This window comes from Mycobacterium parmense (genome assembly GCF_010730575.1).
GTDB classification, from domain to species: Bacteria; Actinomycetota; Actinomycetes; order Mycobacteriales; family Mycobacteriaceae; genus Mycobacterium; species Mycobacterium parmense.
Genome location: NZ_AP022614.1, coordinates 3,880,431 through 4,108,264 on the forward strand (window position 1 = coordinate 3,880,431; position 227,834 = coordinate 4,108,264).

Consider the following 227,834-nt stretch of genomic DNA (forward strand, 5'->3'; position numbering starts at 1 on the left):
GGCGCTCTGGGTTGCGGAGCTCATGGCGTCGGCATCGGCCGGGCTTCCCGGTCTCTTGGTAGCAATCACTGGCGCGCTCACAATGCCTTTACGGTACGCACTGCCGCGACGAGTTGACCTTACTTAAGGTCTCAAACGCCCACCAAGATAGTCACCGATCAGGAACGGACGAGGCGCGCGATCGCGGCGGTCGCCTCGGCGATCTTCTCGTCCGCCTCGTCACCCCCCGAGGCGACGGCGCGGGTCACGCAGTGGTTGAGGTGCTCGTCGAGCAGGTTGAGGGCGACCGAGCGCAGCGCGCTGTTGACGGCGCTGATCTGGGTGAGGACGTCGATGCAGTATTTGTCCTCTTCGATCATTCGCGCGATGCCGCGCACCTGGCCCTCGATGCGGCGGAGCCGCTTGGCGTAGTTGTCTTTCTGCTGCGAGTAACCGTGTGCAGTCGTCATGTTCCTCTCACCTCAGTCCACGCGCACCGGCCGAGGCGGCCCGAACCCCGTGTAGACAGGCCAGCTTATACCCGGCGGGGGTACTACCCGCGCATTTGCCGCGTCGGCGACTCCCGCATACTTGCACGATGGCCACCACAACCGATCCGACTCCGCCCACGGACATCAAACCGCGTAGTCGCGATGTCACCGACGGTCTGGAGAAGGCCGCCGCCCGCGGGATGTTGCGCGCCGTCGGCATGGATGACGAGGACTTCGCCAAGCCGCAGATCGGGGTGGCGTCGTCGTGGAACGAGATCACACCCTGCAACCTGTCGCTGGACCGGCTGGCCAAGTCGGTCAAGGAAGGGGTGTTCGCGGCGGGTGGCTACCCGCTCGAGTTCGGCACGATCTCCGTCTCCGACGGCATCTCGATGGGGCACGAGGGGATGCACTTCTCGCTGCCGTCACGGGAGCTGATCGCCGACAGCGTCGAGACGGTGATGCAGGCCGAGCGACTCGACGGCTCGGTGCTGCTGGCCGGCTGCGACAAGTCGCTCCCGGGCATGCTGATGGCCGCCGCCCGACTGGACCTGGCGTCGGTGTTCCTCTACGCGGGTTCGATCCTGCCGGGCGTGGCCAAGCTGTCCGACGGCAGCGAGCGCGAGGTCACCATCATCGACGCGTTCGAGGCCGTCGGCGCCTGCGCCCGCGGCCTGCTGCCCCGCGAGGACGTCGACGCCATCGAACGGGCGATCTGCCCGGGCGAGGGTGCGTGCGGCGGCATGTACACCGCCAACACCATGGCCAGCGCCGCCGAGGCGCTCGGGATGTCGCTGCCGGGCAGCGCCGCCCCGCCCGCGACCGACCGCCGCCGCGACGGATACGCGCGGCGCAGCGGTCAGGCCGTCGTCGAGTTGCTGCGGCGTGGCATCACCGCCCGCGACATCCTCACCCGGGAGGCGTTCGAGAACGCGATCGCCGTGGTCATGGCCTTCGGCGGCTCGACCAACGCGGTGCTGCACCTGCTGGCCATCGCCCACGAGGCCGAGGTGCCGCTGTCCCTCGACGACTTCAGCCGCATCGGGTCGAAGGTGCCGCACCTGGCCGACGTCAAGCCGTTCGGCCGTCACGTGATGTCCGATGTCGACCACATCGGCGGCGTGCCCGTGGTGATGAAGGCCCTGTTGGACGCGGGACTGCTGCGGGGGGACTGCCTGACGGTCACCGGCCGCACCGTCGCCGAGAACCTGGCTGCCATCACGCCGCCGGACCCGGACGGCAAGGTGCTGCGCGCCCTGAGCGATCCGATCCACCCGACCGGCGGGATCACCATCCTGCGCGGCTCGCTGGCGCCCGACGGCGCGGTGGTCAAGACGGCCGGCCTGGATTCGGACGTGTTCGAGGGCACGGCAAGGGTTTTCGACGGTGAGCGAGCCGCGCTGGACGCCCTGGAGGACGGCACCATCGCCAAGGGCGACGTCGTGGTGATCCGCTACGAGGGCCCCAAGGGCGGGCCCGGGATGCGCGAGATGCTGGCCATCACCGGCGCGATCAAAGGAGCCGGCCTCGGCAAGGACGTGCTGTTGCTGACCGACGGCCGGTTCTCGGGCGGCACGACGGGTTTCTGCGTGGGTCACATCGCCCCCGAGGCGGTCGACGGCGGGCCGATCGCCCTGCTGCGCGATGGCGACAGGATCCGGCTCGACGCGGGGGGCCGCACCCTCGACGTGCTGACCGACGCGGACGAATTCGCTTCCCGGCGAGCCGAAGTCACCGCTCCCCCGCCGCGCTACACCTCCGGCGTGTTGGCGAAGTACGTCAAGCTGGTCGGCTCCGCGGCCGCCGGCGCCGTCTGCGGCTAGCGCCGGTCGCCGGCGCGCCGGGCGTGAGGCAGCGTGCACGTCCCCTTCGTCGAGGCTCAGGTGACGTCGCTCACCGCACCAGCGCCAACGCGAAGCCGTCCCATCGCTTGGCGCCGACGGTCTGCAGCACCGCGGTGTCCAGCCGCGGGTGCCGCCCCATCGCCTCCAGCGTTTCGCGCACCGCCCGGGCCGCGTCGTCGGGCCGGGCGTCCAGGATCTGACCTTGCCGGATCACGTTGTCCACCACGATGATTGCTCCGGAGCGGGCCAGGCGGACGGCCCACTCGAGATAGGCGGGATAGTTTTCCTTGTCGGCGTCGATGAAGATCAGGTCGAAGGGGTCGTCGCCCAGCGTCGGCAGCGTGTCCAGCGCGGCGCCGACCATCACCTCGACCCGGTCGCCGACGCCCGCGCGCTCCAAGTTGGCCCGCGCGACCTCGGCGTGTTTGGGTTCGAATTCCAGCGTCACCACCCGGCCCGCGGGTCCCGCACCCCGCGCCAGCCAGATGGTGCTGAAGCCGCCCAGCGTACCGAGCTCCAGGATGCGGCGGGCGCCGAGCGCGGCGGCCAGCAGGCACAGGAATTTGCCTTGCTGCGCCGACACGGCTATCGGCGGTAACCCGGCGGCGTCGCTGGCTTCGAGCGCCGCGGCCAGGGCGGGATCGTCGCCAACCACGGTGCGGTTCAAGAACTCGTCGACATCTTGGGGCGTGGGGTCCTGGGTCATGGTGTCCACGCTAGCGGAGCGGCGCGCCGGGCCGGGTCGGCGCGAATTCCGGTCGGCACTGTTTACTCAATACCCTACCGGGGTATAGAGTGAGCCAGGTCGGACAACGCCCACACACAACGAGGTGATTCGAATGACGAACTACGAGGCAGGCGCCACGCTCACCTGTGGCCACGAGGGCTGCGGCTGTCGCGTCCGCATCGAGGTCCCCTGCCACTGCTCGGGCGCGGGCGAGCCCTATCGGTGCACCTGCGGAGACGAGCTGACTCCCGTCAGCTGAGCCGCGCCGCCGGTCGCGCGTCCGGGCGCGAAGCCCTCACCGCCCGAACGTGCGACCGGTGAGCTCGACGGTCGCCGTCAGCCGCGGGGAACCCGCCGAAACGCCTACCGCCACCGCGTGGCCTCCCGGGCTGATGCGCCAGCTTCCGGCGTCGCCGTCGTAGCGTGCGAGCAGCCGCGGATCCGCGGTCAGGGTCACCCGGCACGCCGCGCCCGGCTCCAGCTCGACCCGCTCGAACCCCAGCAGGCGTGACCGCCGTTCCCCGGGCGCCGCGGTCAGATACAGCTGGGGAACGTCGGCGCCGGCGCGGTCGCCGGTGTTGACGACGGTGAAACTGGCGGTCACCGTGTCACCGCCGGTCACCACCAGGTCGCTGTAGCCGAAGCCGGTGTAGGACAAGCCATGACCGAACGCGAAGAGCGGCTCCCGGCCGGTCTTGGCGAACCAGCGGTAGCCGACCTCGGCCCCTTCGACGTAGTGGATGGTTACCGGCGTACCGAAGGGGGTGCCGAGTCCGGGCAGCTCGGGTCGGGGCGTCTGGCTCAGGTCCTCCGGGAAGGTGATCGGTAGCCTCCCCGACGGATTGACGTGGCCCGCAATAATTTCGGCGATGGCCTGACCGCCCGCCTGACCCGGATACCATGCCTGCAGTACCGCGTTCACGGAGTCCCGCCACGGCATCGCCACCGGGTTGCCCGTCTCCAGCACCACGACGGTGTTCGGGTTGGCGGCGGCGACGGCGGCGATGAGCTCGTCCTGACCCCACGGCAGTGACAGGTCGACGGTGTCGAAGCCCTCGCCCTCCACGCGGATCGCGAACACGATCGCGATGTCGGCGTCGCGCGCCGCCAGCACCGCCTCGGCCGGGCTGATCCCGGGATCGAACTCGATCCGGCTGTGCGGGAAGTGCTCTCGTAACGCCGCCAGGGGGCTCGACGGCAGCAGGTGCAGGTTGCGCAGGCCGGCCATCAAACCCGGCCCGCCGATGGGGATCACCCCCGCGTAGCCGCCGGGCGGGACGACGGCGCTCGAGCCGCAGCCGATCGGCACCCCGAGCTGGGCGTAACCGCCGATGACGGCGATCCGCCCGGTGTCGGGCGCCACGGGAAGGGCGCCGCGGTTGCTCAGCAGGACGATACCCTCCCGCGCGATCTGTAGTGCTGTCTCGTTGTGCGCGGCCATGTCCGGCTCGGGCGCCGGATCGAGCCGGTCGACTCCGACGGCGAACATCGAACGCAGGATCCGCCGGACCATGTCGGATAGGCGTTGCCCGGACATCCTGCCGTCGGCGTGGGCGGATCGCAGGGGTTCGCCGAACGACTCCGCTTGCCACAGAAGCGCGTCCAGTTGCGCGCCGCACTCCTGGTCGAGACCCGCGACCGCGCACTCCCAGCCCGGCGTTCCGCCCCAATCGGACATCACCCAGCCGGGGAACGCCCACGCACCTTTGAGCACGTCGGTGAGCAGGGCGCGGTTCGCGGCGGCATAGGACCCGTTGACCTTGTTGTAGGCCGCCATCACCGCGCCGGGGTGGGACCGTTCGATGGCGATCTCGAAGGCCAGCAGGTCCGACTCGCGGTGTGCGGCGGGGTCGATCACCGCGTCGAGCCAGTGCCGATTGGTCTCGTTGCAGTTCAGCGAGTAGTGCTTGACCGTGGAGATCACCCCCTGCTCCTGGATTCCGCTGACCGACTCGGCGGCGATGGTCGCGGTCAGAAGCGGGTCCTCCGAGACGTATTCGAAGTTGCGGCCGTTGCGGGGATCGCGCGCGAGGTTCATCGCACCCGCCAGTTGCACGTTGAACCCGCGACTGCGCGCCTCGCGACCGATCAGCTCGCCCGCCGCCCGGGCCAGCGACGGGTGGAAGCCGGCGGCGAGCGCGAGCCCGGCGGGCAGGGCGGTGGCCGTATCACCCTGGCGGAAACCGGGATTGGTGACGCCGAGCCCGGCGTCGCTCATGAGTAGCGCCGGCACTCCGAGCCGGGGAATCCCGGGAACGTACCCGGCGCTCATCGGCACGCCCGGCGGGATGCGCTCGTCGCGGACCGGCCACATCTCGCCGGCGCCCATCACCGCGACCAGCAGGGCGAAGCGCTCGTCGTCGGTCATCCGGGCTTCGGTCTCGCGCGCCCGCTCGTCGGCTGAGCCGCTCACCGCACGCCCTCTTTCGCGTACACGACGCGCAGCACGTGCCCGAGCTCAGGGCCCATCACCAGCTCGGTCAGCGCGCAGATGGTCGCGACGAACTGCGGGCCGTGGGCCGGCTCGGTGTGGCTCAGGTGGTGCGCCACCTCGTGCAGGACCACCAGCTCGCGCAGCGCCCAGTCGGCGGTGTCGCGGTCGGGGACCGCGATAACCCCTGCGCCGTCGCGGTATTCGTAGTGCGCGGCCGTCGCGGCACGGCGCGCCCGCACCGTCAGCGGCGACGCCGCGGGCCAGCGCTGCCGGACCGCGGGCAACGCGAGCACCTCGTCGACGTAGCGTTGCGCGGACGCGACGGAGCCGAATCGCCCTTCGGGCGGAAGGGTCAGCTGGGTGCCGAAGAAGTCGATGACGGGCGACCCGTGCTGGGCGGCGCGGTCGAACATCGTCCGGACGAACTCCTCGGCCGCGTACACCCGAGCCCGCTGCGAGTCTCGCTTGGGGTGGTCCCCCTCGCTCACCGGCCCAACGCGCTGCGCGCGCCCGGCAGCTCCGGACTGCTGCCGAGGCGCGCCCGCCGCCCGGCCCGATCACCGGCGCGCCGCGCCGACGACGAATAGCCGGCCGATGCCCGGCTGACCTGGTAGGTGCCGCGCGCCTTCGAGGTGCCACGGTAGAAGTCGCGCAGCTCGAGATCCTTGTCCCGCAACGCGATCGCGGTGCCGGGTGGCCGACCGCGGTCCTTGGTGGCCTCGCTGCGCGCCTGGTCGCGCGCCTCGGCCAGGCGCTGACCGACGCGGGCCCCGAAGGCGAGCTGGAAATTGAGCCGCGCGGTGATCGTCGGGGTGGGTCGGTGCGCGCCCGACGCGAGGTAGGCGTCCGACGCGCGGACCATCTGCACCACCAGGCTGGCGTACAGGGCGTGGCTTGTGTCGATGTCCTCGGGGAACCCGTACGCGTAGAGGAAGGTCGAATTGGAGGCCACGTCGCAGCGCACGTCGTTGGCCGCGGCGATCAGCACGAACAGCTGCACGTACGTCCGCAACCCCCTGGTGCCCGCCGTGCCGATCGTGATGGTCCGCTGGGCCGGGGCCTGCGCCGCCGTGCGGTTGGACGCGTGGGACCGCGCCACCGCCAGGTCGATGGAGGACGCCGTCGCCAACCGTTGCGCTGCGGTCATGAAGGCCTCGGCCTCGTGCGCGTTGTCGGTGCCCTCGGCCTGACGCAGCAGCGCGGCGATCCGTGCCAGCATCTTGTCGTCGGTCATAGGCGCCAAACTACGCGACGGCTCCGACGGTTCGCGCAACGCAATTCACAACCGCTTGGCGATCCAGGAGATCACGTCGTCGATCACCTGCTCGCGCTCCGGCTCGTTGAAGACCTCGTGATAGAGGCCCGGATAGACCTTCAGTTCGACGTCGGTGGACCCGACGCAGTCGACCAGTCGGCGGCTGCCCGAGAGGGGGATCAGCCGGTCGTCGGAGCCGTGCACCACCAGCAGCGGCGCGGTCAGCGCGGGCGCCCGCTGCGGCATCGTCTCGCCGACCTGCAGCAGCGCGCGGCCGATGCCGGCCGGGACCTTGCCGTGGTACACCAGCGGGTCATTCTTGTACGCGGCCACCACCGCGGGATCCCGGGAAATGGCGTCGACGTCGAGCTCCTGCGCCGGCAGACCGGGCACGACGGCGCCGAGCAACTTGGCGGCGAACGCCAGCAGCGGCGACACCTGCTCCTGGGCCGCGACCGCCGGGCCGGACAGCACCATCAGGTCGTAGTTGTCCGGCCGCTCGACGCCGTAGGCGAACACGATCCCGCCGCCCATGCTGTGCCCGAGCACGACGCATTTGAGCCCGGGATGCTCGCGGGTGGCGATGCGGACGAGGGTGTCGAAGTCCGCGGTGAACTCGGAGATGTCGCGGACCAGGACGCGCTTGCCGCCGGAGCGGCCGTGGCCGCGGTGATCCAGCGCGTAGGTGGCCAGCCCGGCCTCACCGAAGCGCTGCGCGAGGTGGTCGTAGCGGCGGGCATACTCACCGAGACCGTGCGAGAGCACCACCACCGCGCGTGGCGGAGCGTCCGGCGTCCAGACGTCGTAAACGATGCGCACGCCGCCGAATCCGTCGAAGTTCCGTTCGGTGCGGGTGGTAGTCATTAGGGGCAGCGTAACGGCTCCCGGCGCGGTCTACCGGTTTAAGGTGTCCGACATCGTGCGTAGGCTCATCCGCGTGGAACTGCTCACCGACCATACGGGTTGCGCAGGCGCTCCCGTCGCCGGCGACGATTTCTCGGCGCACGCCGAGCCGCACCGCCGCGAATTGCTGGCGCACTGCTACCGCATGACCGGGTCGTTGCACGACGCAGAGGATCTGGTGCAGGAGACGCTGCTGCGGGCCTGGAAGGCCTACGAGCGGTTCGAGGGCAAGTCGTCGATGCGGACGTGGCTGCACCGCATCGCCACCAACACGTGCCTGACCGCGCTGGAGGGCCGGCAGCGGCGGCCGTTGCCGGTGGGCCTGGGCGCGTCGAGCTCCGACCCCACCGCCGAGCTGGTGGCGCGCCCCGAGGTGCCCTGGCTGGAGCCGCTCCCGGACATGGCGGATGATCCCGCCGACCCATCGGTCGTCGTCGGGTCGCGCGAGTCGGTCCGGCTGGCGTTTATCGCCGCCCTGCAACATCTTTCGCCCCGGCAACGCGCGGTGCTGCTGCTGCGCGACGTCCTGCAGTGGAGGGCGGCGGAAGTGGCCGCGGCGGTCGGCACCTCCACCGTCGCGGTCAACAGCCTGCTGCAACGCGCCCGGTCCCAGCTCGACGCCGCCGGTCCCAGCGCCGACGACCGGCTGGCGGCTCCGGAGTCGACCGAGGCCCGGGACCTGCTGGCCCGCTACATCGCAGCGTTCGAGGCCTACGACATCGACCGCCTGGTGGAGTTGTTCACCGGCGACGCGATCTGGGAGATGCCACCGTACGCCGGCTGGTATCAGGGCGCGCGGGCCATCGTCACGCTCATCCACCAGCAGTGCCCGGCCGAGTCGCCCGGGGACATGCGCCTGCTGCCGCTCGTCGCCAACGGCCAGCCCGCCGCGGCCATGTACATGCGTGCCGGCGACATGCATGTACCGTTTCAGCTACACGTGCTCGACGTACGCGACGACAAGGTGTCGCATGTGGTGGCATTCCTCGACGACTCACTGTTCGCCAGGTTCGGACTGCCCGCGTCGCTGTGACGCCTGATCGCCCGGCAAGGGGGAGCACATGACGGAGCCCGCACGCGTCACACCCGTGCCCGGGCGGCCACTGTTGCTGTTGGGCGCCTTCGATGTCGGCGACCTCGGCTATGTCGCCAAGGAGTTCTTCGTCTCCGGGACGGCGTCGTCCTTCGCGGGCGACTCGGCGCCGTCCGGCGGCGGCCGACGCGTGACACCCTCCGGCACAGCCGATTACGTGACCCGCGTGGTGGCGCTGACGCCGTCCGACCCGGCCCGTTTCAACGGCACGGCGCTGGTCGAGTGGCTCAACGTGAGCGGCGGCATCGACGCTCCGGCCGTGTGGATGATGGCGCACCGCGAGATCCTGCGCGCGGGCTACGCCTACGTCGCGGTCTCCGCCCAGCGGGTGGGCGTTGCCGGCGGAACCGGCATGCTCGGCCTGGACATGTCTTTGAAGAGCCAGGACCCCGGCCGATACGCTGCGCTGCACCATCCGGGCGACGCCTTCGCCTACGACATCTTCTCCCAGGCGGGAGCGCTCGTCAAAGACGCTGGGCGCGAAAGGATTCTACGCGGCCTGCGTGCGCAGCACGTCGTCGCCCTGGGCGAGTCCCAGTCTGCGATGTTCCTCGCCACCTACATCAACGACGTGGACCCGCTGGCTCAGGTCTACGACGCGTTCCTGGTGCATTCGCGGTTCGGGTCGGCGGCACGGCTCGACGGCGCCTCCGTCTTCGCCGAAGCGCAGAGCCCGGAGCCGGTGCCCTTCCGCCGCGACCTGCGCGTCCCGGTGTTGACGGTCATCACCGAGACCGACCTGTTCGGCGGGGGCGCCCGGGAGGGCTACTATTTCGCGCGGCAGCCGGTCCACGAGCGCCTGCGGGTGTGGGAGATCGCCGGCGCCGCCCACGCCGACAACTACACGATCCAGGTGGCGCCCATCGACAGCGGGTCCGCGCCGCTCGATGACATCGTGTCGGCGTACGCGCCCACCACCATGCTGATGGGCCACCAGCTCGACCACTACATCAACTTCGCCCCGCAACATCACTATGTGGTGCAGGCGGCGCTCGCGGCGCTGAACGCCTGGGTCACCACGGGCGAGGCCGCACCTGACGGCCCGCCGATGGAGGTGCGCGAAAGCCCTTCCCCGCGGCCAGTTCTGGACGCCAACGGCCTGGCCTTGGGTGGTGTGCGAACACCGTGGGTCGACGTGCCGACCGCCCGCACCTCCGGGCTCGACGGCTCGGAAGGCGCGCCTGAGAGCCTGATGTCGGCGATCTTCGGCTCCGGCGAACCCTTCGACGCGGCGACGTTGGTCCGCCTCTACCCGGGCGGGGCCGAGGACTACCTGCACCGCTTCACCGCGGCGCTCGACGCGGCGATCGAGGCGCGGTTCATCCTGCCGGCCGACCGCGCCGAGATCCTGGCGCTGGCCGCCGCGACCTTCGCTGCCGGCCGCCCCTAGAACAGCCTGCTGTCCGGCGACGGGCCCGGCACCGAGCGGACCAGTCCGGCGCCGGTGACCAGCGGCAGGTCCAACGCGGACAGCAGGCCGGGCGGCGCCGCACACACCGCGGGGATGGCGTTGACCATGCGCGAGGCGCCCGCGATGCGCGCCCCCAGGTCGTGGTCGTGGTCCTCGGCCATCTCGAATTCGCACCGCATCTGGGGTGAGCCCTCGATCTCGACCCGGTACAGGCCGCGGCCCGACGCCTGCCCGTACCCGAGGTCCTTCGGGGGGATGCAGACGTGCGGCTGCGGCCAGTCCGGGGCGATGTCGTCACGCATGCGCGTCACGTGGTCGATGACGAAAGTCGGCTTGTCACCGACGTAACCGGTCAGCGTGGAGCGCATCGCGGCGATGGTCCCGGCCTCGATGTGGCCGGTGGGTGTGTCGAAAGACTCGGTGGCGGCGATGCGTTCGTTGCTCTCCTCGATGTCGTCGATCTTGACGCCCAGCCCGGCGGCGAGCTGATGTAGAACGGGCCCCCAACCGAAGGTGAACACTCCGGGCGTCGCGGCGAACGCCGTGAACTCCGGCGGCTTCCCGAAGCCCAGGATCTCGTAGACCGCCGAGGAGTCGGGATAAGTCGCGTAGTTGAACATCTCCGTCACCCGCACCGACTCGACGACCCGGGACACACCGGTAAGCACCAGTGGCAGAACGTCATTGGCGAACCCGGAGTCTATACCTGTGGTGAAGAACGAGGCCCCGCCCTCCAGCGCGGCTCGGCGCAGCGGCTCGGTGAACGCCGCGTCGACCGCGTCGGGAAAGACCAGCGGCACAACCGAACACGACACCACGTTCTTGCCGGCGCGCAGGATCGAGACCATGTCCTCGACGGCCTCGAGCGGCCGCAGGTTGGCTCCGGCGGCGTACACCACCGCGTCGGCGTCGCCGGCGAGCATCGCCGCCGGGTCCTGCGTGGCCGTGACCCCGACCGGGCCGATCCCGCACAGCGCCCCCGCGTCGCGGCCCGCCTTGGCGTCGCTGTGCACCACGACGTCCGTCAGTCGCAGCTCCGGATGGTCGATCACCCCGCGCAGGGCGATCACGCCCATCGAACCCGGCCCCCACACTCCGACATTGAGCACAGCTTCTCCTATTATTAGGACGCATGTCTTTACATTTAGGACGGATGGTAGGGAGGTGACGGTGGATACGTCAACGCGGGACGCGACGGGGCCGTACGCGGCCAAGTCGCCGCCGACCGGCCGCGTCGTGGATGTCCTTGCCACGCTGGCAGATTCACCGCACGGCCGGACGTCCGCCGAGCTGGCCAAGTCGTGCGGGATCAGCACCTCGACCTGTGCGCTGGTGCTGGCCGAACTTGCGGGGCGCGGCTGGGTGGCGCGCCGCGAGGACCGTCGCTACGTGCTGGGCAGTGGCCTGTTCGGACTGGTCCACGGCCTGCGCGCCCAGTTTCCCCTGCTGGATCGCGGCCGCGAGGCGTTGCGTTTCCTGCACGACACCCTGGGCGCGGGTTGCTCGATGTCGAGGATCGACGCCAGGCACCTGACCACCGTCGACGCCGTCGGACACGGCGCCGACGGGGCACGGGCGGTCGGCCAGCGGTTCCCCATCGACCCGCCCTTCGGCCTCGTGGCGATGGCCTGGCGTGACGACGACTTCGTCCAGTCCTGGCTGCGCCGCGTGCTGCCCCAGCTGACCCGCGCAGAGATCGCCGGACATCAGCGCGTGCTCGCCGATATCCGCGCCCGCGGCTACGGCGCGTGGCGGTTCGACGACACCCACCGGTCGCTACACACCCGCCTCGCCGATGTGCTTGCGTCGCTGGAACCGACCGCGCAGGTGACCCGACAACTCACCACCCTGATGACGATGGTCACGCTGCGGTCGGTCACCGATGTCCTCGAAACGGAGTTGGATTCAACGGAATTCGTGGTTCTACCGATCTTCGGAGCGCAGGGCCAGCCGGATTACCAGATCGAGATCCACCTGGGGCGCTCGGCGGGGCTGAGCCTGGCCGGCCTCGAGAAGGCGCTCACGCAAGCGCAGAACCTGCTCGGCGCCGGCGTGGCGTGACGGCCGCAATCCGCCGCGAAGCGCGACGCCGCACGACATAGAGTGGGCACGACAGACAGGAGCCCCCATGTCTCAACCGCAGCCCCGGCACGCTGCTCCAGATCCCAAACGCAACGTCAGGGCGATCCGGACCGTACGGTTCTGGGCCGCACCACTTGTCATCACCTTGGCGCTCGTGTCCGCACTGTGCGCGCTCTACCTGGGCGGCATCTTGAACCCGACGACCAACCTGCGGCATTTCCCCATCGCGGTGGTGAACGAAGACGCCGGGCCGGCCGGCAAGCAGATCGTCGACGCTCTGGTCAACGGCCTGGACAAAAACAAGTTCGACATCCGCGTGCTGCGGCGCGACGACGCCAGGCATCAACTGAACACGGCGCAGGTGTACGGCTCGCTGTTCATCCCGCCCAACCTGTCGTCGGAGTTGCGCGACTTCGCGGCGGGCGCGCTGGCGCCCACCCACGCCGACCGGCCGGTGATCACCATCTTCACCAACCCGCGGGCCGGCACGCTCGGCTCGAGTATCGCCGCACAGACGCTGAACGTGGCGATGGGCACCGCCAGCGGCGAAGCCGGCGAACGGATCATGGCACAGGTCGAGGCGCAGACCGGCGGTGCGCCGCTGCCCGGCGCCGCGGAGGTGGGTCTCGCCAACCCCATCGACGTCGAGACCACCGTGTTCAATCCGCTTCCGGAAGGCACCGGTAACGGGCTGTCGGCGTTCTACTACGCCCTGCTGCTGCTGCTGGCGGGATTCACGGGCAGCATCGTGGTCAGCACGCTGGTCGACGCGCTGCTCGGTTACGTCCCGGCCGAGCTGGGGCCGGTGTACCGCTTCGCCGAGCAGGTGAGGATTTCCCGGCTGCAAACGCTGATTCTCAAATGGTTCATGATGGTGCTGCTGGCGCTACTCACCTCGGCCGTCTATCTCGCGATCGCCCACGGGCTCGGCATGCCCATCGACCTCGGCTGGCAACTGTGGGCGTTCGGCGTGTTCGCGATCGCCGCGGTGGGCATCACGTCCAGTTCCCTGCTGTCGATACTGGGTTCGATGGGCCTGCTGGTCAGCATGTTGATCTTCGTGATCCTCGGCTTGCCGTCGGCGGGTGCGACGGTTCCGCTGCAGGCCGTCCCCCCGTTCTTCCGCTGGTTGGCCGAATTCGAGCCGATGCACCAGGTGTTCGTCGGCACCCGCTCGCTGCTCTATCTGCGGGGCCATGCGGACACCGGTTTGAACCAGTCGCTGCTGATGACTACGCTCGGCCTCGTCATCGGCCTGCTCCTGGGTGGCATCATCACTCATCTTTACGACCGCAAGGGTTTTCACCGAATCCAGGGAGCCGCGGAGCTGGCGATCGCCATGGAGCATCAGGCGCAATACGCGCGCCAGACCAAGCGTGAGCGGCCCGGCGAGGCGGAGACCGAAAGCCCAAGCGAGCAAACGTAATTGCAGCGGGGCCTGCGCGTCACCGGCCTGTGACCTCGGTGGCCGATCCTGTGGATGTCGCATCCACCTCCGGGCCGAAAGGGCTATCGTGTTTCCCCGACGAGCCAGCTTGCGCCGGCTGGCGGCCTTCGGCGCTGCCGTAGTCGCGACCACCGCGCTGGCCAACGCCGCGGGCGGCGCCGTCGCGCGCGCCGCCGACGGCCGCGACCTGCTCGCCGGCGCCATCGCCGGCACCAAGGGCTCGTATCTGGTCTACAACTTCGGGCCGGGCCACCCCGCGCCGATGCTCAATGCGAGCGGCAGCTGGTACGAGATGACCAATGGCGGCCACCTGATGATCATCAAGAACGCGGCGGGACGACTGTCGCCCCATCTGTTGGTCGACACCCACCAGGGCGAGCAGGCCAAGTGCGAACACAACCCGGGCGCCCGCACCAGCGAGGGGCTTTGGCAGGCCTCTGAGCTCTACGCGCCGCTTCAGGCGTGGCAGCGGATGGGGCAACCCACCATCGCGATCAATGCCAACTTCTTCGACGTGCGCGGCCAGAAGGGCGGGTCGTGGCGCCAGACCGGCTGCAGCTCGCCACTGGGCGCGTTCGTCGACAACACCCACGGCCAGGGCCGGGCCAACCAGGCCGTCACCGGGACCGTCGCGTATCCCGGCAAGCAGGGACTGTCGGGCGGCGGCGAGAGCTGGAGCGCGCTGACGACGATGATCATGCCCACGGGCGGTGCCCCCTACGTGGTGTGGCCCCGCGCCAAGAACGATTACGACGCCGCGACTCCCGTGGTCGCGGACCTGCTCAACAAGAACGAGAGGTTCGTCGCGGTGTCGGGGATCGGGCTGCTGGCACCCGGCAACATGGGCCAGCTCCAGGACGGCGGCCCCAGCGCCGCCCGCACGGCGCTGGCCTACTCGAAGCAGAAGGACGAGATGTACGTCTTCGAGGGCGGCAGCTACACGCCGGACAACATGCAAGACCTGTTTCGCGGACTGGGCAGCGAGAGCGCGGTCCTGCTCGACGGTGGAACTTCGTCGGCCATCGTGCTGCGCCGTGACACCGGGGGCATGTGGGCCGGCGCGGGATCTCCGCGGGGGTCGTGCGACACCCGTCAGGTGCTCTGCGATTCGCACGAGCGCGCGCTGCCCAGCTGGCTGGCGTTCAACTAGCGACGGGCGGCGGGCCGAAGCGGAAGATCAGCAGGCTGGTGGCGATCACCGCCGCGGTGACGGCCATGACCGGGGCCACCACGAACCGTGACATGGTCGCACCCAGGAAGGCGCCTGCGCACATCGTCGCGACAACGGTGAGGCGCAGCTTTTCGCGGGCGCCCGTGCCCCCGGCGAGGCGGCTGTCCAGCCCGAAGCTGACGATCGTCGACGTCAGCACGGTCGTGGAGAGTTCCTGGATGCCGAACTGCCGCGCGCTCGAATGTTGCAACCCGAAGGTCACCGCGAGCACACCGATCATGACGAGCTTGGTGTCGTCGTGATAGTGCAGCGCGCCCGCACCTGCCAGGATCGCCAACGTCGCCAACAACACGATCTCGGTCGCCAGCACGGTGGTGATCCACGTTCGTGTCCGCGCACCGAAATGTCGTGCCAACCGGCCGCTGAGGATGGTGGTGCACACGAAGGTGGGCAGGGCAACCACCACCGCGGTCAGGTCGATGCTCGACCGGGGCGCGAGCCAGAAGCCGAGGAAGATCACGTTTCCCGTCATGTTCGCGACGAACACGTGGCCGAGGACCAGGATGCTGATCGAGTCCGCCAGTCCGGTGGCGAAGGTCAACAGCAGCAGCGCGACGTTGGTCCATCGCTCCGACACCGGCGAGGTAACGGCCATCGCGCTACAGGTGTGGGGTCAGGTCCAGCGAGGTGATGGTCGTCATCCTGCTCACCAACCACCGCCCATTCGTGCGCTTCATGAACAGCCGGTAGGACAGATATTTCAGTGACGGGACGTTCTTGGTCAGCGGACTGGTGGACGAGGTGTTGGTGTAGACGATGACGACGGCGTTGGGGTCGTCGAGCGATTCGACCGCCGCGCCGGTGACCTCGGTGCTGTTGGTGATCTTGGCCTGCTTGTTCGGGGCCACGATGGCGTCGACGAATTTGCGGTACTGGGCCTCGAAGTCACCGCTGAGGTAGCGCGCCGCCCGGTCGGCGAGGGTGTCCATGTTCTCGGGCGTGTAGGTCCACAGCGTGGTGATGGCGTCGGCCGCGGTCCGGGCGATCTTCATTTTCGTTGCGGCCGTGGCACGGTCGTTGAGGTAGGGCTGCACCGCCGCGCCGGCGAAGGCCGCGGACCCCACGAAGAGCGCGGCGGCCACCGCGACGGCGACGCCGAGCCACCTGCCGGCCGGCCGCCTGTTCCTCCTGGCGGGTTGGTCTTCGGCGACCGGGCCGGCCTCCGCCTCGTCGGCGGCGCCGTCCTCCGGGGCGGCCTCCACGGAATTCGTTGCGGCGTCCGCGCTTTCGTCGGAAGCCACCGTGTCCGTGCCGGAAGGCGCTTCCGCGTCCGCGGTCAGATCACCTGCTGCAGGCTGCTGATCTTCCACTGCTTCCCTTCCCGCGTGGCCGTCGCCACCCAACGACTCGTGTTTTCGAAGACCTGTTTTCCGTCCGGCGATTTAGTGCTGACCGCCGTCGCCACGATGATCGTGGCGCTGCCGTCGTCGTTCCAGCGCTCCACCCCCGCGTCCAGCACGGAGCCGGTGGCGGGTTCGGCGCGGGCGACCTGGAGCAGTATCTCGTTGGCCTTGTCGTGATACTCCTTGGCGAAGTCGCCCGTGGCCTGGCCCAGCACCCCGGTCACGTAGTCGTTGGCGTGGAACGGATCCAGAGAGGTGAACTGCGTCATGAAGCCGGTCACGTAGGCGAGCACCTGGCGGTCTTTCGACTCTTCGCGCTGGCGACCCTCGTGCGAGACCAGCACCAGGGCGCACATCGTGATCGCCGCCACCATCAGCACCGCGGACGCCGCGGCGGCCAGCGGCGCTGCCCACGGCCGTCGGGCCGGCAACGGTTCCGCGACGAGCAGCGGCCCTTCGCCGGGAGAAAACCTGCGGCGCGGGCTCACCTTCCGTTCCCCGGTGGTCGCGGCTTGGTCAGCACGGCCAGGTCGTCGACGCGCCAACGGTCGTCGTCGCCTTTGACGAACGTCACCCGGACGGTGGCGCTGATGTAGCGCTCGTCGGGCGCCGCGCCCCGCCGGCCCTGCAGGAACATCAGCATGGTCGCCCGATCCGGCGTCGCCGCCTTCACCGACTGGTCGGTCACCCAGTATTCGTTGATGACCGGGGTGCCCTTCTGCACGATCTCCTGTTGCGCCGCCAACTGTTTGCGATAGTTCTCGGTGGCCAGCGACCGGGCGCGCGCGAAGTCGTCGGCGAGGGATTTCGGGTCGTAGGACAGCATCTGGGTCACGATTCTGGGGCCCTGGGTGGCGATCTGCGCTCGCGTTTCCCGGGCCGCCCGGTCGTTGCTGTAGACCGCCCCGTAGCTCACGGCGGCACCGCCGAGGCACAGCACCACCGCGGCGAGTATCGCGATCGCCGCCCACCGCCGGATGCCGGCCGGCGTCCGGTCCGGTGAGGCGCGCCGCACCTCGGTGCGCAGCAGCAGGTCGGAAAAGGTGCGGCGCCGCGAATCCCAGAGTGGCCAAAGCCATCCCACCACCGACGCGGTGTCGAGTAGGTGGGTCAGGTCGCGCAGCAGCAGGACCCATGGCCCGACGGCCCGGCCGTCTCGCCGCACGACGACGATCCCAAAGAGAGCGCGGCCCAGGCTCCAGCCGGTGATCGCGGGCAGCAGCAGCCGGTTGACGAGCATGAGCAGGACGACGACCCCGATGACGGCGATGCAGCACCACCACCACACGCCGCGGGGCGGCACCGCGAGCGCGACGAGCGCCATGGTCGTCGCCGCGGCGGTGCCGGGCAGCACGTCGACCGCACCGGCACCGACGCGAGACTTCCACGGCGCCAAAGCATCCTGCGTTGATTCAGGGCCGGCGGTGGTCGCGGTGTTCTCGACCACCAGCGTCACTTCGTTACCTGATCGAGTTTGGAGATTTTGTATTGACCTTCTGCGAGGGCCATCTTCACCCGCAACCGGTAACCGGTTTCGTTCTGGGTCGCGTCGTTGGCCACCTTGACACGCAGCGCGACGAGCACGTCGACCGAGCCGTCGCGGTTGTGGCGCTCGACGGCGGCCCGCGCATCGGAGACCGTGACGTGAACGTTGGCGGCCTGGTAGGCCTGCACGAGCATCCCGGTGTAGAGCAGGGCCTGCGAGCGGTAGGCATCGGTTCCGCAGTCGATGATCTTCTGTTCGCTGGCCGCCATCGCCTGGGTGTCCGGCGCCTGGGTCACCGACACGCAGTCCAGCGCCGCCTTGAGCGCCTTGGCATCGTCGCGCGCGATCGCCTGGTCCACGCGATGGAAATGCAGCGCGAGGTAGCCGCCCGTGCCGACCGCGCCGGCGCACAGCACCAGCACCGCGGCGATGCCGACCAGCCAGCCGCGCCTCAGCCGCGACGGACCGCGCTCGACGACCTGGTTGTGGTCGCCGGCTGCTTGCGGGCCGTGCTGGGACTCCTCGGACTCTGGGGAATCTTCGACCGTCGCCTCGGACGGCTCTTCCGTCGTGGGTTCGTGCGACACCGGCTCGGCTCCGCCGACGGATTCTTCCGAATCCTCGCTCGTCGCCTGGGTGTTCAACGTGTCATCCGCGTCGATGGGGTTCAGCCGGCCGGCGCCAGCATCTCCTTCCATCCGTCGTCTCCTGTTTTGGTCGAGTTCTCGACGGAGTACTTGACTCCGTCTGGCCCTACCAGCTCACCGCTCTGGGGACTGTAGATCGCCGAGGGAGGCCCGCTCGGAGTGTAAACACACGGGTTGGGCTGCTGGCCGTTGCACTGCACGGTACCGGAGCCGGGTCGCGACAAAGGGTCGCTGACCGGCGGCGGTGTCCCCGACACCCGGTCGGAGGGGGCCGGGTTCATGCCGTTGTCGACCGACGGTGCGGGGATCACCAGGCCCGGTTTGACCGGCTGGTCACAGCGTGCCGCCGGCGCCGGGCAGGTCAGGATCTGATTGGGGTCGCCGTACCAGGGGTTGGTGCCCGCTGGAACGTACGGTTTGGGATCGCGGCACTCTCGCGGCGTCGCGGCCCGCTTGCCCGGGATGTCCGTACACGGGATGTTGCGGGAACCGCGGACGCTGTTGGCCGGCGTATCCATCGGGATCTTGCAGTAGGTGCCGGACGGCAGCGGTTGCAGGCTGGTGTCGGCGGGAGACCGCCACTCGGCCGCCGGGATGAAGCCCGTCAGGCAGGGCGGCGGCTGGTTGATGGACAACGCCAGGTCGAGCGCGGCCATGTTCGGGAACGGCGCGGCGACCGTCTGCGCGATCGAGGCGCCCTGCGGCAGGAACACCAACACCTGCTCGACGCCGGTGTGGTAGCGCTTCAGCAGGTCGAAGACCACCTCCAGGTTGGCCAGCGTCTGCGGCAGCGAGTCCCGGACATCGTTGAACACGTCGTTGACCTGATCGGCCGTCGGCGCCGCCTGGTGCAGAACGCTTCTCACGCTCTGGTCCTCGCGGGCCGCCTGCGCGCCCAGCTTGTTCAGGTTGCGCGCCCAGCGCTCGATGGCGCTGCCGGAATCGACCTGGCTCTGCAGCACACCGCCGGAGTTCTGCAGGATGTCGTTGACGTCGGCGATGTTGGTCTTGAAGTCGCCGACGATCGCCTGCGTCGAGTCGACCAGCCGCTGCAGGGCCGGGCCCAGCCCACCGACGGATTGTGCTGTCTCGTCGAGCAATTGGGCGATCTTGTCCTTGGGCAGTACGGCGAGTCCCCGGTTCGCGGTGTCCAGCGCCGGGCCGATCTCGGCCGGCACCGTCCCCTTGGTGATGGTCTGCCCCGGCGAGAAGTCCTTGTTCGGATGGCCGGTGGACACCAGGTCCAGATACTGCTCACCGACGGCCGACACCGAATGCACGTTGGCCGACGCATCGATCGGGATCTTGTAGCGGCTGTCGATGCTCATCGTGGCCTCGGCGCCTTTTTCGGTCGGCTCGACATCGGTGACCTTGCCGATCGTGATGCCGCGGTAGGTCACGTTGGCCGTCGGGTACAGCCCACCCGAGGCGGGCAGCTCGGCCTTCAGGGTGTACCGGCCGATGCCCACCAGGCTCGGGATCTGCAGGTAGTAGATGCCGAGCACCGACAGCGCGATCACCGTGATGATCCCGAATGCGATGAGCTGGCGCCGGATGAAGGGAGTCAGCAATTCCTGTCCCCCCTCTCGACCAGCGGTCCGCCCGGCGCGTCGTTCGGATTCGGCGTGTAGCGCACGTCGGGGATCATCGACTCGGGGTCACGCCCGTACGACTGCTCGAGCGCCCGCAGGGCCCCGGACAGCCCGGTACCTGTGAGGAACGCGTTGTCGATGGCGCTGTAGGTCAGGTCCAGCGTCAGCGAGATGTTGATGTAGTCACCGCGGAAGATCTTCGGCACCGTGTCGATGTCGAACGGCTGGGTCAGGATCAGCTTCAGCGCGCCGATCAGGTACGGCGAGCCCCGGCCCAACTCCTTGAGCGGGCACTGCAGCGACTGCAGGTCGGTGTGCAGCGGCCCGCGCGCCTCCGACAGGTACTGGTCGGCGGCCTGGCTGAGCCGTCCCACCGAGTCGACGGCGTTGATCAGGTGCTGCTGATAGTCCTTGTTCGCGAAATACTTGACCAGCGGCGGTATTTCGGTGAGCACCCGGTCGAGTACGTCCGCCCGGCTGGCCACGTAAGTCAGCAACCGGTTGGTGGAGTCGATTGCATGGGTGATGTCGTCGCGTTGCTGGTTGAGCTGATCGGTGAAGGTGTCCAGCTTGCCGAGGAACGCCCGGATCTGCTCACCCCGCCCGTTGAAGACGTTGTAGACCTCGTTCTGCAGCACCTCCAGGTTGGGGATGCCGCCGCCGCGCAGGATCAGGGCCAGGCTCGCCAGCGTCTGCTCGGTCGTCGGGAAGGCGGACGAGTTCTTCAGCGGGATGGTGTCGCCGTTCTTGAGCAGCTGCGGCGACGGGTTCGGCGGCGCCGCCAGCTCCACGTGCTGCGAGCCCAGCAGTGACGTCTGGCCGATCTTGGCCGTGGCGTTCTTGGGCAGCTTGACGTTCTTGTCGATACCCAGGGTCAGGGTGGCGACCCAGTTCTTCAGCTGGATGGCCTTGATCGAACCGACGAAGACGTCGGCCACCATGACCTTGCTGTTGCCGTTGATCGCCAGGGTGTCGGGCACCTGAACGTAGATGGTCATGGCTCCCGAGCCGCTGCCCGGGCCGCCGGGAATGGGCACGTTGGAGATTCCGCGCCAGCCGCAGGAGCTCAGGACCAGTGCGACCGAGAGAAGCACCAGCGCGTGCCAGCCCCGGCGGCGAATCACGCGCCTCGGTGCCCTTTGGTTCGCCGCGTTCCTCGCGCGTACCGCGCTCGTCACGCGCCTCACTGCCCACCTCCGAAGTCAGCCGGTGAAGCCGGGCCCCCGGCATTCGGCGCGGGCGCCCCGACCGGCGCCGGCGTCGGCGCGACCGGCCCCGGAGCCACCTCCGGCCCGGGCGGCGGCGGCTGAATCGGCACCGGGGCCTGCAAGCCGATGAGCGGGCTCGGGTTCTCGTCGTAGGCGTTCGGCGGTCCCGGCGGGGTTTGCAGGTCGGACTGCACGGGCGCGATGTTGGGGCCGCCCATGAGTTCGCCCAGGGAGTCGGGCGTCATGAGGCCCGCGGTGATCGGCCCCACCTGCTGGCCCTGCATGCCCGGCGCCACGATCCAGCCGTGCTGGGTGTTGCGGTGCGACGTCGGCGTATCCGGGCTCCAGATGCCCGGCACGGTCGTGTCCTTGTATCCGTTCGGCGGATGCAGGCGCGGCTCGGAGTAGGCGACCTCCTTGGGCAGCGTCTCTGCGGTGCTGAACAGGTTCAGGCCGAACGGCGGGTAGTTGAACTTGATCGCGTCGAGGATGGGCCCCAGGTACTGGGCGCACAGCTCCGCGGACTCCTGATAGCCGAGCCGGCTGCCGGCCTGGATCGAGCTGCAGATGAACTGCATCGGGTTCGCGAAGTTCGTGACCGCCGGAATGGCCACCACCGAACCGTGCGACGGGTGATAGATCTGGTTGATGTTGGACGCCGCCGTCGGCAGGACGTGCAGGGCGGTCTCCAGCCCGTTCAGCGGATCCGGCTGCAGCAGGGTGTTGGTCACCGTGGCGAGGTTGCCCACGTCCTGGCTGAGCACCTGGCGGTTCTTGTCCAGGAACGGGCGCACGGTGGACAGCAGACTGTCGAACTGCTGGATCGCGTTGGCCAGGTCGTTGTCGTTGTGCGCGAGCCGGGTGGTGAAGTCGGCCAGGTTCTGGTTCAGCGAGACGAACTGCTGGTCGTCCTGGTGCAGCGCGTTGACGAACAGCGCCAGGCTGCGTACCACTGAGAAGAAGTCCCCGCGGCCCTCGTTGAGCGCGGTCAGCGCCCGCGACAGATTGCTCAGCGTCGTGTTGAACTGCTTGCCCTTGCCGGCCAGTCCGTCGGCGAACGACTCGATGACCTCACCGAACGGGCCCTTGGGCTGTTCCGGCGTCGGCCCGAGCTTGGAGATGATGTTGGTGATGCTGTTGCGCAGCTGGTCCCACTCCACCGGAACCTGCGTGCGCTCCTCGGGAATCACCGCGTTGTCGGCCAGCACGGGACCGCCCTTGTAGGGCGGCTCCAGCTGAACGGCCCGCGAGGCCACCAGGGTGGGGTTGAGGATCACCGCCGAGGCGTTGGCGGGCACCTTGTACTTGTTCTCGTAGTGGAAGGTGACCTTCATCTTGTCGCCGGCCGGCTCGATCTTGTCGATCGAACCCACCCGCAGGCCCATGATCTGGACCTTGTCCCCCGGGTACAGGGCGTCGGCCTCCGGGAAGTAGGCGACCACGGTGTTGTTGGTCAGCTTCTGGTACAGCTGCCAGCCGGCGTAGCCGAGGACGAGCGCCAGCACCACCCCGAGCGACCCGATGATCACCGTCGCGCGGGACATCTGGGGCAGCCGGATGTTGCGGACGTCAAAGATGGTGCTCAATTCTGGCTACCTCCCCCCGCTGCACCGCTACCCCCGGACCCGCCCGGGTTGATGAAGGGTGCCGGCAGTTGCTCGCCCGGCCCGGGTGGGGCCGCGGGACCCGGCGGCAGCCCCGGTGCGAACGTCGAAGGCGGCGGGGTTGGGCCGGCCGGCGCCAGGTTCTCGGTGCGCGCCCCCGGCGGTGCTTGCGTCGGCAACGGCACCGGGGTGCCCGGCACGTCGGGGGGCGGATCGCCCGGCCGTCCCGCGATCGGGATGCCCGGGGTGGGCGGCAGACCGTTCGGGTTCGGCGGCGACGTCTCCACGTCTACCGGGGCCGGGAAGCCCGGGCCGCCGAACGGACCCGAGGTGGCCCCCGCGCACGGCAACGGGTTCCACGGCCGCGGCAGGCCCTCGTCACCGATGGTGACGTTGCCGCCCGGGTTGGCCGGCGTGTACGAGCACGGCGACCCCGGTGGCACGGCCGGCCCCGGATGATCCGGGGTCCCCTCGAGCACCGGGGGGGCCGGCGGCGGCGCGCCGTTGGGGAAGCGGGTGCCGTTGGGGTCGGGGAACCGGTATTCCGGCAGCCCGGCGCTGCGCCAGAAGTTCTCCGGGTCGATGCCGCGTTTCTTGAAGGCGGCGTCAACCCACGGCTGCACGATCTGGTACGGCGCAAGGTTGTGCAGCACCACCTTGAAGAACGGTCCCGACGCGATCGCCTCGTTCAGCGACGGCAGGAACTTGCCCACCTCGGTGAGCCCCGCGGCGAGGTCGTCCTTGCGTTGCAGCAGGATGTCGCTGACCGTGTGCAACTGCTCGAGCACGTGGTTGAGGTTCGGGTTGTCGTTGATCAATCCCTTGACCTGTTCGGAGAAGGCAGCGACGTTGGACAGCAGCGCGTTGATCGCCTGGCCCCGCTCGTTGAATGCGGCCAGCAGCGTCTTGGTGTTGACCAGCAGCCGGTCGACCTGCTCGCTGCGGTCGCCCAGCACGCTGGCGACCTGGTTGGCCTGGGCAAGCAGGTGCTTGATCTGGTCGTCGCGCTTGCCGATGGTGTCGGAGAACTTGGCCACACCGTCCAGGGCCGCGCTCAGGTGCGGGTAGGTCTGGTCGATGGTCTGCGACAGCACGTGCAGCGACTCTTTGACCGTGTCGATGTCCCAGCCCTGCGCGGCCTTCGTGACGTCGAAGAAGGCGTCGTAAATCTGGTACGGGGTGGTGCTCTGGCCCAGCGGCAACGTGGCCCCCGGCCGCAACGGCTGGTTGCCGCGCGCCTCGACGTCAAGGATCTTCTTGCCGAGGATGGTGTCGGTCTTGATCGCCAGCCGGCTCTCGGTGCCGATCGAGTTGGTGCCGATCGAGAACTTCAGCAGGATGTGATCGCCGTCGATCTTGAGGCCTTCCACCTTGCCGACGTCCATTCCGGCTATGCGGACCTTGTCGCCGTTGCTGATGCCGCCGGTATCGGTGAACTGCCCGTAGTACACGGGCTGCGCGAAGATCATCGGCACGCTCGTGAAGCTCTGGCCCACGCCGAGGACGAGCACCATCACGATGATGCCCATGATTCCGATCCGGACCCGGTTCGGGGGTTCCAATGTCCTCATTGCGGCGTGCACCTACCCGTCGGCTGCTGGAACAGTCGCACTGTGCGGACCGGCCCGCCGGGCTGCAGCCCGTTGAGCTTGAGCGTCAGGTCGCAGAAGTAGAAGTTGACGAAGTCGCCGTAGGACCCGATGGCGCGCCCGATCATGTTCAACGCGGTCGGCACCTTCTTGAGGTAGTCCTGCAGTTGGTCCTGCTGGTCGATCAGCGGCTGCTGGACGGCGTCCAGGTAGTTGAGCGTCTTGTGCAGCAGCGCGCGGTCCTCGCCCAGCAGGTCGGCCACCGTGCCGGCGGCGTTGCTGATGTGTGCCGTCCCGGCCGCCAGCTGGTCGCCGTGGTTCTTCAAGCCGGTGATCAGCACCTCGAGGTTGTTGACGGTCTGGTCGAACTGCTGGCGGTGGCGCACCGTGGTGTCGAGCACGATGTTGAGGTTCTTGACCACCTCGCCGATCGCCTGGTCGCGCTCACCGAGCTGCGTGGTCAGTTGCGCGGTCTGATCGAGGATGTCGTTGATCGTGCCGCCCTGCCCCTGGAAGACGGTGATCAGGGCCGTCGCGATGGTGTTGACCTTCTGCGGGTCCAGCGCCCGGAACAGCGGCTTGAAACCGCCGATCAGCGCATCGAGGTCCAGCGCCGGAGAGGTCCGCGACAGCGGGATGAATCCGCCCGGCGGCAACACCCGGTCGGCGCCCTCGCCCTCGCCGCGTTTGAGCTCCAGGTAGCGGTTGCCGATCAGGTCGAGGTAGCGGATCTGCGCAGTCGTCGACTGATACAGCGGCACGGCGCGGTCGATCGCGAAGTCCACCCGGGCCCGCCTGCCACCGTCGACCAGGTGCACCGAGCTGACCTTGCCGATCTCCACCCCGGAGGCGCGGACGAACTGGCCCGCCCGCAGCCCGCTGATGTTGGTGAACTCCGCCGAGTAGCCGTTGGTGCGGTCGAAGCGCATTTGACCGAACACCACGATGATCATGACGGTGAAGATCAGCAGCACCAGGGAGAAGATGCTGAGTTTGACGACGGTACCGGTGATTTTCATGGGTTGATCGTGTTGTCCCCTACTTGGCGGCCCCAGACGTACTCGATCGCGTACGGCGAGCCGGTGTCGAGGTGGTTGTACGGCGCGAGGCTGTTGCCGGTGTCCATCACCAACTCCGGCGCCGGCCACAGGTCATGGGTGATCTTCTGCCAGCAGCCCGGGGCGCCGCCGGGCCCGCCGCGGGCGTTCACCCGGGGCAGGTTCTCCGGATAGATGTAGGGGTTGGGCGCCCCGCCCACCAGGCCCGCGACGCCACCGAGGCCCATCGTCAGCAACGCGACCGTCGCCAGCGACAGCGGGTTGGCCACCAGCCCCAGACCCGACAGCGCCTGGGTGTGGCTGTTGAGCGAGTAGCCGTTGCCGCCGAGGAACGCGGCGGCTTTGGGCTCGATGTCGTGGTAGTTGCGCAGCGTGCAGTAGATGGCCGGGCTGTAGGTGTCCAACAGCTGGGCCGAGGGCACCAGGTCGGTGGCCCCGCGCGCCAGATACGGCCCGCCCCGGTTGAAGATGTCGGCACCGGTATTACCGAACCCGGCCGCCGCCAACAACGCCTGATCCAAATCCTTCTGATTGGCATTGATCGAACGCGCCGTGACCACCGCATTATTCAAAAAATCGAACAGATCCGGCGAGGCCTTCGCATACGTGTCCCCCAACGCCGCCAACGCCGCAATATCCCGACGCGCCTGCGGCATCTGCGGATTGACATCATCGAGGACCGCGTTGGCGTTGACCACCGACTGCCCCAACTTCTCACCCAACCCCGCCAACGACTGCGCCGCCGCGCTCAACGTCAAATTCAGCTTGACCGGATCCACCTTCTGCGCAATCGAGGTCACCGTCTCAAACAACGTATTGATCTCGGTGGTCACCGACCGCGCATCAATCACCGTCTGCGGCGAAATCCGCTGCGGCGACGGGCTCTTCGGCGTCGTCAACGACACATACTTCCCACCGAACACCGTCGTGGCCTTGATATCGGCGGTCACATTCGCCGGAATCAACGACAAATACCGCGGATAGACATCCAACGTGAACTTCGCCCCCGGCCTACCATCACGCACGACCTCCGAAATCGAGGCCACCCGGCCGATCTCCACCCCGTTATAAGTCACCTTCGACCCCGGATCCATCACCAACCCGGCCCGCGACGCCACCATCGTCAACTTCGTCTTCGGCGTGAAATCACCCCGAAACTGCCCATACACCAGGACCAGCACCACCGCACCGACGATCAGCAGCGCGATCCCGGCCAGCTTGTAGGGCGGGTTGCGCGGGGCGTTGACCTTGCCGGGGCCTCTCACGGGTGCCGTCATCGCGCTATACCGTCAGCGCGAAGTTGGGGTTGACGCCGTAGAGCGCCAACGCGGCGGCCAGAACGACAACCTGCACCGACACCAGCGAGAAGCGCATCGACCGGCCGACCGCCTCTCCCACGCCGACGGGCCCACCGCCGGCGTCGTAGCCGTAGAAGCAGTGGGTGATCATCACGACCGCGGTGATGATGATGGCTTCGAGGAAGGACCAGAACACGTCGTCGGGACGCAGGAACGTCCGGAAGTAGTGCTCATAGGTGCCGTGGGATTGCCCGTAGATGACCGTCGTGGTGATCTGCGGCGACAAGAACGACATGATCATGGCCAGCGCGTAGAGCGGGATGATCACGACCAGCCCGGCCATGATGCGGGTGGCCGCCAGGAACGAGACCGACTTGATACCCATCACTTCCAGGGCGTCGATCTCTTCGCTGATGCGCATCGCGCCCAGCTCCGCCGTGGCGCCGGCGCCGACCGTGGCGGCCATCGCGATGCCGGTGACGACGGGCGCGGCGATGCGCACGTTGATCAGCGCGGCAAAGAAGCCGGTGAAGGCCTCGACCCCGATATTGCCCAGGGAGGCGAAACCCTGGATGGCGACCAGTGAGCTGCCGGATAGGGTCACGAAGCCGACGATTGCGACGGTGCCGCCCACCACGGCCATGGCGCCGGTGCCCATGCCGATCTGCGCGATCAGGCGCAGCGTCTCCTTGCGGTAGTTGCGCAGCGCATGCGGGATGTGGCCGACGGCGACCGTCCCGAACCAGGCCATCTGCCCGATGTCGTCGACCGCGCGGATGGCGGCGCCGCCGTAGCGGTTGAGGTTTTCGATGGAACGCGGGAAGCGCGCGCGCAGGACGGCGGATGTCGACATGTCAGTGTCCCGTTCCGAATCGCACGCCGATCGTCGTCAGCACGACGTTGACCGCGTAGAGCGCGACCACGCACAGCACCACCGTTTCGTTGACGGCGGTGCCCAGCCCCTTGGAGCCGCCGCGCACGGTCAGACCGCGGAAGCACCCGACCAGTCCGGCGATCAGTCCGAAAGTCGCCGCTTTGATCGTCGCGATGATCACCTCGGGCAGACCGGTGATGGTGGTCAGGGTGGCCAGGTAGGCCCCGCCCGACACGTTCTGCAGGTAAACGCCGAACAGGTAGCCGCCCACCAGCCCGACGGTGATCACCAGGCCGTTGAGCAGCGTGGCGACCAGGGTCGCGGCGATCACGCGGGGCACCACCAGCCGGTGGATGGGGTCGATGCCGAGCACCTCCATCGCGTCGATCTCCTCGCGGATGGTGCGGGCACCCAGATCCGCGCAGATCGCCGTGGACCCGGCGCCGGCGACCACCAGCACCGTGGTCAGCGGGCCCAGCTGGGTCACCGCACCGATCGCGGCCCCGGCACCCGACAGGTCGGCCGCGCCGAACTGAGCCAGCAAAACGTTGAGGGTGAAGATCAACAGGACGGTCAGCGGGATCGACACCATGATCGTCGGCAGGAACGCCACCCGCATGATGAACCAGCACTGCTGGATGAACTCGCGCCACTGGAACGGCCACCGGAACAACGCCCGCCCGGTCAGCACGCACATGCGGAAAAAACCGCCGATGAGGGTCAGCGGCGTCTGCAGTTGGTCGCGCACGTAGCTGACCAGGTAGGGGCCGCGTCGACTCGTCGACGTTGAAGTCACCGCTGCCCCCTCAAACCTGCGCCGCGTGGTCGTGAACGCCACCGCGGATCGTGTTGCATGCCCCCGCTTTGCCCCGATCCCCGGTGTGTGATCATCGGCTCCCTACTCGCTGGTAGTAACGGAGACCACAGGAATGTACCCGATGGCCAACCACGTGTGAACCGCATCCGCACAATTAACCCTTCGTCAACAACGGGCGAACGTTACAGTATCGGTCAACTTTCTCCCCCCGCCGTGTGATTGCCTGTGGCAGAACAACTTTCGCTTGAAACCGCGGCCCCGTAGCGGGCGCGTAGTTCAGTCTTGAGCACCTTTCCGGCCGGGTTCCGGGGTAGTGCGTCGACGATTTCGAGCGCCTTGGGATGCTTGTAGCGCGCGAGCCGCTCGGTCAGGAAATCCGCCAGGTCTTCGAGGCGCAGCTCGTCGGCAGCCACGGCGGCGACCGCGATGGGCACCTCTCCCCACTTGTCGTGGGCCCGCCCGATGACGGCGACCTCGACGATGCCGGGATGGCTGGCCAGGACGTTCTCGACCTCGGCGCAGTAGATGTTCTCGCCGCCGGAGATGATCATGTCCTTCTTGCGGTCCACCACCCAGACGTAGCCTTCCTCGTCCATCCGGACGAGGTCTCCCGAGTGAAACCAGCCGCCGGCGAACGCCTCCGCCGTAGCCTGCGGGTTGTTCCAGTAGCCGCTCATCAATGTTGGTGCGCGATATACGATTTCGCCGACTTCGCCAATCGGCACATCGTTCATGTTCTCGTCGACCACCCGGGCGGCGACCGTCGGGATGACTTTGCCGACTGACCCGCGTTTACGGATCGCGTCCTCCCCCAGCAACATGCACGTGACCGGTGACATCTCGGTCTGGCCGAAGGCCGCCAGTATCTGCGTGCCGGGGAACGTCGCCGACATCTCACGCAACAACGCGTCCGGCGCCGGCGCCGCCCCCCAAGACATCACGCGCAGCCGGAGGTCGCGGGGGCGCGCGCGTTGCTCGGCGCACACGGCCTGCCACTGGGCGGGCACCAGGAAGAGGCCGGTGACTTTCTCTTCGGCCAGCACGTCGAGCAGCTGGCCGGGGTCGAACGCGCCCAGCGGATAGATCACCGTCGGGGTGCCCAGCAGCATCCCGCTCAGGAGGTTGCCGATCCCGGCGATGTGAAAGAACGGGACGCCGATGAAACCGACGTCGCTGTTGATGTCGGCGCCGTTGGTGTAAAGCCCGCTCATCGTCTGGCCGGTCAGGTTGGTGTGGGTCAGCACGGCGCCTTTCGGCCGGCCGGTGGTGCCCGAGGTGTACATGATCAGTGCGGGCGCGTCGTTCGGGATGTCGGGCATCTCCACCTCACCGGCAGATCCTTCGCGCTCGGCGATGATGTCCTCGTAGCCCGGCATGCTGTCTTCGGTCGATCCGCCCGCCACGACGATCAGGTCCAGCAGTGGCTGGATCTCCCTGACCCTCGCCGCGACGGGGGCGAGCACCTCTTCGGTGATCACCGCCCGGGCCTCACAGTCCTCGACCAGGAATGCGATCTCGGCCGCGGTGAGCCGGAAGTTCAACGGGACGGCGATGGCCCCGAGCATGTTGACCGCCAACACCGACTCGACGAACTCCGTGCGGTTGAGCATCAGAATCATCACCCGGTCGCCGAAGCCGACCCCTCGGCGGCTCAGCGCGCCGGCCAGCGCCGCCACCCGGCGCCGAAGTTCACCCCACGTGACGGTCCTGCCCAGAAATCGCAGCGCCGTCGCCCCGGGTTGCATGAGCGCATGGCGTTCCAGTTGGTTCACCCAGTTCTGGCGACGAGCCCGGTACGGCTGCTCCGTGGCGGGTTCGGACCCCTGGGTGCGATGGCTGGCCAATTGCGCGGTCAACTGAACACTTCCCTTCACTCGCGCACCGCTTGCGACAGGTTGATATTTGATAAAACATAGTGTTGTCTGGGTCACATTATGACCTAGGGCGGCCGCCTGACAACCCCCGTGACAACTTCGATAGCACCCCAGCCACGCCTCCGAAAGTCCTGGCAGCACACGTGAACGCACCGATATCTACGCCGCCGAGGAGCCGACGACGCCTGCGCCGGGCCCAGCTGTCGGACGAGGTGGCGGGTCACCTGCGGGCGGCGATCATGTCCGGCACGTTGCGGCCGGGCACCTTCATCCGCCTCGACGAGACGGCCGCCGAGCTCGGGGTCAGCGTCACTCCGGTACGTGAGGCCCTGCTGAAGCTGCGCGGCGAGGGCATGGTGCAGCTCGAGCCGCACCGCGGTCACGTGGTGCTACCCCTGACCCGCCAGGACATCGAGGACATCTTCTGGCTGCAGGCAACGATCGCGCGGGAATTGGCGGCCGCGGCCACCGAGCACATCACCGACGCCGACATCGACGAGCTCGAGCACATCACCGACACGCTCGCCGCGGCCGTCGGGTCCAGCGATACCGATACCATCGCCGGCCTGGAGTTCGCCTTCCACCGCGTCTTCAATCAGGCCGGCGGGCGGATCAAATTGGCGTGGTTCCTGCTCAACGCGGCGCGCTACATGCCGGTGCAGGTGTACGCCGGCGACCCGGAATGGGGTGCGGCCGCCGTCAACAACCACCGGCAGCTGATCGCCGCGCTGCGCCGACGCGACGCCGCCGCCGTGGTCGAGCACACCGTGTGGCAGTTCACCGACGCGGCCGAACGGCTGACGGAGTTACGCGACCGCCTGGGGATCTAGCGGCGATCGCGAGCGCGGCGCAGCCGGGCGAAGCGGGTCGCCGCGCTCAGGCCCAGCGGCGATCGCGAGCGCGGCGCAGCCGGGCGAAGCGGGTCGCCCGGCCCCCGTCGACCTCAGGCCGAGAGCTGCTCGGCGCGTTGCTTGAGGTTCTCGGCGAGGTGGTCGAGGACCTGGTTGAGCATCTGCTTGACCATCGGCGCGGGTATCGGCATCGAGGTCTCGACGTCCATGTCCACCGTCAGCAGGCTCGACGTACCGGCCTCCACCACGCTGAACAGCTGCTCCTGCTTGGAGAACAGGTCACCCTGCTGCAGGACGGTCTGGATCTGGTTCTCCCCGGGGTAGTACACCGCCTGGATGAAGGTGCTCTGCATCCCTTGCACGTCGGTGTCGAGCCGCAGTTGGCTGGGGCGCCCATCGTCGTAGCGGGCGAGCACCCAGGTGCCCTTGATCCCCTCGTTCCACTGCGGGTAGGCCTCGAAGTCGGCGACGATGGCCATGATCGACGCGGGGTCGGCGCTGACTTCGACGGTCTTGCTCAAAACTGGCATTGGCGAAGCATAGCGGGGCCGGCGGTGCGCGCTGCCAGCGCGGCCGGGCCGAAAGGGTCGGCGTCGCGCCACATCTCAGGCTGATGGCGCAACTGACGCCGTCGACAACAGGGCGCGGATGGCGTCGGGAATCGGGACGGGCTTGCGGCTGACCCGATCGACGTAGACGTGCACCCAATGACCCAGCGCGGTGATCGGCGCCGCTTCCGTCGGGCGGAACACCCCCAGCCGGTAGGTGACGCTGCTGCGGCCCAGCCGCGTCACCGCGAGCCCCACCACGAGCCCCTCCGGGAAATGCAGTTCGGAGAAGTAGCGGCAGCCCGACTCGGCGACGATGCCCAGGGCCGGAGTGGTGAGGGGTTCGAGGCCGGTGCCGGTGTTGATCCACGCGTTGATCGCGGTGTCGAACAGTTGGTAGTACACCGCATTGTTGAGGTGACCGAACATGTCGTTGTCGGCCCACCGCGTTCCCACCGGCCACAGCACCGGGAAATCGTCACTGGTGAGCCCGTCCGGGGCGGGCGGAACCGAAGTCATGCGTCCTGACTACCAGTACCGCATCGCTTGCCGAAACAGTTCCGCCAGAACCGGTTTGGTCATCTCCCTCGGAGCGTTTTGCAGGAGACGCTGCTGGGGAAGGGCGCCCTCGGTCAGGGCGGCCACATCGTCGTCGGTGTAGCCCACCCCGCCGAGCCCGTTCGGCATCCCCACCGCCCGCATGATGCGGATGAGCTCGCCCGCGAGCACCTCGCCGGCATCCGGCGCACCGGCCCCCCGCGTGTCAGCCCCGAGCAGTCGCGCGCCCTCCAGGTGCCGCTCGGGGCTCGCCTGCGCGGTGAACCGGAACGACGACGGCGCGTTGAGGATGACGGCCATGCCATGCGGCACCAGCGGCTCGTCGGCGGGGTAGCCCGAGGGCCGGAAGTCACGCACCAGCCCCGCCACCGCATAGGCCATGCCGTGCGGTGCGTGGACGCCGGCGTTGCCGAACGCGATGCCGGCAAGCGTTGCCGCCCACATCATCTGCTCGCGGGCCTCGCGGTCGGAGGCGTCGTGGACCGCACGTTGCAGGAACTGCCCCAACAGGCGTAGGGCCTCCCGGCAGCCCAGGTCGCTCCACGGATTGGCGCCCTGGCTCATCGGTCGAAGACTGGGCCGCTCCGGAGCGCGCCGCCGCAGGTAAGGCCGCGCGGTGTAGGACTCCAGCGCGTGTGACAGCACATCCAGCCCCGCGGCGGCGACGACCTCGGCGGGCAGGGTCGCGGTGCAGTCGGGGTCGACGATCGCCTCGGTGGGACGCAGCGCGTGCGACGCGATGCCCGTCTTCGCAGAGAGCGCCACGAGGTCGAAGATGGCGATGCCGGTGACCTCGCTGCCGGTGCCCGCCGTGGTGGGACACGCGATATGCGGCCGCAGCGGGCCGGGTACGGGTTTGGCCTCCCCGACGGGTGCGTTGACGTAGGTCAGGAAGTCGGCGGGATGACTCGCATAAAGGTTGGCGGCCTTGCACGTGTCGATGACGGAGCCGCCACCCAACGACACGTAGCCATCGGGATTGCACTCCTGCGCGAAGCGCGCGGCCTCCGTGAAGGAGGCGTCGGTGGGCTCCACATGTACGTCGGTGTAGGTGATCACGTCGAGACCGGCCGCGACCAGGCAGTCGTGCGTCTTCGCGAAGATGGGCAGTTCGGCGATGCCGGCGTCGGTGAACAGCGCCACCCGCCGCAACCCCAGGGCGCCGGCCCGGTCGCCCACCTCGCCCAGGCAACCGCGGCCAAAGGTGACCCGCGACGAGTCGACGGTGAAGGCTTCGTCGCAGTCCCCGCGGGGGACATCGCAGCACGCCATCCGTCCTCCTGAACCGGCCAACGCAACCTGAGGTTCCTGCCATCCTGTCAGACGGCGACGGGCGGCTACCTCGGGTGCAACGGCGCGACCGGTTCCACCCGGGTGTCGGGCAGCCGGTGGTTTTCGATGTAGTCCCAGCGGATCTGGTAGCCAAGCCCGGGCTGTTGGGGCACGGTGACGAAGCCGTCCGGGCCCAGCGGGTCGCAGGCCGCATCGAGATACGGCGGCGGGGTGTCGTAGCGGACCCCCGGGCCCAGCAGCCCCCGCTCGTAGTACTCGCAGACGTCCGCACTGGTGGCGCCGAGGACCTGCAGATTGCCGAACCCGCTCATGTGGATCTCGCACCGCATGCCGACCGCCTCGCACATCCCCGCCAGCTTCATCGCACCGGTGATGCCCCCGCGCAGGACGTCGATGCGGCTGATGTCGGAGGCGTTGCGCAGGATCCAGTCCGCCCGGGTGTAGATGCCACCCTCGGCGATTTCCGGCGAGCAGATCGGGATGTCGAGTTCGGCCGCCAGTTTCACGTAGGACGCAACGCGGGATTCCGGCATCGGGTGCTCGTACCAGTAGAAGTCGAGCCGCTCCAGCTCGCGGCCCACCCGCAGGGCTTCCGCGTAGGTCTCATATGTGCCCCACGGGTCGAACATGAGGACCATCTGGTCGCCGACCGCCTCCCGAACCTTCCGGCACACCTCGATGTCCGAGTCGACGTACGACGGCCTGGGCAGCGCGGGCCGGCGTGTGAGGGGATTCCAGTAGCCGTACGGATGGATCTTGTAGGCACGGTATCCCTGACGCCGGCATTCGGCGGCGTGGGCGGCATATTCGTCGGGCGATCCCAGGTTGTTGAAGCTGCTGGCGTAGGCCGCGACGCGGTCGCGCGCGCCGCCCAGCAGTTTGTACACCGGCAGCCCGGCAACCCGGCCCGCCAGATCCCACAGCGCGAGATCGATTACACTGCACACATTTTCGGGAAGTTTGGCCGCCCACAGCTGCCGCCAGATCTCGTTGCGGTCCAGGGGGTCCTGGCCGGCGAGGAGGCCGCTGAGGAATTGCCCGATCAGCGCCTGGTCGGCGGGCAGCAGGCCGTCCTGGTCGCCGTGAAAGTGGCCACCGAAGTAGTGGCCCTGTGCGCCCTCGTCGGTGAGCACCGTGGTGACCGTCTGCACCACACGGTAATCGGTGGTCAGCTGGCCGAAAGAGATCCGGTCGACGAATGTCTCGAACGGCACCACTTGTAGGCCGGTGATCTTCATGAGCGCCGATTGTGCCGCCGGGCCGCGCGCCCGCAGTAGAGCCGAAGGTCCCGCACCCCGGTGTCAGAGGTTGTCCGGGATGTCCGCCAGCGCTTGGCCGTGCAACGCGAACAACCGCTGCGAGGTCTCCCAGTCGGGCAGCAGCGAGTCGAAGCCGTGGCAGGTGCGCGCGAACAGGTGCAGCTCGGCGGAGACCCCGGCGCGAAGCAGGGTCAGCGCGTAGTCCACCGCCTCGTCACGGAAGGGGTCCACTTCCGCGCACGTGATCAAAGCCTGTGGCAGACCGGCGAATTGGGCATGCCGCGCGGGGACGGCGACGGCTGACTCGGCCGTGGGCCCCAGGTAATAGCGCCACATCAGTTCGGCGGCCTCGCTGTCGAATGCCGGGCTGGTGCAGAACTGCGCCTTGGAGGCCGTCTCCCGGTCGTCCAGCACCGGCTGATGCAGGAGCTGGAACACGATCGGCGGCAGCGTCCCCGCGGCGGAGGCGTGGGCCAGGCAGGCGGCCAGGGTGGCCCCGGCGCTGCTGCCCGCGACGGCCAGCCGCGACGCGTCGACGTTCAGTTCCGCCGCATCGCCGGCCACCCACCTCAGCACGGCACCGGCGTCGTCGAGCGCCGCGGGGTAGGGATGCTCGGGGGCCAGCCGGTAGTCGACCGACACCACAGTGCACCGGCCGCGACGCGCCAGTTCGACGCAGTGGCGGTGATCGGTGTCGAGGTTGCCCAGCGCGAATCCACCGGCGTGACAGTAGATGACCGCCGGGGCGAGCGCCCGCGCGCCGCGGTAGATCCGCACACCGACGCCGCCGTACTCTCCGGGTGCGTGGCCGTCGACGATCTCGACGCCCTGGGCATCGGTCTGTGCGGCGGCGGCGCGGCGCCGCTCGTTGAACGGTTCGCGCATGGCCCCAATGGCGGAAAGCGAGAAGTCGGTTCGCGTGGTGGCGACCGCACGCAGGACCGGGTCGAGCCGTGCGGCGCCGTCGAGTGGGATCATCGGCCACGCCCCCCGGGGGCCGCGTCGAAAGTGAAGTCGGCCGGTTTGAACCTGCGCGTCATCTGCCAGAAGCTACGCGCGCTGCGCGGCCACTGGGTGACCACGCGCCCGTTGGCGGCGCGGAAGTAGTTGCTGCACCGGGTGGTCCACACGGTCCCCTCCATCCAGCGATCGACGTTGCCGACGAAGTCGGCCAGTGCCGCGGGGCGCACCGCGATGTACGTCTTGCGCTTGCGCCGCAGGTATTTCAGCGCCCGCACGATGTAGCGGGCCTGCGCCTCGAGCATAAAGATGACGCTGTTGGAGCCGACGTTGGTGTTCGGCCCGTAGAGCATGAAGAAGTTGGGGAAACCCGGCACGGCCATCCCGAAGTAGGCCTGCGCACCGTCGCGCCAGACCTCACGCAGCGTGGTTCCATTCTCGCCGCGGACGTCCAGTTCGCCCAGATAGTCGGCCGCGGCGTAGCCGGTGGCACAGACCACGACGTCGACCTCACGCTCGCTGCCGTCCTCGGTGATCAGGGAACGGGCGCGCAGGTAGCGCGCCGGGCTGTCGAGCACTTCGACGTTGGGCCGGGCGAGGGCGGGCAGGAAGTCCGAGGAGAACACCAGGCGCTTGCAGCCCATCGGATGGTCGGGGGTCAGCTTGCGGCGCAGCTCCTCATCGCCGATGGACGCTTCAAGCATGGTTCTGGCGATGCCGGTGAACTGTTGCGTCTTGTCGCTGCCGTTCTCGATCACCGAGATGTTCGACTCGCTGCGCAACCACAACCGGGTGCGGTAGAGCCGCGCGGCGAGCGGCACGTGGGCGAAGATCCACCGCTCCCGCCGCGTGTATTGGCGGTCCGGCTTGGGCAGTATCCAGGTTGCGGACCGCTGCACCGAGTACACCTTGCTCGCGACCCGCGCTAGCTCGGGCACCAGTTGCGATGCCGTCGATCCGGTGCCCAGCACGGCGACCCGCGCGCCCTGCAGCGGCACCGAATGATCCCAGCGCGACGAATGCATGATCCTGCCGGTGAACGGCTCCTGTTCGACGAGGTCGGGGAACAGCGCACGGGTGAACAGGCCGACGGCGGACACCACGACGTCGAATTCGTGCCGGTCGCCGCCGGCCGTGGTCAGACACCAGCGCCGGGTGTCGTCGTTCCAGTGCGCGCAGCGGATCTCGGTCCGCAGCTGCAAATGCGTTCGCAGACCGTATTTGTCGGCGCAGCGCTGAAAGTAGGCCAGGATCTCGGGCTGTCCGGACCACAGCCGCGACCAGTTCGGATTGAGGTCGAAGGAGTAGGAATAGAGGTGCGATTTGACGTCGCACGCCAGCCCGGGATAGGTGTTGATCCGCCAGGTGCCGCCGACGTCGTCCTCGCGGTCGAAGATCGTGAAATCATGAAACCCGGCGCGCTTGAGCAGGATTCCCAGGGCCAGGCCGCCGGGTCCGGCGCCGATGACGCCGATCGTCAGCTGCGGGTTCACCGGATCTGCAGGCATTGTCCGCCGTCGACGACGAGTTCGGCACCGGTGATGAACGACGCGTGCTCGGAGGCCAGGAACGCGACGGCGTCGGCCACCTCCGCCGGCTGGCCGATGCGCCCGAACAGCGAGGCCGCCGCCAGCCGCGCCTGGGTGGCGTCGTCGAGCATCGGCGTCGCGATCGGCCCGGGGAACACGGCGTTGACCCGAATGCCCGACGGCGCGAGCTCGGCCGCGGCGGTCTGGGTCAGGCCGCGCAGCGCCCACTTCGCCGAGCCGTACGCGCTGTGCTGTGGGAACGGCCGGACCGCGCCCGTGCTGCAGATGTTGACGATGACCGCGTGCTCGGCTCGACGCAGCAGGCCCAACGTTGCGCGCATGCCGAGGAAGGCGCCCAGACAGTTGACGCGCCAGGAGTTTTCGAACCCTTCGGCCGTCTCGTCGGCCAGGGAGGCCCGGTGCAGCAGCCCGGCGTTGTTGACCAGCACCCTGAGCGACCCGAAGCGATGCGCCACGCTTTCGACGACCGCGTCCCACTGCGCCGCGGAGGTGACATCCAGCTCGGCGGCGATCACCCCGGCGTCGTCGAGTTCTCGCACCCTGGCGGCGAGCTCGTCGGCCCGCCGGTCGCAGGCGGTAACCGAATAGCCTTCGGCGCGAAGTCGTCTCGTGATGGCCCAGCCCTGACCGCCGGCGGCACCGGTGACCAGCGCGACTCGCTGGTTCATGTCGGCGGCTCGGTCACCGGGGGTCATTCGTTCGCCTCGCGCAAATGCTCGGCCGCTCCGCGCCGCAGGGCCTGTGATTCGGCAGCCAGGGTGATCATCCGAAAGCCCAACTGCGCCAATACTCTTCCCGCCTTGCCGGCTCCGGCATGGATACCGGTGATCAGGCCGGCGTCGGTGGCCACCCGGTGGATACGCCCGATCGCCTCCAGGGCCTGTGGATCCCGGGTGGCCCCGGCGACGGCGACACCCATCGAGATGGCCAGGTCGGCAGGGCCGACGTAGATCCCGGTCAGGCCGTCGACGGCGCAGATCCGTTCCAGCTCGGCCAGTGCCGCCGCCGTCTCGATCATGGCGAACACGCTCACCCGCGACTCGTGGTCGGCCGGGTCGTGGCCCAGGCTGGCGCGCAGCGGGCCGAAGCTGCGGATCCCCCGCGGCGGATAGCGGGTCGCCGCCACGGCCGCCGCGGCCTGCTCGGCCGACTCGATCATGGCGATGACGACGGCGTCGGCACCCGCGTCCAGCACTCGCCCGATGGGCGCCGCGTCGGCATTCGGCAGGCGCACCGCGGTGCCGAGGGGGAGGTGTTCGATGCGCCGCAGCATACCGGCGACGTCGGCGTCGTCGAGGTAGCCGTGCTGGGCATCGAAGCCCACGTAATGGTAACCGGCACGGGCGAATTCCTCGGGCCCGAGCAGCGTGGCGCCGGTGATCCAGCCACCCCATATCGGGTCGGCCGCGCCCAGGGCGCGCTGCAGATTGCTCTGTGTCACAGTCGACATCTCACTCGGTGATCGCGATCTTGATGCGACCGGGGTCCGGCCGGCAGGCCAGGTCGAACGCGCGCTGAACGTCGTCGAGACCGAACGTGTGCGTGAGGTACGCCGGAAGAAGGCCGGGGTGTTCGGCGGCGAACTTGCCTGCGAGGTCCAGCATCCGGCGACGCTCGAGGGTGACACCGGATTTCAGCGTCAGGTTCTTGCGCAGCACGCTGCGCATGTCGATGGGGTAGATGTCGTCGTCGGCGACGCCGAAGTAGAAGATGGTGCCGCCGGGCGCGGCGGCCTCGACGGCGTGTCCGAGCGTGGCCACCTGGTGGCCGACGGCCTCGATGACGACGTCGGCGTGGTCGGTGAGAGCCAGCCGGCTCACCCATCGGTCGCTGGGTGCGCGCACCGCCTCGTCGACGCCGAAAGTGGCTGCCGCGCCGCGTCGGTCGACGGGATCGACGCCGGTGACCCGCCTGGCGCCGGCCGTCTTGGCGACATAGGAGAACAGCAGCCCGATCGAGCCCTGACCGATGATGGCGACATCGCGACCGGCCAGGTCCGGCAGTTGCTCGCAGGCGTAGAGCACGCATGCCAGCGGTTGCAGGCCGACCGCCTCCGCGGGGCTCAGCGACGGATCGTAGGGAGCCAACCCGTCACCGTCGCTGACAACCCGTTGCATCAGGCCGTCGAACCCGGACGCCCAGCCCACCACGCGGTCACCGGGCCGGTGTTCGGGGTGCCGGCTGGCGAGCACCTCGCCGACCACCTCATGGATCGGGAACCCGTCTTTGCCCGCGGCGCTGGGTCCGTCGTCGCCCGGGAGACGCCCCCGCGCGCCGCGGAAGGCCGGCAGGTCGCTGCCGCAGACACCGGCGGCCAGGAAGCGCAACAGCACCTCGCCGTCGGCGAGGTCCTCAGGGGTCCTGTCCGGAATGGATGTCCGCTCGAACACATAGGGGGCGACGATGCGGTAGGACCACACCTCAGACCTCCACCGGGATCGTGTTCCAGCCCCACTGGAAGCTGGAAGGCAGTCGGGTGGCGGCGTCGCCCCGGACGGCGAAGTCGGGAACCCGGCGCAGCCATTCCTGCAGCATCACATCGATTTCCAGCCTCGCCAGGTGGTATCCGATGCAGAAGTGCTGGCCGCGCCCGAACGCCAGTGACCGCTTGATGGGCCGGTTCCACACGAACTCGTCCGGCTGGGGGTATTCGCGTTCGTCGCGGTTGGCCGAAGCCAGCAGCGTCATGACACGCTGGCCCGGCTCGATGGTGCGGCCGTGAATGGTGAAGGGCCTGCGTGCGGTTCGGGCGAACCACTGCGCGGGTGCGCAGAACCGGATCATCTCCTCACGCACCAACGGCACGGTGGTCGCGGGGTCGGCTCGCACCGCCGCCATCTGCTCGGGGCGCCTGCTGAGCTCCCAAAGTCCGTGGGCGACGATCTTGGGCACCGTTTCCGTGCCGCCGATGAAGATGCACAGCATCTGGGTCGCGGCCTCGAGGTCGGTGAGCGCGCTGCCGTCCGGCAACCGGTAGCCGAGCAGCCCGTCGACGACGGGCAGTGCCGCCCCGGACTTCTCGGCCCGCCGGCGCTCGACCACCGACACCAGGAACTGGAGGTAATTCGGTCTGGCTTCGGCGGTGTCGACACCGACGCCGGGCTCGGCGAGGCTGCCCGCGTTCACTGCTGCGAGCACCTGTGGCGCCAGATCGGTTGGCAATCCCAAGAGTTGGCATACCATCGATGCGGCGACGATACCCCCGTACTCCTGGGTCAGGTCGAAGGACCCGCGCGGCAACAACAGGTCGAGGCGCTCGTTGGCCAGGGCCCGGATCCGGTCCTCCAGCCCCGCGACCGCACGCGGCCGCAACGGCTGCGAATGCGCGCGCCGGATCTCGGCGTACAGATCGGTATCGAAGACGGCGTGAAACGGCAACGGGTGCAGCGGCGGATCGGCGACGGGTCCGGTGTTGTGTACGGCCAGTGCCGCGGCCGGGGGCAGGGTTCCCTCGGAGGCGACGAACGTTCCGTCATTGACCTCCAGGACGCGCCAGATGTCCTCGAATCGGGAGAGGGCGAACGTATCCCACTGAGGCATGTAGTAGACCGGGTGCTCGTCGCGCAGAATGCGGTAGTAGGGCAGCGGGTCTGCCATCACGGCCGCGTCGAACGGGTCGTAGCTGAAATCTACGCGCCCGGCGCTCACTGCAGCGGCGACGGCGGTAGTGCCTGCAGGATCGAGTCTTCCCAGCCGTCGCGCAACGCCGGGGCCACGCTCATCCAGGTCACGATCTCGGCGGGCGGGGCTTCCTTCCACGAGGGGTAGTGCTCGGCGAAGCACTCCCAGCCGCCGTCCAGCGCCCAGTAGTGGATGACCTCGTTGTAACGGAAGGTCGTGGTGAACGAGCCCAGCCAGCGTTTGCCGGTGCGTTCCGACCATGGCACGTAGAGCCGCTCCAACTCGCGGATATAGTCGTCCTGACGCCCGGGTTTTGTCTGCATGATCTCTTGGATGACCAGTGGCGCAGCGAAATTCGCCTCCAGCAGCTGGTCCAGCGTCTTGTTGCTCGGTCCCGGGTACATGATGCGGCCCTCCCCGGAGGCGCCGATGTCGGACAGGAACGCCGACCACTTGCCCGCCGCGGCCTCGTGGCTGCCACCGCGCGATTGGGCGGCCCCGATCCGGGCGTAGTCCTTGAACCCGTCGATCTCCCAGATGATCGTCACCTGCGGCCAATGCCCGTTGTACGGGGTGCACTCCCAGATCGCGAACAGCCTCGCACCCAGCTCGTCCATCATCGGCCGGTAGGTGTCGCCGAAGGTCTCGGTGAAGCATTCGGTCCGGCCGGCACCCAGGGAGATCGTCTCGTGCAGGTAGAGAAGTGTGTGGCCGTAGTACTTCTTCATCGGTCGAGCCGGACCACCTCGGGCCCCAGAGTAAAGGCCGCGTCACACAGCAGCGCTTCCGTCGACGCGATTGTCGCACAATCGATCCCGGCCGCCGAGAGCGCCTGGGCCTTGAACGTGCGTGCCGCCGCGCTGAGCTCGTATTGCGCTCGCGTCATCGCGCGGTTCACCCCGATGGGCCAGCCCTCGCCCCACAGGGCGACCTCGGTGAGCCGGTCGTCCAGGGACTCGAGGACCTTGTCACGGGTGCGCGCGTCCGCCGCGAAAGCCTCGGCGCTGACGGCAAGGCTCCGGCATCTCGCCGCCGCCGGGTCGAACGACTCCAGGCCCGATATCTCGGCCCCGATGATGCGCAACGACCGGCTGTCGCAGCGCTGCGGAAGCAGCACGGTCACCTGCCAGCCGGCCATCACGCGGTCGAACAGCCAGCCCCCCGCGGATTGCACGACGTCGGCGGCGCTGGTCGCGATGACGTCGAGTCGGTAACGCAGGCAGTCCCCCGCCGCGCGGGGGGTTCGTGTCGCGCCGGCGCGGTCCATGATGCTGATCGTTGGAGTGACCATCCGTCCGTTCCTCACCGCCACACGCCGGAGGTGGGCCGGCGGGGCTGCAGCGCTTGTCGTGGGCTGTGACCGCATCACGCTGTGCGCCGCACCCGGGCGGGCCGGGTTCGGCGGCGACGCGGCTCACGCACAGCGTGACACTTCCGCACAAATTTGTAAAGGTCCCGACGGGCGGGTCAGGGCCCGTGTCGCGCCTCGAGTTCGGCGAGAACCTCGTCGGTGTGCTGTCCGAGTAGCGGTGCCGCGGAACGAGGCGCCCACGGCGTGCCGTGGAAATCCGCGGGTGTGGCCGCCATCGGGATGACGGAGTCGCCGTCGGGCACGTCGACGATGCCGCCCGCGGCGTGGAACTGCTCGTCGGCCACGACATCTTCCAGCGTGTTGATCGGTGACCAGAAGAAATCCGGCTCGCTTGCGAACACTTTCGCCCACTCGTCGAGGGGGCGCGTCGCGAAGATCTCGTCCAGCCCGCCGATCAGGGCGGCGGCGTTTTGCGCCCGCGCGCGGGCGTCGGCGAAACGCGGGTCGGTCAACCACTCGGGGCGACCGATCGCCCGACACAGCGCGGGCCAATGGCGATCGGCTTCGAGTCCCACGATCCAGAACCGGCGCCCGTCGCCGGCGGTGTAGTTGTTCATGCAGGGGTTGCCCATGGATTCGCGCTGCCCGACCGCGATCGGTTGGCCGGTCAGCAGGTAGGTGTTGAGATCGAAGCTCACGGTGTAGGCGCCCTGGCGGTACAGCGAGGTGCTCACCTGTTGACCGGTTCCGGTGCGGGCGCGGGCAACCAGAGCGGCACAGATGGCCGCCGTCAGGGTCATCCCGGCGGAATGGTCGCCCATGCCGCCACGCTGGAACGGCGGCGTGTCCCCGGGCCGGGTGAGCAGGTGGGCGACGCCGGCCCGCGACCAGAACGCGGCGACGTCATAGGCGGCGCGGTCGGCGTCGGGGCCCGTCTCGCCGTAACCGGTGATCAGCCCGTAGATCAGGCGGGGGTAGCGCTCCGCCACCGACTCGTAGTCGAGGCCCAGGCGTCGTAGCGCGCCGGGGCGCACGTTGGTCACGAAAACGTCTGCGCCGGAGAGTAATTGGAACGCGGCCCGAAGGCCCGACGGCGTTGTCAGGTCCAGGACGACGCTGCGCTTGGAGCGGTTGTCCATTTCGAACGGCGGGTTGACCCCGAGATCGCAGCCCAGCATCCGGCCGAACATGCGCCCCGGGTCTCCCGTTGGTGGCTCGATCTTGACGACATCGGCGCCCCAGTCGGCCAGGATGCCCCCGGCGGCCGGTCCGGCCACCCAGACGCCGAGCTCGACGACTTTGACGCCTTCCATCGGTCCCGCCATGGCTACTTCCTACTCCGCGGCGCCTCTGCACCGGCGATCGGGCCATTACATGAACGGCATCCTCAGAACTCCCGTCGTCACGGGCCCGGATTGCGGCGGCGCCACCGGTGTCCCCGGCGCGGGGTTGGGGCCCAACGGCGCCATCGGCATCCCCGGCGCGGGATTGGCGCCCAACGGCGCCATCGGCATCCCCGGCGCGGGATTGGCGCCCAACGGCGCCATCGGCATCCCCGGAGCGGGGTTGGCGCCCGGGAGCCCGAGCGGCCCGGGCGAGCCGGGATTGCCGGCCAGGCCCTGCAAAGGTCCCTGCAGGACGCCGGGCATCTGGCCGTTGGCCAGCGACTGCATGAAACCCGGGCAACCCATCTGTATCGCCATGGTCGCGACCATCCCGGCGATGCCGGGGGAAACGCCCCCGCTTCCGGTCAGCTGCGACGCGATCGAGGCGACCGTCGCGCCCGGCTGCACCAGCATCGGGCAGATGGACTGCCCCATTCCGGCCAGGGCGTTGCTCATTGGGCCGTTGTTGCCGATGCCGAGGTTGGTCAACGGCGAGCCGGGTGGCGGGTCGGCGTGCGCCGTCGGCATCGACGCGGCCCCCGCGGCGATGACACCCGCCGCGACCACAAGCGGGCGGAGCATCGGTTTGATGCGGTCCGCGGGCGTGCGGACCCCCAAGGCGCGTGGGGTCGTCTGCTCGCCCCGTGCGCCGTCACTAGTCGGTGCAGTCATTCGTTGCTCCTCGGTGGTAACGGGAATGCATGTGCACTCATTTCACTTTGGCAACGATGGACTACTTTGGTCACAGCAACAACACGGTTGGGTCAAGGTTTGTGATTCGGCCGTTTCCTTACCGTTGTCTCAAAGACTTCGTGGGACGCTTCGCAGTTTGCTCGGGCACCGACGGGGCGGGCCGTATCGTGGGCATCGCCGGTGAACCGGGCGGAAGGAACACCATGACGTTGGCAGCCGGACGCGGTCCGATCAGCGGCGACCCGGCCGGGCGCTTCGTACCCGCGCTGCCGGCCGGCGTCGTCTACATCGAGCCGCACCCAAGGCGCGTCCAAGCCTTCCGCGGCGGGCGTGCGGTGATCGACACCGAGCGCGCGCTGCTGGTGCACCGGCACGGGCAGCCACTGGGCTACGCCTTCCCGGTGGACGAGGTCGGCGAACTCCCATCCGAACCCGAGCCGGGGGCGCCGGGCTTCGTCCGCGTGCCTTGGGACGCCGTCGACACCTGGCTGGAAGAGGGCCGAGTGCTGGTCCACTACCCGCCGAATCCCTACCACCGCATCGACTGCCGCCCGACGCGGCGGCACCTGCGCGTCTCGGTGGCGGGCATGACCCTGGTGGACACGCCGGACACCGTCATCCTCTTCGAGACGGCCCTCGAGCCGAGGTTGTACGTCGATCCGGCCCATGTGCGCACCGAGCTGCTGCGCCGCTCGGACACGTCCAGCTACTGCAACTACAAGGGCTACGCCACCTACTGGACCGCCGTCGTGGGCGACACCGTCATCGACGACGTTGCCTGGAGCTACCCGGACCCGCCCCCGGAAAGCCTGCCCGTCAAGGGTTTTCTGAGTTTCGACAGCGCCCGTGCGGATGTGCGCGCCGAGCTGCCCCTCAGCCGCCGTAGTGAGGCCGGCCGAGCTTGAGCTCGTGCTGGGCGATCATGTTGCGGAAAACCTCCATGGTGCCGCCATAGATCCCGGCGGGCACGCCATGCCGGAAGATGAACTCGACGGCACCGCCGTCGGCATACTCGGCCGAACCCGTTGTGCCGGTGGGCAGTGCCGATGCGGCCCCCAGCAGATCCATCAATTCCGGTGAGCTGTCGCGCATCGTCTGGATGAGCGCGACACGGCCGTACATGCCGGGAGTCGACAGTGCCGCCTCGATCCGGGCGATGCTGCGCCCGAGCCGGAATTTGATCGACTCGTCGTCGATGCGCCGCCGCCCATGCGCATCGGGCGTGCCGAGGACCGCCGCGACCCCGTCGGCCGCCTCCGCCATCACGTGGCCGTGCTCGGACATCATCGAAATGTTCTGCAGGCCATGGTCTTGGGCGTCGGTGATGCCGTGCTCCGCATCAAGGGCATACCGCATCACCGTCCAGCCGCCGTTGACCTCTCCGATGCGGTACAGGTCGTCGACGCGCACGTCGCTGTAGTAGACGATGTTGGTGCGGTCGCCGTCCACCGTGCGGATGCCCTGGATCTCGATGCCCGCCGAGTCCAGCGGCACCAGGAACATGGTCAGATTCCGGTGTTTACGTCCCTGCGGGTCGGTGTTGGTGAGCAGGAAGACGTACTTGGCGTTATGGGCGTTGGAGGTGAACATCTTGGAGCCGTTGATGATCCAGCTCGATCCACCCGCCTCCCGCACGGCGCGAGTCTTGCAGGTGGCGACGTCCGAGCCGCCCTCGGGCTCGGTGTAGCCCAGACACAACCGGATCTGGCCGGACAGCACGCCCGGGAGCACCTCGTCGACGAGCTCGGGCGCCCCGAACTGCTGCACCAGCCGCGCGACGACCGCGGTGGTGCCCCAGTGGTACCACGGCGTGTGGGCACGGCCGATCTCGAGATGGAAGATCCGCCGGCGCACCGGATCGAAACCGCCTTCGGACTCCAGTTTCCAGTCCGACGTCAGATAGCCCGCTTCACCCAGGGCTAAATGCACTGGCTCGCTGAAGTTTTCGCCGGTCTCACGATCACGCTGGCGGATCTCGTCGGTCACGTGCTCGGCGATGAACGCCCGGGTGCGGTCGAAGAATTCCTGCTCTTCGGGCGAGAGTGCGACGCGGGAGAAGTCCATCAGGCGGCGTCGATCACGAGGGCACGGAAACGGTCGAGGGTCTCCAGCGCGTGCGCCACGCTGTCGCCGGGCAGGTGCACACTGACCCACGTCACACCCAGCTTCGCCAGCTTCTGAAGCCCCTCGAGGTAGGCGTCGGCGTTGAATGCGTCGTCGGCGGGGCTGCCGCCCTCGAAGTTGGTGAAGGTGATGTCGATCGCCGACCAGTCCCTGCCCGCCGCATCGCACCGGCGCCGCAGGTCGTCGATGCCACCGGTGAGCCTTTCCACGGAGTCGATGACCGCGGTGCCGGCGGTCTGAGCGAGTTGCGGCGGGGCGGGAAACGGGCACCAGCCGTCGCCGTACTGCGCCACCCGCTGGCGCGAGGCCGTCGTGTTGCCGCCGATCCAGATCGGCGGATGCGGCTCGCTGACGGGACGGGGGTGGGCGGTGATCCCCTTCGCGCTGAAATGCTTTCCCTCGAAGGAGATGTCGTCACCGGTCCAGATGGCCCTGATCACCTGCAGCGCCTCCTCGAACAGCTCGGCGCGCTCGTCGTAGCTGACCCCCAACGCGGCGAATTCCCGCTTGAGGTAGCCCACTCCGACGGCCAGCGTGAAACGGCCGCCGGACAGCAGGTCCAATGTGGCGCCGGACTTGGCCACCACGAACGGGTTTCGGTAGGGCAGCACCACGATGTTGGGGATCAGCCGCAAAGTCGACGTCGTGGCTGCCGCGAAACCCAGTGCGACAAAAGGGTCCAAAGCGTCGTGCCCGCCGGCCTCCAGCCAGCGCTGCGACGGCGCCGGGTGGTCGGTGAAGCCGAAACCGTGGATCCCCGCCGCCTCGGCGGCCGCGGCCACTGTGCCGATGCCGTCCCCACTGACCAGCTCGGGGTTGTAGGGATGGCTGTGCATCGGGTGGGTGATGGTGAAACGCATGGTGTTCGAGGCCTTTAGAACCGCGCGCGCGAGTCGATCGCCGTGTCGCTGGTGCGCAGCGGACGGATCAGCGCCTCCTGCGCAAAGGAGCACAGCAGCTCACCGGCCTCGGAGTGCACGGTGCCGCGCACATACGACATGCCCGCGCCGACCTGGGTGCTCTCGTGGGTGTAGAGCAGCCAGCCGTCCCAACGCACCGGTTCGTGGAACGCGACGGAGATGCTCATGGGCGCGGTGGACACGGTCAGGTGCGCCTGGGCCGTGCCGATGCCGGCGTGCGCGCGCATCGTGGTGGAGATCCCGAGGTGGCCGGTGAAGTATGCCAGGAGCGCCTTGGCCAGGTCGTCGCGCGTCGGGATCGGGTCGTAGTGCAGCCACGCGTGCAATTCGGGCGGCCCGACCTCGTCGGGGCTGTTGACGTCGACGACGTCCACCAGCCGCAGCTCGCGCCCCACCATCGGCATCGGCGATTGGTGTGCGTCGGCCGGGCCGGCGACGTCGGGGCGCGGCAGGTGGTGGCGGATGACGTCGCCCGTCGGAACGTCGGCCAGCACGGTGATGCTCAGGCAGCGCCGGCCGTTCTGGTGCACGGCCACCACCGCGGTGGCGGTGGACCGGCCCTCGGCCACGACGTCGAGCACGAGTTCGATCGGCGGACCGACGGTCACGGCGCGGGAGAAGACGGCGTGTGCGGAGCGCACCGACTTGTCGGGGAATCGTTTGGCCACCGCGACTATCGCCTGGGCGAGCACCTGGGTGCCCTCGACCACCTGCCGTTCGTCGCCGGCGGCGATGCCGGTGTCGCCGCTGAACCGATCCTGCCCGCCGGACTGCACGTCGAACAGGTCCAGCAGGCCCTGCACCGTCCACTCGGTCTGCTCGGACTCCTCAGAAACCTTGCTCAAATCCGCCTCGCCTCTCCCGGTAGCAGCTCACGGCTCAGCGTGACACTTTGCATAGGATTTGTAAAGGTCGGCTAACAACACCACGGACCGGCGTCCGCACGGCGAACGCGTCGTGGGACGGGATGCTCAGGGAGGCAACATAAATGGGCATCGTGAACAGCACGTCGGAGACCACCTTCACCCAGTCCGCGGAGGCCGTCTACGACGGCGGCATGGAGGGACCGGTCGCAAAATTGACACCGGCACCCGCAGTGCGTGACACTTTCCCGGTGTTTTGTAAAGGCATGATCGGATGATCCCGAAGCCGCTCGCCAACGGGTTCTGCTTCGGTGAGGGCCCCCGCTGGTTCGAGGGCTTGCTGTGGTTTTCCGACATGCTGGGCGAGGCCGTGCACACCGCGGACATGCGCGGGACGCTGACCACCGTCCCACTGCCCGGGCGCCGCCCGTCCGGCCTGGGCTTCCGCCCCGACGGCTCGTTGCTGATCGTCTCGACCGAGGACCGGCAGGTGTTGCGCTACGACGGCGAAACCGTCACTCCCCTGGCCGATCTCGCCGACCTGGCACCGGCCAACCTCGGCGACATGGTCGTCGACGCGGCGGGCCGCGCCTACATCGGGTGCCAGGCATTCTCCGGCGGCGTCATCATCCGCCTCGACCAGGACGACAGCGCCACGGTGGTCGCCACGGACCTCGACTTCCCCAACGGGATGGTGATCACGCCGGACGGCGAATTGATCGTCGCCGAATCGGTCGGCCGACGGCTCACTGCGTTCGCCATCGGCGACGGCGGCGAGCTGACGGGCCGCCGCGTGTTCGCCGACGGCCTCGACGGCCCGCCCGACGGCATCGCGCTCGACGCCGAGGGCGGGGTGTGGACCTCGATGACGCTGGCCCACCAGTTCGAGCGGATCATCGACGGCGGCGCCGTGACGGACCGCATCGACATGGGCGGGCGGGTCGCCGTCGCCTGCGCGCTGGGAGGACCCCAGCGGCGCACGCTGTTCCTACTGTCGAGCACCGACGCGTATCCTCAGCGCCTGATCGGCACCCGGCAGTCCCGGCTGGATGCCGTCACGGTCACCGCCCCCGGCGCCGGCCTGCCCTGAAATCCGACCCAGTGAGGAGTGGACGAGTGAGCGACTCCTACTACGAGCTCGTCGATGACGCCGATCCGCTGGGGGAGAAGTTCAGGGCGACCGACCTGGCGCGCGGCACCTGGTCGGCGGCAATACAGCACGGCGGACCGGTGTCCGCGCTGCTGGTCCGGGCGCTGGAGCGGTGTGCCCGGCGCGACGACACGCGCCTGTCGCGAGTCGTCATCGACCTGCTCGGCGGTGTGCCGTCCGACGGCGATCTGTGGGTCACCTCGCGCCTGCAGCGCGCGGGCAAGCAGATCGAACTCGTCGGCGCCGAGATGCTGGCCCTCGGCCCCGACGGCGAACCGCGCCCCGTCGCGCGCGCCAGCGGGTGGCGGCTGCACCAGCAGGACACCCGGGCGCTGGCCCACGCCGCCGCCGAGCTGCCCCGCCCGCGCGACGAGGCCGTCAACCGCAACCTCAAGGCGCGGGAGTGGGACCGCAACTACGTGCACAGCCTGGACTGGCTGTGGCTGACCGAACCACTGAGCCCGGGGCCGGGCGAGTCGTGGATCAACCCGACGGTGGACCTGGTCGGCGGCGAGTCCATGACGCAGCTGGAGCGGCTGTTCGCGGTGGCCGACTGCGCGAACGGAATCGGCAGCAAGCTCGACATCACCAAGTGGACCTTTCTCAACACCGACCTGGCCGTGCACGTGTTCCGCGTCCCCGACGGTGACTGGATCGGAATCCGGGCCGAGACGAGCTACGGACCCGACGGTGTCGGTACCACCGTCGGGACGTTGTTCGACGAGCGCGGCGCGGTCGGTGCGATTCAGCAGTGCGTGCTGGTGCGCTCGCGCGGCGGGAAATAGCGGGAAGCGAAAAGGCCGTGACACTTCGCCGATACTTCGTAAAGTTTGACATATGAGCGGGCCGGTGCAGGCGGCGGACAGTGACACCTCGACGCGTCAGCGGATCCTCGCGGCCACCGCGGAAGTGCTCGGGCGGAACGGAAAGACGAAGCTGAGCCTCTCCGACGTCGCCACCCAGGCGGGGGTCTCGCGCCCGACGCTGTACCGCTGGTTCGCCTCGAAAGAGGAGTTGCTGTCGGCCTTTTCGAGCTACGAGCGGCAAATCTTCGAGAGCGGTCTGGTGAAGGCCACTGCAGGGCTCAAGGGCGTGGACAAGCTCGACGCCGTGCTGCGGTTCATCGTCGAATACCAGCACTCCTACTCCGGTGTGCGCATGGTGGACGTCGAGCCCGAACACACCATCGCCCAGTTCTCCTGGGTCATCCCCCAGATGCGCGAGGGGCTGCAACGCCACCTGCCCGGGCCCAATGCCGCGGTGAAGGCGGCCACCGTGATCCGGATCGCGATCTCGCACTACATCGTCCGAAGCGACGACGCCGACCAGTTCCTCGCGCAGCTGCGCCACGCGGTGGGCATCAAGGGCAGCTAGCCCCACCCCCGGCAGGCCCGTTGCCCCGCGAGCGCGCGTGTCTGCACGGCGACACGCCGTGTTGGGCGTACATCTGCGGCCCCTCGCGGGCGGTCTCCGACGAACAACAGCCCGCTACTCGAACAGCACCGCGGCGTTGAGATAACCGGTCGGGTCCAGCGCCGCCTTGACCGTCCGCATCGCGGCGATGTCGGCGGGCTCTCGCGACATCGCCAGATAAGGCCGTTTGCGGCTGCCGACACCGTGCTCGGAGCTGACGTTGCCGCCGCACCCGGCGATCAAGTTCATCATCGGTTCGTACAGCGCCTGCTCCCGGTCGGGCGGGCAGCGCAGGACGTTGAGGTGCAGGTTGCCCTCGCCGACATGGCCGAACAACACCGGCAGCGCGCCGGGAGCGCGCTCGTCGATCAAACCGACCGCCTCCCTTGCGAATTCGCCGATCGCCGACAACGGCAACGAGACGTCGAACTTCAGCGGCGGACCGTACACGCCGAGCACGTCGGCGAGCGACTCGCGTACCTGCCACAACCGTTGCTGGGCGGCAACATCCACGCCGACGGCGGGTTCGCCGCACAGCCGCACCGCCTCCAGCAGGTCGGCAAGCCGCTCCGTCTGGTCGTGGTCGGCGGCCAACTCCACCAGCAACAGCCACTCCGCCGGCACGGGGGCACCCACCCCCGCGTGCTCGCGGGTCAGCGCCGCGCCCCGACCGTCGATCAGCTCCAGCGCGGCGATCCCGTCGACCTCCCGAAACGTCCGCCCCGCATCCACCAGGGCCTCGATGTCGTCGAAGCCGCAGATCGCGGTCACCCGGTGCGACGGGACGGGGTGCAGCCGCAGGTCGAGCGCTGTGATCACGCCGAGCGTGCCCTCTGCCCCGACGAACAGCGCCGGCAGGTCGTAGCCGGTGTTGTCCTGGTTCACCCGGCTGTGGCGGCGCAGCAGCGAACCGTCGGGCAACGCGACCTGCATCCCGACCACCTGTTCGCCCATGTTGCCGTAGCGGACCGTGCGCAAGCCGCCGGCGTTGGTCGACGCCATGCCCCCGATGGTCGCGGTGTCACGGGCGGCCAGGTCCACGCCGAACACCAGGCCGGCCGCGATCGCGGCCTGTTGCACCGCGGCCAGCGTGACCCCCGCCTCGGCCCCGATGCGGCGCTCGACGGTGTCGACGTCGGTGATGGCGCGCAAGCGCTCGGTGGACAGCAGCACGTCGTCGTGCTCGGGGACGGCGCCGGCGACCAACGAGGTGCGACCGCCCTGCACGGTCACGTGCGCGCCCGCGTCGCGGCACACGCGCAGCACCCCGGCGACCTGCTCGGCCGAGCCGGGCCTGACCAGGGCGCCGGCCCGGCCCCGGTAGCGGCCGGTGTAGTCGACGCTGCGCGCCGCGAGCACGTCGGGATCGGTGACGACATGGTTCGAGCCGACAATGGCTTTCAGGTCCTCGAGGCTGCCGGGCATGCTCGCGGTTATAGCACCGCTTGCGGCGGGTCCCGGCGCCGGTGCGCGAAAGCAGCCTCGGGAAAAACCCTAGAACTCCTTGTGGTTGACGTCGGTCACCAGCCCGCCGTCCATGACGAACTCGCTGCCGGTCGCATAGGAGGATTCGTCGCTGGCCAGGAACACCACGAACGTCGCGACCTCCCGCACCTCGCCCGGCCGGCCCATCGGGATGGTGACCAGGTCCTCGGGCAGGTGCGCGGTCATCGGGGTGCGGATGAAGCCCGGGTGGATCGAATTGACCCGAATGTTCAACGGCGCCAACTCCAATGCGGCCGACTTGGCCAGCCCGCGCACCCCCCACTTCGACGCGACATACGGGTGCACCGCCGGGGCGCCACGCAGGCCCTCGATGGACGACACGTTGATGATCGAGCCCCCGCCGGCCGCGGTCATCGGCTCGACGGCCACCCGCATGCCCAGGAAGGTGCCCGTCAGGTTGACGTCGATCACCCGCTGCCACTTGCCCAGGTCGAAATTCTTGAGTTGCCCGAGCGCGACGGTGCCGGCGTTGTTCACCAGCACGTTGAGCTTTCCGAACTCGCCGACGGCCGTGGCGACCGCGGCGTCCCACTGGTCGGGCTGGGTGACGTCGAGGTGCACATAACGCGCGGAGTCACCGATCTCGTCGGCCAGCGCCTTGCCCTGGTCGTCGAGGATGTCGCCGATCACCACCTTGGCGCCCTCCTCGACCAGCAGCCGCGCGTCTTCGGCGCCCATGCCGCCGGCGCCGCCACTGATCAGCGCTACCTTGCCGTCTACCCGTCCCACGCGGGTCTCCTTTCGTTAGGTGCTCACCAAAGCGTTTGGTGCATAGAGGCCTTTGCCGGTGACGAGCGGCAGGTCCAGCGTCGTTCTGATGCCGGGCGGTGCCGCGATGACATCAGGGATCGAATTCACGATGCGACCGGCCGCGCCGGCGATCGCGGCATGGTTGTGGTCGCCCTTGCGACTGGTCGGCACGATGTCCACGGCGTAGGACGGCTCGCCGGTGATCTCGACGCGGTAGGAACCGCCACCGGCGGCGGGCTGCGGCAGGTCGGGCCGCAGGTCCGGTCGCAGGCGGGTGACGTGCTCGATGACGATCGCCGGGTGGCCTTTGACCATCCCGCGGATCTCGAACTGGAGCACCGCGAGCGTGCCCTTGGCCACCCGCCCCACCGCGATGTCGAAGTCCTCCGGAGCCGGCTCGCGCTGGTAGGACTCGGTGATCTCATCGACCTCGATGCCCAGGCCCGCCGCCAGCTGCCGGATGGCCGTTCCCCACGCAATGCTGAGGACGCCCGGCGCCAGCAGCATCGGCACCTCGTCCAGGGGCTTGGCGAACCCCATGTAGTCCATCACCTCGGTGCCGTTGTAGGACGCGTAGTCGTGAATCTCCATGCAGCGCACCTGCTCGACGCGCTGACAGGTCCCGGCCAGCGCGAACGGGATCAGGTCGTTCGCGAACCCAGGGTCCACACCGGTGATGAAGATGCTCGAACCACCTTGCCGGGCAGCATCTTCCACGCGGTTGATGTATTTTTCGGGCATCACGCCCCACGGGTACTGCAGCAACCCGGGCGAGGAACCCACCACGTTGATGCCCGCGGCCAGGATGCGCATGACGTCGGCCATCGCGTCGGGCAGGCGGGTGTCGCCCATCGCGCAGTAGACGATGCAGTCGGGCCGGGCGGCGATCAGGGCGTCCAGGTCGCCGACGGCCGCGACACCGGTGGCGGTGGGCGCGTCCAGGCCGACACCGCACAGCTCTCCGGCGTCCTTGCCCACCTTCTCAGGCGACGACACGCACACCCCGGTCAACTCGAACTGCGGGTTGGTGATGAGCTCGGCGAGGGCGAGCCCTCCGACGTTCCCGGTACCGACGTGCGCGACGCGGATCGCCATTTCAGTCTCCGTCCCGTTGCAGCCTGGAAAAACTTTTCTAGACACTAGTCCACTAATTTTGTGGCGGGTACCACCCGGGATCGATCCGGCAGGCACAATGAGGCGCTGATGACACAACGCGAAGACGTCCAGTTCACCTCGGGCCGCGACCGGATCAGCGCGTGGCTCTACCGACCCGCCGGTGGCACCGGGCCCGTGCCGCTGCTGGTGATGGCGCACGGCCTCGGCGCGGTGCGCACGATGCGACTCGACGCCTACGCCGAGCGATTCAGCGCGGCCGGCTACGCCTGCCTGGTGTTCGACTACCGCAACTTCGGCGACAGCGGGGGCAGCCCCCGCCAACTGATCGACATCGGCATGCAGCTCGCGGACTGGTCGGCGGCGGTCGACTACGCCCGCACCCTCGACGGCATCGATCACCGGCGAATTGGATTGTGGGGCACGTCATTCGGCGGAGGACACGTGATCGCCACCGCGGCCCGGCTGCCGGGCATCGCGGCCGCCGTGGCGCAGTGCCCCTTCACCGACGGACTGGCCTCGGCGCGCACGATCACCAACCCGTGGGCCACCGCGCGCATCTTCGCGCGCGCGGTGCGCGACGTCGTCGCGAGCCGGCTGGGCAGGCCGCCCGTCATGGTCGCCACGGCGGGCCGGCCCGGCGACACGGCGTTGATGAACACCCCCGACGCCTATTCGGGTTACCTGAGGCTGGTGCCGGCGGGCGCGCAGCTGACCAACGAGGTGGCGGCCCGAATCGCCTTGCACGTCATGACCTACCGGCCGGGTCGCTCAACCTCACAGATCGCCTGCCCGATCCTGTTCTGCGTGTGCGAGACCGACTCGGTGGCACCCGCGGCACCCACGCTGCGATACGCGGCCAGGGCTCCCCGCGGCGTGGTGAAGACCTATCCCGACGGCCATTTCGGGATTTACGTCGACGACGCCTTCGACCGAGCCGTCCGCGACCAAATCGCATTCCTGGACGAACACCTGAAACCTCGGGCGCTTAATTCGGAAAAATAGGCAAACGGCCTTATTGGGAACGGCGCGGCTCTACCCTGCGTGGAGGTCCCGGTCTTTGCGAGAAAGGACGGGAAGATGTCGTATCTGGTGACGGCCCCGGCGATTCTGGCGTCCACGGCCGACGATGTCGCATCCATCGGTTCGACGATCAGCGCGGCCGGCGCGAATGCCGCCGGCCCGACAACCGGTTTGATGGCCGCGGCGGGCGACGAGGTGTCGGTGGCCATCACCGACGTCTTCACCGCGTACGGCCGCCAATACCAGGCGTTCGTCTCGCGGGCCTCGGCGTTCCACAGCGCGTTCACCCAAGCCCTGACCACCGCGGCGAACAGCTACGCCCATGCCGAGTACGCCGGCGCGGGTCTGTTGTCGAGCGAGCTGGGCGTGCCGATGGGCGCCCTGCCGGGCCAGGGCACCAGCGCGGGCTCCGTCGCGCTGACGTCGGCGGCGAGGTCGATCCCCGGAGACCCTCTGTACGCGTTGATCATGGGGTACACCAGCCTCGCGGAACCCGACTCGGTGTACCTCAACGCCATCACCAACGCGTTCCTGCAGCCGCGGTTCGCGCCCAACTTCATCCAGGGCGTGTTCACCCCCGAGCAGTTCTGGCCGGTCACCCCGCAACTCGGCAATCTGACCTTCGGCCAGTCCCTCGCCCAGGGCATCCCCCTGTTACACAACGCGATCACCACCACGTTGACCAACCCGCTCAACAGTGCCGTGGTGTTCGGCTACTCGCAGAGCGCCACCATCGCCACCTACGAGATCAACGCCCTCATGGCGGCCGGTTCTCCCTACACGGGTCAGCTGTCCTTCGTGCTCGTCGGCAATCCGAACAATCCCGTCGGCGGCATCCTCGAACGTTTCCCCGGTTTCTACATCCCGTTCCTGGATGTGGCGTTCAACGGCGCGACCCCGCCGAATTCGCCGTATCCGACCAGCATCTTCACCGCGCAGTACGACGGCATCGCCGACCTGCCGCAATATCCGCTCAACCTGGTCTCAGATCTCAATGCCTTCATGGGCTACTTCTTCGTACACGACCAGTACCCGATGATGAGCGCCGGCCAGGTCGCCAACGCCGTGCCGCTCCCGACGTCGCCGGGCTACACCGGCAACACCGCGTACTACATGCTGATGACCCAGAACCTGCCGCTGCTGGAACCGATCCGCGACATCCCCTACGCGGGGCCGCCGATCGCCGACATCTTCCAGCCCGACCTGCGGGTGCTGGTCGACATGGGCTACGCCGGTTACGGACCCGGCTACGACTACGCGAACATCCCCACCCCGGCCGGGCTCTTCTCGGTGCCGAACCCGTTCACGATCATCCCGGATCTCGCCCTGGGCGCCGTGCAGGGACCCTACGGCGCGGCCGTCGAGATCGGGGTCGAGTCGGGGTTGGCCTCGCCGTCGCTGTTCCCCGACACCTACCCGTGGGTTCCGTCGACCGACCCGCAGCTGACCTTCCCGATCATCCAGTCGAGCACCACACTGTTGTCGCTGCTGAGCGGCGGTGCCGGGAGCGTGCTGGACCTCATTCCGGCGCCGAACTTCGGGTGAGGTGAAATTCCCCAACCGCCGGACGAACCCGGACGAGCGTTCTAGTCTCGATTGACACCGGGTGCCGGCGGTTTCGGGGAGGAGACCGGGGAAACATGTCGTATCTGGTCACCAGTCCCGAGGCGCTGACGGCAACGGCCGCCGACGTGCAACGAATCGGGTCGGCCCTGCGCGCCGCCGCCGGCGAGGCCTCCGGTCCTACCACCGGGGTGGCCGCGGCGGCCGAGGACGAGGTGTCGCTGGCGATCGCGCGGCTGTTCGGCGCGTTCGGCCAGCAGTATCAGGCGGTCCTGACCGACGCCGCGGCCTTCCACAGTCAGTTCACCCAGACGCTGTCCGCCGCGAGCACCACCTACGCACAGGCCGAGACCGCGGCCGCCGGACTGGTGTCGGGCGAGGTCGCACCCCTGCGGGCGCTGCTGTCGCCGACCACCGGGGGCGCGCTCGAGAGCGTCAGCAGGTTCCCCCCGTTGTCGACCACGCTGATCTCACCGGTGACGGCCCTGATCATGGGCGGCGCCCACAATCCGGGCCCGATCCCGTCGTACATCGCGGCCGTCGACAGCGCCTACATCCAGCCGGTCGTCGCGGGCGCCGCCGCCCTGGGCGTGTACACACCCGAGCAGTTCTGGCCGGCCACCCCCGAGCTCGGCAACACGCTGACGTTCGGCCAGTCCGTCGCCCAGGGCGTGAGCCTGCTCAACAGCGCGATCAACACCCAACTCACGGCGGGCCACAGCGCCCTGGTGTTCGGCTACTCCGAGAGCGCCACCGTCGCCACCAACGAGATCCGGGCGCTCATGGCGCTGCCCCTCGCCCAGCAGCCCACCGCCGGCCAGCTCGCGTTCACGCTCGTCGGCGACCCGAACAACCCCGTCGGGGGCCTGCTCGAGCGCTTCCCCGGCTTCTACGTTCCGGGCCTCGACGTGGCCTTCAACGGCGCGACACCCCAGTCGCCTTGGGCCACAAGCATTTACACGATCCAGTACGACGGCTTCGCCGACTTCCCGCAGTACCCGCTCAACTTCCTGTCGGATCTCAACTCGCTGATGGGCATCTCGCTGCACAGCGACTACCCGTGGCTGACGGCCAACCAGGTGGCCAACGCGGTGCTGCTCCCGACCTCGGGCGGCAACACGAACTACTACATGTTCATGACCCAGAATCTGCCGCTGCTGGACCCGATCCGGCAGATCCCCTACGTCGGCAATCCGCTCGCCGACCTCGTCCAGCCCGACCTGCGGGTGATCGTCGACATGGGCTACGCCGACTACGGAGCGGGTGCCAACTACGCCAACGTCCCCACCCCGGCAGGCCTGTTCGCGATACCCAACCCGTTCACCGTGATCCCCGACCTCGGGACGGGAGCCGTGCAGGGCGTGCAGGCCGCGCTCGTGGACGTCGGGGCGCTCCCGCAGTCCGCGCTGCCGAACGCCTACCCCTATGTGCCGTCGCTGGACCCGGGACTCAACGTGTCCTTCGGTCAGTCGAGCGCGACGCTGTTGTCGGTCCTGAGCGGCGACGTCGGCAGCGTCCTCGAGCTCATTCCGCCGCCAAACCTGAGCTGACCTCGCGTCCCCGGGCGTTCGGGGTCCCCAGCGGCGACGTCTGGCGGACCGCGTCGTCGCGAATCAGCCCCCGCAGCAGCGCCGTGCTGAACTCGGCGGCGATCTCCTTGGCGCTGCGGCGCCCGCTCGGCCGCAGCCACCGGTACGCGCCGAGCGTCATGCCGATGTAGCCGAGCGCCAGGACGTGGGAGTCGCACTCGTAGAACTCGCCGCTGGCGATGCCCCGGTCGATCAGGCCGTGCACATGCTCGTAGACCTGGGTCTCCTTCTCGCGGACCGCTGCGACCTGTTCCTCGGAGAACCACTCGGTGATGTAGGGCTGCTCCTGGAAGTACACCGCCGCGCCCTCGGGGTTGGCGGCGATCTGGTCGAGCAGCCGGACGGTGTATTGGTACAGCGCCTCGCGGGCCGACATCGTGGGGTCGTCGTGGACGGCGGCCAGGGTGCGCTCGGCGGCCTGCTGATAGATGTCGTAGAGGATCAGCGACTTGCTGGCGTAGTAGTGGTAGACCGTCGCCTTGTTCAGGCCGATCACGTCGGCCACGTCGTCCATCCGGGTGCCGTGATAACCGCGTGCGGCGAACAGCTTGGTGGCCACGGCCAGCAACTCTTCGCGGCGCGTCAGCCCGTTGGGGGCGCTGCTGTCGGATGGCATCTGCACTCACTATCGTCACAGCCGGCCGGGCCGGCCGGACCCGTGGGCAAGGTTAATGATCAATCAACTGGTTGGACAGTCTAGGCAAACGCCGGGTACCGCCCCGACACCGATGGGACTAGACTCGCTGACGAGCTTCGGTCGCGACTAAAGGGACTAAAGGGGTGGACCAATGGATCCGAGTCCGGACTACGACGGCAGCGACGAAATCGAGTTCTTCTTCCGCTACGTTCCCTGGGGTCTGCGCGGCGTGGTGGACGGCAACGGCTACCCGCCACCCGCCTACCCGCCCGTCTGATCGGGCCCCCGGGCCAGCAGGGCTCTACAGCGCCTTGAGTTCTTCGGCGACCGCGGTCACCGACTTCTTCGCGTCCCCGAACAGCATGGTCGTGCCGTCGGCGTAGAACAGCGGATTGTCGATGCCGGCGAACCCGGAGTTCATCGACCGCTTGAGCACGATCACCGACTTCGCCTTGTCCACGTTGAGGATCGGCATCCCGTAGATCGGGCTGGAAGACTCGTTGCGGGCCGCCGGGTTGGTGACGTCGTTGGCGCCGATGACGATCGCGACGTCGGTGCGCCCGAACTCGTCGTTGATGTCGTCCATGTCCTTCATCGCGTCGTAGTCCACCTCGGCCTCGGCCAGCAGCACGTTCATGTGCCCGGGCATCCGGCCGGCCACCGGGTGGATGGCGTACTTGACCGGCACACCCTTGGCCTCCAGCAGGCTGGCCATGTCCTTGACGGCGTGCTGGGCCTGCGCGACGGCCAGGCCGTAGCCGGGCACGACGATCACCTGGTTGGCGTAGGCCATCTGGATCGCGGCGTCGGCCGCCGACGTGGCCTTGGCGGTGCGGTCGCCCGCCGCGCCCCCGCCGCCCGGCGCGACGCCGCCACCGCCGAAGCCGCCGGCGACGATCGCCGGGATGGACCGGTTCATCGCCTTGGCCATCAGGTTGGTCAGGATCGAACCCGACGCGCCGACGATCATGCCCGCGACGATCATCGCGGTGTTGTTCAGCGCCAGGCCGGCGGCGGCGGCCGACAGGCCGGTCATGGCGTTCAGCAGCGAGATCACCACCGGCATGTCCGCGCCGCCGATCGGCAGGACCACCATCAGGCCCAGCACCGCGGCCGCGACGAGCAGCCCGATCATCCACCACAGCGACGCGCCACCGGTGCCGGGATGCGCGTGCACGCCGATCACCACCGCCGCGCCGACCGCGGCGGCCAGCAACAGCAGGTTGACCGGTTGCTGGGCCTTGCCCAGGCCGATGGGCGCCCCGGAGATGATCTCCTGAAGTTTGCCGAACGCGATGATCGATCCCCAGAACGAGATCGAGCCGATGATCGCGGCGAACAACGACGCCACCACAATGTGCACGGTCGGTGACTCCCCGTGCTTGAAGGCCGAAAAACCGGTCGTGTCGATGAATTCCGACAGCGCGATCAGGGCTACCGTGCCGCCGCCGACGCCGTTGAAGAACGCCACCAGCTGCGGCATGGCGGTCATCTTGGTCAGCCGCGCCGGGGGGACGCCGAGCGCCACCCCCACCACCAGGCCGGCGATGATCAGCACCCAGGACTCGGTGTGGCGGATCTTGACCAGCGTCGCGGCCACCGCGAGGGCCATGCCGACGGCCGCGATCAGGTTGCCCCGCACCGCGGTCTTGGGCCCGGTGAGGCCCATCAGCCCGTAGATGAACAGCGCGAAGGAGATGATGTAGAGGACGGTGACGAGGTAGTTCATTTGGCGGCCAGATCTTCCGTCTTGACGGGTACGACTTTCTTCTTGCCCTTGAACATGCCCAGCATGCGGTCGGTCACGATGAAGCCGCCGATGACGTTGAGCGTGCCGAACACCACGGCGACGAACAGGATGATCTGCACCGCCAGCGACGGGTGCTCGACCTCCCCGAACACCACCAGCGCGCCCAGCACGACGATGCCGTGAATGGCGTTGGTGCCCGACATCAGCGGCGTGTGCAGCGTGTTGGGCACCTTGGAAATGACGGCGAACCCGACGAAACCGGACAAGACCAGGATCGCCAAGTTGGCCAATAGCTCGTCGTACATCTAGGAGTCCTCCCTAACCGGCCCGCGTCACACAGGATGCCGCGATGACCTCGTCCTCGAAGTCCGGGGCCAGCTTGCCGTCTTTGAGCAGCAGGTCCAGCAGCGCGGTGATGTTCTTGCTGTAGAGCTCGCTGGCGTGCTCGGGCATGGTCGCCGGCAGGTTCAGCGGTGAGGCGATGGTGACGCCGTGCTTGACCACGGTCTGCCCGGGCTCGGTGAGCTCGCAGTTGCCGCCGGTCTCCCCGGCCATGTCCACCACCACGCTGCCGGGCTTCATCGACTCCACCGCGGACGCGGTCACCAGGCGCGGCGCGGGCCGCCCGGGGACCAGCGCCGTGGTGATCACCACGTCGAAACCGGCGATCGCCGCCTCCAGGGCCTTCTGCTGCTGCGCGCGCTCCTCGTCGGTGAGCTCGCGGGCGTAGCCGCCCTCGCCGGCCGCGTCGATGCCCAGGTCCAGCCACTGGGAGCCGACCGAGCGGACCTGGTCGGCCACCTCGGGACGGACGTCGTAGCCGGTGGTCTTCGCGCCCAGCCGCTTGGCGGTCGCGAGGGCCTGCAGCCCGGCCACACCGACCCCCAGCACGAGCACGCTGGCCGGCTTCACGGTGCCGGCCGCCGTCGTCAGCATCGGGAAGAACCTGGTCGACTCCGAGGCCGCCAGCAGGACCGCCTTGTAACCGGCCACGTTGGCCTGTGACGACAATGCGTCCATGACCTGGGCGCGCGAGATGCGCGGGATCGCCTCCAGCGCGAAAGCCTGCACGCCGGCCTCGGTGAGCGCGCCGATCGAGTTGTCGGCGTTGCGGGGCGCCAGGAACCCGATCAGGGTCTGCCCGCGGCGCAGGCGGGTCACCTCGGCGGCCGTCGGCGGTGCCACCTTGACGACGATGTCGGCGGCCCAGGCGTCCCCGACGCTGGCCCCGGCCCCGGTGTAGAGGTCGTCGGGCAGCAGCGCGCGGTCGCCCGCGCCGGACTCGATGACTACCGCCACACCGCTGTTGACCAGCGACGCGACCGCCTTGGGCACCAGGGCGACCCGCCGCTCGTCGGCCCCCGACTCGGCGACCACCCCTACCGTCGTCTGCGCATTTGTCATGGCGCGTTTATCTACTTTCCGTACTTATCTGCTGCTGAATGTTTCTCCGCATATGCCGCTGACTCGGCCGCACGCCCCGCTACCTTAACGCCTGGCGGATTTCACCACGGACGCGCGATCACCGAGGTGGGAGACCGCCGGCGAGCGATCGGCTTCCCAGCTCGATGCTTCGCCATCCGGGCTCGCCGCAGTAGCGGTCACGGTGTTGTGGGGCCACAAAAAACCGTTGTGTGGTGCGTCGATAGACGAACCGGATCACCAGAGCGGGATCTCCAGGCCGCGTTCTGACTCCGGCCGGGGCCCGAAGTAGCGCCGTTCGGATTCGTCGATCGGCACGTCGTTGATGCTTGCCTCGCGCCGCGCGTTCAGACCGTCGGGCGTGAATTCCCAGAGCTCGTTGCCGTAACTGCGATGCCACTGGCCGTTGGTGTCGCGGCACTCATATTGGAACCGCACCGCGATTCGGTTGTCGTGAAAGTCCCAGAGGCTCTTTCGCAGCACGTAGTCGAGTTCGCGCCGCCATTTGCGGGTCAGGAACTCGACGATGGCCTCGCGGCCGACGATGTGCTCGCCGCGATTGCGCCAGTGCGAGTCCGGTGTGTACGACAAGCTGACCCGGTGGGGGTCGCGGGTGTTCCACGCGTCCTCGGCCGCCTGAACCTTCGCCAGGGCAGTCTCCGATGTGAACGGCGGGAAGGGCGGGCGGGGGTCGGTCATGGCGTATATCCTGCTTCGCCGCATGCGGCGCCCGCCAGCCCTGGTTTTCCCGCTGCCGTCGTCTTGGTTGTGACCCGTGTCCTATCGTGGCGAACATGGACTTCGCGATGTCGGCCAAAGCCAGCGACTATCACAAGCGGCTCTCCGACTTCATGACCGAGTATGTGTTTCCGGCCGAGGCCGACTACGACAAATATCGCGACGAAGCCGGCCCGCACGACCACACGGTCCCGCCCGTCATCGAGGAACTCAAGGTCAAGGCCCGGGCCCAGGGCCTGTGGAACCTGTTCTTGCCGGCGGAGTCGGGCCTGACCAACCTGGAATACGCTCCGCTGGCCGAGATCACCGGCTGGAGCCTGGAAATCGCGCCCGAGGCGCTCAACTGCGCGGCGCCCGACACCGGCAACATGGAGACGCTGCACCTGTTCGCCACCGAGGAGCAGCGCAAGCAGTGGCTCGAGCCGTTGCTGGCCGGCGAGATCCGCAGCGGCTTCTCGATGACCGAGCCCGCGGTTGCCAGCAGCGACGCGCGCAACATCGAGACGTCCATCGTCCGCGACGGCGGCGACTACGTGATCAACGGCCGCAAGTGGTGGACGTCCGGCGCTGCGGACCCGCGCTGCAAGATCCTCATCGTGATGGGCCGCACCAACCCCGAGGCGGCCAGCCACCAGCAGCAGTCGATGGTCCTGGTCCCGATGGACACCCCGGGCGTGACGGTGGTCCGCTCGACCACGGTCTTCGGCTTCCAGGACCAGCCGGGGCACTGCGAGATCGTCTACGACAACGTCCGGGTGCCCGCCACCAACCTGCTGGGTGAGGAAGGCGGCGGCTTCGCGATCGCGCAGGCCCGCCTGGGGCCGGGCCGCATCCACCACTGCATGCGCGCGCTGGGCGGCTCCGAACGGGCGCTGGCCCTGATGGTGGACCGGGCGTCCAAGCGGGTGGCGTTCGGCCGCCCGCTGGCCGAGCAGGGCGTGGTCCGCGAGGCGATCGCCAAGTCCCGCAACGAGATCGACCAGGCCCGGCTGCTCTGCGAGAAGGCCGCGTGGACCATCGACCAGCACGGGAACAAGGCCGCCCACACGCTCGTTTCGCAGATCAAGGCGGTCGCCCCGCAGGTGGCGTGCAACGTGATCGACCGCGCCATCCAGGTGCACGGGGCCGCCGGCGTCAGCGAGGACACGGTGCTGGCCCGGATGTACGCCTGGCACCGGGCCATGCGGCTGTTCGACGGACCCGACGAGGTGCACATGCGCACGATCGCGCGGGCCGAGCTCGGCCGGGAGAAGTCTCCGCTCGCCGCGGCGGTCACCGCGCATGACTGAGGCTCTCCGAGAACTGTCGGGCGCCTGGAACTTTCGCGACGTCGCCGACGGCGCACCCGCGTTGCGGCCGGGTCGGTTGTTCCGGTCCAGCGAGCTGAGCCGCTTGGACGACGACGGCCGCGACGTCCTGCGCGAGCTGGGCATCACCGACGTCGCCGATCTGCGCGCCGCCAGGGAGGTCGCCCGGCGCGGGCCCGGACGGGTTCCCGACGGCGTCGACATCCACCTGTTGCCCGTCCCCGACCTCGCCGACGACGAACAGGGTGACGACGCGGCGCCCCACGAGCACGCGTTCCGGCGCATGCTGACCGACAACGACTCCGACGAGTCCATCGACGAGGTCGCCGCACGCTTCATGGTGGACGAATACCGGCAGTTTCCCGTCAGGAACGGGGCCCAACGCGCGCTGCGCCGGGTCATCACGCTGCTCGCCGCCGGGCGTCCGGTGCTGACGCACTGCTTCGCCGGCAAGGACCGCACCGGCTTCGTGGTGGCGACGGTGCTCGAGATCATCGGGATCGATCGCGACACCATCGTCGCCGATTTCTTGCGCAGCAACGACGCCGTGCCCGAGCTGCGCGAGCGGATCTCGGAGATGATCGAGCAGCGCTCGGACACCGAGCTGACCCCGGAGGTGGCGACCTTCACCGAGGCCCGGCTCTCCGACGGGGTCCTCGGCGTCCGCGCGGAGTACCTCGCCGCCGCGCGCCAGACGATCGACGAGCGGTTCGGCTCGCTGGACGGCTACCTGCGCGACGCGGGCATCTCCGAGAACGACGTGCAGCGACTGCGCGCGGCGCTGCTCGCCTGAGGCGACGCCCCGGGGGGCGTATCCGGTTGTCGGCGCAGGCCTTTCGCGGCCGAAGATGCGGCGGCGGCCGGTATCGAGCGGCGAGCGAACGGGCGCCGCTGACGACACACAAGACCGGCGGTCTCTAATACCGCAAATGCCAGACAGCCAGGCAAGTTAGATCTACTCTGCTTGAATGTCGACTCCGCGATGACGGGGGGTCATTGGTTCATGGTCGTCGACAGCGTTACTCAATAGCCCCGGCGTCGAAGGAAATGGCCGATGACAACCTTGATCACTCAACCCCAACTGTTGACTGCGGCCGCGGACGACGTGTCGCAGATCAATTCGGTGATCAATCAGGCCAGGACCGCCGCAGCCGGATCGACGACCAACCTGGTCGCCGCCGCCGAGGACGAGGTGTCAACGGTGACCGCCGCGTTCTTCGGCGGATTCGGCCAGGAGTACCAGGCGCTGTTGCAGCAGGCGACCCTGTTCCAGGAGCAGTTCACCGCGGCCCTGGCCGCGGCCGGAAACGCCTACACGGCAGCCGAAGTCGAGGCGCAGAGCGCGCTCGGGATCGCGCCGCTGGCCAACCCGGTGTTCGGCACGTACACCCCGCCGACACCCAACTCGATCGCCGTCACCGCCAACTTGATCATGACGGGGAGCGGCACGGCCACGCCGTCATCGACCTACATATCCAATGTGGTGGGCCGTTACCTGACTCAATTCATGACCACTATGAACACTCCGGTGTCCACGGCCGAGGGCCTGTACCCGTTCACCGGCGTCAAGGACCTGACGCTCGACATCTCGCTGGCCCGCGACGTCACCGAGCTCAACAACGCCATCACCCAGCAGTTCACGAACTTCGGCGGCCCGATCTCCGTTCTGGGTTACTCGCAGAGCTCGATCGTCGCCTCCATGGAGATGCCGATACTCGCAGCGCACGGCTACACCCCGAGCCAGATCTTCTTCACCTTGCTGGGTGACCCCAGCGCCCCCAACGGCGGCCTGTTCGCCCGCTTCCCGGGTCTGAGCCTGCCCAGCCTGGGCGTCACCTTCGGCACCTCCACCCCGGCCGACCTGTTCAACACGACCATCTACACCCTCGAGTACGACGGGTTCGCCGACTTCCCGCAGTACCCGATCGACATCTTCTCCGACATCAACGCGCTCGCGGGCATCGTCTTCGTGCACGGCACCTACCCGACCCTCTCGGCGGCGCAGCTTGCCTCGGGTTTCCTCCTGCCGGGTTCGGCAGGCCTGGGCACCGTCGGCAGCATGACCAACTACGTGATGATCCCGACGGCGAACCTGCCGATCCTGGACCCGCTGCGCCTGATCCCGGTCGTGGGCAACCCCCTGGCCGACCTGGTGCAGCCGGACCTCACCGCGCTGGTCAACTGGGGCTACGGCAACCCGGCCTACGGGTTCTCGACGGGCCCGGCCAACATCCAGACCCCGTTCGGCTTCCTGCCGCCGCTGGCCGACACCCTGGCCCTGGGACCCGCGCTGGTCAGCGGAACCCAGGCGGGCGTCAGCGCCTTCGCGAACGACATCTCGGCCATGGTGCCGACCGCGCTGCCCAGCTTCTCGCTGCCCAACCTCACGCTGTCGAGCCTCACCGGCGCGCTCAGTGGTGGCGCGGCGGGAACCGGCGCGCTCGCGCTCACCAGCCCTGCGTCGATCCAATCCACCCTCACCGGCCTCATCTCGGGCATCCAGTCGGCGAACACCAACATCGTCGGCACCCTGACCACCGACGTCACCACCGCTTACGCGACGCTGCTTCCCACGGCCGACATCGCGACGGCCGTGGTGGTCTCGCTGCCGTCGTACGACGTCAACCTGTTCCTCAGTGGAATCAGCCAGGCCATCAACGGTGATCCGGTCGGCGGACTCATCAACGCGTTCGGTGACCCGATCGCGGCCAACGTCGGCCTGACCACCCTCGCGGGCGGCTTCGAACTGATCAACATCGAGAATGCGCTGGACACGATCGTGACCGGCAACCCTAACCCGGGGCCCTTCTGATCGGGCTGACGTCCGGCGGCCGGACTGAAGTCAGGCGCCGCAACATATTCGGCCGGCGGAGTGGCTTCGTCGCGGACTAGGCGACAAGCACGGCTTTGACTTAAGCTAACTTTCGCCGGCTTCACGGCGATGGGTCCTCCAGGTTGCCGGCTCTGCTGTCTGACCGCGAAGGAACGGACCCATGACGGGCTTGCTCACCCAGCCACACATGCTCGCAGCGGCCGCGGCGGACGCGTCGCAGATCAGTTCGGCGATCACCTCGGCCAGGGCCGCCGCCGCAGGCCCGACCACCAGTGTGGCCGTCGCGGCCCAGGACGAGGTCTCGGCGGTCACCGCGGCGTTCTTCGGCGAGTACGGCACGGCGTACCAGGCGCTGCTGCGGCGGGCGACCACCTTCCAAGAACAGTTCGCCACTGCGCTGTCCGCCGCCGGAAACGCCTACGCGGGCGCGGAGGCCTCGGCGTCAAAGGCGTTGGGCGCCTTGCAAACCGACACACTGGCGCTATTGGGCGGCAACGTCGCCCCGGCCGTGTCCACAGTGCGAACCGGCGTAGCGGTCGCGGCCCCGGCGGTGGCGCCCGGTGACCCCGTCTACACCCTGGTCCTGGGCGCCAGCGGTCTGCCCATTCCGCCGCCGGAGTACATCCAGGGCATCCCACCCCTGTACATCAACCCTTTCTTCGGGGCGGGCACCAACATCGGCATCAGCACGCCGGAGGGCCTGTATCCCCTCACCGGGATCAAGGACCTGACCTTCGACATCTCGGCGGCGCGCGGCCTCACGATCCTGGACAACGCGATCCAGCAGTACGCCACCCTGGGCGGCACTGCCAACACCATCAACATCTTCGGCTATTCACAGAGCGCGGCCATCGTGTCGATGGAGATGCACGCCCTCAACCCCACCAACACGCCCGGGGGCAGCCTGCTGCCTTCCGGGGTGAACCTGAACATCACGCTCGTCGGTGATGTGAGCAATCCAAACGGCGGCCTGCTCGCCCGCTTTCCGACCCTGAGCCTGCAGAGCCTGGGCTTCACGTTCGGCACCGCGACTCCGGACAACTCCTTCCCGACCCACATCTACACGATCGAATACGACGGCTTCGCCGACTTCCCGCAATACCCGTTGAACTTCGTATCCGATCTGAACGCGTTCCTGGGCATCATCGAATTGCACGGCACCTATCCGTTTTTCAGTAGCGACCAGATCCTCAATGCGATTCAGTTGACGAACACGGTCGGCACCCCCCTGACCCAGTACTACATCCTGCCCACCCAGAATCTGCCGCTGCTGGATCCCGTCCGAGCCATCCCGGTGATCGGCAACCCGATCGCGGACCTGCTGCAACCCGATCTACGGGTCGTCGTCGACTTGGGCTACGGCAGCACCACCCAGGGATGGTCGCCGGGCCCACCGAATGTGCCCACTCCCTTCGGAGTGATCCCCCCGGTCACGCCCGGCGCCGTCCTCGGCGCCCTGGCCACCGGAACCCAGCAAGGCATCGGCGCCTTCGCGAGCGATGTCGCCTCCCTGTCAGGGTCCCCACCGGTCCTGCCGTTGCCGAGCCTGGCGTCGATCACGGGATCGATGGGAAGCGGTGCGCCGAGCCTGCTCCCGACGCTGTCGCCGGCGCTGCCCTCACCGCAGAACTTGATCGCGAGCTTCCAGGCGGCCAACAGCTATCTCACCAACGGCGCCGTGACCTCCGCGTCGGCGGCCTACGCGACGCTCCTCCCGACGGCCGACGTCGCCACCGCGATCGTGGTCACGGTCCCGTCCTATGACCTGAACCTGTTCCTGGACGGCGTGAAGGACGTCATCAACGGAGACCTGGTGGGCGGACTGGAGTACGCGCTGGGCGCGCCGCCCGCCGCGGACACTGCGCTGTTCACCCTGTTCGGCGGGTTCGAAGTCCGGGTCATTCAGCACGCGGCGCAGACGATTGTCGGCGCGTGGACCGCGCCGGCGACACAGGACTGATCCCTACGGCTCGAGGACGACCTTGCCGAGCACGCCGCCGTCGGCCAGGCTCTGCAATGCGGCAGGGGCCTCTGACAGCGGATAGCGTTGCGGCGGAGGTGGTTTGAGGCCCAGGAAGACCAATTGGCCCAGCCCCCAGGAGAACAGGGCCGCCGAGCCGGGCACCTTGTTGAGGTATTCGCCCCACGCGACGCCCATCACGCTGACGTTGCGCAGCAGCAGCCGGTTCACCTTCACCGTGGGGATGCTGCCCGCGGCGAAGCCGATCACCAGCAGCTTGCCGTCGATCGCCAGCACCCGCACGGCGTCGTCGAACGCCGGCCCGCCGATGGGATCGACGACGATGTCCACGCCCCGACCGCCGGTGTACTCCCGCGCCAGCTCGGCCCAGTTGCCGGACAACGGCAACACCAGGTCGGCGCCCAGCGAGGCGACGTAGTCGGCCGCCGCCTCGCGGTGCACCACGCCCAGCACCTTCTTCGCGCCCATCGCCTTGGCGACCTGGATCGCGGCGGTGCCCACCCCGCCGGCGGCGCCGAGCACCAGGACCGTGTCACCCGGGCGCATCGCCGCGCGGCGGGCGAGCGCGAAATACATGGTGTTGTAGTTCACCAGCAGCGACACGGCTTCGGCGTCGTCGAGCCCGGCCGGGCTGCGGATCACGTTGGCCGCCGGCACGGCCACCCTCTCGGCGTAGGCGCCCAGGATGCCGAATGCGGAAACCCGTTCGCCCACTTTGAAACCCGAGCCTGCTGGCGCCGAACGAACCACGCCCGCGGCTTCCATGCCGGGGACGAACGGCGGCGGCAGCTTCAGCTGATACTCGCCCTTGCTCAGCAACAGGTCCGGAAAGCAGACCCCGGCGGCCCGGACGTCGATGACGACGTTCCCGTCGCTGACGACGTCGTCGATGTCGGTGTACACCATGCCGGACGGGCCCGACAGCCGTTGTACCACACAGGCTTTCATGGCGATTACAGCTTGAACGCAGCCCTTTGCGCGTTCGAGAGATCGTCGATCTCGCCCCAGTGGTCGGCGATGTCCTGCACCGACGGCGGCTTCTCGAAATTGGCGCCCTCGTTCTGGAACAGCGCGACCCGCTGCACCTTGCCGCCGCCCACGACGTAAACGGCGGCGCTGTCCGGGTTTTCCTCGGTGCACAGGTAGGCAACCACCGGCGCGACGTACTCGGGTGTGAGCTTCTCGAGAACTTCGGGCGGCAGGATGTCCTCGGTCATCCGGGTGGCCGCGATCGGCGCGACGGCGTTGGCGTGGATGTTGTACTTGGCGCCTTCCTGGGCCAGCGTGTTGATCAGGCCGACCAGGCCCAGCTTGGCCGCACCGTAGTTGGCCTGGCCGAAGTTGCCGAACAGTCCGCTGGTGGAGGTGGCGACCACGACCCTGCCGTAGCTCTGCTCGCGGAAGTGCGGCCACGCGGCCCGGACCACGTTGTAGCCGCCGTAAAGGTGCACCTTGAGCACGGCGTCCCAGTTCTCGAACGACATCTTGTGAAAGGTGCCGTCGCGCAGGATGCCGGCGTTGCTCACCACACCGTGGACGGCGCCGAACTCGTCGAGCGCAGTTTTGATGATGTTCTCGGCGCCCTCGGCCTCGGCCACGCTGTCGTAGTTGGCGACCGCCCGGCCACCGGCCTCCTTGATCTCGGCGACCACCTGATCCGCCATGGCCGAGCCGGCACCGGTGCCGTCGCGGGCTCCACCGAGGTCGTTGACGACGACGCTGGCGCCTTCCCGGGCGAGGGTCAGGGCGTATTCACGGCCCAGTCCCCCGCCGGCTCCGGTGACGACGATGACGCGATCCTGCACTCCGGGCATCGGGCTCTCTCTCCTGTCAAGGTCCGGGCTGTTCGGGACTAGATGCTATAGGGGACGGCCGGGACGGCCGCCAGCAGCTACGCGGTCTCAGAACAGCTTGCGCGCCATCTTGAACGCCCGTTCGGTGTAGGGCGGGTAGATGAAGCTCGACAGGTCGGGCCGGGTCGGCTTGGTCAGCACCGACTTGCGGTGGCTGAACTCCTCGAAGCCGTAGCGCCCGTGGTAGGCGCCCATGCCCGAGGCGCCGACCCCGCCGAACGGCAGCTTGGCCGTCGATACCTGAAAGGCGATGTGGTTGACCAGCATGCCGCCGGCCGGCACCTCCTGGATCACCCGCTCACGGGTCGCGCGATTCTTGGTGAACAGGTAGGCCGACAGCGGCTTGGGTCGCGAGTTGACGAAACGTATTGCGTCGTCCAGGGATTGGACGGTGACCACCGGCAGCACCGGGCCGAAGATCTCGTTTCGCATCAGCGGTCCGTCCGGATCCGGGTCGACGACCACGGTTGGTTGGATCCGCATGCTCGACGCGTCACAGCCGCCGCCCACGGTGACCTTGCCGTCGCCGCCCGAGAGGTAACCACTGATCCGGTCGAACTGCCGCTGGTTGACCACGCGCATGCCCGCCTGCGGGTCCTTGGAACGAAACTTGGTGATGGCCGCGCCGATCTTGTCGACGAGCTCGTCGCGGATCTTGGCGTCGGCGAGTACATAGTCGGGCGCGACGCAGGTCTGACCGCCGTTGAGCAGCTTCATCCAGGCGATCCGCTTGGCGGCGACGTCGACGTCGGCGTCGGCCGCGACGATCACCGGGCTCTTGCCGCCGAGTTCGAGCGTGCACGGCGTCAGGTGCGGCGCCGCCCCCTCGTAGACCTTGCGGCCGATCTCGGTGCCACCGGTGAACATCACCCGGTCCAGTGCCTGCGCGATCAGCTCCTGGCTCACCGCGCCGTCGCCCTCGATCACCACGATCGCGTCGTTGTCGAGATAGCGGGGCACCAGCTGGGCCATCAGGCGCGAGGACGCGGCGGCGATCTCCGACGGCTTGAGGATGACGGTGTTTCCGGCGGCGATCGCGCCGACCGCGGGACCCAGGGTCAGGTAGAACGGGTAGTTCCAGGCTCCGATGATCAGGACCGTGCCGTAGGGCTCGTACTGGACCCAGCCGCGGCCCGGCAGCTGCGGCATCTCCAGCAGTTGGTACCGGCGTCGGGTCCACCTGCGCACCCGCTTGGCCGCGTACTTGGCCTCGCCGACGGTCGTGGCGACGTCGGCGATGTACGCCTCGAACGGGTTGCGGTCCAGGTCCTCGACCAGCGCCGCGGCGATCGCGTCTTCGTTCTCCTCCATCAACTTCTGCAGCTGCAGCAACTGATGTTTGCGCCAGGCGACGTCGCGGGTGCGCCCCGTGGCAAAGGTTTTGCGGAGCCGGGCCACCGTCGAAGGAATGTCGACCGGCCGGAGCTCCGGTACGGGGGTCGCGGGTGCGGATGTCTTCGGTGCAACCGATTCGGTGGTCATCGTTGTCCCTTCCCGAGCAGAGTTGCCCACGGCGTTGCGGGCGACCGCTCATCGGTGATAACCGCGATCCTAACCATCCGGTTGGGAGAGCAGTAGAAAAGATCGGGCGGATCCACCTGTTACCGGGGTGTCCGGGAGATCGTCGTGCACGCGTGCCGGTGGCGATGCGGGGGGTCGACGGTTATTTGACGCAGGGAATGCTCGCGGCCGTCATCTGACTGAGGTCGGTCGGCGCCGGAGCCTGAGCACCGGTGCCGGTCGCGGCCACCGCGGTCACCCGGCCCGGCCCCGACCGCTCGGATGAGGATCCGTAATGTGCGAGATAGCCCTCTGCGGAAGCCCGCGTTCCAACCGTCAGCCGCACGGTTCCCGGCGCCACCGTGTCCGTTGCGGTCACGGGCACGTGCAGTTGGTCGGCCAGGAGCTGCGCACCATCGGAAGCGCCGCGGCCATATTCGATGAGGCTGTCTTCTTCCGGGTGCGCGGCCGTGGTGGCGGTGCCCCGGGTGAAACCACGCCCGGCGAAGGCGGCCTCGATCGCCGCGGCCAATCCGTCGTGTGGGGTGGCGTTGACGACGTCGAGGACCACGGGTTCGGACAGCTCGGGCGGTGGTTGAGGCACCGAGGTCACCGCATCCGGCGCGGCCGGCGTGTCCGATGAGAAGCGCTCGGCGACGATCCGGCGGATGGCTGGGAGATCGACGAGATTGACGTCGGACCCGTTAGCGTCGTGGCCGAACTCGGAGATCGGAAGGGTGTAGAAGGACACCGGTCTGTCATTGAGTTCGGAGGCCTGCGCCGAGAGATCGACGAGATTCAGACCGGCGTCGACCGCGATGTTGTCGCGGACGACCTGAAGCAGGCTGCGCAGCCTACCGAAGCTGGACAGAGCACCGCCGTCACGAACCGCCTTCAACAACGAGACCAGAAACGCCTGCTGCCGGCGAGTCCGGTCGAAATCGGTGAAAGATCCGTCGTTCTCGTCGCGCCGTTGCCGCACGAAGGCCATCGCCTGCGCGGCATCGATCCGCTGGACCCCTTCATGGAAATCCGCGCCCGAATAGCTGTCCACCGTGTCCCCGTTGAGGCACACCGTGATCGGCTCCACGACCTTCGCGATTTGAAAGAACGCGCCCAAGGTGACCTCGACGAAATGATCGACCGAAATCCCCAGCAGCTCATTCACGGTGCCGATTTCGGCTTTGCGGCCGGCCTCGCGGGCGGCTTGCTCGCGAGCGGCGAGGTCGGTTGCGCCCGCTGCGTCCGAATTGCCGTTCGCCTGCGACTCCAGCGACTGCTGATAGGCGAGTCCGTATGCCTGCTTGACTTTGCCCTTGCACACCGACCCCGGACAGCCCGCCAACTCGACGTAATCGTCGCGGGGAATCGACACCGCGGTGATCGCGCCATGACCGCCCGAAATGTGAACGACGATCAGGACGTTCGCGTTGTACCCCCCCGAGCTTTCGTCGCCGGCATGGAGCGCCTCATAGACGTCAGAAGGTAATGGATGGCCATTCTGATCCAACCGACTGTCCAAGCCCATCAAAAGAATGTTCTGGTCGGCGCCCGATGACGTCGCCACACCCGGCAAAGCATGCGAGATGATGATCTTGCCCATCGCGGTGTGCAGGCCCGTCCACCCGACTCCCGTCACAGCCATGATGAGAGCCGAAGCCAGACTTGCGATCAGCCGCCCTTTTAACAGCACCCAGCGGCGCGATTCTCCGAATTCGCCGCTGCTCATAACGACTGACCATTGTTCCGGACCGACCAGCGAATTCCCGGTAGCCACAACCGCGAGCCGCGGATGAATGCGGCGCCCGGCGACTCACGAGAGGCGCGAACGACCCCCGGTCAGGACTTGGCGGCAGTCACGAAGCTGTTGGCGAACGGCCGGTCCTCCGATTGCGGCGCACGGCCCAGTCGCAGCGCCTCTGCCCGGGCGCTCACGGTCTCGGTGCGCCAGCCGTGTCCGCCGAACCAGTCGGCGCAGTCCGGGCGGCCGTCGTCGTCGAACCACAGGTCGAACGGGTTGAACGAGGTGTCCTGGCCGCGCGCTTCGCGTTTGGCCTTCAACTCGAGCCACCGCTGCTGGGCCTCCTGGCGCTTCTGGGCGTCGACCCCGAATATCTCGACGGCCACGCGGCTGCCCGGCGCGCTCAGCGTGTCGATCGAGGCGAACATGGCCTCCTGGGCGGCCGCCGGCAGGAACGGCAGCAATCCCTCGGCGAGCCAGGCGGCGGGAGAGGCCTCGTCGAATCCGGCGTCGCGCAGGGCCCTGGGCCAGTCGTGGCGCAGGTCGACGGGCACCGGCCGGCGGTCGGCGATCGGCTTCGCGCCGTGGCCGGCGAGCGTGTGGGCCTTGTACTCGAGCACCTTGGGCAGGTCGATCTCGTAGACGACGGTGCCGTCGGGCCAGGGCAGTCGGTAGGCGCGCGAGTCGAGCCCGGCGGCCAGGATCACCACCTGCCGGATGCCGGCTTGGGTGGCCCCGTCGAAGTACGCGTCGAAGAAGTGCGTGCGTACCGCCTGGTAGTCGACCATGTTCTGGGCGTCGACCGCCAGGGCCGGATCGTCTTCTTCGTCGGGGCCCGCCCACCACGCGGCCACCTGCTCGCGCACGCCCGCGAGCTCGGGCGTGGAGACCAGCGGTTCGGCGAACGGATCCCGAATCAGCGGCTCCGCGGCCGCGGTCTCGCGGGCGCGCGCCAGGGCGACCATCACCGCGGTCGCACCGACGCTGGTCGCGATGTCCCAGGAGTCGTCCAGGCTGCGCGCCATCTACAGACGCTCACCGATGACGAAGTCGGAGAACGCGTCCTTGTCGTCGGCCAGCGGCACGTTGTCGATCCAGCGGCCCAGCCGGCGCATCTCGTCGGTCGACGCCTGGGCGCGGGCGCGCCAGCCATGCTCGTTGAGCCACTCGGTGACGTCGGCCCGGTGCTCGTCGCGGTACATCAGCTCGCCGACGTCGACGGTCTCCTCGAGGCCGAGCTCGTCGGCCACTTTCTTGAACCGCTCGCGCATCTGCTGCCGCCGCTCCTCGGCGTGGGAGGGCGCGGTCTCCGCCGACACCCGGCTGCCGGGCGCGCTCAGCTCGCTGATCTGGGTGAACAGCCGGTCCTGAGCCTCCGCGGGCAGGTACATCAGCAGACCCTCGGCCAGCCAGGCGGTCGGCTTGGCCGGGTCGAAGCCGGCGGCTTTGAGCGCGGCAGGCCAGTCCTGGCGCAGGTCGATGGCCACCTCGCGCCGGTCGGCGGACGGCGTCGCGCCGTTGCCCGCCAGGGTCGCGGACTTGTAGTCCAGCACCTGAGGCTGGTCGATCTCGTACACCGTGGTTCCGGCCGGCCAGTCCAGCCGGTAGGCCCGCGAGTCCAGGCCCGACGCCAGGATGACGACCTGCCGGATCCCGGCCGCGACGGCATCGGCGAAGTACGCGTCGAAGAAGTGCGTCCGCACCGCCTGGTAGCCGCGCATGTGCTCGAGCTGGGCGGCCGATTCGGCGTCCAGGGCCTCGACCTTGGCCGTGACGTCCGGGTCGAGCATGGACTCCCAGAGCACATTGGCGCCGGCGTTGCTGACCAGCAGCTTGGCGTAGGGATCGCGGATGAGGGCGTCCGGACGTTCGGTTTCGACGGCGCGGGCCGCGGCCACCATCACCGCGGTGCTGCCGACACTGGTCTTGATGTCCCAGGTGTCGTCGTGGGTGCGCAGTGAACTCATCGGGTTGCTCCTTGGTCCTGACTTCGGCTAGGCACTTGGTTGGTCGAGGCGCGCACGCAGCAGGGTGCTGCGCACGGCGTCTTCGGAGAGGTCTTCGGGCACCGGACGGCCCAGGCGGGCCATCTCGTCGCGATTGTTGGTCGCACGCACCCGCCAGCCGTGTTCGGTCAGCCACTGCGCCGCGTCGGAACGGTCGGGCTCGTGGAAGGTGAGCGCCTGAACATTCACGTCGAGGCCGAGGCGCGCCCGCATGCGGGCCCACCGCTGGTTGTTGCTGCTCGAGTTCATCCCGAAGACCTCGATGGCGACCTGGCTGCCCGGGGCACTCAGGGCGGTGAACATCTCGAACAGCCGGTCCTGCGCGTCGCTGGGCAGGTACGGCAGCAGGCCCTCGGCAAGCCACGCGGTCGGCTGGGTCCGGTCGAATCCGGCGGCAATCAGGGCGGCCGGCCAGTCGTCGCGCAGGTCCGCCGGGACCGTGCGCCGGTGCGCGGCGGGAACCGCGCCGTGCGACTGCAACGTCGCGGTCTTGTATTCCAGGACTTTGGGCTGGTCAATCTCGTACACCACGCTGTCGGGCGCCCAGCTCAGCCGGTAGGCCCGCGCGTCGAGACCGGCGGCGAGGATCACGGCCTGGCGGAGACCGTCGCGGATGGCATCGGCGAAGTACTCGTCGAAGAAGTGGGTGCGCACCGCCTGGTAGTCGATGCCCAGCCGGTGCGCGCGCTGCCCGTGCTCGTCGCCGTCCAGCCAGCCCACCTCGGGATCGGCCAGCCGTGCCCAGGCCGGACCGGCGGACGACACCAGGACGCTTGCGAATTCGTCGCGGATCAGCGGGCTGGTCCCGGCCGTCTCGGCCGCCCTCGCGGCGGCGACGCCCAGGGCGGTGGCTCCGACCAGCTCGGTGATCGCCCAGGAATCACCCGAGGTCCGCAACGACGATGGCGAGGGAGGGTCACTGAGATCAGTCATGACACGACCATGTTACGCGCGTAAGTTAGGCAAACTATACGCTTTGTGGGCCACGTCACTGCGCGCAGTCGCGACCGGGCGGATCAGGCCTCAGGATGCCAGAGCGCGCCTTCCAGGAGCTGCCGCAGCACGTCGGTGATGGCGAGCATCTCCGCGTAGGTCCGGACGTAGCCGGCATAAAAGCCCACGCCGCAAAGGACGATCAGCAACGTCTCGACCAGCGCGGCGACGTCGATATCGGGCGCAAGCTCGCGACGCTCGACCGCGTCATTGACCAGGCCGGCGAGGAATTCGCGACTGAGTATTATCGAGTCGTTTTGCATTCCGCTCAATTCCGGGTGGCGCTGCGACTCCAATACACCGCTGATCAGAAACGCCGATCCCGCCGGGTTTTCCGAATTCGCGCGGACGGCGGCGGAGATGAACGCTGTCAGACGCGCCACCAGGGTGGTTTCGTGCGACGCCTGGCGAATGCCTTCGCCGATCACCAGGTCGTTGGTCCGATCCAGAACCTCCCGATACAGGACGCGCTTACTGGAAAAGTAGTGATTGATGGCCGGTCTGGTCAGGTCGGCCCGGGCGGCGATCGCCTGGAATGTCGCGCCGTCGTAGCCGCGTTCGCTGAACACCAGCCGCGCCGCCTGCACAATGCGCTGTCGGGTGTCATCCGCCTTGGCGGCAGGTGGGCGGCCGGGCCTGCGATTCGCCGTGGGCGACATTACTAAAGTGTGCCACCGCCACGGTGCGGCATTAGTGCATTCGGAGGAATGCTGCCGAACTTTCCCGCTTGATAGTCCTCGAGCGCCTCAATCAATTCGGCGCGGGAGTTCATCACGAAAGGACCGTAGTGGAATACCGGCTCGCGAATGGGTTGACCGCCGAGGATCAATACCTCGAAGGCGCCGGCCGAATCCCGGGTGGCCGGGCCGTTGAGCGTTATCCGGTCGCCCGCACCCAGCACCGCCAGTTGGGCCTGGCGAATCGGGTGAGCGGCGGGGCCGACGGTGCCGCTCCCGGAGAGCACGTAGACCAGCGCGTTGAAGTCGCGTCGCCACGGGATCCCGAGACGGGCCCCGGCCTCGACCGTCGCGTGCGCCAGCGTGATCGGCGTGTGCGTCACCCCCGGTCCACGATGACCGTCGATCTCACCCGCGATGATTCGGAGCAGCGCGCCACCGTCGTCGGAGGCCAGCAACCTGACGTCGCCGCCTTCGATCGCCTGATAGCGGGGTGGGGCGAACTTGTCTTTCTTGGGCAGGTTCACCCACAGCTGGATGCCGTGGAACGTCCCGCCGCTGTCCACCAGCTCGGCCGGGGGGGTCTCGATGTGCAGGATGCCCGAACCGGCCGTCATCCACTGCGTGGCGCCGTCGTTGATGAGGCCGCCGCCGCCGTGGGAGTCCTGGTGCGCGAACTTCCCGTCGATCATGTAGGTGACCGTTTCGAAGCCGCGGTGTGGGTGCCAGTCGGTGCCCCGGGGCTCGCCGGGCTGGTACTCGACCTCACCCATCTGGTCCATGTGCACAAAGGGGTCGAGGGCGGCGGTAGGCACGCCCGCGAAGGCCCGGACGACCGGGAATCCCTCGCCCTCATAACCGCGCGGCCCCGTCGTGATCGACACGACCGGACGCTCGGTGTCGGCAGGGCCCGCGGGACTGACCCGCGGCAGTAACAGTGTGTTTGCGGTCACGGCCGGCATGTGGATCTCCTTGCTCAACAGTCATCCATATAACCGGACTGCGGTCCGGATATTCCCTCGTGGTTGAGGGGTTAGCCGACGGCCGTTCCCGGATATGTGTAACCACAAGAACTGTTTGGTCATGCAACATTTGCCGGGGTGAAGATTCGCGCCGGCATCCCCGATGCTGAGATATTCGAAGACGCCGCCGCACAGGTGGCGGCGGAAGGTGACGCGGATGCAACAGGAGAAGGCCCCAGGAGCCACGCGGTCGCGGCGGGCGGTGTCCGTCGCGGTGGCGCAGACGGCCGGCTGGCTGCGTGCCAACCGGCTCGGCTTGTTCGGCGTGGCGATCGTGGTCGGTGTCGGCGCGGGGCTCGGGGCCGCGGCGTTCCGGTATTTGATCTTCGGTTTCACCTGGCTGGCGACCGGCAAAGACGAGTTCGGCCAGCAGGGATGGGTGGGCAGCGACCACCTGCCGTGGCTGGGCATCGGCTTCTTCGTGGTGATCCCGGTCGTCGGCGGATTGCTCTACGGGCCGCTGATCTCCCGGTTCGCCCGCGAGGCTCGGGGGCACGGCGTGCCGGAAGTCATGATCGCCGTCGCCGAGAACGGGGGCCGCATCCGCCCGCAGGTCACGGTGGTCAAAGCGCTGGCCTCGGCGCTGTGCATCGGGACCGGCGGCTCGGTGGGCCGGGAGGGGCCGATCGTGCAGATCGGGGCGGCCCTGGCCTCCAGCCTCGGCCAGTGGGTGCGGATGCCGGAAAACCGGCTGCGCGTCCTGGTGGCCTGCGGCGCCGCCGGCGGCATCTCGGCCACGTTCAACGCCCCCATCACCGGGGTGTTCTTCGCCGTCGAACTGATCCTGCGGGAGTTGTCCGTCGAGGCCGTCTTCACGATCATGCTGTCCGCGATGGTTGCCGACGTGATCTCCCGGGTCTTCTTCGGTTCGGCGCCGTTCCTCACCCAACTCCCGGCCGGCATCGAGCTCGACCACATCGCCAACTACCTGCTGGTGGCCCTCCTCGCCGCGGTGGCGGGCCTGATCGGGATCCTGTTCAAGAACGTCCTGTACTCGACGGAGGATTTCTGCGACCGGATCTGGGGCGACCGTCCCGAATGGGCGCGACCGGCCGTCGGGGGCCTCGTGCTCGGCCTGCTGCTGCTCGCGGTGCCTCAGCTGTACGGGGTGGGCTACCCGGTCATGTACGCCACCTTCGCGGGCCACTACGCCATGTGGTTCCTGCTGATCCTGGCCGTGGGCAAGATGCTGGCCTGCAGCCTGACCATCGGCATCGGTGGTTCGGGCGGCGTGTTCGCGCCGTCGCTGTTCATCGGGGCCACCTCCGGCATGGCCTTCGGCGTGTTGGCTCATCACCTGATCGGCCCGGCGGTCGGTGAGCCAGCGCTGTACGCCGTCGTCGGCATGGGTGCCGTGTTCGCCTCCGCCGCGCGGGCGCCGCTGACGGCGCTGGCCAGCACGGTCGAGATGACGGGCGACTTCACCCTCACCCTGCCCGTCATGCTCGCCGTCGCCGTCGGCACGACCGTGTCGCGCGGGATCTCCTACGGCACCATCTACACCACCAAGTTGCTGCGCCGCGGGATCGACATCGACCGTCCCACGCCCACCCACGCGTTCGCCGAACTGACCGCCGCCGACGCCATGCACCAGTTCCCGGCCCCGCTCGACCTGAACCATCCGGTGGCCGACGCAGACCGCGACTGGACGCCCCTGCTGGGCCCCGTCACCCGCGTCCGCGAGCCCCAGGCGCTGTTCGCCAATGACAGCCTCGCCCAGGCGCTGCGCCAACTGGTCCTCTACGGCCGCGACGGATTGCCGGTTATCGACACCGAGGCCCGGCGGGTTCAGGGTTGGCTGACCAACCAGAACGTCTTGCGCACGGTCGGCGCACGCTTCACCGATGCCGTCCCCGACATCGCCGCGGGCCGCGAAGCCGCCGAGTGGGCCAACCCACAAAGCGCGGACGCGCAACACGATCCGCGCAGCCAACTGACCGGGTATTGCATCGTCGAACACACGCTCGCCACCGACTCCGCCGCCGTCGGCCGCGCCGTCAGCGAACTCGACTGGCCGGCCGGGCACATTCCCGTGTCGATCGTCCACAACCGGCAACTCGTCGACGCCGACGCCTCGGTGCGGCTGGCCGCGGGTGACCGGATCAACATCTTGGTCCCCAAAAACGGTTCAGGAGAACAAAATCCGGCGCCCCGGTCTTAGTGACCGAGGCGCCGGAGTTGCTCTGTGCTCAGAACCGGATCACGGATTGGCGCGCGCGCTGCTCGCCGCGTCCTTCTCCGTGGTCGAGCCCTGGTGCGTCAGTTGGCCGCCCGAGCTCTCCAGGTGCGCACGCACGAACCACTGGAACTTCTCCAGCTGGCCGGCCTGCCCGATCAACAGGTCCTGGGTGACCTGGTCGAGTTCGTCCGTCTCATCGATGGCCTTGCGGATGTCCTCGATCACACCGGTGTAGACGAGGTCCAGCGCAGCCAGATGGGATTGCACGCAATCCCGGCCGACGGAGTAGTCATCCCAGGTCCGGTCCCTGATGATCGCGCCCGGGGTGCCTTCCGGTGAGGCGCCCAGCGCCGCGATCCGCTCGGCCACGTCGTCGGCGAACCCGCGCACGGCGTCGACCTGCGGGTCGATCATCTCGTGCACACCAATGAAGTTGGGCCCCACCACGTTCCAGTGCACATGCTTGAGCGTGAGGTGCAGGTCGTTGTAGGTGCTCAGTTGCCGTTGCAGCAGTTCAGCAAGCCGCGCCCCCTGCTTGTCGGTCAATCCGGGAATAGTGAACTGCGTCATCGATCACTCCTGATTTCATAACTATCTTGACCAGGGGCGCATACCCCGGCTCGCCGGCCCGTAATCGTTGGCCCGCGCCCGGGTAGTCGAGCTCACAGCGAATCAATCCGCTGCACCGGCAGCCGTGCGCCGCGACGCGGTTCGTATGCCAAACCGCTCGCCTCGAGCAGGCGGACCACGCGGTGGCGGTGCGGTCGCATCGGTTCGAGGAGCTCGAGCATGCCGGCGTCGTCGACCGGGTGCCCCAGCAACGTCCACCCCACCATCTTCGGGACGTGGTAGTCACCGACGGACAGCGCGTCGGCGTCGCCGAACGCCCGCTGCGCCGTCTCGGCGGCGGTCCACTCGCCCACCCCCGTCAGCGACGTCAACGCCGCACGGGCCTGCGCGGCGGTCCGCGTTACCAGCCGCTGAAGCGAATCCGCCCGCCGCGCACAACCCACGATCGTCTGCGCCCGCCTGGGGTCGACGTTGGCGCGGTGGAACTCCCACGACGGGATGTGGCGCCACTGTTCGGCCGACGGCGGCACCCGCATCCGGGCGGGCGCCGGGCCCGGCGCGGGTGTCCCGTACTTGGACACCAGCACGCGCCAGGAGCGGAATGCGTCTGCGCCGGGCACCCGCTGCTCGATGATCGCGGGAATCAGCGCCTCCAGCACCAGACCGGTGCGGCCCAGGCGCAGATGTCCGACGCGCCGGTGCGCGTCGGCCACCACCGGGTGCAGTGCGACGAAATCCGAGGCGTCGTCGTAGCGCCCGAGCATCGCCGGCAACATCTCGAGGAACTCCGCGGCACCGTCGCCCCAGGCCACCCCGTGGGCGGCGGTCGCGGATTCGCGGGTGATGCGGGCCGTGACGGGCCCGCTGGGCAGCAGGCTGGTGCGCCAGATCGCTCCGTCACCGAGCAGCTGGAAGCACGGGTCGCCGGGGCCGCGGCGCAGCGGCGCGAGGGTGTGCCGGAAGCTGACCGCCCCCGGGAACGTGACTGTGCGTGTGTACTCCACCGGTTCGCCCCGACTCACCCTGATTGACCGCCAACTGCGTACCAGGTCAATATTGGCGTGTGACGACGCCGTTCGATGCCCCGCACGGCGAACTGGCCTGGATGTTCCTGCAGTGCGCCGCCGAGGGCGGCGACCTGGACGAGGGTTTCTCGCTGCTCAGCGACGACTTCACCTACTGGACGCTGGCCACCCGGACCACCTCCGACAAACACACGCTGCGGCGTTCGATCGAACGGCGCAAGGAGTTGCTCGAGGTGACAGTGGACCTGATCGGCTGCGTCAACGAGGGCAGCACGGTGGTCGTCGAGGCGCAGGCCGCCGGCACCACCACCGACGGCGCCGCCTACGACAGCCCGTTCGTGTGCATCTTCGAGACGCGCGACGGGCTCATCGCCTCGATGCGCCTCTACAGCGACACCCGCGCCCTCGAGCGAGCGCTTCCGGGGGCGGAACTCCTACTGGGCTGATACGAGGATCTCGGCCCGGTCCGGGTAGAAGGCGACATGGCCGCCGATGGCCGCCACGGCCGGATAGGGTTTCTCGTAAGTCCAGATCACGTCGTCCACGGTGTCACCGGCCGAGGTGGTGACGCTGTAGTAGCTGGCCTCGCCCTTGAACGGACAGTACGTGGTGGTGTCGGTGGCCGTCAGCCGCTCCTGCACCACGTCGCTCATCGGAATGTATTGCACGACAGGCAGAGTCGCCTCCCGTAATTGCAACGCCGCGGTCGTGTCGGCGACGAGCTCGCCGTTGACGCGGACCTGGACCCGCCCTTCGGTCGGCTCGATCGTGATCGGGTGCCCGGCGCTGGGTTCCTTGATTTCCGGGTGGCTCATGACAGATTCCTCCTGTGCTGCGGATTACGGTTGCAACACCGTGCGGCCGCCGAGACTTCCCGTCATCGCGAACCGGTCAGGGCGCCCCGGACGTCCCCGGCTACTCCGGCGACGCGGTGGTGCTCTTCTTCGTGCCCGTGCGCATGGCCGCCCAGAATCGGGCCGCCTCGCGGATAGACTCCTCGACCGGGCGCGGCTCCCAGCCCAACTCCCGCTTGGCCTTGCTGCTGTCGACGTCGGCCTCGGCGCGCATCATGCGCACCGACGCGAGGCTGAGCTCGGCGTCCTTTCCGGTCAGCTTGGCCCTCAAGGTGCCGAGGGCGGCCATGGCGTAGAGCGTCGGGACCGAGATGGATCGCCGCGGCGGTGGCACGCCGGCCTCGTCGGCGGCGATCCGCACGACGTCGTTCAGCGCGATCATCCGCTCGGAGATCAGATAGCGCTCCCCGACGCGGCCCCGCTCGGCGGCCAGGATCATGGCCCGCGCGGCGTCGTCGACTCCGACGACCTCGAGCGCAATACCGTTCATCAGGAAGGGCAGCTTGCCGAAGACCGCGCCGGCGATGAAGGCACCGTGCGGCGTGCCTCCCCAGTCGCCGCTGCCGTACGTCGTCGAGACGCACATCGCGACGGCGGGCAGCCCCGCCTCGGCGACATACCGCATCACCAAATCTTCGGCCTGGACCCGGGATTGGACGTAGGGCGTGAGTCCGTGCGGGTCGATGATGTCCTCTTCGGTCGCCACGTGGCCGTGCCGGCGGCCCACCGTCGCGTAGGTGCTGGTGAAGACGAACCGGCGCAGGCCGGGCTGCTGCACGGCGACGTCGAGGACGTTGCGCAGCCCTTCGACGTTGGTGCGGAACAGCGGCGCGGGATCGCGCAGCCAGGCACGGGTGTCGACGACGCAGTAGTAGACGTCGTCGACCCCGTCCATCGCCGCGGTGAGGGTGGCGGTGTCGAACACATCCCCGTGAAACCGTGTCAGCGCGAGATCGTCGATGGCTCGGGTGTTCGCGCCTTCGCGCACCATCGCGCGTACCTCTTCGCCGTCGGCGACGAGCTGGCGGGTGACATGCGAACCCAGAAATCCGTTGGCGCCGACGACCAGCTTGGGTTTCGTGCTCATGACCCTCCGTTCTGCCGCATCCAATCGGCGGCGTCGTCGTCGAGGGTGCCCAGCGCCTGCGCCTTGCGGCACCACTTCTTGGCGGCCCGCAAGAAGCGCAGCGGGTTGTAGATGTCCTCCTGTCGTGACCACAGGCCGTCGCCGGCGTAGGTGATGATGGAGATGTTCGTCGCGGTGACGACGCTGCCGTCCCCGGGATCCTTCATGGGGTTGTCCAGCTCGCAGATGACCCGCCCGGTCGACTCGTCGATCACCGACCACAGCGACGGGAAAGCCACCATGTGGCTGCCCGGGAACGTCGTCATGGTCCGCTTGATCCACTCGCGAACCTCGTCGCGGCCGTGCATGGTGCCCGCCGCGTGCTCGACGTATTCGACGTCCGGCGTGTAGTGCTCGATCCAGGCGTCCCAGTCCCGCGACCGCGCCGCCTGGTCGACGGTCGCCTCGAATTTGTCGAAAGCGGCAGCCAATTCGCTACGGGAGAACTTTGGCGTGCTCATGATTTTGCGGCACCGTTGCAGCCCATCGGCGGAGTGTAGCCTGGGGATTGATTGCGCCCGCGTCGTGGCCGACAAGGAAGGCATGCAATGACAACCACCGAAAAAGCGATTCTGGCCGGCGGCTGCTTCTGGGGCATGCAGGACCTCGTCCGCAAGCAGCCCGGCGTCATCGCGACGCGGGTCGGGTACACGGGCGGCGACGTGAAGAACGCGACCTACCGCAACCACGGCACCCATGCCGAGGCCATCGAGATCGTCTACGACCCTTCGGTCACCGATTACCGCACGATGCTGGAGTTCTTCTTCCAGATTCACGACCCCACAACCAGGAACCGGCAGGGCAACGACCGCGGGACCAGTTACCGCTCGGCCATCTTCTACCTCGACGACGAGCAGAAGCGGGTCGCGCTCGACACCATCGCCGACGTCGAGGCGTCCGGCCTGTGGCCGGGCAAGGTCGTGACCGAGGTCAGCCCGGCCGGTGATTTCTGGGAGGCCGAGCCCGAGCATCAGGACTACCTGCAGCGCTATCCCAACGGCTATACGTGCCACTACATCCGGCCCGATTGGAAGCTTCCCCGGCGGGCGACCGCCGGCCAGTAGGTCCTGCGCTCGCGCCGTTTTCTGCAGCGCCGCTGTGGACCATCACCCTTTTTGCAGGCACGAGGATTTCGGCAGCGACATCGACAAGAGCTTCGGGCTCATGCCGCCTCAACCCACCGTGTGGGATGCGTGCGAGGATCGCGATGACGGCATCCCGCCCCGAGCGGGGGTCGACGACCGTGTTCGACCGCGACGTGGTCGCGGTGACGGCCATCGCTGACGCCATGCGTTCAGCGCCGGTGGACCACCACGCGGCCGCCGTCTTTGGGCGTGAAGGCCACACCCCGCCCGTGCCACCGCTCACCGGGAGCCGACGTCGTCTCGATGGTGAACTGACGCAGCACCGTTCGTAGCACCACGTCCATCTCCATATTGGCGAAGGCGGCGCCCACGCAGCGCCGGGTGCCGCCCCCGAATGGGATCCACGCGAAAAAGGACGGCTTGGTGCCTACGTAGCGCTGCGGGTCGAAACGCTCCGGATCGGGGAAAACGTCGGGACGCCGGTGTATCTGGGCGATTCCGACCAGGATCGAGTGCCCGCGGGGAATTACCCAGTCGCCGAGGGCGAACAGCTGCGGGTAGACGTGGCGCCCGGCGAAGTCGATGACCGTCCTGGCCCGCTGGACCTCCAGGATCGTTGCCTGGCGCAGCTCTTGGCCGCCGCTGTCGGCCTCCTCGACTAGGGCGGTCAACACCTCCGGATGCCGGGTGAGCCGCTCGAATGCCCACGCCAACGTAGACGCCGTGGTTTCGTGGCCGGCGGCCAGCAGCGTCAACAGCTCGTCGCCGATGTCCTTGCGCGACATCGCCGATCCGTCGTCGTAGGTACTGCGCAGCATCAGCGCCAGCACATCGGTCCGGTCGGCGAAGTCGGGATCCGCCCGCTCGGCGTCGATGAGCTTGCCGATGACCACGTCGTAGCGGCGGCGCCACTCTTCGAGCCGGCCCCACGGCGTGTAACGGCCGTAGCTGCGTTTGGGTTTCGGCATCGTCGCCATCCGCGAGCCCAGGGTGACCCACGGCGGGATGAGCCGGCGCAGCTCGTCGAGTTCGGCGCCCTCGGCCCCGAAGACGGCGCGCAATATGGCGTTGAGCGTGATGCGCATCATCGACGGCAGCGTCGCGATCGGCCGGCCCTGCGGCCAACCGGCGATCTCGCGTAGGGTCTCCTCTTCGATGATCGCCTCGTAGTTCTTCATGCTCTTGCCGTGGAACGGCGGCGCCAGCAGCCGCCGTCGCTGGCGGTGCGCCTCCCCGTCGAGGGCGAAGACCGAGCCCGTACCGAACAAACGGCTCAGGTTGGGCTGAATGTTGCCCAAGATGTCGGGGCTGGTGGTGAAAACCTGCTTGGCCAGCTGCGGGTCACTGACCACCACGGCGGGGCCATAGATCGGCAGGTCCAAGCTGAAGACCTCGCCGTGACGGCGCGCCAGATATTCCATCATGCGCCGACGCGACAACGCAAACCCTATGCCCTGCACCAGCTTCGGGATTCGAGCTGCCGGAGGCAACCGGACGGCGGTGGGCTCCGGGGGTGCGGTGACTACTTCGCTCATGGCGGCGCTGCTCCCAACATCTCGCCCCGCAACCGGGGTGGTACTACAACGTACCGCGACCTTCACCCCCGTACGGTACTCTGGGGTACCAAACCTGACAAGGTGCCGCACTCACCGAAAGGGGCGCCGGCTTTGACATCAGCGGTGACCGCCGGCGAGGCGGCTGTCCACCACGACCCGTTTCGCCTCCGCCTGCTCGACGGGCTCGCCTTGTCCATCACCGAGCGCGGCTACCGCGCCAGCACGGTCGCCGACGTCGTCCGCAACGCCCACACCTCCAAGCGCACGTTCTACGACCAGTTCGCCAGCAAGGAGGAATGCTTTCTGGAGCTCCTGCAAACGGACGTCGAAAGGCTCGGCGACGAGATCGCCGCAGCGGTCGACACGGCCGCCGACTGGCAGGCGCAGATTCGTCAGGCGGTCGAGGCCTACGTCGGACACATCGAGGCCCGCCCGGCCATCACCCTGAGCTGGATCCGGGAGCTTCCCTCGCTCGGCGCCGTCGCCCGCCCGGTCCAGCGCCGCGGTCTGCAACTGCTGTCCGGCCTGCTGATCGACCTGAGCTCCAGCCCGGGATTCCGCCGGGCGGGCCTTCCCCGGCTGACGCCGCCCCTGGCCGTGGTGCTGCTCGGGGGCCTACGGGAGCTCACTGCGCTCGCGGTCGAGGACGGCACGCCCGTCCGTGCAATCTTCGAGCCGGCGGTCGACGCGTCCGAGGCCCTGTTGGGCCCGCGGTTGCCCCATTAGGCTCGGCGCGAACCCTCACCGAAATGGAGGCTCCGCCAATGCGCCTGTCGACTCGAAACCAGCTCAAAGGGACCATCACCGAAGTCGATCTCGGCAGCGTGATGGCGATCGTGAAGGTCAAGCTCGATGGCGGTCAGCAGATCGTCACCTCCTCTGTCACCAAGGACGCGGCCACCGACCTCGGCCTGAAGGTGGGCCAGCCCGCGACGGTGTTCATCAAGTCGACAGAGGTCACAATCGGCGTCGAGTAGCCTGACCGGCTATGCCTTCGACTCTGCCGACGATGCGCGCTGAGCGCTTCTACGCCGACACCAAAAAGGTTGTCATAGAAGACGTTGCGATCCCCGAACCCGGGCCGGGTGAAGTTCTGGTCAAGGTGGCGTTCTGCGGGATCTGCCACTCGGACCTGAGCCTGATCAGCGGCACGTTCCCGGCCCAGCGGCCGGTGGTGACCCAGGGCCACGAGGCGTCGGGCACCGTCGCGAAGCTCGGCGCGGGGGTAACCGGCTGGGCCGAGGGCGACCGGGTGGTGGTCGCCGCCGGGCGCCCGTGCCTGAGCTGCCCGAACTGCCGCCGCGGCGACGTGCTGAACTGCCTGCGGATCCAGCTGATGGCCTTCGCCTACGACGGCGCGTGGGCCGAATACACCGTGGCGCAGGCGGCGGGTCTGACCCACATCCCCGACAACGTGCCGCTCGATCAGGCGGCGATCCTTGCCGATGCCGTCTCGACGCCCTACGGCGCCGTCGTGCGAACCGGAAGGGTGGCGGTCGGGGAATCGGTCGGCGTGTGGGGTGTGGGTGGCCTCGGCACGCACATCGTCCAGCTCGCCCGTCTGGTCGGCGCGGTCCCGATCGTCGCCGTCGACATCAATCCGGCGGTGTTGGACAGGGCCCTCGACGTCGGCGCGGACCACGCCTTCAGCTCTCGCGACGAGCGGTTGCACGACAAGATCGCCGAGGTCACCGGTGGGCGGAAGCTGGACGTGGCCTTCGACGCCGTCGGGCTGAAGGCGACGTTCGAGCAGGCGCTCGACTGCCTGAGCACCGGTGGGCGGCTGGTCGGAGTCGGGATGAGCGCCGAGGCACCCACCATCGGACCGACGTCGGCGTTCGGGTTGACGCGCCGCCAGGTGCTGGGGCATCTCGGCTACCAGAACGTCGACATCGAGACGCTGGCGAAGCTGGTTTCGGCTGGGCGCCTTGACTTGTCGAGGTCGATCAGCGACGTCGTCTCGCTCGAGGACCTGCCGTTGGGCATCCAGAAGCTGGAGCACCAGGACGGCAACCCGATCCGCATCCTCGTCAGGCCCTGATCGCAGGCACACCGAAAAGCGTCGCAGCGCTTCATGTTCCGGCGCGCAGGAAGGCCCGCAGCCGGTCCAGCACCAGGTCGGGCCGTTGCTCGACGATCCAGTGGCCGACGTCGTCGACCAACTCCAGCTCGAAGTCGGCTATGCGGTCGGCGTACCCGTTCAGCAGATCCGGCGTCAGGACCGGGTCCTTGGTGCCGCTGAGCCACCGGACCGGGACATTGACGCGCGCGCCGTCCTTCAGGTCGTATTCGCCCCGCATCCAGCTCCACAACTCTTTGGTCTGGAAGGTCCGGTACCACCGCGACCCGGCGACCGCGTGCCCCGGCTCGCGCATGCATTCGATGTACATCTTGACCTGGTCCTCGGGGGTCAGATAACCGCCGCCGACCCACGACGCCAGCATCCGGAAGAACCGGGCTTTGGGATCGGCGATCACCCGCGGACCGATCACCGGCAGCATGATCGGGATCTGGTACCAGAAGCGCCAGAGGTTGCGGGCCAGCGAAAGGTCGCGCGCGACGAAAGGTCCGACGGTGTTCATCCCGAAGAAACCGGTCACCTTCTCCGGATGCCGCAGCATCATGATGAACGCCACCGGCCCGCCCCAGTCGTGGGCCGCGAGCTTGACCGTCGCCACGCCCAGCCGGTCCAGGACCGCGGCCAGGTCGTCGGCCATGTCATCCTTGCGATAGTCCGAGCGCGGAGCCGAGCTCCAGCCGGCGCCGCGCAGGTCGGGACACAGCACGCGATAGCCGTCGGCGGCCAGCGGAGTGATCAATTCGTGCCATTCCCACCAGTTTTGGGGGAAGCCGTGCACCAGCATCACGGCAGGTCCGCTCGCCGGGCCGGCGTCCGCCACGTGGATGGTGACGCCGTCGCCGAGATCGATATACCTGTGTTCGACGCCGTCCAGCGCCGGCATGGTGACCATGTCTTGAGAACGTACCGCGTCCCCGGGTCCGGCAGAAGGCGCCGACGGCTACGCCAGGAATCGCTCGGTATACGGGGCGAAACGCTTTCGCAGATCGCCCTCGGCGAGGCCGAACATCTCGCAAGACGTCTCGACGTTGCCCAGCCGACCGCGCCGGTGGCCGGTCAGGTAGCCGGTGACCGCAGCGCGCACCTCGTCGGTGAACGGCTCGCCCGCCAGGGCGTACACCCGCTCGGCCACCCCCGTTTCGTCGGCCATGAAGTCGTCGAAGCGGATGTCGATCGAGCGGTCGGGTCCGATGGTGTCCCGATCGCGCACGAGAGCCGACAGCATGTGCTCGAGGCGGTCGATCCAGGAGGCGGCGATCTGCCGCACGGGCACCCGCGACCGGTGCATGCGGGCTGAGTAGGTGATCATTGCGATCATCGACAGCGCCACGGGCACCGGGTCGCGGTGGGTGAAGACCACGATGCTGCCCGGGAAGACGCGGTCGAGCACCAGAACCTGCTCGAGGTGTTGCGGCGACTTGAGCAGCCAGCGACGGCCGCCGCGCAGGAACTGCATCGCCTTGAGTTGCCTGGCGAGGTATTCGTAGTGCGGCGCCTGGTCGTGGCGCTGGTAGTACTCGCGCCACCGCGGCACGTCGGCCAGCGTCTCGAACAGCATCGTCGAGACGTCGTTGGCGAGCAGTTGGATCTCTTCGTGCACGTGGTCGGTGGTCATCTCGTGCATGAGCGAGAAGTGCGGCATCACCGTGTTCATCACGGCGACCGCGACGTCCATGCGGGTCCGCCGCGGATCCGGCGCGACCCCGACCTCGGCCGGCAACGGGAACGGCTCGACGCTCTCCCAGTACGGCATGGTGCGGAAGGTGGGCGGCGCCGCCAGCAGGTTGTGCAGGTGCGTGGTGCCGGTGCGGGGCAGGCCGGCGATCACCACGGGCGGCTGCAGCGCGATGTCGTCGATCTCGGGGTGGCGACGCATCAAGTCGGTGAACAGCAGCCGGTTCTTGAGCAACTGCAGCAACTGCCCGTAGAAGTTGAGGACCCCGGCGCCGTGCAGGTCGATCTCACGCAGCGCGGCGAGGTAGACGCCGAGCCGTTCGCGGTAGTCGTCCGGACCGAAATCGTGCAGGCCGGTGTCGGCGCAGGCTTTGGCATGCAACGCATCCATGTCCAGCGGACAGTCCGGCGCGAGTGTGGCCATCATGTCGAGGATCTGACGCGCTTCAGGGCTGAACCGGGGCCGGTCGAGATCGTCAAGTCGGATGGCTGCCGCGGCGGTGCTCACAGCGACTTATGTTACTTTCGGTTTCGTAATGGTAGTAGAGTTCGGCCGCCCCCGAGATCCGCGCATCGACACTGCGGTGCTGCGCGCCACGGTCGAACTCCTCGCCGAAACCGGCTACTCGGGTCTGGCGGTCTCCGCCATAGCCGAGCGCGCCGGTACCAGCAAACCCGCGATCTATCGGCGCTGGCCGAGCAAGGCGCACCTGGTGCACGAGGCGGTTTTTCCGGTCGGCCCCGTCACCGCGATCCCCCACACCGGTTCACTCACCGAGGACCTGCGCGAGATGGTGCGCCGCACGATGGCCGTGCTGACCACACCGGCGGCCAGAGCGGCCCTGCCGGGACTCGTCGGCGAGATGGCCGCCGACCCGAGTCTGCATTCGGCGCTGCTGGAGCGCTTCGCCGGAGTCATCACCGGGGGCCTCGAGGACTGGTTGCGCAACGCGGCGGCCGGGGGGCGCCTCCGCGGCGACGTGAGCGGCGCCGAACTGGCCGAGGCGATCGCGGGCGTCACGTTGCTGGCTCTACTCACGCGCGGCTCAGAACTCGATGACGAGTGGATCGATCGCACCACCACGTTGCTCCTGAAAGGAATCAGCGCATGACTCACGAGTCGCCGTCCGCCTGGCGGGAGCTGCTGGAAACCCTTGGCGGGCTTGATGCGTCGTTCCTCGAGGGTGAGCGTGCGGTGACCGACGACCGCCACGTGGCCGACGGCTACCGCATGCTCGCCGCCACGCTGGGCGTCGCACTCGACGCCTACCTGTTTCCCGAGCCGGGCCGCCCGCAATTCGTCGCGGTCAACACTCCGTTCCGCCGGGACCGCCGGTGGGGCGGCGACAACACCGACGCCTACTACTTCCTGTGCCCGATCGACCCGGACCGGCGCTACCGCATCAGCGGGAACCGCGGCGACAGCGTGTACTTCTCGGTCACCGCCTACAACGAACCGTCGCCGGGCGCGTGGTCGGACCGGGTGGTCGCGATCGTCAGGGACACCGATCTCGCCGTCGACGCCGACGGTGGGTTCTCTTTCGAATTCGGGCCCACCCCCGGCGCGGCAGTTCTCATGACCCGCGACTACCAGGCCAACCCGCTCACCGGCCGCCCCGCGACCTGGAACATCGAGGCGCTCGAGGCGCCCGAGCCGATCCGGCACGGCGACGCCGAGACCGCCGCGCGACTGCGCGCCGTCGCGGCCTGGCTGCGCACCATGTTCGCGATCGTGCCGCTGACGGTGGGCACGCGCGTGCACGACGCGCATGCCCTGGGGCACGAAACCGCGCACGCAGCAAATGAATTCGCCGATCCGTATCGGGTGCCCGACGCCAACTTCGGCTGGTCGGCGCGCGACGCCTGCTATGCCTACGGCAGTTTCGTGCTCGACGACGGCGAAGCGCTCGTCATCACCCACCGGCCGCCGGCGTGCAGGTTCTGGAACCTGGTCGTGTGGAACCAATTCATGGCAACCTACGGCCTCTCGGAGGGCCCCGACGCCCGCTGCTCCATCAACGGCCATGCCGCCGTGCCCAACGGGGACGGGTCGGTGACCGTCGTGTTGTGCCACGAGAAGACCGCCCACCCGAATTCCTTGACGACGCTGGGCTACCCGCGGGGCAACCTGGCCTTCCGCTGGTTCCTCGCCGACGAGGTGCCGGCTCGGCCCGAGGTGAAACTGATGCAGGTATCGGACGCACCTACCGCCGCCGGCTAGATCTCCCGCACCAACTCGACCGCCCGGCCCAGGGTGTGCAGCTTGTCGTCCAGTGTGTCGCCGGCGGGATAGAGCCGCACCGTGTCGACCCCGGCGTCGCGCCACACCGCGAGTCGCGTGCGGACCATCTGTTCGGTTCCGATGAGCGTCGTGGCCAGCACCATCTCGTCGGTGACCAGCCCCGCCGCGCCATCGCGGTCGCCGCGCTGCCAGCGGTCCCGCACCTCGCCGGCGACGTCGGCCCAGCCCTGTCGGCTGTAGGCCCGGTTGTAGAAGTTCGTGCTGGACGATCCCATGCCGCCGAGGCTGAAGGCGAGCTCCTTCCTGCGGGCCGAGACCATGGCGTGCAGCTCGTCCTCGCCGGAGGCGAAGGCCACTTCGGCGCCCTGACAGATGTCGATGGCCGAACGGGCGCGCCCGGCAGCGGCCAACCCCTCGTCGAGGTGCCGGAAGTAGGCCTCGCCTGCGCTTTCCGGCACGAAGCTGGTGCCCAGCCAGCCGTCGGCGACCTGGCCGGTCAACCGCAGCATCGCCGGTGACAGCGTGGCCAGATAGATCGGGATCTCGTGCTCGGCTCGGGTCGACAAGCGCATGGCAACACCCTCACCACCGGGGCGTGGGATCTGAAACTCCGTGCCGGAGTGCGAGATCTTTCCTCCCGCGAACACCTGCCGGACGATGTCGACGGTTTCGGCGATCCGGGCCCGCGGCCGGCGAAACGATGCGCCGTGCAGGCCTTCGATCACCTGCGGACCGGAGGCGCCCAGGCCCAGCAGGAAACGCCCCCCGGAGAGGTTGGACAACGTGATCGCGGTCTGGGCGACCAGGACCGGCGATCGCGTGCCGACCTGCAGGACTCCCGAACCGAGCAGCATCCGGTCGGTCCGCGCCGCCAGGTAACCCAGCGCCGACGGCGCGTCCGCGCCCCAGGCCTCGGCAACCCAGCACACGTCGAGGCCCAGCTTTTCGGCCTCGACGACCAACGTCACGGTGTCAGCGGTGTCGCCGGAGAATTCGACCGTGGTCGCGGTCCGCATCAGCGCACCCCGTGCTCGGCCAGCCTCTTGATCGCCGACAGCGTCTTGTTGATGGCCGACTCGAACTCACGCAGGCGTACGAAGACGATCTTCTGCTCCTTGTCGGGCATCGAATCGATGGCCATGGACAGCCCCGATCGACCCGGCCCCATCTGCATCCAATAGCTCAGCGCCGTGCCACCGTCGCGGGGCGTCAGCCGGAACCGCCAGGTGGCCGCCGGATAACCGGGTTCGCCTACGGCCCAGGCGAATTCGCGATCCTGGTCGCAGGACACGATCTGCGAGGTGGTGCTCCACCGCCCGAACGCCTGGTGCTCGTTGTGGCCGACGAAGCGGGCGCCGGTCCGGGGCCGGTCCGATCCCTCGGCCCACTCCACCGACTGCAGCTCGTCGCTCAGGGTCGGCATCAGCTTGATGTCGGAGACCAGGCTCCACACGCGGGCCGGGTCGGCGTCGATCCACGTCGAGGCTTCCACCGTCGGTTTGTCCGCGTAGCGCGCCCCGGTCCATTCCACGCCCGCCATTGTCCCCGCCCGAGCGCAGAAACGCAGTCTCGATTCTGTAGCGAATCGAGACTGCGTTTTGCGGGCTTGGCCCTCAGCGCGCGGTCACGCCGCGGCGGGCACGGCGTCGGCGGCCCGGTCGACCGCGGACTTCGGCGAGAGCGCGTCTGGAAGGGTGAGCTTGACGATCTTGCGGACGACGGTGCCGAACTGCCGCAGCAGCGGGCCGCGGTTGTAGGGGATGCCGTAGCGTTCGCAGATCGCCTGCACCTCTGGCGCGATCTGGGAGTAGCGCCGGGCCGGGATGTCGGGGAACAGATGGTGCTCGATCTGGTGGGACAGGTTGCCGGAAAGCAGGTGGAAGATCTTGCCGCCGGTGAGGTTCGCCGAACCGAGGACTTGGCGGAAGTACCACATGCCGCGCGACTCGTCCTGGGTCTCCTCCACGGTGAATTCCTGTGTGCCGTCCGGGAAGTGGCCACAGAAGATGATCATGTAGGACCACACGTTGCGCATCAGGTTGGCGGTGAGGTTGCCGGTGAACACGAACGGGGCGAACGGCCCGGCCAAAAGGGGGAACGCGACGTAGTCCTTGAGCGTTTGCCGACGTGTCTTCTTCCAGATTTCTCTGAGCACCTCGCGCTTGTCCGCGAGCCGGATCTCGCCGCTGCGCAGGCGCTCGGTTTCCAGCTCGTGCAGCGCGACGCCATACTGGAACAAGACCATGAGCAGGAAGGCGTAGACCGGGTTGCCCAGGAAGTAGGGCTCCCAGGGCTGGTCTTCGCTCATCCTCAGGATGCCGTAGCCGATGTCTCGATCCATCCCCACGATGTTGGTGTGTGTGTGGTGCATGTAGTTGTGGGAATGGCGCCATTGGTCGGCCGGGCACGCGGTGTCCCACTCGAAATCGCGCCCGCAGATCGCGGGGTCGCGCATCCAGTCGTACTGGCCGTGCATGATGTTGTGGCCGATCTCCATGTTGTCCAATATCTTCGACAGGCCAAGCATCGTGGTGCCCAGCAGCCAGGCCGGCGGCAGGAACAGCAGTGCTCGTCCGCCGACCTCGAGCGCGCGCTGGGCTTTGATCACGCGCCGGATGTAGTCGGCGTCTTCCTTGCCGAGGTCGGCGATCACGCGTTCCCTGATGGCGTCGAGTTCGCGACCGAACGCGTCGGCCTGTTCGGGTGTCAGGGTGATCTTGTTCTGTGTCATGGCTTTTCCTCCTCGAGTCAAACCATCAAAGGGACAGGTCGACGTCGCCGACCGGGACGGACACACAGATCTGCACGTCCTCGCCAGGGGCGGTCGAAACGGCGCCGGTGACCAGGTTGCGGACGGTGCCCGCGGTCTTGCGGCGCGTACACGTGTGGCAGATGCCCATTCGGCATCCGCTCTGCGGTGACAGGCCCGCGGACTCGGCCTGCTCCAGCAGCGGCCGCCCGTCGTCGACGACGTCGACGCCACTGTCCGCGAAGGTGATGCGGCCACCCGAAGCCTTCGCCGGCGCCGCCAAAGCGGGCGGGACGAAGCTTTCGGTGTAGACGTTGGCGCAGTGCTTGCGGACATCGTCGACCAGACCCGTTGGGCCGCAGACGAATACCGCATCGGGATCGGGCATCGCCGCGGCGAGGTGCTCGGCCCCGAACCGCCCGATCAGTTCGCCTTCTCCGGATCGCGTGTAGCCGTGTAGCACACGCACGCCGTTCATTGCGGCCAGTTCCTCGCGGTAGCACGCCTCGTCGGCGCTGCGTGCGTAGTGGACGAAAGCGATTTCGCCACCTTCGGTGTCGAGGTGTCCCTCGGCGAGAAGCGTGCGGAGCATCGCCATCACGGGCGTGATGCCACTTCCGCCGGAGACGAAGAGAATCCGTTGCGGCCGTGATCCTCGCGCCGGCAGGACGAAGTCGCCACCGGCGCCGGTCACACCGACCACCATGCCGCGCCGGGCATGGTGGTAGAGGTGGTTCGAGACCAGACCGCCGTCGTGGCGTCCGATCGTCAACTCCAGCCGGGCCGCCCCTTGGGCATTGGCCGGCGAGTAACAGCGGGTGTGCCGGCGGCCGTCGATCTCGACGGCGATGTTGACGTACTGACCGGCCTTGAGCGAGTAGGTGGAGGTGAAGCGTTCGTTGGGTGCGAGCGTGAGGGTGACGCTGCGCGGGGTGGTGCGGCGCACGCCGACGACCTTGGCGCGGGCCTCACCCAGCGTCCAGGTCGGCGCGACCAGCTCGGTGTACCGGTCGACGCCGTGCGGGCCTGCAAGCAGGTTCAGCAGGCCGGAACTCAGCACCCGTGTCCGCAAGCTGCGCGGCCCGGGCCGGCTCGAGGGGTGTGCTGTTTGAGTAAACATATGTACACTCTGGGGCGTGGAACCGCAGGTAGTCAAGGGTATAGAGCCAGTATGTGGTAGGGTTCACATAGTGAACAGCCGTACTCCTAGCTCACGGTCACGCAGTTCGGGCCGCGAGCGTTCACGCGAAAGCCCGTCGCGCGAGGAGCGCAAGGAGGCCACGCGCCGTGCCATCATCGCCGCGGCACTCAAGCTGCTCCAGGACCGCAGCTTCAGCAGCCTGAGCTTGCGCGAGGTGACCAGGGAGGTCGGCATCGTGCCGGCGGCGTTCTACCGCCATTTCGAGTCGATGGAGGCCCTGGGGCTGGTGTTGATCGACGAGTCGTTCCGCTCGCTGCGCGACACCCTGCGGGGGGCTCGGGCGGGCAAGCTCGACCCCAACCGGGTGATCGAGTCGTCCGTCGAAATCCTGGTCGCCAGCGTCGCGGACAGGCGCGAGCACTGGCGCCTCATCGGCCGCGAGCGTAATAGCGGGCTGAGCGTGCTGCGCTACGCCATCCGCACCGAGATTCGGCTGATCACGTCCGAACTGGCCACCGACCTGGCCCGCTTCCCCGGACTCCACGAATGGAGCACCGAGGACCTCAACGTGCTGGCCACGTTGTTCGTCAACGCGATGATCGCCATCGCGGAGGCGATCGAGGATGCGCAGAGCGCGCAGGCGCTCGAAGACATCCGGCGTATCGCGGTCAAGCAGCTTCGCATGATCGCCATCGGAATCGCCGGCTGGCGTAGCGCCCCTTGACCACCGACGCGCGGCCGCCCGGTCGCAGTGAACAGCCGACCACTGTTCGTCCGACTCACTCCGTGATCTGATCGAAGTCGGGTGCGCCGTTCTCGTCCACGACGTCATACAGCGACTCTCCGTCTTCGGGCGCGCCGTCGATCTGGCCCCGGTGGGCCCGTCCGGGTGGATCGTCGGCGACCACCGCGACGGGAGAGTCGACGGTCACGTCGGGCTCTTCTTCGGCCAGGCGCTGGTCCAGTGATTCCCCTTCGCGTTCCTCGCGCGCCGTCATCCCGAACCGGTCGGCCTCGCTCCACCCCTCGGGCGGGTCGACCACCACGTCGCCGTCGTCGTTGAGCAGTTCGTCGGAATCCGTGCTCTCGCTCGCGTTCAGGGTGTCGCCGGGCCCGCCTTCTTCGGGAAAGTCGTCCGCATCGAGGCTATCGCTCATGAGACACGGTTGCCCGCCGCGTCAGTCGGCTAAACGCCGCTTGCCAGAGCACAATTGACGCGGGGTCACCGCGGCGGCCGCCACATCGCCCACATCGTGGGGCCGCCGCCGGGCAGCACGATCTCGCGGGTCACGGCGAAGCCGAAGCGCTGGTAGTACGGGACGTTCTCGGCCTTGCTGGACTCGAGGTAGGCGGGGCAGTGTTGCGCATCGCAGCGGTCCAGGCGCGACCGCATGAGCGCCTGGCCATAGCCGCGGCCGCGGACCGTCGGATCGCTCCCGATGGCGGCCAGATACCAGTGTGGTTCCTCGGGATGGGAGCGCTTCATCAGTTCTTGCACCGCGCGCGCCCTTGCGGACCCCCTGCCGAACACCCGCAGGAAGCCGGGCATCATCGCCAGGTCTTCCCAGCTTGTCTGTCGCCACCGGTCCGGCGGGTCCCACATCGCCGCCGCACCGACCGCCGGCCCGTCGCACGCCACCTCCACACCGCCACCTGCCAGATGGTGGTAGCGGACCATCGTCGCAAACATGCGGGCCAGGCGGGGCGGTCGCGCTTTCTCGTCGGGCAGCATCCAGGCCATCACCGGATCGTCGTAGAACGCCCTGCTCAAGGTCCTGGAAAGCTCGCGGATGTCGGACTTTCGCGCCGGGCGCGCCAACGGATTCACCAGGCCAGGCTAGCCCGGGGGTCGGGACGGATAATCCCGTAAGGCCACGACGAAAATCGGGAAACGAACGAGCAGCGGTTCGTGGTCCGGTGCCCGGCGGATCCGGGCCGGCGACAGGAAGGTGTGATCGGCGGCATGGGGGGTATGCCGCAGCGGTGACCGGCATCTCGCGACGGACCTTCGCGCGGGTGGCCGCCGGTGTGGGGTTGCTCGGCGGCGCCGGCGCGGCGACCAGTTGTGCCGGCCCCCACACCGAAGATCACCTCGGTCCGCAAGCCCCGCCGCCGCCGACGGGCAGGGACGTGGGATTTGTGCTGTCGCACGAGCAATTTCGCACCGACCAGCTGGTCGCGCAGGCGCAGGCGGCCGAACAGGCCGGCTTTCGGTACGTGTGGGCCAGCGACCACATCCAGCCGTGGCAGGACGACCAGGGTCACTCGATGTTCCCGTGGCTGACGCTGGCGCTGGTCGCAAACAGCACCCGGCGCATCTCTTTCGGGACCGGCGTGACGTGCCCGACGTATCGCTACCACCCGACCGTGGTGGCGCAGGCGTTCGCCTCGCTTGCGATCCTGAGCCCCGGCCGGGTGTTCCTGGGTGTGGGCACCGGGGAGCGGCTCAACGAGCAGTCCGCCACCGACGCGTTCGGGAACTACACCGAGCGCCACGACCGGCTGATCGAGGCCATCGAGCTCATCCGCCGGCTGTGGCGCGGAGAACGAACCTCGTTCTCCGGTCGGTACTTTCGAACGAACTCCCTGAAGCTCTACGACACGCCGCCCACGCCGCCGCCCATCTTCGTGGCGGCGAGCGGACCGAAGAGCGCCGCGCTGGCCGGTCAATTCGGCGACGGCTGGATCACCCAGTCGCGGGATGTGACCAACCCGAGACTGGTTGCCGCGTTCGCTTCCGGCGCCGCGGCCGCCGGGCGGGACGCGGGCACCCTCGGCAAACGGGCCGAGATGTTCGCGGTTGTCGGCGACGACGCCGTAGCGGCTCGCGCCGCCACCCTGTGGCGGTTCACAGCCGGGGCCGTGGATCAGCCGAATCCCGTCGAGATCCAGCGCGCGGCCGAGGCGAATCCGATCGACAAGGTGCTGGCGGACTGGACCGTGGGCACCGATGCAGGCCCGCACATCCGAACGGTTCAGCGGGTCCTCGACGCCGGCGCTGTGCCCTTTCTGCATTTTCCGCAGGACGATCCCGTCACCGCCATAAACTTCTACCGCGCCAACGTGTTGCCCGGACTGCGCTGAATCCCGGCGGCGGGGTTCGCAAATAGTTTCGGTCGACGGCGGGTACCCATGCCAGATGTGCAGAAGCGTCGACGACAGCAAATCCGCGACGACCGGTCTGCACCCCTCGATAGACGACCGGTCTGCACCCCTCGATAGATGACGCCCGCCGATGATGCGGCACCGGGCCGATCATGGAGAATCCGTTTTGATGGAAGTTTCGGACGCAAGCTCCCGCCACCGTCTGGCTGTGCGCATGGCTGAGCTGGCTCGCCAGATCGCCGCGCCGCGCACGCTCGACCAGGTCCTGGCCGACGTCACCAGCGCCGCGGTGGAGCTGATACCGCGGGCCGATGTCGCGGGTGTGCTGCTGATCAGGAGAGGGGGCGAGTTCGAATCGTTGGCCGACACCGACGGCCTGGCGGCCCGGCTCGACAGGCTGCAGCACGAATTCGGCGAAGGGCCGTGCGCGCAGGCCGCCCTGGGCGAGACGATCGTGCGCACCGACGATCTGCGCGACGAGCCACGCTGGCCCCGCTATGCTCCGGCGGCAGTCGAACTCGGCGTACTGGGCGGCCTGTCGTTCAAGCTGTATACGGCAGACCGCACAGCCGGGGCGCTGAACCTCTTCAGCTTCAAGGCCGGCGCGTGGGACACCGAGGCCGAGACCATCGGCACGGTTTTCGCGGCGCATGCCGCCGCGGCCATCCTGGCGGCACGGCGCGGCGAGCAATTGCAGTCGGCGGTGTCGACCCGGGACCGAATCGGACAGGCGAAGGGCATCATCATGGAGCGCTACGGCGTGGACGACGTGCGCGCCTTCGAGTTGCTGCGGATGCTGTCCCAGGAGAGCCAGGCCAAACTCGTCGACATCGCCCAGCGCGTGATCGACTCCCGCGGCACCGAGACGTAGATCCCGCCACCGCTCTAGGATGGTGTCGCTTCCTCAACGAGTCCGGTGCGGCGCGGCGCCGGGGAACGGGTGACCACGATGTGGGACTTCGAGACGGACCCCGAATACCAGGCGAAGCTCGACTGGGTCGAGAAGTTCATGGCCGAGGAACTGGAGCCGCTCGACCTGGTCGCCCTCGACCCGTACGACAAGCAGAACGCCGAGATGATGTCGGTCCTGCGGCCGCTGCAACAGCAGGTGAAGGACCAGGGGCTGTGGGCGGCGCATCTGCGCCCGGACCTGGGTGGCCAGGGCTTCGGGCAGGTCAAGCTGGCGTTGCTCAACGAGATCCTCGGCCGGTCGCGCTGGGCGCCGTCGGTTTTCGGGTGCCAGGCGCCGGACTCCGGCAACGCCGAAATCCTCGCGCTGTTCGGCACCGACGCTCAGAAGTCCCGGTACCTGCAGCCGCTGCTGGACGGCGAGATCACGTCCTGCTATTCGATGACCGAACCGCAGGGCGGGTCGGACCCCGGGCAGTTCGTCACCGCCGCGAGCCGCGACGGGGACCACTGGGTGATCAATGGCGAGAAGTGGTTCTCCACCAACGCCAAGCACGCGTCGTTCTTCATCGTCATGGCCGTCACCAATTCCGAAGCCCGCACCTACGACAAGATGTCGCTGTTCATCGTCCCGGCCGAGACCCCGGGCATCGAGATCGTGCGCAATGTCGGTGTGGGTGCCGAGTCCTCGAAACGCGCCACCCACGGTTACGTCCGTTATAACGACGTCCGCGTCCCGGCCGACCACGTGCTCGGTGGCGAGGGCCAGGCGTTCATGATCGCCCAGACCCGGCTCGGCGGCGGCCGCATTCACCACGCGATGCGGACGATTGCGTTGGCACGCAGTGCTTTCGACATGATGTGCGAGCGGGCGGTGTCACGCAAGACCAGGCATGGGCGGCTCGCCGATTTTCAGATGACCCAGGAGAAGATCGCCGACAGCTGGATCCAGATCGAACAGTTCCGGCTGCTGGTGCTGCGGACCGCCTGGCTGATCGACAAGCATCACGACTACCAGAAGGTGCGCCGCGACATCGCGGCGGTGAAGGTTGCCATGCCCCAGGTGCTGCACGACGTCGCGCAGCGTGCGATGCACCTGCACGGCGCGCTCGGTGTCTCCGACGAGATGCCGTTCGTCAAGATGATGGTGGCCGCCGAATCGCTCGGGATCGCCGACGGCGCGACCGAACTGCACAAGATGACGGTGGCCCGCCGAACACTGCGCGAATATCAGCCTGTGGCAACGCCCTTCCCGTCCGCGCACATACCGACCCGGCGGGCCGAGGCGCAGGCCAGGCTGGCCGAGCGCCTCGAGCACGCCGTCGCCGAGTTCTGACGCGAGCGGGTCCCGCGACGCGTGCCGTTGTGCCGATACGCCGAGACCGGCTGCGCTGCCTTGTGTTTTTCGCCTGCTTACGACACGAAACGGACTATGCTCTCGGCAACGCAAGCCGGCTTCGGCGCCCCTTCGATCTCGACGGTGGTCGCCATGGTTGCCTGCACGGCGCCGTTGCCCAGGTCTTCCACCCCGGCCAGCGTGAGTTCTGCGCGAACCCGCGAGCCGACAGGAACCGGGGCGGGGAAGCGAACCTTGTTGAGCCCGTAATTGATTGCGAGCTTGATGCCCTTGACGGTGTAGATCTCGTGCTGCAGCCGCGGCAGCAGCGCCAGGGTCATGAAGCCGTGGGCGATGGTCGTGCCGAAGGGGCCGGTGGCGGCCTTCTCCGGATCGACGTGGATCCATTGGTGGTCGCCGGTGGCGTCGGCGAACAGATTCACGTCTTCCTGAGTCACGGTCACCCAGTCGCTGCGCCCGAGGCTCTCACCCTTGGCGGCTGCGAGGTCGGCTACTGATTCGAAGGTGCGCATTGGTCTTCTCCCTCGGGTGGTAAGGATGCCCGCAAGCACCCTATCGGAAGCGCGATGCGATGCCGGGACGCGAGGGAGGGGGGCCGACGGCAACCGTTTCACGACCGCCACCGGCGGGAACCCGACGTTGCACCCCGCGCACCAACTGCGCACGGAAGGATGTCAAAGTGCCAGAGAACAAGGGCCACAGGGCCGAGTCGGACGTCGAACGCGACACTCACCAGACGCGCTCCCGTGCCGGCAAAGACGGAGAAGACGGCTCCTATGTGGGCGCCGCGGGTTCCGACGACACGTTCGACGCCGGCGAATCGGGCGCCGAAGCGCGCAGCCAACAGAAGTAGACCGGGCAGAATGGTCCGGTGCGGCTGCTTCTGATCGCGGACACCCACGTCCCCAACCGCGCGCGTGACCTGCCCGCGCCCGTGTGGGAGGAGATCGAGGCGGCCGATGCCGTCGTCCACGCCGGCGACTGGGTGGCCCCCGAGCTGCTCGACGAGCTGCAGTCCAGGTCGGCGCGCCTGATCGGATGCTGGGGCAACAACGACGGCCCCGCGCTGCGGGCGCGGTTGCCGGCGAGGGCGGACGCCACCCTGGCCGGCGTACGCTTCACGGTCGTGCACGAGACCGGTGGCGCCGCCGGACGCGAGGCAAGGGCGTCCCGGCTATACCCCGACAGTGACGTCTTGGTGTTCGGGCACAGCCACATACCGTGGGACACGACGGCGCCAACCGGTCTGCGACTGCTCAACCCCGGCTCGCCGACGGATCGCCGCCGCCAGCCGTTCTGCACCTACATGACCGCGACGGCCGACGGGGGCGCGCTGCGCGACGTCGTCCTGCATCGCCTCGAACGCTAAGCAACACAAAGCGTGACCACAGCTTCTACCCATAAATAGCTCGGTTACAGAGGTAATGTCGACGGGGTGAAGACACGTACCGATCTGACCGCCGAGCTGTTCAGGGTGGTCGGGCGGTTCCGTCGGCAGCTCCGAAGGTCGGCCGGCCGTGGGTTCGAGGCATCGGGGCTCACGGAGTCCCAAACGGAGCTGTTATGGCTGGTGGGACGGCAGCCGGGGATCTCGGTCAGCGCCGCCGCCGCCGAACTCGGGTTGGTGCCCAACACCGCGTCGACCCTGGTGTCCAAGTTGGTCTCCGGCGGACTGCTCATTCGCACTGCCGCAGAGACGGACCGCAGGGTTGGCCAGCTTCGGCTCGCCGAGCCGACGCAGCAGATCGTCGACGCGTCTCGGGCCGCGCGGCGGGCTCTGCTCACTGACGTAATCGGTGAACTCGACGACGAGCAAATCGAGTCACTGGCAAAGGGATTGGAGGTCATCGACATGATGACCCGGAAATTGCAGGAGCGGCCATCATGAACGCCTCGCTGCCGATGGCGGTCGACGCCAGAAACCTCACCTACCGCTACGGCCATTTCACCGCGGTCGACGACGTGACACTGCAGGTGCGCCCCGGCGAGACCATGGGCCTGCTGGGCCCCAACGGGGCCGGCAAAACCACCATGGTCCGGATGCTGACCACGCTGACCCCGTTGCAGGACGGCCGGCTACGCGTCTTCGGAATGGACGCGCGCCAGCAGACCGTCGACATCCGGAGCAACATCGGCTATGTGCCGCAGCAACTTTCAATTGAGCCCGCCCTGACGGGCCGGCAGAATGTGGAGTGGTTCGCCCGGCTCTACGGGGTGCCGCGGGCCGACCGCGCCGGACGGGTCGAGGAGGCCCTGGACGCCCTGGAACTGCTCGACGTGGCCGATCGAACGGCGTCGACCTATTCCGGGGGGATGGTGCGCCGTCTCGAGGTGGCTCAGGCGCTGGTCAACCGCCCGTCGCTGCTGGTGCTGGACGAGCCGACCGTCGGGCTCGATCCCATTGCGCGCGATGGGGTCTGGATTCAGGTGCAGAAGATGCAGGCCCAATTCGGCATGACGGTCCTGCTGACCACCCACTACATGGAGGAGGCCGACGCGCTGTGCGATCGGGTGGCGTTGATGCACCGCGGCGGGTTACGGGCCGTGGGCACACCCGAGAAGTTGAAGGCGACCGTGTCACCGCGCGCCACCCTCGAGGACGTGTTCCGCCATTACGCCGCGTCGGGCCTCGACGACGGCACGCCGCCCCAGGAGTCGGCGGGGTCCTTCCGCGAAATCCGTTCCACGAGAAAGGTTGCCCGCCGTGTCAGTTGAGAGCGCCGCTGCGCACACACTCGTCCGGGCGCCCCGGGGATGGGACCGGGTCGGCGCGACGCTGAGTCGCGTCGGCGCCTTCGCCATCGTCGAGATGCAGAAGCTGCAGCACGACCGCACCGAGCTGGTCACCCGCATGGTGCAGCCGGCGCTGTGGTTGCTGATCTTCGGCACCACCTTCAGCCGGTTGCACATGATCAACACCGGGCGGGTGTCCTACCTGGCCTTCCTGGCGCCGGGAATCATCGCGCAGTCGGCCCTGTTCATCTCGATCTTCTACGGAATACAGATCATCTGGGACCGCGACGCCGGCGTCCTCGCCAAACTGATGGTGACACCGGCCCCGGCGTCGGCGCTGATCACCGGCAAGGCGTTCGCGGCGGGGGTCCGGTCGGTGGCGCAGGTCGTCGGCGTGCTGGCGCTGGCGTACCTGATGCAGGTCGGCCTGACGGTCAATCCGCTGCGGATCCTGGGTGCCATGGCCGTCGTCATGCTCGGCGCCGCCTTCTTCGCCTGCCTGTCAATGACTTTGGCCGGCTTGGTGCGCAGTCGCGACCGACTCATGGGCATCGGGCAGGCGATCACGATGCCGTTGTTCTTTGCGTCCAACGCCTTGTACCCCGTCGACGTTATGCCGACCTGGCTGCACGTGCTCAGCAGGGTGAATCCCCTCAGCTACGAAGTCGACGCGTTGCGCGCGCTGCTGATCGGAACACCGTTCAACCCCGCCGACATCGTGGTGCTGGTCATTGCCGCGATCGCCGGAATCGCCACGGCCTCAACGTTGTTGCGGCGGCTCGTCGCCTAGCCGGCGGAAAGTTGCGCTAGCGCGTCGACGCGCGAATGGGAAGGCACGGCGGCGTTTCGCAAGCCGATCGTGACCCCACCGCGACCATTGCCCACCGATTCCTCGCCGAGTTTGAATCGTTAGCCAACCGCGATCTCGATGTGCGGCCGTGACGACGCAGATCTGTCCGCCCCGTGTGTTTCACTCGCCCAGAACAGATTCCGCCGCACCGCGCGGCAGAAGAAAGTTGGGATGGGTAGAGAGCTATGGCGTTTCTGAAAGAAGTGCGGAAGTTGCGTGGCGCGACGGCAACCATGCCGCGCCGGCTGGCCATCGCGGCTCTGGGGGCTGCCCTGCTGTCCGGTCTCGTCGGCGGCGCCGGTGGCTCGGCCACCGCGACGGCGTTCTCCAAGCCCGGCCTGCCGGTGGAGTACCTGCAGGTGCCCTCGCCGTCCATGGGACGCAACATCAAAGTCCAGTTCGAGGGCGGCGGGCCGCACGCCGTCTACCTGCTCGACGGGCTGCGGGCACAGGACGACTACAACGGTTGGGACATCAACACCCCGGCCTTCGAGGAGTTCTACGGGTCCGGGTTGTCGGTCGTCATGCCCGTCGGCGGCCAGTCCAGCTTCTACAGCAACTGGTACCAGCCCTCGCAGGGCAACGGGCAGACCTACACCTACAAGTGGGAGACGTTCCTGACCCAGGAGATGCCGTTGTGGCTGCAGGCCAACAAGCAGGTGTCCCCCACCGGCAATGCCGCCGTGGGCCTGTCGATGTCGGGCGGCTCCGCGCTGATCCTCGCCGCCTACTACCCCCAGCAATTCCCTTACGCCGCATCGCTGTCCGGCTTCCTCAACCCGTCCGAGGGCTGGTGGCCGACGCTGATCGGTCTGGCGATGAACGACGCGGGCGGCTACAACGCCAACAGCATGTGGGGTCCGTCGACCGACCCGGCGTGGAAGCGCAACGACCCGATGCTGCAGATCCCCCGCCTGGTCGCCAACAACACCCGCGTCTGGGTGTATTGCGGCAACGGCAACCCCAGCGACCTGGGCGGCGACAACATGCCGGCCAAGTTCCTGGAAGGCCTCACCCTGCGCACCAACGAGCAATTCCAGAACAGCTACACGGCCGCGGGCGGTCGCAACGGGGTGTTCAACTTCCCCGCCAACGGGACACACTCGTGGCCCTACTGGAATCAGCAGTTGGTCGCCATGAAGCCCGACATCCAGCAGGTGCTCCTGGCGAGCAACAACTCCGCCTAGGTCACCCGGCCCACCAGCCGGCATCGGCAGCAGCGCACCGGTCAGCGCTGCTGCCGATGCTTTTTGCGGCCGGTTAGTCGAACAAGGCGCGGCGGTCGGCGTGAAAGTACGTGTAGGCGGTGGTCAGCGCGCACATGGCCGTCGCCAGCACCAGCATCCACGTGCCGTTGACGACCACACTGATGACCCCACCGATCGCAGCGCCCAGCACGAAGCTGGCCAGCAGCAGGAAGTAACCGAGCCAGTCCGAGGCGTTGCCCCCGGCGATGTGCCGCTCGATGCCCTGGCCCATCTTGACCATCGTGCCGGTCACGTAGCTCAGCGGCACCGATACTTCCCCGTCCTTGACGAACGACGTGTTCAGCGCACCGGTGCCGAAGGCCATCAACATGATCGGCGCGAAATCGAGGAAGTTCTCCTGCCACCCTTCGTCAAGGACGTCGACGACGGTGGCGGCCATCAAGCTGAAGGTGGTCAACATCGTCGGACCGTGCGGATGGTCCACCCAGAAATAGCGCCGGCACACGGACGCCACCACCACGCCGACCACGAACGCCACCATCAGCAGCCCGGCACTGACGGCGGCCCATGTCTGGTGCGTGAAGTACCCCAGCACGCCGCGCTGGGCGTTGCCGGTCATGAATACGACAAAGTATCCCGCAGAGTGCGTAAACGAGATTGCCCCCAGCACGCCGGCGAGCACCGCCAGCACCCACGACAAGCGCGCCTCACTGTTGAAGATGTCACCCATCACGGCCACATGCTTCTAGAAGCGCACCGCCCGTGCAGCGGAGCCCGGTCAGGCCGCGATGAGCCGCGCGATGGAGCGCAGCGGGATCGGCAGCCATCCGGGGCGGTGCCGCGCCTCGTAGCCGGCCTCGTAGACGGCCTTGTCGAGTTCGTAGGCGGCCAGCAGCTGCGCCGAATCGCGAGGGTCGACCCCAGACGCCGACGCGTACCCCTCACAGAACGCGGTTCGGTTGCGCTCCACCCATTCCCGGGCCCGCGCGGCGAGCTGCTTGTCCGCCCCCTGGTCGATGATGGGGCCGTAAGCGGCGTACTCGAAGGAACGCAGGACCCCGGCCACGTCGCGCAGCGGCGAGTCCGGGGCGCGTCGCTCATCGAGCGGCTGACCGGGCTCGCCTTCGAAGTCGATCAGCAGCCAGCTTTCGGGCGTGCGCAGCACCTGCCCGAGGTGCAGGTCGCCATGCACCCGCTGCACGGTGATCGCCTCGCCTGCGAGCTTGCCGAACCGCTCTTCGATGGTGTCCGCGTACTCCCGCAGTTCGGGGACCTTGGCCACGTTCGACGCCAGGCGCGCGAGCACGGTGTCGACGGGGAATCCGACCTCCCTCGTGCCCAGGGTTTCGGCCAGGGTGGCGTGCACCGACGCCACGGCCTCACCCAGCCGGCAGGCCTCTCCGGCGAAGTCGCCCCCGACCTCGTGGGCGTACAGGTCACCCTCGGCGAAAAGGTCGCGGACGCTGGCCGTCGCCATCGCCCAGCCCTCGGCGGCGTTGGACGCGAATTCGGTCACCATGCCCAGCGGCCACGCGTCGGCACCGTTCGCGCCGGCCATCTCGTAGGTGCCGAGCAGCCGGGCCACGTGCGGGTTTTCGGCGCGCGCAAGCACCCGGTTGAGCTCGATGTCGGGATTGATCCCGCTGCTCACCCGGCGGAACACCTTGAAGATTGCCTCCCGGTCGAAGATCACGCTGGTGTTGCTCTGTTCGGCGTCCGAGACGTGCGGCATCGCCTCCAGCGGCAACTGAGCACCGGGCTCCTTGGCGAAGGTGACATCGGCACCCGAAGCGCCGCGCGCCGACGACGCATCGATCAAGGAGAGCAGGAAACGCGGCGCGCCGGCGTCGTACAGCGCGTCGAACCCCGTGCGGTCGCCGGCGGCCCCGATGGTGGCCACGGTGCTGTACTCGGAGACCGGCGCCGAATCCCAGCCGACGATCACCTGGTAGCGCTCCGACGAGCCGTCGGTGTAGTCCACGTCGACCAGCACCAGATCCAGATCGTCGCGAAGGGGGACCACTACGCTCGCCTCGGCGGTGGACAGTTCCCGGTTGCGACCCGCGTACCAGCGTTGCTGTGGCAGCCAGTCGGACCAGGGCAGTTTGGCAGCCTCACTCATTTGCGCCGCTCCTCTTCATCGTCCCGTTTCACGTCGTCACCGGCGCAGCTCATGCGTTCTCCTCCGACCCGCACAGCTGGAACCAGTAGAACCCGTGCCCGGGCAGGGTCAGCAGGTAGGGCAGGTGGCCGATGCGGGGGAATTCCACGTGCCCGGTCAGCTCGACGGGTGTGTACCCGCTCCAGTGCTGCAGATTCAGCTCGATGGGCTGAGGGAATCGCGACAGGTTGTTGATACACAGCACAGTGTCGCCATCATCCGCGGCCTCGCGCACGAACGCCAGCACCGAAGGGTTGGACCCGCCCAATTCCTCGAAGGTCCCGATTGCGAAGGCGCGATGCCTGCGGCGCACCGCCAGCATCATGCGGGTGAAGTTCAGCAACGACGAGGAGGTGTCGCGCTGGGCCTCCACGTTGACCGCCTGATAGCCGTACACGGAGTCCTGGCTGGGCGGCAGGTAGAGCCTGCCCGGGTTGGCCTTCGAGAAGCCCGCGTTGCGGTCGGGCGTCCACTGCATCGGCGTGCGCACGCCGTCGCGGTCACCGAGCCAGATCACGTCGCCCATGCCGATCTCGTCGCCGTAGTACAGGACCGGGGAACCGGGCAGCGACAGCAGCAGCGCGGTGAACATGACGATCTGGTTCCGGTCGTTGTCCAGCAGCGGCGCGAGGCGGCGCCGGATGCCGACGTTCGCCTTCATCCGGGGGTCTTTCGCGTACTCGGAATACATGTAGTCGCGCTCTTCGTCGGTGACCATCTCCAGGGTCAACTCGTCGTGGTTGCGCAGGAAAATGCCCCACTGAGCCATCTCGGGGATGTCGGGTGTCTGGGCGAGGATCTCCGAGATCGGGAAGCGGGACTCGCGCCGGACCGCCATGAAGATGCGCGGCATCAGCGGAAAGTGGAACGCCATGTGGCATTCGTCGCCGCCCGTGCTGGGTTCGCCGAAGTATTCGACCACGTCGGCCGGCCATTGATTGGCCTCGGCGAGCAGAACCCGGCCCGGGTACTCGTCGTCGACGACTTTGCGGACCCGCTTGAGGAACGCGTGCGTCTCCGGCAGGTTCTCGCAGTTGGTGCCCTCGCGTTCGAACAGGTACGGCACCGCGTCCAGCCGGAAGCCGTCGATGCCCAGGTCCAGCCAGAACCGCAGGACGTCGATCATCGCCTCCTGCACGGCCGGGTTGTCGTAGTTGAGGTCGGGCTGGTGCGAGAAGAACCGGTGCCAGTAGAACTGCTTGCGGACCGGGTCGAACGTCCAGTTCGACTCCTCGGTGTCGATGAAGATGATGCGGGCGTCGGTGTACTTCTCGCTGGTGTCACTCCACACGTAGAAGTCGCCGTACGGCCCGTCGGGGTCGTGGCGGGATTCCTGGAACCAGGGGTGCGATTCGGAGGTGTGATTCATCACCAGGTCGGTGATCACGCGGATGCCCCGCTCGTGGGCGGCGCTGAGCAGTGCGACGAAATCCTCGACCGTGCCGAATTCGGGCAGCACCTTGTAGAAGTCCCGGATGTCGTAGCCGCCGTCGCGAAGCGGTGAGTCGTAGAAGGGCGGCAGCCAGATGCAGTCGATACCCAGCCACTGCAGATAGTCCAGGCGGCTCATCAGGCCGCGCAGGTCACCCGAGCCGTCCGCGTTGGCATCGAAGAACGCCCGGACCAGCACCTCGTAGAAGACGGCGTGCTTGAACCACGTCGGGTCGGCGGGCAGTGCCGCGGCGTTGGCGAAGTCGTCGGCGTTGGGATGCTCGACCACGCCCCCCTCGACGTGACTGCCTCCTGCGGGATGGTGCTCGACAGCGTCTCTTGCGTCGTTCATCAATTCCACGTTGCCACGGGTACCCGACGTGCGACGGTCAGAATCACCTCAGCGCCAGTGTGACGAGCCACGCCTGGCGGCAAGGGGATTCGCCGCCAGGCGTCGTTCGTTCGCGCCGGGATCAGGCCGGCGGTCCGTCCGCCAGCTGGACGTTGGCCGAGCGGTCGGCGCCCGAGGCGCTGCGGTAAGTCACGGTGATGGTGTCGCCCGGGTGGTGCGGAACGAGGACGTCGGTCATCGCGGTGGCGCCGTTGATCGGGACGTTGTCGACCGCGGTGATGACGTCACCGGGGGAAATCCCGGCCGCCGCACCTGGACCGCTGGTGACCACCCGCTCGACCCGGGCGCCGTTGCCACCGTGATCCGTGACACCCAACCCGATGAATGCGGTGGGGCCGACGTGCACGGTGCGCGACCCGGCACCCGACCGGATCTGGCCGGCTACGCCCATCGCGTTGCCGATCGGGATGGCGAAGCCCTGCCCGCCCGACATCTTGTAGCTGTCGGTGGCGGCGGTGTTCATGCCGATCACCTGCCCGGCGTTGTTCACCATCGGGCCGCCCGAGTCACCGGGCTTGATCGGGGCGTCGGCCTGGATCAGGCCTCCCAGGTTCTCGTCGGCACCGGTCAGGGTGTCGGTCGCCGAGACCGTCTGGTTCAGCGCGACGACCTTGCCGGCCACCGCGCTGGGTGTGCCGCCCTGACCGCCGGCGTTGCCGAGCGCCACGACGGGTTCGCCGATCGAGACCCCGCCCCCGATCGCGGCGGTCGGCAGGCCCGCCGCGCCGCGAAGCTGCAGGACGGCGACGTCCGCGGTGTGGTCGTAGCCGATCACGTCGACCGCGTAGGTCTGGCCGTTGCCGACGTCGAAGGCGCTGATGTCGGTCGCCCCGGCGATCACGTGGTTGTTGGTCAGCACGACGCCGTTGGGGTCGATGACGATGCCCGTACCGGCCCCCACGGCGTTGTTGTAGCCGAACTTGGTGTTGATGTTGACCACCTGGGGTCCGACCTGGCCGACCAGCGCCGACGGGTCGAGCGGGGCCTGCGGACGGTCGGTGTAACGATCGAGCGCCGTGTTGGACGGCGACGCGAAGGCAGGCACGCAACCCACACCCAAGCCCAGACCCAGGCCCACCCCGACCACGGCCAGCACACTGACCAACCATGACCACCCGACTGAGCGGTGGTGCAATTTGCTCATCCCGTCACCTTCCTGAGTGCGGTAATAATTGGCGCCTCCCCGGCCTCCGGTTCTGGGGGGCGCGAGAATATCCATATAACCGTAATGCAGACAGCTATTCAGGGCAGTGCCAGGTTTTGAGCGAATACCCTGGACCGGGCCACAAAGTCGGCGCACCGGATCGGCCTCCGCAAGGCGGCCCTAAGCTGTCAGCGATGGGCGGATTCGACGCCAAGGCCAGCTTTGCGCAGTCCCCGGTGGCCCGGTTGGCCACCGTTTCGCCCGACGGCGCCCCACACCTGGTGCCGGTCGTGTTCGCGGTCGCGGACGGTGACATGGTGTACACCGCCGTCGACGCGAAACCGAAGACGGGCCGGCGCCTGCGCCGGTTGGCCAACATCGCGGGCAACCCCCGGGTGAGCCTGCTCGTCGACCACTACGACGACGACTGGGCCGGCTTGTGGTGGGTCCGCGCCGACGGCGAGGCCACCGTCCACTCCGACGGCGCGGCCGTGGCTGCGGGGTATCGGCTGCTGCGCGCGAAATACCCTCAATACCAGTACGTTTCGCTGGACGGGCCGGTGATCGCCATCGCGGTGCAGCGCTGGTCCGGCTGGCACTTCTGATCGCGCCGCGTCCGCGGCTGCGCCGCAACGCAATCAGGACACGGAGGGCAGTTCCGCGATGAGATCGGCGAGGGCAAGGATTCGCTGCGCCTCGCGCACGTGCAGGTTCTCGACCATGCGACCGTCGACGGTGATGACGCTCTTTCCCGCCGCACGCGCCTCCCGGTAAGCCGAGACGATCTTGCGGGCATCGGCCAGCTCGGCCTCGGAGGGACCGAACTCCTCGTTGGCGGGGCCGATCTGGGACGGGTGGATCAACGTCTTGCCGTCGAAGCCCATCTCGCGGCCCTGCCGGGCCTCGGCCCGGAAACCCGCGTCGTCGGAGATGTTGTTGAACACCCCGTCGAGCACCACCTTCCCCGCCGCCCTCGCACCCAGCACCGCCAGCGCCAACGCGGGTACGGCCGTCGCGCGGCCCGGCACGTGCAGCGCGTGCAGATCGTTGACCAGGTCGTTGGTGCCGACCACCAAAACGGCCAACCGATCACTGGCGGAGGCGATTTCCTCGATTCGCAGGATCGCGCGGGGGGTCTCGATCATCACCCACAGCTGTAGCGAATCCGGTCCGCCGAGTTCGCCGAGCGCCGCTGTCAGCGCCGTGACCTGCTCGCCTCTCTCCACCTTCGGCACCAGCACGCCGTCGGCGCCCGAGCGCGCCGCGGCGGCAAGGTCGTCGTGGTGCCAGTCGGTGCCCAGCCCGTTGACGCGCACCACGACCTCGCGCGGCCCGTAGCGTCCCGACGACACCGCATCGCACACCTGCGCCCTCGATTCGGCTTTGGCGTCGGGCCCGACGGCGTCCTCGAGGTCGAAGATCAAGACGTCCGCCGGCAGGTTTTGCGCCTTGTCCAGCGCCCGGGGCTTGTTGCCGGGCAGGTAGAGGGCCGAACGGCGCGGGCGCGGTTTCGGTGCCATGAGGCCTTTCGCTTTCTGTGTTCGGGCCCGGTGGGAACCCGAGCGTGTTGAGCATAGGCAGCCTGCGTAGATGAGCAACCCGCAGATCTTGTGGTCGACGGAACTTGGGTGAAGGGTGGCTAGGTAGGTATACGCAACGTCGCGACCTGGGAACATGGAGGAAAGTCATGGCGGACAGGACCAATACTTCCCAGGGAGCAGCCGCACCGACCGCAAGTGGCCCCGGCGATATTCGCAACGTGGTTTTGGTGGGGCCGTCGGGCGGCGGCAAGACCACTCTCGTCGAGGCGCTGCTGGTGGCCGCCGGAGTGCTGACCAGACCGGGTTCGGTCGCCGACGGCACCACCGTTTCCGACTACGACGACGCCGAGGTACGCCAGCAGCGCTCCGTGGGGGTGGCCGTGGCGTCACTGCGGCACGACGGCGTCAAGGTCAACCTGGTCGACACACCCGGCTACGCCGACTTCGTGGGCGAGCTGCGGGCCGGGCTGCGCGCCGCGGACTGCGCGCTGTTCGTGATCGCGGCCAACGAGGGCGTGGATGAGCCGACCAAGTCCCTGTGGCAGGAATGCAGCCAAGTCGGCATGCCGCGGGCGGTGGTGATCACCAAGCTCGACCATGCCCGCGCCAGCTACGCAGATGCGTTGGCTGCGGCGCAGCATGCGTTCGGGGACAAGGTTTTACCGCTCTACCTGCCCACCGGTGATGGCCTCATCGGACTGCTGTCACAGACCCGATACCGCTACGTCGACGGCAACCGCAGCACCCACCCGCCGGCCGAGTCCGACGCCGCGCTCATCGAGGACGCGCGGGGCAGCCTGATCGAGGGAATCATCGAGGAATCCGAAGACGAGTCGCTGATGGAGCGCTACCTCGGCGGCGAGTCGATCGACGAGTCGGTGCTCATCGCCGACCTGGAGAAGGCCGTCGCCCGGGGGTCGTTCTTTCCGGTGATCCCCGTCTGCAGCGGCACCGGCGTGGGGACCCTGGAGTTGCTGGAGGTCGCCACCCGCGGCTTCCCCTCGCCGATGGAACACCCGCTGCCGGAGGTGTTCACGCCGCAAGGCGCGCCGCACGCGACGCTGACGTGCGACATGGGCGCGCCGTTGCTCGCGGAGGTGGTGAAGACGACGTCGGACCCCTATGTCGGCAGGGTCAGCCTGGTCCGGGTCTTCTCCGGCGCAATCGGGCCCGACACGACGGTTCACGTGTCGGGCCATTTTGCGTCGTTCTTCGGGGAGGCGAATGGCGCCAGATCGCACGGCAACGCACACCCCGACCACGACGAGGACGAGCGCATCGGGGTGCTGTCGTTCCCGCTGGGCAAGCTGCAGCGCCCCGCCCAGAGCGTCGTGGCAGGCGACATCTGCGCGATCGGAAAGCTCAGCCGCGCCGAGACGGGCGACACCCTCTCGGACAAGGCGGAGCCGCTCGTCCTGAGACCCTGGACCATGCCCGAGCCGCTGCTGCCGGTGGCCATCCAGGCGCGCGCCAAGACTGACGAGGACAAGCTGTCGGTGGGGCTGGGGCGCCTGGCCGCCGAGGACCCGACGCTGCGGATCGAGCAGAACTCCGAGACCCACCAGATCGTGCTCTGGTGCATGGGCGAGGCCCACGCCGGCGTCGTCCTGGACGCGCTGGCGAACCGCTACGGCGTCACCGTCGACACGGTCGAGCTTCGCGTGCCGCTGCGAGAAACGCTCGGCGGCAAGGCGAAAGGTCACGGGCGCCACGTCAAGCAGTCCGGCGGGCACGGCCAGTACGCGGTCTGCGACATCGAGGTGGAGCCGCTGCCGGAGGGCTCCGGATTCGAGTTCGTCGACAAGGTGGTGGGCGGGGCGGTGCCACGACAGTTCATCCCCAGCGTGGAGAAGGGCGTGCGCGCGCAGATGGACAAGGGCGTGCTGGCCGGGTACCCGATGGTCGACATCCGGGTCACACTGCTCGACGGCAAGGCCCACAGCGTGGACTCGTCGGACTTCGCGTTTCAGATGGCGGGCGCACTGGCGTTGCGCGAGGCGGCGGCGGCGACCAAGGTGACGCTGCTCGAACCCATCGACGAGATCTCGGTGCTGGTGCCCGACGACTTCGTCGGCGCGGTGATGGGCGACCTGTCCGGCCGGCGCGGGCGAGTGCTGGGCACCGACACGGTGGCCAACGAGCGCACGGTGGTCAAAGCCGAAGTTCCGCAGGTCGAGCTGAGCCGCTACGCGATCGACCTGCGCTCGCTGGCGCACGGCGCCGCCTCGTTCACCCGCGCGTTCGCCCGCTACGAGCCCATGCCGGAGTCCGCGGCCGCCCGGGTGAAAACCGCGGTCTGAGAAGGGCTTGCGCTAACCCGCGCCACCGAACTGCCTGGCCACCGCGCGCCGGTCCAACGACCCCTTCGCGGTGTGCGGCAACTCGGTCGCCAGCTGGAAGGAGGATGGCACCTCGAAGGGAGCCAGCCGCCCACCGCAGAACTGCGTGAACTCCTCTGCGGTCGGAGTGGCCGATCCCCGCGGCACGATCACCGCGGCGACCGTCTCCCCGTACAGCGCGTCCGCCACGCCGAACACGGCCACCTCGAGAACGTCCGGATGGCTGGCCAGGACGCTCTCGACGTGCTCGGGCGAGATCTTCTCCCCGCCGCGGTTGATGAGTTCCTTGATCCGGCCCCGGATGCGGAGTTCGCCCGACACCGACAACGACCCGAGGTCGCCGGTGCGTAGCCACCCGTCGGTGAAGTTGGCGGCGGTGATCTTCGGGTCGCCGAGGTAGCCGCGCACCACGGTGGGACCGCGCAGCCAGACCTCGCCGACGGTGTCGGCCGGCAGGGCCTGGCCGTCGGGTCCGGCGATGCGGATCTCGGGTCCGGTGGAGCGGCCGACCAGACCGGGCGTGGCGGCGGGGTTCTCCTTCTGGTCGGCAGCAGTCGTCGCCACCTGGTGGGTGGCCTCGGTCATGCCGAAGGCGCAGACCACCGGCGCACCGAACGTCTCCTGCAGTGCCCCTGCGGTTTCGACGGTGAGCGGGGCGCTGCAACTGCGGATGAAGCGCAGCGCGGCCGGCTCGCCGGCCGGGTGCTCGGCCCTGGCCCGCTCCAACAGGATCTGGTGGATCGTGGGCACCGCGGTGTACCAGGTGGCCCCGACCGCGGCGATGTCGTCCCAGAAGGTGTGCGCCGAGAACTTCCCGCGAGCGGGCAGCAGCACGGTGCCGCCGGAGGCGAGCGTCGCCAGCAGCGCGGCCAGCAGCCCGTGCCCGTGGTACAGCGGCATCACCGCGACCGTCGCGTCGCTTGGACCCATTCCGTATCCCGCGACGATGGCCCGCACCGAACCGATGATGTTGTCGCGGGTCCACGGGACCATCTTCGGCACGCCCGTGGTCCCGCCGGTGAACATGATCATGGCGTCGTCGCCGCGCAGCCCCTGCGGCGACGCGACGTCCTCCCGCGGTGCCGTCGCGGCGTCCAGGTGGACCGCCAGGTCGCTGCGGTCGCGGTTGACGGTCACCGCCAGAGGCCACCAGCACAAGTCCGGTTCGTCGCTGTCGCCGGCCGCGGCGCCGTCGACGAGGATCACCCGGGCGCCCGCCGCCTCGCTGCGGGCCCGCTGCTCGCGGACGGGCAGCGCCGGGTCCAGCGGGACCGCGACGAGGTCCGCCCGCGACGCCGCCAGCAGGCCGACGACGAATTCGGCGTTGCTGCCGGCCCGAAGCGCGACCCGATCGCCCGGCCGCAGGCCGCCGCGGGTCAGCTGGCCGGCCAGGTCGTCGATCAGCCGCATGACGTCGCGGTAGCTGACGGGCACCCGCTCGGGGGTGACGACGAGCGCCGGCGCCTCCGGGGTCCGGTCGGCCGCCGCCTCGACCAGATCGGCGACGCGTGCGCCCGCCAATCCCACAACCTCGCCGCTGGTGATCGAGTCCGCGCTCATCGCCGCGCTCCCTTCCGTGCCTTGTCGCCTTGTCGAAAGATGTCGAAAGCCCTGTCGGACCGTCTGCTCGTAGCCTGCCGCGCGGGCCTCGCGGACGTCCAATACCGATACCCTCACGACCGATAATCGACTTCTATCGAGCCGCCCGCCCGCGCTTCGATAGATAGCGTGTATCGCTGAATAGCGGGCCGGTCTTGGACACCCGCGCGGCCTCGGGACCACAGTAGGAGGCGACGCACAGACGGCCGCACGGCACCACCGACCGACACGAGGAGTCGCCACCATGACCACCATCTCGGCATCGCCCGGCCAAGCGCCGGAATCGACGCGGCTGACCGACGGCTTTCACCTGGTGGTCGACGCGCTCAAGGCCAACGACGTCGAAACGATCTACGGCGTCGTCGGCATCCCGATCACCGACCTCGCCCGCGTCGCGCAGGCCTCCGGCATCCGCTACATCGGCTTTCGGCAGGAGACCTCGGCCGGCAACGCCGCCGCGGCCGCGGGGTTCCTCACCGGGCGGCCCGGTGTGTGCCTGACGGTCTCGGCACCCGGCTTTCTCAACGGCCTGGCGGCGCTGGCGAACGCCACCACCAACTGCTTCCCGATGATCCTGGTGTCGGGCTCCAGCAACCGGGCGATGGTCGACCTGCAGCGCGGCGACTACGGCGAGCTCGACCAGCTCAACGTGGCACGGCCGCTCGCCAAGGCGGCGTACCGGATCAGCCGGATCGAGGACATCGGGCGCGGCATCGCGCGCGCGGTTCGCACCGCAGTCTCCGGGCGTCCCGGCGGGGTCTACCTCGACATCCCCGGCGATGTCCTCGGCCAGGCCATGGACGCCGCCGCCGCGGCGGACACCGTGTGGCGCGTCGTCGACCCCGCTCCCCGGCAGCTGCCGGCGCCGGAGGCGGTCGAGCGCGCCCTGGAGGTGCTGGGGCGGGCCAGGCGACCGCTGATCGTGCTGGGAAAGGGAGCGGCCTACGCGCGGGCCGACGACGCGATCCGCAAGTTCGTGGAAGACAGCGGCATTCCCTTCCTGCCGACGTCCATGGCCAAGGGGCTGCTGCCGGACTCCCACCCGCAGTGCGCCGCAGCGGCCCGCTCGCTGGCGGTCGCCCGCGCCGACGCGGTGCTGCTTGTCGGCGCCCGCCTGAATTGGCTTCTGGGACACGGGGACTCCCCGCAGTGGGCTGAGGACGCCAAATTCGTGCAGGTCGACATCGCGGCGTCGGAGATGGACAGCAACCAGCCGATCGTCGCGCCGCTGGTCGCCGATATCGGCTCGGCGATGTCCGCGCTTTCGGGCCGCCTGGCCGCTCACCCCATCGCCGTGCCGGCGTACTGGGTCGCCGAGCTGTCCGAGCGCAGGGCCCGCAACGAGGCCAAGATGCGTGCGCGTCTGGCCGAAAACCCGCATCCGATGCGGTTTTACAACGCGCTGGCCGCCATCCGGTCGGTGTTGCAGGAGAACCCGGAGGTGTACGTGGTCAACGAGGGGGCCAACGCGCTGGATCTGGCCCGCAACGTCATCGACATGGAACTGCCGCGGCACCGGCTCGACACCGGAACATGGGGCGTCATGGGCATCGGCATGGGTTACGCCATCGCGGCGGCCGTCGAGACCGGCCGGCCCGTGGTGGCCATCGAGGGCGACAGCGCATTCGGTTTCAGTGGAATGGAAGTCGAGACCATCTGCCGCTACCGGCTGCCGGTGAGCGTCGTGATCCTCAACAACGGCGGCGTCTACCGGGGCGACGAGGCGGTGGCCGGGTCGGCCGCAGGACGCTTCGACCCGGCTCCCACCGTGCTCAACGCGCGCGCGCGGCACGAACTGATCGCAGAAGCATTCGGCGGCAAGGGCTACCACGCCACGACGCCGTCCGAGCTGCGGGCGGCACTGGCCGAAGCGGTCGCCTCCGGCGGCCCGTCGGTGATCGACTGCGAGCTCGACCCGGGTGCGGGAGTGGAAAGCGGCCACCTGTCCAGCCTCAACCCCACCAGTGCGGCCATCCCGCCGCCCGCGGTCAACGCCGGTGCGTGATTCCCAGCAGTTGCGCGTCGAAGAACTCGTTGAGCGCCAGCCCCTGCGCGGACTCGGCGAGCGCCCGCGCGATCGGTGATCCCGGCCCGGCGGCGTTGGTGGCCAGCGCGATCTCGGCCTTCAACTCCGGACCGACCATCCGGACCGCGCGCACCTCCGCGCCGAGCGGCGAGGTCCACAACCAGGTGTGCGGCACGATGCACGCCCAGTTTCCCGCGGCCACTTGAGCGAAAAGCGAAGCCACGGAGTCGGTTTCCACCTGGGGCGTGACCGTGAGGCCGTGCTCGGCGAACGCCTGGTCGATGATCTGGCGGTCGCGCATCTCGGGGATGAGCAGCGCCAGCGGCAACTGGGCCGCCTCGGGCCACGCCAGCGTCGTCGCGCCGGAGGGCAGCATGTCCGCCGGCGAAAGCAGCACATAGTGCTCCTCGTAGAGCGGCACCAGGTGCACGTCGTGCGCATCCTCATGCGCGGCATGCACGATGGCGGCGTCCAACTCGAATTCCCGCAGGCGCCGGTACAGTTCGGTGGCCGCCAGCCGCGAATTGATCTGCACCTTCGCCAGGGGATGGGCCGAGCAGAACGCCGAAAGCACCAGGGACGCCGTGGTCGACGCGGTCGGAACCGTGCCCAGCCGCAGGATTCCCGTGATCCCCGAGCGCACGGCGCGCACCTCGGACTTGAAGGAATCGTGCTCGGCCAGGATCCGCCTGGCCCACACCACCAGACGCTCGCCTTCGGGCGTGAGTCCCTCGAAGCTGTGCCCGCGGTTGATCAGCGTGACGTTCAGCTCCCGTTCCAGCTTGGCGATCGCGGCGGACAACGCCGGCTGCGAGACGTAGCATTTCTCGGCCGCCCGGGCAAAGTGTCGCTCCTGGGCCACCGCAACGAAATACTCCAGCTGACGGAAGAGCACCCGCACCTCCTCGGGCCGTCGGGCACCGCTTCCGGTGAGGCTAACGCGTCCCCGGTGCACCGGCCAATACGGGGACCGGCGCGGCGGCGGACCGTGATCGCGGTCCCGGACTGCCAACCGGTCAGGCGCCGTCGGATGCGTCACCAAGCGGTTCGCGAAGGGTTTCGCCAAGGGTTCGCCGAGGGTTCGCCAAGGATGTTGGGGCACCCACTGATTCGCTCCCGGGGCTTCAACGCCGATGTCGCGGAGGGCACTTCGCCGCCGAGAAACCTGGAAATGCGCCCGTTACGAAACTGAACCCGACGGGCGACACGACCGTTACCGTATAGGCGGATAAAGTCGTATTCGTTTGCTGCAAACGGCAATGCGCTGACATTAAGTAGAATATCGTTGTGTTGATTGCACCATCTCGGAGGGCGGGCGCCATGCGTCGAGCGGTTCGTTATCTATTCGTTATGGTGGCGATCATGGCTTTCGGCGCCGTCGGGAGCGGCACCCCGGCCGTCGCCGCGGTCCCGGTGCCGCAATCCGTTCCCGCGGTGGCCTCGGTTTTGCCCGCCGACGGCGCGCTGGTCGGCGTGGCGCACCCCGTCGTCGTGACCTTCACGGCTCCGGTGGGCGACCGTGCGGCCGTCGAGCGGTCGATCCACGTCACTTCGCCGGCTCATACGGCCGGACATTTCGAGTGGCTCGCCGACAACGTCGTGCAATGGGTCCCCGAGCACTACTGGCCGGCACATACTCACGTCTCGGTCGGTGTTGCGGCCCTGTCGACGGGATTCGACACCGGTGACGCGCTGCTCGGTGTCGCCAGCCTGTCCGAGCACACCTTCACCGTCAGCCGAAACGGCGAGGTGCTGCGCACCATGCCGGCGTCGATGGGCAAGCCCACCCGTCCCACGCCCATCGGCAACTTCACCGCCTTGGAAAAGCAGCGCTCCGTGGTGATGGATTCGCGGACCATCGGCATCCCGCTGAGTTCCCCGGAGGGATACAAGATCACCGCACAGTATGCCGTCCGCGTCACCTGGAGCGGTGTCTACGTGCACTCCGCACCCTGGTCGGTCGACGATCAGGGCCACACCAACGTCAGTCACGGATGCATCAACCTGAGCCCGGACAACGCCGCCTGGTACTTCAACCAGGTGAACGTCGGCGATCCCATCGAAGTCGTGGCCTGACGGGCCTCGCGATCACCGGTCGGCGAGCCGGTGCACCGATCGGTGTGGTGACGGTCACACTGCGCGCGTGGAAGACTCCCGCCGCGTGGGGGGTTTGGCCAAGCAGAACCATCTGAGCGGGGAGGCTGGCCATGACCGGTGGAGGACCGACCGTCGAGGCACTCGCCGCTTCGGGCGCTGGCGCCCGCGACCGGGTGGCCGACCGCATCGCCCGGTTGGAGTCCGACGACGACCAGTTCCGAAACGCCAAGCCGGATCTCTCGCTGCAGCAAAGAGCGCGACGCCACGGGCTGCGGCTCCCCGAGATCCTCGAGATGTTCGTCGCGGGGTACGGCGACCGCCCCGCGCTGGGCTGGCGGGCACGCTCGCTGAACACCGATCCGGTGACCGGCCGGACAACCGCACGGCTGCTCGACCGCTTCGACACCATCACCTACCGTGAGCTGTGGGCCAACGTGCGCGCCGTGGCCGCCGCCTGGCGGCGGGACCCGGCCGATCCCGTGATGCCCGGGGACTTCGTGGCAACCGTCGGCTTCTCCAGCCCCGAGTACCTGACCGTCGACATGGTCTGCGGCTATCTCGGCCTGGTGGCGGTCCCGTTGCAGCACAACGCCGCAGCGTCGCGGCTGCAGCCGATCATCGCCGAGGTCGAGCCCCGGGTGCTCGCCGCCGGCGCCGGGTATCTGGATCTCGCAATCGAGGCGGCGCTTGGCAGCGCGTCGGTGCGACGCCTCATGGTGTTCGACTACCAGCCGGAGATCGACGAACACCGGGAGAAGCTGGAGCGGGCGCGGGCAACGCTGGCCGCAGCGGGTATGCCGGTGTCCATCGAGACTTTCGGCGAAGCGCTGGAACGGGGCCGCGAGTTGCCGCCCGAGCCCGGCTACGCCGGGGAGACCGACCAGCGACTGGCCATGATCCTCTACACCTCGGGAAGCACCGGTCTGCCCAAGGGAGCGATGTACACCGAGCGGATGATCGCCAAGATCTGGACCACCGAACTCCTGCCCGAGTTCGCCGACGTCCCCGTCTTCAACGTCAACTTCATGCCGCTCAACCATCTCGGCGGCCGCATACCGTTGTCGTCGTCGTTCCAGGCGGGAGGCACCAGCTACTTCGTTCCGGAAAGCGACCTGTCCACGTTGTTCGACGACTGGAGCCTGGTGCGCCCCACCGAGATGGGCATGGTGCCCCGGGTTGCCGAGATGCTCTACCAGCGCTACCAGAGCGCCGTCGAGCGGCGGGCGTCCGACGGCGCCGCCAACCCGGAGGCCGACGCGCAGGCCGAGCTTCGTGAGCAGGTGCTGGGTGGACGTGTGATCACCAGCTTCAGCAGCACGGCGCCGCTGGCGGCGGAGATGAAGGGCTTCGTGGAAACCTGCCTGGGAGTCCATGTTCTCGACGGCTACGGGCTGACCGAGGTCGGGATGGTGACCAAGGACGGCAGGATCGCCGCGCCTCCGGTCCTGGATTACAGACTCGTCGACGTTCCCGAATTGGGTTACTTCCGCACCGACAAGCCCCATCCACGTGGCGAACTGCTGGTCAAGTCGCTGACCGCCACCCCGGGGTACTTCAAGCGCCCCGACGTCACCGCCGATGCCTTCGATCCCGACGGCTATTACCGGACCGGCGACGTGATGGCCGAGCTCGAACCGGGCCGGCTCGCCTACGTCGACCGGCGCAACAACGTGCTGAAGTTGGCGCAGGGCGAATTCGTCGCCGTGGCTCGCCTGGAGGCCGTGTTCGCCAGCGCCGCCCTGATCCGGCAGATCTTCGTCTACGGCAACAGCGAACGTCCGTACCTGCTGGCCGTCATCGTGCCCACGGTCGAGGCCATGGAGAAATTCGGCGACGACGCCGGCGCCCTGAAGGCCGCGCTGAGCGAATCCCTGCGCCAGGCGGCCAAGCTCGCCGAGCTGCAGTCCTACGAGGTGCCCGCGGACTTCCTGGTGGAGTCCGAGCCGTTCAGCGAGGACAACGGCCTGCTGTCCGGGGTGGGCAAGCTGCTTCGGCCAAAACTCAAGGAACGCTACGCCGGTCGGCTCGAGCAGCTCTACACCGACCTGGCCGAAAATCGGGTGGCCGAACTGCGCGCCCTGCGTGAGCACGTGGCGGACCGGCCCGTCATCGACACACTGGCTCGCGCCGCCGAAGCGCTGCTCGGCCTGTCCGGCGGGCCCCCACCACCCGATTCGCTCTTCATCGACCTGGGCGGCGACTCGTTGTCGGCGTTGACTTTTTCGAACCTGTTGCACGACGTCTTCGACGTCGAGGTGCCGGTGGGGTTGATCATCGGCCCGGCCACGAATCTGCGTCAGCTCGCGCATTTCATCGAGGAACAACGTGAGTCGGGTTCGCAACGAACGACGTTCGCGACCGTTCACGGGCGTGACGCGACCGAGGCCCGCGCCGCGGACCTCACGTTGGACAAGTTCATCGACGCGCAGACTCTGGCCGGGGCTTCAGCCCTGCCGCGGGTCACCGGCACACCGCGCACGGTGCTGCTGACGGGGGCCAACGGTTACCTCGGCCGGTTCCTGTGCCTGGAGTGGCTGCAGCGGCTGGCCCGGAGCGGCGGGCGACTCGTCTGCATCGTGCGGGGCACCGACGCCGGCGCGGCGGCCCAGCGGCTGGAAGCGGTCTACCACACTGGCGACCCGACGCTGGTGCAGCGATTCCGCGAGCTGGCGCACGACCACCTCGAGGTCATCGCCGGCGACATCGGCGAGCCGAATCTGGGCCTGGATCAACCGACTTGGGAGCGCCTCGCCACGCAGGTGGACATGATCGTCCACCCCGCCGCGCTGGTCAACCATGTGCTGCCGTACGAGCAGCTGTTCGGCCCCAACGTGGTGGGGACCGCCGAGCTGATCCGCCTTGCGATCACGGCCCGCATCAAGCCGGTCACGTACCTGTCGACCGTCGCAGTCGCGATGTCCGTCGATCCGGCCAGCTTCTCCGAAGACGGCGACATCCGGATCGTCAGCCCCGTCCGTCCCGTCGGCGCTGGTTACGCGAACGGATACGCGAACAGCAAGTGGGCCGGCGAGGTCCTGCTGCGGGAGGCGCACGACCTGTGCGGCCTGCCGGTGGCCGTTTTCCGGTCCGACATGATCCTGGCCCACAGTGAGTTCGCGGGACAGCTCAACGTGCCGGATGCGTTCACCCGCTTGATATTCAGCCTGTTGGTCACCGGAATCGCCCCGTCCTCGTTCTATGAGGCCGATGTGCGCGGTGGCCGGGCGGTCGCTCACTACGACGGCCTGCCCGCCGATTTCGTCGCCGAGTCGGTCACCGCGCTGGGCGAGCGGATCGCGTCAGGCTCGGGCGAGGCGGGAGACTTTCGGTCGTTCGACGTGATGAACCCGCACGACGACGGCATCTCCCTGGACGTGTTCGTCGACTGGCTGGTGGCCGCCGGTCACCAGATCCGGCGCATCGAGGACCACGCCGAATGGTTCGGTCGCTTCGAAACCGCGCTGCGGGCGCTACCGGACAAGCAGCGCCAGCAGTCCGCGCTGCCGTTGCTCGACGCCTACCGGCACCCCGAGAAGCCGCTGCGCGGGGCGCCCGCACCGACGGATGTCTTCCGCAACGCGGTGCGGGAAGCCAAAATCGGTGCGGACAAGGACATTCCGCATCTGTCGGCGGCTTTGATCGAGAAATACGTGTCGGATCTGCGGTTGCTGGGCCTGGTCTAGGGTCAGCTCGGCATGCCGCTCTTGATGGCGGCGTCCTGCTTGCGCGCGACGTCGGTCGCGACGCTCGAATCGACGGGATCGTTTGGTGCGCTGTCGAACTCGAGGTTGACCAACGCCTTGCCCTCCCCGAACAGCACCACCGTGACGGCCGTGGAGTTGTCGGGCGACTTGCCGGAGATGATCGATCCGTTGGAGCCGATGTCGACGGGCTGCCAGGTCCCGCTGACCTTGCCCGCGTAGTTGGTCTTCGTGTTGTCGAGTCCGGCCGCCGCGGTCGCCGGGTCGGCGAGGATCAGAATCGTGTCGCCGATGCGGCGGCTGTTGTCGGCGTTCGCGAAGAGCTGGGCGACACCGGCCGCGTTGTTCGGGTTCAGCACCGGCGGCTGGGGCGCGGTGAAATCGCCACCGATGTCACTCGGCTTGATGAGCAGGGCGCTGTAGTCCATGGGCTGTCCCGGCGGCGGACTGGCCACCGCGCTCGTCGATGACGACACCGAAACCGAGGATGTCGCCGGCGTCGACGTCGAGGCGTCCTTGTTGCCGCCGCAACCGGTGATCGCGGTGGCAACCGCGACAGCGACGACCGTGCAGCCGGCAAGAGTCATCCGAGAAGCTTCCATGGCATTCCTTCCCCGACCTGCATGAGTCTTCACAGCGACGCGAAAGCCGCCGCGTCACCGGCGCGACCGGACGGCGCCTCTAGAACATACGCGCACACGCCGACGGGCGTTGTGAGTTTGCTCCTATGCTGACGGGTACCGGCCGGCGGGACACAGCGGATCGGGCGCGGGATGAGGAGACGGATATGACGGTTGCGGCGGCGCGGGCAGTGCGGTTCGACCGGTACGGAGACCGCGACGTCCTGTACGTCGCGGATGTCGAGATGCCGGCGCCGGGGCCCGGCGAGGTGGTGGTCGAGGTGCGCGCCGCGGGGATCAACCCCGGCGAGGCCGCGATCCGCAGCGGGGCGATGCACGACATGTTCCCGGCCACGTTCCCCTCCGGCCAGGGCAGTGATCTCGCCGGCGTCGTCACCGCGGTGGGGTCGGGCGTCACGGAATTCTCCGTCGGCGACGAGGTGCTCGGTTTCAGTCTGCGCCGCTCCAGCCACGCCACCCACGTCGCCGTCCCAGTGGGCCAGCTGATCCGCAAGCCTCCCCAATTGAGTTGGGAGGCAGCAGGTTCACTATACGTCGCGGGCGTGACGGCCTACGCGGCCGTCCGGGCGGTCGACCCGCAACCGGGTGAGACCGTCGCCGTCTCGGCCGCCGCGGGCGGTGTCGGCAGCCTGGTGGTGCAACTGCTGGTGCTGCGCAAGGCCGTGGTGCTGGGGATCGCCGGGCAGGACAACGCCGACTGGCTGCGCGACCACGGTGTCATCCCGATCACCCGGGGCGACGGGTTGGCCGAACGACTTCGGCAGGCGGCCCCCGGCGGCATCGACGCGTTCATCGACCTCTTCGGCCCGGAGTACATCGAACTCGCAGTCGACCTCGGCGTGGCGCCCGAACGGATCGAGACGATCATCTCGTTCCAGAAGGCGGCCGAGGTGGGCGCGAAGACCGAGGGCAGCATGGACGCGTCGACACCGGAGGTGCTCGCAGAGCTGGCTGACCTGATCGCCCGCGGCGCCATCGACCTCGACATCGCCGCGACCTTCCCGCTGGACCGGGTCGCCGACGCGTTCGAGGTGCTCGAACAGCGGCACACCCACGGCAAAATCGTTCTGCTGCCCGGCGTTTCAGAATGAGCCGGCCGGGGCCACGATGCCGGCCTGCACGATCTTGACGATGACGAAGATGACGGCCACCACCAGATAACCCCGCAGGGTGAACAGGCCTGCACGACGCATCGGCGACATGGCCGGGCGGTCGAGCAGGGCGAAGTTCGGTGTCTGCCAGCCGGCCCGGTCCGCTCGACGCACGGCCCGGCGCTCGGCGCGCGTGAGCAGCGCCGCGTCGTCGAGTGCATCGATTTCATCCGGGTTCAGACCACCCCCGAGCGTCAGCACGATGGCCGCCGCGTCCCGCCGTTGCCGATGTCTGCGGCCGGCAACGATGACCGCGGCGCCGCCGACCACGCCGACCACCGCGCCGGCCGCCAAACCGGCCTCGATCGTGAACGTCGAGAGGCCCGGAAAGAAGGTGGTCGCCGTCAGTGCCAACGACAGCAGCACCAGGCACCAGATGATGGTCCACGCAACGATGTTCTGCCGCACGGAATTAACCCACGGGCCCAGCACCGCGCGGTCGTTGCAGAGCAGGACCAAAAAGACGGTGGCCGAAGGCAACAGCACACCGGCGAGCGCCTGGACGCCCTGGGTCACCAGGCCCAGGACATAGTCCGGGCTGAAGGCGATCGCGGCCGAACCCGCGAGCAGCAACGCATAACCGCCGTAGAACGATGGGGCCTCGCTGATCTTCCAGTGCAGCGAATGCCGTCTCCCTATGGCATCCCCGACGGCATAGGTGGTGGCCAGCCCGACGGCGTTGGCGCCGATCAGCGATGCGTCCAACAGGATGATGGCGAACAGCACACCGGCCGTCCCGCCCAGGTGCCTGGACAGATCCGACGCCACCGCGCCGGCATCGGTGAAGTTGCCGGCGTCGGGACTACCGCCCAGTCCGAATGCGGTCACCGCCATCAGCGCCGTGGCACCCGTCATGACCACAACGATTCCGACGACCAGGTCGGCCCGGCCGTAGGGGATCCATCGCGCGGTGATGCGCTTGTCGACCACGTTGGATTGCTGAAAGAACAACTGCCATGGCGCCACCGTGGTCCCGACGATCGCGACGACCAACAGCAGCACGGTGGAGTCGAGCCCACCGGGGAATTGCGGGATCAGCCCGGCGACAGACGCTTTCGGGGAGGGATGCGCCAGCAGCACCATCGGGATTATCACGAGGTTCACCGCGATCAGCGCGAACATCAACCGCTCCCAGCGCCGAAACGACCCCCCGGCCACCACGGCGAAGAGCAACACCGCCGCCGCCGGGATCGCGACGATTTTCGGGCAGCCCAGAAAACCCAAGGCCAGCGATACGCCGATGAATTCTGTGACGATCGTCAAGGCGTTCAGGATCAACAGATCCCCGACGCTGAATGCGCCCCAGAACCTGCCGAACCGCTCGAAGATCAAGCGCGCGTGCCCCACCCGGGCCACCGCGCCGAGCCGCAACACCATTTCCTGATTCACGTACAGCACCGGAATCAGCAGAACCAGGGTCCACAAGAGGCCCATCCCGTAGTTCTGGCCCGCCTGGGCGTACGTCGCGACTCCGCCGGCGTCGTTGTCGCCCACCATGACGATGAGTCCGGGGCCGGTGATGACCAGCAGGGTCCGCAGGTGACGCCAGCGGCCGCTGAAGGCGTCCGATTCGTCGCGACGGATACGTCCGAACGCGCCGACGATGTCACCGACGTGAGCAGAATCCAGCACGTTCGGCCCGGCGTCCACATCCGGGTCGGCTGGTGCGATGCGGCCGAACAGGGAGATGCGGCGGCCGACGCGGGTCGGGATCGAAGTCATCGGATCCTCGCTATCGTGAACACGTTCGGGCTCGGGCCAAGTGGGGCATGCGGGGGCGGCGGAAACGATCACCGGCGGTTGCCGGCCTCACGCGGCGGATGCCCGCCGGGCGGGGCCGTGACAACCGCGATGGGCATCCGGGACACGTACAGGTCGGCGCGCTCCTGCGCGCTGAGCCCACGCGACGCCCGCACCTTCGTCAACAGCCGGCCGGCGCGCACCCGGGCCCGGCAGCGCAGCGACGAGCCACCGGAAAAACGTTGTGTGACAAACAAAGCCATGATCTTCTCCTGCCGCGTGCCCGCCCGGACCCCGTCACCAGCGCACTGGGGGCGGCGCAAATGCCGCGCGCAGGGGTGACGGCCGCCTGATGCTCAGGCCGTCAGCAGGATGCCGGATCCGGATCGGGACAAGATGGAATTCGGATAGGGACTGTCGCCCGGACTGCTCTCGCTCATCTCGCCCTCACCTCCTCACGGCCAAGACACACGCGGGTGTCATCACATTCACCTGAACGGAAGAGGCACGAGAAGGCGGCGGAACCGCCTGCCACACCCCTCTCGTCGGAGCTTCGGCACTGCACGGCGTATCCGGACTTGATCTATGGTCGCGACCCGCCGCGCCCGGCGTCGCCGCGCTTGCGATCGCTCCTCGTCCGGAAGCCACTTGGGCTCAACCCTTGGGTCCGGGAAGAGCTGTCCTGACCCGGGGCGTCTCTCGACGTTCGGGGTCAGTGGCCTGTGTCCGTGCAGACGCCTCACCTACCGAGGTGCTTGCGCCGTCCATGGTGGCACCGAAACCCATCAGCCGTCAAACGTCTTTACGTAACCCTTGCTTCAGGCTCCGGTAACCATATGGCCGGTTCGCCTTTCGCGACATCGCGGGGAATACGCTCGATGGCATGGCCAACACTCTGCAGGAACCCAGGGTCGCGAACGCGCTCGACCGCATGTACACCGAGGCAAAGAACCAGATGTCGCTGCTGCGCGACAGACACGGCGAGCTCCAGCGGAAGATGACCGCGCAGGAGCGCGCCGACGCGATGAGCGAGTTCTACATCCCGGTGACTCCTGAGGCCGGCCGGTTGCTCTACTCCCTGGTGCGGGCCACCAAGCCGGCCACGGTCGTCGAGTTCGGGATGTCGTTCGGGCTCAGCGCCGTTCACCTCGCATCCGCCGTGCGCGACAACGGCACCGGTCGGGTGGTGACCACCGAGCTCAGCGCGACGAAGATCGCCGCCGCGAAGAACACCTTCGCCGAAACCGGGCTGGCTGACCTCATCACCGTCCTCGAAGGGGATGCGCTGTCCACGCTGGCCGGCCTGGAGGGTCCGGTCGACTTCGTCCTGCTCGACGGCTGGAAGGATCTCTACCTGCCGATCATCGAATTGCTCGAACCGCGCCTGTCGCCGGGCGTGCTCGTCGTCGCCGACAACACCAATTCTCCCGAAACCCAGCCGTATCTCGACCGGGTGCGCAACCCGGACAACGGCTATGTCAGCTTCAACTTCCTCGTCCGAGACAGCGACAGCATGGAAATCAGCTGTCGCACGGGCGGTTAGCAACTAGCGCAGGGATTCCTCGAGCCACGGCGTCAACCACTTCACACCTTCCGGCGTGAGGTGGACGCCGTCGCTGCGCACCTTGATCCCGTCGACCTTGGCGGTGTAGACGCCGTCCGGGCACAGCTTCTTGTTCAGATCCAGAATCTGCACGTTGGGATGCCCGCTCACGGTCTTGCGAAGCATCGCGTTCCACAGGTTGACCCGGTCGGGTTGATCCTCCGGGTACAGCCGGCCGTCGGGTTTCTCCCCGCCACGGCTGTACGGCACCGTCGCGACGACGACGCGAACGCCGTTGGCGCTGACGATGTTCAGCGCCCGCTGCAATTCGGCGTTGAGGTAGGAGTCGAACGTCGGGTCGCCGATGTGGGTCCACTGTCCCTCGTTGACGCGGTCCACCGTCTCCCAGCGTCCGATCACCAGCAGCGCGGCGTCTGGCTGGTCCCGGCTGATCTGATTCGCCCAGCGAATCGGCCAGCCGTCACATTCCTGCCGTTGCTCGAGCGTCTGCCCGAGGTAGCGGTACGGAGTGCCGCGCACCAGGCTGCAGCCGATGACGGTGTGGTCCAGGAAGGCGAAGCCCGGGGTCGGCGGCAGATAGTGCATCCACGTCCAGCCAATGGAATCGCCGAAAACCGATACAGTGAACGGGCGGTTGGGGTTTCGCGGGCCGACCTGCCCGCTGCCGCCGGGCGGCGACGGAGACACCGCGGCGACCGCCGAGACACCGGGCGGCAGGCCGGCTTCGCGCAGCGCCGGGCCGGTTCCGACCGGGACCACCAACAGCGTCACCGCGGCGGCGCTGGCCACGGTGGCCGCAGCGAGCGGCAACAGCGGCACCCGGGCCGGCCGCCAACGCCTGATGGGCTGTTCGATCAGCCACCACGACGCGACGGCCACCACCAGCGTGGCACCGCAGCGCGCGGCGAACAGCTGGAGCCCGGTCCAGCCGGTGTGTTCCCCGTTGAGTGCGAGGAAGATCGGCCAGTGCCACAGGTAGACCCCGTAGGAGACGGTGCCCAGCCACACCAGAGGACGCGCGGCGAGTAGACGGGCGACCGCTCCCCGCTGCTCGAGAGCCACCGGGGCGACCACCAGAACGGAGGCGATCGCCACCCCGATCAGCAGACCGTGGCGAAATTCGCTCGCGCTGCCCGTCGCATAGTGTGCTGCCGCCGCCAGTCCGGCCAGGCCTGTCACCGGCAGCACGCGTGCGAGGCGGCGTCCCCACCGGGTTCCGATGAGGCACCAGCCCCGGTTCAGCGACGGCCAGTCCCGCACCAGCAGCGCGGCCGCCGCGGAGCCGATCAGCAACGCCTGCGCGCGGGTGTCGGTGCCGAAGTAGATCCGGTCGCGCGTGGCGTCGGAAACCCAGACCATGGCGGCCACCGCGGACGCCAGCGCCCCCAGGGTGGCTATCAGGAAGGCGGCGAACCGGACGCCGCCCACGGTGGCCCAGGTCAGGCGGCGCCTGGCCCGCGCGGCCAGCAGCAACGCCACCGCGATCAACAGAGCGGGCCAGAAGAAGTAGTACTGCTCCTCCACCCCCAGCGACCAGGTGTGCTGCAGCGGCGACGGCGGAGCGCCCTGCGTGAAATAGTCCGTCTTCGCAGCGACGAAGCGCCAGTTGGCAATCCAGAGGAACGCCGCGATCGCGTCGCTGCGCAGGCCGGTCAGGGCCTGGTAAGGCAGCAGTTCGCGGGCCGCGGCGACGGTGAGCACCATCAGCACCAGCGCCGGCAACAATCGCCGGGCGCGCCGGATCCAGAAACCGGGCAGGCCGATGCGGCCCGTGCGCCCCAGCTCGTCCAGCAGCAGCGAGGTGATGAGGAACCCGCTGAGGACGAAGAACACGTCGACGCCGATGAAGCCGCCGCCGACACCCGGGACGCCGCCGTGCCCGACGAGCACCAGCCCGACCGCGATCGCGCGCAGTCCGTCCAGTGCGGGAATTCCGTTGCGCCGCTCGGGTTGATCCCAGATCGCGAGGCGCCCCGCACGCCGCACGGGTGCGACCCATCGTCGCCGCGCAGCGTTGTGGGCCGGCGCGGGATCCGTCCCGCCCGGCTCAGCGCCCGTTTCTAGTGCGCCCTGACCGCCATGTCGCCCGGCGCCATAGTTGATGCCGATACGTCGCTACCCCTCCTGTTGATCGCAGCCAGCTTAAGGGCGGTGCGTCAGGATGCCGCGAAGACACGCGGTGACTTCGACGGCTCCGGCGGGGTGGGTGCCGGGGGGCGAAATCGGCCGCTCACCCCCGGGATTCGAAGTGGCGGGCGATCCCGGCCAGCATGGTGGCGTGCGCCTGGACCGCCTGGCGTGCCGTCGTCGCGGCGAGCGGCCGGGGCGCCGCGACGGTGATGCGCTCGACAAGCAGCGTGCCGCCGTCGGCCGGCTCGAAGCTCACCGCGCCGCGCAGACGGACGGCGGGCCACTGGTCGGCCTCGGTCGCCACCGCACCGTCGGCCCGCGTGAGCAGCCGCGCGCGGTAGGTGATCCTCATCGAGATCGGACCTAGCGGAATGCGGTCCACGACCCGATAGGTCTGGTCGTAGCCGTCCGGGGTCTCGCCGCGCGACAACACCTGCACCGACACGATCAGCGGGTGGACCAGCCTGATGTTGTCCAGGTCGACGTAGAATTCCCGGACGTCGTCCGGTTCCGCGGGCACGTGCTGGCTGAGCGTGTGCGTGGAACGCGCGATCCACCAGCTCATTCCGCGGCTCCGCGGCGGGTTCGGCCGAATCCGTTCATCGCACCATTGTCGCGTATGCCGGGTTCTGGCGGATATTGGTGGCCGGCGAAACGACTATTCCCTCGGTCGCGGAAGTGACCTAACGTGTGGTGGGTGGAGTCATTCGGAACCCCGGAATTGGTGCCCGTCGAAAAATTGCATTCAGGCGACCCCATCACCGATGGCGGTCAGCGGTACATAGTTCTCGAATCGAAAGCCGTCGGCGACAGCTGCGTGGTGCTCGAACTCGAGTCCAGAGTGGACCATCAGTTGCAGGTCATCGAGAAGTCCTTCCCCGCCGGCTATCACGTCGGTAGGGCGAGCCACCGAATTTTGTAAGACTTTTTCAGCCCTATAGCGCGATAGCGATAGCCCCTCGACGGCTACCGCGAATTGACGCGGGAAAGCGGCTCGAACGAAAGCCCATCCCGAGAAAATCAAGCACTGAAGCGATTCATTAATCCCGTGCCGGCCGGGGGTCGCGGGGATCGTCGGGGTCGGGCTCCCCGAACCACCGCGAGGGCTGATGCGCGCCGTATTCGTCGTGCCAGTCCCACCACTCGTACGGCTTGGTCTGCGGGTAGCCCGCGGGCGAGTCCTCCCAGTCCTCCTGGCGACCCAGCGCCGTCAGGTCCAGGAAGCTCCACGTGTTCCCCAGCACCTCGTCGCCGCGGTTGTTGACGAAGTAGGTGCGGAACACGCGATCACCGTCGCGGATGAATGCGTTCGTGCCATGCCATTCGTCCACGCCGAAGTCGCTGTCGAAATCGTCGGTGATCGTGTACCACGGCATGTCCCAACCCATCCGCGCCTTGAGGCGCTCGATGTCGGGTTGCGGCGCGCGCGATGCGAATACCAGGGTGGTGTCGCGGGCGTTGAGGTGGGCCAGGTGGCCGATGTGGTCGGCGATCATCGAGCAGCCCCGGCAACAGTGGTCGGGCCAGCCGTCGATATCAGGTCCGTAGAAGGCCCGGTACACGACCAGCTGACGTCTGCCCGCGAACAGGCCGAGCAGACCGACCCTGCCGGCCGGGCCGTCGAACTCATACCGCTTGTCCACGGCCCGCCATGGCATGCGCCGACGCAACGCCGCCATCGCGTCGCGGGCGCGGGTCAGCTCCTTCTCCTTGACCAGCAGCTGTTCGAGAGCAGCGGCCCATTCCCCGTCCGACACGATTCTCGGTGAAGTCATTTACGCTGTCCGCCTTCCGGTTCGAGATTCAGCCGAGCGGGGTCAGACCCGACGCGGTGAGCAGGTACGACTCGTTGCCGTCGGGATCCCCGCCGGCGATCTCTCGGACCGAGCGCCCGACTTCCTGAGCGCTGAGCGCCGGTCCACTGGCCCGCACGAACTCCTCGACGTCGACGCCCTGCCGCTCGGCGTACGCGGCGACCGCCTCGGCTCCCAGGTCGGTGGCCGGCGTCAACCGGGGCAGCACGGAGACGAAGCGGATCCCAAGCCCGGCCCGCTGGGCTTCGGTGGCGGCGTAGCTGGTCACGAACTTGACGGCAGCCTTGGCGCCGGCGTAGCCACCGCTGAGCGGTGACCCGGCCAGCGCGGCGCCGCTGGACATCGCGATCACCGTGCTGCCCGGTGCCAGGGGCCGCCGCAGCGCCGCGCGTGTCCAGTGGAATGTCTGTGCGACGTCGACATTCCAGTTCTCGCTGAACGTCTCCCACGTCTGCTCCCGCAACGGGCTCATCCGGGGCGCCGCCCCGGCGCACAGCACCAGCGTGCGCGGCCGGTACTCGTCGATCAACCTCTCGGCGGCGACCGCGTCGGCGACGTCGGCGACCACCGGGACGAACCGGTCGCCGAGGTCGTCGCGCACGCCCTCGAGCAGGCTGCGGGTGCGGGCGACGCCGACCACCTCGGCGCCCGCACCCCACAACGCGGTCGCGATCGCACGGCCGAATCCGCGGCTCGCGCCGGTGACGATCGCGGTGGTGCCGACGAGGCCGTCGGTGATCGGCAAGGTCTGACTCATGTTGGTGCTCGCTCTCGGACGGGGTTGTCGGGTGAGGGTTCGCGCCGCCCGCGTTCCCGGCCGGCCCCCACCAATTGAGATGCGGCGACGCCGGCGAATTCATCGCCGCGGGACCGATGAATTTCCGCGGTCCGGCGTCTCCAGTACTCCAGTAACGTTTCGCGACAGACCGGGCAGCGATGGGAGGGGCCCGTGCCGGATCAGGAAGACTTCATCGAGCGCGCCGCGCCGTTTCGCGCCGAGTTGATCGCGCACTGCTACCGCATGCTCGGTTCGGTGCACGACGCCGAGGACCTGGTTCAGGAAACCTACCTGCGGGGCTGGCGTGGCTACCCGGCGTTCGAGGAACGCGCAGCGTTGCGAACGTGGCTGTATCGCATCGCGACCACGGCCTGCCTGCGCGCCCTGGAGGGCCGGGCTCGCCGCGTACTGCCGGCCGGTTTGGGGGATGCCTCGCGCGACGCCGAGGCGGACCTCGAGGCGAGCGACGCCCACCACGAGTGGCTGGAGCCGATCCCCGACACGTTGACTCCCGAAACGGCGCTGGCCGCCCGGACGAGCGTCCGGCTTGCCGTCATGACCGCCCTGCAGGAGCTGCCCGCCCGTCAGCGTGCCGCGCTGATCCTGCGCGACGTCGTCCAATTCAGCGCCGCCGAGGTGGCCGAACTGCTCGAGATCACCCCGGCCGCGGTCAACAGCGCACTGCAGCGGGCGCGCGCCCGGCTCGCCGAGGTCGACCCGGACGAGGAGAGCCTTGCGGAGCCCGACGACGCCGCGCGCCGCGCGCTGCTGGACCGGTATTGCTCGGCGTTCGAGAACGCCGACATGGCCGCCCTCACCGAGCTCTTGCAAGCCGACGTCCGGCTGGAGATGCCGCCCCTACCCATGTGGTTCACCGGCCGGGACACGGTGATGCGATTTCTGGCCGCGCGCGCTTTCACCAGCGCCGGCGACGTGGTGATGACCCCCACGGCCGCGAACGGGCAGCCCGCGGTTGCCGAGTACCGCCGCGGCGCCGAGGGGGTGCTGCGCGCCCACTCGATCCACGTCCTCACCGGCGGTGCGGCCGGGATCACCGCCATCACCGTGTTCCTCGACCCCGGGCTCTTCGGCAGGTTTGGTCTGCCACCGACCCGGTAAGCTTCGAAGGAACCGCGACCGCACCTGGTGATGGCCGGGACACGTCATCGGTGCCGTCGCGCGACCCGCCTTCCGACTCATCTGTGGACGGGTTCCTGATACGCCGGGATCATTGAGCGCTGTAGCTGAAATCGAAGGGTGACGGAGTGAAGATTCCGGGCGTAACCGGCGTCGTCGCCGGTGTGGCCAACGGGGCCGCGCTGGCAGTGCGTGCCGGGGTGTCCACCGCGGCGGGTGCCGCGGGCGCGCTGCAGACGCTGACCGATCCGGTGCTGGAACTGGCCGGGCCGGTGGTGCAGTCCGTCGCCGCGACGACCGGCCGGGCGATCGGCCTCGGCGGTTCCGCCGACGGCGTGCCCGCCCCCGTCCCGCCGCCGGTGCGCTGGCAGAGCGGGCAGCGGGTGCACCTGGACCTGGACCCGCTGCTGCCGTTCCCCGGCTGGCACGACCACGCGCCGGCGGTGGAAGAGCCGGTCCGCCGGGTTCCCGGAGTTGCCGCCGCGCACGTCGAGGGCGCCCTCGGCCGGCTGGTGGTCGAATTCGACGGCGGCGCCGACAGCAAGGCCGTTCTGGAGCAGGTCCAGGAAACGGTGTGCGCCGTCGCCGCCGACCTCGCCCTGGTGGCCCCGACGTCCGCGCCGCGCACCGCGCCGTTCGCCGACCCGGGCAACCCGCTGGCGATCCTGGTGCCGGCCACCGCCGCGGCGCTGGACGTCGTGGCCATCGGGGCCTCGGTGACCGGCTGGATCGGCCGGCTGCCGGTCGCGCCGCGCAGCGCACGCGCCGCGGCGGCCCTGCTCAATCACCAGCCCCGCATCGTCGCCGTACTGGAATCGCGGCTGGGGCGGGTCGGCACCGACCTCGCGCTGAGCGCCTCCGCCGCGGTGGCCAACGGGCTCACGCAGGCGATCGGCACACCGATGCTCGACCTGGCCCAGCGCAGCCTGCAAGTCTCCGAAGCCACGGCCCACCGGCAGCGCTGGCGCGAGCGCGAGCCCGAGCTGGCCTCGCCGAAGCGCCCCCAGGCGCCGGTGGTCCCCGTCATCTCGTCTGCAGGCCCCGGGTCGCAGACCCCGCGACACAGCTGGGCGGCCGCGGACGCCGGTGACGCCTCCCACGTGGTGGTCGGCGGGGCGATCGACGCCGCCATCGACACGGCGAAAGGGTCGATGGCCGGACCGGTCGAGGAGTACGCCGACCAAGCCGCGAACGCTTCGCTGGTGGCGGCCGCCGGTGCGCTGCTGGCCGGCGGGGGCACCGAGGACGCCGCGGGCGCGCTGCTGGCGGGCGTGCCCCGGGCGGCGCATGTCGGGCGCCAGGCCTTCGCCGCCGTGCTGGGCCGCGGCCTCGCCCACGCCGGGCAACTGATCCTCGATCCCGGCGCCCTGCGGCGGCTGGACCGGGTGAAGGTCGTCGTCATCGACGGAGCGGCGTTGCGCGGCGACCACCGCGCGGTGCTGCGTGCCCGCGGTGACCTGCCCGGCTGGGACGAGGACCGCGTCTACGAGGTCGCCGACGCGCTGCTGCATGGCGAGGAAGCCCCCGAACCCGATCCGGACGAGTTGCCCGCCACCGGTGCCCGCCTGCGGTGGGTCCGTGCGCCGGGCCCGTCGGACACGCCGGCTCAGGGCCTCGAGCACGCCGACCTGGTGGTCGACGGCGAGCTGGTGGGCAGCGTCGACGTCGGCTGGGAGGTCGACCCCTTCGCCATCCCGCTGCTGCAGACGGCGCACCGGACCGGGGCGCGCGTGGTGCTGCGCCACGTCGCCGGCACCGAGGACCTGACAGCCAGCGTCGCAGTCAGCCATCCACCGGGCACGCCGCTGCTGAAGCTGGTCCGCGACCTGCGGTCGGATCGCGGACCGGTGCTGCTGATCACCGCACTGCACCGCGACTTCGCGTCGACCGACACGCTGGCCGCGCTCGCGATCGCCGACGTCGGGGTGGCCCTGGACGACCCGCAGGCGGCGACGCCGTGGACCGCGGACATCATCACCGGCACCGATCTGGCGGCGGCGGTGCGGATCCTGTCGGCGCTGCCCGTCGCGCGGGAAGCGACCGAGTCGTCGGTGCGCCTCGCCAAAGGCGGCAGCACGCTCGCCGGCCTGCTGCTGGTCACGGGCGACTCCCGCGCCACCAGCAACCCGCTGGCCATCCAGCGCTGGCTGAACCCGGTCAACGCGGCCGCAGCGGCCGCCCTGATCCAGGGCACGTTCGCGGCCACCCGGGTCATCCGGCTGCCCGTCCCCACCCCGCAGCCGCTGACCGCCTGGCACGCCCTGGACCCCGAGATCGTCTACTCGCGACTGACCAGCCGCACCCGGCCCCTTGCCGTCGAGCCCGGCGTCGCCCCCTGGCGGCAGTTCCTCGACGACCTGTCCTACAACCCCGTCGTGTCGCCGCTGCGCGGACCGGCGAGCCGCGTGGGACGCCTGCTTGTCGCCACCCGGGCCGAGCTCGCCGACCCGCTGACACCCATCCTGGCCGTGGGCGCGGCGGCGTCCGCGATCGTCGGTAGCAACGTCGACGCGCTGCTGGTCGCGGGCGTGATGACCGCCAACGCGATCGCCGGTGGGGTGCAACGCCTGCGCGCGGAAGCGGCCATCGCGGAGTTGTTCGCCGAGCAGGACCAGCACGCCCGCCGCGTCGTGCTCCCCGCGGTGGCCACCGCACAACGCCGGCTGGACGCCGCCCGCACCACCGAGCGAACGGTCACGGTCAGCGCGAAGACGCTGCGCCCGGGCGACATCATCGACCTGTCCGCGCCCGAGGTCGTGCCGGCCGACGCCCGCCTGTTGCTGGCCGACGACCTCGAGGTCGACGAGTCCTTCCTGACCGGTGAGTCGCTGCCGGTCGACAAGCAGGTCGATCCCGTCGCGGTCGCCGACTCGGACCGGGCCAGCATGCTGTTCGAAGGCAGCACGATCGTCGCCGGGCGCGCCCGCGCGATCGTCGTGGCCACCGGCGCCGGCACCGCGGCGCAGCGCGCGATGTCGGCGATCGCCGATGTCGAGTCGGCCGCCGGTGTGCAGGCGCGGTTGCGCGAGCTGACCAGCAAGGTGCTTCCGCTGACCCTGGCCGGCGGCGCGACCGTGACCGGCCTGGCGCTGCTGCACCGGGCGCCGCTGCGGCAGGCGGTCGCCGACGGCGTCGCGATTGCCGTCGCGGCCGTCCCCGAGGGCCTGCCGCTGGTGGCCACCCTCGCCCAGCTCGCGGCCGCCCAGCGGTTGTCGCGGCGCGGCGCCCTGGTGCGCACACCGCGCGCCGTCGAGGCACTGGGCCGGGTCCAGACCGTGTGCTTCGACAAGACCGGCACTCTCACCGAGAACCATCTGCGGGTCGTCAGCAGCGTTCCGCACGACCTCAGCATCGACGGTTCCCTGCCGGAGTTGAGCGACCCGCGGGCCGCCGCCGTGCTGCGGACCGCCGCGCGCACCTGTTCGCAGCCGCAGAACGGGCAGGGCCACGCGCACGCCACCGACGAGGCCATCCTGACCGCCGCGCAGTCGCTGAACGGCCAGGGCGATCGCGAGTGGGCGGTCCTCGCCGAGGTGCCGTTCGAGTCCAGTCGCGGCTACTCGGCGGCGGTGGGCACCTTCAGCGGCAACGGGGCCCCGATGCTGCTGGTCAAGGGCGCCCCTGAGGAGATCCTGCCTCGCTGCCGGTTCGACGACCCGGACGCCGGCGACCTCAAGCACGCCGAATCCCTGATCCTGCGGCTCGCGGAGCAGGGCCTGCGTGTGCTGGCGGTGGCGCAGCGACGCTGGGACCACGGGACATCGGAGGAGGACACCGATGCCGACAACGTGGACGCCGCGGCGCACGACCTCGAGCTGCTCGGCTACGTCGGCCTCGCGGACACCGCCCGGGCGTCGGCTCGCCCTCTGATCGAGGCGCTGCGCGAATCCAACCGCCGGGTCGTGCTGATCACCGGCGACCACCCGGTGACCGCGCGGGCGATCGCCCGCCAGCTGGGCCTGCCGACCGACGCCAAAGAGATCAGCGGCGCCGAGCTGGCCGCGCTCGACGAGGATGCCCGCGCCAAGGTCGCCGCCGACGTCCAGGTCTTCGCCCGTGTCAGCCCGGAACAGAAGGTACAGATCGTCGCCGCGCTGCAGCGCTGCGGGCAGGTGACCGCGATGGTCGGCGACGGGGCCAACGACGCCGCCGCGATCCGGATGGCCGACGTGGGTATCGGGGTCAGCGGCCGCGGCTCGTCGGCCGCGCGCAGCGCCGCCGACATCGTCCTGACCGACAACGACCTCGGAGTGCTGCTCGACGCGCTGATCGAAGGCCGTGGCATGTGGGGCGGTGTGCGCGACGCGGTCAGCATCCTGGTCGGCGGCAACGTCGGCGAGGTGCTGTTCACCCTCATCGGAACGGCGCTGGGCACGGGCCGGGCGCCGGTGGGCACCCGGCAGCTGCTGCTGGTGAACCTGCTCACCGACATGTTCCCGGCGCTCGCGGTCGCCGTCACCCCGCAATACCCGCAGCCCGAGGAGGAAGACGAGGACGGTGTCGGGCGCGACGCCGAAGAGCTACAGCGCGCGTTCCAGCGCGCCGCGCTGGCCGAACCGGCGCCGTCGCTCGACGCGCCACTCATGCGCCAGATCGTCACCCGCGGCGCCGTCACGGCCGCCGGCGCGACGGCGGCCTGGGGCATCGGGCGCTGGACCTTCGGCACCGAACGCCGCACGGCGACGATGGGGCTGACCGCGTTGGTGACGACGCAGCTCGCGCAGACTCTGTTGACCCGCCGCCACAGCCCGCTGGTGCTGGGGACGGCGGTGGGCAGCGCGGCCGTGCTGGTCGCCATCGTCCAGACGCCGGGCGTCAGCCACTTCTTCGGCTGCACGCCGCTGGGCCCGGTCGCGTGGACCGGGGTCATCGGCGCCACCGCGGGTGCCACCGCCGTCTCGGCGCTGGCACCCAACTGGCTGGCCAACCGGGTCGCCGCCCTGGAGCCCAAGCAGCAGGAGCTGCGGCTTATCCCGGGTCTCGGCTAGACGGCGAGCTCCCGGCGCACCACCTTGCCGGCGGCATTGCGCGGGATGCTGCTCACCACGTGAATGTCCCGGGGCTGTTCGAAGCGCGAAACCCGGTTCTTCAGGTACTCGCGCAGGGCATGCGCGTCGAGGCCGCTGCGCGGCTGCAAGACCACGAACGCGGCCAGCCGGTGGCCGAACCGCTCGTCGGGCACACCGATGACGGCGCTGTCGGCGACATCGGGGTGCTCGCCGAGGGCGTTCTCGACCGCGCGCGGGTAGACGTTCTCCCCGCCGGAAATGATCATGTCGTCCTCGCGGCCGACGATGAACAGCCGGCCGGTGTTGTCCAGGTAACCCATGTCACCGGTGCCCGTCATGCCGTCGACGACGGGTTTGGAGCCTCCACCCGTGTAGCCCTGGCTGCCGAGCTGGCCGCCGACGAAGATGCGGCCGGTGACGCGGGGGCCCACGGGCTTGTCGTTCCTGTCGAAGATTCGCACCGGGCAGCCCGCGACCGGTTTTCCGACGGTCTCCGGCGCCTCCCGCAGGTCCGCCGGGGTCGCGAGGGCGCCGATCCCGACCTCGGTGGACCCGTAGCCGTTGTAGAGGATGTCGCCGTAGGTGTCCATGAACCGCCGCCCCAGGCCTGGATCCAGGCGGTCCCCGCTGGACAGCACCACCCGCAGGTGCGGAACCGGATTGCGCGCCCGGACCCGCTGCGGAAGGTCGAGGATGCGGGCGAGCACGACCGGCACCGCGGTGAACGCGTCCGCGCGGTGCAGCGACGCCTGCGCCAAAGCGCCCTCGGCATCGAACTGTCGCTGGGTGAGCACCGTGCCGCCAAGAGCCGTCGTCAGCATCAGCATGCCGAGGCCGAGCCCGTGAAACATCGGCATTGCCACCGAGATCCGCGACCCGGTGCGCAACCGGGTGCGATCGAGGATCGTCACCCACAGGCCCATCGCCGAACGCAGGTGCGGCGCGCGTGGCACGCCTTTGGGCTTGCCGGTGGTTCCCGAGGTGAGCAGGATGATCCGCCCGGGCGCGGCCACGGCCGGTCGCCGGTCACCCGCGCGCGCGGCGAGTGTCGCCGGGTCGAGGATGACGACTGCTTCATTCGCGGCCCGGATCCGGTCGGAGAATTCGTCGTCGGCGACCATTGCCGTGACGTCGTGCGCGCCGACGGCGGCCGCCAGCGCGTCGCTGCGGAAATCGGTGTTGATCAGGACGACGTCGGCGCCCACCAGGGCGGCGCCGAAGACGCCCGCGACGAAACCGCGGCCGTTGCGGCACATGACGCCCACCGCCTGCCCGGGGCCGACGCCGACGGCCCGGAGCCGGGCCGCCACGGCTTCCGTCGCCGACCGCAGCTGGCGATAGTCGAGCACTCCGTCGTCGTCGGCTATCGCGGCCCGCTCCGGCCACCGGGCCGCGGTGACCGCCAACAGGGTGTAGGGGTTGGTGCCCCCGCGGTGTGCCTCACGCAGCAGCCGCGCCACCGCGAGGGGGGACGGCGGGCTCAACAATCCCGAATGCAGCAGCGCTCTGGCCGCGCCGGGCATGACGCTGTCGAAGATCATCGCGGGACCTCGGGGGGATCGGCGAACAGTCGGCGGTGCCACAACCGGGCCGCCCGCTCGGCCGGACCGGCGAGCAGCACGGACGCGACTTCGGCGGGCAGCAGCCAGGGCGGCTCGAGGGTGCGCGACCGGTCGATGAGGGCCTTGGCGACGGCGTCGGCGGCTTCGTCCGGCGACAAGCCGGGCAGCCGGCCGAGCGCCGGTGTCGGGGCGATCATCCTGGTGCGTACCAGCGCGAAATATACCGAGGTGACGTCCACGCCGTCGGCGTGCAACTCCGGGGACACGCTACGCAGCCAGCGGTCGAAGGCGCCCTTGGACGCCTGGTAGGCGCCCCATTGCGGCCCCGGTGCTACGCGCACTGCGACGCTCGAGACGTTGACGATGTGCCCGCCGCCGTTCTCGCGCATCGCCGGAAGCAATCCCAGCAGCAGCCGCACCGGACCGAGGTAGTTGACGTCGATCGTGCGCTGAAAATCGTGCGGCCGGTCGTACTGGTCGTGCAGCGACCGGCGCAGCGACTTGCCGGCGTTGCTCACCACGATGTCGAGCGGGCCGTGCTCGTCGGTTATCCGCTTGGTCAGCGCGGCGACGGCAGACTCGTCGGCGAGATCGGTCGGGTAGGTGATCGCCCGGCCACCGCCGGCGTTGATCGACGCCGCGAGGTCATCGAGCCGCTCGGCCGATCGGGCCACGCCGAGCACGGTCGCCCCCGCGGCGGCCAGGCTGCGCGCAGTCGCCTCGCCGATGCCGTAGGACGCCCCGGTCACCAGCGCGGTCTTGCCGGAAACCGCGCCGCGCAACTTGTCCGGGTCGGACACCCGCGCCGGGTTTGCCAACCGGTCGGTGACTGCATTCACCATGTGAACTAACGCGTTCAACTCGCTGCCATATCCACTCGCACACCTCGAGGTTGCGGTTGTTCGTTCACCGTTCACCCCAACTCGTACCGTTAGCAGACCACACCAGATGCTGGTTCGCGGCGCCGGGGCCAATCCTGGCCGCGGTCAAGCCATCTCGCCCCGCACTTCGGCTTCGTGCGAAACCCATTTGTGAACTCGTAGTAATTTGTGCGCATTTCCCTGTTTAGCGCGGCGGTCGGTTGGGCACAATTGCGGCATGATCGCACGTTTCTTCGCCCGTTCCTTTGGTTCAGCAGCCGTCGCCGCGGCGGGCATCGGTGCTTCCGCTGCGGTGGCGCCGGTGTTGCCGTCGGCGCTGGCACAGTGTCCCGATGTCCAGGTGGTGTTCGCCCGCGGCACCGGTGAACCCCCCGGCGTGGGCCCCACCGGTCAAGCCTTCGTCGATGCGCTTCGCGCCCGCGTGGCCCCGCGCTCCTATGACGTCTACCCCGTCAACTACCCCGCCAGTGACCAATGGGCCACCGGCATCGACGGGGTGCGCGACGCCGGCGCCCACGTGGTCTCGATGGCCCACGACTGCCCCAACACCAAGATGGTGCTCGGCGGCTACTCGCAGGGCGCGGCCGTGATGGGCTTTGTCACCTCCGCGGCCGTTCCCGACGGCATCGACCCGGCCACCGTGCCCAAACCCCTGGATCCCTCCATCGCCGACCACGTCTCCTCGGTGGTGCTCTTCGGCACCCCCAATGTGCGGGCCATGAACTTCCTGGGTGAGCCCCCCCTGGCGATTGGACCGATCTATCAGTCCAAGACCATCAAGGTCTGCGCCCCCGACGACCCGGTGTGCTCCGACGGGCTCAACTTCGCCGCCCACAACACCTACGCCGACGACGGTGCGATGATCGACAAGGGCGTCGACTTCGCCGCCAGCCATCTCGGCGCCGGCAACGCCACCACCGTCGCCTCGCCGGGAGGTTTCGGACAGTGAGCGACCAGCGCGGGCCGATTCGGTCCGCGCTGCTCGACGAACAGGCCGGCCGGCATCGGGTTCCTCACCACCCGATGCCGGCCGGTTCGTCTGCTTGCGCTGCCGGTTCAGTTGCCGGCGAAGCCCTTGTTGCGCATCAGAAAGTCCGCCAGGAATCCGTCGTGCGGGACCTCGGGGGCGGCGTGCAACGTCGGGCGGTCGCGGTAGACGTTGCTGACCGTCGGCTCGGCAAGCAGGTCGTCGATCAGCGTCTGGTCGTCGGTGATGGCCGCGACGACCAGGGAGCGCCGCAGCGGGCCGACGCCCGCGGCGCGCGACCAGGACGACACCCACACGCACGGGAAGGGTAGCTCCACGTTGAGGTTGTCCGCATCCGGCGTGGTCAGGTGCACGGCCGGACGCAACGCGGCGTAGCCGGAGCCCAGCGAGGCGACCACCTGGTCGGCCCCGAGCAGCGGGGTCGACCCGGCCGCGCGGACCGCGAGGTGATCCGCCAGCGCTCGTGCCTTGTCGACGGGCTGCACGGGCAGGATCGCCCGCTCGTCGTCGGCGGGCAGCGGCTGGATCGTGGCCAACCGCTCCGCGAGCGCCCTGGCCAGCGGGGCGGGATCGCCCTCGTAGAGGACCGCGGTCGCGTTGACGCACGCCATCCCGCCGAGACCGGCGACCGACTCGACGATGAGGTCGAGGTGCTCACGCCAGTCGCGCTCGGCGGTGATCACGATCTTGGCGCGTCCGGGACCGTTGACCAGCACCGAGGGGTCTGCCGCGTATTTGTCGACCACGTCCTGGCCCCCGTACACCAGGGCCACGTCAGCCGAACGGATGAGTTCGTCGGCGCCGGCGTGGTCGCAGGGCAGGTATGCGGCGTCTTCGGTCCGGAACCCGGCCTCCCGCGCCGCATGCACCAGCCGGTGCGACGTGAGCGGCTCACGACGCGACGGACGTACCGCGACCCGGTACCCCAGCGCCAGCGCCTGCGGCCACAGCCCGTGCACGCCGGGGCCGTTGCCGGACGCATGGACGGCGAACACCTCGCCGCGCCGCGCCCACACCGCGCCGCCGCGGCTGCTGCGCTGGTCGCGCCAGTCCGGCACCGCGCCCACCGGCCGCGCCGGCCGCACCGCGCTGAAAGCGTGGGCCACCGCGTCGGCCACACCACGAGCCGCGGCGCGCGTCACCGCGATCGGCAAACCCGATATGCGGCTTGTCATTTCCACGTAGCCCTCGAAGTCCAGGCCCGCGATGACGCCGTTGGCGAAGATTTCGGCGGCACCCAACAACGCGGCTTCGCGCTCACCGGGCGGCAGCGGTGCGACCTTCCGCTGAGCCGCAAGGGTGCGCGAAATGAACAGCGGTGGAACGACGCTCAATTCCACGAGAGGTTGGCCTGCGGTGCCGGCGACGACCTCGCGGTTGCGGGTCCGGTAGTGCCCGCCGGCACCGAGCGCATCGACGAATACCGAATCGGTTGTCGCACTGGCCTGTTGGTCGCCCATGGTCAGTAGACGCCTTCGATGACAGCCTCGCCTTCGAAGGTGGTGACCGGGTGCACCTCGGCGACGGAGTCGCTGAGCTGGCCCGCCGGCCCGGGCATGCGGATCGCCATGTCGCGCTCCAGGTTGTTCGGTATGAACATTCCCTTGCTTATGTGATTCATCACGACCTGGCCCCGCCGTCCGTAGGCCACCCGCTCACCGGTGTCGGGGTCCACCACCCAGAACACCACGTAGGGGGTGCGCGGGTCGAAGACGAACGAATCGCCGTCGGCGGTGCGGGTGACCGCCTGGGACAGCACCATGGTGCTGCCGAAGGCCATGGTGATCGTGGTCTCCGGGAAGATGTCACGCAGCAGGTCGAGCGTGTCGGCGTCCACGTGGGCGCCGCTGAGCAACAGGTAGCGGATCTTGGCGTTGACCAGGTCCACCAACTCGTCTCGGCGGGCGATCGCCTCGAGCAGCGGCGGCGTGGTGTGCAGGTTCGCGACGTTCTGCGTCCTCAACACGTGCGCGGCCTGTTCGAGGACGTGCTCGACGTAGGCGGCCACCGCGGCGGCTGCCCCGGGGCGGGCGGCGAGCTTCTTGACCCAGCGGGGGTCGATGTCGATCCCGTGAAAGACCGAGCCGAGGCGTTCGGAGACCAGCCGGGAGAAGTAGCCGACGCCGTGCGGCCCGCTTGGCATCAGGCACAGAAAGCCGCGGCCCGGCTGGAATCCACCGGCGGCGAAATCCTCGGTCTGCCACTGAATGACCTGAGCGCACCAATCCGGCAGCTGCACGGTCCTTTTCGGGGCGCCGGTGGTGCCGCCCGACTCGAATATCTGGGGCACCGGCGGCGTCGAGCTCTGCGAGCGGTACCCGCGCGGGATCAGGTCCTCCACCGCGACGTTGCGCAGCTCGTTGACGAGGTTGGGAAAAAGTCTCAGGTCCTCGAATGTGGTGATCTCCGTCAGCGGATCGAAGCCCAGCGTCTTCGCGGTCCGCAGCCAGAACGGTGAACCGGTGTCGGGGCCGAAATGCCAGGCGATCGCCGCGCGCAGGTAGGCCTCGGGTTCCGCCGGCGGCGCCGGTCGTGGGACGTCCAACAGCGAGAAGTCGATATCGGCCACGCCATCGATCCTGGCTGATCGCAGACCGGCCCGCCAGATCCGCCGCCCGCCGCCACGGCCGCGTCGCGCTCGAATCCGATTCGTTCACAGGCGGTTCCGTTCCCGTGCACGGCCCGTGCACCGGCTGTTCAGTCGGCGCCGACGAGGGCGTCTTCGGCGTCCAGCATCTTTCGCCACTTCACCGTCTTGGCGTCGGCCTGGCGCACGAGCAGCGAAGCCGGAATCGTGGCCGCGGCAGCGGGATCCTGTCCGATGAAGCCGAGGACGCGGGCGACCTGATCGCAGCGATGTTCGACCAGCGAGTCGTAGTCGACGAGAAGCGGCGTGATCCCCCGGCGATGAAAGGACTGATCCCAGGAGGCTTCGTGGCGATCCAACATCCTTTCCAACCGGCGAATCCCTTCGCCGTCGAATTCCGGATCGGGCCCCGCGGCGTTCGGGTTGACAACGCCGCGCCTGCGCCTGAACTCGTTGGTCGCCAATGCGCGGTAGAGCGAAATCGCCTGGCCGCGTCGATCAGGTCGAATCAGGCGAATGTAGTGCGCCCCCGGGAAGAAGTGCTCGAGTACCTGGTCGCTGTCGCCCGAGGCGCAGCCCGCGCGTACCAGAACCTGCAGGTGGCCCCAGAACAGTTTCACCCCGCACACGCCGTTGTCGGTCGCGAACTCCCTGATCCTCGCGGGCACATACTCGTCGAAGGGAACATCGCCGCGGAACTTCAGCCCGATCTCGGCAGGTCTACCCGCAATACCCGTGTGCGCCAGCGCCTCGCAGAGCAGATTGCTGCCCGATCGCGGGCTAGTCGCAATGACGTACGTGCATTCCGTTGCCTTCGATGCGCTCACGGCTCCACCCGCGGTGCCGAGTGGCGCGGTCGCCTCCAGCGCCCGCTCATCCTCGACGCAGCCTGCGGCGTTGGGGCGGCGAACACGCTCCAAGTATTCCGCGCCACCGCCGGCCACGCGAGCAGTGCCCGTTTGTCTGCCCGGCCGGCGACGATCCCGCGGTGGGTGCGCGCCACCGCACCCGCTCCCGGCAGCGGGCTTTGTGGCTCGCGGCGACCACAGATCCTGCTACGGTGCTTCGCAGTTCGGCTTCGCGGAAGGGGCTGCCACATGCTTGGTGAGCGACCGGCCGTCGAGCCGGAAGCCTTCCCGGCGTCCAAGGTTCACCTCCTACCCGACGCGCTGCGGTGGGAGGACGTCTCGCGGGGGCGATTCGACCCGGTGTTCGACGACTACGTTTCGCTCGTCGGCAACACACTGCACCGCGCCCTCGACGATGATCGAACACCGGAGGACGGTTTCGTCGGCAATCTCGCCGCCAAACTGCGATCCGTGCCGTCCCCCGATTTCCTTCGGGTGGCTCTGTCTCCCTGCTTCACCAGCCGCCTGCTCTGGCAGCCGGCCACGAGCGCCCGCGGGGCGTTGGAATTCTTGGACCGAGCCCTGCACGTCGAAGCGGTGATCAGCGGCAGAGAGCGAGCAGACTGCGACGCGTGGACAGCGCTGGGGGACGTGAAAGTCCTGCGGAGCGGCGAAATCCTGCGTGGGGTCGGTGTTCCCGGGTTGCCGCCCCTGGACTTCGACGGCCCCAACATCACGGACGACCTGCCCACCGGCGGCGCTGATCCGGCGCGGTTCGGGTCGCTGAGCGGTGCAGTCCGGCCCACGGTCATCGATCGGATCACCGTCGCCTGGGAGGAGATCACGGCCACGAGCGAGGCCGTCGCGGATTTCGTCGCGAAATTCGTCCAGGTGATCGTGCCGCGGTGCGATACTGCGCGCACGAGATTCTCGTCCGGCTCGTACCGGCAATACATCGGCCGAGTGGTGATCGGAAACCCACATGCCGCCGGTGCCGGCCATGTCGCCCACGCCGAGGCTCTCGTCCACGAGGCCATTCACGCGCTGCTTTACATGGCGCTTTATCCGGTGTCGTGGGGAGTTCGGGATCCTCGGGCATATCGGCCGGGCGAGCGGGTCGTGTCCCCATGGACGGGTGCACACCTTCAACTCAGTTCCTATCTGCAGGCATGCTTCGTCTGGTATGGACTGGTGCATTTCTGGGATCTCGCTCGTCAGGGCGAAACCTTCGGCGACGGCGATCGGGCGCGCTGCCGGAGGGATCGGGCGCTCGGCGGGTTCGTAGGGCCGCCGTTGCTCGACCTACTCGGCAGTGACAATCGCGCGCTCATCAGAGCGGACGTGGTCGACGCCGTCGAGTCGATCCAGGACCGGGTGTTGTCGCGCTTCGGGTGACGGCCGCGGTATCACAGACGGCGCGGGGGCCCCGGTCGAATCGGAGCAGGGTACGTCGAGACCCATTCTGCGCTCGAGCCTCTCGATGACCACGTCGGCCACAGCCTGTATTTTGAACCGACACTTCATGGTCTGGGTCGCGACGAAGGTATCGTGCTCGGCGAGCTTATTGCTCGGGCAACCACCCCCGCAGACAGCGAAGTACGGGCATTGCTGCCGGCAGAGCTCGACGCCGGCCTGGACGTCGGCGCGCGCTCGCCGGAGCTGCGAATTCCCCGCGAAGTCAGACCACGAATCTTTGTGGACGTTGCCCCACGCGAAACGGCCGTACCTGGGGTGCACCTGACCGAGCAATTCCGGCGAAAATGTTGTCAGGTCGCCATCAGAATTGATGTTGATGATGGCACCGGGTCTGTTGTCGGTTTTGGTGACGTCGGTGTCCGGCGACGCGCTGAGATGGCGGCGCATGCCATCGAGCTCCCGGACCGAGATTGCGGGGTCCCTCTCTTGTAGATCCGCAATTCGGGACATGAAGTCGCGAAATGCCGACAGGTGCTCACTCGCCGTCAGTGACGACTCCTCGTGCACGCCTTTACCCTCGTCGACATTGAATGCGACGCGTCTGATGCCATTGGAGCGATAGAACTCCCACATATCGTCGGGCGCACCCAGAGACCGCTCTGTCAGGACCGAAATAACGCCGAAAGCAACATCATGTTGGCGAAGTTTCGCTATTCCGCGCATGACACGATCGAAGGTCCCCCGGCCGGCACGATCGATCCGCTGCGAGTCATGGAGTTCACGCGGACCGTCGACACTGACACCGAGATGCACTGACCAGCGCTTGAAGAAATCACACCAGTCGTCGGTGATCAGGGTGGCGTTCGTTTGGAACGAATGCCGCACCGCCGGGGCCCCCGGCATCTCGGCGAAGCACGTGAACGCACGTTCGTAGAACGCTATCGGAACGGCCAGGGGTTCTCCGGCATGCCAGCAAACGGTGAGCGGCGGCGATTTGACCGGCACGTCGCGCAGGAACTTCGCGATCGCCTCGACGGTATCGAAAGAAATCCGCTTTGTTTGCGAGCGGGTGCTGAGGTAACAGTAGGTGCAATCGATATTGCAGAACGGCGAAGCCTGGAGAATCAGAAGGCGAACGGGGTCGAGGGCATCCCCGTTATCCACCGGCGAAATCCTCGTTTCGCACCGGACACATGTCGACCGTCGAGGCTTAGTCTACTGACTCGTCGAACTCGACCTCGTCGAAGCCCGCGACGAGGTCCTGTGGGGCATCCTTGAGGTCGACCGCGCCGCGTGCGTCCGCGAATGCCGACCTGATTCGGCGAATACGGGTTGCCGTGGTTATGTCGACAGTGTCTTCCACATGAATGGTCATAGCGATCTCCGATCGAATTGGTCTGGGCGACAACGATGTCAGGGCAGGCACGTACGGCCGTAGACTAAGGCCCGAAGGAAGCTATCCTCAGAACCTCCCACCACTGGAAGTTCAACCATCGAGCCAACAAACCCGACGGAAAGTAGCTGGGGTAATACTCGTACCCGCCGGACGTGTTTGTCAATGGGTTATCTACGCGGTCAGCAAAGCGCCCGGCGGCAAGCCAAGGGACGCCGGCGATCCGCCCGCCCAGGGACGAGGCGCCTTCGAAGCGCGCCACGTGCAGCGACCCCGACGCCATTGGCCCGCGGGCGCGCTCGAACCCCGCAGCGCGAATTCATCATTGCGTCTTGACGCCGAACCGTTCGATGTAGAAGTCGTAGTCCCTGCGGATGTCTGCGGCTCTGAGGCCGAATTGTTCGGCGGTGTAGTCGTGCGGACCGTAGGCGCCGGGCCTGTTCCTTCGTTGCCAGGCCTCGACCGAACGCCGAACCTCTTGCGGCCACGGCATACCCAGGAAGTCGTAGACCCGCCGCAGAGTTCCGGCGGGGTCACGCACCAACTCGTGGTGATGCAGGTCGAGGAAGCGGTCCTCGCCGAGGCGCTCACGCGCGGCGATCGCATTTCGCACGCCGATCCGCAGGTGCTCGGACACCTCCCGACCCAACCGGTGCATGTGCTGCTCGCCGCCGCCCGCCCGGGAGGAACGCGCCAACAAGCTGGCATACGAAGGCACCACTTTCGCCGGATCCCGATGCGTCATGACGAACTTCGCGTCGCGGTAGGCGTTGACGACCGCCTCCAAGTGGAAGAGGTGGTGCGGCGCTTTGAACAGCCACAGGTTGGGCGGTCGTCGCGACTGAAGCAGTACGACCACGCGACGGTGATAGTGGTAGGCCGCCGTCGGGTCGGCGCTGCGCCACCAGGCGTGGTAGCGGTGGACCGGCCAGCCGAAGCTCTGGTCGTGAAATGCCATCCTCAGCAGGTCGGCGTCCTCCCTGGTGGCGTCCAGCTCGTTGAGGTGCAAGGCCTTCTCCTCCGGGCTCATGCGATCGATGCGCCCAGCGAACTTCAGCCGTCGCGGATCCCGCGCCTCGCGGCCCAGGATCGGCGGCGGACACGGCTTGGCCTGCTCCCAACCGCGCAGGCAGCGAAACGCCGGGTCGAGCGACATCATGTTGGCCAACGCCGTCGTGCCGGTGCGCGGTAGTGCGACGATGTCGACGGGGCCGCGCACGGTGAGGGCCTCGAGCTCGGGATGGCTGCGGTACCACTGCTCGACCTCCAGCCGATTGACCAAACGCCGGAGCAGGATTCGGGCGACGCGCTCTGGGGCGGACGGCTCCAGATGTGCGTCGTGCTCGAGGCTGTCCAGCAGCACATCCAGCCCTTCGCGGAAGTCGCCGGGGCCGAAGTCGGACAGACCCGAGATGGCCATCGCCCCGGCCATCAGCGTCGCGCTGCTGGGGTAACGCCTTCCGGCGACATCGGGAGATGACAATGCCATAGGTTGCTCCGAAGTCACCTTCTTGCGGCGCCGGGCCGGGGGATGCGGTCAAAGTACACCGACTCGTTCGGCGTGGTCGGCGAGCGCCCTCGGCGAGAGGGGCGAGGGCGTCGTTGCTCCGCATCCGCCGGGGTAGGGGCAGGGGCAGGGGCAACCAGGCGCCGACTAGCGCAATTGTTGAGTCTGCTGCCAGACTGTCGGCAGCCGAACCAGGATTTCCCGATGCGCTGCAGTCGGCTTGTCATCGTGGACGAAAACCAAGCTGGGGGTTGCAATGGGCACTCCGACGCGGGCGGAGGCATCGGTCCGCGCACCCGGCTGTAGGCGGCAACGGCCAAGCGGTGCAATCGAATTCGTTGCGCTCGCCGTCATGCCGGCGGGTTGGCCGCCGATCCGGGCGGGGTGTGGATCCGTCGCGTTCGGCGTGGCGTCGACTGCGCGCGGAATCGCCGGTCAACCCGTGCCCGACCAGCGCGAGCCGTCCACGTGAGCCTTCCGGCCCGGCTGCCGTCCCTACCCCGACCTGCCCGGGGGCTGGGAAGCGCGCTGCACGATCGTGACGGACTCGCCGACCGGCCATTGAGAAGCGCATGGCGACGGTTTGCGCTGGTGCTCTCCGACTACCGGTGGTACGTCCTCATCGCCGCCGGTCTGGCCGCCTTCGCGCTCGGCTGCATCGGCTGGTGGTCGGTGTTTCGTCAGCAGTTTCCGGCTGTGCGCCATCCCGTCAGCGACGTCATCTACTGGAGTCTGCAGAATTTCGTCTTCAACGGCCCGACCTCGGCGGGGTTGCCGTGGCAGCTCGATGTCGCCCGATACCTGGCCCCGATCGTCGCGGGGTCGGCCACCCTCAGCGCGGTGAGTTCGCTGTTTCGTGATCGCGTCCAGCAGATGCGCATTCCGCTGATGCGCGACCACGTCGTGCTGTGCGGCCTCGGCAGCTATGTGGGCCTCGCGTTCCTGCGGCGCCTGCGACAGGATCAGATTCCGGTGGTGGCCATCGAAGTCGACGCCACCAATCCCCACATCGGTCTTTGCCGCAGCATGGGTGTACCGGTCATCATCGGCGACGCCCAGCGGCTGAAAACCTTGCAGGCGGCCCGGGCTCACCGCGCCACACGCGTGCTGGTGGTCTCCGCGGACGACGCGGTCAACACCCAAATCGTCGCGACCTGGCGCGAACTGCCCGGCCGGCGCAGCCACCAACCGGGCTGCCTGGCTCGCATCAGCGACCCCGGGTACAGCGTGCTGCTGTGGATTCAGGAACTCAAACGCGGCGATCCGCAACTGTCGGTCGATTACTTCAACATCGACGAAATCAGCGCGCGGCTGCTGTTGCGCGAACACCCCTTCGACACCGGCCACGGCCAACCGCACATCCTCATAGCGCACCTGGATCCGCTCGGGGTCTGGTTGGTCTATCACGCGGCACGCGCCTGGCACGACGCGCGGGGCGACAATCCGGACAAGCTGATCGTGACCGTGCTGGATCCTCACCCGCAAGAACGGATCGAGATGTTGCATGGTCAGCACTCGGCGCTGGAGAAGGTCTGCGAATTCATCCCCTTCTCCACCACTACCCGCAACGTCGCCGATCTGACCGAGCACCACCGCCATCGCAACGTTCCCGCCCTCGGCTGGGCCTACGTGACTGCCTACCAAGACAAAGACGCGTTCGAGGCGGCCCTGAAGCTGCGCCATGCGTTGCCTGCGGGCTGCCCCGTCGTCGTGGCGTTGTCCCGCCCGCACGGGGTGGCCGGGCTGCTGGGGGACGTGACCGAGGCCGAAGGGACCGGGCCGCTCGCCAACATCGAGGTGTTCCCGACGATGGAACGAACCTGCACCGTCGAACTCGTGCGCAGCGGCTCGTTCGAGTCGATGGCCCAAGCCATCCACGAAAGTTGGCGTCGAGAGCAATTGGCGGCGGGACGCCCGGCCCTCACGTGGGAAGAACTCGACGAGCCGCGCCGAGAATCCAGCCGCGCCCAGGCGCGCGACCTCCCGGCCAAACTGCGCATGGTCAACTGTGCGATCACCCCCTTACGTAGTTGGGAGGCAACGGATTTCCAGTTCAGCGCCGAAGAGGTCGAGGATTTGGCGATCGAAGAGCATCAACGCTGGAACGACGAACGCATCGCCGCCGGCTGGACGCTGATCGACATGCCCGAGGTGAGCGACCCCCGGGAGCGGGAACGAATGGTAGAAGAAGCCAAGCGGCGCAAGCAGACTCCGTACCTGTTGTCGTGGGACAGACTGGTTTCCCTATACCCCCGGATCGCCGAAACCGACCGGATCTTCGCCCGTGCGATCCCGAGCATCCTCTGCCTGGCCGGGATGGAGGTCGTTCGCACCGACCGGCCGACGCCGACGAGCGCGAGGCGGGCCCCCCCGTCGTGAGCCCGCGCACAACCGATCGCCGACGCCCCCGAAGCCCCGACGACCGCTTTGGCGCGGCACCCGCGACACGATGGGAGGTCACATGCCCTACCGGGACAAGATGAACTCGCCGGGGCCGAAGAAACTGCTTGCCCTGGACGGCGGCGGCATCCGGGGGGTGATCACCCTGGAGATACTGCAACGCCTGGAATCGGTGCTACGAGAACAGCTCGGCGCCGACGACGACTTCGTGCTGGGCGACTATTTCGACTACATCGGTGGGACCAGCACGGGCGCGGTGATCGCGGCGGGTCTGGCCAAGGGATTGCGCGTGACTCAGCTGCTGGATCTCTACACGACGCGCAGTGAAGAGATGTTCGACCACGCCTCGCTGCGGCGCCGCTACTACTACCGGTACGGCAGCCGGCGGCTCAGAGGCGTACTGCAGAGCATCCTCGGCGAGGACACCACGCTGGGCAGCGCGGACCTCAAGACGCTGCTGCTCATCGTGGTGCGCAACGCCACCACGGATTCCCCTTGGCCGCTGAGCAACAACCCCCGCGCGGTGTTCAACGACCCCGGCCGACCCGACAACAACATGGCCATCCCGCTGTGGCAACTCGTGCGGGCCAGCACCGCGGCGCCGACCTACTTCCCACCCGAGATCGTCAGCGTCGGCGGGCGCGAGTTCGTCTTCGTCGACGGGGCGTTGACGATGTACAACAACCCCGCGTTCCAACTGTTCCTGATGGCGACGCTCGACAGTTACCGGCTGGCCTGGCCCGCAACGGAATCCGACCTCCTGCTGGTCTCGGTGGGCACCGGCACGTGCCCCAAGGCCGACGACCGCCTGCGACCGGGCGCGATGAATCTGCTGTTCAACGCGAACTCCGTGCCGGCGGCGTTGATGCAGGCCGCGCTCACCGAGCAAGACCTGCTCTGTCGGGTGTTCGGCCGGTGCCGGCACGGCGCCCCGATCGATTTGGAGATAGGTGACCTGATCGCCTCACCGGGTCTGTCGGACAGGCGACTGTTCAGCTACGTGCGCTATAACGCCGAACTGTCCCGAGCCGGACTGGACGAATTCGGCCTGCACGACGTGATCCCCGAGCAGGTGCAACGACTGGACTCGGTGACCCACGTCGGCGATCTGCGCAGGGTGGGCCACGCGGCGGCCGGTCAGGTGGCCCTCGAGCACTTCGCCGGATTTCTCCAGGCACGCCGGTGACGACCCCCTTCGGTATCGAGCTCTCCGGCGCGGTGACGGCGCCCGCGGTGCGCGTCGGCACGGTGGGCGAGTTGACAGACGCGCTGGACGCGCTGGGACTGCGCCCGCCGCGGCCGACCCTGGTGGTCGCAGGAGGTGCGGCCGGGCTGGAAGACGCCCGCACGGACGGCCTGCGCCCCGTGTTCGGCACCGGCATCGTCCCGGCGCTGCAGGAGTCCGGGGCGGTCGCGATCGACGGGGGCACCCGGGTCGGCGTGATGCGGCTGCTGGGGGAGGCGCGCGCGGAAAGCCGGGCGCAGTTTCCCCTCGTGGGGGTGCTGGCCGCCGGCCCGCTGGGACTGTCGACCGAAGAGGATCGCCCGGGCGTCCACCCGGAACTGGAGCCTCATCACACGCACTTCCTCATCGTGCCCGGCCAACAGTGGGGCGCGGAGGCGCCGTGGATCGCCCGGACCGCGACCGCGCTCGCGGGCTCGGCGCGATCCCTGACGGTCTTGGTCAACGGTGGGCAGATCGCGTACAGCGACGTCGAGCACAGCGTCGGCGCCGGCCGCCCGGTGGTGGTGATCTCCGGTTCGGGGGGCACGGCCGAGGCGCTCGCCGCCGCGCTCGCCGGCGCATCAACGGATGACCGCACCTCGGCGCTGGTCGCGTCCGGGCTGGTCAGTTCGGTCGCTGTCGGCGAGCCCGCGGCCCTGGCTGAGCTGCTCGCCGCGACCTTCGCCGGGCCGGCGAACGCCTGACGCGCCGAAGTGTTTGCCGCACAATGCTCGTGCGCATCGGGCTCCGCCCCGCGGGTGCGCCGGCGCTGGGCCTAGGGGAACGACTCGACATGGATCGGCGACAACCGCCCCGGCCGCCGGACGATCCGCAGGCCCGCGGAAGCCAGCAGTTGCGGGATCTCGCGGACCAGGATCCGGTCGTAGTCGGCGATGTCGGGCGGCAATTGGTCGAAGGGCACCAGATACGGGGTCGTCTTGCGGCCGGGGTCGTTGTCGCCGGCGGTCCAACCGTCCGCCAGGCGTTCTTGCATCCAGCGAACGTGCTCTGCGGCGGCGAGACTCTCGATTTCCCCTTCGGTGAAGGCGAAGTCGTGCGACCCGCCCTCACCCAGTGGCGCGATGTCGCACCCGATGGCGTGGAGCTTGGCGGGGATGTCCCGCGCATGGTTGCGGCTGGATTGTTTACGCGATTCGTCCAGCTCTTCCCACGTCGGCGCGGGCTGGCCCGCGCCTATCCGTTCGCTGCGCCAACGCTGGTGAATGGCCTGCGCGATCGGTTCGACCGAGCCGCTCCACATCGGCTCAACGATACCGTCGTTGCCGCAGGTTGAGGCGAAGCCGGCGCAACGGCGGTCCGGTGCCTCAGCGCGCGGCTTCCAGAATCTCGACGAGATCGGGATCATCCCAACCCCGTAGCCGTAGGGTCGCGCTGGACTGCCGATTGTAGGGACGGTCGAATACGACGTGACGCCACGTGGCCGCACCGCCGTTGGTGTCGACGTCCGGCCTGTCGTCGATCAGGGCGAGCGCGTCGTGCCGATATTTGGCCTTGTCGATGATCGCCTCCCGGACTACCTGTTCCCCGAACCGAGGCACGAAATGTGTTCGCAGCCAGGCGACTTTGCTCTGGGCCGACCGTTCGTTCCTGGACAGCGGCGCCGAGCAGATCCGGGGCCGGTAGCCGGCGTCGAGCAGGCGCTGCCAACCCTGCAGCGCGTTGTCCACCAGCGGCAGCTCGAGGAAGAAACGTGGGTGGCTGGTGATCAGTTCGACGTGTGCGAGGTGTTCGGGGTAGTCCTCGGCGAGGTGGAAATGGGTTCGGGCCACACGGTCGATCTCCGGCGGAAGCCGGTCGAGGACCGCGGCGTCGAAGTCGGCCAGGACGCCGTCCATATCGACCAGGACGACGCTACCGCGGCCAGGCCTTGCCATTCGACGATTGTGTCATTGGGGGCGCCGGTGGTCCGACGGCGGCACGGCGCCGGCCAGGAATTCACGGGCCCGCTCGTAGGTTGCCGCGGTCGTCTTCGCCGTCGTGTCGATCAAGGTGGCGGGGATGCCCGCGAAGGGCGCCAGGATCGGCAGGCCCGCCTCGACGCAGTCGTAGAATCGCGCGGTTTGCCGGTGCTGCTCGGCGATGAATTCCGGCGTCTCGTACTTGTCGCCGTTCTCGTCCGCGGCGATCCGGCGGTAGGCGACGTCGGGGTCGGCGGTCAGGTAGATGATGGCCGAGGGGCGCTGGAGTTCCGCGGGCCGCAGCAGCGAGTCGGCTTGCTCGTAGCTGACGCCTTGCACCGCGCCGAAAATGAAGTTGTCCATCCAGCCTCGCTGGGACAGCACCAGCGGATACTGCCGACGCCACTGGCGGATCAGGGTGTCGGTCAATCGCGCGTCCGCGGCGAACAACAGACGATCCGTGTGGACATCGCCGAACGCCGACCCGTCGCCCGACATGTCCAGGTACTGACGCACGAAGGAGTGGTAGGGCAACCGGAAACTGAATCCGCCCAGCGCCTCGGCCAGGGTCTGCAGCAGCGTCGTCTTGCCCGAGCCGTCCAGCCCGGTGATCGTGATCCACGGTGCCGTTGCCACCCGGTCAGCCTGCCGTAACCCGTTCTTGTCCAGGCGAACTCGCCGACCGACAACCGCACCGCGCGACCCGCATAACCGACCTTTCTGCGCGCATGCACCGTATCGCGTCGCAGGGCCGGCAGCAAAGGGTCGGGCGCACCCCGCCGCCTCGTCGAGGAGGTTTGCTGGTTCACTTCCGCCGGCCCACGCAGGCCGTTATCGTTGGTCGTGGCTGACGAGGGCCGGCAGCCCGGGTGATCTGTGTGGCGTTGCTGTGAGTGAATCGATCGACGGGAAGTCGCCGATGTTCGGATCGAACGATGGCGGTCCGGGCTGCTAGCCCGGACTTCGGCGCCGCGGCCGCTTCCGCGTGCGGCGCGAACGCGGGCCGGTGAACGATGGCCCGCATCTTTCTGAGCCACTCCAGCGTCGACAACGCCCTCGCCGTCGGTCTGCGCGACTGGCTCAAGGATGAAGGCTGGGACGACGTATTCCTCGACCTCGACCCCGACCGGGGCATCACCGCGGGAGAGCGTTGGGAGCGCGCGCTCAACGACGCGGCAGCCCGTTGCGAAGCCGTGCTGTTCTTGGTGACCGGGGCGTGGCTGCGATCGCACTGGTGTCTCAAAGAACTTCAACTCGCCCGGAAGTTGGACAAGCGCCTGTTCGGCGTGCTGCTCGATACCTTCGAACCCGCCGACCTGCCTGCCGAGCTGAGCGACTCCTGGCAAGTCGTCGATCTGGCTTCGGGACGCGATCACCGCCAGTTCCGCGTCACGCTGCCGCGGACCCAGGAGGAATGCCACGTCACCTTCTCGCGCGAAGGCCTCAAGCGGCTGCGCCGCGGCCTGGTCAAGGCGGGCCTGGACCCGCGGTTTTTCGAGTGGCCGCCCCCCGGCGACGAGGACCGTGCGCCGTATCGGGGCCTGCGGGCGCTGGAGGCCGACGACGCCGGGATCTTCTTCGGCCGTGACGGCCCGATCTTCGAAGCGCTCGACCTGCTGCGCGGAATGCGCGAGGAGTCGGCGCCGCGGCTCATGGTGCTCCTGGGGGCCTCCGGCGCAGGCAAATCGTCCTTTCTGCGCGCCGGTCTGTTCGCGCGAATAGCCCGCTACGACAGGGACTTTCTGCCCCTGCCGATCGTGCGGCCGCAGCGGGCGGCCATCACCGGCGAGACCGGCTTGCTGCGGGCGCTGGAGGTCGCGCGGCGATCCGCGCGGATCAGCCTGTCGCGCAACGAACTTCGAGCCGCGGTGAACGAGGGTGCTCTGTCGCTGCGGCCGGTCCTGCGAGACCTCGTCGTCGCGGCGACACCGGAGACGGGCGAGAGTGACGCCCCGACCAGGCCGCCCGCACTGGTCCTGTCGATCGACCAGGGCGAGGAGCTGTTCCGCGCCGAAGGCCATGCGGAGTCGGATCAACTCCTGGCCCTGCTCCAGGAGTTGCTCGGCGACACCACACTCGCGCTGATCGTGGTGATCGCGATCAGATCCGACTCCTATTCCCAACTGCAGGAAGCCAAGGCCCTCGAGGATGTGCGCAAAGTCCCCTTCGATCTCGGGCCCATGCCGCGGGGCTCCTATGCCGAGGTGATCAAGGGCCCCGCGACCAGACTGGCGGAGACGACGCGGCCGTTGAGAATCGACGACCCGCTCGTCACGACACTTCTCGGCGACATCGAGGCCGGGGTCGCCAAGGACGCGCTGCCGCTGCTCAGCTTCACGCTGGAACGTCTGTACCTCGAGAACGAAGGGACCCGAAGCCTCACCGTCGCCGATTACCGCAGCCTGGGTGGTATCCAGGGCTCGATCGAAGAAGCCGTCGAGCAGGCGCTCGCCGCCGAGACGTCCGCGCCCACCCCCGACGATCTGGCGGCCCGACTGGCGCTGCTGCGCCGCGGGCTCATTCCGTGGCTTGCCGACATCGACCCCGACACCGGCGCGCCACGGCGTCGCGTAGCCCGGCTGTCGGAGATCCCGGCCGATTGCCGGCCGCTCCTGCAGAACCTCGTCGAACAGCGGCTGTTGACAATCGATCTGGCCCGCACCGGCGAAACGACCATCGAGCCGGCCCATGAGGCACTGCTTCGGCAGTGGAGCCAGCTGGGAAGCTGGCTGACCGAGGATGCCGCATTGCTGGCCGTACTGGACGGCGTCAAATGTTCGGCGCGCGACTGGGTCAAGGCCGGCCGCAGCGCCGCATGGCTCGTGCACGCGGCGGACCGACTCGCGGCCGCCGAGCGGCTCAGTCAACGGCCGGATCTCGCAGCGAATCTCGACGGTTCCGACAGCGAGTATCTCTCCGCCTGCCGCACCGCCGAGAACGAACGGATCGACGCCGAGAGGCGAAAGCGTGAGGCCGAACTCGCGGCCACCAGAACGCTCGCTGCCGCCGAGAAGGACGCCAAGGAAGCAGCCGAGGCCCGCGCCGCCGAAGCCCACGCCCACACCGTGGTTCTGCGCAGGCGTTCGCGCGTGTTGCGCGCCGTGCTGGCGGCGACGGTGCTGGTCGCGGTGGTGGCCGTGATCGCGTCGTTCCAGGAGGTCAAAGAGCAGCGTTTGGCGCACCGCAACGCCCAGGACGCGGCGGTCCAGAAGCTGGTCTCCCAGGCCCGGGCGAGCCTGGGCACTGCGGGCAACGCCGTCACGGCGACCGCCGCCAACACCGGCGACGATGTGAAGGCGTTCCAGGAGCTGTTGGCGGCCAACGCTTTAGCCACACGCCCCGATGACGAACCCCTTCTCGACGCCCTCGTCAAACGATCCAGCACGGACCTCATCGTCAACGGTTCCACCCCGGTGGTCGGTGTCGCGGTCGCCGAAGCGGGCCACCGGCTGGCCGTGGCCGACCGGGACGGTCTGCGCATCTGGGACACCAGCGCCGCGCAGTGGCTGGAGAATCTGCGCAACGGCGCGTGCGCGACGACCCGTCTCGAACCGAACCGTGAGAGTTTCGGCTGCCGGTTCCTGCCCGCGGCGGCAGAGCACCTGACGACTGTCGCCGTCAGCGCCGACGGCCGCGTCGTGGCGGCCGGCACTGAGGAGGGGACCGTCCAGGTCTGGAACATCACCGACCCGCAGCCCATGCCGCGCTCGGACCCGCAGGCCCACCAGGGACGCGTTAGCGGCGTCGCGTTGAGCCGCGACGGCCGACTGCTCGCCTCTTCCGGTGTCGACGGATTCGTCGACCTGTCGAACTCCGACGGCACCGGCGCGGTCCGGATGGGCTGGAAACCCGCCGGAGCGGTCTTCACGGTGGCCTTCGACCACGCCGCGGACAGACTGGCCGCCGGCGGAGCCGACGGATCTCTGCGCATCTGGGACGTCGCCAAGGTGGCGCCCGGGGAAACCAACCCGCCCGTGGTCACACAACCGGACGCGCACCGCGACGGCGTCATGAGCGTGGCGTTCAGCCCGGATGACCACCTCGTCGCTTCCGGTGGCGCCGACAACACGGTCTCGTTGTGGGACAGCGAGCGACTGGGCCGGCAGTGGCAGTCACCGACACACGGAGCCCAGGGGCACACGGCGGCGGTGACCAGCGTCGCCTTCAACGCGGAAGGCACCAAGCTGGTCTCGGGCAGCAACGACAAGACGGTCCAGCTGTGGGACGTCGCGCGGCGGCAACGCATCGGCGATCCCCTGATCGGACATCAGGGACTGGTCCTGAGCGTGGCAATGACCGGTGACGAAATCATCAGCGGCGGAAACGAACACGCGCTGCGCTTCTGGAACGCCGTGATCGGTCAGCCACATCAGGAACCCCTGGTCGGGCATGCGGGTCCCGTGACAAGCGTGGCCATGGGTCCCGGTGGCAGCCGGATCGCGTCGGCGGGCGTGGACGGCGCGGTCGTCCTGTGGGACCCCTACACCGGAACACAGATCAAGAAAATGCCCGGATCTGCGGGTGTCATCACCCGCGTCGCCTTCGAGCACGCCGGCGACACGGTCGTCTCCGGCAGCGCCGACGGGAAGATCCGGCTGTGGAACACGACCAGCGACGCCGTCGGGATCCTCGATTCGCGACTGCCGATCACCGCCATCGCCGTGAGCCCCGACGATCATCTGCTGGCCTCCGCGGCGATCGACGGGCAGGTCACGCTCTGGGAGCTTCCGTCCGGGCGTCCCAGGCCGCTCGAAAATAAGGACCATGCAATCGTTTTCGATGTCGCATTCAGTCCGCGCGGCGACCGGTTGGCCTCCGGCGGCGTTACTGGGAGCGTGCGCCTCTGGGACCTGGACGGCCACGAGGTCTGGGAGAAGAACGCCGCGGCCGAGCTGCCGCAACCGTTCAGCAACGAACACCATCTGGCGGCGGGACGACCGGGCGAGGTACTGGGGGTCGCCTTCAGTCCCGACGGCCGACGGCTGGCGACCGGGAGCACCGACTGGGGCACAGCCAACCTCGCGGCGGCCGTCGGGGTGATCCAACGTTGGGATGCCGACACCGGCACGCCCCTGAGAGGTCCCGCGCAAATCGGCGACGCAGTGATGGGCCTCGCCTTCACCTCTCAATCAACCGACCCCTCCCAGGACCTCATCGTGGCCGGCAGCTTCGACCCTTACGACGTCCGGCTGTGGACCGCTGACGGCGCAAGCCAGTACACGTTCACCGGGCACCAGGCGCAGGTGGTCAGCGTCGCGGTCAGCCCCGACACCGCTTTCATCGTCTCCGGCAGCGTCGACGGCACGGTGCGAATCTGGCCGAACCCGAATCCCCGCAGGGTATCTCCCGCAGAAGCGCTGTGCGCCAAGCTGGCCACGACGATGAGCGAAAAGAACTGGCAGTCGTGGGTGTCGCCGCAGATTCCTTATCGTGGGTTGTGTCCCGGACTGCGGCCCACCCCAAAAGAAGTGCAGGATTAGCCGATACCCGCTAATTGGCCGGGCGGTTGTAGAGGTAGACGACAGCCGCGGCTCCGCCGGTGCACGTCGCAAAGGTGCCCGAGCTGAAGCAGGCGAGCTTGTACCACTTGAAGGTCGCCGGGCTCACGGTCTGCAGCTCCGCGGGGCCCGACGTCGGCGTGCTCTTCACCGAGTACTCCTTGCGCACCTGCTCCACGAATGCACACGAGGTCGTCGGGGTCCCACGCGCGCCCGCGTTGAACGGGACGCGAACGTCGGTCTGAATCCGCTTGCATCCCAACGCGCCCGGCGGCAGCAGGCCGGGGGGAACCGGCTCGTCGGCGCTCAGCGCGGACGGTGCCGTGGTAGGTGCGGACGGGTGCTGCGTCACGATCTGCCAGCGGAGGAAACCGCCGGCGCCGATCATCGCGAGGAGCACCGCGAGCAGCGCGGCTCGCGATGCGCTGCGCCGGCGCCGCGTCGGGCCGTCGGTCCCCACAGGCTCGAGATCAGCCACCGCGCCTCCGGTTACATCGGGTTGGCGTCAAGTATCGCCGAGATCGCCGGCCTACGGAACACGTTTGGCCGCACGTCCCGCGTTCTCACCCGGGGCAATGCCCACGGGGCAGCATCACGAGGTGATCGCGCAGCCAGGCGGCGATCCGGTTGAGGGCGCTGATGCCGTCGACCGAAGCGCCCGAGTGAGGTTCGGCGGCCAGGGCCACCGCGCTCGAACCTGCCGGGGTGGTGATCACACCCATCTGGCGCTGGAGGTATCTGTGCGCGGGGGACGGCCCCCACCCTCCCTTGAACGGTGTCCCGGCGATCGTGCCGAGACCCCAGCGCTGGTCGGGTTCGATCCGGCCCATCAGCGCGAAAACCGCCGCGTCGCGGTGATCGCACGCCGCCGCCGCCAAGAACGTCGCCTGGTCGGGCAGCGACCAGTCTGTCTGTCCGAACGCGCTGTACTCCGGGCGCACTCTGCGGAATTGGACGCGGGTGGGATCGCCTGTTTCGGACAGGACGGCTTCCACCTTGCCGGCGGCGGTCGGCGGGTCCCCCAGGCCGGCCCAGATCGCTTCGGCCGCGGCGTTATCCGACTGCGTGATGGCTACGGTCATTTCGTCGGAGACGACCGGCCTGTCCTCGTCGCGCAGCGCGGCGATCACCAACGGCACCTTCATCGTCGACCAGGCCGGGCCGCTGCGCCACTCCCCCAGTTCGAGCGCCGCGCCCCGCCCGCCGACGGGCGTCAGTGCGATGCCGATCGAGGCATCGACGCTGCTCTGCAATTCCGGAAAGTCACCGACGAGAGCCGCGAGACTGCCGGGCCTGACACCGTTGTCGGCAACCAGCACGGCGGTGACGACGCCGATTCCGAGAAGCGCCGCGACCAACCGGACAGCGTGGCGACGCCCGCCGACCACGCAGGCCCCTGTAGGCGGATGGTCGGCGCGACGCCGGCGGGACGCGCCGGTCCGAGCCGCGACCTCCTGGCGATCACGGCCGGACCGGGTTCGACTTACTTGCTTTGAGCGCGCACCGACACGCTACCCGCCGGCGCGACTCGAGCCCGGCATTGCCGGTAGCTTGCAGAGTGCCTCAGTCGGCGGCGCCGGAGGCCGCGGGAGTCGCCTCGCGCCACTCGTCGATGTCCCCCAGCCGCCACGCACCCCCGCCCAGCAAGTGCAGGAATCGGTCGTGGCGCCGCACGACGTTTCGCCGGTGGGCCACGCTCACCACGATCAGGTCGGGCTCGTCGGCGCGCAGCATCTCGTAGAGGGCGTACTCCTGCCCCTCGTCGAGCGCGGAGGTGGACTCGTCCAGAAACACCGCCTTGGGCCGGAAGAGCGCGATTCGAGCGAAAGCGATCCGCTGCTGCTCGCCGGGCGAGAGCACCTTGGCCCAGTCCTCGACCTGGTCCAGGCAGTCGGTCAGATGCCCCAGCGCCACCTTCGTCAACGCGGCCCGCAGCGCGTCATCGGCGAAATCGCCGGCAGCGGCGGGATAGGACACCACTGCGCGCAGGGTGCCCAGCGGCACGTACGGCAGCTGGGATACGAACATCACGTCGGTGGCCTCTGCACCCGGGCGGCGCACCGTGCCCGATGCGAACGGCCACAGCTGCGCGAGGCTGCGCAGCAGCGTCGATTTCCCGCTCCCCGAGGGACCGACGACAGCCAACGACTCACCGGCCTGCAGCCTCAGCTCCACCGGATCGATCAGTTGGACACCCGCCGGCGTGCGGACCTCGACACCCGAAAGCTGCAGCGCGCCGTCGTCGCTGACACCCGAAGTGAGCTCTGGAAGATCACGGGCCTTCCTGTTGGCGTCGATCAAGCCGTTGAGCCGGAGTATCGATGCGCGGTAGCTGGCGAACGAGTCATAGGAGTTGCGGAAGAACGACAACGAGTCCTGTACCGCGATGAACGCCCGCATCGACTGCGTGACATCCCCGAGCCTGATCGCCCCGGCGAACACCCGCGGCGCCTGCAGGACGAACGGCAGCGGGTTGATCGTCTGGGTAACCGCGGCGTTGAACGCCATGAACCCCACCGTCCGGCGCACGTAGCGGCGAAAGTTCTCGATGATCGCCGAGAACCGGTTCGCAAGATATGTCTTTTCGGCCGTCTCGCCGCCGTAGAGACCGATCGCCTCCGCGGAGTCACGCAACCGCACCAGCGCGAAACGGAAAGCGGCGTTGTACAACTCGTTGCGGAAGCTCAACCGAATCAAGGGATGCCCGATGAAGAACGAAACCACGGTGGCGCCGAGCACGTAAGCGATGACGATCCAGAACATCGCCCTGGGGATCGACACACCGAACAGCGCCAGCGGTCCCGACAATCGCCACAGGATCCCGCCGAACGCCGCCACCGTGAGCACGGCCTCCACCGAACCGAACGCCAAGGTGTTCACGGTGCGAAAGCCGGGGCGGTCGGGCCCCGGACCGACCCCCGCCGTGAAGATGTCGATGTCCTGTTGGATGCGCTGGTCGGGGTTGTCGATCGTGTGGTCGATGAAGCGGCCGCGGTAATAGGCCCGTCCCGTGAGCCAGTCGCCGACCAGGCGATCGGTGAGCCAGACCCGCCAGCGAATGATGAACCGCTGCAACACGTATTGGTCAACCACCGCCCGGACGACGTGGACGGTCGCGATCACGCAGAACGTCGCTATGGCTACCCAGAAGCCGTGTATGCCGGCGTTGCGCGCCGCGGCGTTGCCGGCCGCGGCGCCCTGGAACGCGATCTGCAGCGACGAATACAAGTCGTTGTTGTAGTAGCTCAGGAGCACCTCGATGCGCACCGCGACCACCACAAGGGCCAACAACCCGAGTAGCGTCCCCCAGACCGGCAGGCTCCCGGCCCCCCGGAAGTAGTCGCCGGTGATCCGCCAGAACTGCGCGCCCCAAACGGTGTATCGGGCGATCAGCACCGCGACGAGGAGAAAACACAACGCGCTGATGGCCCACACGCTCGCGACCCAGACCAGCGAGCCGACGAGCTCATCCCCCCAGTTGATGGATGGCCGATATGTGTTCAACGGACAACTCTCCTTGCCGGATCACCTTGCGGCGCAGCTGTCGCCGATGCCGGGGCGGCGGGCGAAGCTTGCGGGATCACTTGTCGACCGCGGCGATGTCCGCGACCCTCTCGATATTCCCCAGTACGGCTGGGCCTTTGCCGTCGGCGCGGCGGAGCAGGAACATCCGGAGCCGGCCGTAGTGCTTGGCCATCTCCGTATTGCCGACGTAGTCGCACGAGAACTGACCGGCATTGTGCAGCGCCAGCACGGCTGCGAACGTCTCCGTGACATAGACACAGCCTTCCGGTGTGATCGGCTCGATGCGGGCGGCGCGACTGACGTGGGCTCCATAACAACTGGGACGGTCGGTGATCGGATCGACCGACTCATAGACCGGCCCCAGGTGACCACCGAGGCGCAACTTGAGGGTCTCGGGCAGTCCGGCCGCCCCGAAGTCGACCGCGCGCATCGCGTCCTGCATGTCAAGTGCGCAGGCGGCGGCGCGGTCGGCATCGCGAAAGACCGCGTAAATGCCGTCGCCCCAGGTATTTATCAACGAAATGTGCCGCGTGTGGCGGCGCGTTACGACGCCCAGCGCGCCCATCACCTTCTCGGTGAATGCCGGAAGCTGAACGTCGGTCAGTTGGCTGAAGCCGTGAATGTCGCCGAACAGCATCGCTCGTGTGTCGCGGCGTCCCCGGGCAACCTTCGGACGGTGCGGCGGCGCAGGCTTTCCGGCGATGCCGCCCGGGCCGATCGACACGATTTTGACCGGGCTCGCGTCGTCGTCGACGGCGCCGTCCAGCCTCAGTTGCGTCAACGGGGCATTCAGATGGCGGGCGCAGAGGCAGGCCAGGCCCTCCGCCAGGCTGTTGCCGTAGGTGAAGAGCTGATCGTCGCCCAGATACGCGTCCTCCGTCGCAAAGCGCACCGTCTTGGCCGCGGCCAGACAGGCCTCGAAGCGCTTGACCCAGGACTCACCCGCCGGGCGCACCGAATGTGCGACGAAGTCGTCGATGGCGAAGGGCAGAACGACGTTGAGGGCCGCGCCGTGTTCGAGTAGCGCCTCGGCGAACAGTATGTCGGCGCCGGAGGCCAGCGAGCCATAGGCGGCGCCGACCCGCATCCCGTTGAGCAGAGCGGCAATCCGACCGGCGAGCGCTGCCGCGTGCACCGCCGAAAGCCCCCTGTTCTGACCGGGCGACAGCGCGGTTGTCGGGCCGAGGAAATGGACGATGGTGGCCGGCTCGAAAGCGCCGAGCACGCTGGAGTCGAGCTTCTTGATCCGGGCGATGCGCGCGAGTTGCCGGCCGGTGGTGGCGAAGGCGGCGTGATCGCGGCCGGCAGCTGCGACCACCCGGTCGACCAGCCCGCGCGCCGCGTCGAGGTCGCCCCTGACCAGATTGGCCTCGAGTGCCGTCGCCAGCACCCAATAGCGATCGGCGGCACCGGCCGCGGCCGGGTCGGCCATGCGCGGCGCGAGAAGTTCGAGCACCTCGCCGGCGAGCCGGCCGGCCGCGTCGGCGTCACCGGCGAACAGGGCCAGGGTGGCGGCATTGACGGCCGGGTAATAGGCCGCCGGGTCGTTTGCGGCGGCGGCCGTGCGGAAGGCGCTCTCATAGAGGGCGCGGCCCTCGCGAAACAGCGCCGAGCGGGCCTCGCCCGTCTCGGCGAAGGCCTGGTCTTTCTTCAGCCGGCCCAGCAGGCTTGCGACGTCGGTCTCCGGCCGGCCGTCGAGGCCGAGTTCGTGGAACTTGCCGAGCGCAAGTGCGGTCGCGCCCGCGTTGGCGAGGCTGAGTACCGCCCGATGGGCGAGACCGACATTGCCGGGAAACACTTGCAGCGCGTCGGTCGCCACGTCGTAGGCGCGGAAGAATTCGCCTTGGTTGAAGAAGGTGTCCACCTCGGCCAGCCGGGCATCGGCGGTCACGGGGGAGCTTTGCGTATCGGACATACGCCCCTCCAATCGGATCAACCGCCGGCCGGTGTGGCATCCGGGTTCGACGGCTGATAATGGCGGGCGAACTCGTCGCCCGGAACCACCCATCGCTCGCCCTGGCAACCCTCGACGACCCAATCCGACGCGGTCGCGACGGACTGGCCTAGGACTGTGCCGACAATTTCGCCGTCACGCGCAGCGCGGGCGAACACGTCGGCCTTCGGCCGCCATCGGTTCTCTCCGAGATGTGCATAGGACGAGCGAAAGGCCTTGTTGCGCAACGGCCAGCTGCTGCCATCGCCGTCAGTGACCTCCCAATCCCCGGCGCGGGCCCGCATCGCTTCCCCCGACCGCGTGGTCCAAGTCCAACCCCTGATGTGCCGCTTCGCGGTCACGTCGCCGATCCGCCGGTAGCGTTGCCACAGGGGCCGGGACCGCAGGCCCAGTTCGCGCAGGGAATACAACGTGGTGGCCAGGAAATCCAGGGCACCGTCGACCTTCTCGGGACTCCTGCTGACCAGGGTCGCCCACGGGACCAGATCGGGGCGCCGCTTGCGGGTGTTGTCCCGGGTGGGTCCGTAGCGCCATCCGTATCTGCGCAGGTAACGGGCCCAGTCCTCGTGCTCGGCTTCGGCCATCGCCATGGCGGTGTCGCGGTCGAACCCGATGACGGCGAGCCGCTGCAGCGGTGCGGCTTGCGTCAGCTCCGCGGATACCGGCTCATCGGGCGCCGTACCGTATGCGTCCCAGGTGTGCCTGGCGATCTTTTCCACCATCCACAGCGTGTTTCGCACGACGCGCCGATTCGACCCGCGGTAGAACTCGTCCAGTTCGGCCCACGGTTTGGTGACGTCGGAGTCGTGACCGGCCTGGGCCGCATAGCGCTCATGGATGAGCATCGCGGCCCGTTCCCAGGGGTCGTGGCCCCGGCCGTACGGCACGTTCATGGCCAGGCGGAATGTGTGCAACTGGCCCGCCAACGGAGCAATGGTGTCCTGACGCGGGTCGATCTTGGGGTCCTGCACGAAGATCGGCATCGTCGGGAACCGGGCGGCCAGGCGGGTGCCGAGCATGGCGTCGATTTGAGCCTGGCCCGCCGGCAGCGCGAAAATCACAGCGGCCCCGTGATTTTCGGTGTCCGGGCCGGGTGGTGAGTGACTTTCGAGTGCGTCCTGGGCGCGATGCTCTGTTGGCGCGTGCCCCGGTTCGTCGGCGGCGCGGTGACCGTCGCCGTGAGCTGTCACCTCCCCCGTCGTGACGGCGGACACAGCCGGGCCGTTCTGATCGGCTGCGGCCGGGCGGCTCGGCGTCTGCCAACGCTGCGACGCCCTCAGGGCGATCAGTTTCCAGGCCTGCGTCAACGTGCGCGCCCGCCTGTGTAGCCCCTTCGAGCCGTTGGTATCCCCCTCGTCGGCGCCGGCTCGGGCACGGCCGGTCGCCGGTTCACCATCCGGCGGCTGGGTTTGCGCTTTGTCGCCGCGGCGCGCGCCGGCCTCGCCGTCCTTGGCCGGCCCGCCATCGTCTTCGGGTTTGATCACGCCGACCAACGATGCGAATGCGGGTAACTCGTTCACCGCGGTCAGCCATTGGTCGGTGGCCGAGTAACCGAGCGCACGGTGATAGACGTCGATGTCTTTTCGATACTCGTCGGCGTTCTTCGCCACGATGGTCAGCGACGGCAGCTCAGGGGCGTTGGGTGCGGTGTAATAGCCGCGCTCGATCTGACGGCGCCTCAGATCAGCACACAACGCCAGCGTCAACCCCGAAGTGCCGCAAGTGATGACGCGGGTCGTCTGACCGGTGGCGATGATGCGGTCGAGAAGCCGCTCGGCGGTCACTTCATAGATGCCGAGCGCGCTCGCTCCCCACAGGGGGTCCGATCCCCCCAGCCGTTGAGCACGCCACGACTCGGCCTGCCAGGGATCGTCGATGCGCACGATCAGCGGCAGTCGCTGCTTGTTGGTCACTGCCCGCAATCGCGCTTCGATGGCCGCCAGACGGTGCAGATTCGTTGTGGGGCTTGCCGTGAGCAGATAGAGCTGACGAGTCTTCTTCCACAACGGCAGCAGCTCGAGGCTGCCGAGCTTGTCGAGATCTGTGACGATGACGCGGGCGCCTTCGGCGCGCAGGTCACGAACCGCGTTGAGCTGGCCCCGGGAAACGATCAGCGCCAGCTGGCTCTTGTCCTTCCTCACCGCGCGGGCGACCGCGGTGACCAGCGACCGCGAATCGTTGTCGAAGTCGACGACCGCGGTGACCGAGCGCGCAACCTGCACGCGCATCCGGTCGACTTCGGTGGAGAACACCGACACGAAAATCGCGATCAGTCCGACGTAGAGGACGAACGAGCCGGCGATCGCGGCGATGTCCAACGCGACCGGCGTCACGCGGGGGCATCCGTTGGCCGCGGAGTACCCCTGCGAGCGGCCCCGAACGGTTCCCAGCGCCCAGACGATGGCGCTGACGAACGGCAGATTCTTCGGGTCGTGGCAGCGAGAGAACGAACTGAAGGCCAGCGCGGCACTGGAGGTGAGCAGGATCGCCATCACCCCCGCGGGCCGGGCGCCCGGCCGCTCGCGATCTTGTGTGCGGTAGCTCGACACGCACACCGCGGTCAGGCCCGCCCCGACCACTATCTCCGTGGCCACCGAGCCCGGACGGCCGAACCACCAGACCGGCGGAACCCACGAGAACGCCGCGACCAGACAGAGGTAGGCCACCGACGTCCACACCGCGGCGATCAGGGCGCGCCGCAACACCATGAAGGCCTTTTCTCGGCGCGTCACACGACCTCCCGACGTCTGGGTTCGCCCGTCAGCAGCGGCAGCCGCAACACAGTGTGGCACGAACTTTCATGTGCATCGAATTAATCGTTCGCCCCGCCCGTGCACTATGCGCATCGTCGGGGTTGTCGATATGTGGATCGCAATCCGCCGCAAGCCGGCCGCTTTGTCCGAGGTCGAAATTGAAGCCGCTTGGTGCGGAGTGAAATCGAGGCGCGCTCAATATCGGTAGACGAGGATTTTGTTCGCGTCATTACCCAGTCCGACAAACAATCGGCGCCCCGCGACGTCGAGCTCCAGATACTTGGAATCGGCGGGTTTCAGCGCGGCGATATTGGCCAGTGGAGCGAATGCGGTCATGGTGCTCGTTGCGCCGGCGAGCACATAGAGATCACTCGAGTTGTAGAACGCGGCGAACAGTCGCCCATCGCCGGGGGCCGCAAATCCGCTGCCCCATCCCGGGCCGCTGAGCGCACCCCTTTGCTTTCCGTTCTGACCGTCGAGCACCGAAATCCTGGTGGCCGAGATGACCGGGTAATCGCCCACGGAGAAGTACACGGTATTGGTCGTCGGTTCGAAACCCAGGTCATTGATCTCGCCCGGACCGTTGACCGGCGTGCGCCATTCCTCCGTCAGCGTGTGGTCCGCGCGCCCGACACTGGATGGATTCGTATACAGGACGTCGCCGGTGCCGGGGTCCACCGCGATTCGTTGCACCAGCGGATTCTTGTCGTGGGCGTTCGGCGCCACGTCGTTGTCGGCGACGATGCGGCCGTCGGAGTCGAATTCGACGAGGCACTCGCCCTTGTCGGAGATTCCGCCGCCGTACACGATGCCGCTCGCCGGGTTGATCGCGAGCACTTGGGGATAGCAGGACGGCTTCTGGCTCGTGGACACCACGGTGTCCGAGTCGGTGCTGAACACCTTGAGCACTCCGGCGGCCAGGAGCGCATATCCCCTCCCGAGCCTGTCGTTGACCACGATGTGCTCGGGTTCGTCACCGATCAGCGTGTCGAACCGCTTGATGGGCCCCGGTGGGTCGGACAGCGAGACGGCGTAGGCCCGCAACACCGGCGGATCTCCTTCGATGCCAATCGCATACAGCTTGTTGCCCGGCGCGCTGAAGGTCAGATGCGCCGGTTCGAACGGCAAAGTGATGGCGCTCACCAGCGGCGCCGGGCCGGCCGGGGAAACGGTCGCGGGCGCGAGTTCAGGAGCTCGTTGAGGCCGCGGCGAACTCGTCGAACTCGGCGGCGTCGACGAACATCCGACCAGGGTCGCGCTGAGCGACAGTGCGACTCCCCAGCGCCACAGCCGGCTTCGCATGGCCGCAATCGTCTCACGGGCAAACTCTTGCGGCTACCCTCGCGACCCGACTCGGCACGACGCAGAGCCGGTGTCGGCGGCCGCTACGCGGCCCGGTTGTGCAGCGTGCGCGGGTCCACGCCCGCACGCCGCCACGCCGTGGCGGCCCATGGCGTGTAGACCGCCCACAGTGGGAGCCGGTTGATGACGGGATTGAGCGCCCGCATGGTTGCGGCGAATCGCTGAAACCGCTTCTCCTTCTTCGGGTTCCACGGCAGCTGGCACACTTCGCGCATCTGGGGCGGCATGGTGCCGACCAGCACCAGGCGGGTGTAGCCGTTGAGCGGGGCCGACAGCACCTTCCAGAGGGGCTTGGGGATCCAGCGCGGGCCGGGAATTCCCTTCCTGATGTATCCGGTCCCGTACAGCACGGTCTTGTGCGGAACGAACCGGCCGAGCATGTGCTCCCAGTAGGCGAGGAAATCATCGTAGGTCTGGGGCTGGCCGCGCTCACTCACGCCATAGAGGCTGTACCAGATCTTGCCTTCGTTGAAGATCTGTTCCTTCTCCGCGTCGGAGAGCCGGCGGATGAACGTGTCGGCGGTGTAGATGACCTGGTCGACGAAAGTCGCGTGTGCCCAATAGAACAGCTCGGGGTTGAGGGCGTGATACCTCGAGCCGTCGCTGATCGTGCCCTTGATGGGCTTGTGGAAGTCGCGCACCTTGCGGCCCCACACGTGCGGCTCGTCGGAGTAGACGGTCTTCATCAGCGGCGGTCCCGTGCGCTTGGCCCGGCCCAGCGTGTCGCTGAACACCACTGAGTGATCGAGTACGCCCTGGCCGAGTTGCTCGATGCAGTTCTCGACCCCGGCGGTGCGCTGGAATCCGAAGAACTGCGTGCGGTTGTCCCCGTAGAACTTCCAGATTAGCGAATCGGGCCCGAGTCGCGGCGCGCAGTCGGGGATCGCATCACCGGCCTCGTCGGTGGGCATCGGCAGCGCTTCGCGGACGCCGGCGTCGAACTGGGCACCGGCGTCCGGCGCGCGAGCGGTTCTGTCCGGCGTCGAGCTCACAAGAGCCTCCCGAGAATCATTGACACAAAGGCGTATCTTTGTTTCAAAGCGTAGCAATCGGGGGGCTCGGCCGCACCCTCACCCCCGTTTGCGGCGCCGGGTCAACAGCCGAGAGATTGATACGATGCCGCGAATCATGCAGTCCGACGCGGGTTCAGCCGCTGCCGAATCGGTCACCGACCTGGAGTGCAGAATCCTGGACACTGCGCGGGCGGTCTTCGAGACCTACGGGGTGCGCCGCGCCAACATCGAGGACGTCGCCGTGCGCGCCGGCGTCAGCCGCAGCACCGTCTACCGGCGCTTCCCCACCAAGGACGTCCTCTTCGCACACGTGGTGCGACGGGAGGCGCAGCAATTCTTCACCACCCTTGACGAGGCCACGACGGGCCGCGACCCCGCGGACGCCGTGATCGAGGCTTTCGCTCTGGGAGTGCGCCTGGTCGGCGACTCGGCCCTGTACTCGCGGATCGCCGAGAGCGAGCCCGAGCTGTTCGGCATGTTCTCCCGGTCGCACGCCTTCCCGATCCGCCAGTTCGCCGACGGGATCGCCCACACCCTGCGGCGCTGCGGCACCGACATCCCCGAAGCCGATTTGGAGAACATCGCCGACATCCTGCTGCGGGTCGCCCTCGGAATCATCGTCTTCCCCACCGACCGGCTCGACACCTCGGACAACGCCGCCGTCCGCGAGTACGCCGCCCGCTATCTGGTGCCCATCATCCGCCGCTGACGCCAGGGGCTTGGGCGCTGATGGACGGCCGTCGCATGCCTCGCTCCGAAGACGCGACGATGTCGGTGCGCTGAACTAGCCTGTATCGCGTGGCTCGCTCGGCGGGGGCTCCGCGAACCAGGTACGCCAGTTGCGGCGAGACCGACATCGCATATCAGGTCGTCGGCGACGGGCCGATGGACTTGCTCGTGCTGCCCGGGCCGTCGATCCCGATCGATACCGTGGATGCCGAACCCTCGATGTACCGGTTCCACCGCCGGCTGGCGTCATTCGCCCGGGTGATCCGTCTCGACCAGCGCGGCATCGGCCTCTCGTCGCGGGTTCCCTCGCTGGACGTGATGGGCCCGAAGTTCTGGGCCGCCGATGCCATCGGCGTGATGGATGCCGTCGGCTGCGAGCGGGCCACCGTCGTGGCGCCGAGCTTCAGCGCCATGACCGGTCTGGTCATGGCGGCCGACTACCCCGAGCGGGTGAGCGGCCTGATCACCATCAACGGCGCGGCCCGCACGCTGCGGGCTCCCGACTACCCGATGGGCTCCGAGGTCGCCGCGACCGACCCGTACTCGACCGTCGCGATCGAACCGGACGCCGTCGACCAGGGTTTCGACATCCTCGCCATCATCGCCCCCAGCGTCGCGCACGACGACGCCTTCCGCGCGTGGTGGGACATGGCCGGCAACCGTGCCGCCTCGCCCAGCATGGCCCGCGCGATGATCGCGGTCATCCGGGAGGCCGATGTGCGCGACGCCCTGCCGCGCATCAGCGCGCCGACGCTGATCCTGCACCGTGACAACCCGCAATTCAGTCCCGTCGGGCACGCCCGCTACCTGGCCGACCACATCGCCGGGGCGCGCCTGGTCGAACTGCCGGGCAGCGACGTCCTGTACTGGGTCGGCGACACCGGGCCGATGCTCGACGAGATCGAGGAGTTCGTCACCGGCGTGCGCGGCGGCGCCGACACCGAACGGCTGCTCACCACCATCGTGTTCACCGACATCGTCGGCTCCACCGAACGCGCCGCCGCAATCGGCGACGACCGGTGGCGCGACCTGCTGGACAACCACGACGCGATCGTGCGCCACGAGCTCCGGCGCTTCTCCGGTCGCGAAGTCAACACGGCCGGAGACGGATTCGTCGCGACATTCAAGAGCCCGAGCGCCGCGCTCTCCTGCGCCGACGCGATCGTCGACGCGGTCCGCGTCCTGGGCGTCGAAGTTCGGGTGGGCATTCACGCGGGCGAGGTCGAGGTGCGGGGCGCCTCCAAGACTGACGTCGCAGGCATGGCCGTACACATCGGCGCGCGCGTGGCGGCGCTCGCCGGCCCGGGCGAGGTGCTGGTCTCCTCCACGGTGCGCGACATCGTCACCGGGTCGCGCCACAGGTTCAGCGACCGAGGCGAGACCGAGCTGAGGGGTGTGCCGGGCCAGTGGCAGTTGTGCGCCCTGGTCCGCGAGCACGCCACCGTCGCGCGGTAAGCAATCCCACACACCGGCCCTCGGCGGACCCTCGAACACCCGCACAGCGCGGCGTAGGCTGCGCTGTGAACCTCGATTTCGGCGTACAGCTTGATATTTGGACGAAGGAGTACGCATGACCGACGTGCACGTCTCGTTGCCGCCCGCGCTGCAGCGAGCGCTTGATCTCCTCACCGACCCGCCAGCCGATCCCGACGTGAGCAGGGGTTACCTGGACCTGCTCGGCAGCCGACAAGAAGACGACGGCGTCTCGGTGAACACCGGCCCGATCCAGGCGGCGTGGGCGTCACCGATCGGTTCGATGCTCTACGACAACGCCCAGGCCCTCTCGCGCCGGCTGATCAGCGCGTGGCAGCTACCCCTGGAATGGCTGAACATCCCGCCGGGCGGCGTCGCGCTCGACGTCGGCTCGGGCCCCGGCAACGTCACCGCGTCGCTGGCCCGTGCCGCGGGCCCCGACGGGCTGGCCCTCGGTGTCGACATCTCCGAGCCCATGCTGCGGCGCGCCGTGCGCAACGAGGCCGGCCCGCAGGTCGGCTTCATCAAAGCCGACGCGCAGCGACTCCCCTTGCGGGACGGCACCGTCGACGCCGTCATCTCGACCGCCGTCCTGCAGCTCGTGCCGAACCCGATGGCCGCGCTTGCCGAGATGACGCGCGTGCTGCGCACCGGCGGGCGGCTGGCCGTCATGGTCCCGACCGCCGGCCGCGCAGCAAAGCTCTGGCGGATGCTGCCCAACGTCGGGGCGCACGCGTTCGACGAAGACGAGATCGGCGACTTCCTGGAAGACCACGGGTTGACCAGCGTGCGGGTCAGCAACTTCGGCCTCCTGCAGTGGGTGCGCGCCAGGTTGGGCTGACCGCCCCGCTAGCCGCCGCTTTGCGCGAGCAGGGCCAACCGGTCGATCGATTCCCGCAACATCTCCGCCGTCGTCGCCCGCGCCCTGTCCAGCCGGGTCTCGTCGTTGAGCGCCGTCCAGTCATAGGTGTGGGTGACGCGGGTCAGGGTGTTGTTGATCTCGTTGAGCTCCCAACGCCACAGGTGCCCGGGGGGCTGCTTGCGCGGCTCCGCCGGGCACCACGCGATCTTGCTGGCTTCGATGAACTCGACGACGTGGTTCTCCCGGACCGCGCCGTTGGTCAGGACCGTCTTGAACACGTCGCCGACCCGGCGGACACGCTGCCCCGCGGCTGCCGAGGCGAGGTTGTTGTTGCCGTCCCAGCTCGGCTGGCGCGATGGATCGGCGATCAGCTCGAAGATCGTCTCGGCATTGGCGGAAATGACGCGGGTGGCGCTCACGACGCGGTCTTCGGAATCGGGCATAGCGCTATCCAAACATGCGGCGCCTCCACGGAGCACAAGTGACTTTGGGCTGCCGCGGTGAGGACCTTCGGCTGTGGTGTCGCGCCCCGACGGCATGCGACTCTGTCGGTGCCGGGTTCACCCGGTGGTCTGTCCGAAGTGCAGCGAGCCCATTTTTGGGCGAGGCCCGCCCCCGGGCCTGTTTGACCCACCGTCACAAGACGGGGATCTGCCTTCGGACAGACCTTTTCGGTCAATCCGCCCGCAGCGCTTCCACCGGTCCGGACAGGGCCGCCTTGACGTAGCGGGTCTGGTCGTCGGCGAGCACCTCGGCGTCTGACCGCTCGATGCCGTCGGCGATCGCCCGGGCCACCTCACGCGGGTCGTTCTTGGGGACGTCGAAGCCGGACGTCATGTCGGTCTCCGTGTAGCTCAGGTGCACGCCGGTGACCTGGGTGCCCTGCTTCTCGAGCTCGATGCGCAGGGAGTTGGTCGCCGACCAGAGCGCCGCCTTGGAATCGCCATAGCCGCCGGAACCGGGCAGCCAGGACAGGATCGACAGGATGTCGACCAGGGCCCCGCCGCCGTTCTCGGCCAGGATGGGCGCGAACGCCTTCGCGACGCGAAGCGCGCCGAAGTAGTTGGTCTCGAAGACCGCGCGCACCTCCTCGATGTCGCTGCTCAACAACTTCGGCGCGGCGAGCACACCGGCGTTGTTGACGACGATGGCGGCGTCGGTCGCCCTAAGCGCAAGCGCAGCAACCGAATCGGGCTTGGTCACGTCCAGCTCGACACTGACCACGCGCGGGTCGTCACTGGGCTTGGGCGCGCGCGCCGTCGCGTACACCTTCGCCGCGCCGCGCCGCAGCAGTTCGTCGACGATCGCCTTGCCGAGCCCGCGCTGCCCGCCGGTCACCACAACCGTCGACCCCTTGATGTTGACCATGATCCGCACTCCTTGACTTAGGTAAAGGCCGTTTGATTCTGTCAACATAATTGCGTCGCGCGACATAGTCAAGTACTCTTTACCTATGTCTGAGCAATGGTCTGCGTCACAGCGTTACGGGCTCGCCTGCGCACCGGGTGGCCTGGGCCTGGTCCAGGATTTCCTGAACACTGCGGGCATCGAGGGATACGGCCCGGACCTGCTGGCCGACACCGCCGTCGCCGCGCAATGGGTCGGCGGTGCTATCCGGACCTGGTCGGCGCTGCGCGGCGAGCAGGCGCGGCCACCCACGCTCACCGCCACGGATGTGACGAAGCTGCGCGGGTTGCGGGCCACTATCGCCGCGCTGGTGACCACGGGTGCGCCGCCCGGTCCGGTCGCCGGGCCAATCCAGGCGTCGTTCGCGGTGTCCGGCGCCGGGGAGGTGAGGTTGGAACCCTCAGGCACCGGCTGGCGCTGGTTGGCCTCCGCGCTTTGGGCCGAGATACTCCTTGCGCAACGTTCCGGAGTCTGGCGCCGGATCAAGCGATGCCACAACCACCGCTGCGGCTCGACGTTCTACGACCGCTCGAAGAACAACAGCGGCGTGTGGCACGACGTGAAGACGTGCGGCAACGCCGCGAACTTGCGTGCCTCCCGGGCCCGCAGACGCAACAGCGGCCAGGTGACCGGCTCACCGGTTGCGCCAACGTAGGCGACCTCAGCAGCGCTCCGCGCCGCGTGGCATCAGCCGCGCCTTCGCCGGCGCATCGATCGGTCTGCTCTTCAAGACGGCGTTCAGCGCGCTGCAGGCCCGCGCCTTGATCGGGGTGATCACGTCGAGGCTGGCGGGATTCCGGGGGATCCAGGACTGCAGTGTGAGCACAGTTCGGTCCTTCGTGTGTTCGGCCGGCGTGCCGGCTCATCGCATTGGACCGCAACCGCTTTACGGCCGCACCGCGCCGCGGTAAACGGGGTGAAAAGCCGCGCTGTGGCGTCGGGCACAGGGTCGCGCCACGCGACCGCCGGTCACACCCGCCGAGCCGGCCAACTCTTGAACCGCCGCAGGTAGGCGGGCAAGCGCCGCGCCGGCAGAGCCGTCGGCCAGTCATCGGCGCGGAAGTACGCGTCGGTCCCGCCGTCGACGAAGATCGTGCTCCCGCAGAGAAAATCCGCGGCATCCGAGAGCATGAAACACATCCAGTCGGCCATCCGCCCGGCATCGGCGAAGCCCCCGAGCGGAACGGGAAACGATCGGACCGCCTTGGCCTGCCGCGGGAAGGACAGCTGCTCCTGCAGCAAGGGCGTCATCGTTGCGCCGGGCGCGAGCGCATTGAGCCGCACACCCGCGCCCGCCCACTCCGGCAGCACCGCCTGCCGTCGCACCCAGCGAGTGACGGCGATCTTGGACGCCGCGTACATCATCGTCGGGGCGGCCGGGCCGAACAGTCGCACGGACCGCAAGGCCCTGTCAGGGTCGTTTGCGAGCAGCGCGCGCACGGTCCGCCCGGGCACCGCAGGCACCGTGGTCGATGAGTTGCTGGACACCACAACGACTTTCGGGTGATCTGTGGTCGCCAGCGCCGGGCGCCATGCCGTCAGCAGCTCGACGACGCCGAAGAAATTCACTTGAGCGATCTGACGCGGCCGGTCACGGCCGGGACTGGGACCCAGCCCGGCGGACAGCACGGCGCCCTCGAGTCTGCCGCCCGAGGCGGCGAGCACGCCGTCGGCGGCCTCGCGGCGCCCGCGCGGGGTGGACAGGTCGGCGCTGACGTCGGCATCCGCGAGGTCGACACCGATCACGGTGTGGCCGTCGTCTCGCAGTCGCCGCGCGGCCTCGCGGCCCATCCCGGAGGCCGATCCGGTGATCGCGTAGGTGCCCATGAGCCTGCGCTCAGGCCTTGACGCGCAGCGTCTGGTCGACCCACGCGCGAAGCGCGGTGATGGGCGCCGCGTCGACGATCACCGGGAGCCAACGGTGGCACTGCGCGCAACGCGGCTTGCCAGGGCCCGCGGCACGGACACGGTTACGCCGCCCGCAGTGTGGGCAACCCTCGATCGCGGTGTTATCGCTCATGGCGACGATCCCACCACGAAGCGGGCCACGGGGTCGATGGTCATTGGTCACGAACCCCCGCGCGGGTGCGCCCGATGGTCAGCCGCCGGCGGCGCGCTCGACGTCGAGCAGTTGCTCGCCGCGCCGTTCCGCGTCGTAGGCCTTGCGGCCACCGCGAAGACCGAACAGTCTCTTCGAGATCAGCAGATAGACAACGGCGGCCACGTTGATGCCGAAGGTCACCACCCGCGTCATCGTGATGCCCTTGGCGAGATCGTGAATCTCCAGCGGCAGGAACACCGAAGTGGCCACCACCGCGAAGTACTCCCCCCAGCGTTTCAGCAACCAGAGCCCGACGCCCTCGATCACCTCCACCAGCGCGTAGGCGACCAGCGCGACGGTCAGCAGGGTGAGGGTCGACGGCTTGGCGGCCAGCGCCTTCTCCAGCTCGTGCACCGCCGTCATCTGATCGACCTGAAAACCGCTGGCCCGCAACAGCGGGAGGTCCCGGTCGAGCGTGGCCTGGATGGATCCGCGGGCACCGCGGAACTTCCACACGGCGTAAGCCGCCAGCCCGATCAGCAGCGCCCGGACGAAACGCTCGATGCCGAGCGCACGAACGATGATGGCTTGGCGCAATGCCTTGCCGCGCAATATCATCGGTGCATCCTCGGCGCGCCCGTGCCCGGCGGGTTCGCCGACGACGAACTCCCCGCACCGCAGGCAGCGCCACGCCTGGCCGAGCGCTGTGCTCGCGCTCAACCGATCGGCGAGCTCCCGGTCATCGGGACCATCGGGCCGGTACGTCACATGCCCCTGCAACCCGCAGGTGATCAGCTCCCACCGGTTGGCGCCGCCGTTTCTACACATGGCCACCGATCATTCAGTGCCGGCGACGACGCACGCAAGGAGGCGCGCGGCTTTCAAAAGCGCGGTGCGCTTCGCCGGCGCCGGGCGGTGGCGCTCACCGCGCCCAGCAGCCCGGCGAGTTCGGCGACCGGCACCTCGTCGAGGCGGTCGACCGCGGTGACGATGTCCTCGCGCAGTGTCTGGTCGCAGAAGGGTTCGGCGAGCCAGTTGAACTTGTCCACCACGCGTTCCCAGGACATGGGCCGTGTCAACGAACCTTCGTAATCGTCTTGCTCGCGGCGCAGGTGACGCCCGTCGTGGGTGGCGATGTGCACGCGGGCGGCCGTGCGCTGCGGGTAGTCGGCGGTTAGGTCCGCGGCGGGCTCGATTTCGACGCGGGTCAGCAGGTCCTGGACATCGGCGCGCAGAACCCGTTCGTTCTCAAGCTGTTCGGGGCCGACGCCGCCGTCCAGGAGCGCGACCGCGCTCAGGTATTTCAGGTTGTAGTCGGCCTGCTCCTTGGTGCGCGGCTGGTCCTTGTCCCCGTAGGCTCCCCCGCCGGCGAAGTCGTAAGCCCCCTGGAACACCTCGAGGGTCACCCGCGCGACGTCCGCCCCCCGCAAGTCGTTGTCGGCGCGCAGGGCCAGCACCGCGTCGATGACGACCTGCCCGTGGATCAGTGAGCAGTACTGCTTCAGGTAGGTCTGCTCGACACAGGACAGCGCCCGGTCGGCGGTGCGCATGTCGATCGGTCGGTCGAAAAGCTGCACGAGGCCGTGCGGGCCGTCGAACAGCGATCGGGGACCGGTGATCCCGCGGCCCGCCAGGATCGTCGCGTATACCGCGCGCATGCCGGTGATGGCCGGCGAAATGCCCTTCCACTGCGACACCGGCTCGGCGTGCACCGTCGCCAGCGACACGTTGTCGGCCGTCGCGGCGGCGATCGCGTTCGCGGTCTGCCCGGCGTTCAGATCGAGCAGCTTGGCGGCCCCCGCCGCCGCCGACATCGCCAGTTGCAGGGCGTGATTGAGACCCCGCGCCATGACGGGAACTGCTGCGCTGAAACGGCATTGGATCTCGTAGGCGACCGCGAGGGCCAACAGGAAATCCCCGCCGCCGGCGCCGGTGTGCTCCGCGACGGCCAGGACCGCACCGAAATTGTCGGCGGGGTGGCACAACCCCCCGACCGTCAGGTAGGTGTCGAGCAGGTCGGGGTAGCGCACCAGCACCGCGTTGAAGAAGGCGGCCTGATCCACCGACGCCCGCCCACCGCCGACGAGTGTCGCCGTGGGCCGTGCGCTGAACTGTTCGGTGTGCTCGCGGATCGTCGCGATCAGCTCACCATCCAGTGAGCCGACGGCGCAGGCCACGCTGTCGAGCACGTTGCGCTTCATCAGTGCCCGCGACCTCTCGCTCAGGTCCCGGGGTTCGGCCGCCACGACGAACTCGGCCAAGTCATCCACTACATAGATTCGCGCCACTTCGCCCTCCGCCGTTCCCAGCGCCACTGAGAGAGCCTAGATGTACTCGGCCGAGCCCGCGGCCGGCGGCGCGGTTGCTCAGACCGCCGGCTCGATCTCGCCGGGTCGCGGTTGCGGGCTGACCGCCGTCGTCTCGTCGGTGAGTTTCTTACCGATCACCCGGATCTGGCGCGCGCTGAGCGGGCAGAGCGGATGCACGGCGAGCATCAGGGCGACTTGCCGGCGGGTGTCGAAAACCGGCGCGGCGATGGTCACCACGGGTTGTTTGCGGCGACCGGGGTTGTCGTCGGACAGGAAGCCGATGGTGGTGAACTCCACCAGCAACTGGTCCATGATGTGGCGGACCGGGGTCGGCATCTCGTTGCTGTCGAGGGTGCCGACGACCTGCACGGCCTGAGCGAGCGCCGGCGTCGTCCAGTCGACGTCGAAGCCGCGCTCACGCGTGTGCTCCAGCACCTGTTCGAGCCGCCGCGTGCGATCGGCGTTGGCGCCGACGCCGCGGCGGATCCATGCGCGCTGCTCCTCGGCGGTGTCCCAGGCGGCGAGCGCGACCCCGAACGGCGGGGCGTAGGGAATGCGATCGCCGGGGATTCCCGACGGCTGGGTGGCGGGCTCACCTTCGAACGCGGTGACCACCAGGGATTCGCCGAACCGTTCCACGACGGAACAGGCGTAGCCGACCTCGCGCGACAGTCGTAGCGCCGCGCCCCGCGCCGCGTGCGCGAGCGGCCGGGCGGTATCCGTCCGCGCGGCCACCACGGCGAGCGCGGGCCCCAGGGTGAAGGTCTTCACGACGGGATCGCGGCTGGCCCATCCGCGGTCGCACAGCGTCTTGAGGATCGCGTGCGCCGTCGCCTGGGTGAGGTCGAGCTCGCGCACGACATCGGAGAACCGCAGCGGCGCGTTCCCGGACCGGGCCAGCAGTTCGACGACGTCGAGCACTCGGGCCGTAGGCGCAGACGTCGATCCGCGAATGGCTTGACTCCCTTGCGGCGGAATTCCTACAGTTGAGCGAACATTCGAGAGCTTATATCGACTATTCGAGAAAGTAACGGATTGCGTGCTGTGGTCTTACCGGACGTCCGGCTGGCGCATCGTGGTCCACCCCAACGGAGACTTCCGATGACCGAACGAGAAGACCGCCAGGACATCAGCGACCTTTTGACCCGCTACGCCACCGGCATCGACCGTCGCGACTGGCAGCTGTTTCGCACGGTCTTCACCGACGACTGCGAACTCGACTACGGCGAGATCGGCGCATGGCACGGCGTCGACACCGTCACCGACTTCATGGAGCAGGTCCATGCCATGGCCGGACACACGCTGCACCGCCTGACCAACCAGGCCGTCACGGTCCGGGGCGACAAGGCCACTGCGCGCACCTACATCGACGGGCTGATCATGGCCGCCGACAACGACGCCGGCGTCAACGCGATCGGCTTCTACGACGACGAGATCGTGCGAACCGGGGACGGATGGCGGATCGCCCGCCGGCGGTATACCCAGGTGCGCCTCACCCAGGTCGGCGGCGCGTAGGTGGACTTCGCCGCCAAATACGGACCGTGGGCTCTGGTGGCCGGCGCCTCGGACGGCGTGGGTGCCGCGTTCGCCGCCGAACTCGCCGCGCGCGGGCTCAACGTCGTGCTGGTGGCCCGCCGGAAGGCGGTGCTGGACCGGGTCGCCGCCGAGATCGGGTCCCGCGCGTCCGTCCAGACCCGCACGCTGGCGGTCGATCTCGCAGAACCGGGCGCGGCATCCGCGATCGCCGCGGCCACCGGCGACCTGGAGATCGGGTTCCTTGTGTACTGCGCGGGCGCCGATCCCGATTTCAAGCCCTTCCTGGCCAGCCCCCTGACAGCCGCCGAGGCGATGGTCCGGCGCAACTGCATGGCGCCGATGCAGTTGTGCCACCACCTCGCCCCGGCGATGGTGCAGCGCGGCCGCGGCGGCATCGTCATCCTCGGCTCCGGCGCCGGGCTGGCCGGCGGACCCAACATGGTCGCCTACGGCGCCACCAAGGCCTTCGACATGGTCTTCGCCGAAGCGCTCTGGGCCGAGTTGCACGGGAAGGGCGTCGACGTCCTCGGGTTGATCCTGGGCAAGACCGACACACCGGCGCTGCGGCAACTCGAACACAGCCGCGGCCTAATCGGGTCGCCCGACGAGCCGCCGACGGACGCCGGCACCGTCGCGGACGTCATCGCCGAGGCGTTCGAGAACCTCACCAACGGACCCACCGTCATGGTCGGTGACACCATGCGCGCCGCCGCCCAGCTGCTGGCGTCGTTGAGCCGTAACCAGGCCGTCGAGCTCTTCACCGCCGCCGCCGCGGCGGCCATGGGCCCGGACGACTGACCGAGCGACAAAGCCCCCGGGAACCGTGGTGCGTCCCGCCGCGTCGTAGGAGAGAGTGGGCAAGGAAAAGTAATGACTCGCTGACGGTTTGCCAAACTTCTTAATCAGGGGCGCCTAACTTTTCCTTTGTGAGGTCCTGGCCAGCAAATACGCCACGGCGCGCCCAGGAACTTAGGCTAGGCTGCACGTTGCTGGGCGACCGTATAGCAGGTAGGTTGAACAGCAGTCTCGACGGCAAGCCAGCCGAAAACGATCGCGGATTACCAGCTGGGGGATGACGATGCTGGACACCGAAAGGCCGCCCCTCGCCGTCCCCACCACTTCCCGCACGAGGCGGACCCTGGGCCGTTCGGCGCTGATCACCGCGGCGTTCATCGCACCGGCGCTCGTTTTGCAGATCGCCGGCCTGCACCCCGACCCGGTCGCCGCGCTGCTGATCTTCGGGGCAGCGGTGGTGGCGGCCAGCTTCCTGCTCGCGTGGGCCGCCGAGGCCGCGCAGATCGACGTCTCCGGCGGGCTGGCCATCGCGGTACTCGCCCTGATCGCGGTCCTGCCCGAGTACGCCGTCGACCTTTACTACGCGTTCGTGTCCGGCCACGACCCGGTTTACACCCAGTACGCCGCCGCCAACATGACCGGCTCGAACCGGCTCCTGATGGGACTCGGCTGGCCCGTGGTCGTGCTGGTCAGCGTCCTGGTGGCGCGCAGGTCGGGCTCCGGCAAAGCCACCGGCCTGGCGCTGGGGCCGGCCAACCGCGTCGAGCTCGGCTTCCTGCTCATCGCCGGAGCGGCCGCATTCGTCGTGCCCGTCAGCGGCCAGATCCATTTCGCGACGGGGCTGGCCCTGCTGGCCTGGTTCGGGTTCTACCTGTACAAGATCAGCCAGGGCGACGTCGAGGAGCCCGACCTCATCGGTACGGCCGCCGCCATCGGGGCGTTGCCCGACCGCAGCCGGCGCGTCACCGTCGTGGGCCTGTTTCTCGTGTCGTGTGCGGTGATCGTGCTCTGCGCCAAGCCCTTCGCCGACAATCTGGTGGCCGCCGGCACCGAGCTGGGCGTCGACCGGTTCCTGCTCGTGCAGTGGCTTGCCCCGCTGGCATCGGAGGCGCCCGAGTTCATCGTCGCGACCATCTTCGCCGCCCGGGGCAAGGGCACCGCGGCAATCGCGACACTGATCTCCTCGAAGGTCAACCAGTGGACGCTGCTGATCGGGTCGCTGCCGGTGGCCCACCTGCTGGGCGGCGGCAGCTTCACGCTCGCCCTCGACCCGCGGCAGGTGGAGGAGGTACTGCTGACGGCCACCCAGACGCTGATGGGCGTGGCGTTGTTGCTGGGACTGCGCTTCAGCAGGGGTGCGGCGTGGGCGCTGCTGGCCTTGTTCATCGTTCAGTTCCCGATCGCCACGACGCACGGGCGGCTCCTGCTCTGCGGAGCCTACGCGGCGGTGGCCGTCGTCGGGCTGGCCGTGCACCGCCACCACCTGATCGCGACCCTCAAGGCACCGTTCTTCGGGACGACCATCCGGCACAGCGGCCACCCCCACCACGCGGAGGCGGATCAGGGCGTCGCTTCGTAGCGCACCGGCGACCCGCGACTTCACCGACGGTCACGCGGCGTATACCGTCCAGGTATGAATCGAGTCTCGGTCATCACCGGCGGCGCGGGCGGCATGGGGCTGGCCACGGCCAAAATCGTTGGGCGCGACCATGTCCTGGTCTTGTGCGACGTGAGGCAAGACCGGCTCGCCGCCGCCGCCGCGACCCTGGACAGCCTGGGAATCACGCCCACGGTCGTCTACTGCGACGTCACCGACCCGAGTGCGGTCGCCGGCCTGTTCGACACCGCCGCCGGGCTCGGAACGCTCGCCTCGGTCATCCACACCGCCGGGGTGAGCCCGAGCATGGGCCCGGCCGACTACGTGATGCGGACCAACGCCCTGGGCACCGTCAACGTCAACGAGGCGTTTTACGCGGTGGCCGGCGAGGGCGCCGCGATCGTCAACGTCGCATCGATGGCGGCACACGTACTGCCCGCCGAAATGATTCCCACGGAACAATTTCCGACGGCAATCACCGATGCCGACGCCTTCATCGACGCGATGCTGGCGGCCTGCGACATCGTCCCCGAGGAGGCGCGGTCCGGCATCGCCTACGCCCTGAGCAAGAGTTTCGTGCGCTGGTACAGCCAGTCTGCGGCCGAAAGGTTCAACGCACGCGGCACGCGTATCGTCTCGGTGTCTCCTGGGTCCGTCGACACCGAGATGGGCAGGCTCGAGGAGCAGGCCGGCGCCGGGGCGATGGTCGCCAACGCCGCGGTGCCGCGGTGGGGCACGCCGGAGGAGATGGCCGAGCTGCTCGCGTTCTGCGCCAGCGCCAAAGCGGGTTATCTCACCGGCACCGACATTCTCAACGACGGCGGCGTGATCGCCTCGATGACGGAGCGGGCCAGGGTCGCCGCCGCCAGCACCTGACGGCCGGGAAGGGATCCACACCAGCGATGCGAAGCCGAGCGGCCGTCCTCTACGACTACGGCCTGCCCTGGTCCGTCGAGGAGATCGACCTCGACCCGCCGCGGGCCGGTGAGGTCCTCGTGCGCCTGGCCGCCACCGGACTGTGCCACTCCGACGAACACATCCGCCAGGGGCGGCTGGCCCCGCCGCCGAAAACCGAGGGCCCCGGCGAAGCCACCGCGATGTCGCCGACCATCGGCGGGCACGAGGGATCCGGCGTCGTCGTCGAGGTGGGCCCCGGCGTGACGCGGTTCGCGCCGGGCGACCACGTGGTGACCTCGTTCGTCGCCGTCTGCGGACGATGCCGTTGGTGCGCTTCGGGAATGGAGTACCTGTGCGACGCCGGGTCGGGCACCTTGCTGCCCGGGATGCCGACCGACGGCACCTTCCGCCACCACACGGTCGAGGGGCTCGACCTCGGCCACGTGTCCAAGATCGGGGCGTTCGCCGAACACACTGTCGTGTCGGTGAATTCGCTCGTCAAGATCGACCCGGACATCCCGCTGCTGCCCGCCGCCCTGCTGGCGTGCGCGGTGCCCACGGGCTACGGGTCCGCCGCCCATCGCGCCCGCGTGTGCGGGGGTGATGCCGTGGTGGTCATCGGGGCGGGCGGGATAGGGACCGCCGCGATCCAGGGTGCGCGCATCAGCGGCGCGGCCCGCATCATCGCGGTCGACATCAACGACTTCAAGCGCGAATCGGCGCCGATCTTCGGCGCCACCCACACCGCCGCGAGCGCCGCCGAAGCCCTCGAGCTGGTGCGTGAACTGACGCGCGGGGTGATGGCCGACGCGGTCGTCGTCGCCACCGCCATGATCGGCGAGGCCGACGTCGAGCCGGCCCTGGCGCTCACCCGCAAGGGCGGCACCTGCGTGCTGACCGGCCTGCCTGCGCCGGCGACACACTCGGTCACCGCCGCGCTGCAGAACTTCATCCTGATGAACAAGACGTTGTGCGGCACAGTTTTCGGCTCGTGCAACCCGAGGAGCGACATCCCACTGCTGGCCTGCATGTACCGGACCGGCCAGCTACTCCTCGACGAGATGATCACCAGGCGGTACCGGCTCGACGACATCAACGACGCGTACACCGACCTGACGGACGGCCGATTGATCCGCGGCGTCATCGATTTCGGCCACGACTGACCCGATGTCGCGGCGGTGCACCCAGTCCCGTGGCCGCAGCCGCCAGGTCCGGCGGGCATAGTCCAGCTCGGTGTAGGGCCACTGCGTCACGATCCGGCCGCTCGGTGAGCGAAAGTAGCTTTGGCACTGCGTCCAGACGCTTCGTTCCAGATCGGCGCCCAGCTTCTCGTTGTAGCACCGCTCGACCTCGGGGCGCACTTCCAGGTACCCGCCCCGGCGCGCCACGCGGCTCACCGCGCTCGCCACGAACCGGGCACCCGCCTCGAGGATGTAGACGATCGAATTGCCCCCCTGGTTGGTGTTGGGTCCGTACAACATGAAGAAGTTCGGAAACCCATGGGTCGCCACACCCAGGTAGGCGCTGGGGTCGGCACCCCACCGCTCGTGCAGACTCTGGCCGCCCCGCCCGATGACGTCGAGACCCGCGAGGTAGCGGCTGGTCTGGAACCCGGTGGCGCACACGATCGCGTCGGCCTCCACCACGCGGCCACCGGCGGTGGTGATCGACGTCCCGGTCACTCGCGCGATCGGATCGGTCACCAGATCGACGTGATCTTTCTGCAGCGCCCGGTAGTAGGCGTCGCCGAGCAGCACCCGCTTACAGCGGAAGGGGTAATCGGGGGTCAGAGCTTCGCGAAGCAGCTCATCGGCGACGGTGCGCTCGAGAAAGGAAACCGCGACCCGCGAGCGAGCGACCGCCTGTGGGTCCTCGGCCGCGTTTCCGGTGAAGTCGTGAAACTGCTTCCAGATGCGCCATCGTTCCCTGCGGGCAGCCCAGGGATGGCGGCGGAACCTCACCAGCTCCTCCGCACTGAACGGGCGGTCATCCTTTGGGACCATCCACGGGGGGGTCCGCTGAAAAACGCTGACACGCGAAGCGATTCGAGCGAGCTCCGGCACCACCTGCACCGCGCTGGCGCCGGTGCCGATCACCGCGACCCTGCTGCCGGACAGGTCCAGGTCGGGCTCCCAGGCCGACGTGTGCATCAGGTGGCCACGGTAGCCGCTCAGGCCGTCGATGTCAGGCAGCTTGGGAGCGCCGAACAGCCCGACGGCGCTGACCACGACATCGGCGCGCATGCTCGCCGCGGTGACGCTGCCGTCGTGTCGCAGGTGCAATTCCCACTGCCGGCTGTCCTCGTGCCATCGCGCACCACACACCCGGGCTTGCAGGACCAAGTGGCGCCGCAGGTCGAAGTCGTCGACCACCGACTCCAGGTACGCGAGGATCTCGGGCTGGCGTGCGTAAGTCCGGCTCCAGTTCCGGTTCGGCGCAAAGGAGAACGAGTAGAGATGGCTCTGCACGTCGCACGCGGCACCCGGGTAGGTGTTGCGCCGCCAAGTGCCGCCCACACCGTCGGCGCCCTCGATGATCACCAGGTCGTCGATCCCCCTGCGGCGCAACGCGACCGCCGCGGCGATACCACCGAACCCCGCGCCGATGATCGCGACTTTCGGTGGGCGCCGCCGCCGCGTCGCCGCGCGGATCCGCCCCAGCGCGTAGTGCCGGTTCGTCACGGCCGGGCACCTCGCACGACCAGGCCTGCCATGTCCCCCGCGGCCCGCCATGCCTGAAGGATGTCGGCGTACTCGGTGGGCCCACCGAAGAAGAAGCTGCCCTGCCGGGTTTTGGCGTCCGCCTTGCCCTCCCGGTTGTAGTAGCCGGGCGTGCAGGTCCTGGCGCGGTCGGCGCTCGATGCCGAGCGGGCCACCACGGTGTCGACCCACGCGGCCTCGGCCTCTGGCGACGCCTCGACCTCTGTGATCCCCCGCTTCAGCGCCCACGCGATGATCCATGCCGCGTGACCGGCCTGGACGTCGAGCAGGTACGGGAAGTTGACGGTGAGCCCCGCCTGGGAGATGCTCTCGATGAAGCAGTTCGGAAAACCGTTGGTGCACAGGCCTTGAAAGGTCCGCACCCCCTCGCGCCAGCGCTCGGTCAACGTCACACCGTCGCGGCCGACCAGCTCGAACCCGGTGCGGCGGCAATAGTCCGTTCCCACCTCGAAACCGGTGGCGAAGATCAGGCAGTCGAGCTCGTAGGCGACGTCGTCGACGACCACCCCCGACTCCGTGATGCGCTGCACCCCACGGCCGCGCGTGTCGACGAGGGTGACGTTGGCCCGGTTGAAGGTCTGCAGATACTCGTCGTGGAAGCACGGCCGTTTGCAGAAGTAGCCGTACCAGGGCTTGAGCGCCTCGGCGGTGGCGGGGTCGCCGATGATCTCGTCGACACGCGCACGGATTTCCTCCATCTTGGCGAAGTCGGCGATCTCGATGTCGCGACCGCGCTGTTCGGGGTTCGTCGCGCCATCGAGGCCGCCGTCGTGGCGCATGACCGGCAGCTTTCGCGTGATGCTCGTCCAGGCGTCGGCCACCAGGTCTTGCTCGGCATGGCCGCCGCCGGTCAGGATCTGGAAGTTGCGGATGCGCTCCCGTTGCCAGCCGGGCTGTAATGCGTTGACCCACTGCGGATCCGTGGGCCGGTTGTCGCGCACATCGACCGACGACGGGGTGCGCTGGAAGACGTAGAGGTGGCGCGCGGCGGCCGCGAGGTGCGGGACGCACTGCACCGCCGTCGCGCCGGTGCCGATGATGCCGACGCGCTTGTCGGCCAGGTTCTCCAGATCGCGGCCGGTGTAACCGTAGTCCCACCTGCTGGTGTGAAACGTCGCCGCACCGAACGCACCGAGGCCCTCGATGCCGGGCAGCTTGGGCTTGGCCTGATACCCGTTGGCCATCGTCACGAACCTCGCTCGCATCTCGTCGCCGCGATCGGTGCGGATCACCCAGCGGGAAGTGTCTTGCTCCCAACGGATTCCGCGGACATCGGTCGACAGGCATGCGTCGCGGTAGAGGTTGTAGTGCCGGGCGATGCGCCGGCAGTGCGCGAAGATCTCGTGTCCCTTCGCGTATCGCTCGGTGGGGATGTAGCCGAGTTCCTCGAGCAGCGGCATGTAGACATAGGACTCGACGTCGCAGGCGATCCCCGGGTACCGGTTCCAATACCAGGTACCGCCCACGTCGGCGGCCCTGTCGATGAGCCGCAGGTTTTCCACACCGAGCTGGCGCAGCCGCACCCCCGTCAGCAGCCCGCCGAAGCCGGCCCCGACGATGGCGACGTCGATCTCGTCGGTGAGCGGCTCGCGGTCGACGCGGCCGTGCGCCCACGGGTCCTCGGCGAACCGTGCGAACGCGCCCGTCGTCTGCACATACTGCGAGATTCCGTCCGGCCGTAGTCGGCGCGCGCGCTCCTGCGCGTACTTCCGGCGCAGCGCATCGACGTCGAGCCCCGCGCCAACGGTTTCGGTCAAGGTCGACTCCCTCTCCGCGCCCCGACTATATAATCAATCGTTTGATCACATCAAGGACTCTGGCCGAACAGGGTGCCCCGGATGAGCTGCTTGGCCGATCCCAGCGCGGCGTGGTAACCCTCGGGCGGTAGGGCAGCCGCGAGCTCCGTCAAGCCGTAGACGAGCGCATACACCACCTCGACCGCGCCGGGGTCCCCGGCGTCGCCGACGATGTCTTCGATGATCGCGCGGAACGCCTCAAACCCGTTGTCGCCCTTAGCCTGCGCGGTGACAGCGCCCTCGGCGCGGATCGCCCATTCGAAGGCGGCGAGATCGGGGTACTCGCGCATCAGCCGGCCCGATTCGTCGAGGACCGCTTCGATTCGGTCAACGGCGGTGCCGGGTCCGCAGGCCGCGCCGCGCAGCCGAGGCAGCGCGACCTCGGTCCTCGCCGAAATCGCGGCGTTCATCAGCGCGGACTTATTGGGGAAGTAGTTGTAGAGGCTCGCACTGGTCACGTCTGCAGCGCGGGCGATCTGGCGGATGGTCGCGCGGGCGTAACCGACCTCGGCCACGCAGCGCATCGTCGCCGCGACGATGCGGCGCCGCGTCTCCTCGCCACTGGCACCGATCGGGCGTCCCAGTCGCATCCGCCCGCTCGCGCGTCCGATGTCCGTCGAGCCACGGCCGCTGCCCGGCATCGTCGAATATTATCGGATGATCGATTATTTCCTCGGCGCGGAGGTGCGCTGTGCGTGTTCGACGGGCCGGCCGCGGGCAGTGCTCGCCATGAGCGCCACGCCGCCTGCAGCGGGCCGGCCGGTGGGCGCCGACGGTGAACGGACGCGCTCGCGCATCCTCGCGGCAACCATGCGCTGCGTCGCCGAGGCGGGGTATTCGCGCGCGACCATCCGCGCGATCGCGAGCGCCGCGGACATGACGAGCGGCAGCCTCTACCACTATTTCTCGACCAAATCGGAGTTGCTCGAAGCGACCGTCCGGGAAATCGACGAGATCACACTCGCTCGTCTGCGCGGCGCGGCCGCGGAGGCCGACGACGCCGTCGCTCGCCTCGAGGCGGTGCTCGACGAGACCGACCGGCTGACGCGCGAGTACCCCGAGCTGGCCGCTTTCGGCCGGGCGGTCCGTCAGCAGCCACACCACCCCGGCCTTAAAGCGTTGCGACACATCGTCAGTGAGATCGTCGAGGAAGCGCTGGAACAAGGAGCGCTGCCGCCGGGAACCGTCCCGGACGCGGCGGTCGACGCCATCGATGCGTTGACTCGTGGCCTGGCCGAGCGGGCGGCAAGCCTAACTCCGAGCGCCTACGCGGCCACCCTGCGCTCGGCCAAGGCCCTGATCAGGGGGACGCTGTTCGCGCGCTCAGCGAGTCGCCCAGCGTCCACACTGCGACGCCGATCAACACCAGGTCTTTGAGTAGGAACTGGCCCGGCAGTGCCGTCAACACGGGCAGCCCCGCGGCCTGCGTACCGACCACGCCCGGGGTAGTGAACAGGAAACTCAACGTCCCCATGAAGAGGACCACCGCCAACGCGCTGCCGGCGGCCGACAGCCGTGGCCAGACCGGCCGCAGGGCGATGAGCAGCGCGGCGACGATCTCCATCGTGCCCAGCGCGCGTGCCACCGTGGTGACGCTGAAAACGTGATAGACCCAGCTCATCAGCGGGCTGTGGTCGATGAGCACGCGGGATTCCATCTTCACGTACTTACCGAACCCGATCCAGGCCAGGACGACCACCAGGCCGTACCGGCTGACCAACTGCCCCACCTGGGTCAGGCCCTGCGCCAAGCGATTTGGGCTCTCCTCAAACGTCAATGAAGGTCGTTTCACGTACGGTGCACGGATCGCGGGCCCCACTGGTTCAGCCAACCGCCACCACACCCGTCTCGGTGTGCAGTGACGCGTTCAACCGCGCAACCGCTCGAGTCCCGCGACGATGAGCTGCAGCCCGTAAGCGAACTCCTCTTCCAGCGGCACGGGCAGGTCGTCGGCCACCGCGACCGTCGCCGGGAACCGGGAGCGATCGAGCGCATGGAATGCGGCCACCAACTCGGCATCCTGTTCGGCCGTGGGCGAGCCGGCGAGCTGGATCGCGAAGCCGAGCACGTAGCGGGCTAGCGTCGCGTAGGCGTGGGCGGCGACCACCGGCGGAAATCCGTTGTCCAGGAGGACCGATAGCATCCGCTCCCGGTGCGCCAGCGCATTGGGACCCATCGGCACGTGACCGATCAGTAGCGATGCGCCGCTTGCGTGGCGGGCCAGCGCACCAAACATGTGCTGCGCGAACGATGTACAGGCTTGCTGCCAGGGCAGCCCGGCGAACGCGTCCACGTCGACGTCGACTTCACCAAGCATGCGGTCAACCATCAAGGCCACCAGCTCCGATCTGTTGCCGAAGTGGCGGTAGAGCGTGGCGGTGCCCGACCCCAGCCGGTGCGCGAGCGAACGCATCGACAACGCGTCGGCTCCCTGCTCGTCGACGAGTTCGAGTGCTGCCGCAAGGATCCGGTCCAACGGCAGGGCAGGACGACCGCGCGAACGCACGGACGGTAGTTCCTGCGTCTGTCCGGCGACGGTCACATCGGCCAACGCTAGCGCCCTTGGTCTTGACAGCGGCATTATTATTGGAAACACTGTATCCGTTATTCGGATTCTCCGTCAACGTCTCCGACAGCAGGGATCCATCCGACATGCTCCTTCCCCTGGCACCCGAGCCCTACACGGCTCCGACCGACCGCGACATGCTCCCCTCCGAGCGCCGCGAATTCGTTCGTACGCACCGCACCTGCGTGTTCGGCTACCGCCGCCGCAGCGACGGCCCGGCCATGTCGGTCGTCTACTACATCCCCACCGACACCGGCGAGTTACTGGTGTCGACCATGGCCGGCCGCGGCAAGGCCCGCGTCGTCGAACGCGACGGCAAGGTCAGCCTGTGCGTCCTCGACGAGCGCTGGCCGTTCACCTACCTCCAGGTCTACGCAGACGCGAGTCTCGACTCCGACCGTGAGCTGGCGGTGGACGTGATGATGGCGGTCGCCGGCCGGATGTCGGGTGAACCGCTGGGCGAGGAGGCACGTCCGCACATCAGGGAAATGTCGGAGCGAGAGGACCGCGTCGTCATCCGCTGCCGGCCCTACGCCAGCTATGCGACACCGCCGCGGCACCTGCACCGCAACGACCAGGTCGAACAGCTCAGCCATTGGGTGTCCGGCGTGGTCCCTTGGGACGCGGCCGATCCGTCATGATCCGGCGTAGCGATCACGCAGCTTGGCCAGCGTCGCCTCGATGCCGGCCGCGTTGGATTTGCGTGCGCCGATCAGCGTGTAATAGTTCAGCGCGTTCTTGATCGCCCCGGCATCGTGGTAGTCGAAGGTCTCCGTCACCCGCGTCAGGGCCGGTGAGAGCGCCTCGAATTCCCACCGCCAACGGTGACCCACGGGATGCCGCCACTCGACCAACTCGTTCGGTTTCAGGGCGGTCACCGTGCTGGTGATCCAATACGGCACGCCGTACATCTTCATCCTCGTCGAAAACTTCGATCCCACAGTCATTCTCGCGGGCACCTTCATGTTGTCCCGGACGGTCCCCGATCCGTCCAGCTCGTGATGGCGCCGGGGATTGGCCGCCAAGCCGTACAACTCGGCGGCCGGCGCGGCCACGTCCACCGATCGGCTCACCCGCCGCGGACCCGCATCGACAACGTTGACCGTCATGGCGGCCTCTTCCCGGTCAGCCGGCTACGTGTGACGGTCGGGCGACCGCGACTCCCCCGACTCGTCGGCGTTGTCCGGCTCGTCGACAGACGCGGCCTGCGGCGGCTGCTGTGGGCCTTCCGGGGGTGGCTGCTCGGCGGTGGTCATCTGTTCCCGTCCCTGTCGTCGCGGTGTTTACCTCAGCTACCCGCTTCCGGTGCGCCGGAAACCGCAGCGGCCGAACGCCCCGCGCCGCCCAGCGACGAACCCGCGCCCCGGTCCCGCCCCACCGACCACGCACAATGTGAGGAGCTGCCCGCACGGGAATGGCGGCCAGGGGTGTACCCGTGGGCGTCGGTATATACCCCTCTAGGGTATGATCAGGAGGATGATGGTCACGGCCGAATATCGGGTGAGCGGCATGAGCTGCTCCCACTGCGAAGCCGCAGTCCACGGCGAGGTGACCAAGATCGACGGTGTCGAGGACATCGACGTCAGCGCCGGCACCGGCCGGCTGGTCATCACCAGTTCGGCGCCCATCGACACCGAGGCGGTTCTCGGCGCGGTCGACGAGGCCGGCTACGAGGCGGTCCCGGTCGCATGAACGCGCCGGCGACCAACGTCGAGCTCGACATCGCGGGGATGACCTGCGCCTCGTGCGCGGCCCGCATCGAGAAGAAGCTGAACAAGCTCGACGGCGTCGCCGCGACCGTGAATTACGCGACCGAGCGGGCCACCCTCACGGTCCCGCCCGGCTACGACCCCCGGGCGTTGATCGCCGAGGTCGAGAATGCCGGCTATGCCGCGGCGCTGCCGCAACCCGCCGAGGAACCCGCCGCCCAGCGCGGCGGCACGCCGCCCGAGGACGCGGAGCTGACGTCGCTGCGCGGGCGCCTCATCGGCGCGGCCGTGCTGACCCTCCCGGTGATCGTCCTCGCGATGATCCCCGCTTGGGAATTCCGGTACTGGCAGTGGGTGTCGCTGGCACTGGCCACACCCGTCGTCGCCTGGGCAGGCCGGTCCTTCCACACCGCCGCGTGGGTGAACCTCAAACACGGCGCCGCCACGATGGACACGCTGGTCTCGGTGGGGACCCTGTCCGCCTACCTGTGGTCGCTGTACGCCATGTTCCTGGGAACCGCGGGCAGGCCCGGCATGCGCCACGGCTTCGAGCTGACCGCCGCACCCGGGGACGGGGCCGGCAACGTCTACTTCGAGGTGGCCGCGGGGGTCACTCTTTTCATCCTGGCGGGCAGGTATTTCGAGAAGCGCTCCCGGCGGCTCGCGGGCGCCGCGTTGCGCGCCCTGATGGAGCTCGGCGTCAAGGACGTCGCGGTGCTGCGCGACGGCGCCGAGACCCGCGTGGCCGTGGCCGCGCTGGCAGTCGGTGACGAGTTCGTAGTCCGGCCCGGCGAGAAGGTGGCCACCGACGGGGTGGTCGTGGCGGGATCCTCAGCCGTGGACGCGTCGATGCTCACCGGCGAGTCGGTTCCCGTCGAGGTCGCCGAGGGTGACACCGTCACCGGCGCCACCGTCATTGTGGGCGGTCGCCTGATCGTGCGTGCCACGCGGGTAGGCGACGACACCCAGCTGGCGCAGATCGCCCGGCTCGTCGAGGAGGCGCAATCGAAGAAGGCCGCGGTTGCGCGGCTCGCCGACCGGGTTTCCGGGCTGTTCGTCCCGATCGTCATCGTCGTCGCCGGCCTCACCCTGGTGGGCTGGCTCGCGGCGGGCGGTCCCGTTAGCGCGGCGCTGACGGCCGCCGCTGCGGTGCTGATCATCGCGTGCCCCTGCGCGCTCGGGCTGGCGACTCCGACCGCGCTGCTCGTCGGCACCGGGCGCGCCGCCCAACTCGGTGTGCTGATCAAGGGGCCCGAGGTGCTGGAATCCACCCGGGCCGTCGACACGATCGTCCTCGACAAGACCGGAACCGTGACCACGGGGGCAATGACCCTGGTCGACGTCATCACCGCGCACACGACCGACCGCCATACGCTGTTGCGCCACGCGGGAGCACTCGAAGAGGCGTCCGAACACCCCGTCGCCCGGGCGATCGCCAGGGCCGCCAGGGCAGAACTCGGTGCGCTGCCCGCGCCTCGGGACTTCACCAACGTCGAGGGCAGAGGGGTGCGCGGCCGGGTCGACGACCACGACGTCGTGGTCGGCCGCGAGAGCCTGCTGGCCGAACGCGGTGCAGGCCTCGACGCCACGCTGTCGGCGGCGAAGGCCCGCGCGGAACGTGCAGGCAAGACGGCGGTCGCGGTCGGCTGGGACGGCCGGCCCCGCGGCGTCCTCGTGGTCGCCGACACCGTCAAACCCACCAGCGCCGAAGCCGTCCGGCAGTTCAAGGCGCTGGGCCTGACGCCCGTCCTGCTGACCGGTGACAACGCGACTGTGGCGCACCGCATCGCCACCGAGACCGGCATTGCGCAGGTCGTCGCCAACACCCTGCCCGCCGACAAGGTCGACGCCATCAAGCTGCTGCAATCGGAGGGCAGAGTCGTCGCCATGGTCGGCGACGGCCTCAACGACGCCGCCGCGCTGGCCGCAGCCGACCTCGGGGTGGCCATGGGCACGGGCACGGACGTCGCGATCGAGGCCGCTGACCTGACCATCGTGGGCGGCGACCTGCGCGCCGCGGTAGACGCGATCCGGCTCTCGCGCCGAACGCTGGCCACGATCAGGGCGAACCTTTTCTGGGCTTTCGGTTACAACGTTGCCGCGATCCCCCTGGCGGCGCTCGGGCTGCTCAACCCCATGCTGGCGGGCGCCGCGATGGCTTCCTCCAGCGCGTTCGTCGTCGCCAACAGCCTGCGGCTGCGCTCCTTCAGGGGGGCCATCGAGAACCCCTGAACGGCCCGCTCGAACCGCCCGGGCCCGAGACGCCGGACGGCCACACGCGCGGTTGGCGAGCCGGTTCGGGGCGACGGTGTGGGATAGTTGGTTCCACGCACTGTGCCCGGACACGACAGGGTCACCACCCGGCGGACCTCGAGTCAGCCGCGCGAAGCGATCGGATTTAGCGAAGGCCACGAACCTTTGGACCACTTCTTCGGACAGCTGTCCTTGCTGCACGGCTGGCTGCCGCCGACGGCGCAGGGTGTCACGCTGCTCCTGATCGTCGCGGCCATCCAGTGGCGCAAGCGGCGCTGGCTCAAGCGGGTGCTGCCGGCGGCGCTGGCCGCGGCCGTCGCGGTGACCGCCCTGGCTTACCGGTACATCGCGTCGCTCGGGGTGGCCGGGGACCCGGCGCCCACGTCGCTGTGGCTCTGGATCGCGATGAGCGGGCTGGCCGTCGCCGTGCTCGTGCTGGGCTGGGTCGGAGTCCGGTGGTGGCGACGCGCGGTGGCGTTCGTCTCGATACCCCTCTGTGCGTTGTGCGCGGGCCTGGCACTCAACCAGTGGGTGGGCTACTTCCCCACGGCGCTCGCCGCCTGGAACCAGCTGACCTCGGTGCCGTTGCCCGACCAGATCGACCGGCTGCGGGTCACCGAGATGCAGGTAGCGGGGACCCGGCCCGCCAAGGGCGTGGTGGTGCCCGTGGACATCGACGACAGCGCGCCCTTTGCCTCCCACTTCCGCCACCGGCAGGAACTGGTCTACCTGCCGCCCGCGTGGTTCAACAGCAATCCGCCGCCCCGGCTGCCCGCGGTCATGATGATCGGCTCGGCCTTCAACACCCCGGCCGACTGGCTGGGTCCGGGCGGCGCCTTCACCGCGATCGACAACTTCGCCGCCGCGCATCGCGGGTTCTCCCCGGTGCTGGTGTTCGTCGATCCCACGGGCGCGTTCGACAACGACACCGAGTGTGTCAACGGCAGCCGCGGCAACGCCGCCGATCACCTGACCAAGGACGTCAAACCGTTCCTGGTCTCGAACTTCGGGGTGAGCGCCGACCGCGCCAACTGGGGTGTCGCCGGATGGTCGATGGGCGGCACCTGCGCCGTCGACCTGAGCGTCATGCACCCGGACATGTTCAGCGCGTTCGTCGACATCGCCGGCGACATCAGGCCCAACATCGGGGGTACCGAGCCGACGATCGCCCGATTGTTCGGCGGCAACCGCGCCGCCTGGGCCGACTACGACCCGGTCACCGTGATGAACCGGCACGGCCGCTACACCGGTTTGTCGGGCTGGTTCGACATTCCCGCGTCGGCCGGCCCGCGCAATGTCGCCCAGGAGGCAAGCCCCACCCTCACCGCCGCGACCACCGACCCCGCCGCCAACCCGGAGGGCCAGGACGCCGCCGCCAACTCCCTGTGCTCGGCCGCCACCGCGCACGGGATCAGCTGTGCGGTGGTGTCGCAGCCGGGCAAGCACGACTGGCCGTTCGCCGCCCAGGCGTTCGAGGCGTCACTGCCCTGGCTGGCCTCGGCACTCGGGACGCCGGCGACCCAACCCGTGGCGCTGCCGCACGCGTCTCGTTGATGCGGGCCCGTTACCCGATCGAGGCCAGACTCTCAGCCGACGGTCCCACTGCGCATCCGACGCGTCGCCGCAGGTAATGGTACGGTTCGCTGCTGTGGACGCGAAGTTCGGCGATGCTCTGGCCCGAGCCGAAGCGGGCCGGCGATGAACCGACGCCGCTTCCTGGGGTCACTCGCCGCGTCGGTGGTCGCCGGCGTGGGCGCCGCACGCCTCGTGGTCGATCCGCCGCCGCGGACGTTCGCCCAGACCTTCCCGACCGATCAGACGAACTCCGGTCCGACCGCGCCGGAGGCGTTGTTGCCGCCCCCGCCGCCGAGCTCACGCATCCCGCTGCCCGGCGGCGGCGCGCTGACGAAGATCCCCGGTGAGGGCGACCTGCTCGCGCTGACCGTGGACGACGGCGTCAACAGCGAAGTCGTACGGGCCTACACCCAATTCGCCAGGGACACCGGCGTCCGGCTGACTTTCTTCGTCAACGGCGTCTATGACTCCTGGACCGAGAACCTCGACATGCTGCGCCCGTTGGTCGACTCCGGGCAGATCCAGCTCGGCAACCACACCTGGTCGCATCCGGACCTGACCACGCTCTCCAAAGAGCAGATCGCCCAACAGCTCACGCGCAACGACGACTTCCTCAAGAAGACCTACAACGTGGGCGCCAAACCCTACTGGCGGCCGCCGTACGCCAAGCGCAACGCCGCCGTCGACGCGGTGGCCGCCGACCTGGGCTACACCGTTCCCACGCTATGGTCGGGCTCGCTCTCGGATTCGACGCTGATCACCGAGGACTACATCGTGCAGATGGCCGACCAGTACTTCACGCCGCAGTCCATCGTCATCGGGCACCTCAACCACCTACCCGTCACCCACGTCTACCCACAACTCGTCGACATCATCCGGTCGCGCAACCTTCGGACCGTGACGCTCAACGACGTGTTCCTGAAGACCCCGTAGCCGCCCGATCAGGCTACGGCACAAGGCATTCAGTCGTCTCATTCGCCGGCCGCGTCGGTGCCGGTGCTGAGCAGAGTCCGCAACATCGCGCGCAGGTCGCCCAGCCTCTCCGCACCGAGCGCCCGTTCCCACCGCGCCTCCAGTTCCAGCGCGCTGGTATGCATCACACGCAGGGCGTGGCGCCCGCGTTGCGTCAACTCGACGATTCGCGCCCGGGCATCGACGGGGTCCGGGACCCGGGTCACGTAATCGCCGCGCTCCAGTGCCGCGATCGCCTGGGCCACCGCCTGCCGCGTGACCTTGAGGCGGTCCGCGATGTCCGATGCGTGCATCCCGCCATCCATCAGCGGTACCAGGGCGACCGCCTGTGCCGGACGGATCTCGTCGAGCCCCGCGGCGGCGAATGCCGCCCGCAGATGCGGCGCCCTCGATGCGGCCACCATGTTCACCAGAGTCGGCACGGTCGGCTCCCAGTCGACATTCCCGGCACGTCGCATGACCATTAGTGTGCCATCCAAAATTTATTTGACAAGTTTCTTGTCAAAATTGCCGGGCGCTGCCACGATGTGTCCATGCGGTCTCGACGCGCTCGGATGCTCAGCGTCTGCCTTCTGCCGGTGCTGGTCGTCGTGCTCGGCGGCTGCCTGGGGGGCGGACACGCATTGGGAAACCCTGGCGCCGAAGAGATTCCGGTGGGGCAGTCCACCCAGGCCGTCGAATCGGGAGGTGTCAGCCGCACCTTCCACCTGTACCGGCCCCAAGGCCTGACCGACGCGATCCCGCTGGTGGTGATGTTGCACGGCGGCTTCGGCACCGGCGCGCAGGCCGAGCGTTCCTATCATTGGGACGCCGAGGCCGACACCGGACACTTCCTGGTCGCCTACCCCGACGGCCTCAACCGGGCGTGGAATGCCGGAACCTGTTGCGGGCAACCGCAACGCGACAACGTCGACGACGTCGGTTTCATCACGACCATGGTGGGCGCCATCGAGCAGGAGATCCCGATCGATCGAGCGCGCGTCTACGTCACCGGGATGTCGAACGGGGCGATGATGGCGCTTCGGCTGGGCTGCCAGACCGACACCTTCGCCGCGATCGCGCCGGTCGCGGGCACTTTGCTGACGGACTGCTCACAGGCACATCCCGCCTCGGTGTTGCAGATCCACGGCACGGCCGACGATCGGGTGCCTTATAACGGCGGTCCGGGTAAAGCGTTCGCATTCAACGGCAATCCGCGCGTCGACGGCCCTTCGGTCGAGTCGGTCAATGCCACGTGGCGCGCCATCGACGCCTGCGGGCCGCCCACCTCCGCCACCGCCGGGAGCGTGACCACCCTGACCGCGGGATGCGCGGGCGGGCGCACCGTGGAGCTGATCTCGGTGGCCGGCGCCGGGCATCAGTGGCCCGGTGGCGACCCCACTCCCCTCGCGGAGCTTGCGGGCGTCCCCGCACCGTCGACCGCGCTCGACGCCACCGACACCATCTGGCAATTCGTCAGCCAGAGCCACCGCTGAGTGGTCCGGCAACCAAGGGCTTTCCGCGGCCGCGGTCGCCGGACGGAACGAATCTCCAAATTTAGATTGACCTCTCACCGATCGTCGCCGGCGCCAAGCACCGTAGGCTGGTGGCACCCACGGCGGGGGCGGGTTCGAGGTGGCGAAGTGGCACGGTTGCCGATGTGTGCGCTATGGGCATGCGTGTCGCTCCTCGTCGCGATGTGCGGCGCATGCGCCGGGTCGCCACATCGGGGTCACGGCGCACAGCAGCCGGCCCCGGCGCAAACGCCCGGGCCCGGCGGTTGTGGGCCGCCCCTGACCTACCAGGTGTTCGAGCACGACGCCTTCGGGGCCGACTGGTCGAAGGCCAACGGCCTGATCGCGTTCAACGCGAAGGCAAATGACGGCCGGTTTCACATCTTCACGGCCCGGCCAGACGGCGCCGACCGGCGGCAGCTGGGGATCGGCTCCGCGAGCTTTCCGCAGCGGACCACCGGTTCGCCCGTGTGGAGCCCGTCCGGGCGATACGTCGCATTCGTCGCCGAAAAGGCCTCGCACCCAGGCAATTCGGTTGGGGCTACCCCCGGCTGGGGCAGCTACTCGGACCTGTGGGTTACCGCGGCCGACGGCTCGCGCGCGTGGCAACTGACCGACGTCCCGGCCGACAAAGACCACGGCACAATCATTCCCGAATTCTCGCCCGACGGCCGGCGACTGGAGTGGACCGAGCGGACCGCGGCCGGCAAGGTGCTGAACCCCGACCGCTTCGCCGGCTTCTGGGTGGTCAAGGTCGCCGACTTCACCGTGGGACCGGACGGCACACCGTCGCTGTCTAATATTCGCACCGTGTCACCCGCCGGCGACGCGTTCAACGAGAGCGGCGGATTCTCCACGGATTCGAAGTCGCTGGTGTTCACCAGCGACTTCGAAACCCACAACTTCTGGAAGAGCCAGATCTACCGGTTCGACTTCGGCTCCGCTGCGACCACCCGATTGACCGGGGGCGACAGCTACAACGAGCACCCCCGGTATACCCCGGACGGTCACGTGTTGTGGATGACCAACGCCGACAACCCCTCTCGCGGGACAGACTGGTGGACGATGAATCCCGACGGCTCGAACCCCCAGCGCCTCAGCGATCTCAACGCCGACCCGGACACGAGGGGCTTCGGGGGTAAACAGGTTTGGGCGACCGTCGTGCAAACCGCCAACTGGAGCCCTGACAATCGCTTTTTCTACGGCGACGTGGAGACCAACCTGCTGAACTCCGACAGCGTAATCGTCCGCGCTTCGCTAACCTGCAGCCCCCGGTGAACGCTCACCCTTCGTCCAGCATCCCGTCGATGAGCCGGTGCAGCACCTGCCGGGTCTCGCGGCGCAACCGCTCGGGCTCGTCGGACGTCGCCACCAGCATGGCCGCCTCGTCGAGCGCGCCGATCAGCACGTGAGCCAGCGGTCGCACCGGCTGACGCGCCAGCTGGCCGGCGCGGATCGCTTCTGCGAGTAGCTGTTCGGTCATTCCCAGGCTGTACCGCTGGGCGAGGTCCCGGAAGTCCGCCCAGCCGAGCACGCTGGGTGCGTCCAACAGCATCAGCTGGCGCACCTGCGGATCGCCGGCGACTTCGAGCCAGGCGTCCACGGCGGCACGGATCGCGTCCGCCGGGGTGCTGGCCCCCGACTCGGCCACCAGGGTGCCCATCCGGGCCATCACGTCGCGCTCCACGGCCTCCACGACCTCGCGGAACAGCGCTGCCTTGTCGGCGAATTGGTGATACATCGCCCCGCGGGTGACCCCCGCGGCAGTGGCGATCTCCGGCGTCCCGACTTCCGCGTAGCCCCGCAGCCCCCACAACGTGCGGGCAGCCGCGATCAGCGCGTCGCGGGTCGCCGCGGAGCGCTGTTCCTGAGTCCGTCTCTTGCTTTCCATGCATCCTGCCGGTAACTTACGGACAGACAGTCTGTTTGTAAGTATGGTAGAGGTAGGAGTTGTTATGTCGACGATCGACATTAGTGCCGGCACCATCCATTACGAAGCGACCGGACCGCAAAACGGCAGGCCGGTGGTCTTCGTGCACGGGTACATGATGGGTGGCGAACTCTGGCGCCAGGTGAGCAACCGACTGGCGGAGGTCGGCCTGCGGTGCATCGCCCCGACCTGGCCGCTCGGGGCGCATCCCGAGCCGCTGCGGCCCGGTGCCGACCGCACCATCACCGGCGTCGCCGACATGGTCGCGGAGGTCCTCGCCGCACTCGACCTCGAGGACGTGGTGCTGGTCGGCAACGACACCGGCGGCGTGCTCGCCCAACTCGTCGCGGTGCACCATCCAGGGCGCCTGGGCGCCCTGGTTCTCACCAGTTGCGATGCGTTCGAACACTTTCCGCCGCCAATCCTCAAACCGGTGATCCTTGCGGCGAAGTCCAAGCGGGTGTTCCGGACGGCGATGCGGGCTCTGCGGGCGCCGGCCGCGCGCAAGCGCGCTTACGACGGACTCGCCCACAGCGACATCGACGGACTCACTCAAACCTGGGTACGGCCGGCGCTGTCCGATCCGGCGGTCGCCGAGGATCTGCGCCAATTCTCACTGTCGCTCCGCACCGAGGTGACGACGAGCGTGGCGGCCCGGTTGCCCGAGTTCGACAAGCCGACGCTGATCGCCTGGTCGGCGGACGACGTCTTCTTCGAGCAGGAAGACGGCGCGCGGCTGGCCGCCACCATCCCCGGCGCCCGCCTCGAGACCATCGAAGGCGCTCGGACCTTTTCGATGGTGGACCGGCCGGACCGGCTCGCGGATTTGCTGTCGACGATCGCGGTGCGGGCGCAGCCGGCCTGAGCTTTTCCGCGTCGCGGCGGTAGCGTCTTGGCCATGTCAGAGTTGACGCCACCGTTGCAAGGGCGACGGATCCTGGTCACCGGTGCAGCGACCGGCATCGGCGCGGCCGCCGTCGAGGTGCTCACCGCGGCCGGCGCCGAGGTCGCCGCCACCTATCACCAGACCGCGCCCCCGGACCACGTGGCGGCCACCTGGCTGCAGTGCGACGTGCGCGATGCCGACGCGGTCTCGACGATGATGCAGCAGGCCGCCGGACGCCTGGGCGGCCTCGACGTCCTGGTCAACGCCGCGGGCCTGTGGCAGCCGGGGATTCCCGGCTACGTCGGCGCCGACGAGATCTCGTTCCTGCTCGACACCAACGTCAAGGCGACGATCCTCACGAATCAGGCCGCCTACGCAGTGATGAAGGAGCAGAACCCCAAGGGGGGCAGGATCATCAACTTCGGCTCCTCCGAAGCCGCCATGGGCAGCCCGATCTCGGCGGTCTACGCCGCGACCAAAGGCGCCGTGCAGGCGTGGACACGCTCGGCCGCCAAGGCGTGGGCCGCCGAGAAGATCACGGTCAACGCCCTGGCCCCGGCGGTACAGACGGCCGGCGCCGACCGGCTGCGGGAATTCCTCGGCCCGGAGGCCGGCGCCCTCATCGACGAGCAGATGAAGATGATGATCCCTCTCGGCGGAACTCTCGGTGACCCCGCGCGCGATCTCGGTCCCATGCTGGTCTTCCTGGCCGGTGAGGGTTCGGGCTTCATCACCGGCCAGCTGCTGGCGGTGGATGGCGGCCTGATGATGGTCGGGGGTTAGGCGGAGCGAGCTGACGGCTAAGATAAGACGGACCGTCTCGTCTCGTACGTTCGACCGGGCAGAGTGAAGGTGGATCCCGATGGCTGACAACACGCTGCAAGCGCTGCTGGGCAGCCGTCTGACCGACTCGACGATCGCCGTCAAATACGAAGAGCGGCAATGGAGTTGGCGCGAGTATCTGGCTGACGCCAAGGCGCGCGCCGCGGCGTTCATCGCGGCCGCCGATCCGCAGCGCCCATTGCACGTCGGTGCCCTGCTGGGCAACACCCCGGAGATGCTCAACCAGATGGCGGCGGCGGGTCTCGGCGGCTACGTGCTGTGCGGCCTGAACACCACCCGCCGTGGAGAGGCTCTGGCCGCCGACGTCGCGCGCGCGCACTGCCAGTTCGTGGTGACCGACGCCGAGCACCGGCCACTGCTCGACGACCTGGACCTCGGCGCGACACAGATTCTCGATACCTCGAGCGCTCGGTGGGCCGAACTGATCGACGGGGCCGGTGAACTGGTCCCGCACCGCCAGGTCACAGCCATGGACGCCTTCATGATGATCTTCACGTCGGGAACGAGCGGCAATCCCAAGGCGGTGCAGGTGTCCCACATGATGGCGACGTTCGCGGGGATGAACCTGGTGCAGCGCTTCGGGCTCACCGGGGAGGACACGTGCTACGTGTCGATGCCGCTGTTCCACTCCAACGCCGTCGTCGCCGGGTGGGCCCCCGCGGTGGTCTCCGGCGCCGCCATGGTGCCGGCGAAGTTCTCCGCGAGCAGCTTCCTCGAGGACGTCCGCCGCTACGGCGCGACGTACATGAACTACGTCGGCAAGCCGCTCGCCTACATCCTGAGCACCCCCGAACGCGACGACGACGCCGACAACCCGTTGCGGGTGGCCTTCGGGAACGAAGCCAACGACAAAGACATCGAAGAGTTTTCGCGCCGCTTCAACGTTCAGGTCGAGGACGGCTTCGGCTCGACCGAGAACGCCATCATCGTGGTCCGTGAGCCGGGCACGCCCAAGGGCTCGATCGGCAAGGGCTTCGAGGGGGTCGCGATCTACAACAGCGACACGGTCACCGAGTGCGAGGTCGCGCGTTTCGACGCCTCCGGAGCGCTGGTCAACGCCGACGAAGCCGTGGGCGAACTGGTCAACACGATGGGGTCGGGCTTTTTCACCGGCTACTACAACGACCCCGACGCCAACGCCGAACGCATGCGGAACGGGATGTACTGGTCGGGAGACCTCGCCTACCGCGACGCGCAGGGCTGGATATACCTGGCAGGTCGCACCGCGGACTGGATGCGGGTGGACGGTGAGAATCTGGCGGCCGCTCCTATCGAGCGAATCCTGCTGCGGCACAAGGCGATCAATCGAGTGGCGGTGTATGCCGTCCCGGACGGCCGGGTCGGTGACCAGGTGATGGCCGCCGTCGTGCTCAACGAGGGTCAGACCTTGGAGCCGGGCTCGTTCGAGAAGTTTCTGGACGCCCAACGCGACCTGTCACCCAAGGCGCGTCCGCGTTACGTGCGCATCGCCGCCGAGCTGCCCAGCACCGCCACCCACAAGGTCCTCAAACGCCAGCTGATCGCGGAGGGCACGGCGGTCGGTTCCGGGGAGACGCTGTGGGAGCGCGATGCGCGGGGCACGGCCTATCGTCCCGCCGCACCGCCGGCTAGATCCGGGGTGCCCGCGGGCGAATCTGCCCCTTCGACCGGCGCACCCGTTTGACGGGATCTCTTGTTGTGCCGCCGGCGATTTCGTCGCGCAGCTGCGTGATGTTGGAGAGCTCGGCATACAGGCCGCGGATCGCGTAGTCGAGGACGGCGAAGGGGAATCGCTGTTCGGGGTCGTCGGTGATGCCGAGATCGCGCGACCGCTGCCGCGACCACAGCGCTTCGTCGAGCCGCGCCCGCGTCGCCTCGAGGTGCCGGTCCAGCGTGTCCAGGACACGCTCCGCGTCCTCGCCGCGGGCGAGCCAGGTCTTGAGGATGACGGGGTGCTTGATCACGACCTGGTCGTGGCCCGGGAAGTGCTGCACCCAGCGGCGCAGGGCGGTCAGCCCGGCCTCGGTGGTCTCGTACAGGGTGATCGGGCGCCTTCCTGTTTGGGCCCCGATCTCGCCGACCATCCCCCGGGCCAGCAGACGGTTCAGTTCGCGGCGCACGTGGCTGACCGACGGCGACCAGTAGAAGTGGCCAACCGAAAGCTCGGCGCGCACTTTGATCTCCCCGGCGGTGAGCTGTTCGTCGTTGGCCGCCAGCACGCCGAGGACGAGGTAGGCGGTCACCGGGAGGCCGTCGAAGCCGCTGCTGGTGCGCGCGGGGCTCACGTGCTGCCTAGCTCTGGCCGGTGAAGTACGGCAGCGTGACGTCGGTTCCGACGGCGTGGAACTGCACCCGCACCCGCATGCCGATCCGGAGGTCCTCCGGCGCCACTCCGACGACGTTGGTCAGCATCTGGTAGCCCTCGTCCAAAGTGATGATGGCCGGCGCGTAGGGCGATTCGAACTCCGCGGTGACCGGCCGGTGAACCACCGTCCAGCTGTAGATCTCGCCGGCCCCGCCGCTGCGCTGCCAGCGCAGTTCGTCCGAGAGGCATTCTCGGCAATTCTCGGCGGGCGGGAAGTTTGCCAGCCCGCACGCCGCACACCGCTGATAGCGCAACTCTCCCGATCGGCACCCCTGCCAGAAGGGCATGCTGACCGGACCGACGGCGTGGGGCACCGAACCCGACTGGGGTTTGAGAAACTCGGAGGTCATCGCGGCTCGTCTCCCAGGAGAAGCAGCGTGGTGAACAGCGCGCCCGCTCCGCCGTTGCTGCACAACGCGACATGCGCGTCGGGCACCTGCAGATCACCCGCCTGGCCCCGCAACTGCGCAACGGCCCGGATCGCGCGCTGCATCATCTGGGGATTTGATCCCGCGTGGCTGAACGACATGGTTCCCCCATCGGTGGTGATCGGGTGACTGCCGTCGATGGCGATGTGGCCGTCGGCCACGAACGGGCCACCCTCGCCGTCCCCACAGAATCCGAAAGCCTCGAGCTGCCGGATGATTTCGAACGAGAACGGGTCGTATAGTTCGAGCACGTCGACGTCGTCGGGCCGCAGTCCGGCGTGGCCGAAGGCGCGCTCGGCCGCGCGGCGGCCGACCACGCCATTGACGTATCGGTGGTGCCGGTCGCGTCGCCCGGCGAGGTCCCACGCGGGCGGGTGCTGGTAGGAGGGTCCGTGGAAGTCCGCGCCGCTGCCCAGCACGTAGATCGGTCGGCTCGCGATGTCGACCTTGGCGACGTTCGCGACGACCAGCGCACATCCCCCTTCCGAGGTGGTGGCGCAGTCGAGGAGGTGAAACGGGTCGGCGATGGGACGTGACGCGGTGATGTCGTCGGGGGTGAAGGGGCCGCGACGGTAGTACACGGCCTCGGGGTTTCGGGATCCGTTGTTGCGGATGGTCGCCGCGACCATGGAAAGCTGTTCGCGCGTCGTGCCGTAGACGTGCATGTGGCGCCGGGCGATGAGCGCGAACTCCGCGGCGGTGAACATGCCCCACGGGGCGACGAATTCGTTCTCCGGCCGAGTCCACGGGGCGGTGGCCTCGTGATCGCGATATTCACCGGCCTGCGCGGCGACCAGGACCACCACGTCCGCCATGCCGTGCTCGATGGCGGTGACTGCCTCGGTGATCATGCCGACCCCGAAACCCCATCCCTGCCAGGCCGGCCCGATCCGCAGGTCGTAGATCAGGGTGGTGGAAAGCGGTCCCGCGCTGATTCCGTCCACGTCGTCGAGGCCCAGGCCCGCGTCGGCCAGGGCGCCCCGGATAGCCTGCACCGCCAGCCCGCGCGAGGTCTCGCCGTCGAGGCGGCGTCCCTGCCGGGTGTTGTGCACTCCGACAATGGCTGCTCTAGTTTTCATCGGCGACGACCCCGAGGTAGGTTCCGACAACGTTGTATCGGCGACCGTCGCGGGTGATCGAGCCGATAGTCACGGTGCGCGATTCCCCGGTTGCCCGGCCCCTTTCCAGGACGTCGATCCGCACGTCCACAGGTCGTGCCGTCTGCGGATCGGTGATCTCGACCACCATCGCCACCGCGCGCTCCCCCTCGTCCCATTCGACACCGGTGATACGGTGCCGCGCAGTCAGTTCCATCACCACGGAGTCGTGACGAACCAGGAATCGCACGGGCGCACACAGTTCGCCGGGACGTGGCGGCACACAGAGGGTGACCGCCATGTCACAGGCCCGCCGGCCGGGTGCTGATGGTCGCCGACTCCCGCAACTCGGCCAGGTCGGCCTCGCCCCGCCCCAGCACGCCCGTCAGCACCTCGTCGGTGTGCTGGCCGTACAGCGGCGGGATCCGGTGGATCCAGCGTCTTGGCCTGCCGGCGAAGGCGAACGGCATTCCGGTACAGCGGAACGAGCCGGCAACCGGGTGATCGACGGTTTCCCAGAAGCCACGCGCGAGCAGGTGTGGGTCGTCGAGCAGCGCCGCGGCGGGCGTGACACGCGCCGCGGCCACTCCGGCGGCACGCAGCGTCTCGACCGCGTGGTCCACCGAATGCCTTGCGGCCCAATCGGAGATCAGCTTGTCGATCTCGTCGGCGCGGTCTTGCCAGTCCGGTCCGCGGAGCTCCGGCTGGCCGAGCATGCCGGCCAGCGATGCGCGGGCCCCCTCGTCCGTCGCAGCGAGGGCCACCCATTCGTCGTCACCCCGACAGGGGTAGACGCCCTGCGGGATGGCGCCGGGTCCCCGGTTTCCGCTGCGCCGCAGTTGGATTCCATTACGCGAGTGCTCCACGACCAGCTCGGCCGCTACGTTCAGCGCCGCCTCGACCATGGTGGACTCGACAAGCATTCCGGCTCCGCTGCGGTCACGGATCACCAGTGCCGCAACGGCGGCGAACGCGGCGTGCAGCCCGGCGATCGGATCGCACACACCGCGGGGAATAACCGGCGGCCCGTCGGCGTGCCCCGTCATCCATGCCATTCCGGTCGCCTGTTCCATCGTCTGCGCGAAGCCGACGCGGTCGCGCCACGGGCCGTCGAGGCCGAATGCGGGCATCCGAACCATGATCGCGCGGGGGTTCGCCTCGCTCACGGCGTCCCATTCCAGGCCGAAGTTCGCCATCACCCTCGGCGAGAAATTCTCGATGACGAGGTCGCCGGCGGCGACGAGCTCCAGCGCGATGGCGCGCCCGGCGTCGGTTGCCAGATCGACGCTGATGCCCCGCTTGTTGCTGTTGCTGCACAGGAAAACCGGCCCCCACTCCCACCATTGGTCCCAGGAGGGGGGCCGGCCGCCGGCGAACCGCAAGCCGTCGGGCCGGCGAACGCCCTCGACTTTGATCACGTCGGCACCGAGGGCGCCGAGGAGTTGAGTGGCGACCGGCCCGGCCCAGAAGGCGGTGAAGTCGGTGATCCGTATGTCGGACAGCGGCAACGCGCCGGGATCCGCGACGGGCCGCCGGCCGGGTCGCGGCGGCCAGTGCACGCGCCCGTTGTCGGCGCCGAGTTGCGGCGGCCGCCCGGGCGTCACGGTGGCGATCGCGTCGCTGCGGTACGGCACCCGGGGCTGCAGCACCCCCGCCTGGGACTCGACGAACACGCCGCGCTCGACGAAGTGGTCCACCTTGGGCAGCATCTCCGGGGTCGCGATGGGAGCCACCGGGATGCGGAAGGCCACCGCGATGTCGACGATCTCCTGCGTGGTGCGGGCTTGCGTCCACCGGGTCACCATCCCCAGGAACTCGTCGCGGCGCTGGGCCCGCCCGGCGAACGACGCCAGTTCGTCGTCGTCGACCAGATCCGCGCGGTCGATCATCACCAGGAAGTCCTGGAATTGTTGCGCGGTGATGGTGCAGAAACCCACCATCCCGTCGGCCGTGGGCACGATCGACGGCAGCTCCAGGCTGCGTCCGTACAGCAGGGAATCCGGGCCCAGCACGCTGGCCGACATGGCGGACAGACCGCCCATGCCGATCGCCATCGCCTCGTAGGTCGAGACGTCGACGACCTCGCCCCGGCCGCTGCGCAGGGCGTGCCGCCCGGTGGCCGCTGCGACCGCGGCGGCAAACGAGCCGGCCAGCCACTCCCCCAGCCGGCCACCCGCCTGGACGGGTTCGTCGCCCGGCCAGCCGCGGCCGGCGATCGAGCCGCACAACGCCTGCAGGACGAACTCGTTGGCGGCGACCTGGTCGTCGACATAAGGTCCGGTCGTGCCGAACGGCGTCACGGCCACGACGACGGCAGACGATCCGGTGCGGGCGGTGATGTCGTCGAGCGTCCAGCCGTCGGTCAGGTCGGTGAGCACCAGGTCGGCGCCCGCGAGCAGCGCGCTGATCTCGCCGGGATCCACGTCGACCACCGACCTCTTGCCCGCCGCCAGATAGCCGAACAGCGCGCCCGGGGGGCCGCCCGCGGACCACGTCCGCACCGAATCACCCTGCTCCGATTCCACTTTCACGACGTCGGCGCCGGCGTCGGCGAACATCTTGGCACAGTAGGAAGCCGCGATCCCGTTGGACAACTCCAGCACACGCCAGCCCGCGAACGGTGCCTGACCATTCACGGTCAATTGCCCAGGGTGGTGGCGCGCCCGGCGATGCCGCCGGCCTCGGCGGTCACCGTCGCCGAACCCTGTGCCTGCAGGGCGAACTGCGTCATCCGTGTCCAGGCGTCGCGGTCACGCTGGCTGGCACGGTGGCCGACGTGGGTGACGACGTCGACGTCGGTGGCCTGGCGGCGCAGCTGCCCGGCCCGCGCCTGCTCCTTGGGAACGTGGCGGAACGGATCGAAAGAGTAGGCGGCCATGGCGTTTTCGTGGGTGATCTTGTTGATGACCGCATCGTCGAGGTGGCCCATGGTCTCCACGACGTCCTCGGGCGCGAACGGCCAGTTGCTGTCGGAATGCGGGAAGTCGGACTCCCAGCACAGCATGTCCTCGTTGAACCAGTCCATGTTGCGCACGCCGACCTTGTCGCTGATGAAACAGGTGTAGAAGTGCCGTTTGAACACGTCGGACGGTCCGTCGTAGCCGGGCGGGAAGGTGGCCAGCGTCCAGCCTGCGTGACGGTTGAAGACGTGCTCGGCCCGCCACAGAAAGTACGGCATCCAACCGACGTCACCCTCGGTGAGCGAAAACTTCAGTTCCGGGAAGTCGCCCCAGAACTCGGCCCAAATCAGCTCGGTGAAGGTGAACATGCTCATCATCGACGACGCGGTCATCTGCACGCTGGGCGGGGCGTCCGTCGACACCTGGGGAGAGCGGGACGCCGAGCCGACGTGGGTGCACAACACGGTTCTGCTCTCGCACGCGGCCTCGAACAGTGGGTACCAATACTTGGTGTGGATGCTCGGCATCTGCAGCGCCTCGGGGTTCTCCGAGAACGTCACGGCGTGACAACCCTTGTCCGCGAGCCGTTTGACCTCCCTTGCCGCCTCTGCGACGTCGAACAGCGGCAGGATGCCACACGGGATGAATCGCCCGGGGTGCGCCGCGCACCACTCGTCGACGTGCCAGTCGTTGTAGGCCTTGATCATCACCAGGTTGACGTCACGGTCGGGCCCCTGGTTGAGGACCTGGCCGGAAAAGCCGGTGAAGTTCGGGAAGTTCAGGCCGGCCAGCTGGCCTCCCGCATTCATGTCGCGGACCCGCTCGTCGACGTTGAAGCAGCCCGGGCGCATCTCGTCGTAGCGCGAGGCGTCGATGTTGTACATCTCGCGGGGCTTGCCCGCGACGGCATTGAGGCCCATGTTCCGCCCGCGGACATCGCCGTAGTACCACTGCTGGATACCGTCGGGCTCGAGCACGACCCGCGGGGCGCGGTCCTTGAACCTGGCGGGCACATGCGATTCGAACATGTCGGCGGGCTCGGCGATGTGATCGTCCACGCTGATCAGGATCAGGTCGTCTTTGTTCATGCCGCGCTCCTAGCGTGCCGGTGCCGACTAGTAGACAATGGCATCAGTCACAGTGTCAACGGCACGCGCCGGCCCGTGCGGGCCGTGTGGAGCGCTGCTGAACCGTAAAGCGGTTGGTGTGCAACACATGCGCGCCCGGCGCGACCGCGTTGCCCCCGAATCCCGCTGGGCTCCGCGCAACGACTATTAGTCCGTCCCCGGGGTCCCGGCGGTCATGGCGCCCACGGTGGTCGCGTGCCACCATGAGGCATGCCCGGGCCAGGAAGGCGATGCCGTTGAGCACCAGCAAGGCCGCGCGCCCCACCACCGCCGACGTCGCCCGATTGGCCAGCGTGTCCACCGCGACCGTCAGTTACGTGCTCAACAACGCGGAGGGCCGCAGAATCTCACCCGAAACCCGCGACGCCGTGTACCGCGCCGCGAAGCTGCTGGGCTATCGGCCGAACCTTGCCGCCCGCAACCTCGCGCGCGGCAAGAGCGGCGTGGTCTTGTACGTCGTGCCGCGCGTCGCGGTCGGTGAGATGCCGATGCAGGCCGGCAGCCGCATGACCACAGCATTCGCAAGGCAGGGGCTGCTGCAGGTGCAGATCTTCGAAACCGAGGACGACAAGCACGTGGTCGATGCGATCGAGAGCCTCGATCCCGTCGCGGTCACCAGCCTCTTCCCCCTGCACGGTGCCGCCTTGCACGCGGTGCAGCAGGCGGGCGCGCCGCTCATCGAGATCGGCACGCTGCCCGCGCTCGGCGATCCGCATCTGTCGGTCGGCGAGATGCGGGTCGACCACCTCGTGTCGCGCGGTCATCGGCGAATCGCGTTCGCCTACACCGGAATCGCCCGGTGGCGCGCCCTGGGCGACTACTGGTTCGAGGGTGTCTCCCGCGCGGCCCGCACGCGCGGCCTCCCGCCCGTGCGGGTCGGCTCGGTGACACTGGACACCGCCGCCGACGTGGTGGCCGCCTGGGCACGTGACGGCGTCACCGCCGTGTGCGCCCAGAGCGACGAGATCGCCTGCCTCCTCCTGTACGGCATCCACAGGGCAGGGCTGGTCTGCCCCGCCGACCTCGCCGTCATCGGCGTCGACGCCAGCCCCATGGGAATGGTCAGCACGCCGCCGCTGACCACCGTCGAGTTCGACCCGGACGCGGTCGCCGACGCCGCCATCGCCGCCGTCTTCGAGCGGCTGGGGCTCACGGCTCCGCCCTCTCCGGCGCCGACCGACATCGCCCGCCTGATCGTCCGCTCATCGACGTGATCGCGCGCGAACTCCCACCGCGCCCTCAACCGCCGGCCGGCTCGTACCTGAGCATCGTCACCTCGTGCTCCGGGTAGTCGAAGAACACCGGCTTGACCCGCATCCCAACCCGCAGATCACCGGGCTCGACGTTGACCATCTCGGTGGAGAACCTCGGCCCCTCGTCCCACTCGACGATGGCCAGCAGCTGCGGGACGGCGTCGGCGAAGTGCTGGGATACCGGCCTGCGTGCCGTCGTGAACGAGTACAGCGTGCCCATGCCCGAGATCTCGCGCCACTCCAAATCGTCGGCCAGGGTCCGCGGGGCACGCACCCGGGGGTAGAACACATAGCCCTGCAATGACGGCGAGTACTGGATGACGATGCGGTGCTGGGCCAGCGCGTCCCAAAACGGGGCGGTGGTGGGGGTTTTCACGGGCATCGGCCGTTCGAAGGTGGCCATGTGCGATCAGTCTCCCTCGAGGACGAGCGCGGTCTGCTCCGACAGGATCCCACCGTTTCCGGACACGAACGCCCGATGGCAGTCGGCGACCTGGGCCGCGCCCGCCCGGCCCATGATCTGGCGGGTGGCGTCGCACACGTGGTGCATTCCGCCCGCCAGGCCCGCCTGGCCGAAGCCCAGTTGCCCGCCGGCGGTGTTGAGCGGGAAGTCGCCGCGGAAGGTCAGGTCGTGGCCGGCGACGAACTCCATGCCCTTGCCCTTCCCGCAGAAACCGGCGTCCTCCAGCGACAGCAGCACGGTGATCGTGTAGCAGTCGTAGATCGACACCATGTCCATCTGCTCACGGCCGAGTCCCGTCATCGTGAAGGCGGTGTCCGCCGCCGCAGCCATCGGGGTGTGCAGCAGGTCCTCGGCGTATGTCGGGGTTTTGAACGGCACGTGCTCGCCGAACCCCTTGATCCACACCGGACGGTTGCGGGTACGCTTGGCGATGTCCGCGTTGGCGACGACGACGGCGGCGCCCCCGACGCAGGGCATGACGATCTCCAGCATGTGCAGCGGGTCGGCGATCACCGGGCTGGCCAGCACGTCGTCGACGGTGACCGCCTTGTCCTTCCAGATCGCGCCCTCTGTGTGATTGGCGTTGACCCGCTGGTCGACGACGATCTTGGCCATCGCGCGCTCGTCGTAGCCGTAAACCGCCGCGTAGCGCTGCGCCACCTGGCCGTACGGACCGTTCTGTCCCAGATTGCCGTAGGGGATCTCGAATTCGGCCTGAGGTGAGCCGTATTGGTTACTGGACGATCCGAAGAACATCGCGTCCACCAGCGGCCTGGGCCGCTTCGGAGAGGAGGGCGTGACGTAGCGGGCGGGCAGCGCGCACAGGACGGCTTCGCAGATGCCGAGTTCGATCGCCGCGGCAGCGCGCCAGACCATCGCCGCGGCGCTGGCCCCGCCGAGGTCCACGAGTTCGGCGAACCGCGCCGCGACACCCAGATATTCCGCGATGGTCGAAGGCACGAAGATCTGCGACTCGGCCAGGTGCGACGCCACGATGCCGTCGACGACCTCGAACGGCAGTCCCGCATCGTCGGTGGCTGCGGCGCCGAGTTCGGCCCACTGCTCGATGGCGAACGGTGCGGGCGAGGCCTTGGTCAAGCGTTCCGGTGGTAGCTCGACGTACCCGACGATCGCGGCCTCGCCACGTAATCCCATGCCGTGTCCTTATTTTCGGGGTAAGCCCAGAATCATCTGCGCGATGATGTTCAGCTGGATCTCTCGGGTTCCGCCACCGATCAGTTCGGCGGGCAGGTGCAGGTACGGCTCGACGATGGCGGGGTCGGAGTCGGCGACCATCGCCAACCTCCCGGCCAGCTGCAGCGTCGCCTCGAACGTCCGCCGCAGCAGCACGTTCATCGCCACCTTGGCGATGCTCGACGCCGGGCCGGATGCCTGCCCGTCGAGCAGGCGGATGGTCTCCCGCACACCCAGCGCCCTGATGGCGTTGGTGTAGGCGTCGAGTTCGCCGAGGGCGCGTAACGCGTCGTCGCGGTCCGGACCGGGTTGCGCCGCGATCCGGCGGAGCGCGGCGGCCCGGTCGAACTTGACGTAACCGCTGATGGCCGAGCGCTCTTCGGCCAGGGTGGCAATCGCGAGGTTCCAGCCGTCGGTGGGACCGCCCAGCAGCATCTCGTCCGGCACGAAGACGTCGGTCAGGAACACCTCGTTGAAGTGCGCGTCGCCGGTCGCCGTCTTGATCGGCTGGATCTCCACCCCGGGCGAGCGCATATCGAGGATGAAATACCCGATGCCGCGGTGCTTTCCGGCCTCGGGATCGGTGCGCGCCAGCAGCGCGCCCAGGTCGGCGTACTGCGCCAGCGACGTCCAGATCTTGTGGCCGTTGATCCGCCAGCCGCCGTCGACCCTGGTCGCCCGGGTGGACAGCGAGGCGAGGTCTGAGCCGGCCCCCGGCTCGCTGAACAGCTGGCACCACAGGATGTCGCCGCGCTGCGTCGCCGGGATCAGGCGCTCCTGCAGGTATTTCGGAGCGGCGGCCAGCACGGCGGGCAGAATCCATTCGGCGATGTTCAGCGAGGGCCGAACGAGCCCGGGCCGCTTGGCGAATTCCTCGTCGATGATGAGCTGTTTGAGGGGACCCGCATCCACACCCCAAGGGGCCGGCCAGTGCGGGGCCATCAAGCCGGCCTCGGCGATCAACGAGCGCTGCGGCCCGGTGGCCAGATGCTCGTAGTCGCCATTGGGTGCGGGCTTGTCGTTGCGCAATTGCATTGCCGCATCCAGCGTCTCGGCGACCCACGACCGGAACTCCGATTCCGCGTCGCCCAGATCGACCGCCATGTCGCGCTGCTGGCGGCAGGTCGCTTCGCCGAGACGGCGGGCCCACCGGTTGGCCGGCCCGATCGACCCGGCGAGGCTCACAGCCCGCCGCCAGTACAGGTGCAGGTCGTGTTCCCAGGTGAAGCCGATCGCACCGAACATCGTCAACGCGTCGAGCACAAGGTCCGGCGCGGGCGAGATGGCGATCGTCGCCGCGCCGGCCGCGGCGATGAGGTGCTGCTCGAGCGGTTCGTCGGCGGCCCGCACCGCGTCCCAGGCCGCGGCAGTGGCCAACTCGCTGTTCACCAGGAGCATGGCCGCGCTGTGTTGCAGCGCCTGGAAGGTCCCGATGACCTTGCCGAACTGTTCACGGCTTCGCAGGTGCGCGGTGACGGCCTCGACGCACCACTGGATGATCCCGGCGGTCATGCTCGCGGTCAGCCCGAGGACGACGCAGTGCGCGCGCTGGGCGTCGATGCCCGTGAGCACATCCGGCTCCGCCACGCCATGGTCGCTCAGCCGCAGGACCCCGGCATCGGCGACGAGGTCGGTGCCGCACACGGGTTCGACTGTCGCGGTGGTCTTTTGGGTGTCCACCAGCACCCAGATCATGCCGTCGTCGGGCGTGCGCGCCGCGGTCAGGATCGTGTGGGCACTGAGAAGACCGGCGGCCGTCGCCGAGACCCCGCTCAGCACCCAGCGGTCACCGTCGCGACGCGCGTGAAAGTCGCCGTCGCCGGGCAGCATGACCGCCGCCGGTGTTCCGGATGTCAGGTCGCGGAGGAACGATTCAGCGGCGTGCGTGAGCGCGGCGAGCGATGCGACGGCGCCCGCCGCGACCGTCGGCAGCAGCGGTCCGGGCAACAGCGCTTTGCCGGCCGCTTCCAGGACACACGCGACGTCGCTCAATCGCCCACCCTGCCCCCCGAGCTCTTCGGGCAGGTGGACGGCGTGAAAGCCGTTGCCGACGAGTTCGTCCCACCATTTCGGGAGCTCACCGGCCGCGAGCGCATCGAAGCCCGCGCGGGTGGCCGCGATCGGGGCGTGGCGGGCGGCGAACTGGCCGACGGCGTCGGTGAGCTCTTGCTGCTCCGCGCTCAGTCCCAGAGTCATGAACACGGCCGACCAGTGGCTGACGTTGGCCGCACGGACTGACACCTTCCCAACTTCGGTGGCGGCCGACTGACACAAGACGGACCGTCTCGTCTTGTGGCAGACTACGGTGCGGGTCGGGATATGTAAAGCGCGCCCCAGGGCGGCGGAATCGAGGATCAGCCGGATGCCAACGGATCTGAGCCAGGTCGGCTCGCCGCGGCGTCGCAGCGAGAAGTCGCGCAACGCGATCGTCAGCGCCACCCGCGAACTGCTTCTTGAGCGCGGATTCGACGGTTTGACCATCGAGGCGGTCGCCGCCCGGGCCGGGGTCGGCAAGCAGACCATCTATCGCTGGTGGCCGAGCCGGCCGGCCCTGGTCGCCGACGTCATGCTCGAGGACGCGGACAAGCTCCTGGCGTCGGTGAACCACACCGGCGATCTGGCCGCCGATCTGGCGGGGTGGGTGCGCAAACTCGCGACGACGTTGACCACCGCCCGGGGCTCGGCGATGCTGAGAATCTTGACCGTGGCGTGCATGGAACACGAGGACACGGCCGTCAAGCTGCGAGCGGGTTTCAGTACGCCGCTTCACGACAGCGTAAGAACCCGGATCCTCGCAGACGGTATCGACGAGACCACCGCCGAATCGGCCGCCGACGCCATCGTCGGAGGAGTCGTATACCCGATTCTTTCTGACCCGCAACGGTATTCACGACGGCGGGCCGAGCTCACCACCCAGATCATCGTCGACGCGCTCATCCGCCGACACCGACCACGACCGTAGCGGACGCAGCAACGCGTTCTTCTTGTAGTAATGCTGGGCCATTCGGCGCATGATGTCGTCGAGGGCGGTGACCGCCTCGTTGAGGTAGGGGCCTTTGTTCAGCATCACGCACTCGGCCCGCTCGCTCATGGCCGCGTCGCTTATCTCGGCGCGGGAGGGCATCCCCGTCTTGGCGAGTTGCTCGAGGACCTGCGTGGCCCAGATCACCGGCAGGTGCGCGGCCTCGCACAGCCACAGGATTTCCTCTTGTAGCTCCGCCATCCGTTCATAACCACACTCCACAGCCAGGTCGCCACGAGCGATCATCACGCCGACCCTGGGCCGGCGCATCGCTGTCAGCAGGAGCTGGGGGAGGTTCTCGAAGGCTTGTCGTGTCTCGATTTTCAGCACGATACCCAGGTCCTCGCCGCCCAGTCGGCCAAGCTCGTCGAGCAGTCGCTCGACATCAGACGCGGTGCGGACGAAGGACATGTCGACCAGGTCCGCGAGTTCGACCACAGCAGCCAAATCGGTGACATCGCCTTCGGTGAGCGCCGACACGGGCAGGTCGGTATCCGGCATGTTGATGCCCTTGCCCGCTTTGAGGCGAATCGTCCCCTGCTCGGGGTGATCGATGCGCACGGTGAGGGCTTCGCGTTCGACCGAGACGACGCGCCCACCGATCCGGCCGTCGTCGAAGTGAATCGCGTCGCCGACTTTGGCATGGTCGAACGCCTCGGGCAGCGTGCAGCCGATGCGCACCGGCTGATCACCGTCCACCGGAGCGGGTGAGTTGTCGCGTGTCAGCAGCAGAAGGTCGCCGGCCCGCAACGCCAGGCTCTGCTCCGTTTCGGGAAGAAGTCCGACTTCGGTGGATTGCCCGCCACTTGCGGTGCGCAACACGGTTCCGGTTTCGAGGTACGTCGTCTGGCGCCCGGTCAACACGAATCCGCCCGAATCAGGGGGCGTGCCGGCGGCCTCGAGTACGAGCTCACGGTTGGATCCGCGCGCGTCCCGGAGCACCAGGACATCGCCGGCCGCGCGATTGGTCAGCCAGTGCAGCGGCACCGGGATCGACGCCATATCGGGTTGCGGCGGGCTCGTCGGGTCCTCCACCGATGTCAACCATGCCCGTGCCGGCGTGACGACCCGGCCCACAGGGTCCCGCTGCGGGCGCAGCTTCACGACGCGTGGCCCCGGCTCCAGCGGTCCCGTGCGCAGCTTCGGTCCCGCGAGGTCCATTGCCACCAGGCACGTCGTACCGGCGCCCACGGCCGCGTCCCGGACGTGTTGTGCCATCGCCCGCCACGCCCGCTCATCGTCGTGGGCGCAGTTGATCCGCGCGATGTTCATCCCCCGGCGCACCAACTCGCAAACCAGCTCAGCGTCGGCCGCGGCCTGCGATGGCAGGGTCACCATGATGCGCGCCATCCGATGTGGCGGCTGGGCGCCGAGCAGCTCGACCGTGTGCTGACGCAGGATCTTCGGTCCCTGCTCGATGGGGACCGCGGAGGGCGAAGGCGGCCGCCAGTTGCCGTCCACAATGCCGGCGATGGCCGACCGGACCGCCGCCAGCGTGGCCTGAACATGGGCTTCGCTGCGACCCAAGGACGAAAGTCCGAACTCCGCAAGACCGACTTGCAGTTCGCGCAAATCGAATTGGCGGATTGCCCAGTAATGCAGTAGGTTTCGTGCACTCGACCGCTGTTCGGGAGCGGTTTCCGATAGCCAACCGGCCCAGGAGACCTCCGCCTCAAGCAAGCTTGCCAGCAGGCCGTCGACCCGCTCGAGTAAACCCCTGAGTCGCGGGACGACGTCGCCCTCGACCGGTGCCGGCGTGGCCCGCCCTGTCCCGTCCAGATCACCGGCCGTGCGCTGACCAAGCACCGCAACTCCTCGCTCCGTGACCTCCGGCGGCCACCCGGTGTTAACGTCGCCTTAACGTGAATCACCAAGGCACGCACAAACTTATCGGTTAGGGAGGCACCGGGGCAGGGCCGTTGGTCCCCAAATTGCACCGACCGCCGCACGCGTCATCGTCGCGGCCCCGCACGATTCAACTTGTAACGAGCGCTTAACGGCGCGGCAAGAATGGCGGGGGCGGTCGCCGCCATGTCGCCGGCGCTCAGACGCCTTTGCGCGACAACATCATTAAGACAAATGACGCTCATCACGAATTCGAATTGGACCTGGATGGAGAACCGGTGAAAAGATCCGGGGGTGGTTGTTCACCGTGATCCGGACGTGCCGCCGACGGACGAAGGGTCTGCGCGGATTGCACGCGACACCCTGGTCGAGGGGTTGGGGCGACGCGGTTTCGTCAGGGCCATCGCCGCGCTCGGCGCCGGCGCGGGGGTGGCAGGGTTCACGGCCGGATGTGTCAAGAACGGCTCGGCGGCCGCACCTCGAGGTGACGTCGGTGTGCTGCAACCGGGCCGGGGCGCCGTCGAAGGCAACCACTATCTGGCGTCCGCGCCCGACCAGGTGCTCTGGGGATACGTTCCCAACGTCCATGCGGCGGCAGTGCTTCGGATGAGATCGGGCGAGACGATCACCGTCGACGCCGTCTCTCACGAGGGCATCCTCGAGGACCAGGGACGTGACCCCGTCGCGTACTTCGGGTCAAAGGGTGTGGCCCGCGCGGATGTCCTTGACGACGCAGTCGCCATCGCATCGGAATATCGGCGCACCACAAGGGATTTCGATAAGGACGGTCCCCACGTCGTCACCGGGCCCGTGTTCGTCGAGGGCGCGCAGCCCGGGGACGTCCTCAAGATCGAGACACTGCAGGCCACGCCCCGGGTCGCCTACGGCGTCGTCTCGAACCGGCATGGCAAGGGTGCGTTGGCGAGGACCGCCGACGGAGGCGCGCCGGCGGGGATAAGCATCGACGAGGTCATGCCGCCGGTGGGCCAAGACGGGCGGCCCAACGCCGATCCGACCAAGTACGGCAACGTCTCCACCTTCACCACCGTCGAGGACGGCCTCGGTGTCATGCGCTACCGCGACACCTCCGTTCGGTTCCCGCTCAATCCCTTCATGGGAATCATGGGTGTCGCGTTCTCGCAGGACTCGTCGCTGACCGCGCCGAGCTCCAACTCGATCCCGCCGACCCTTGGCGGGGGCAACATCGACATCAAGCTCCTCGGGGTGGGCTCCACCCTGTACCTTCCCGTGTTTGCCGAAGGCGCGCTGTTCTACGCCGGCGACCCCCACCTGGCGATGGGCGACGGTGAAGTTGCGCTCACCGCGCTGGAGGGGTCCCTTCGGGGAACGTTCCGGCTCACGGTGTGCAAGCCGAAGTCGGGTGACGCGCCGTCGGTGGCCTACCGGTACCCCTTCGCCGAAAGCGCCGACCTGTGGGTGCCGATCGGGCTGTCCGATCCCGACGGCAGCGTCAACGGGCAGATCACCGACCTCAACGTGGCAATGCGCCGCGCGGTGGTCAATGCCCTGGACTTCCTCGAATTCGACAAGGGCATGGACCGCGCCACCGCATACGCCTACCTGGCCGCCGCGGCGGACTTCTCCGTCTCCCAAGTGGTCGACCGGACCGTCGGGGTTCATGGACGGATCGCCAAATCGCATTTCACCCAGACCCGACCCGCGGTGACGAACCCCAGTTAGCTGTCCCGGCCGCTCCAATTCCGCGGAACGGGCGCTGGCGACGTCACTGATCGTCTATGCATGACACTGTGACTGCGAACCCGGCGTCCGGCACCGCGGCGACGCCGCCGGACCAACTCGCCCCGGACGCGCGCGCCGCTTGGCGGTTCTTTCAGCAGATGCTCTCCGACGTCACCAATGTCGTGAGCGAAGACGCCGAAACCGAACGGGAACTCCTGGAAGGGCTCCGGCTCATCGCGCGGGTGTCCTCGCTGTGCGCACAGATGTCCGTCGAGGCCGACCCCAACCGGCCATCCATCTTCGACATGTGCTCGCAGCACCGGATGGTCGGCGGCCCCAACCCCGACGGGAACTATTACCTGGCGATGATCCGCGGCGACCGGCGATACCGGATCAGCGGTTCGCGTGGCACCAGCGCCTACCTCGGGCTTCAGGTGCTCGCGGGCACCGGCCTGACGCCGCGGCGGATGTCCAATTACGTCAGCGACGTCGACCTCGAGCTGCGATCGGGTGAGTTCGCACTCGTGCTGTCGCCCGACGAGCCGCCGGAACTCGCCGGCGCGCAGTGGGTTCAGGTCCCGGCGGACGCGTCGGCGGTGGTGATCCGCGAGTACGTCGGAGATCGTGCCGCCGAGGAGTTGGCCGCGCTGCGCATCGAGGCCCTGGACCCCGACCCGCTCACACCTCCGACCGACGCCGGGCTCGCCGACCAGTTCACCGCGATGGCGTGGTCACTGATGAAGCTGGCCACGCTGCACCGCACCATCAAGCCGGAGTTGCTCGACAGTCCCAACACGCTGGTGACAGCACAGGCCGCGGATCTGGGCGCCGCGGACACGACCCCCGACAACCTGTACATGATGGGTACCTTCCGGCTCGACCCGGACCAGGCGCTGATCCTCGAGATCACGCCCCCCGACACGCGGTACTGGAACGTCACGCTGGAGAGCATCTGGCACGAATGCCTCGAGCCGCGCCACCGGCACAGCTCGGTGACCAATCGCGGAATCCAGCCCGATGCGGACGGGCGCGTGCGAATCGCCATCTCGGCCAGCGACTTCGGGGTCGGGCATTGGCTCGACACGGGCGGTCGGCATCGCGGGTTCGTCGTGCTGCGCTGGCTGGACAATCCCGCCCCGCCGGACGTGACGGTGTCGGTGTGCCGACGCGAGGAGCCGACGTGACGCTGCAGCAGCGGTTCGATCCCCAGCGGCTGCTCGCCGCCGCCTGCGAAGAGACCGGAAGCGACGACTTCGGCGACGGGCTGGGCCTGGCCGGCTGGCAGGCTGCGCTGCAGCGCGTGACCGACGGCCTCATCAACGACGCGCGCCTGTCGGACATCGGTGTCGAGATCGCGCACCTCGACCTCATGCGCGCCCTGAAGAACCGGCTGGACGTCGTCGCCTGGCGCAGGCAACATCCCGAGGTGGCCGACGAGTCGATCCGTCAGCCGATCTTCATCGTCGGCCAGCCCCGCACCGCAACGACGATCCTCTATGACCTGCTCGCCCAGGACCCCGAACTGCGCGCGCCGCTGACATGGGAGGTGGACGCGCCCTGCCCCGTACCGAAACCCGTGTCCTACCATGACGATCCCCGCATCGCGCAGACACAGGCCGGCATCGAGCTCTCCGAGCAGATCATGCCCGGCTTCCTGGCCTTCCATCCGATGGGCGCGCTGGTCGGGCAGGAGTGCGTGCGCATCACGGCCGGGGCGTTCACCAGCATGATCTTCTCGGTGCAGTACCGGCTGCCGAGTTACTACCGGTGGCTGCTCTACGAGGCGGACCATGCCCCCGCCTACCGCTACCATCGGATCTTCCTGCAGCACTTGCAATCCGGTGTTTCGGGCCAGCGGCTGCTCAAGTCGCCCGCGCACCTGTGGCAGCTCGGCGCGCTGCTGGCCGAGTATCCCGACGCGCTGATCGTGCAGACCCACCGCGATCCGCTGAACGTCATCTCCTCGATCGCCGCGCTGACCCACCACCTGCGCCGCATGTGCAGCGACGAATCCAGCATCGCCGAGTGCGCGGCGCAGTCCTACGAGGAGATCGTCGCGGGCCTCGAGCGCGAGATGGCCCTGCGGGCCGGTGGCGCCGTGCCGGCGGGACGGGTGATCGACGTGCAGTACACCGATTTCATGAACGACCCGTGGAGCACGATCAACGACATCTACCAGCGCCTGGGCCGGGATTTGAGTCCCGTTGCGGCACAACGGATGCGCGACTTCCTGACGGCTCACCCGGGAGACGGTGGCCGGGGCCGGTACACCTGGTCGGACACCGGCCTGGACGCCGGCGAGGTCCGCGAGCGGGTGCGCGCCTACCAAGAGCGCTACTCGGTGCCGACCGAGCAGTTGCGCTGAGCCGTCGTATTGCTCATGGGTCTCAACGCCGAAGGAGCGGGTGTGGACGAAGAGTGTCTGAAGCTGAGTACCTACCTCGCCGAGCGCCGACGAACCGGGGACAAGTTCGTCTCGGATGTGCTGCTCGAACTCTTCGAACGACACCACGTCGCCAGCAGCATCGTGTTGCGCGGCATCGGCGGCTTCGGGACTGGACACCACCTCAGGACGGATGAGTCTTTGTCGTTGTCCGAGGACCCCCCGGTGGTCGTCACCGCCGTCGACACCAGCGAGAAGATGGAGGCTTTGCTGGGGCCCGTGTTGAGCATCAAGCAACGCGGTCTGGTCACGTTGGAACGCGCGCGATTACTGCGCGACCAGATCGGTCCGCTGCAGCTGCCCGACGAACTGCACGAAGCCGTCAAGTTGACCGTCTACGTCGGCCGCAAGGAACGCGTGTACGGGGTCCCCGCCTATGTCGCCCTCTGCGACCTCATGTACCGGCGGGGGCTGGCCGGGGCATCGGTGTTCCTGGGCGTCGACGGGCTCTCCCACGGGCGGCGACAGCGCGCGCGGTTCTTCGGCCGCAACGCCGACGTCCCGATGATGGTCATCGCCGTGGGGTCCGGCGAGCGCATCGGGCGCGTGCTGCCCGAGCTCGGCGGGCTGCTGCGGCAACCCATGTTCACACTCGAGCGAGTCCGCGTGTGCAAGCGCGACGGCGAACTCTTGGAACGTCCCCACGCCCTGCCGGGGGTCGACGCACACGGCCTGCCGCTCTGGCAGAAGCTGATGATCTACACCTCCGAGTCGTCACGGCACGGCGGCATGCCCATTCACCGCGCGATCGTGCAGCGGCTCCGGCGGCGCAAGACGCCCGACGGCGCGACCGTCATGCGCGGCATTTGGGGCTTCCACGGGGACCATCGGCCCCACGGCGACAAGCTGTTCGCCCTGGGCCGTCAGGTTCCCGTCGTCACCATCGTCATCGACACCCCGGCCAACATCGCGGACTCCTTCGACGTGGTCGACGAACTGACCCGGGACGAGGGGCTGGTGACGAGCGAAATGGTCCCGGCGCTGGTGTCCGACGAGGGCGACGGTTCGGGCCCGCCGCCTCTGGCGCGATACCGGTATTGACGGGTCAGCCCGCCACAGAGGCGTCGTAGATCGACTGAATAGCCTCGTCGAGGGTGGCGTTGAACTGCTCGTCGGTCTGGTCGACCGTCAGCCCCTCGGTGAGCGCG

The 227,834-nt window shown here is 68.6% G+C and carries 211 protein-coding genes, 1 pseudogene and 1 riboswitch (2 of these 213 cut by a window edge); of the genes and pseudogenes, 81 read left to right on the forward strand and 131 right to left on the reverse strand.

Annotated elements, in window-relative coordinates:
- Together G6N48_RS17915 and ricR are read right to left on the reverse strand one after the other, a co-directional pair.
- Positions 1 to 24: the 5' end (the start) of an MFS transporter gene (locus tag G6N48_RS17915; RefSeq protein ID WP_085270340.1), read on the reverse strand. The gene continues 1,218 nt to the left of window position 1, outside the view; only the first 24 of its 1,242 coding nucleotides appear in the window; it begins with the start codon at positions 22 to 24; its stop codon lies off the left edge, out of view.
- Positions 25 to 158: 134 nt separating this feature from the next.
- The gene (gene ricR, locus G6N48_RS17920; RefSeq protein ID WP_085270339.1) at positions 159 to 449 is read right to left on the reverse strand and encodes a copper-sensing transcriptional repressor RicR; all 291 of its coding nucleotides are present in this window, start codon (positions 447 to 449) and stop codon (positions 159 to 161) included.
- Positions 450 to 577: 128 nt separating this feature from the next.
- Here ricR and ilvD point away from each other — a divergent pair, with 128 nt between their 5' ends.
- On the forward strand, positions 578 to 2,293 hold the full coding sequence (gene ilvD / locus G6N48_RS17925) for a dihydroxy-acid dehydratase (RefSeq protein ID WP_085270338.1): 1,716 nt from the start codon (positions 578 to 580) through the stop codon (positions 2,291 to 2,293).
- 70 nt (positions 2,294 to 2,363) lie between these two features.
- Here the strand turns inward: ilvD and G6N48_RS17930 are convergent, their stop codons facing one another.
- Positions 2,364 to 3,020 (reverse strand): O-methyltransferase, encoded by a 657-nt coding sequence (locus G6N48_RS17930; protein WP_085270356.1) that lies wholly within the window; start codon positions 3,018 to 3,020, stop codon positions 2,364 to 2,366.
- Positions 3,021 to 3,153: 133 nt separating this feature from the next.
- On the opposite strand from G6N48_RS17930, the gene mymT reads away from it, so the two are divergent.
- Positions 3,154 to 3,300: a copper-binding metallothionein MymT gene (mymT, locus tag G6N48_RS17935; protein WP_085270337.1), complete on the forward strand. Its 147-nt coding sequence runs from the start codon at positions 3,154 to 3,156 to the stop codon at positions 3,298 to 3,300.
- 36 nt (positions 3,301 to 3,336) lie between these two features.
- On the opposite strand, the gene G6N48_RS17940 is transcribed toward mymT, so the two are convergent.
- Genes G6N48_RS17940 through G6N48_RS17955 form a run of 4 tightly spaced genes read right to left on the reverse strand, consistent with a single transcriptional unit; the run spans position 3,337 to position 7,594 of the window.
- Positions 3,337 to 5,409 (reverse strand): beta-glucosidase, encoded by a 2,073-nt coding sequence (locus tag G6N48_RS17940; RefSeq protein WP_085270355.1) that lies wholly within the window; start codon positions 5,407 to 5,409, stop codon positions 3,337 to 3,339.
- Between the two features lie 41 nt (positions 5,410 to 5,450).
- Positions 5,451 to 5,963, reverse strand: coding sequence for a TIGR04338 family metallohydrolase (locus G6N48_RS17945; protein ID WP_085270336.1), 513 nt, complete (start codon positions 5,961 to 5,963; stop codon positions 5,451 to 5,453).
- Positions 5,960 to 6,709 carry a DUF2786 domain-containing protein gene (locus tag G6N48_RS17950; RefSeq protein ID WP_085270335.1) on the reverse strand — a complete coding sequence of 250 codons (750 nt, stop codon included), beginning with the start codon at positions 6,707 to 6,709 and terminating at the stop codon, positions 5,960 to 5,962. Before G6N48_RS17950 ends, G6N48_RS17945 begins: the two co-directional genes overlap by 4 nt.
- Before the next feature lie 45 nt (positions 6,710 to 6,754).
- On the reverse strand, positions 6,755 to 7,594 hold the full coding sequence (locus G6N48_RS17955) for an alpha/beta hydrolase (protein ID WP_085270354.1): 840 nt from the start codon (positions 7,592 to 7,594) through the stop codon (positions 6,755 to 6,757).
- Here G6N48_RS17955 and G6N48_RS17960 point away from each other — a divergent pair.
- Both G6N48_RS17960 and G6N48_RS17965 read left to right on the forward strand, forming a co-directional pair.
- Positions 7,542 to 8,666, forward strand: a complete 1,125-nt coding sequence (locus G6N48_RS17960; RefSeq protein WP_085270334.1) for a sigma-70 family RNA polymerase sigma factor — start codon at positions 7,542 to 7,544, stop codon at positions 8,664 to 8,666. The two genes, G6N48_RS17955 and G6N48_RS17960, sit on opposite strands and share 53 nt — an antisense overlap.
- Positions 8,667 to 8,694: 28 nt before the next feature.
- Positions 8,695 to 10,116: an alpha/beta hydrolase domain-containing protein gene (locus tag G6N48_RS17965; protein ID WP_085270333.1), complete on the forward strand. Its 1,422-nt coding sequence runs from the start codon at positions 8,695 to 8,697 to the stop codon at positions 10,114 to 10,116.
- On the opposite strand, the gene G6N48_RS17970 is transcribed toward G6N48_RS17965, so the two are convergent.
- The gene (locus G6N48_RS17970) at positions 10,113 to 11,246 is read right to left on the reverse strand and encodes an NAD(P)H-dependent amine dehydrogenase family protein (RefSeq protein ID WP_139825875.1); all 1,134 of its coding nucleotides are present in this window, start codon (positions 11,244 to 11,246) and stop codon (positions 10,113 to 10,115) included. The genes G6N48_RS17965 and G6N48_RS17970 overlap by 4 nt on opposite strands.
- Positions 11,247 to 11,373: 127 nt before the next feature.
- Between G6N48_RS17970 and G6N48_RS17975 the strand changes: the two genes are divergently transcribed.
- From G6N48_RS17975 to G6N48_RS17985, 3 genes are all read left to right on the forward strand, one after another.
- A complete protein-coding gene (locus G6N48_RS17975) occupies positions 11,374 to 12,198 on the forward strand; it encodes a MarR family transcriptional regulator (protein ID WP_139825877.1) in 825 nt (274 codons plus the stop codon).
- A 67-nt stretch (positions 12,199 to 12,265) separates the two neighbouring features.
- Entirely contained in the window at positions 12,266 to 13,645 is a 1,380-nt protein-coding gene (locus G6N48_RS17980) for a YhgE/Pip domain-containing protein (protein ID WP_085270330.1), read from the forward strand.
- A gap of 61 nt (positions 13,646 to 13,706) precedes the next feature.
- Positions 13,707 to 14,816, forward strand: coding sequence for a phosphodiester glycosidase family protein (locus G6N48_RS17985; RefSeq protein WP_085270353.1), 1,110 nt, complete (start codon positions 13,707 to 13,709; stop codon positions 14,814 to 14,816).
- Here the strand turns inward: G6N48_RS17985 and G6N48_RS17990 are convergent.
- The 14 genes from G6N48_RS17990 to fadD5 all read right to left on the reverse strand — a co-directional run bounded on the left by G6N48_RS17990 (position 14,809) and on the right by fadD5 (position 30,269).
- On the reverse strand, positions 14,809 to 15,492 hold the full coding sequence (locus tag G6N48_RS17990; protein WP_085270329.1) for a YoaK family protein: 684 nt from the start codon (positions 15,490 to 15,492) through the stop codon (positions 14,809 to 14,811). The two genes, G6N48_RS17985 and G6N48_RS17990, sit on opposite strands and share 8 nt — an antisense overlap.
- 4 nt (positions 15,493 to 15,496) lie before the next feature.
- Positions 15,497 to 16,207, reverse strand: coding sequence for a hypothetical protein (locus tag G6N48_RS17995; protein WP_085270328.1), 711 nt, complete (start codon positions 16,205 to 16,207; stop codon positions 15,497 to 15,499).
- Positions 16,174 to 16,728: a mammalian cell entry protein gene (locus tag G6N48_RS18000; RefSeq protein WP_085270327.1), complete on the reverse strand. Its 555-nt coding sequence runs from the start codon at positions 16,726 to 16,728 to the stop codon at positions 16,174 to 16,176. Before G6N48_RS18000 ends, G6N48_RS17995 begins: the two co-directional genes overlap by 34 nt.
- Complete coding sequence (locus G6N48_RS18005) at positions 16,725 to 17,696, reverse strand: RDD family protein (RefSeq protein ID WP_085270326.1); 972 nt, start codon at positions 17,694 to 17,696, stop codon at positions 16,725 to 16,727. Before G6N48_RS18005 ends, G6N48_RS18000 begins: the two co-directional genes overlap by 4 nt.
- Positions 17,693 to 18,424: an Mce protein gene (locus G6N48_RS18010; protein ID WP_085270325.1), complete on the reverse strand. Its 732-nt coding sequence runs from the start codon at positions 18,422 to 18,424 to the stop codon at positions 17,693 to 17,695. The genes G6N48_RS18005 and G6N48_RS18010 overlap by 4 nt, the downstream gene beginning before the upstream one ends.
- Positions 18,394 to 19,944 (reverse strand): MlaD family protein, encoded by a 1,551-nt coding sequence (locus G6N48_RS18015; protein ID WP_085270324.1) that lies wholly within the window; start codon positions 19,942 to 19,944, stop codon positions 18,394 to 18,396. The genes G6N48_RS18010 and G6N48_RS18015 overlap by 31 nt, the downstream gene beginning before the upstream one ends.
- Positions 19,938 to 21,143 carry a virulence factor Mce family protein gene (locus G6N48_RS18020; RefSeq protein ID WP_179969886.1) on the reverse strand — a complete coding sequence of 402 codons (1,206 nt, stop codon included), beginning with the start codon at positions 21,141 to 21,143 and terminating at the stop codon, positions 19,938 to 19,940. Before G6N48_RS18020 ends, G6N48_RS18015 begins: the two co-directional genes overlap by 7 nt.
- A 5-nt stretch (positions 21,144 to 21,148) precedes the next feature.
- Positions 21,149 to 22,759 carry a virulence factor Mce family protein gene (locus G6N48_RS18025; RefSeq protein ID WP_085270322.1) on the reverse strand — a complete coding sequence of 537 codons (1,611 nt, stop codon included), beginning with the start codon at positions 22,757 to 22,759 and terminating at the stop codon, positions 21,149 to 21,151.
- Complete coding sequence (locus G6N48_RS18030) at positions 22,756 to 24,348, reverse strand: virulence factor Mce family protein (RefSeq protein ID WP_085270321.1); 1,593 nt, start codon at positions 24,346 to 24,348, stop codon at positions 22,756 to 22,758. Before G6N48_RS18030 ends, G6N48_RS18025 begins: the two co-directional genes overlap by 4 nt.
- Complete coding sequence (locus G6N48_RS18035; RefSeq protein WP_085270320.1) at positions 24,345 to 25,385, reverse strand: virulence factor Mce family protein; 1,041 nt, start codon at positions 25,383 to 25,385, stop codon at positions 24,345 to 24,347. Before G6N48_RS18035 ends, G6N48_RS18030 begins: the two co-directional genes overlap by 4 nt.
- Positions 25,382 to 26,701, reverse strand: coding sequence for an MCE family protein (locus tag G6N48_RS18040; RefSeq protein ID WP_163670871.1), 1,320 nt, complete (start codon positions 26,699 to 26,701; stop codon positions 25,382 to 25,384). Before G6N48_RS18040 ends, G6N48_RS18035 begins: the two co-directional genes overlap by 4 nt.
- A gap of 4 nt (positions 26,702 to 26,705) precedes the next feature.
- On the reverse strand, positions 26,706 to 27,575 hold the full coding sequence (locus tag G6N48_RS18045; RefSeq protein WP_085268654.1) for an MlaE family ABC transporter permease: 870 nt from the start codon (positions 27,573 to 27,575) through the stop codon (positions 26,706 to 26,708).
- 1 nt (position 27,576) lies between these two features.
- Complete coding sequence (locus G6N48_RS18050) at positions 27,577 to 28,392, reverse strand: MlaE family ABC transporter permease (protein WP_085268687.1); 816 nt, start codon at positions 28,390 to 28,392, stop codon at positions 27,577 to 27,579.
- Positions 28,393 to 28,607: 215 nt separating this feature from the next.
- Positions 28,608 to 30,269 (reverse strand): fatty-acid--CoA ligase FadD5, encoded by a 1,662-nt coding sequence (fadD5, locus tag G6N48_RS18055; protein ID WP_085268686.1) that lies wholly within the window; start codon positions 30,267 to 30,269, stop codon positions 28,608 to 28,610.
- Positions 30,270 to 30,430: 161 nt separating this feature from the next.
- Here fadD5 and G6N48_RS18060 point away from each other — a divergent pair, with 161 nt between their 5' ends.
- Positions 30,431 to 31,117: a GntR family transcriptional regulator gene (locus tag G6N48_RS18060; RefSeq protein WP_085268653.1), complete on the forward strand. Its 687-nt coding sequence runs from the start codon at positions 30,431 to 30,433 to the stop codon at positions 31,115 to 31,117.
- 113 nt (positions 31,118 to 31,230) lie between these two features.
- On the opposite strand, the gene G6N48_RS18065 is transcribed toward G6N48_RS18060, so the two are convergent.
- The 14 genes from G6N48_RS18065 to G6N48_RS18130 all read right to left on the reverse strand — a co-directional run bounded on the left by G6N48_RS18065 (position 31,231) and on the right by G6N48_RS18130 (position 44,296).
- A complete protein-coding gene (locus G6N48_RS18065) occupies positions 31,231 to 31,668 on the reverse strand; it encodes an SRPBCC family protein (protein WP_085268652.1) in 438 nt (145 codons plus the stop codon).
- 75 nt (positions 31,669 to 31,743) lie between these two features.
- Positions 31,744 to 32,205, reverse strand: coding sequence for an acyl-CoA thioesterase (locus G6N48_RS18070; RefSeq protein ID WP_085268651.1), 462 nt, complete (start codon positions 32,203 to 32,205; stop codon positions 31,744 to 31,746).
- A 9-nt stretch (positions 32,206 to 32,214) separates the two neighbouring features.
- A complete protein-coding gene (locus G6N48_RS18075) occupies positions 32,215 to 33,516 on the reverse strand; it encodes a hydroxyacid-oxoacid transhydrogenase (RefSeq protein WP_085268650.1) in 1,302 nt (433 codons plus the stop codon).
- Between the two features lie 65 nt (positions 33,517 to 33,581).
- On the reverse strand, positions 33,582 to 34,775 hold the full coding sequence (locus G6N48_RS18080; RefSeq protein ID WP_085268649.1) for an enolase C-terminal domain-like protein: 1,194 nt from the start codon (positions 34,773 to 34,775) through the stop codon (positions 33,582 to 33,584).
- Between the two features lie 63 nt (positions 34,776 to 34,838).
- Complete coding sequence (locus tag G6N48_RS18085; RefSeq protein ID WP_085268648.1) at positions 34,839 to 35,774, reverse strand: alpha/beta hydrolase; 936 nt, start codon at positions 35,772 to 35,774, stop codon at positions 34,839 to 34,841.
- A complete protein-coding gene (locus G6N48_RS18090) occupies positions 35,771 to 37,264 on the reverse strand; it encodes a flavin-containing monooxygenase (protein ID WP_085268647.1) in 1,494 nt (497 codons plus the stop codon). Before G6N48_RS18090 ends, G6N48_RS18085 begins: the two co-directional genes overlap by 4 nt.
- Positions 37,246 to 37,974: an SDR family NAD(P)-dependent oxidoreductase gene (locus G6N48_RS18095; RefSeq protein ID WP_139825719.1), complete on the reverse strand. Its 729-nt coding sequence runs from the start codon at positions 37,972 to 37,974 to the stop codon at positions 37,246 to 37,248. Before G6N48_RS18095 ends, G6N48_RS18090 begins: the two co-directional genes overlap by 19 nt.
- 23 nt (positions 37,975 to 37,997) lie before the next feature.
- On the reverse strand, positions 37,998 to 38,747 hold the full coding sequence (locus G6N48_RS18100; protein WP_372511206.1) for an HpcH/HpaI aldolase family protein: 750 nt from the start codon (positions 38,745 to 38,747) through the stop codon (positions 37,998 to 38,000).
- Between the two features lie 10 nt (positions 38,748 to 38,757).
- A complete protein-coding gene (locus G6N48_RS18105; RefSeq protein ID WP_085268644.1) occupies positions 38,758 to 39,726 on the reverse strand; it encodes a zinc-binding dehydrogenase in 969 nt (322 codons plus the stop codon).
- A gap of 1 nt (position 39,727) precedes the next feature.
- On the reverse strand, positions 39,728 to 40,903 hold the full coding sequence (locus G6N48_RS18110; RefSeq protein ID WP_085268685.1) for a cytochrome P450: 1,176 nt from the start codon (positions 40,901 to 40,903) through the stop codon (positions 39,728 to 39,730).
- Between the two features lie 47 nt (positions 40,904 to 40,950).
- The gene (locus tag G6N48_RS18115; RefSeq protein WP_085268643.1) at positions 40,951 to 41,655 is read right to left on the reverse strand and encodes an NIPSNAP family protein; all 705 of its coding nucleotides are present in this window, start codon (positions 41,653 to 41,655) and stop codon (positions 40,951 to 40,953) included.
- Positions 41,652 to 42,218, reverse strand: coding sequence for a hypothetical protein (locus G6N48_RS18120; RefSeq protein WP_085268642.1), 567 nt, complete (start codon positions 42,216 to 42,218; stop codon positions 41,652 to 41,654). The genes G6N48_RS18115 and G6N48_RS18120 overlap by 4 nt, the downstream gene beginning before the upstream one ends.
- A gap of 176 nt (positions 42,219 to 42,394) precedes the next feature.
- Entirely contained in the window at positions 42,395 to 43,564 is a 1,170-nt protein-coding gene (locus tag G6N48_RS18125; RefSeq protein ID WP_085268641.1) for a CaiB/BaiF CoA transferase family protein, read from the reverse strand.
- A gap of 45 nt (positions 43,565 to 43,609) precedes the next feature.
- Positions 43,610 to 44,296: a DUF732 domain-containing protein gene (locus tag G6N48_RS18130; protein WP_085268640.1), complete on the reverse strand. Its 687-nt coding sequence runs from the start codon at positions 44,294 to 44,296 to the stop codon at positions 43,610 to 43,612.
- A gap of 224 nt (positions 44,297 to 44,520) precedes the next feature.
- Between G6N48_RS18130 and G6N48_RS18135 the strand changes: the two genes are divergently transcribed.
- The gene (locus G6N48_RS18135) at positions 44,521 to 45,222 is read left to right on the forward strand and encodes a DUF427 domain-containing protein (RefSeq protein WP_085268684.1); all 702 of its coding nucleotides are present in this window, start codon (positions 44,521 to 44,523) and stop codon (positions 45,220 to 45,222) included.
- Here G6N48_RS18135 and G6N48_RS18140 read toward each other — a convergent pair.
- The 3 genes from G6N48_RS18140 to G6N48_RS18150 are packed head-to-tail and all read right to left on the reverse strand — an operon-like array spanning position 45,191 to position 48,206.
- A complete protein-coding gene (locus G6N48_RS18140; protein WP_085268639.1) occupies positions 45,191 to 46,381 on the reverse strand; it encodes an acyl-CoA dehydrogenase family protein in 1,191 nt (396 codons plus the stop codon). The genes G6N48_RS18135 and G6N48_RS18140 overlap by 32 nt on opposite strands.
- Positions 46,381 to 47,301 carry an LLM class F420-dependent oxidoreductase gene (locus G6N48_RS18145; protein WP_085268638.1) on the reverse strand — a complete coding sequence of 307 codons (921 nt, stop codon included), beginning with the start codon at positions 47,299 to 47,301 and terminating at the stop codon, positions 46,381 to 46,383. Before G6N48_RS18145 ends, G6N48_RS18140 begins: the two co-directional genes overlap by 1 nt.
- A gap of 14 nt (positions 47,302 to 47,315) precedes the next feature.
- Positions 47,316 to 48,206 (reverse strand): acyl-CoA thioesterase, encoded by an 891-nt coding sequence (locus G6N48_RS18150; RefSeq protein ID WP_085268637.1) that lies wholly within the window; start codon positions 48,204 to 48,206, stop codon positions 47,316 to 47,318.
- A gap of 143 nt (positions 48,207 to 48,349) precedes the next feature.
- On the opposite strand from G6N48_RS18150, the gene G6N48_RS18155 reads away from it, so the two are divergent.
- Genes G6N48_RS18155 through G6N48_RS18170 form a run of 4 tightly spaced genes read left to right on the forward strand, consistent with a single transcriptional unit; the run spans position 48,350 to position 50,748 of the window.
- On the forward strand, positions 48,350 to 48,502 hold the full coding sequence (locus G6N48_RS18155) for a hypothetical protein (protein WP_161494196.1): 153 nt from the start codon (positions 48,350 to 48,352) through the stop codon (positions 48,500 to 48,502).
- Complete coding sequence (locus G6N48_RS18160) at positions 48,499 to 49,314, forward strand: SMP-30/gluconolactonase/LRE family protein (RefSeq protein ID WP_085268636.1); 816 nt, start codon at positions 48,499 to 48,501, stop codon at positions 49,312 to 49,314. Before G6N48_RS18155 ends, G6N48_RS18160 begins: the two co-directional genes overlap by 4 nt.
- 26 nt (positions 49,315 to 49,340) lie before the next feature.
- Positions 49,341 to 50,159, forward strand: coding sequence for a thioesterase family protein (locus G6N48_RS18165; protein WP_085268635.1), 819 nt, complete (start codon positions 49,341 to 49,343; stop codon positions 50,157 to 50,159).
- 52 nt (positions 50,160 to 50,211) lie between these two features.
- A complete protein-coding gene (locus G6N48_RS18170) occupies positions 50,212 to 50,748 on the forward strand; it encodes a TetR/AcrR family transcriptional regulator (protein WP_085268634.1) in 537 nt (178 codons plus the stop codon).
- 114 nt (positions 50,749 to 50,862) lie between these two features.
- Here G6N48_RS18170 and G6N48_RS18175 read toward each other — a convergent pair whose 3' ends face one another.
- The 3 genes from G6N48_RS18175 to G6N48_RS18185 all read right to left on the reverse strand — a co-directional run bounded on the left by G6N48_RS18175 (position 50,863) and on the right by G6N48_RS18185 (position 54,138).
- A complete protein-coding gene (locus G6N48_RS18175; RefSeq protein WP_085268633.1) occupies positions 50,863 to 52,212 on the reverse strand; it encodes an FAD-binding oxidoreductase in 1,350 nt (449 codons plus the stop codon).
- A gap of 69 nt (positions 52,213 to 52,281) precedes the next feature.
- The gene (locus G6N48_RS18180) at positions 52,282 to 53,022 is read right to left on the reverse strand and encodes a glucose 1-dehydrogenase (RefSeq protein WP_085268632.1); all 741 of its coding nucleotides are present in this window, start codon (positions 53,020 to 53,022) and stop codon (positions 52,282 to 52,284) included.
- A 15-nt stretch (positions 53,023 to 53,037) separates the two neighbouring features.
- Complete coding sequence (locus G6N48_RS18185; protein ID WP_085268631.1) at positions 53,038 to 54,138, reverse strand: NAD(P)H-dependent amine dehydrogenase family protein; 1,101 nt, start codon at positions 54,136 to 54,138, stop codon at positions 53,038 to 53,040.
- Between the two features lie 108 nt (positions 54,139 to 54,246).
- Between G6N48_RS18185 and G6N48_RS18190 the strand changes: the two genes are divergently transcribed.
- From G6N48_RS18190 to G6N48_RS18200, 3 genes are all read left to right on the forward strand, one after another.
- Entirely contained in the window at positions 54,247 to 55,161 is a 915-nt protein-coding gene (locus tag G6N48_RS18190; RefSeq protein ID WP_085268630.1) for an alpha/beta hydrolase, read from the forward strand.
- Positions 55,162 to 55,236: 75 nt separating this feature from the next.
- A complete protein-coding gene (locus tag G6N48_RS18195; RefSeq protein ID WP_085268629.1) occupies positions 55,237 to 56,724 on the forward strand; it encodes a PE family protein in 1,488 nt (495 codons plus the stop codon).
- Between the two features lie 95 nt (positions 56,725 to 56,819).
- A complete protein-coding gene (locus tag G6N48_RS18200; protein ID WP_085268628.1) occupies positions 56,820 to 58,292 on the forward strand; it encodes a PE family protein in 1,473 nt (490 codons plus the stop codon).
- On the opposite strand, the gene G6N48_RS18205 is transcribed toward G6N48_RS18200, so the two are convergent.
- Entirely contained in the window at positions 58,267 to 58,947 is a 681-nt protein-coding gene (locus G6N48_RS18205) for a TetR/AcrR family transcriptional regulator (RefSeq protein WP_085268627.1), read from the reverse strand. The genes G6N48_RS18200 and G6N48_RS18205 overlap by 26 nt on opposite strands.
- A gap of 172 nt (positions 58,948 to 59,119) precedes the next feature.
- Here G6N48_RS18205 and G6N48_RS18210 point away from each other — a divergent pair, with 172 nt between their 5' ends.
- The gene (locus tag G6N48_RS18210; protein WP_139825710.1) at positions 59,120 to 59,245 is read left to right on the forward strand and encodes a hypothetical protein; all 126 of its coding nucleotides are present in this window, start codon (positions 59,120 to 59,122) and stop codon (positions 59,243 to 59,245) included.
- Positions 59,246 to 59,269: 24 nt separating this feature from the next.
- On the opposite strand, the gene G6N48_RS18215 is transcribed toward G6N48_RS18210, so the two are convergent.
- The 4 genes from G6N48_RS18215 to G6N48_RS18230 form a co-directional block, all read right to left on the reverse strand.
- A complete protein-coding gene (locus G6N48_RS18215) occupies positions 59,270 to 60,697 on the reverse strand; it encodes an NAD(P)(+) transhydrogenase (Re/Si-specific) subunit beta (RefSeq protein ID WP_085268626.1) in 1,428 nt (475 codons plus the stop codon).
- Entirely contained in the window at positions 60,694 to 61,023 is a 330-nt protein-coding gene (locus tag G6N48_RS18220) for an NAD(P) transhydrogenase subunit alpha (RefSeq protein WP_085268625.1), read from the reverse strand. The genes G6N48_RS18215 and G6N48_RS18220 overlap by 4 nt, the downstream gene beginning before the upstream one ends.
- A gap of 13 nt (positions 61,024 to 61,036) precedes the next feature.
- Positions 61,037 to 62,122 carry a Re/Si-specific NAD(P)(+) transhydrogenase subunit alpha gene (locus G6N48_RS18225; protein ID WP_085268624.1) on the reverse strand — a complete coding sequence of 362 codons (1,086 nt, stop codon included), beginning with the start codon at positions 62,120 to 62,122 and terminating at the stop codon, positions 61,037 to 61,039.
- Between the two features lie 255 nt (positions 62,123 to 62,377).
- On the reverse strand, positions 62,378 to 62,839 hold the full coding sequence (locus tag G6N48_RS18230) for a nuclear transport factor 2 family protein (protein ID WP_085268623.1): 462 nt from the start codon (positions 62,837 to 62,839) through the stop codon (positions 62,378 to 62,380).
- Positions 62,840 to 62,946: 107 nt separating this feature from the next.
- On the opposite strand from G6N48_RS18230, the gene G6N48_RS18235 reads away from it, so the two are divergent.
- The 4 genes from G6N48_RS18235 (at position 62,947) to G6N48_RS18250 (ending at position 68,978) form a co-directional block, all read left to right on the forward strand.
- Positions 62,947 to 64,167, forward strand: a complete 1,221-nt coding sequence (locus G6N48_RS18235; protein WP_163670979.1) for an acyl-CoA dehydrogenase family protein — start codon at positions 62,947 to 62,949, stop codon at positions 64,165 to 64,167.
- Positions 64,160 to 64,978: a tyrosine-protein phosphatase gene (locus G6N48_RS18240; RefSeq protein ID WP_085268621.1), complete on the forward strand. Its 819-nt coding sequence runs from the start codon at positions 64,160 to 64,162 to the stop codon at positions 64,976 to 64,978. Before G6N48_RS18235 ends, G6N48_RS18240 begins: the two co-directional genes overlap by 8 nt.
- A 261-nt stretch (positions 64,979 to 65,239) precedes the next feature.
- A complete protein-coding gene (locus G6N48_RS18245; protein ID WP_085268620.1) occupies positions 65,240 to 66,997 on the forward strand; it encodes a PE-PPE domain-containing protein in 1,758 nt (585 codons plus the stop codon).
- Positions 66,998 to 67,178: 181 nt separating this feature from the next.
- Positions 67,179 to 68,978: a PE-PPE domain-containing protein gene (locus tag G6N48_RS18250; protein WP_085268619.1), complete on the forward strand. Its 1,800-nt coding sequence runs from the start codon at positions 67,179 to 67,181 to the stop codon at positions 68,976 to 68,978.
- Between the two features lie 3 nt (positions 68,979 to 68,981).
- Here G6N48_RS18250 and G6N48_RS18255 read toward each other — a convergent pair whose 3' ends face one another.
- The 9 genes from G6N48_RS18255 to G6N48_RS18295 all read right to left on the reverse strand — a co-directional run bounded on the left by G6N48_RS18255 (position 68,982) and on the right by G6N48_RS18295 (position 78,731).
- On the reverse strand, positions 68,982 to 69,947 hold the full coding sequence (locus G6N48_RS18255) for an NADPH:quinone oxidoreductase family protein (RefSeq protein ID WP_085268618.1): 966 nt from the start codon (positions 69,945 to 69,947) through the stop codon (positions 68,982 to 68,984).
- A gap of 5 nt (positions 69,948 to 69,952) precedes the next feature.
- A complete protein-coding gene (locus tag G6N48_RS18260; RefSeq protein ID WP_085268617.1) occupies positions 69,953 to 70,813 on the reverse strand; it encodes an SDR family oxidoreductase in 861 nt (286 codons plus the stop codon).
- A gap of 87 nt (positions 70,814 to 70,900) precedes the next feature.
- A complete protein-coding gene (locus G6N48_RS18265) occupies positions 70,901 to 72,334 on the reverse strand; it encodes an aldehyde dehydrogenase family protein (RefSeq protein WP_085268616.1) in 1,434 nt (477 codons plus the stop codon).
- Positions 72,335 to 72,515: 181 nt separating this feature from the next.
- Positions 72,516 to 74,081 carry an LCP family protein gene (locus G6N48_RS18270; protein ID WP_085268615.1) on the reverse strand — a complete coding sequence of 522 codons (1,566 nt, stop codon included), beginning with the start codon at positions 74,079 to 74,081 and terminating at the stop codon, positions 72,516 to 72,518.
- A gap of 110 nt (positions 74,082 to 74,191) precedes the next feature.
- The gene (locus tag G6N48_RS18275) at positions 74,192 to 75,118 is read right to left on the reverse strand and encodes an SAM-dependent methyltransferase (RefSeq protein WP_085268614.1); all 927 of its coding nucleotides are present in this window, start codon (positions 75,116 to 75,118) and stop codon (positions 74,192 to 74,194) included.
- Positions 75,119 to 76,060, reverse strand: a complete 942-nt coding sequence (locus tag G6N48_RS18280; RefSeq protein ID WP_085268613.1) for a class I SAM-dependent methyltransferase — start codon at positions 76,058 to 76,060, stop codon at positions 75,119 to 75,121.
- Between the two features lie 27 nt (positions 76,061 to 76,087).
- On the reverse strand, positions 76,088 to 77,032 hold the full coding sequence (locus G6N48_RS18285) for a class I SAM-dependent methyltransferase (RefSeq protein WP_085268612.1): 945 nt from the start codon (positions 77,030 to 77,032) through the stop codon (positions 76,088 to 76,090).
- A gap of 83 nt (positions 77,033 to 77,115) precedes the next feature.
- Positions 77,116 to 77,751, reverse strand: a complete 636-nt coding sequence (locus G6N48_RS18290) for a TetR/AcrR family transcriptional regulator (protein WP_085268611.1) — start codon at positions 77,749 to 77,751, stop codon at positions 77,116 to 77,118.
- Between the two features lie 2 nt (positions 77,752 to 77,753).
- Complete coding sequence (locus tag G6N48_RS18295; RefSeq protein ID WP_085268610.1) at positions 77,754 to 78,731, reverse strand: pirin family protein; 978 nt, start codon at positions 78,729 to 78,731, stop codon at positions 77,754 to 77,756.
- A gap of 217 nt (positions 78,732 to 78,948) precedes the next feature.
- Between G6N48_RS18295 and G6N48_RS18300 the strand changes: the two genes are divergently transcribed.
- Positions 78,949 to 80,952 carry a chloride channel protein gene (locus tag G6N48_RS18300; RefSeq protein WP_085268683.1) on the forward strand — a complete coding sequence of 668 codons (2,004 nt, stop codon included), beginning with the start codon at positions 78,949 to 78,951 and terminating at the stop codon, positions 80,950 to 80,952.
- 39 nt (positions 80,953 to 80,991) lie between these two features.
- Here G6N48_RS18300 and G6N48_RS18305 read toward each other — a convergent pair whose 3' ends face one another.
- Both G6N48_RS18305 and G6N48_RS18310 read right to left on the reverse strand, forming a co-directional pair.
- Positions 80,992 to 81,540, reverse strand: a complete 549-nt coding sequence (locus G6N48_RS18305) for a Dps family protein (protein WP_085268609.1) — start codon at positions 81,538 to 81,540, stop codon at positions 80,992 to 80,994.
- 92 nt (positions 81,541 to 81,632) lie between these two features.
- Positions 81,633 to 82,544 (reverse strand): DNA-3-methyladenine glycosylase family protein, encoded by a 912-nt coding sequence (locus tag G6N48_RS18310; protein WP_085268682.1) that lies wholly within the window; start codon positions 82,542 to 82,544, stop codon positions 81,633 to 81,635.
- A gap of 59 nt (positions 82,545 to 82,603) precedes the next feature.
- On the opposite strand from G6N48_RS18310, the gene G6N48_RS18315 reads away from it, so the two are divergent.
- Complete coding sequence (locus tag G6N48_RS18315) at positions 82,604 to 83,011, forward strand: nuclear transport factor 2 family protein (protein ID WP_085268608.1); 408 nt, start codon at positions 82,604 to 82,606, stop codon at positions 83,009 to 83,011.
- Here G6N48_RS18315 and G6N48_RS18320 read toward each other — a convergent pair.
- The 3 genes from G6N48_RS18320 to G6N48_RS18330 form a co-directional block, all read right to left on the reverse strand.
- A complete protein-coding gene (locus tag G6N48_RS18320; protein ID WP_085268607.1) occupies positions 83,000 to 83,380 on the reverse strand; it encodes a DUF427 domain-containing protein in 381 nt (126 codons plus the stop codon). The two genes, G6N48_RS18315 and G6N48_RS18320, sit on opposite strands and share 12 nt — an antisense overlap.
- Positions 83,381 to 83,480: 100 nt before the next feature.
- Entirely contained in the window at positions 83,481 to 84,506 is a 1,026-nt protein-coding gene (locus G6N48_RS18325) for an NAD-dependent epimerase/dehydratase family protein (RefSeq protein ID WP_085268606.1), read from the reverse strand.
- The gene (locus tag G6N48_RS18330; RefSeq protein WP_085268605.1) at positions 84,503 to 85,006 is read right to left on the reverse strand and encodes a nuclear transport factor 2 family protein; all 504 of its coding nucleotides are present in this window, start codon (positions 85,004 to 85,006) and stop codon (positions 84,503 to 84,505) included. The genes G6N48_RS18325 and G6N48_RS18330 overlap by 4 nt, the downstream gene beginning before the upstream one ends.
- 87 nt (positions 85,007 to 85,093) lie before the next feature.
- Between G6N48_RS18330 and msrA the strand changes: the two genes are divergently transcribed.
- Entirely contained in the window at positions 85,094 to 85,609 is a 516-nt protein-coding gene (gene msrA, locus G6N48_RS18335; RefSeq protein WP_085268604.1) for a peptide-methionine (S)-S-oxide reductase MsrA, read from the forward strand.
- A 230-nt stretch (positions 85,610 to 85,839) separates the two neighbouring features.
- Here msrA and G6N48_RS18340 read toward each other — a convergent pair whose 3' ends face one another.
- Positions 85,840 to 87,165, reverse strand: a complete 1,326-nt coding sequence (locus G6N48_RS18340) for a cytochrome P450 (RefSeq protein ID WP_085268603.1) — start codon at positions 87,163 to 87,165, stop codon at positions 85,840 to 85,842.
- Between the two features lie 132 nt (positions 87,166 to 87,297).
- Between G6N48_RS18340 and G6N48_RS18345 the strand changes: the two genes are divergently transcribed.
- From G6N48_RS18345 to G6N48_RS18355, 3 genes are read left to right on the forward strand one after another with little or no spacing between them, the layout of a single operon-like run.
- Positions 87,298 to 87,912 carry a TetR/AcrR family transcriptional regulator gene (locus tag G6N48_RS18345; protein ID WP_085268602.1) on the forward strand — a complete coding sequence of 205 codons (615 nt, stop codon included), beginning with the start codon at positions 87,298 to 87,300 and terminating at the stop codon, positions 87,910 to 87,912.
- 38 nt (positions 87,913 to 87,950) lie between these two features.
- Positions 87,951 to 88,163 (forward strand): TOBE domain-containing protein, encoded by a 213-nt coding sequence (locus G6N48_RS18350; protein WP_085268601.1) that lies wholly within the window; start codon positions 87,951 to 87,953, stop codon positions 88,161 to 88,163.
- A gap of 11 nt (positions 88,164 to 88,174) precedes the next feature.
- Positions 88,175 to 89,227, forward strand: a complete 1,053-nt coding sequence (locus G6N48_RS18355) for a zinc-binding dehydrogenase (protein WP_085268600.1) — start codon at positions 88,175 to 88,177, stop codon at positions 89,225 to 89,227.
- 31 nt (positions 89,228 to 89,258) lie between these two features.
- Here the strand turns inward: G6N48_RS18355 and G6N48_RS18360 are convergent, their stop codons facing one another.
- Both G6N48_RS18360 and G6N48_RS18365 read right to left on the reverse strand, forming a co-directional pair.
- The gene (locus tag G6N48_RS18360) at positions 89,259 to 90,158 is read right to left on the reverse strand and encodes an alpha/beta fold hydrolase (protein WP_085268599.1); all 900 of its coding nucleotides are present in this window, start codon (positions 90,156 to 90,158) and stop codon (positions 89,259 to 89,261) included.
- Between the two features lie 48 nt (positions 90,159 to 90,206).
- Entirely contained in the window at positions 90,207 to 91,367 is a 1,161-nt protein-coding gene (locus tag G6N48_RS18365; protein WP_179969948.1) for a sulfotransferase family protein, read from the reverse strand.
- Positions 91,368 to 91,476: 109 nt separating this feature from the next.
- Here G6N48_RS18365 and G6N48_RS18370 point away from each other — a divergent pair, with 109 nt between their 5' ends.
- Together G6N48_RS18370 and G6N48_RS18375 are read left to right on the forward strand one after the other, a co-directional pair.
- Positions 91,477 to 92,052 (forward strand): TetR/AcrR family transcriptional regulator, encoded by a 576-nt coding sequence (locus G6N48_RS18370; protein ID WP_085268597.1) that lies wholly within the window; start codon positions 91,477 to 91,479, stop codon positions 92,050 to 92,052.
- Complete coding sequence (locus G6N48_RS18375) at positions 92,049 to 93,161, forward strand: DUF1214 domain-containing protein (RefSeq protein WP_085268596.1); 1,113 nt, start codon at positions 92,049 to 92,051, stop codon at positions 93,159 to 93,161. Before G6N48_RS18370 ends, G6N48_RS18375 begins: the two co-directional genes overlap by 4 nt.
- Here G6N48_RS18375 and G6N48_RS18380 read toward each other — a convergent pair.
- The 4 genes from G6N48_RS18380 to G6N48_RS18395 form a co-directional block, all read right to left on the reverse strand.
- The gene (locus G6N48_RS18380) at positions 93,158 to 94,198 is read right to left on the reverse strand and encodes an LLM class flavin-dependent oxidoreductase (RefSeq protein WP_085268595.1); all 1,041 of its coding nucleotides are present in this window, start codon (positions 94,196 to 94,198) and stop codon (positions 93,158 to 93,160) included. The genes G6N48_RS18375 and G6N48_RS18380 overlap by 4 nt on opposite strands.
- Positions 94,198 to 94,722 (reverse strand): SRPBCC family protein, encoded by a 525-nt coding sequence (locus G6N48_RS18385; RefSeq protein WP_179969887.1) that lies wholly within the window; start codon positions 94,720 to 94,722, stop codon positions 94,198 to 94,200. The genes G6N48_RS18380 and G6N48_RS18385 overlap by 1 nt, the downstream gene beginning before the upstream one ends.
- 84 nt (positions 94,723 to 94,806) lie before the next feature.
- The gene (locus G6N48_RS18390) at positions 94,807 to 95,913 is read right to left on the reverse strand and encodes a fatty acid desaturase family protein (RefSeq protein WP_085268594.1); all 1,107 of its coding nucleotides are present in this window, start codon (positions 95,911 to 95,913) and stop codon (positions 94,807 to 94,809) included.
- A 25-nt stretch (positions 95,914 to 95,938) separates the two neighbouring features.
- Positions 95,939 to 97,051: a ferredoxin reductase gene (locus G6N48_RS18395; RefSeq protein WP_085268593.1), complete on the reverse strand. Its 1,113-nt coding sequence runs from the start codon at positions 97,049 to 97,051 to the stop codon at positions 95,939 to 95,941.
- Between the two features lie 70 nt (positions 97,052 to 97,121).
- Between G6N48_RS18395 and G6N48_RS18400 the strand changes: the two genes are divergently transcribed.
- Complete coding sequence (locus G6N48_RS18400) at positions 97,122 to 97,796, forward strand: TetR family transcriptional regulator (protein ID WP_085268592.1); 675 nt, start codon at positions 97,122 to 97,124, stop codon at positions 97,794 to 97,796.
- Between the two features lie 55 nt (positions 97,797 to 97,851).
- Here the strand turns inward: G6N48_RS18400 and G6N48_RS18405 are convergent, their stop codons facing one another.
- Both G6N48_RS18405 and G6N48_RS18410 read right to left on the reverse strand, forming a co-directional pair.
- Complete coding sequence (locus tag G6N48_RS18405) at positions 97,852 to 98,229, reverse strand: hypothetical protein (protein WP_085268591.1); 378 nt, start codon at positions 98,227 to 98,229, stop codon at positions 97,852 to 97,854.
- 65 nt (positions 98,230 to 98,294) lie between these two features.
- Positions 98,295 to 98,900: a GNAT family N-acetyltransferase gene (locus G6N48_RS18410; protein WP_085268590.1), complete on the reverse strand. Its 606-nt coding sequence runs from the start codon at positions 98,898 to 98,900 to the stop codon at positions 98,295 to 98,297.
- Positions 98,901 to 99,055: 155 nt separating this feature from the next.
- On the opposite strand from G6N48_RS18410, the gene G6N48_RS18415 reads away from it, so the two are divergent.
- The 3 genes from G6N48_RS18415 to G6N48_RS18425 all read left to right on the forward strand — a co-directional run bounded on the left by G6N48_RS18415 (position 99,056) and on the right by G6N48_RS18425 (position 102,422).
- Positions 99,056 to 100,156, forward strand: coding sequence for a F420-dependent hydroxymycolic acid dehydrogenase (locus G6N48_RS18415; RefSeq protein ID WP_085268589.1), 1,101 nt, complete (start codon positions 99,056 to 99,058; stop codon positions 100,154 to 100,156).
- A gap of 190 nt (positions 100,157 to 100,346) precedes the next feature.
- The gene (locus tag G6N48_RS18420) at positions 100,347 to 101,048 is read left to right on the forward strand and encodes a GAF and ANTAR domain-containing protein (RefSeq protein ID WP_085268680.1); all 702 of its coding nucleotides are present in this window, start codon (positions 100,347 to 100,349) and stop codon (positions 101,046 to 101,048) included.
- 78 nt (positions 101,049 to 101,126) lie between these two features.
- Entirely contained in the window at positions 101,127 to 102,422 is a 1,296-nt protein-coding gene (locus G6N48_RS18425; protein WP_085268679.1) for an acyl-CoA dehydrogenase family protein, read from the forward strand.
- A gap of 77 nt (positions 102,423 to 102,499) precedes the next feature.
- On the opposite strand, the gene G6N48_RS18430 is transcribed toward G6N48_RS18425, so the two are convergent.
- Complete coding sequence (locus G6N48_RS18430) at positions 102,500 to 102,955, reverse strand: MaoC family dehydratase (protein WP_085268588.1); 456 nt, start codon at positions 102,953 to 102,955, stop codon at positions 102,500 to 102,502.
- Between the two features lie 167 nt (positions 102,956 to 103,122).
- Between G6N48_RS18430 and G6N48_RS27720 the strand changes: the two genes are divergently transcribed.
- From G6N48_RS27720 to G6N48_RS18455, 6 genes and pseudogenes are all read left to right on the forward strand, one after another.
- Entirely contained in the window at positions 103,123 to 103,296 is a 174-nt protein-coding gene (locus G6N48_RS27720) for a hypothetical protein (RefSeq protein WP_169718431.1), read from the forward strand.
- An 18-nt stretch (positions 103,297 to 103,314) separates the two neighbouring features.
- Complete coding sequence (locus G6N48_RS18435; RefSeq protein ID WP_085268587.1) at positions 103,315 to 103,812, forward strand: metallophosphoesterase family protein; 498 nt, start codon at positions 103,315 to 103,317, stop codon at positions 103,810 to 103,812.
- A gap of 66 nt (positions 103,813 to 103,878) precedes the next feature.
- Positions 103,879 to 104,331, forward strand: a complete 453-nt coding sequence (locus G6N48_RS18440; RefSeq protein ID WP_085268586.1) for a MarR family winged helix-turn-helix transcriptional regulator — start codon at positions 103,879 to 103,881, stop codon at positions 104,329 to 104,331.
- Complete coding sequence (locus G6N48_RS18445) at positions 104,328 to 105,158, forward strand: ATP-binding cassette domain-containing protein (RefSeq protein WP_085268585.1); 831 nt, start codon at positions 104,328 to 104,330, stop codon at positions 105,156 to 105,158. Before G6N48_RS18440 ends, G6N48_RS18445 begins: the two co-directional genes overlap by 4 nt.
- Positions 105,148 to 105,966, forward strand: a complete 819-nt coding sequence (locus G6N48_RS18450; RefSeq protein WP_085268584.1) for an ABC transporter permease — start codon at positions 105,148 to 105,150, stop codon at positions 105,964 to 105,966. Before G6N48_RS18445 ends, G6N48_RS18450 begins: the two co-directional genes overlap by 11 nt.
- Before the next feature lie 245 nt (positions 105,967 to 106,211).
- Positions 106,212 to 107,232, forward strand: a pseudogene (locus tag G6N48_RS18455) (esterase family protein); the annotation flags it as partial.
- 54 nt (positions 107,233 to 107,286) lie between these two features.
- Here the strand turns inward: G6N48_RS18455 and G6N48_RS18460 are convergent.
- From G6N48_RS18460 to G6N48_RS18475, 4 genes are all read right to left on the reverse strand, one after another.
- A complete protein-coding gene (locus tag G6N48_RS18460) occupies positions 107,287 to 107,967 on the reverse strand; it encodes a YoaK family protein (RefSeq protein ID WP_139825709.1) in 681 nt (226 codons plus the stop codon).
- Between the two features lie 45 nt (positions 107,968 to 108,012).
- Positions 108,013 to 109,356 (reverse strand): maltokinase N-terminal cap-like domain-containing protein, encoded by a 1,344-nt coding sequence (locus tag G6N48_RS18465; RefSeq protein ID WP_085268582.1) that lies wholly within the window; start codon positions 109,354 to 109,356, stop codon positions 108,013 to 108,015.
- Between the two features lie 49 nt (positions 109,357 to 109,405).
- Positions 109,406 to 111,178, reverse strand: coding sequence for a maltose alpha-D-glucosyltransferase (gene treS, locus G6N48_RS18470; RefSeq protein ID WP_085268677.1), 1,773 nt, complete (start codon positions 111,176 to 111,178; stop codon positions 109,406 to 109,408).
- A 121-nt stretch (positions 111,179 to 111,299) separates the two neighbouring features.
- Positions 111,300 to 112,382, reverse strand: a complete 1,083-nt coding sequence (locus tag G6N48_RS18475; protein ID WP_085268581.1) for a S1C family serine protease — start codon at positions 112,380 to 112,382, stop codon at positions 111,300 to 111,302.
- Between the two features lie 194 nt (positions 112,383 to 112,576).
- Here G6N48_RS18475 and G6N48_RS18480 point away from each other — a divergent pair, with 194 nt between their 5' ends.
- Complete coding sequence (locus G6N48_RS18480) at positions 112,577 to 112,987, forward strand: TIGR03668 family PPOX class F420-dependent oxidoreductase (RefSeq protein WP_085268580.1); 411 nt, start codon at positions 112,577 to 112,579, stop codon at positions 112,985 to 112,987.
- Between the two features lie 33 nt (positions 112,988 to 113,020).
- Here G6N48_RS18480 and G6N48_RS18485 read toward each other — a convergent pair whose 3' ends face one another.
- Complete coding sequence (locus G6N48_RS18485; protein WP_085268579.1) at positions 113,021 to 113,902, reverse strand: HpcH/HpaI aldolase/citrate lyase family protein; 882 nt, start codon at positions 113,900 to 113,902, stop codon at positions 113,021 to 113,023.
- Positions 113,903 to 114,069: 167 nt separating this feature from the next.
- Between G6N48_RS18485 and G6N48_RS18490 the strand changes: the two genes are divergently transcribed.
- Positions 114,070 to 116,223: an elongation factor G-like protein EF-G2 gene (locus tag G6N48_RS18490; protein WP_085268578.1), complete on the forward strand. Its 2,154-nt coding sequence runs from the start codon at positions 114,070 to 114,072 to the stop codon at positions 116,221 to 116,223.
- Between the two features lie 12 nt (positions 116,224 to 116,235).
- Here the strand turns inward: G6N48_RS18490 and G6N48_RS18495 are convergent, their stop codons facing one another.
- A complete protein-coding gene (locus tag G6N48_RS18495) occupies positions 116,236 to 117,822 on the reverse strand; it encodes a FadD7 family fatty acid--CoA ligase (RefSeq protein ID WP_085268577.1) in 1,587 nt (528 codons plus the stop codon).
- Positions 117,823 to 118,105: 283 nt separating this feature from the next.
- Between G6N48_RS18495 and oxc the strand changes: the two genes are divergently transcribed.
- On the forward strand, positions 118,106 to 119,866 hold the full coding sequence (gene oxc, locus G6N48_RS18500; RefSeq protein ID WP_085268576.1) for an oxalyl-CoA decarboxylase: 1,761 nt from the start codon (positions 118,106 to 118,108) through the stop codon (positions 119,864 to 119,866).
- Here oxc and G6N48_RS18505 read toward each other — a convergent pair.
- The gene (locus G6N48_RS18505; RefSeq protein ID WP_085268676.1) at positions 119,850 to 120,782 is read right to left on the reverse strand and encodes a LysR family transcriptional regulator; all 933 of its coding nucleotides are present in this window, start codon (positions 120,780 to 120,782) and stop codon (positions 119,850 to 119,852) included. The genes oxc and G6N48_RS18505 overlap by 17 nt on opposite strands.
- A 425-nt stretch (positions 120,783 to 121,207) precedes the next feature.
- Between G6N48_RS18505 and G6N48_RS18510 the strand changes: the two genes are divergently transcribed.
- On the forward strand, positions 121,208 to 121,963 hold the full coding sequence (locus G6N48_RS18510; protein ID WP_085268575.1) for a L,D-transpeptidase: 756 nt from the start codon (positions 121,208 to 121,210) through the stop codon (positions 121,961 to 121,963).
- A gap of 131 nt (positions 121,964 to 122,094) precedes the next feature.
- Entirely contained in the window at positions 122,095 to 125,667 is a 3,573-nt protein-coding gene (gene car, locus G6N48_RS18515) for a carboxylic acid reductase (protein ID WP_085268574.1), read from the forward strand.
- 2 nt (positions 125,668 to 125,669) lie between these two features.
- Here car and G6N48_RS18520 read toward each other — a convergent pair whose 3' ends face one another.
- Positions 125,670 to 126,287, reverse strand: coding sequence for a hypothetical protein (locus G6N48_RS18520; protein ID WP_085268573.1), 618 nt, complete (start codon positions 126,285 to 126,287; stop codon positions 125,670 to 125,672).
- Positions 126,288 to 126,472: 185 nt separating this feature from the next.
- Between G6N48_RS18520 and G6N48_RS18525 the strand changes: the two genes are divergently transcribed.
- Positions 126,473 to 127,417 (forward strand): NADP-dependent oxidoreductase, encoded by a 945-nt coding sequence (locus G6N48_RS18525; protein WP_085268572.1) that lies wholly within the window; start codon positions 126,473 to 126,475, stop codon positions 127,415 to 127,417.
- On the opposite strand, the gene G6N48_RS18530 is transcribed toward G6N48_RS18525, so the two are convergent.
- Together G6N48_RS18530 and G6N48_RS18535 are read right to left on the reverse strand one after the other, a co-directional pair.
- On the reverse strand, positions 127,409 to 129,199 hold the full coding sequence (locus tag G6N48_RS18530; protein ID WP_085268571.1) for an NRAMP family divalent metal transporter: 1,791 nt from the start codon (positions 129,197 to 129,199) through the stop codon (positions 127,409 to 127,411). The two genes, G6N48_RS18525 and G6N48_RS18530, sit on opposite strands and share 9 nt — an antisense overlap.
- 68 nt (positions 129,200 to 129,267) lie before the next feature.
- Positions 129,268 to 129,480 carry a hypothetical protein gene (locus G6N48_RS18535; RefSeq protein WP_085268570.1) on the reverse strand — a complete coding sequence of 71 codons (213 nt, stop codon included), beginning with the start codon at positions 129,478 to 129,480 and terminating at the stop codon, positions 129,268 to 129,270.
- 267 nt (positions 129,481 to 129,747) lie between these two features.
- Positions 129,748 to 129,975, reverse strand: a riboswitch (M-box (ykoK) riboswitch).
- A 125-nt stretch (positions 129,976 to 130,100) separates the two neighbouring features.
- Here G6N48_RS18535 and G6N48_RS18540 point away from each other — a divergent pair.
- Positions 130,101 to 130,760 carry an O-methyltransferase gene (locus G6N48_RS18540; RefSeq protein ID WP_085268569.1) on the forward strand — a complete coding sequence of 220 codons (660 nt, stop codon included), beginning with the start codon at positions 130,101 to 130,103 and terminating at the stop codon, positions 130,758 to 130,760.
- A gap of 3 nt (positions 130,761 to 130,763) precedes the next feature.
- On the opposite strand, the gene G6N48_RS18545 is transcribed toward G6N48_RS18540, so the two are convergent.
- Both G6N48_RS18545 and G6N48_RS18550 read right to left on the reverse strand, forming a co-directional pair.
- Positions 130,764 to 132,767, reverse strand: a complete 2,004-nt coding sequence (locus tag G6N48_RS18545; protein ID WP_085268568.1) for an acyltransferase family protein — start codon at positions 132,765 to 132,767, stop codon at positions 130,764 to 130,766.
- Between the two features lie 244 nt (positions 132,768 to 133,011).
- Positions 133,012 to 133,476: an SRPBCC family protein gene (locus G6N48_RS18550; RefSeq protein ID WP_085268567.1), complete on the reverse strand. Its 465-nt coding sequence runs from the start codon at positions 133,474 to 133,476 to the stop codon at positions 133,012 to 133,014.
- A gap of 132 nt (positions 133,477 to 133,608) precedes the next feature.
- On the opposite strand from G6N48_RS18550, the gene G6N48_RS18555 reads away from it, so the two are divergent.
- Positions 133,609 to 133,833 (forward strand): hypothetical protein, encoded by a 225-nt coding sequence (locus G6N48_RS18555; protein WP_085268675.1) that lies wholly within the window; start codon positions 133,609 to 133,611, stop codon positions 133,831 to 133,833.
- Positions 133,834 to 133,951: 118 nt separating this feature from the next.
- Here the strand turns inward: G6N48_RS18555 and G6N48_RS18560 are convergent, their stop codons facing one another.
- Together G6N48_RS18560 and G6N48_RS18565 are read right to left on the reverse strand one after the other, a co-directional pair.
- Positions 133,952 to 134,686, reverse strand: coding sequence for a DUF899 domain-containing protein (locus tag G6N48_RS18560; RefSeq protein ID WP_085268566.1), 735 nt, complete (start codon positions 134,684 to 134,686; stop codon positions 133,952 to 133,954).
- Positions 134,687 to 134,714: 28 nt separating this feature from the next.
- Complete coding sequence (locus G6N48_RS18565) at positions 134,715 to 135,482, reverse strand: SDR family oxidoreductase (RefSeq protein WP_085268565.1); 768 nt, start codon at positions 135,480 to 135,482, stop codon at positions 134,715 to 134,717.
- A gap of 192 nt (positions 135,483 to 135,674) precedes the next feature.
- On the opposite strand from G6N48_RS18565, the gene G6N48_RS18570 reads away from it, so the two are divergent.
- Together G6N48_RS18570 and G6N48_RS18575 are read left to right on the forward strand one after the other, a co-directional pair.
- Positions 135,675 to 136,622 carry a sigma-70 family RNA polymerase sigma factor gene (locus tag G6N48_RS18570; RefSeq protein ID WP_085268564.1) on the forward strand — a complete coding sequence of 316 codons (948 nt, stop codon included), beginning with the start codon at positions 135,675 to 135,677 and terminating at the stop codon, positions 136,620 to 136,622.
- A 146-nt stretch (positions 136,623 to 136,768) separates the two neighbouring features.
- The gene (locus G6N48_RS18575; protein WP_085268563.1) at positions 136,769 to 141,628 is read left to right on the forward strand and encodes a cation-translocating P-type ATPase; all 4,860 of its coding nucleotides are present in this window, start codon (positions 136,769 to 136,771) and stop codon (positions 141,626 to 141,628) included.
- Here the strand turns inward: G6N48_RS18575 and G6N48_RS18580 are convergent.
- Positions 141,625 to 143,190 carry an AMP-binding protein gene (locus tag G6N48_RS18580; protein WP_085268562.1) on the reverse strand — a complete coding sequence of 522 codons (1,566 nt, stop codon included), beginning with the start codon at positions 143,188 to 143,190 and terminating at the stop codon, positions 141,625 to 141,627. The genes G6N48_RS18575 and G6N48_RS18580 overlap by 4 nt on opposite strands.
- Entirely contained in the window at positions 143,187 to 144,053 is an 867-nt protein-coding gene (locus tag G6N48_RS18585) for an SDR family NAD(P)-dependent oxidoreductase (RefSeq protein ID WP_085268561.1), read from the reverse strand. Before G6N48_RS18585 ends, G6N48_RS18580 begins: the two co-directional genes overlap by 4 nt.
- A 256-nt stretch (positions 144,054 to 144,309) precedes the next feature.
- Between G6N48_RS18585 and G6N48_RS18590 the strand changes: the two genes are divergently transcribed.
- Positions 144,310 to 145,041 carry a cutinase family protein gene (locus tag G6N48_RS18590; RefSeq protein WP_085268560.1) on the forward strand — a complete coding sequence of 244 codons (732 nt, stop codon included), beginning with the start codon at positions 144,310 to 144,312 and terminating at the stop codon, positions 145,039 to 145,041.
- 107 nt (positions 145,042 to 145,148) lie between these two features.
- Here the strand turns inward: G6N48_RS18590 and G6N48_RS18595 are convergent, their stop codons facing one another.
- The 3 genes from G6N48_RS18595 to G6N48_RS18605 form a co-directional block, all read right to left on the reverse strand.
- Positions 145,149 to 146,540 (reverse strand): aldehyde dehydrogenase family protein, encoded by a 1,392-nt coding sequence (locus G6N48_RS18595; protein ID WP_085268559.1) that lies wholly within the window; start codon positions 146,538 to 146,540, stop codon positions 145,149 to 145,151.
- Between the two features lie 2 nt (positions 146,541 to 146,542).
- A complete protein-coding gene (locus G6N48_RS18600) occupies positions 146,543 to 147,649 on the reverse strand; it encodes an acyl-CoA synthetase family protein (protein ID WP_085268558.1) in 1,107 nt (368 codons plus the stop codon).
- A gap of 128 nt (positions 147,650 to 147,777) precedes the next feature.
- Positions 147,778 to 148,611 carry a Stf0 family sulfotransferase gene (locus tag G6N48_RS18605; RefSeq protein ID WP_085268557.1) on the reverse strand — a complete coding sequence of 278 codons (834 nt, stop codon included), beginning with the start codon at positions 148,609 to 148,611 and terminating at the stop codon, positions 147,778 to 147,780.
- Between the two features lie 153 nt (positions 148,612 to 148,764).
- Here G6N48_RS18605 and G6N48_RS18610 point away from each other — a divergent pair, with 153 nt between their 5' ends.
- The gene (locus tag G6N48_RS18610) at positions 148,765 to 149,910 is read left to right on the forward strand and encodes an aKG-HExxH-type peptide beta-hydroxylase (protein WP_085268556.1); all 1,146 of its coding nucleotides are present in this window, start codon (positions 148,765 to 148,767) and stop codon (positions 149,908 to 149,910) included.
- On the opposite strand, the gene grrM is transcribed toward G6N48_RS18610, so the two are convergent.
- The 3 genes from grrM to G6N48_RS18625 form a co-directional block, all read right to left on the reverse strand.
- The gene (grrM, locus tag G6N48_RS18615; protein WP_161494195.1) at positions 149,818 to 151,095 is read right to left on the reverse strand and encodes a cyclophane-forming radical SAM/SPASM peptide maturase GrrM/OscB; all 1,278 of its coding nucleotides are present in this window, start codon (positions 151,093 to 151,095) and stop codon (positions 149,818 to 149,820) included. The genes G6N48_RS18610 and grrM overlap by 93 nt on opposite strands.
- 46 nt (positions 151,096 to 151,141) lie before the next feature.
- Positions 151,142 to 151,306: a hypothetical protein gene (locus tag G6N48_RS18620; protein ID WP_161494194.1), complete on the reverse strand. Its 165-nt coding sequence runs from the start codon at positions 151,304 to 151,306 to the stop codon at positions 151,142 to 151,144.
- Between the two features lie 340 nt (positions 151,307 to 151,646).
- Complete coding sequence (locus tag G6N48_RS18625) at positions 151,647 to 152,813, reverse strand: sulfotransferase family protein (RefSeq protein ID WP_085268553.1); 1,167 nt, start codon at positions 152,811 to 152,813, stop codon at positions 151,647 to 151,649.
- 609 nt (positions 152,814 to 153,422) lie between these two features.
- On the opposite strand from G6N48_RS18625, the gene G6N48_RS18630 reads away from it, so the two are divergent.
- From G6N48_RS18630 to G6N48_RS18640, 3 genes are all read left to right on the forward strand, one after another.
- A complete protein-coding gene (locus G6N48_RS18630) occupies positions 153,423 to 155,210 on the forward strand; it encodes an NAD-binding protein (RefSeq protein WP_085268552.1) in 1,788 nt (595 codons plus the stop codon).
- Positions 155,211 to 155,292: 82 nt separating this feature from the next.
- A complete protein-coding gene (locus G6N48_RS18635) occupies positions 155,293 to 156,417 on the forward strand; it encodes a patatin-like phospholipase family protein (RefSeq protein WP_085268551.1) in 1,125 nt (374 codons plus the stop codon).
- The gene (locus G6N48_RS18640) at positions 156,414 to 157,160 is read left to right on the forward strand and encodes a hypothetical protein (protein WP_085268550.1); all 747 of its coding nucleotides are present in this window, start codon (positions 156,414 to 156,416) and stop codon (positions 157,158 to 157,160) included. The genes G6N48_RS18635 and G6N48_RS18640 overlap by 4 nt, the downstream gene beginning before the upstream one ends.
- Before the next feature lie 71 nt (positions 157,161 to 157,231).
- On the opposite strand, the gene G6N48_RS18645 is transcribed toward G6N48_RS18640, so the two are convergent.
- The 3 genes from G6N48_RS18645 to G6N48_RS18655 all read right to left on the reverse strand — a co-directional run bounded on the left by G6N48_RS18645 (position 157,232) and on the right by G6N48_RS18655 (position 159,011).
- Positions 157,232 to 157,717: a RyR domain-containing protein gene (locus G6N48_RS18645; RefSeq protein ID WP_161494193.1), complete on the reverse strand. Its 486-nt coding sequence runs from the start codon at positions 157,715 to 157,717 to the stop codon at positions 157,232 to 157,234.
- A 64-nt stretch (positions 157,718 to 157,781) separates the two neighbouring features.
- Positions 157,782 to 158,351, reverse strand: a complete 570-nt coding sequence (locus tag G6N48_RS18650; protein ID WP_085268548.1) for a 5' nucleotidase, NT5C type — start codon at positions 158,349 to 158,351, stop codon at positions 157,782 to 157,784.
- Between the two features lie 12 nt (positions 158,352 to 158,363).
- Positions 158,364 to 159,011, reverse strand: a complete 648-nt coding sequence (locus tag G6N48_RS18655; RefSeq protein ID WP_161494192.1) for a dTMP kinase — start codon at positions 159,009 to 159,011, stop codon at positions 158,364 to 158,366.
- Positions 159,012 to 159,388: 377 nt separating this feature from the next.
- Between G6N48_RS18655 and G6N48_RS18660 the strand changes: the two genes are divergently transcribed.
- Complete coding sequence (locus G6N48_RS18660) at positions 159,389 to 163,855, forward strand: nSTAND1 domain-containing NTPase (protein WP_085268546.1); 4,467 nt, start codon at positions 159,389 to 159,391, stop codon at positions 163,853 to 163,855.
- 10 nt (positions 163,856 to 163,865) lie between these two features.
- Here the strand turns inward: G6N48_RS18660 and G6N48_RS18665 are convergent, their stop codons facing one another.
- The 7 genes from G6N48_RS18665 to G6N48_RS18695 all read right to left on the reverse strand — a co-directional run bounded on the left by G6N48_RS18665 (position 163,866) and on the right by G6N48_RS18695 (position 174,378).
- Positions 163,866 to 164,351: a hypothetical protein gene (locus tag G6N48_RS18665; RefSeq protein ID WP_139825708.1), complete on the reverse strand. Its 486-nt coding sequence runs from the start codon at positions 164,349 to 164,351 to the stop codon at positions 163,866 to 163,868.
- Between the two features lie 85 nt (positions 164,352 to 164,436).
- On the reverse strand, positions 164,437 to 165,231 hold the full coding sequence (locus tag G6N48_RS18670; protein WP_232066654.1) for a class A beta-lactamase-related serine hydrolase: 795 nt from the start codon (positions 165,229 to 165,231) through the stop codon (positions 164,437 to 164,439).
- Between the two features lie 205 nt (positions 165,232 to 165,436).
- A complete protein-coding gene (locus tag G6N48_RS18675; protein ID WP_085268543.1) occupies positions 165,437 to 167,377 on the reverse strand; it encodes an ABC transporter ATP-binding protein/permease in 1,941 nt (646 codons plus the stop codon).
- Positions 167,378 to 167,453: 76 nt separating this feature from the next.
- Positions 167,454 to 169,289: an adenylate/guanylate cyclase domain-containing protein gene (locus tag G6N48_RS18680; RefSeq protein WP_139825707.1), complete on the reverse strand. Its 1,836-nt coding sequence runs from the start codon at positions 169,287 to 169,289 to the stop codon at positions 167,454 to 167,456.
- 41 nt (positions 169,290 to 169,330) lie between these two features.
- Entirely contained in the window at positions 169,331 to 172,084 is a 2,754-nt protein-coding gene (locus G6N48_RS18685; RefSeq protein WP_085268541.1) for a RyR domain-containing protein, read from the reverse strand.
- Between the two features lie 216 nt (positions 172,085 to 172,300).
- Positions 172,301 to 173,248, reverse strand: a complete 948-nt coding sequence (locus tag G6N48_RS18690) for a hypothetical protein (protein WP_085268540.1) — start codon at positions 173,246 to 173,248, stop codon at positions 172,301 to 172,303.
- A gap of 242 nt (positions 173,249 to 173,490) precedes the next feature.
- Positions 173,491 to 174,378 carry an oxygenase MpaB family protein gene (locus G6N48_RS18695; RefSeq protein ID WP_085268674.1) on the reverse strand — a complete coding sequence of 296 codons (888 nt, stop codon included), beginning with the start codon at positions 174,376 to 174,378 and terminating at the stop codon, positions 173,491 to 173,493.
- 217 nt (positions 174,379 to 174,595) lie between these two features.
- Between G6N48_RS18695 and G6N48_RS18700 the strand changes: the two genes are divergently transcribed.
- The 3 genes from G6N48_RS18700 (at position 174,596) to G6N48_RS18710 (ending at position 177,523) form a co-directional block, all read left to right on the forward strand.
- Positions 174,596 to 175,189 carry a TetR/AcrR family transcriptional regulator gene (locus G6N48_RS18700; RefSeq protein WP_139825706.1) on the forward strand — a complete coding sequence of 198 codons (594 nt, stop codon included), beginning with the start codon at positions 174,596 to 174,598 and terminating at the stop codon, positions 175,187 to 175,189.
- 89 nt (positions 175,190 to 175,278) lie between these two features.
- The gene (locus G6N48_RS18705; RefSeq protein ID WP_085268538.1) at positions 175,279 to 176,664 is read left to right on the forward strand and encodes an adenylate/guanylate cyclase domain-containing protein; all 1,386 of its coding nucleotides are present in this window, start codon (positions 175,279 to 175,281) and stop codon (positions 176,662 to 176,664) included.
- 115 nt (positions 176,665 to 176,779) lie between these two features.
- Positions 176,780 to 177,523: a class I SAM-dependent methyltransferase gene (locus tag G6N48_RS18710; protein ID WP_085268537.1), complete on the forward strand. Its 744-nt coding sequence runs from the start codon at positions 176,780 to 176,782 to the stop codon at positions 177,521 to 177,523.
- An 8-nt stretch (positions 177,524 to 177,531) separates the two neighbouring features.
- Here G6N48_RS18710 and G6N48_RS18715 read toward each other — a convergent pair whose 3' ends face one another.
- Together G6N48_RS18715 and G6N48_RS18720 are read right to left on the reverse strand one after the other, a co-directional pair.
- A complete protein-coding gene (locus G6N48_RS18715) occupies positions 177,532 to 177,987 on the reverse strand; it encodes an SRPBCC family protein (RefSeq protein WP_085268536.1) in 456 nt (151 codons plus the stop codon).
- A gap of 232 nt (positions 177,988 to 178,219) precedes the next feature.
- Complete coding sequence (locus G6N48_RS18720) at positions 178,220 to 178,912, reverse strand: SDR family oxidoreductase (protein WP_085268673.1); 693 nt, start codon at positions 178,910 to 178,912, stop codon at positions 178,220 to 178,222.
- Between the two features lie 85 nt (positions 178,913 to 178,997).
- On the opposite strand from G6N48_RS18720, the gene G6N48_RS18725 reads away from it, so the two are divergent.
- Positions 178,998 to 179,606, forward strand: coding sequence for a CGNR zinc finger domain-containing protein (locus G6N48_RS18725; protein WP_169718430.1), 609 nt, complete (start codon positions 178,998 to 179,000; stop codon positions 179,604 to 179,606).
- A 6-nt stretch (positions 179,607 to 179,612) separates the two neighbouring features.
- On the opposite strand, the gene G6N48_RS27725 is transcribed toward G6N48_RS18725, so the two are convergent.
- From G6N48_RS27725 to G6N48_RS18750, 6 genes are all read right to left on the reverse strand, one after another.
- The gene (locus tag G6N48_RS27725) at positions 179,613 to 179,777 is read right to left on the reverse strand and encodes a hypothetical protein (RefSeq protein ID WP_169718429.1); all 165 of its coding nucleotides are present in this window, start codon (positions 179,775 to 179,777) and stop codon (positions 179,613 to 179,615) included.
- Positions 179,778 to 179,920: 143 nt separating this feature from the next.
- Positions 179,921 to 180,778: an SDR family oxidoreductase gene (locus G6N48_RS18730; protein ID WP_085268535.1), complete on the reverse strand. Its 858-nt coding sequence runs from the start codon at positions 180,776 to 180,778 to the stop codon at positions 179,921 to 179,923.
- Positions 180,779 to 180,788: 10 nt separating this feature from the next.
- Positions 180,789 to 180,971, reverse strand: a complete 183-nt coding sequence (locus G6N48_RS27855) for a hypothetical protein (RefSeq protein WP_085268534.1) — start codon at positions 180,969 to 180,971, stop codon at positions 180,789 to 180,791.
- A gap of 78 nt (positions 180,972 to 181,049) precedes the next feature.
- A complete protein-coding gene (locus tag G6N48_RS18740) occupies positions 181,050 to 181,820 on the reverse strand; it encodes a DUF2127 domain-containing protein (RefSeq protein ID WP_085268533.1) in 771 nt (256 codons plus the stop codon).
- 53 nt (positions 181,821 to 181,873) lie between these two features.
- Positions 181,874 to 183,262 (reverse strand): MmgE/PrpD family protein, encoded by a 1,389-nt coding sequence (locus G6N48_RS18745; RefSeq protein ID WP_085268671.1) that lies wholly within the window; start codon positions 183,260 to 183,262, stop codon positions 181,874 to 181,876.
- A 96-nt stretch (positions 183,263 to 183,358) separates the two neighbouring features.
- Positions 183,359 to 184,222 (reverse strand): helix-turn-helix domain-containing protein, encoded by an 864-nt coding sequence (locus G6N48_RS18750; RefSeq protein ID WP_085268532.1) that lies wholly within the window; start codon positions 184,220 to 184,222, stop codon positions 183,359 to 183,361.
- 180 nt (positions 184,223 to 184,402) lie between these two features.
- On the opposite strand from G6N48_RS18750, the gene G6N48_RS18755 reads away from it, so the two are divergent.
- From G6N48_RS18755 to G6N48_RS18775, 5 genes are all read left to right on the forward strand, one after another.
- Complete coding sequence (locus tag G6N48_RS18755) at positions 184,403 to 184,816, forward strand: nuclear transport factor 2 family protein (RefSeq protein WP_085268531.1); 414 nt, start codon at positions 184,403 to 184,405, stop codon at positions 184,814 to 184,816.
- Positions 184,817 to 185,635 carry an SDR family NAD(P)-dependent oxidoreductase gene (locus G6N48_RS18760; protein ID WP_085268530.1) on the forward strand — a complete coding sequence of 273 codons (819 nt, stop codon included), beginning with the start codon at positions 184,817 to 184,819 and terminating at the stop codon, positions 185,633 to 185,635. It abuts the gene before it with no gap.
- 274 nt (positions 185,636 to 185,909) lie between these two features.
- Positions 185,910 to 187,211, forward strand: a complete 1,302-nt coding sequence (locus G6N48_RS18765; protein WP_085268529.1) for a sodium:proton exchanger — start codon at positions 185,910 to 185,912, stop codon at positions 187,209 to 187,211.
- 54 nt (positions 187,212 to 187,265) lie between these two features.
- Positions 187,266 to 188,105 (forward strand): SDR family oxidoreductase, encoded by an 840-nt coding sequence (locus tag G6N48_RS18770; RefSeq protein WP_085268528.1) that lies wholly within the window; start codon positions 187,266 to 187,268, stop codon positions 188,103 to 188,105.
- A gap of 26 nt (positions 188,106 to 188,131) precedes the next feature.
- The gene (locus tag G6N48_RS18775) at positions 188,132 to 189,289 is read left to right on the forward strand and encodes a Zn-dependent alcohol dehydrogenase (protein ID WP_139825705.1); all 1,158 of its coding nucleotides are present in this window, start codon (positions 188,132 to 188,134) and stop codon (positions 189,287 to 189,289) included.
- Here G6N48_RS18775 and G6N48_RS18780 read toward each other — a convergent pair.
- The 3 genes from G6N48_RS18780 to G6N48_RS18790 are packed head-to-tail and all read right to left on the reverse strand — an operon-like array spanning position 189,173 to position 193,283.
- Positions 189,173 to 190,858 carry a flavin-containing monooxygenase gene (locus G6N48_RS18780; protein WP_139825704.1) on the reverse strand — a complete coding sequence of 562 codons (1,686 nt, stop codon included), beginning with the start codon at positions 190,856 to 190,858 and terminating at the stop codon, positions 189,173 to 189,175. The two genes, G6N48_RS18775 and G6N48_RS18780, sit on opposite strands and share 117 nt — an antisense overlap.
- Complete coding sequence (locus G6N48_RS18785; protein WP_085268526.1) at positions 190,804 to 192,603, reverse strand: flavin-containing monooxygenase; 1,800 nt, start codon at positions 192,601 to 192,603, stop codon at positions 190,804 to 190,806. The genes G6N48_RS18780 and G6N48_RS18785 overlap by 55 nt, the downstream gene beginning before the upstream one ends.
- A 50-nt stretch (positions 192,604 to 192,653) precedes the next feature.
- Positions 192,654 to 193,283 (reverse strand): TetR/AcrR family transcriptional regulator, encoded by a 630-nt coding sequence (locus G6N48_RS18790; RefSeq protein WP_085268525.1) that lies wholly within the window; start codon positions 193,281 to 193,283, stop codon positions 192,654 to 192,656.
- Between G6N48_RS18790 and G6N48_RS18795 the strand changes: the two genes are divergently transcribed.
- Positions 193,180 to 194,019, forward strand: a complete 840-nt coding sequence (locus G6N48_RS18795) for a TetR/AcrR family transcriptional regulator (protein WP_308205268.1) — start codon at positions 193,180 to 193,182, stop codon at positions 194,017 to 194,019. The genes G6N48_RS18790 and G6N48_RS18795 overlap by 104 nt on opposite strands.
- Here the strand turns inward: G6N48_RS18795 and G6N48_RS18800 are convergent.
- Both G6N48_RS18800 and G6N48_RS18805 read right to left on the reverse strand, forming a co-directional pair.
- Entirely contained in the window at positions 193,943 to 194,392 is a 450-nt protein-coding gene (locus G6N48_RS18800) for a DUF417 family protein (RefSeq protein ID WP_085268524.1), read from the reverse strand. The two genes, G6N48_RS18795 and G6N48_RS18800, sit on opposite strands and share 77 nt — an antisense overlap.
- 117 nt (positions 194,393 to 194,509) lie before the next feature.
- Complete coding sequence (locus G6N48_RS18805; RefSeq protein ID WP_197745619.1) at positions 194,510 to 195,118, reverse strand: TetR/AcrR family transcriptional regulator; 609 nt, start codon at positions 195,116 to 195,118, stop codon at positions 194,510 to 194,512.
- 176 nt (positions 195,119 to 195,294) lie between these two features.
- Between G6N48_RS18805 and G6N48_RS18810 the strand changes: the two genes are divergently transcribed.
- On the forward strand, positions 195,295 to 195,849 hold the full coding sequence (locus G6N48_RS18810; RefSeq protein WP_085268669.1) for a pyridoxamine 5'-phosphate oxidase family protein: 555 nt from the start codon (positions 195,295 to 195,297) through the stop codon (positions 195,847 to 195,849).
- Here G6N48_RS18810 and G6N48_RS18815 read toward each other — a convergent pair.
- The gene (locus tag G6N48_RS18815) at positions 195,844 to 196,317 is read right to left on the reverse strand and encodes an SRPBCC family protein (protein WP_085268522.1); all 474 of its coding nucleotides are present in this window, start codon (positions 196,315 to 196,317) and stop codon (positions 195,844 to 195,846) included. The two genes, G6N48_RS18810 and G6N48_RS18815, sit on opposite strands and share 6 nt — an antisense overlap.
- A 24-nt stretch (positions 196,318 to 196,341) precedes the next feature.
- On the reverse strand, positions 196,342 to 196,464 hold the full coding sequence (locus tag G6N48_RS28695; protein WP_264049397.1) for a hypothetical protein: 123 nt from the start codon (positions 196,462 to 196,464) through the stop codon (positions 196,342 to 196,344).
- A 223-nt stretch (positions 196,465 to 196,687) separates the two neighbouring features.
- Between G6N48_RS28695 and G6N48_RS18820 the strand changes: the two genes are divergently transcribed.
- The 4 genes from G6N48_RS18820 to G6N48_RS18835 all read left to right on the forward strand — a co-directional run bounded on the left by G6N48_RS18820 (position 196,688) and on the right by G6N48_RS18835 (position 201,678).
- Positions 196,688 to 196,900 carry a heavy-metal-associated domain-containing protein gene (locus G6N48_RS18820; RefSeq protein ID WP_085268668.1) on the forward strand — a complete coding sequence of 71 codons (213 nt, stop codon included), beginning with the start codon at positions 196,688 to 196,690 and terminating at the stop codon, positions 196,898 to 196,900.
- Positions 196,897 to 199,149 (forward strand): heavy metal translocating P-type ATPase, encoded by a 2,253-nt coding sequence (locus G6N48_RS18825; RefSeq protein WP_085268521.1) that lies wholly within the window; start codon positions 196,897 to 196,899, stop codon positions 199,147 to 199,149. The genes G6N48_RS18820 and G6N48_RS18825 overlap by 4 nt, the downstream gene beginning before the upstream one ends.
- Before the next feature lie 186 nt (positions 199,150 to 199,335).
- Entirely contained in the window at positions 199,336 to 200,724 is a 1,389-nt protein-coding gene (locus G6N48_RS18830; protein ID WP_085268520.1) for an alpha/beta hydrolase, read from the forward strand.
- Between the two features lie 144 nt (positions 200,725 to 200,868).
- Entirely contained in the window at positions 200,869 to 201,678 is an 810-nt protein-coding gene (locus G6N48_RS18835; RefSeq protein WP_085268519.1) for a polysaccharide deacetylase family protein, read from the forward strand.
- 38 nt (positions 201,679 to 201,716) lie between these two features.
- On the opposite strand, the gene G6N48_RS18840 is transcribed toward G6N48_RS18835, so the two are convergent.
- On the reverse strand, positions 201,717 to 202,175 hold the full coding sequence (locus G6N48_RS18840; protein ID WP_085268667.1) for a MarR family winged helix-turn-helix transcriptional regulator: 459 nt from the start codon (positions 202,173 to 202,175) through the stop codon (positions 201,717 to 201,719).
- 75 nt (positions 202,176 to 202,250) lie between these two features.
- Between G6N48_RS18840 and G6N48_RS18845 the strand changes: the two genes are divergently transcribed.
- Together G6N48_RS18845 and G6N48_RS18850 are read left to right on the forward strand one after the other, a co-directional pair.
- Positions 202,251 to 203,192 (forward strand): extracellular catalytic domain type 1 short-chain-length polyhydroxyalkanoate depolymerase, encoded by a 942-nt coding sequence (locus tag G6N48_RS18845; protein WP_085268518.1) that lies wholly within the window; start codon positions 202,251 to 202,253, stop codon positions 203,190 to 203,192.
- A gap of 309 nt (positions 203,193 to 203,501) precedes the next feature.
- Entirely contained in the window at positions 203,502 to 204,488 is a 987-nt protein-coding gene (locus tag G6N48_RS18850) for a PD40 domain-containing protein (RefSeq protein ID WP_085268517.1), read from the forward strand.
- A 4-nt stretch (positions 204,489 to 204,492) separates the two neighbouring features.
- Here G6N48_RS18850 and G6N48_RS18855 read toward each other — a convergent pair whose 3' ends face one another.
- Positions 204,493 to 205,101, reverse strand: coding sequence for a TetR/AcrR family transcriptional regulator (locus G6N48_RS18855; RefSeq protein ID WP_085268516.1), 609 nt, complete (start codon positions 205,099 to 205,101; stop codon positions 204,493 to 204,495).
- Positions 205,102 to 205,165: 64 nt separating this feature from the next.
- Here G6N48_RS18855 and G6N48_RS18860 point away from each other — a divergent pair, with 64 nt between their 5' ends.
- The 3 genes from G6N48_RS18860 (at position 205,166) to fadD1 (ending at position 208,532) form a co-directional block, all read left to right on the forward strand.
- Positions 205,166 to 206,005: an alpha/beta fold hydrolase gene (locus tag G6N48_RS18860; protein WP_085268515.1), complete on the forward strand. Its 840-nt coding sequence runs from the start codon at positions 205,166 to 205,168 to the stop codon at positions 206,003 to 206,005.
- A 42-nt stretch (positions 206,006 to 206,047) separates the two neighbouring features.
- Positions 206,048 to 206,809 (forward strand): SDR family NAD(P)-dependent oxidoreductase, encoded by a 762-nt coding sequence (locus G6N48_RS18865; RefSeq protein ID WP_139825713.1) that lies wholly within the window; start codon positions 206,048 to 206,050, stop codon positions 206,807 to 206,809.
- Positions 206,810 to 206,888: 79 nt separating this feature from the next.
- Complete coding sequence (fadD1, locus tag G6N48_RS18870) at positions 206,889 to 208,532, forward strand: fatty-acid--CoA ligase FadD1 (RefSeq protein WP_085268513.1); 1,644 nt, start codon at positions 206,889 to 206,891, stop codon at positions 208,530 to 208,532.
- Here the strand turns inward: fadD1 and G6N48_RS18875 are convergent.
- The 6 genes from G6N48_RS18875 to G6N48_RS18900 are packed head-to-tail and all read right to left on the reverse strand — an operon-like array spanning position 208,477 to position 214,726.
- Positions 208,477 to 209,133, reverse strand: a complete 657-nt coding sequence (locus tag G6N48_RS18875; protein WP_085268512.1) for a PadR family transcriptional regulator — start codon at positions 209,131 to 209,133, stop codon at positions 208,477 to 208,479. The genes fadD1 and G6N48_RS18875 overlap by 56 nt on opposite strands.
- Positions 209,134 to 209,140: 7 nt before the next feature.
- Positions 209,141 to 209,563, reverse strand: a complete 423-nt coding sequence (locus G6N48_RS18880; RefSeq protein ID WP_085268511.1) for a Zn-ribbon domain-containing OB-fold protein — start codon at positions 209,561 to 209,563, stop codon at positions 209,141 to 209,143.
- The gene (locus G6N48_RS18885) at positions 209,560 to 210,720 is read right to left on the reverse strand and encodes a thiolase family protein (RefSeq protein WP_085268510.1); all 1,161 of its coding nucleotides are present in this window, start codon (positions 210,718 to 210,720) and stop codon (positions 209,560 to 209,562) included. Before G6N48_RS18885 ends, G6N48_RS18880 begins: the two co-directional genes overlap by 4 nt.
- On the reverse strand, positions 210,710 to 211,039 hold the full coding sequence (locus G6N48_RS18890) for a hypothetical protein (RefSeq protein WP_085268509.1): 330 nt from the start codon (positions 211,037 to 211,039) through the stop codon (positions 210,710 to 210,712). Before G6N48_RS18890 ends, G6N48_RS18885 begins: the two co-directional genes overlap by 11 nt.
- Before the next feature lies 1 nt (position 211,040).
- Entirely contained in the window at positions 211,041 to 213,374 is a 2,334-nt protein-coding gene (locus G6N48_RS18895; RefSeq protein WP_085268508.1) for a CaiB/BaiF CoA-transferase family protein, read from the reverse strand.
- 2 nt (positions 213,375 to 213,376) lie between these two features.
- Positions 213,377 to 214,726 (reverse strand): amidohydrolase family protein, encoded by a 1,350-nt coding sequence (locus G6N48_RS18900; protein WP_085268507.1) that lies wholly within the window; start codon positions 214,724 to 214,726, stop codon positions 213,377 to 213,379.
- A 269-nt stretch (positions 214,727 to 214,995) separates the two neighbouring features.
- On the opposite strand from G6N48_RS18900, the gene G6N48_RS18905 reads away from it, so the two are divergent.
- Entirely contained in the window at positions 214,996 to 215,979 is a 984-nt protein-coding gene (locus G6N48_RS18905; protein WP_085268506.1) for a LacI family DNA-binding transcriptional regulator, read from the forward strand.
- Positions 215,980 to 216,004: 25 nt separating this feature from the next.
- Here G6N48_RS18905 and G6N48_RS18910 read toward each other — a convergent pair whose 3' ends face one another.
- Genes G6N48_RS18910 through G6N48_RS18920 form a run of 3 tightly spaced genes read right to left on the reverse strand, consistent with a single transcriptional unit; the run spans position 216,005 to position 219,871 of the window.
- Positions 216,005 to 216,421 carry a Zn-ribbon domain-containing OB-fold protein gene (locus G6N48_RS18910; RefSeq protein ID WP_085268505.1) on the reverse strand — a complete coding sequence of 139 codons (417 nt, stop codon included), beginning with the start codon at positions 216,419 to 216,421 and terminating at the stop codon, positions 216,005 to 216,007.
- 6 nt (positions 216,422 to 216,427) lie between these two features.
- A complete protein-coding gene (locus G6N48_RS18915) occupies positions 216,428 to 217,636 on the reverse strand; it encodes a thiolase family protein (protein ID WP_085268504.1) in 1,209 nt (402 codons plus the stop codon).
- 9 nt (positions 217,637 to 217,645) lie between these two features.
- Positions 217,646 to 219,871: an acyl-CoA dehydrogenase gene (locus G6N48_RS18920; protein ID WP_085268666.1), complete on the reverse strand. Its 2,226-nt coding sequence runs from the start codon at positions 219,869 to 219,871 to the stop codon at positions 217,646 to 217,648.
- A 166-nt stretch (positions 219,872 to 220,037) separates the two neighbouring features.
- Here G6N48_RS18920 and G6N48_RS18925 point away from each other — a divergent pair, with 166 nt between their 5' ends.
- Positions 220,038 to 220,637 (forward strand): TetR/AcrR family transcriptional regulator, encoded by a 600-nt coding sequence (locus tag G6N48_RS18925; protein WP_085268503.1) that lies wholly within the window; start codon positions 220,038 to 220,040, stop codon positions 220,635 to 220,637.
- Here G6N48_RS18925 and G6N48_RS18930 read toward each other — a convergent pair.
- The gene (locus tag G6N48_RS18930; RefSeq protein WP_232066656.1) at positions 220,563 to 222,503 is read right to left on the reverse strand and encodes a pyruvate kinase; all 1,941 of its coding nucleotides are present in this window, start codon (positions 222,501 to 222,503) and stop codon (positions 220,563 to 220,565) included. The two genes, G6N48_RS18925 and G6N48_RS18930, sit on opposite strands and share 75 nt — an antisense overlap.
- A 333-nt stretch (positions 222,504 to 222,836) precedes the next feature.
- Here G6N48_RS18930 and G6N48_RS18935 point away from each other — a divergent pair, with 333 nt between their 5' ends.
- The 4 genes from G6N48_RS18935 (at position 222,837) to G6N48_RS18950 (ending at position 227,727) form a co-directional block, all read left to right on the forward strand.
- Positions 222,837 to 224,243, forward strand: a complete 1,407-nt coding sequence (locus tag G6N48_RS18935; protein WP_232066657.1) for an acetamidase/formamidase family protein — start codon at positions 222,837 to 222,839, stop codon at positions 224,241 to 224,243.
- A 158-nt stretch (positions 224,244 to 224,401) separates the two neighbouring features.
- On the forward strand, positions 224,402 to 225,427 hold the full coding sequence (locus tag G6N48_RS18940; RefSeq protein ID WP_085268664.1) for a DUF1214 domain-containing protein: 1,026 nt from the start codon (positions 224,402 to 224,404) through the stop codon (positions 225,425 to 225,427).
- Positions 225,424 to 226,608 carry a sulfotransferase family protein gene (locus tag G6N48_RS18945; protein WP_085268663.1) on the forward strand — a complete coding sequence of 395 codons (1,185 nt, stop codon included), beginning with the start codon at positions 225,424 to 225,426 and terminating at the stop codon, positions 226,606 to 226,608. The genes G6N48_RS18940 and G6N48_RS18945 overlap by 4 nt, the downstream gene beginning before the upstream one ends.
- 42 nt (positions 226,609 to 226,650) lie before the next feature.
- A complete protein-coding gene (locus G6N48_RS18950) occupies positions 226,651 to 227,727 on the forward strand; it encodes a DUF190 domain-containing protein (RefSeq protein ID WP_085268662.1) in 1,077 nt (358 codons plus the stop codon).
- Between the two features lie 4 nt (positions 227,728 to 227,731).
- Here the strand turns inward: G6N48_RS18950 and G6N48_RS18955 are convergent, their stop codons facing one another.
- On the reverse strand, positions 227,732 to 227,834 hold the end of the coding sequence (locus G6N48_RS18955; RefSeq protein ID WP_085268661.1) for a fructose bisphosphate aldolase. It continues 791 nt past the right edge of the window; the window shows 103 of its 894 coding nt (coding positions 792-894); the start codon falls outside the window, past its right edge; its stop codon occupies positions 227,732 to 227,734.

Coding starts and splice junctions, on each gene's coding strand:
- ricR (WP_085270339.1), bottom strand. CDS start 449: ATGACGACTGCACACGGTTACTCGCAGCAGAAAGACAACTACGCCAAG.
- ilvD (WP_085270338.1), top strand. CDS start 578: ATGGCCACCACAACCGATCCGACTCCGCCCACGGACATCAAACCGCGT.
- G6N48_RS17930 (WP_085270356.1), bottom strand. CDS start 3,020: ATGACCCAGGACCCCACGCCCCAAGATGTCGACGAGTTCTTGAACCGC.
- mymT (WP_085270337.1), top strand. CDS start 3,154: ATGACGAACTACGAGGCAGGCGCCACGCTCACCTGTGGCCACGAGGGC.
- G6N48_RS17940 (WP_085270355.1), bottom strand. CDS start 5,409: ATGACCGACGACGAGCGCTTCGCCCTGCTGGTCGCGGTGATGGGCGCC.
- G6N48_RS17950 (WP_085270335.1), bottom strand. CDS start 6,709: ATGACCGACGACAAGATGCTGGCACGGATCGCCGCGCTGCTGCGTCAG.
- G6N48_RS17960 (WP_085270334.1), top strand. CDS start 7,542: ATGCGCACGCCGCCGAATCCGTCGAAGTTCCGTTCGGTGCGGGTGGTA.
- G6N48_RS17955 (WP_085270354.1), bottom strand. CDS start 7,594: ATGACTACCACCCGCACCGAACGGAACTTCGACGGATTCGGCGGCGTG.
- G6N48_RS17965 (WP_085270333.1), top strand. CDS start 8,695: ATGACGGAGCCCGCACGCGTCACACCCGTGCCCGGGCGGCCACTGTTG.
- G6N48_RS17980 (WP_085270330.1), top strand. CDS start 12,266: ATGTCTCAACCGCAGCCCCGGCACGCTGCTCCAGATCCCAAACGCAAC.
- G6N48_RS17990 (WP_085270329.1), bottom strand. CDS start 15,492: ATGGCCGTTACCTCGCCGGTGTCGGAGCGATGGACCAACGTCGCGCTG.
- G6N48_RS18010 (WP_085270325.1), bottom strand. CDS start 18,424: ATGGAAGGAGATGCTGGCGCCGGCCGGCTGAACCCCATCGACGCGGAT.
- G6N48_RS18030 (WP_085270321.1), bottom strand. CDS start 24,348: ATGAGGACATTGGAACCCCCGAACCGGGTCCGGATCGGAATCATGGGC.
- G6N48_RS18035 (WP_085270320.1), bottom strand. CDS start 25,385: ATGAAAATCACCGGTACCGTCGTCAAACTCAGCATCTTCTCCCTGGTG.
- G6N48_RS18040 (WP_163670871.1), bottom strand. CDS start 26,701: ATGACGGCACCCGTGAGAGGCCCCGGCAAGGTCAACGCCCCGCGCAAC.
- G6N48_RS18045 (WP_085268654.1), bottom strand. CDS start 27,575: ATGTCGACATCCGCCGTCCTGCGCGCGCGCTTCCCGCGTTCCATCGAA.
- G6N48_RS18065 (WP_085268652.1), bottom strand. CDS start 31,668: ATGCCAGTTTTGAGCAAGACCGTCGAAGTCAGCGCCGACCCCGCGTCG.
- G6N48_RS18070 (WP_085268651.1), bottom strand. CDS start 32,205: ATGACTTCGGTTCCGCCCGCCCCGGACGGGCTCACCAGTGACGATTTC.
- G6N48_RS18075 (WP_085268650.1), bottom strand. CDS start 33,516: ATGGCGTGCTGCGATGTCCCCCGCGGGGACTGCGACGAAGCCTTCACC.
- G6N48_RS18080 (WP_085268649.1), bottom strand. CDS start 34,775: ATGAAGATCACCGGCCTACAAGTGGTGCCGTTCGAGACATTCGTCGAC.
- G6N48_RS18085 (WP_085268648.1), bottom strand. CDS start 35,774: ATGATCCCACTCGACGGCGCCGCACGGCTCGACCCGGTCCTGCGTGCG.
- G6N48_RS18090 (WP_085268647.1), bottom strand. CDS start 37,264: ATGCCTGCAGATCCGGTGAACCCGCAGCTGACGATCGGCGTCATCGGC.
- G6N48_RS18095 (WP_139825719.1), bottom strand. CDS start 37,974: ATGAACCAGCGAGTCGCGCTGGTCACCGGTGCCGCCGGCGGTCAGGGC.
- G6N48_RS18110 (WP_085268685.1), bottom strand. CDS start 40,903: ATGGCAGACCCGCTGCCCTACTACCGCATTCTGCGCGACGAGCACCCG.
- G6N48_RS18115 (WP_085268643.1), bottom strand. CDS start 41,655: ATGAAGAAGTACTACGGCCACACACTTCTCTACCTGCACGAGACGATC.
- G6N48_RS18120 (WP_085268642.1), bottom strand. CDS start 42,218: ATGGTCACTCCAACGATCAGCATCATGGACCGCGCCGGCGCGACACGA.
- G6N48_RS18125 (WP_085268641.1), bottom strand. CDS start 43,564: ATGGCGGGACCGATGGAAGGCGTCAAAGTCGTCGAGCTCGGCGTCTGG.
- G6N48_RS18130 (WP_085268640.1), bottom strand. CDS start 44,296: ATGACTGCACCGACTAGTGACGGCGCACGGGGCGAGCAGACGACCCCA.
- G6N48_RS18135 (WP_085268684.1), top strand. CDS start 44,521: ATGACGTTGGCAGCCGGACGCGGTCCGATCAGCGGCGACCCGGCCGGG.
- G6N48_RS18140 (WP_085268639.1), bottom strand. CDS start 46,381: ATGGACTTCTCCCGCGTCGCACTCTCGCCCGAAGAGCAGGAATTCTTC.
- G6N48_RS18145 (WP_085268638.1), bottom strand. CDS start 47,301: ATGCGTTTCACCATCACCCACCCGATGCACAGCCATCCCTACAACCCC.
- G6N48_RS18155 (WP_161494196.1), top strand. CDS start 48,350: ATGGGCATCGTGAACAGCACGTCGGAGACCACCTTCACCCAGTCCGCG.
- G6N48_RS18160 (WP_085268636.1), top strand. CDS start 48,499: ATGATCCCGAAGCCGCTCGCCAACGGGTTCTGCTTCGGTGAGGGCCCC.
- G6N48_RS18170 (WP_085268634.1), top strand. CDS start 50,212: ATGAGCGGGCCGGTGCAGGCGGCGGACAGTGACACCTCGACGCGTCAG.
- G6N48_RS18175 (WP_085268633.1), bottom strand. CDS start 52,212: ATGCCCGGCAGCCTCGAGGACCTGAAAGCCATTGTCGGCTCGAACCAT.
- G6N48_RS18185 (WP_085268631.1), bottom strand. CDS start 54,138: ATGGCGATCCGCGTCGCGCACGTCGGTACCGGGAACGTCGGAGGGCTC.
- G6N48_RS18190 (WP_085268630.1), top strand. CDS start 54,247: ATGACACAACGCGAAGACGTCCAGTTCACCTCGGGCCGCGACCGGATC.
- G6N48_RS18195 (WP_085268629.1), top strand. CDS start 55,237: ATGTCGTATCTGGTGACGGCCCCGGCGATTCTGGCGTCCACGGCCGAC.
- G6N48_RS18200 (WP_085268628.1), top strand. CDS start 56,820: ATGTCGTATCTGGTCACCAGTCCCGAGGCGCTGACGGCAACGGCCGCC.
- G6N48_RS18205 (WP_085268627.1), bottom strand. CDS start 58,947: ATGCCATCCGACAGCAGCGCCCCCAACGGGCTGACGCGCCGCGAAGAG.
- G6N48_RS18210 (WP_139825710.1), top strand. CDS start 59,120: ATGGATCCGAGTCCGGACTACGACGGCAGCGACGAAATCGAGTTCTTC.
- G6N48_RS18215 (WP_085268626.1), bottom strand. CDS start 60,697: ATGAACTACCTCGTCACCGTCCTCTACATCATCTCCTTCGCGCTGTTC.
- G6N48_RS18220 (WP_085268625.1), bottom strand. CDS start 61,023: ATGTACGACGAGCTATTGGCCAACTTGGCGATCCTGGTCTTGTCCGGT.
- G6N48_RS18225 (WP_085268624.1), bottom strand. CDS start 62,122: ATGACAAATGCGCAGACGACGGTAGGGGTGGTCGCCGAGTCGGGGGCC.
- G6N48_RS18230 (WP_085268623.1), bottom strand. CDS start 62,839: ATGACCGACCCCCGCCCGCCCTTCCCGCCGTTCACATCGGAGACTGCC.
- G6N48_RS18235 (WP_163670979.1), top strand. CDS start 62,947: ATGTCGGCCAAAGCCAGCGACTATCACAAGCGGCTCTCCGACTTCATG.
- G6N48_RS18240 (WP_085268621.1), top strand. CDS start 64,160: ATGACTGAGGCTCTCCGAGAACTGTCGGGCGCCTGGAACTTTCGCGAC.
- G6N48_RS18245 (WP_085268620.1), top strand. CDS start 65,240: ATGACAACCTTGATCACTCAACCCCAACTGTTGACTGCGGCCGCGGAC.
- G6N48_RS18250 (WP_085268619.1), top strand. CDS start 67,179: ATGACGGGCTTGCTCACCCAGCCACACATGCTCGCAGCGGCCGCGGCG.
- G6N48_RS18255 (WP_085268618.1), bottom strand. CDS start 69,947: ATGAAAGCCTGTGTGGTACAACGGCTGTCGGGCCCGTCCGGCATGGTG.
- G6N48_RS18260 (WP_085268617.1), bottom strand. CDS start 70,813: ATGCCCGGAGTGCAGGATCGCGTCATCGTCGTCACCGGAGCCGGCGGG.
- G6N48_RS18265 (WP_085268616.1), bottom strand. CDS start 72,334: ATGACCACCGAATCGGTTGCACCGAAGACATCCGCACCCGCGACCCCC.
- G6N48_RS18270 (WP_085268615.1), bottom strand. CDS start 74,081: ATGAGCAGCGGCGAATTCGGAGAATCGCGCCGCTGGGTGCTGTTAAAA.
- G6N48_RS18275 (WP_085268614.1), bottom strand. CDS start 75,118: ATGGCGCGCAGCCTGGACGACTCCTGGGACATCGCGACCAGCGTCGGT.
- G6N48_RS18280 (WP_085268613.1), bottom strand. CDS start 76,060: ATGAGTTCACTGCGCACCCACGACGACACCTGGGACATCAAGACCAGT.
- G6N48_RS18285 (WP_085268612.1), bottom strand. CDS start 77,032: ATGACTGATCTCAGTGACCCTCCCTCGCCATCGTCGTTGCGGACCTCG.
- G6N48_RS18290 (WP_085268611.1), bottom strand. CDS start 77,751: ATGTCGCCCACGGCGAATCGCAGGCCCGGCCGCCCACCTGCCGCCAAG.
- G6N48_RS18295 (WP_085268610.1), bottom strand. CDS start 78,731: ATGCCGGCCGTGACCGCAAACACACTGTTACTGCCGCGGGTCAGTCCC.
- G6N48_RS18300 (WP_085268683.1), top strand. CDS start 78,949: ATGCAACAGGAGAAGGCCCCAGGAGCCACGCGGTCGCGGCGGGCGGTG.
- G6N48_RS18305 (WP_085268609.1), bottom strand. CDS start 81,540: ATGACGCAGTTCACTATTCCCGGATTGACCGACAAGCAGGGGGCGCGG.
- G6N48_RS18320 (WP_085268607.1), bottom strand. CDS start 83,380: ATGAGCCACCCGGAAATCAAGGAACCCAGCGCCGGGCACCCGATCACG.
- G6N48_RS18325 (WP_085268606.1), bottom strand. CDS start 84,506: ATGAGCACGAAACCCAAGCTGGTCGTCGGCGCCAACGGATTTCTGGGT.
- G6N48_RS18330 (WP_085268605.1), bottom strand. CDS start 85,006: ATGAGCACGCCAAAGTTCTCCCGTAGCGAATTGGCTGCCGCTTTCGAC.
- msrA (WP_085268604.1), top strand. CDS start 85,094: ATGACAACCACCGAAAAAGCGATTCTGGCCGGCGGCTGCTTCTGGGGC.
- G6N48_RS18340 (WP_085268603.1), bottom strand. CDS start 87,165: ATGAGCGAAGTAGTCACCGCACCCCCGGAGCCCACCGCCGTCCGGTTG.
- G6N48_RS18350 (WP_085268601.1), top strand. CDS start 87,951: ATGCGCCTGTCGACTCGAAACCAGCTCAAAGGGACCATCACCGAAGTC.
- G6N48_RS18355 (WP_085268600.1), top strand. CDS start 88,175: ATGCCTTCGACTCTGCCGACGATGCGCGCTGAGCGCTTCTACGCCGAC.
- G6N48_RS18360 (WP_085268599.1), bottom strand. CDS start 90,158: ATGGTCACCATGCCGGCGCTGGACGGCGTCGAACACAGGTATATCGAT.
- G6N48_RS18365 (WP_179969948.1), bottom strand. CDS start 91,367: ATGATGGCCACACTCGCGCCGGACTGTCCGCTGGACATGGATGCGTTG.
- G6N48_RS18370 (WP_085268597.1), top strand. CDS start 91,477: ATGGTAGTAGAGTTCGGCCGCCCCCGAGATCCGCGCATCGACACTGCG.
- G6N48_RS18375 (WP_085268596.1), top strand. CDS start 92,049: ATGACTCACGAGTCGCCGTCCGCCTGGCGGGAGCTGCTGGAAACCCTT.
- G6N48_RS18380 (WP_085268595.1), bottom strand. CDS start 94,198: ATGCGGACCGCGACCACGGTCGAATTCTCCGGCGACACCGCTGACACC.
- G6N48_RS18385 (WP_179969887.1), bottom strand. CDS start 94,722: ATGGCGGGCGTGGAATGGACCGGGGCGCGCTACGCGGACAAACCGACG.
- G6N48_RS18390 (WP_085268594.1), bottom strand. CDS start 95,913: ATGACACAGAACAAGATCACCCTGACACCCGAACAGGCCGACGCGTTC.
- G6N48_RS18395 (WP_085268593.1), bottom strand. CDS start 97,051: ATGTTTACTCAAACAGCACACCCCTCGAGCCGGCCCGGGCCGCGCAGC.
- G6N48_RS18405 (WP_085268591.1), bottom strand. CDS start 98,229: ATGAGCGATAGCCTCGATGCGGACGACTTTCCCGAAGAAGGCGGGCCC.
- G6N48_RS18420 (WP_085268680.1), top strand. CDS start 100,347: ATGGAAGTTTCGGACGCAAGCTCCCGCCACCGTCTGGCTGTGCGCATG.
- G6N48_RS18425 (WP_085268679.1), top strand. CDS start 101,127: ATGTGGGACTTCGAGACGGACCCCGAATACCAGGCGAAGCTCGACTGG.
- G6N48_RS18430 (WP_085268588.1), bottom strand. CDS start 102,955: ATGCGCACCTTCGAATCAGTAGCCGACCTCGCAGCCGCCAAGGGTGAG.
- G6N48_RS18445 (WP_085268585.1), top strand. CDS start 104,328: ATGAACGCCTCGCTGCCGATGGCGGTCGACGCCAGAAACCTCACCTAC.
- G6N48_RS18465 (WP_085268582.1), bottom strand. CDS start 109,356: ATGAGTGAGGCTGCCAAACTGCCCTGGTCCGACTGGCTGCCACAGCAA.
- treS (WP_085268677.1), bottom strand. CDS start 111,178: ATGAACGACGCAAGAGACGCTGTCGAGCACCATCCCGCAGGAGGCAGT.
- G6N48_RS18475 (WP_085268581.1), bottom strand. CDS start 112,382: ATGAGCAAATTGCACCACCGCTCAGTCGGGTGGTCATGGTTGGTCAGT.
- G6N48_RS18480 (WP_085268580.1), top strand. CDS start 112,577: ATGGGCGGATTCGACGCCAAGGCCAGCTTTGCGCAGTCCCCGGTGGCC.
- G6N48_RS18485 (WP_085268579.1), bottom strand. CDS start 113,902: ATGGCACCGAAACCGCGCCCGCGCCGTTCGGCCCTCTACCTGCCCGGC.
- G6N48_RS18490 (WP_085268578.1), top strand. CDS start 114,070: ATGGCGGACAGGACCAATACTTCCCAGGGAGCAGCCGCACCGACCGCA.
- G6N48_RS18495 (WP_085268577.1), bottom strand. CDS start 117,822: ATGAGCGCGGACTCGATCACCAGCGGCGAGGTTGTGGGATTGGCGGGC.
- oxc (WP_085268576.1), top strand. CDS start 118,106: ATGACCACCATCTCGGCATCGCCCGGCCAAGCGCCGGAATCGACGCGG.
- G6N48_RS18510 (WP_085268575.1), top strand. CDS start 121,208: ATGCGTCGAGCGGTTCGTTATCTATTCGTTATGGTGGCGATCATGGCT.
- car (WP_085268574.1), top strand. CDS start 122,095: ATGACCGGTGGAGGACCGACCGTCGAGGCACTCGCCGCTTCGGGCGCT.
- G6N48_RS18520 (WP_085268573.1), bottom strand. CDS start 126,287: ATGGAAGCTTCTCGGATGACTCTTGCCGGCTGCACGGTCGTCGCTGTC.
- G6N48_RS18525 (WP_085268572.1), top strand. CDS start 126,473: ATGACGGTTGCGGCGGCGCGGGCAGTGCGGTTCGACCGGTACGGAGAC.
- G6N48_RS18530 (WP_085268571.1), bottom strand. CDS start 129,199: ATGACTTCGATCCCGACCCGCGTCGGCCGCCGCATCTCCCTGTTCGGC.
- G6N48_RS18535 (WP_085268570.1), bottom strand. CDS start 129,480: ATGGCTTTGTTTGTCACACAACGTTTTTCCGGTGGCTCGTCGCTGCGC.
- G6N48_RS18540 (WP_085268569.1), top strand. CDS start 130,101: ATGGCCAACACTCTGCAGGAACCCAGGGTCGCGAACGCGCTCGACCGC.
- G6N48_RS18550 (WP_085268567.1), bottom strand. CDS start 133,476: ATGAGCTGGTGGATCGCGCGTTCCACGCACACGCTCAGCCAGCACGTG.
- G6N48_RS18560 (WP_085268566.1), bottom strand. CDS start 134,686: ATGACTTCACCGAGAATCGTGTCGGACGGGGAATGGGCCGCTGCTCTC.
- G6N48_RS18565 (WP_085268565.1), bottom strand. CDS start 135,482: ATGAGTCAGACCTTGCCGATCACCGACGGCCTCGTCGGCACCACCGCG.
- G6N48_RS18580 (WP_085268562.1), bottom strand. CDS start 143,190: ATGATCTTCGACAGCGTCATGCCCGGCGCGGCCAGAGCGCTGCTGCAT.
- G6N48_RS18585 (WP_085268561.1), bottom strand. CDS start 144,053: ATGGTGAATGCAGTCACCGACCGGTTGGCAAACCCGGCGCGGGTGTCC.
- G6N48_RS18590 (WP_085268560.1), top strand. CDS start 144,310: ATGATCGCACGTTTCTTCGCCCGTTCCTTTGGTTCAGCAGCCGTCGCC.
- G6N48_RS18595 (WP_085268559.1), bottom strand. CDS start 146,540: ATGGGCGACCAACAGGCCAGTGCGACAACCGATTCGGTATTCGTCGAT.
- G6N48_RS18610 (WP_085268556.1), top strand. CDS start 148,765: ATGCTTGGTGAGCGACCGGCCGTCGAGCCGGAAGCCTTCCCGGCGTCC.
- G6N48_RS18620 (WP_161494194.1), bottom strand. CDS start 151,306: ATGACCATTCATGTGGAAGACACTGTCGACATAACCACGGCAACCCGT.
- G6N48_RS18625 (WP_085268553.1), bottom strand. CDS start 152,813: ATGGCATTGTCATCTCCCGATGTCGCCGGAAGGCGTTACCCCAGCAGC.
- G6N48_RS18635 (WP_085268551.1), top strand. CDS start 155,293: ATGCCCTACCGGGACAAGATGAACTCGCCGGGGCCGAAGAAACTGCTT.
- G6N48_RS18645 (WP_161494193.1), bottom strand. CDS start 157,717: ATGTGGAGCGGCTCGGTCGAACCGATCGCGCAGGCCATTCACCAGCGT.
- G6N48_RS18650 (WP_085268548.1), bottom strand. CDS start 158,351: ATGGCAAGGCCTGGCCGCGGTAGCGTCGTCCTGGTCGATATGGACGGC.
- G6N48_RS18660 (WP_085268546.1), top strand. CDS start 159,389: ATGGCCCGCATCTTTCTGAGCCACTCCAGCGTCGACAACGCCCTCGCC.
- G6N48_RS18695 (WP_085268674.1), bottom strand. CDS start 174,378: ATGCCCACCGACGAGGCCGGTGATGCGATCCCCGACTGCGCGCCGCGA.
- G6N48_RS18700 (WP_139825706.1), top strand. CDS start 174,596: ATGCAGTCCGACGCGGGTTCAGCCGCTGCCGAATCGGTCACCGACCTG.
- G6N48_RS18710 (WP_085268537.1), top strand. CDS start 176,780: ATGACCGACGTGCACGTCTCGTTGCCGCCCGCGCTGCAGCGAGCGCTT.
- G6N48_RS18715 (WP_085268536.1), bottom strand. CDS start 177,987: ATGCCCGATTCCGAAGACCGCGTCGTGAGCGCCACCCGCGTCATTTCC.
- G6N48_RS18720 (WP_085268673.1), bottom strand. CDS start 178,912: ATGGTCAACATCAAGGGGTCGACGGTTGTGGTGACCGGCGGGCAGCGC.
- G6N48_RS18725 (WP_169718430.1), top strand. CDS start 178,998: ATGTCTGAGCAATGGTCTGCGTCACAGCGTTACGGGCTCGCCTGCGCA.
- G6N48_RS18730 (WP_085268535.1), bottom strand. CDS start 180,778: ATGGGCACCTACGCGATCACCGGATCGGCCTCCGGGATGGGCCGCGAG.
- G6N48_RS27855 (WP_085268534.1), bottom strand. CDS start 180,971: ATGAGCGATAACACCGCGATCGAGGGTTGCCCACACTGCGGGCGGCGT.
- G6N48_RS18740 (WP_085268533.1), bottom strand. CDS start 181,820: ATGTGTAGAAACGGCGGCGCCAACCGGTGGGAGCTGATCACCTGCGGG.
- G6N48_RS18755 (WP_085268531.1), top strand. CDS start 184,403: ATGACCGAACGAGAAGACCGCCAGGACATCAGCGACCTTTTGACCCGC.
- G6N48_RS18765 (WP_085268529.1), top strand. CDS start 185,910: ATGACGATGCTGGACACCGAAAGGCCGCCCCTCGCCGTCCCCACCACT.
- G6N48_RS18770 (WP_085268528.1), top strand. CDS start 187,266: ATGAATCGAGTCTCGGTCATCACCGGCGGCGCGGGCGGCATGGGGCTG.
- G6N48_RS18775 (WP_139825705.1), top strand. CDS start 188,132: ATGCGAAGCCGAGCGGCCGTCCTCTACGACTACGGCCTGCCCTGGTCC.
- G6N48_RS18780 (WP_139825704.1), bottom strand. CDS start 190,858: ATGGCGGGCCGCGGGGGACATGGCAGGCCTGGTCGTGCGAGGTGCCCG.
- G6N48_RS18795 (WP_308205268.1), top strand. CDS start 193,180: ATGCGGCGCCGCGTCTCCTCGCCACTGGCACCGATCGGGCGTCCCAGT.
- G6N48_RS18790 (WP_085268525.1), bottom strand. CDS start 193,283: ATGCCGGGCAGCGGCCGTGGCTCGACGGACATCGGACGCGCGAGCGGG.
- G6N48_RS18810 (WP_085268669.1), top strand. CDS start 195,295: ATGCTCCTTCCCCTGGCACCCGAGCCCTACACGGCTCCGACCGACCGC.
- G6N48_RS18815 (WP_085268522.1), bottom strand. CDS start 196,317: ATGACGGTCAACGTTGTCGATGCGGGTCCGCGGCGGGTGAGCCGATCG.
- G6N48_RS28695 (WP_264049397.1), bottom strand. CDS start 196,464: ATGACCACCGCCGAGCAGCCACCCCCGGAAGGCCCACAGCAGCCGCCG.
- G6N48_RS18820 (WP_085268668.1), top strand. CDS start 196,688: ATGGTCACGGCCGAATATCGGGTGAGCGGCATGAGCTGCTCCCACTGC.
- G6N48_RS18825 (WP_085268521.1), top strand. CDS start 196,897: ATGAACGCGCCGGCGACCAACGTCGAGCTCGACATCGCGGGGATGACC.
- G6N48_RS18835 (WP_085268519.1), top strand. CDS start 200,869: ATGAACCGACGCCGCTTCCTGGGGTCACTCGCCGCGTCGGTGGTCGCC.
- G6N48_RS18840 (WP_085268667.1), bottom strand. CDS start 202,175: ATGCGACGTGCCGGGAATGTCGACTGGGAGCCGACCGTGCCGACTCTG.
- G6N48_RS18845 (WP_085268518.1), top strand. CDS start 202,251: ATGCGGTCTCGACGCGCTCGGATGCTCAGCGTCTGCCTTCTGCCGGTG.
- G6N48_RS18855 (WP_085268516.1), bottom strand. CDS start 205,101: ATGGAAAGCAAGAGACGGACTCAGGAACAGCGCTCCGCGGCGACCCGC.
- G6N48_RS18860 (WP_085268515.1), top strand. CDS start 205,166: ATGTCGACGATCGACATTAGTGCCGGCACCATCCATTACGAAGCGACC.
- fadD1 (WP_085268513.1), top strand. CDS start 206,889: ATGGCTGACAACACGCTGCAAGCGCTGCTGGGCAGCCGTCTGACCGAC.
- G6N48_RS18880 (WP_085268511.1), bottom strand. CDS start 209,563: ATGACCTCCGAGTTTCTCAAACCCCAGTCGGGTTCGGTGCCCCACGCC.
- G6N48_RS18885 (WP_085268510.1), bottom strand. CDS start 210,720: ATGAAAACTAGAGCAGCCATTGTCGGAGTGCACAACACCCGGCAGGGA.
- G6N48_RS18890 (WP_085268509.1), bottom strand. CDS start 211,039: ATGGCGGTCACCCTCTGTGTGCCGCCACGTCCCGGCGAACTGTGTGCG.
- G6N48_RS18900 (WP_085268507.1), bottom strand. CDS start 214,726: ATGAACAAAGACGACCTGATCCTGATCAGCGTGGACGATCACATCGCC.
- G6N48_RS18905 (WP_085268506.1), top strand. CDS start 214,996: ATGCCGTTGAGCACCAGCAAGGCCGCGCGCCCCACCACCGCCGACGTC.
- G6N48_RS18910 (WP_085268505.1), bottom strand. CDS start 216,421: ATGGCCACCTTCGAACGGCCGATGCCCGTGAAAACCCCCACCACCGCC.
- G6N48_RS18915 (WP_085268504.1), bottom strand. CDS start 217,636: ATGGGATTACGTGGCGAGGCCGCGATCGTCGGGTACGTCGAGCTACCA.
- G6N48_RS18920 (WP_085268666.1), bottom strand. CDS start 219,871: ATGACTCTGGGACTGAGCGCGGAGCAGCAAGAGCTCACCGACGCCGTC.
- G6N48_RS18925 (WP_085268503.1), top strand. CDS start 220,038: ATGCCAACGGATCTGAGCCAGGTCGGCTCGCCGCGGCGTCGCAGCGAG.
- G6N48_RS18940 (WP_085268664.1), top strand. CDS start 224,402: ATGCTCTCCGACGTCACCAATGTCGTGAGCGAAGACGCCGAAACCGAA.